The 227703-nt window shown below is 71.3% G+C and carries 205 protein-coding genes, 2 tRNA genes, 2 pseudogenes and 1 riboswitch; of the genes and pseudogenes, 119 read left to right on the top strand and 90 right to left on the bottom strand.

The window, feature by feature from the left end:
• Nucleotides 1–14: 14 nt before the first annotated feature.
• The 3 genes from ACWD35_RS16565 to ACWD35_RS16555 all read right to left on the bottom strand — a co-directional run bounded on the left by ACWD35_RS16565 (nucleotide 15) and on the right by ACWD35_RS16555 (nucleotide 3980).
• Nucleotides 15–995 carry an ABC transporter permease gene (locus ACWD35_RS16565; protein ID WP_451351933.1) on the bottom strand — a complete coding sequence of 327 codons (981 nt, stop codon included), beginning with the start codon at nucleotides 993–995 and terminating at the stop codon, nucleotides 15–17.
• Between the two features lie 119 nt (nucleotides 996–1114).
• Complete coding sequence (locus tag ACWD35_RS16560) at nucleotides 1115–2875, bottom strand: ABC transporter substrate-binding protein (RefSeq protein WP_451351932.1); 1761 nt, start codon at nucleotides 2873–2875, stop codon at nucleotides 1115–1117.
• A 79-nt stretch (nucleotides 2876–2954) separates the two neighbouring features.
• A complete protein-coding gene (locus ACWD35_RS16555) occupies nucleotides 2955–3980 on the bottom strand; it encodes an ABC transporter permease (RefSeq protein WP_451351931.1) in 1026 nt (341 codons plus the stop codon).
• A gap of 471 nt (nucleotides 3981–4451) precedes the next feature.
• Between ACWD35_RS16555 and ACWD35_RS16550 the strand changes: the two genes are divergently transcribed.
• The 5 genes from ACWD35_RS16550 (at nucleotide 4452) to ACWD35_RS16530 (ending at nucleotide 10207) form a co-directional block, all read left to right on the top strand.
• Nucleotides 4452–6086, top strand: a complete 1635-nt coding sequence (locus ACWD35_RS16550; RefSeq protein WP_451351930.1) for a peptide ABC transporter substrate-binding protein — start codon at nucleotides 4452–4454, stop codon at nucleotides 6084–6086.
• A 6-nt stretch (nucleotides 6087–6092) separates the two neighbouring features.
• Entirely contained in the window at nucleotides 6093–7016 is a 924-nt protein-coding gene (locus ACWD35_RS16545) for an ABC transporter permease (RefSeq protein ID WP_451351929.1), read from the top strand.
• Nucleotides 7009–7992, top strand: coding sequence for an ABC transporter permease (locus ACWD35_RS16540; RefSeq protein ID WP_451351928.1), 984 nt, complete (start codon nucleotides 7009–7011; stop codon nucleotides 7990–7992). The genes ACWD35_RS16545 and ACWD35_RS16540 overlap by 8 nt, the downstream gene beginning before the upstream one ends.
• Before the next feature lie 153 nt (nucleotides 7993–8145).
• Complete coding sequence (locus ACWD35_RS16535) at nucleotides 8146–9120, top strand: ABC transporter ATP-binding protein (RefSeq protein ID WP_451351927.1); 975 nt, start codon at nucleotides 8146–8148, stop codon at nucleotides 9118–9120.
• Entirely contained in the window at nucleotides 9113–10207 is a 1095-nt protein-coding gene (locus ACWD35_RS16530) for an ABC transporter ATP-binding protein (RefSeq protein WP_451351926.1), read from the top strand. The genes ACWD35_RS16535 and ACWD35_RS16530 overlap by 8 nt, the downstream gene beginning before the upstream one ends.
• Nucleotides 10208–10339: 132 nt before the next feature.
• Here ACWD35_RS16530 and ACWD35_RS16525 read toward each other — a convergent pair whose 3' ends face one another.
• Nucleotides 10340–12469, bottom strand: a complete 2130-nt coding sequence (locus ACWD35_RS16525) for a prolyl oligopeptidase family serine peptidase (protein ID WP_451351925.1) — start codon at nucleotides 12467–12469, stop codon at nucleotides 10340–10342.
• A 211-nt stretch (nucleotides 12470–12680) separates the two neighbouring features.
• On the opposite strand from ACWD35_RS16525, the gene ACWD35_RS16520 reads away from it, so the two are divergent.
• The 8 genes from ACWD35_RS16520 (at nucleotide 12681) to ACWD35_RS16485 (ending at nucleotide 20293) form a co-directional block, all read left to right on the top strand.
• Nucleotides 12681–12875, top strand: a complete 195-nt coding sequence (locus tag ACWD35_RS16520) for a hypothetical protein (RefSeq protein WP_451351924.1) — start codon at nucleotides 12681–12683, stop codon at nucleotides 12873–12875.
• A gap of 106 nt (nucleotides 12876–12981) precedes the next feature.
• Nucleotides 12982–13842, top strand: a complete 861-nt coding sequence (gene mshB / locus ACWD35_RS16515) for an N-acetyl-1-D-myo-inositol-2-amino-2-deoxy-alpha-D-glucopyranoside deacetylase (protein WP_451351923.1) — start codon at nucleotides 12982–12984, stop codon at nucleotides 13840–13842.
• Nucleotides 13839–14255 (top strand): DUF6113 family protein, encoded by a 417-nt coding sequence (locus ACWD35_RS16510; protein WP_451351922.1) that lies wholly within the window; start codon nucleotides 13839–13841, stop codon nucleotides 14253–14255. Before mshB ends, ACWD35_RS16510 begins: the two co-directional genes overlap by 4 nt.
• A gap of 155 nt (nucleotides 14256–14410) precedes the next feature.
• A complete protein-coding gene (locus tag ACWD35_RS16505) occupies nucleotides 14411–16684 on the top strand; it encodes a hypothetical protein (protein ID WP_451351921.1) in 2274 nt (757 codons plus the stop codon).
• 142 nt (nucleotides 16685–16826) lie between these two features.
• Nucleotides 16827–17756: an ABC transporter ATP-binding protein gene (locus ACWD35_RS16500; protein ID WP_451351920.1), complete on the top strand. Its 930-nt coding sequence runs from the start codon at nucleotides 16827–16829 to the stop codon at nucleotides 17754–17756.
• Nucleotides 17753–18493 carry an ABC transporter permease gene (locus tag ACWD35_RS16495; protein ID WP_451351919.1) on the top strand — a complete coding sequence of 247 codons (741 nt, stop codon included), beginning with the start codon at nucleotides 17753–17755 and terminating at the stop codon, nucleotides 18491–18493. The genes ACWD35_RS16500 and ACWD35_RS16495 overlap by 4 nt, the downstream gene beginning before the upstream one ends.
• Nucleotides 18494–18498: 5 nt before the next feature.
• Nucleotides 18499–19668, top strand: coding sequence for a sensor histidine kinase (locus tag ACWD35_RS16490; protein WP_451352009.1), 1170 nt, complete (start codon nucleotides 18499–18501; stop codon nucleotides 19666–19668).
• A 10-nt stretch (nucleotides 19669–19678) separates the two neighbouring features.
• Complete coding sequence (locus tag ACWD35_RS16485) at nucleotides 19679–20293, top strand: response regulator (RefSeq protein ID WP_451351918.1); 615 nt, start codon at nucleotides 19679–19681, stop codon at nucleotides 20291–20293.
• Between the two features lie 4 nt (nucleotides 20294–20297).
• On the opposite strand, the gene ACWD35_RS16480 is transcribed toward ACWD35_RS16485, so the two are convergent.
• Entirely contained in the window at nucleotides 20298–21164 is an 867-nt protein-coding gene (locus ACWD35_RS16480; protein ID WP_451351917.1) for a transglutaminase family protein, read from the bottom strand.
• Nucleotides 21165–21193: 29 nt separating this feature from the next.
• Nucleotides 21194–22210, bottom strand: coding sequence for a GNAT family N-acetyltransferase (locus ACWD35_RS16475; RefSeq protein ID WP_451351916.1), 1017 nt, complete (start codon nucleotides 22208–22210; stop codon nucleotides 21194–21196).
• Nucleotides 22211–22350: 140 nt separating this feature from the next.
• On the opposite strand from ACWD35_RS16475, the gene fdxA reads away from it, so the two are divergent.
• Both fdxA and ACWD35_RS16465 read left to right on the top strand, forming a co-directional pair.
• Nucleotides 22351–22677 carry a ferredoxin gene (gene fdxA, locus ACWD35_RS16470; RefSeq protein ID WP_451351915.1) on the top strand — a complete coding sequence of 109 codons (327 nt, stop codon included), beginning with the start codon at nucleotides 22351–22353 and terminating at the stop codon, nucleotides 22675–22677.
• A 118-nt stretch (nucleotides 22678–22795) separates the two neighbouring features.
• A complete protein-coding gene (locus ACWD35_RS16465) occupies nucleotides 22796–23893 on the top strand; it encodes a bifunctional succinyldiaminopimelate transaminase/glutamate-prephenate aminotransferase (RefSeq protein ID WP_451351914.1) in 1098 nt (365 codons plus the stop codon).
• Nucleotides 23894–23966: 73 nt separating this feature from the next.
• On the opposite strand, the gene ACWD35_RS16460 is transcribed toward ACWD35_RS16465, so the two are convergent.
• On the bottom strand, nucleotides 23967–24338 hold the full coding sequence (locus ACWD35_RS16460) for an ATP-binding protein (RefSeq protein ID WP_451351913.1): 372 nt from the start codon (nucleotides 24336–24338) through the stop codon (nucleotides 23967–23969).
• A gap of 276 nt (nucleotides 24339–24614) precedes the next feature.
• On the bottom strand, nucleotides 24615–25607 hold the full coding sequence (locus ACWD35_RS16455; RefSeq protein WP_451351912.1) for a heavy metal transporter: 993 nt from the start codon (nucleotides 25605–25607) through the stop codon (nucleotides 24615–24617).
• A gap of 128 nt (nucleotides 25608–25735) precedes the next feature.
• On the opposite strand from ACWD35_RS16455, the gene dapE reads away from it, so the two are divergent.
• Together dapE and ACWD35_RS16445 are read left to right on the top strand one after the other, a co-directional pair.
• On the top strand, nucleotides 25736–26815 hold the full coding sequence (gene dapE / locus ACWD35_RS16450; RefSeq protein WP_451351911.1) for a succinyl-diaminopimelate desuccinylase: 1080 nt from the start codon (nucleotides 25736–25738) through the stop codon (nucleotides 26813–26815).
• Nucleotides 26816–26941: 126 nt separating this feature from the next.
• Complete coding sequence (locus tag ACWD35_RS16445) at nucleotides 26942–27700, top strand: LOG family protein (protein WP_451351910.1); 759 nt, start codon at nucleotides 26942–26944, stop codon at nucleotides 27698–27700.
• Between the two features lie 48 nt (nucleotides 27701–27748).
• On the opposite strand, the gene folP is transcribed toward ACWD35_RS16445, so the two are convergent.
• Nucleotides 27749–28609 (bottom strand): dihydropteroate synthase, encoded by an 861-nt coding sequence (gene folP / locus ACWD35_RS16440; protein WP_451352008.1) that lies wholly within the window; start codon nucleotides 28607–28609, stop codon nucleotides 27749–27751.
• Nucleotides 28610–28768: 159 nt separating this feature from the next.
• Here folP and ACWD35_RS16435 point away from each other — a divergent pair, with 159 nt between their 5' ends.
• Together ACWD35_RS16435 and ACWD35_RS16430 are read left to right on the top strand one after the other, a co-directional pair.
• The gene (locus ACWD35_RS16435; RefSeq protein WP_451351909.1) at nucleotides 28769–29131 is read left to right on the top strand and encodes a DivIVA domain-containing protein; all 363 of its coding nucleotides are present in this window, start codon (nucleotides 28769–28771) and stop codon (nucleotides 29129–29131) included.
• Nucleotides 29128–29727 carry a DNA-3-methyladenine glycosylase I gene (locus ACWD35_RS16430; RefSeq protein ID WP_451351908.1) on the top strand — a complete coding sequence of 200 codons (600 nt, stop codon included), beginning with the start codon at nucleotides 29128–29130 and terminating at the stop codon, nucleotides 29725–29727. Before ACWD35_RS16435 ends, ACWD35_RS16430 begins: the two co-directional genes overlap by 4 nt.
• Before the next feature lie 35 nt (nucleotides 29728–29762).
• On the opposite strand, the gene chcB is transcribed toward ACWD35_RS16430, so the two are convergent.
• The gene (chcB, locus tag ACWD35_RS16425) at nucleotides 29763–30566 is read right to left on the bottom strand and encodes a 2-cyclohexenylcarbonyl CoA isomerase (RefSeq protein WP_451351907.1); all 804 of its coding nucleotides are present in this window, start codon (nucleotides 30564–30566) and stop codon (nucleotides 29763–29765) included.
• A gap of 375 nt (nucleotides 30567–30941) precedes the next feature.
• Between chcB and ACWD35_RS16420 the strand changes: the two genes are divergently transcribed.
• Complete coding sequence (locus ACWD35_RS16420) at nucleotides 30942–31109, top strand: DUF3117 domain-containing protein (protein WP_018544333.1); 168 nt, start codon at nucleotides 30942–30944, stop codon at nucleotides 31107–31109.
• 112 nt (nucleotides 31110–31221) lie between these two features.
• On the opposite strand, the gene ACWD35_RS16415 is transcribed toward ACWD35_RS16420, so the two are convergent.
• On the bottom strand, nucleotides 31222–31920 hold the full coding sequence (locus tag ACWD35_RS16415; RefSeq protein ID WP_451352007.1) for an O-methyltransferase: 699 nt from the start codon (nucleotides 31918–31920) through the stop codon (nucleotides 31222–31224).
• Between the two features lie 234 nt (nucleotides 31921–32154).
• On the opposite strand from ACWD35_RS16415, the gene sigE reads away from it, so the two are divergent.
• From sigE to ACWD35_RS16390, 5 genes are all read left to right on the top strand, one after another.
• Entirely contained in the window at nucleotides 32155–32865 is a 711-nt protein-coding gene (sigE, locus tag ACWD35_RS16410) for an RNA polymerase sigma factor SigE (RefSeq protein ID WP_451351906.1), read from the top strand.
• A complete protein-coding gene (locus tag ACWD35_RS16405) occupies nucleotides 32862–33860 on the top strand; it encodes a zf-HC2 domain-containing protein (protein WP_451351905.1) in 999 nt (332 codons plus the stop codon). The genes sigE and ACWD35_RS16405 overlap by 4 nt, the downstream gene beginning before the upstream one ends.
• Before the next feature lie 133 nt (nucleotides 33861–33993).
• Complete coding sequence (locus tag ACWD35_RS16400; protein ID WP_451351904.1) at nucleotides 33994–35865, top strand: trypsin-like peptidase domain-containing protein; 1872 nt, start codon at nucleotides 33994–33996, stop codon at nucleotides 35863–35865.
• Nucleotides 35866–35951: 86 nt separating this feature from the next.
• A complete protein-coding gene (locus ACWD35_RS16395) occupies nucleotides 35952–36419 on the top strand; it encodes a sec-independent translocase (RefSeq protein WP_451351903.1) in 468 nt (155 codons plus the stop codon).
• A gap of 271 nt (nucleotides 36420–36690) precedes the next feature.
• A complete protein-coding gene (locus tag ACWD35_RS16390) occupies nucleotides 36691–37356 on the top strand; it encodes a hypothetical protein (RefSeq protein ID WP_451351902.1) in 666 nt (221 codons plus the stop codon).
• Nucleotides 37357–37455: 99 nt separating this feature from the next.
• Here ACWD35_RS16390 and ACWD35_RS16385 read toward each other — a convergent pair whose 3' ends face one another.
• From ACWD35_RS16385 to ACWD35_RS16375, 3 genes are read right to left on the bottom strand one after another with little or no spacing between them, the layout of a single operon-like run.
• Nucleotides 37456–38589 carry an Mrp/NBP35 family ATP-binding protein gene (locus ACWD35_RS16385; protein ID WP_451351901.1) on the bottom strand — a complete coding sequence of 378 codons (1134 nt, stop codon included), beginning with the start codon at nucleotides 38587–38589 and terminating at the stop codon, nucleotides 37456–37458.
• A gap of 43 nt (nucleotides 38590–38632) precedes the next feature.
• Nucleotides 38633–39244 (bottom strand): DUF1003 domain-containing protein, encoded by a 612-nt coding sequence (locus ACWD35_RS16380; RefSeq protein ID WP_451351900.1) that lies wholly within the window; start codon nucleotides 39242–39244, stop codon nucleotides 38633–38635.
• Nucleotides 39234–40538, bottom strand: a complete 1305-nt coding sequence (locus ACWD35_RS16375; RefSeq protein ID WP_451351899.1) for a magnesium transporter MgtE N-terminal domain-containing protein — start codon at nucleotides 40536–40538, stop codon at nucleotides 39234–39236. Before ACWD35_RS16375 ends, ACWD35_RS16380 begins: the two co-directional genes overlap by 11 nt.
• Nucleotides 40539–40763: 225 nt before the next feature.
• On the opposite strand from ACWD35_RS16375, the gene ACWD35_RS16370 reads away from it, so the two are divergent.
• A complete protein-coding gene (locus tag ACWD35_RS16370; RefSeq protein ID WP_451351898.1) occupies nucleotides 40764–41513 on the top strand; it encodes a hypothetical protein in 750 nt (249 codons plus the stop codon).
• 32 nt (nucleotides 41514–41545) lie between these two features.
• Here the strand turns inward: ACWD35_RS16370 and ACWD35_RS16365 are convergent, their stop codons facing one another.
• Nucleotides 41546–42076, bottom strand: coding sequence for a hypothetical protein (locus ACWD35_RS16365; protein ID WP_451351897.1), 531 nt, complete (start codon nucleotides 42074–42076; stop codon nucleotides 41546–41548).
• 23 nt (nucleotides 42077–42099) lie between these two features.
• Nucleotides 42100–43224 carry a magnesium and cobalt transport protein CorA gene (locus tag ACWD35_RS16360; RefSeq protein ID WP_451351896.1) on the bottom strand — a complete coding sequence of 375 codons (1125 nt, stop codon included), beginning with the start codon at nucleotides 43222–43224 and terminating at the stop codon, nucleotides 42100–42102.
• Between the two features lie 460 nt (nucleotides 43225–43684).
• On the opposite strand from ACWD35_RS16360, the gene ACWD35_RS16355 reads away from it, so the two are divergent.
• From ACWD35_RS16355 to ACWD35_RS16340, 4 genes are all read left to right on the top strand, one after another.
• The gene (locus ACWD35_RS16355) at nucleotides 43685–44269 is read left to right on the top strand and encodes a suppressor of fused domain protein (protein WP_451351895.1); all 585 of its coding nucleotides are present in this window, start codon (nucleotides 43685–43687) and stop codon (nucleotides 44267–44269) included.
• A 160-nt stretch (nucleotides 44270–44429) separates the two neighbouring features.
• Entirely contained in the window at nucleotides 44430–45071 is a 642-nt protein-coding gene (locus tag ACWD35_RS16350) for a DUF6758 family protein (RefSeq protein ID WP_451351894.1), read from the top strand.
• Between the two features lie 117 nt (nucleotides 45072–45188).
• Entirely contained in the window at nucleotides 45189–46046 is an 858-nt protein-coding gene (locus tag ACWD35_RS16345) for a PHP domain-containing protein (protein ID WP_451351893.1), read from the top strand.
• 126 nt (nucleotides 46047–46172) lie between these two features.
• Nucleotides 46173–46778, top strand: coding sequence for a MarC family protein (locus ACWD35_RS16340; protein WP_451351892.1), 606 nt, complete (start codon nucleotides 46173–46175; stop codon nucleotides 46776–46778).
• 45 nt (nucleotides 46779–46823) lie between these two features.
• On the opposite strand, the gene ACWD35_RS16335 is transcribed toward ACWD35_RS16340, so the two are convergent.
• Complete coding sequence (locus ACWD35_RS16335) at nucleotides 46824–46976, bottom strand: hypothetical protein (protein ID WP_451351891.1); 153 nt, start codon at nucleotides 46974–46976, stop codon at nucleotides 46824–46826.
• Between the two features lie 212 nt (nucleotides 46977–47188).
• On the opposite strand from ACWD35_RS16335, the gene ACWD35_RS16330 reads away from it, so the two are divergent.
• Nucleotides 47189–48082 (top strand): NYN domain-containing protein, encoded by an 894-nt coding sequence (locus ACWD35_RS16330; RefSeq protein ID WP_451351890.1) that lies wholly within the window; start codon nucleotides 47189–47191, stop codon nucleotides 48080–48082.
• Nucleotides 48083–48089: 7 nt separating this feature from the next.
• On the opposite strand, the gene ACWD35_RS16325 is transcribed toward ACWD35_RS16330, so the two are convergent.
• Both ACWD35_RS16325 and ACWD35_RS16320 read right to left on the bottom strand, forming a co-directional pair.
• Nucleotides 48090–49016, bottom strand: a complete 927-nt coding sequence (locus tag ACWD35_RS16325) for an alpha/beta fold hydrolase (protein WP_451351889.1) — start codon at nucleotides 49014–49016, stop codon at nucleotides 48090–48092.
• 128 nt (nucleotides 49017–49144) lie between these two features.
• A complete protein-coding gene (locus tag ACWD35_RS16320) occupies nucleotides 49145–51733 on the bottom strand; it encodes a DEAD/DEAH box helicase (protein ID WP_451352006.1) in 2589 nt (862 codons plus the stop codon).
• A gap of 518 nt (nucleotides 51734–52251) precedes the next feature.
• On the opposite strand from ACWD35_RS16320, the gene ACWD35_RS16315 reads away from it, so the two are divergent.
• The gene (locus tag ACWD35_RS16315; RefSeq protein ID WP_451351888.1) at nucleotides 52252–53001 is read left to right on the top strand and encodes a ferritin-like fold-containing protein; all 750 of its coding nucleotides are present in this window, start codon (nucleotides 52252–52254) and stop codon (nucleotides 52999–53001) included.
• A gap of 122 nt (nucleotides 53002–53123) precedes the next feature.
• Here the strand turns inward: ACWD35_RS16315 and ACWD35_RS16310 are convergent, their stop codons facing one another.
• The 4 genes from ACWD35_RS16310 to ACWD35_RS16295 form a co-directional block, all read right to left on the bottom strand.
• The gene (locus tag ACWD35_RS16310) at nucleotides 53124–53390 is read right to left on the bottom strand and encodes a hypothetical protein (RefSeq protein WP_451351887.1); all 267 of its coding nucleotides are present in this window, start codon (nucleotides 53388–53390) and stop codon (nucleotides 53124–53126) included.
• 191 nt (nucleotides 53391–53581) lie between these two features.
• A complete protein-coding gene (locus ACWD35_RS16305; protein ID WP_451351886.1) occupies nucleotides 53582–53809 on the bottom strand; it encodes a DUF3107 domain-containing protein in 228 nt (75 codons plus the stop codon).
• Nucleotides 53810–53955: 146 nt separating this feature from the next.
• The gene (locus ACWD35_RS16300; protein ID WP_451351885.1) at nucleotides 53956–54597 is read right to left on the bottom strand and encodes a TetR/AcrR family transcriptional regulator; all 642 of its coding nucleotides are present in this window, start codon (nucleotides 54595–54597) and stop codon (nucleotides 53956–53958) included.
• A gap of 199 nt (nucleotides 54598–54796) precedes the next feature.
• Nucleotides 54797–55021, bottom strand: coding sequence for a hypothetical protein (locus ACWD35_RS16295; protein WP_451351884.1), 225 nt, complete (start codon nucleotides 55019–55021; stop codon nucleotides 54797–54799).
• Nucleotides 55022–55186: 165 nt separating this feature from the next.
• On the opposite strand from ACWD35_RS16295, the gene ACWD35_RS16290 reads away from it, so the two are divergent.
• The 7 genes from ACWD35_RS16290 (at nucleotide 55187) to moeZ (ending at nucleotide 64136) form a co-directional block, all read left to right on the top strand.
• A complete protein-coding gene (locus tag ACWD35_RS16290) occupies nucleotides 55187–56215 on the top strand; it encodes an alpha/beta fold hydrolase (RefSeq protein WP_451351883.1) in 1029 nt (342 codons plus the stop codon).
• An 8-nt stretch (nucleotides 56216–56223) separates the two neighbouring features.
• Nucleotides 56224–57636 carry a DUF3152 domain-containing protein gene (locus tag ACWD35_RS16285; RefSeq protein ID WP_451351882.1) on the top strand — a complete coding sequence of 471 codons (1413 nt, stop codon included), beginning with the start codon at nucleotides 56224–56226 and terminating at the stop codon, nucleotides 57634–57636.
• 234 nt (nucleotides 57637–57870) lie between these two features.
• Nucleotides 57871–59610, top strand: coding sequence for a DUF3492 domain-containing protein (locus tag ACWD35_RS16280; RefSeq protein ID WP_451351881.1), 1740 nt, complete (start codon nucleotides 57871–57873; stop codon nucleotides 59608–59610).
• Nucleotides 59610–61049: a hypothetical protein gene (locus ACWD35_RS16275; RefSeq protein ID WP_451351880.1), complete on the top strand. Its 1440-nt coding sequence runs from the start codon at nucleotides 59610–59612 to the stop codon at nucleotides 61047–61049. Before ACWD35_RS16280 ends, ACWD35_RS16275 begins: the two co-directional genes overlap by 1 nt.
• 142 nt (nucleotides 61050–61191) lie before the next feature.
• A complete protein-coding gene (locus ACWD35_RS16270; RefSeq protein WP_451351879.1) occupies nucleotides 61192–62151 on the top strand; it encodes an NAD-dependent epimerase/dehydratase family protein in 960 nt (319 codons plus the stop codon).
• On the top strand, nucleotides 62139–62894 hold the full coding sequence (locus ACWD35_RS16265) for a spherulation-specific family 4 protein (protein WP_451351878.1): 756 nt from the start codon (nucleotides 62139–62141) through the stop codon (nucleotides 62892–62894). The genes ACWD35_RS16270 and ACWD35_RS16265 overlap by 13 nt, the downstream gene beginning before the upstream one ends.
• Before the next feature lie 63 nt (nucleotides 62895–62957).
• Nucleotides 62958–64136: an adenylyltransferase/sulfurtransferase MoeZ gene (gene moeZ / locus ACWD35_RS16260; RefSeq protein WP_451351877.1), complete on the top strand. Its 1179-nt coding sequence runs from the start codon at nucleotides 62958–62960 to the stop codon at nucleotides 64134–64136.
• Between the two features lie 68 nt (nucleotides 64137–64204).
• Here the strand turns inward: moeZ and ACWD35_RS16255 are convergent, their stop codons facing one another.
• The 3 genes from ACWD35_RS16255 to ACWD35_RS16245 all read right to left on the bottom strand — a co-directional run bounded on the left by ACWD35_RS16255 (nucleotide 64205) and on the right by ACWD35_RS16245 (nucleotide 70377).
• Nucleotides 64205–65755, bottom strand: a complete 1551-nt coding sequence (locus tag ACWD35_RS16255; protein ID WP_451351876.1) for an alpha/beta hydrolase — start codon at nucleotides 65753–65755, stop codon at nucleotides 64205–64207.
• Between the two features lie 168 nt (nucleotides 65756–65923).
• Nucleotides 65924–67471, bottom strand: a complete 1548-nt coding sequence (locus tag ACWD35_RS16250) for an alpha/beta hydrolase (protein ID WP_451351875.1) — start codon at nucleotides 67469–67471, stop codon at nucleotides 65924–65926.
• Nucleotides 67472–67578: 107 nt separating this feature from the next.
• Entirely contained in the window at nucleotides 67579–70377 is a 2799-nt protein-coding gene (locus tag ACWD35_RS16245) for a lysylphosphatidylglycerol synthase domain-containing protein (RefSeq protein WP_451351874.1), read from the bottom strand.
• 186 nt (nucleotides 70378–70563) lie between these two features.
• On the opposite strand from ACWD35_RS16245, the gene ACWD35_RS16240 reads away from it, so the two are divergent.
• The 5 genes from ACWD35_RS16240 (at nucleotide 70564) to nudC (ending at nucleotide 80906) form a co-directional block, all read left to right on the top strand.
• Complete coding sequence (locus ACWD35_RS16240) at nucleotides 70564–70950, top strand: MGMT family protein (protein WP_451351873.1); 387 nt, start codon at nucleotides 70564–70566, stop codon at nucleotides 70948–70950.
• Nucleotides 70951–71207: 257 nt separating this feature from the next.
• Nucleotides 71208–74711: an ATP-dependent helicase gene (locus tag ACWD35_RS16235; protein ID WP_451351872.1), complete on the top strand. Its 3504-nt coding sequence runs from the start codon at nucleotides 71208–71210 to the stop codon at nucleotides 74709–74711.
• Between the two features lie 115 nt (nucleotides 74712–74826).
• Nucleotides 74827–78354 carry a UvrD-helicase domain-containing protein gene (locus ACWD35_RS16230; RefSeq protein ID WP_451351871.1) on the top strand — a complete coding sequence of 1176 codons (3528 nt, stop codon included), beginning with the start codon at nucleotides 74827–74829 and terminating at the stop codon, nucleotides 78352–78354.
• Nucleotides 78355–78401: 47 nt separating this feature from the next.
• On the top strand, nucleotides 78402–79805 hold the full coding sequence (locus tag ACWD35_RS16225) for a dipeptidase (RefSeq protein WP_451351870.1): 1404 nt from the start codon (nucleotides 78402–78404) through the stop codon (nucleotides 79803–79805).
• A gap of 156 nt (nucleotides 79806–79961) precedes the next feature.
• The gene (nudC, locus tag ACWD35_RS16220; RefSeq protein WP_451351869.1) at nucleotides 79962–80906 is read left to right on the top strand and encodes an NAD(+) diphosphatase; all 945 of its coding nucleotides are present in this window, start codon (nucleotides 79962–79964) and stop codon (nucleotides 80904–80906) included.
• Between the two features lie 111 nt (nucleotides 80907–81017).
• Here nudC and ACWD35_RS16215 read toward each other — a convergent pair whose 3' ends face one another.
• Complete coding sequence (locus ACWD35_RS16215) at nucleotides 81018–81260, bottom strand: mycoredoxin (RefSeq protein WP_451351868.1); 243 nt, start codon at nucleotides 81258–81260, stop codon at nucleotides 81018–81020.
• Between the two features lie 238 nt (nucleotides 81261–81498).
• On the opposite strand from ACWD35_RS16215, the gene ACWD35_RS16210 reads away from it, so the two are divergent.
• The 5 genes from ACWD35_RS16210 (at nucleotide 81499) to ACWD35_RS16190 (ending at nucleotide 85389) form a co-directional block, all read left to right on the top strand.
• Nucleotides 81499–83694, top strand: a complete 2196-nt coding sequence (locus tag ACWD35_RS16210; protein WP_451351867.1) for an ATP-dependent DNA helicase UvrD2 — start codon at nucleotides 81499–81501, stop codon at nucleotides 83692–83694.
• Nucleotides 83695–83857: 163 nt separating this feature from the next.
• Nucleotides 83858–84178 (top strand): hypothetical protein, encoded by a 321-nt coding sequence (locus tag ACWD35_RS16205; RefSeq protein WP_451351866.1) that lies wholly within the window; start codon nucleotides 83858–83860, stop codon nucleotides 84176–84178.
• Between the two features lie 172 nt (nucleotides 84179–84350).
• A complete protein-coding gene (locus ACWD35_RS16200) occupies nucleotides 84351–84719 on the top strand; it encodes a WhiB family transcriptional regulator (RefSeq protein ID WP_451351865.1) in 369 nt (122 codons plus the stop codon).
• Nucleotides 84716–85039 (top strand): hypothetical protein, encoded by a 324-nt coding sequence (locus ACWD35_RS16195; protein WP_451351864.1) that lies wholly within the window; start codon nucleotides 84716–84718, stop codon nucleotides 85037–85039. Before ACWD35_RS16200 ends, ACWD35_RS16195 begins: the two co-directional genes overlap by 4 nt.
• 137 nt (nucleotides 85040–85176) lie before the next feature.
• Nucleotides 85177–85389 carry a hypothetical protein gene (locus ACWD35_RS16190; RefSeq protein ID WP_451351863.1) on the top strand — a complete coding sequence of 71 codons (213 nt, stop codon included), beginning with the start codon at nucleotides 85177–85179 and terminating at the stop codon, nucleotides 85387–85389.
• Between the two features lie 117 nt (nucleotides 85390–85506).
• Here the strand turns inward: ACWD35_RS16190 and ACWD35_RS16185 are convergent, their stop codons facing one another.
• Both ACWD35_RS16185 and ACWD35_RS16180 read right to left on the bottom strand, forming a co-directional pair.
• Nucleotides 85507–86928: an ABC1 kinase family protein gene (locus ACWD35_RS16185; protein WP_451351862.1), complete on the bottom strand. Its 1422-nt coding sequence runs from the start codon at nucleotides 86926–86928 to the stop codon at nucleotides 85507–85509.
• Nucleotides 86921–88129, bottom strand: a complete 1209-nt coding sequence (locus tag ACWD35_RS16180; protein ID WP_451351861.1) for a TOMM precursor leader peptide-binding protein — start codon at nucleotides 88127–88129, stop codon at nucleotides 86921–86923. Before ACWD35_RS16180 ends, ACWD35_RS16185 begins: the two co-directional genes overlap by 8 nt.
• Nucleotides 88130–88397: 268 nt before the next feature.
• Here ACWD35_RS16180 and ACWD35_RS16175 point away from each other — a divergent pair, with 268 nt between their 5' ends.
• The 4 genes from ACWD35_RS16175 to ACWD35_RS16160 all read left to right on the top strand — a co-directional run bounded on the left by ACWD35_RS16175 (nucleotide 88398) and on the right by ACWD35_RS16160 (nucleotide 92401).
• A complete protein-coding gene (locus ACWD35_RS16175; protein WP_451351860.1) occupies nucleotides 88398–88994 on the top strand; it encodes a M48 metallopeptidase family protein in 597 nt (198 codons plus the stop codon).
• A 201-nt stretch (nucleotides 88995–89195) separates the two neighbouring features.
• Nucleotides 89196–90935, top strand: a complete 1740-nt coding sequence (locus ACWD35_RS16170; protein WP_451351859.1) for a TerD family protein — start codon at nucleotides 89196–89198, stop codon at nucleotides 90933–90935.
• 11 nt (nucleotides 90936–90946) lie between these two features.
• Nucleotides 90947–91627 (top strand): AIM24 family protein, encoded by a 681-nt coding sequence (locus tag ACWD35_RS16165; RefSeq protein ID WP_451351858.1) that lies wholly within the window; start codon nucleotides 90947–90949, stop codon nucleotides 91625–91627.
• A gap of 18 nt (nucleotides 91628–91645) precedes the next feature.
• Nucleotides 91646–92401: an AIM24 family protein gene (locus tag ACWD35_RS16160; RefSeq protein ID WP_451351857.1), complete on the top strand. Its 756-nt coding sequence runs from the start codon at nucleotides 91646–91648 to the stop codon at nucleotides 92399–92401.
• 87 nt (nucleotides 92402–92488) lie between these two features.
• On the opposite strand, the gene ACWD35_RS16155 is transcribed toward ACWD35_RS16160, so the two are convergent.
• The gene (locus tag ACWD35_RS16155; protein WP_451351856.1) at nucleotides 92489–93010 is read right to left on the bottom strand and encodes an NUDIX hydrolase; all 522 of its coding nucleotides are present in this window, start codon (nucleotides 93008–93010) and stop codon (nucleotides 92489–92491) included.
• Complete coding sequence (locus ACWD35_RS16150; RefSeq protein ID WP_451351855.1) at nucleotides 93007–94455, bottom strand: zinc-dependent metalloprotease; 1449 nt, start codon at nucleotides 94453–94455, stop codon at nucleotides 93007–93009. Before ACWD35_RS16150 ends, ACWD35_RS16155 begins: the two co-directional genes overlap by 4 nt.
• Nucleotides 94456–94647: 192 nt before the next feature.
• Here ACWD35_RS16150 and ACWD35_RS16145 point away from each other — a divergent pair, with 192 nt between their 5' ends.
• The 4 genes from ACWD35_RS16145 to ACWD35_RS16130 all read left to right on the top strand — a co-directional run bounded on the left by ACWD35_RS16145 (nucleotide 94648) and on the right by ACWD35_RS16130 (nucleotide 97817).
• A complete protein-coding gene (locus tag ACWD35_RS16145; protein WP_451351854.1) occupies nucleotides 94648–95760 on the top strand; it encodes an SDR family oxidoreductase in 1113 nt (370 codons plus the stop codon).
• Between the two features lie 138 nt (nucleotides 95761–95898).
• A complete protein-coding gene (locus tag ACWD35_RS16140; protein WP_451351853.1) occupies nucleotides 95899–96360 on the top strand; it encodes a molybdenum cofactor biosynthesis protein MoaE in 462 nt (153 codons plus the stop codon).
• A gap of 137 nt (nucleotides 96361–96497) precedes the next feature.
• Nucleotides 96498–96683, top strand: coding sequence for a hypothetical protein (locus tag ACWD35_RS16135; protein ID WP_451351852.1), 186 nt, complete (start codon nucleotides 96498–96500; stop codon nucleotides 96681–96683).
• 36 nt (nucleotides 96684–96719) lie between these two features.
• The gene (locus ACWD35_RS16130) at nucleotides 96720–97817 is read left to right on the top strand and encodes a YlbL family protein (protein WP_451351851.1); all 1098 of its coding nucleotides are present in this window, start codon (nucleotides 96720–96722) and stop codon (nucleotides 97815–97817) included.
• Between the two features lie 93 nt (nucleotides 97818–97910).
• Here the strand turns inward: ACWD35_RS16130 and ACWD35_RS16125 are convergent, their stop codons facing one another.
• The gene (locus ACWD35_RS16125; protein ID WP_451351850.1) at nucleotides 97911–98453 is read right to left on the bottom strand and encodes a PPA1309 family protein; all 543 of its coding nucleotides are present in this window, start codon (nucleotides 98451–98453) and stop codon (nucleotides 97911–97913) included.
• A gap of 164 nt (nucleotides 98454–98617) precedes the next feature.
• Here ACWD35_RS16125 and ACWD35_RS16120 point away from each other — a divergent pair, with 164 nt between their 5' ends.
• From ACWD35_RS16120 to ACWD35_RS16105, 4 genes are all read left to right on the top strand, one after another.
• On the top strand, nucleotides 98618–101551 hold the full coding sequence (locus tag ACWD35_RS16120; protein WP_451352005.1) for a UPF0182 family membrane protein: 2934 nt from the start codon (nucleotides 98618–98620) through the stop codon (nucleotides 101549–101551).
• Between the two features lie 41 nt (nucleotides 101552–101592).
• Nucleotides 101593–101666, top strand: a tRNA-Met gene (locus ACWD35_RS16115).
• Nucleotides 101667–101870: 204 nt separating this feature from the next.
• Nucleotides 101871–103685: a sel1 repeat family protein gene (locus ACWD35_RS16110; protein ID WP_451351849.1), complete on the top strand. Its 1815-nt coding sequence runs from the start codon at nucleotides 101871–101873 to the stop codon at nucleotides 103683–103685.
• Nucleotides 103686–103753: 68 nt separating this feature from the next.
• A tRNA-Met gene (locus tag ACWD35_RS16105) sits at nucleotides 103754–103827 on the top strand.
• A gap of 143 nt (nucleotides 103828–103970) precedes the next feature.
• On the opposite strand, the gene ACWD35_RS16100 is transcribed toward ACWD35_RS16105, so the two are convergent.
• The 3 genes from ACWD35_RS16100 to hisN form a co-directional block, all read right to left on the bottom strand.
• Nucleotides 103971–104387 (bottom strand): Fur family transcriptional regulator, encoded by a 417-nt coding sequence (locus ACWD35_RS16100; protein ID WP_451351848.1) that lies wholly within the window; start codon nucleotides 104385–104387, stop codon nucleotides 103971–103973.
• Between the two features lie 65 nt (nucleotides 104388–104452).
• Complete coding sequence (locus ACWD35_RS16095; RefSeq protein WP_451351847.1) at nucleotides 104453–104854, bottom strand: CBS domain-containing protein; 402 nt, start codon at nucleotides 104852–104854, stop codon at nucleotides 104453–104455.
• A 174-nt stretch (nucleotides 104855–105028) separates the two neighbouring features.
• Nucleotides 105029–105829: a histidinol-phosphatase gene (gene hisN / locus ACWD35_RS16090; protein ID WP_451351846.1), complete on the bottom strand. Its 801-nt coding sequence runs from the start codon at nucleotides 105827–105829 to the stop codon at nucleotides 105029–105031.
• Between the two features lie 171 nt (nucleotides 105830–106000).
• Here hisN and ACWD35_RS16085 point away from each other — a divergent pair, with 171 nt between their 5' ends.
• Entirely contained in the window at nucleotides 106001–106609 is a 609-nt protein-coding gene (locus ACWD35_RS16085) for a TetR/AcrR family transcriptional regulator (RefSeq protein ID WP_451351845.1), read from the top strand.
• 106 nt (nucleotides 106610–106715) lie between these two features.
• Nucleotides 106716–108509: an outer membrane protein assembly factor BamB family protein gene (locus ACWD35_RS16080; protein WP_451351844.1), complete on the top strand. Its 1794-nt coding sequence runs from the start codon at nucleotides 106716–106718 to the stop codon at nucleotides 108507–108509.
• Nucleotides 108510–108516: 7 nt separating this feature from the next.
• Here the strand turns inward: ACWD35_RS16080 and ACWD35_RS16075 are convergent, their stop codons facing one another.
• The 4 genes from ACWD35_RS16075 to ACWD35_RS16060 form a co-directional block, all read right to left on the bottom strand.
• Nucleotides 108517–108840 carry a DMT family transporter gene (locus ACWD35_RS16075; RefSeq protein WP_451351843.1) on the bottom strand — a complete coding sequence of 108 codons (324 nt, stop codon included), beginning with the start codon at nucleotides 108838–108840 and terminating at the stop codon, nucleotides 108517–108519.
• Nucleotides 108841–108924: 84 nt separating this feature from the next.
• Nucleotides 108925–109935 carry a ribosome small subunit-dependent GTPase A gene (gene rsgA / locus ACWD35_RS16070; RefSeq protein ID WP_451351842.1) on the bottom strand — a complete coding sequence of 337 codons (1011 nt, stop codon included), beginning with the start codon at nucleotides 109933–109935 and terminating at the stop codon, nucleotides 108925–108927.
• Between the two features lie 16 nt (nucleotides 109936–109951).
• Nucleotides 109952–111292, bottom strand: coding sequence for a 3-phosphoshikimate 1-carboxyvinyltransferase (gene aroA, locus ACWD35_RS16065; RefSeq protein WP_451351841.1), 1341 nt, complete (start codon nucleotides 111290–111292; stop codon nucleotides 109952–109954).
• Nucleotides 111293–111320: 28 nt separating this feature from the next.
• Complete coding sequence (locus ACWD35_RS16060; RefSeq protein WP_451351840.1) at nucleotides 111321–112043, bottom strand: M50 family metallopeptidase; 723 nt, start codon at nucleotides 112041–112043, stop codon at nucleotides 111321–111323.
• Between the two features lie 104 nt (nucleotides 112044–112147).
• On the opposite strand from ACWD35_RS16060, the gene ACWD35_RS16055 reads away from it, so the two are divergent.
• From ACWD35_RS16055 to ACWD35_RS16010, 10 genes are all read left to right on the top strand, one after another.
• Nucleotides 112148–112963, top strand: a complete 816-nt coding sequence (locus ACWD35_RS16055; protein WP_451351839.1) for an SOS response-associated peptidase — start codon at nucleotides 112148–112150, stop codon at nucleotides 112961–112963.
• Between the two features lies 1 nt (nucleotide 112964).
• On the top strand, nucleotides 112965–113591 hold the full coding sequence (locus ACWD35_RS16050) for an alpha/beta hydrolase family protein (RefSeq protein ID WP_451351838.1): 627 nt from the start codon (nucleotides 112965–112967) through the stop codon (nucleotides 113589–113591).
• 265 nt (nucleotides 113592–113856) lie between these two features.
• Nucleotides 113857–114576: a sigma-70 family RNA polymerase sigma factor gene (locus ACWD35_RS16045; RefSeq protein ID WP_451351837.1), complete on the top strand. Its 720-nt coding sequence runs from the start codon at nucleotides 113857–113859 to the stop codon at nucleotides 114574–114576.
• Nucleotides 114573–114875, top strand: a complete 303-nt coding sequence (gene rsrA / locus ACWD35_RS16040; RefSeq protein ID WP_451351836.1) for a mycothiol system anti-sigma-R factor — start codon at nucleotides 114573–114575, stop codon at nucleotides 114873–114875. The genes ACWD35_RS16045 and rsrA overlap by 4 nt, the downstream gene beginning before the upstream one ends.
• A gap of 156 nt (nucleotides 114876–115031) precedes the next feature.
• The gene (locus ACWD35_RS16035) at nucleotides 115032–116354 is read left to right on the top strand and encodes an HD-GYP domain-containing protein (RefSeq protein ID WP_451351835.1); all 1323 of its coding nucleotides are present in this window, start codon (nucleotides 115032–115034) and stop codon (nucleotides 116352–116354) included.
• The gene (locus tag ACWD35_RS16030) at nucleotides 116351–117580 is read left to right on the top strand and encodes an HD-GYP domain-containing protein (protein ID WP_451351834.1); all 1230 of its coding nucleotides are present in this window, start codon (nucleotides 116351–116353) and stop codon (nucleotides 117578–117580) included. Before ACWD35_RS16035 ends, ACWD35_RS16030 begins: the two co-directional genes overlap by 4 nt.
• 111 nt (nucleotides 117581–117691) lie before the next feature.
• Nucleotides 117692–118672 carry a tetratricopeptide repeat protein gene (locus ACWD35_RS16025; protein WP_451352004.1) on the top strand — a complete coding sequence of 327 codons (981 nt, stop codon included), beginning with the start codon at nucleotides 117692–117694 and terminating at the stop codon, nucleotides 118670–118672.
• A 61-nt stretch (nucleotides 118673–118733) separates the two neighbouring features.
• Nucleotides 118734–119384, top strand: a complete 651-nt coding sequence (gene def, locus ACWD35_RS16020) for a peptide deformylase (protein ID WP_451351833.1) — start codon at nucleotides 118734–118736, stop codon at nucleotides 119382–119384.
• Between the two features lie 290 nt (nucleotides 119385–119674).
• Nucleotides 119675–120760: an epi-isozizaene synthase gene (cyc1, locus tag ACWD35_RS16015; RefSeq protein ID WP_451352003.1), complete on the top strand. Its 1086-nt coding sequence runs from the start codon at nucleotides 119675–119677 to the stop codon at nucleotides 120758–120760.
• The gene (locus ACWD35_RS16010) at nucleotides 120757–122127 is read left to right on the top strand and encodes a bifunctional albaflavenone monooxygenase/terpene synthase (protein WP_451351832.1); all 1371 of its coding nucleotides are present in this window, start codon (nucleotides 120757–120759) and stop codon (nucleotides 122125–122127) included. The genes cyc1 and ACWD35_RS16010 overlap by 4 nt, the downstream gene beginning before the upstream one ends.
• Before the next feature lie 120 nt (nucleotides 122128–122247).
• On the opposite strand, the gene ACWD35_RS16005 is transcribed toward ACWD35_RS16010, so the two are convergent.
• The 5 genes and pseudogenes from ACWD35_RS16005 to ACWD35_RS15985 all read right to left on the bottom strand — a co-directional run bounded on the left by ACWD35_RS16005 (nucleotide 122248) and on the right by ACWD35_RS15985 (nucleotide 128250).
• The gene (locus tag ACWD35_RS16005) at nucleotides 122248–123261 is read right to left on the bottom strand and encodes a ribonucleotide-diphosphate reductase subunit beta (protein ID WP_451351831.1); all 1014 of its coding nucleotides are present in this window, start codon (nucleotides 123259–123261) and stop codon (nucleotides 122248–122250) included.
• Nucleotides 123261–125651 carry a ribonucleoside-diphosphate reductase subunit alpha gene (locus tag ACWD35_RS16000; RefSeq protein WP_451351830.1) on the bottom strand — a complete coding sequence of 797 codons (2391 nt, stop codon included), beginning with the start codon at nucleotides 125649–125651 and terminating at the stop codon, nucleotides 123261–123263. The genes ACWD35_RS16005 and ACWD35_RS16000 overlap by 1 nt, the downstream gene beginning before the upstream one ends.
• Before the next feature lie 125 nt (nucleotides 125652–125776).
• Nucleotides 125777–125913: riboswitch (cobalamin riboswitch) on the bottom strand.
• 63 nt (nucleotides 125914–125976) lie between these two features.
• Nucleotides 125977–126297, bottom strand: a pseudogene (locus ACWD35_RS15995) (GNAT family N-acetyltransferase); the annotation flags it as partial.
• A gap of 73 nt (nucleotides 126298–126370) precedes the next feature.
• A complete protein-coding gene (gene mctP / locus ACWD35_RS15990; RefSeq protein ID WP_451351829.1) occupies nucleotides 126371–127990 on the bottom strand; it encodes a monocarboxylate uptake permease MctP in 1620 nt (539 codons plus the stop codon).
• Nucleotides 127987–128250 (bottom strand): DUF3311 domain-containing protein, encoded by a 264-nt coding sequence (locus tag ACWD35_RS15985; RefSeq protein ID WP_451351828.1) that lies wholly within the window; start codon nucleotides 128248–128250, stop codon nucleotides 127987–127989. Before ACWD35_RS15985 ends, mctP begins: the two co-directional genes overlap by 4 nt.
• Before the next feature lie 337 nt (nucleotides 128251–128587).
• On the opposite strand from ACWD35_RS15985, the gene ACWD35_RS15980 reads away from it, so the two are divergent.
• Nucleotides 128588–129826 carry an RNA-guided endonuclease InsQ/TnpB family protein gene (locus ACWD35_RS15980; protein WP_451351827.1) on the top strand — a complete coding sequence of 413 codons (1239 nt, stop codon included), beginning with the start codon at nucleotides 128588–128590 and terminating at the stop codon, nucleotides 129824–129826.
• Here ACWD35_RS15980 and ACWD35_RS15975 read toward each other — a convergent pair.
• The 3 genes from ACWD35_RS15975 to nagB all read right to left on the bottom strand — a co-directional run bounded on the left by ACWD35_RS15975 (nucleotide 129823) and on the right by nagB (nucleotide 132683).
• A complete protein-coding gene (locus tag ACWD35_RS15975; RefSeq protein ID WP_451351826.1) occupies nucleotides 129823–130815 on the bottom strand; it encodes a polyprenyl synthetase family protein in 993 nt (330 codons plus the stop codon). The two genes, ACWD35_RS15980 and ACWD35_RS15975, sit on opposite strands and share 4 nt — an antisense overlap.
• 115 nt (nucleotides 130816–130930) lie before the next feature.
• Nucleotides 130931–131689, bottom strand: coding sequence for a GntR family transcriptional regulator (locus ACWD35_RS15970; RefSeq protein ID WP_451351825.1), 759 nt, complete (start codon nucleotides 131687–131689; stop codon nucleotides 130931–130933).
• A gap of 208 nt (nucleotides 131690–131897) precedes the next feature.
• Nucleotides 131898–132683 carry a glucosamine-6-phosphate deaminase gene (gene nagB, locus ACWD35_RS15965; protein ID WP_451351824.1) on the bottom strand — a complete coding sequence of 262 codons (786 nt, stop codon included), beginning with the start codon at nucleotides 132681–132683 and terminating at the stop codon, nucleotides 131898–131900.
• A 483-nt stretch (nucleotides 132684–133166) separates the two neighbouring features.
• On the opposite strand from nagB, the gene ACWD35_RS15960 reads away from it, so the two are divergent.
• Nucleotides 133167–134633 (top strand): sensor histidine kinase, encoded by a 1467-nt coding sequence (locus ACWD35_RS15960; protein WP_451351823.1) that lies wholly within the window; start codon nucleotides 133167–133169, stop codon nucleotides 134631–134633.
• Between the two features lie 201 nt (nucleotides 134634–134834).
• On the opposite strand, the gene ACWD35_RS15955 is transcribed toward ACWD35_RS15960, so the two are convergent.
• Nucleotides 134835–135092, bottom strand: coding sequence for a WhiB family transcriptional regulator (locus tag ACWD35_RS15955; protein WP_003992873.1), 258 nt, complete (start codon nucleotides 135090–135092; stop codon nucleotides 134835–134837).
• Between the two features lie 320 nt (nucleotides 135093–135412).
• The gene (locus ACWD35_RS15950; RefSeq protein ID WP_451351822.1) at nucleotides 135413–136381 is read right to left on the bottom strand and encodes a diacylglycerol/lipid kinase family protein; all 969 of its coding nucleotides are present in this window, start codon (nucleotides 136379–136381) and stop codon (nucleotides 135413–135415) included.
• Between the two features lie 158 nt (nucleotides 136382–136539).
• Here ACWD35_RS15950 and ACWD35_RS15945 point away from each other — a divergent pair, with 158 nt between their 5' ends.
• Entirely contained in the window at nucleotides 136540–136986 is a 447-nt protein-coding gene (locus ACWD35_RS15945) for a hypothetical protein (RefSeq protein WP_451351821.1), read from the top strand.
• A 3-nt stretch (nucleotides 136987–136989) separates the two neighbouring features.
• On the opposite strand, the gene ACWD35_RS15940 is transcribed toward ACWD35_RS15945, so the two are convergent.
• From ACWD35_RS15940 to ACWD35_RS15930, 3 genes are all read right to left on the bottom strand, one after another.
• Nucleotides 136990–138057 carry an RNA polymerase sigma factor SigF gene (locus ACWD35_RS15940; protein WP_451351820.1) on the bottom strand — a complete coding sequence of 356 codons (1068 nt, stop codon included), beginning with the start codon at nucleotides 138055–138057 and terminating at the stop codon, nucleotides 136990–136992.
• Nucleotides 138058–138074: 17 nt separating this feature from the next.
• Nucleotides 138075–138491 (bottom strand): ATP-binding protein, encoded by a 417-nt coding sequence (locus tag ACWD35_RS15935; protein WP_009190566.1) that lies wholly within the window; start codon nucleotides 138489–138491, stop codon nucleotides 138075–138077.
• Nucleotides 138492–138754: 263 nt separating this feature from the next.
• Entirely contained in the window at nucleotides 138755–139015 is a 261-nt protein-coding gene (locus ACWD35_RS15930) for a UBP-type zinc finger domain-containing protein (RefSeq protein ID WP_451351819.1), read from the bottom strand.
• Nucleotides 139016–139077: 62 nt separating this feature from the next.
• On the opposite strand from ACWD35_RS15930, the gene ACWD35_RS15925 reads away from it, so the two are divergent.
• Entirely contained in the window at nucleotides 139078–140673 is a 1596-nt protein-coding gene (locus ACWD35_RS15925; RefSeq protein WP_451351818.1) for a Na+/H+ antiporter, read from the top strand.
• 13 nt (nucleotides 140674–140686) lie between these two features.
• Here the strand turns inward: ACWD35_RS15925 and ACWD35_RS15920 are convergent, their stop codons facing one another.
• Together ACWD35_RS15920 and ACWD35_RS15915 are read right to left on the bottom strand one after the other, a co-directional pair.
• Nucleotides 140687–141580, bottom strand: a complete 894-nt coding sequence (locus ACWD35_RS15920; protein WP_451352002.1) for a 1-aminocyclopropane-1-carboxylate deaminase/D-cysteine desulfhydrase — start codon at nucleotides 141578–141580, stop codon at nucleotides 140687–140689.
• A gap of 51 nt (nucleotides 141581–141631) precedes the next feature.
• On the bottom strand, nucleotides 141632–142225 hold the full coding sequence (locus ACWD35_RS15915) for an N-acetylmuramoyl-L-alanine amidase (protein ID WP_451351817.1): 594 nt from the start codon (nucleotides 142223–142225) through the stop codon (nucleotides 141632–141634).
• 298 nt (nucleotides 142226–142523) lie between these two features.
• Between ACWD35_RS15915 and ACWD35_RS15910 the strand changes: the two genes are divergently transcribed.
• On the top strand, nucleotides 142524–143930 hold the full coding sequence (locus ACWD35_RS15910) for a family 2B encapsulin nanocompartment shell protein (protein ID WP_451351816.1): 1407 nt from the start codon (nucleotides 142524–142526) through the stop codon (nucleotides 143928–143930).
• 14 nt (nucleotides 143931–143944) lie between these two features.
• Nucleotides 143945–145063, top strand: coding sequence for a family 2 encapsulin nanocompartment cargo protein polyprenyl transferase (locus ACWD35_RS15905; RefSeq protein ID WP_451351815.1), 1119 nt, complete (start codon nucleotides 143945–143947; stop codon nucleotides 145061–145063).
• Nucleotides 145064–145257: 194 nt separating this feature from the next.
• On the opposite strand, the gene ACWD35_RS15900 is transcribed toward ACWD35_RS15905, so the two are convergent.
• Nucleotides 145258–145860, bottom strand: coding sequence for a TetR/AcrR family transcriptional regulator (locus tag ACWD35_RS15900; RefSeq protein ID WP_451351814.1), 603 nt, complete (start codon nucleotides 145858–145860; stop codon nucleotides 145258–145260).
• A gap of 123 nt (nucleotides 145861–145983) precedes the next feature.
• Between ACWD35_RS15900 and ACWD35_RS15895 the strand changes: the two genes are divergently transcribed.
• From ACWD35_RS15895 to ACWD35_RS15875, 5 genes are all read left to right on the top strand, one after another.
• Nucleotides 145984–146568 (top strand): dihydrofolate reductase family protein, encoded by a 585-nt coding sequence (locus tag ACWD35_RS15895; RefSeq protein ID WP_451351813.1) that lies wholly within the window; start codon nucleotides 145984–145986, stop codon nucleotides 146566–146568.
• Between the two features lie 42 nt (nucleotides 146569–146610).
• Nucleotides 146611–146829 carry a hypothetical protein gene (locus ACWD35_RS15890; RefSeq protein ID WP_451351812.1) on the top strand — a complete coding sequence of 73 codons (219 nt, stop codon included), beginning with the start codon at nucleotides 146611–146613 and terminating at the stop codon, nucleotides 146827–146829.
• A gap of 83 nt (nucleotides 146830–146912) precedes the next feature.
• Nucleotides 146913–147335: a YciI family protein gene (locus ACWD35_RS15885; protein ID WP_451351811.1), complete on the top strand. Its 423-nt coding sequence runs from the start codon at nucleotides 146913–146915 to the stop codon at nucleotides 147333–147335.
• A gap of 49 nt (nucleotides 147336–147384) precedes the next feature.
• On the top strand, nucleotides 147385–147717 hold the full coding sequence (locus tag ACWD35_RS15880) for a DUF952 domain-containing protein (protein ID WP_451351810.1): 333 nt from the start codon (nucleotides 147385–147387) through the stop codon (nucleotides 147715–147717).
• Nucleotides 147714–148001 carry a hypothetical protein gene (locus ACWD35_RS15875; protein ID WP_451351809.1) on the top strand — a complete coding sequence of 96 codons (288 nt, stop codon included), beginning with the start codon at nucleotides 147714–147716 and terminating at the stop codon, nucleotides 147999–148001. Before ACWD35_RS15880 ends, ACWD35_RS15875 begins: the two co-directional genes overlap by 4 nt.
• On the opposite strand, the gene ACWD35_RS15870 is transcribed toward ACWD35_RS15875, so the two are convergent.
• Genes ACWD35_RS15870 through ACWD35_RS15850 form a run of 5 tightly spaced genes read right to left on the bottom strand, consistent with a single transcriptional unit; the run spans nucleotide 147980 to nucleotide 151342 of the window.
• The gene (locus ACWD35_RS15870; protein WP_451351808.1) at nucleotides 147980–148747 is read right to left on the bottom strand and encodes a VOC family protein; all 768 of its coding nucleotides are present in this window, start codon (nucleotides 148745–148747) and stop codon (nucleotides 147980–147982) included. The two genes, ACWD35_RS15875 and ACWD35_RS15870, sit on opposite strands and share 22 nt — an antisense overlap.
• Nucleotides 148748–148790: 43 nt before the next feature.
• Nucleotides 148791–149234, bottom strand: a complete 444-nt coding sequence (locus ACWD35_RS15865; protein ID WP_451351807.1) for a VOC family protein — start codon at nucleotides 149232–149234, stop codon at nucleotides 148791–148793.
• Between the two features lie 43 nt (nucleotides 149235–149277).
• A complete protein-coding gene (locus tag ACWD35_RS15860; protein ID WP_451351806.1) occupies nucleotides 149278–149676 on the bottom strand; it encodes a helix-turn-helix domain-containing protein in 399 nt (132 codons plus the stop codon).
• Between the two features lie 17 nt (nucleotides 149677–149693).
• Entirely contained in the window at nucleotides 149694–150455 is a 762-nt protein-coding gene (locus ACWD35_RS15855; protein WP_451351805.1) for a response regulator, read from the bottom strand.
• The gene (locus tag ACWD35_RS15850) at nucleotides 150452–151342 is read right to left on the bottom strand and encodes a sensor histidine kinase (protein ID WP_451351804.1); all 891 of its coding nucleotides are present in this window, start codon (nucleotides 151340–151342) and stop codon (nucleotides 150452–150454) included. Before ACWD35_RS15850 ends, ACWD35_RS15855 begins: the two co-directional genes overlap by 4 nt.
• A 128-nt stretch (nucleotides 151343–151470) precedes the next feature.
• On the opposite strand from ACWD35_RS15850, the gene ACWD35_RS15845 reads away from it, so the two are divergent.
• Both ACWD35_RS15845 and ACWD35_RS15840 read left to right on the top strand, forming a co-directional pair.
• On the top strand, nucleotides 151471–152214 hold the full coding sequence (locus ACWD35_RS15845) for an ABC transporter ATP-binding protein (RefSeq protein WP_451351803.1): 744 nt from the start codon (nucleotides 151471–151473) through the stop codon (nucleotides 152212–152214).
• Nucleotides 152211–154556, top strand: coding sequence for an ABC transporter permease (locus ACWD35_RS15840; protein ID WP_451351802.1), 2346 nt, complete (start codon nucleotides 152211–152213; stop codon nucleotides 154554–154556). Before ACWD35_RS15845 ends, ACWD35_RS15840 begins: the two co-directional genes overlap by 4 nt.
• Before the next feature lie 57 nt (nucleotides 154557–154613).
• Here ACWD35_RS15840 and ACWD35_RS15835 read toward each other — a convergent pair whose 3' ends face one another.
• Together ACWD35_RS15835 and sodN are read right to left on the bottom strand one after the other, a co-directional pair.
• Complete coding sequence (locus ACWD35_RS15835; RefSeq protein ID WP_451351801.1) at nucleotides 154614–154970, bottom strand: ASCH domain-containing protein; 357 nt, start codon at nucleotides 154968–154970, stop codon at nucleotides 154614–154616.
• A gap of 237 nt (nucleotides 154971–155207) precedes the next feature.
• Entirely contained in the window at nucleotides 155208–155603 is a 396-nt protein-coding gene (gene sodN, locus ACWD35_RS15830; RefSeq protein WP_100828187.1) for a superoxide dismutase, Ni, read from the bottom strand.
• A 145-nt stretch (nucleotides 155604–155748) separates the two neighbouring features.
• Here sodN and sodX point away from each other — a divergent pair, with 145 nt between their 5' ends.
• Nucleotides 155749–156183, top strand: coding sequence for a nickel-type superoxide dismutase maturation protease (gene sodX / locus ACWD35_RS15825; RefSeq protein WP_451352001.1), 435 nt, complete (start codon nucleotides 155749–155751; stop codon nucleotides 156181–156183).
• Here the strand turns inward: sodX and ACWD35_RS15820 are convergent.
• Nucleotides 156087–156716, bottom strand: coding sequence for a CGNR zinc finger domain-containing protein (locus ACWD35_RS15820; protein ID WP_451351800.1), 630 nt, complete (start codon nucleotides 156714–156716; stop codon nucleotides 156087–156089). The two genes, sodX and ACWD35_RS15820, sit on opposite strands and share 97 nt — an antisense overlap.
• Nucleotides 156717–156937: 221 nt before the next feature.
• On the opposite strand from ACWD35_RS15820, the gene ACWD35_RS15815 reads away from it, so the two are divergent.
• Nucleotides 156938–157426 carry a SigE family RNA polymerase sigma factor gene (locus ACWD35_RS15815; protein WP_451351799.1) on the top strand — a complete coding sequence of 163 codons (489 nt, stop codon included), beginning with the start codon at nucleotides 156938–156940 and terminating at the stop codon, nucleotides 157424–157426.
• Nucleotides 157423–158154 (top strand): hypothetical protein, encoded by a 732-nt coding sequence (locus tag ACWD35_RS15810; RefSeq protein ID WP_451351798.1) that lies wholly within the window; start codon nucleotides 157423–157425, stop codon nucleotides 158152–158154. The genes ACWD35_RS15815 and ACWD35_RS15810 overlap by 4 nt, the downstream gene beginning before the upstream one ends.
• 89 nt (nucleotides 158155–158243) lie before the next feature.
• On the opposite strand, the gene ACWD35_RS15805 is transcribed toward ACWD35_RS15810, so the two are convergent.
• From ACWD35_RS15805 to ACWD35_RS15795, 3 genes are all read right to left on the bottom strand, one after another.
• The gene (locus ACWD35_RS15805) at nucleotides 158244–158996 is read right to left on the bottom strand and encodes an amino acid ABC transporter ATP-binding protein (protein WP_451352000.1); all 753 of its coding nucleotides are present in this window, start codon (nucleotides 158994–158996) and stop codon (nucleotides 158244–158246) included.
• Between the two features lie 74 nt (nucleotides 158997–159070).
• A complete protein-coding gene (locus ACWD35_RS15800) occupies nucleotides 159071–160009 on the bottom strand; it encodes an amino acid ABC transporter permease (protein ID WP_451351797.1) in 939 nt (312 codons plus the stop codon).
• A 37-nt stretch (nucleotides 160010–160046) separates the two neighbouring features.
• On the bottom strand, nucleotides 160047–161003 hold the full coding sequence (locus tag ACWD35_RS15795; RefSeq protein ID WP_451351796.1) for an ABC transporter substrate-binding protein: 957 nt from the start codon (nucleotides 161001–161003) through the stop codon (nucleotides 160047–160049).
• 622 nt (nucleotides 161004–161625) lie between these two features.
• Here ACWD35_RS15795 and ACWD35_RS15790 point away from each other — a divergent pair.
• Nucleotides 161626–162846 (top strand): NAD(P)-dependent malic enzyme, encoded by a 1221-nt coding sequence (locus tag ACWD35_RS15790; RefSeq protein WP_451351795.1) that lies wholly within the window; start codon nucleotides 161626–161628, stop codon nucleotides 162844–162846.
• 168 nt (nucleotides 162847–163014) lie between these two features.
• Entirely contained in the window at nucleotides 163015–163980 is a 966-nt protein-coding gene (locus ACWD35_RS15785; RefSeq protein WP_451351794.1) for a zinc-binding dehydrogenase, read from the top strand.
• Nucleotides 163981–164026: 46 nt separating this feature from the next.
• On the opposite strand, the gene ACWD35_RS15780 is transcribed toward ACWD35_RS15785, so the two are convergent.
• Entirely contained in the window at nucleotides 164027–165169 is a 1143-nt protein-coding gene (locus ACWD35_RS15780; RefSeq protein WP_451351793.1) for a PadR family transcriptional regulator, read from the bottom strand.
• A gap of 1 nt (nucleotide 165170) precedes the next feature.
• Nucleotides 165171–166130 carry a DUF4097 family beta strand repeat-containing protein gene (locus ACWD35_RS15775; protein WP_451351792.1) on the bottom strand — a complete coding sequence of 320 codons (960 nt, stop codon included), beginning with the start codon at nucleotides 166128–166130 and terminating at the stop codon, nucleotides 165171–165173.
• A 242-nt stretch (nucleotides 166131–166372) separates the two neighbouring features.
• On the opposite strand from ACWD35_RS15775, the gene ACWD35_RS15770 reads away from it, so the two are divergent.
• The 8 genes from ACWD35_RS15770 (at nucleotide 166373) to fxsT (ending at nucleotide 178519) form a co-directional block, all read left to right on the top strand.
• Entirely contained in the window at nucleotides 166373–166552 is a 180-nt protein-coding gene (locus tag ACWD35_RS15770; RefSeq protein WP_003992906.1) for a DUF6104 family protein, read from the top strand.
• A 130-nt stretch (nucleotides 166553–166682) separates the two neighbouring features.
• Complete coding sequence (locus ACWD35_RS15765) at nucleotides 166683–167093, top strand: CU044_2847 family protein (RefSeq protein ID WP_451351791.1); 411 nt, start codon at nucleotides 166683–166685, stop codon at nucleotides 167091–167093.
• Entirely contained in the window at nucleotides 167090–169351 is a 2262-nt protein-coding gene (locus ACWD35_RS15760) for a VMAP-C domain-containing protein (protein ID WP_451351790.1), read from the top strand. Before ACWD35_RS15765 ends, ACWD35_RS15760 begins: the two co-directional genes overlap by 4 nt.
• A gap of 175 nt (nucleotides 169352–169526) precedes the next feature.
• The gene (locus ACWD35_RS15755; protein WP_451351789.1) at nucleotides 169527–170567 is read left to right on the top strand and encodes an AAA family ATPase; all 1041 of its coding nucleotides are present in this window, start codon (nucleotides 169527–169529) and stop codon (nucleotides 170565–170567) included.
• Nucleotides 170568–170574: 7 nt separating this feature from the next.
• Nucleotides 170575–173799: an SAV_2336 N-terminal domain-related protein gene (locus ACWD35_RS15750; RefSeq protein WP_451351788.1), complete on the top strand. Its 3225-nt coding sequence runs from the start codon at nucleotides 170575–170577 to the stop codon at nucleotides 173797–173799.
• Between the two features lie 90 nt (nucleotides 173800–173889).
• On the top strand, nucleotides 173890–174084 hold the full coding sequence (locus ACWD35_RS15745; RefSeq protein ID WP_451351787.1) for a hypothetical protein: 195 nt from the start codon (nucleotides 173890–173892) through the stop codon (nucleotides 174082–174084).
• 57 nt (nucleotides 174085–174141) lie between these two features.
• Nucleotides 174142–175437, top strand: coding sequence for an aKG-HExxH-type peptide beta-hydroxylase (locus tag ACWD35_RS15740; protein WP_451351786.1), 1296 nt, complete (start codon nucleotides 174142–174144; stop codon nucleotides 175435–175437).
• Between the two features lie 79 nt (nucleotides 175438–175516).
• Complete coding sequence (gene fxsT / locus ACWD35_RS15735; protein ID WP_451351785.1) at nucleotides 175517–178519, top strand: FxSxx-COOH system tetratricopeptide repeat protein; 3003 nt, start codon at nucleotides 175517–175519, stop codon at nucleotides 178517–178519.
• 85 nt (nucleotides 178520–178604) lie between these two features.
• Here fxsT and ACWD35_RS15730 read toward each other — a convergent pair whose 3' ends face one another.
• The 4 genes from ACWD35_RS15730 to ACWD35_RS15715 form a co-directional block, all read right to left on the bottom strand.
• On the bottom strand, nucleotides 178605–182396 hold the full coding sequence (locus ACWD35_RS15730) for a multifunctional oxoglutarate decarboxylase/oxoglutarate dehydrogenase thiamine pyrophosphate-binding subunit/dihydrolipoyllysine-residue succinyltransferase subunit (protein ID WP_451351784.1): 3792 nt from the start codon (nucleotides 182394–182396) through the stop codon (nucleotides 178605–178607).
• A gap of 302 nt (nucleotides 182397–182698) precedes the next feature.
• The gene (locus ACWD35_RS15725; RefSeq protein ID WP_451351783.1) at nucleotides 182699–183820 is read right to left on the bottom strand and encodes a HAMP domain-containing sensor histidine kinase; all 1122 of its coding nucleotides are present in this window, start codon (nucleotides 183818–183820) and stop codon (nucleotides 182699–182701) included.
• On the bottom strand, nucleotides 183817–184557 hold the full coding sequence (locus ACWD35_RS15720; protein ID WP_451351782.1) for a response regulator transcription factor: 741 nt from the start codon (nucleotides 184555–184557) through the stop codon (nucleotides 183817–183819). Before ACWD35_RS15720 ends, ACWD35_RS15725 begins: the two co-directional genes overlap by 4 nt.
• Nucleotides 184558–184675: 118 nt before the next feature.
• The gene (locus ACWD35_RS15715; RefSeq protein ID WP_451351781.1) at nucleotides 184676–185353 is read right to left on the bottom strand and encodes a spermine/spermidine synthase domain-containing protein; all 678 of its coding nucleotides are present in this window, start codon (nucleotides 185351–185353) and stop codon (nucleotides 184676–184678) included.
• Nucleotides 185354–185562: 209 nt separating this feature from the next.
• Here ACWD35_RS15715 and ACWD35_RS15710 point away from each other — a divergent pair, with 209 nt between their 5' ends.
• The 6 genes from ACWD35_RS15710 (at nucleotide 185563) to ACWD35_RS15685 (ending at nucleotide 193023) form a co-directional block, all read left to right on the top strand.
• A complete protein-coding gene (locus ACWD35_RS15710) occupies nucleotides 185563–186402 on the top strand; it encodes a rhomboid-like protein (protein ID WP_451351780.1) in 840 nt (279 codons plus the stop codon).
• Between the two features lie 88 nt (nucleotides 186403–186490).
• On the top strand, nucleotides 186491–188911 hold the full coding sequence (gene lon, locus ACWD35_RS15705) for an endopeptidase La (protein WP_451351779.1): 2421 nt from the start codon (nucleotides 186491–186493) through the stop codon (nucleotides 188909–188911).
• Between the two features lie 118 nt (nucleotides 188912–189029).
• Nucleotides 189030–190001: a serine/threonine-protein kinase gene (locus tag ACWD35_RS15700; protein WP_451351778.1), complete on the top strand. Its 972-nt coding sequence runs from the start codon at nucleotides 189030–189032 to the stop codon at nucleotides 189999–190001.
• 196 nt (nucleotides 190002–190197) lie between these two features.
• A complete protein-coding gene (locus tag ACWD35_RS15695) occupies nucleotides 190198–190851 on the top strand; it encodes a hypothetical protein (RefSeq protein WP_451351777.1) in 654 nt (217 codons plus the stop codon).
• A gap of 140 nt (nucleotides 190852–190991) precedes the next feature.
• Entirely contained in the window at nucleotides 190992–191567 is a 576-nt protein-coding gene (locus tag ACWD35_RS15690; RefSeq protein WP_451351776.1) for a hypothetical protein, read from the top strand.
• A 427-nt stretch (nucleotides 191568–191994) separates the two neighbouring features.
• On the top strand, nucleotides 191995–193023 hold the full coding sequence (locus ACWD35_RS15685; RefSeq protein WP_451351775.1) for a hypothetical protein: 1029 nt from the start codon (nucleotides 191995–191997) through the stop codon (nucleotides 193021–193023).
• A 163-nt stretch (nucleotides 193024–193186) separates the two neighbouring features.
• On the opposite strand, the gene ACWD35_RS15680 is transcribed toward ACWD35_RS15685, so the two are convergent.
• Both ACWD35_RS15680 and ACWD35_RS15675 read right to left on the bottom strand, forming a co-directional pair.
• Nucleotides 193187–195538 (bottom strand): SpoIIE family protein phosphatase, encoded by a 2352-nt coding sequence (locus ACWD35_RS15680; protein ID WP_451351774.1) that lies wholly within the window; start codon nucleotides 195536–195538, stop codon nucleotides 193187–193189.
• A 170-nt stretch (nucleotides 195539–195708) separates the two neighbouring features.
• Nucleotides 195709–196533 (bottom strand): lysozyme, encoded by an 825-nt coding sequence (locus ACWD35_RS15675; RefSeq protein ID WP_451351773.1) that lies wholly within the window; start codon nucleotides 196531–196533, stop codon nucleotides 195709–195711.
• Between the two features lie 230 nt (nucleotides 196534–196763).
• Between ACWD35_RS15675 and ACWD35_RS15670 the strand changes: the two genes are divergently transcribed.
• Nucleotides 196764–197255 (top strand): MarR family winged helix-turn-helix transcriptional regulator, encoded by a 492-nt coding sequence (locus ACWD35_RS15670; protein ID WP_451351772.1) that lies wholly within the window; start codon nucleotides 196764–196766, stop codon nucleotides 197253–197255.
• 49 nt (nucleotides 197256–197304) lie between these two features.
• Here ACWD35_RS15670 and ACWD35_RS15665 read toward each other — a convergent pair whose 3' ends face one another.
• Nucleotides 197305–198093, bottom strand: coding sequence for a hypothetical protein (locus ACWD35_RS15665; RefSeq protein WP_451351771.1), 789 nt, complete (start codon nucleotides 198091–198093; stop codon nucleotides 197305–197307).
• 384 nt (nucleotides 198094–198477) lie between these two features.
• On the opposite strand from ACWD35_RS15665, the gene ACWD35_RS15660 reads away from it, so the two are divergent.
• Genes ACWD35_RS15660 through ACWD35_RS15640 form a run of 5 tightly spaced genes read left to right on the top strand, consistent with a single transcriptional unit; the run spans nucleotide 198478 to nucleotide 204151 of the window.
• The gene (locus ACWD35_RS15660) at nucleotides 198478–201300 is read left to right on the top strand and encodes a nitrate- and nitrite sensing domain-containing protein (protein ID WP_451351770.1); all 2823 of its coding nucleotides are present in this window, start codon (nucleotides 198478–198480) and stop codon (nucleotides 201298–201300) included.
• Entirely contained in the window at nucleotides 201297–201803 is a 507-nt protein-coding gene (locus ACWD35_RS15655) for a roadblock/LC7 domain-containing protein (protein WP_451351769.1), read from the top strand. The genes ACWD35_RS15660 and ACWD35_RS15655 overlap by 4 nt, the downstream gene beginning before the upstream one ends.
• The gene (locus tag ACWD35_RS15650; RefSeq protein ID WP_451351768.1) at nucleotides 201800–202258 is read left to right on the top strand and encodes a DUF742 domain-containing protein; all 459 of its coding nucleotides are present in this window, start codon (nucleotides 201800–201802) and stop codon (nucleotides 202256–202258) included. Before ACWD35_RS15655 ends, ACWD35_RS15650 begins: the two co-directional genes overlap by 4 nt.
• Nucleotides 202239–202874 (top strand): GTP-binding protein, encoded by a 636-nt coding sequence (locus tag ACWD35_RS15645; protein WP_451351767.1) that lies wholly within the window; start codon nucleotides 202239–202241, stop codon nucleotides 202872–202874. The genes ACWD35_RS15650 and ACWD35_RS15645 overlap by 20 nt, the downstream gene beginning before the upstream one ends.
• Nucleotides 202875–202894: 20 nt before the next feature.
• Nucleotides 202895–204151, top strand: coding sequence for a styrene monooxygenase/indole monooxygenase family protein (locus tag ACWD35_RS15640; RefSeq protein ID WP_451351766.1), 1257 nt, complete (start codon nucleotides 202895–202897; stop codon nucleotides 204149–204151).
• Here the strand turns inward: ACWD35_RS15640 and ACWD35_RS15635 are convergent.
• From ACWD35_RS15635 to ACWD35_RS15620, 4 genes are all read right to left on the bottom strand, one after another.
• Entirely contained in the window at nucleotides 204124–205188 is a 1065-nt protein-coding gene (locus tag ACWD35_RS15635; protein WP_451351765.1) for an NlpC/P60 family protein, read from the bottom strand. The two genes, ACWD35_RS15640 and ACWD35_RS15635, sit on opposite strands and share 28 nt — an antisense overlap.
• 112 nt (nucleotides 205189–205300) lie before the next feature.
• Entirely contained in the window at nucleotides 205301–205621 is a 321-nt protein-coding gene (locus ACWD35_RS15630) for a hypothetical protein (RefSeq protein WP_451351764.1), read from the bottom strand.
• A complete protein-coding gene (locus tag ACWD35_RS15625; RefSeq protein WP_451351763.1) occupies nucleotides 205608–206267 on the bottom strand; it encodes a TetR/AcrR family transcriptional regulator in 660 nt (219 codons plus the stop codon). Before ACWD35_RS15625 ends, ACWD35_RS15630 begins: the two co-directional genes overlap by 14 nt.
• 48 nt (nucleotides 206268–206315) lie before the next feature.
• Entirely contained in the window at nucleotides 206316–207254 is a 939-nt protein-coding gene (locus ACWD35_RS15620) for an AurF N-oxygenase family protein (protein WP_451351762.1), read from the bottom strand.
• A gap of 122 nt (nucleotides 207255–207376) precedes the next feature.
• On the opposite strand from ACWD35_RS15620, the gene ACWD35_RS15615 reads away from it, so the two are divergent.
• Both ACWD35_RS15615 and ACWD35_RS15610 read left to right on the top strand, forming a co-directional pair.
• Entirely contained in the window at nucleotides 207377–208486 is a 1110-nt protein-coding gene (locus ACWD35_RS15615; protein WP_451351761.1) for a ferritin-like domain-containing protein, read from the top strand.
• Nucleotides 208487–208538: 52 nt separating this feature from the next.
• Nucleotides 208539–209357 carry a hypothetical protein gene (locus ACWD35_RS15610; RefSeq protein WP_451351999.1) on the top strand — a complete coding sequence of 273 codons (819 nt, stop codon included), beginning with the start codon at nucleotides 208539–208541 and terminating at the stop codon, nucleotides 209355–209357.
• On the opposite strand, the gene ACWD35_RS15605 is transcribed toward ACWD35_RS15610, so the two are convergent.
• The 6 genes from ACWD35_RS15605 to ACWD35_RS15580 form a co-directional block, all read right to left on the bottom strand.
• Entirely contained in the window at nucleotides 209341–209832 is a 492-nt protein-coding gene (locus tag ACWD35_RS15605; RefSeq protein ID WP_451351760.1) for a DUF3291 domain-containing protein, read from the bottom strand. The genes ACWD35_RS15610 and ACWD35_RS15605 overlap by 17 nt on opposite strands.
• 69 nt (nucleotides 209833–209901) lie before the next feature.
• Nucleotides 209902–211359: a peptidoglycan D,D-transpeptidase FtsI family protein gene (locus ACWD35_RS15600; protein ID WP_451351998.1), complete on the bottom strand. Its 1458-nt coding sequence runs from the start codon at nucleotides 211357–211359 to the stop codon at nucleotides 209902–209904.
• 23 nt (nucleotides 211360–211382) lie between these two features.
• Nucleotides 211383–212744, bottom strand: a complete 1362-nt coding sequence (locus tag ACWD35_RS15595; RefSeq protein ID WP_451351759.1) for an FtsW/RodA/SpoVE family cell cycle protein — start codon at nucleotides 212742–212744, stop codon at nucleotides 211383–211385.
• 84 nt (nucleotides 212745–212828) lie between these two features.
• Nucleotides 212829–214085 carry an ATP-binding protein gene (locus ACWD35_RS15590; RefSeq protein WP_451351758.1) on the bottom strand — a complete coding sequence of 419 codons (1257 nt, stop codon included), beginning with the start codon at nucleotides 214083–214085 and terminating at the stop codon, nucleotides 212829–212831.
• Nucleotides 214082–214822, bottom strand: coding sequence for a hypothetical protein (locus ACWD35_RS15585; RefSeq protein WP_451351757.1), 741 nt, complete (start codon nucleotides 214820–214822; stop codon nucleotides 214082–214084). The genes ACWD35_RS15590 and ACWD35_RS15585 overlap by 4 nt, the downstream gene beginning before the upstream one ends.
• 149 nt (nucleotides 214823–214971) lie before the next feature.
• Entirely contained in the window at nucleotides 214972–215478 is a 507-nt protein-coding gene (locus ACWD35_RS15580; RefSeq protein ID WP_451351756.1) for a protein-tyrosine phosphatase family protein, read from the bottom strand.
• 102 nt (nucleotides 215479–215580) lie between these two features.
• Here ACWD35_RS15580 and ACWD35_RS15575 point away from each other — a divergent pair, with 102 nt between their 5' ends.
• Entirely contained in the window at nucleotides 215581–216384 is an 804-nt protein-coding gene (locus tag ACWD35_RS15575; protein WP_451351755.1) for a nuclease-related domain-containing protein, read from the top strand.
• 34 nt (nucleotides 216385–216418) lie between these two features.
• Here ACWD35_RS15575 and ligD read toward each other — a convergent pair whose 3' ends face one another.
• Nucleotides 216419–217300, bottom strand: coding sequence for a non-homologous end-joining DNA ligase (gene ligD / locus ACWD35_RS15570; RefSeq protein ID WP_451351754.1), 882 nt, complete (start codon nucleotides 217298–217300; stop codon nucleotides 216419–216421).
• A gap of 83 nt (nucleotides 217301–217383) precedes the next feature.
• Between ligD and ku the strand changes: the two genes are divergently transcribed.
• The 3 genes from ku (at nucleotide 217384) to ACWD35_RS15555 (ending at nucleotide 220139) form a co-directional block, all read left to right on the top strand.
• Entirely contained in the window at nucleotides 217384–218367 is a 984-nt protein-coding gene (gene ku / locus ACWD35_RS15565; protein ID WP_451351753.1) for a non-homologous end joining protein Ku, read from the top strand.
• Between the two features lie 102 nt (nucleotides 218368–218469).
• The gene (locus ACWD35_RS15560) at nucleotides 218470–218928 is read left to right on the top strand and encodes a DNA-binding protein (protein WP_451351752.1); all 459 of its coding nucleotides are present in this window, start codon (nucleotides 218470–218472) and stop codon (nucleotides 218926–218928) included.
• 14 nt (nucleotides 218929–218942) lie between these two features.
• Nucleotides 218943–220139: a M23 family metallopeptidase gene (locus tag ACWD35_RS15555; protein WP_451351751.1), complete on the top strand. Its 1197-nt coding sequence runs from the start codon at nucleotides 218943–218945 to the stop codon at nucleotides 220137–220139.
• A gap of 105 nt (nucleotides 220140–220244) precedes the next feature.
• On the opposite strand, the gene ACWD35_RS15550 is transcribed toward ACWD35_RS15555, so the two are convergent.
• Complete coding sequence (locus ACWD35_RS15550; protein ID WP_451351750.1) at nucleotides 220245–221702, bottom strand: alkaline phosphatase family protein; 1458 nt, start codon at nucleotides 221700–221702, stop codon at nucleotides 220245–220247.
• A gap of 262 nt (nucleotides 221703–221964) precedes the next feature.
• Here ACWD35_RS15550 and ACWD35_RS15545 point away from each other — a divergent pair, with 262 nt between their 5' ends.
• On the top strand, nucleotides 221965–222801 hold the full coding sequence (locus tag ACWD35_RS15545) for an AfsR/SARP family transcriptional regulator (RefSeq protein ID WP_451351749.1): 837 nt from the start codon (nucleotides 221965–221967) through the stop codon (nucleotides 222799–222801).
• 205 nt (nucleotides 222802–223006) lie between these two features.
• Nucleotides 223007–223852 (top strand): TRADD-N-associated membrane domain-containing protein, encoded by an 846-nt coding sequence (locus tag ACWD35_RS15540; RefSeq protein ID WP_451351748.1) that lies wholly within the window; start codon nucleotides 223007–223009, stop codon nucleotides 223850–223852.
• A gap of 123 nt (nucleotides 223853–223975) precedes the next feature.
• On the opposite strand, the gene ACWD35_RS15535 is transcribed toward ACWD35_RS15540, so the two are convergent.
• The 3 genes and pseudogenes from ACWD35_RS15535 to ACWD35_RS15525 all read right to left on the bottom strand — a co-directional run.
• Entirely contained in the window at nucleotides 223976–224683 is a 708-nt protein-coding gene (locus ACWD35_RS15535) for a hypothetical protein (protein ID WP_451351747.1), read from the bottom strand.
• Nucleotides 224684–224716: 33 nt separating this feature from the next.
• On the bottom strand, nucleotides 224717–226960 hold the full coding sequence (locus ACWD35_RS15530; protein WP_451351746.1) for a serine/threonine-protein kinase: 2244 nt from the start codon (nucleotides 226958–226960) through the stop codon (nucleotides 224717–224719).
• Nucleotides 226961–227317: 357 nt separating this feature from the next.
• A pseudogene (locus ACWD35_RS15525) lies at nucleotides 227318–227606 on the bottom strand (UTRA domain-containing protein); the annotation flags it as partial.
• Between the last annotated feature and the right edge of the window lie 97 nt (nucleotides 227607–227703).

Raw genomic sequence — 227703 nt, 5'->3', positions numbered from 1 at the left:
GGGGGCGAGCGGGGTCAGGCGAGCCGGATCCGCGGGTCGATCAGGGCGTAGACGGCGTCGACGATGATGTTGGCGATCACCACGAAGGCCGCGGTGATGATCATGACGCCGAGGAGCATCGGGAGGTCGTTGTTCAGCACCGACTTCACGGACAGCATGCCGAGGCCCTGGAGGCTGAAGGTCTTCTCGGTGATCATCGCGCCACCGAGCAGGACACCCAGGTCGATACCGAAGATGGTGACGATCGGGCCCATAGCGCCGCGCCAGGCGAAGCGGAAGAAGACGTTGCGGCTGGACAGGCCCTTGGCGCGGGCGGTGCGGACGTAGTCCTCGCTCAGCGTCTCGACCAGCTGGGAGCGGGTCATACGGGTGTAGTTGGCGGTCCAGATCAGCGCCAGGACCAGCCAGGGCACGAGCAGCCCGTTGAACCAGGCAGCCGGGTCGTCGCTGAAGGGTGTGTACGTGGGCTGGTCCAGCAGCTGCCACTGGTACACGAGGAAGTACAGGGCGACCGGGCCGACGAAGTAGATCTGCATCGACGAGGCGATCAGCGAGGAGGAGCTGGCGATCTTGTCGACGGCCTTGCCCTGCTTCACGGCGGCGAGCATGCCGGTGCCGATACCGAAGATGAGGAAGACGACCGCGGAGCCGATGGCGAGGGAGGCCGTGAGCGGGAAGCGGTCCAGGACCGTCGCGAGGACGGGCTCGCGGTTGATGAACGAGTAGCCCAGGCACGGGGCGTTGCAGTGGCCGAAGCCGGCGTAGTCGCGGCCCACGAAGATGGCCGACAGCCAGTGCCAGTACTGGACCGGCAGCGGGTCCGAGATTCCCATGTTGTGCCGGATGACCTCGAGCGTGTCCGGCGTGCAGACCTTGCCGCAGGCGATCCGGGCCGGATCGCGCGGCACCGCGTAGAAGAGCATGAACGTGATCGCGCTGATGATCAGCAGCGTGATCGCGGCGCCGAGGAGTCGGCGGGCGAGGAAGCGAAGCATGGGGGTTGGCTTTCCTGGGAGGGCCGTCGTGCGGAACGGGCCGGGCCGGGGTGACCGGAGGCCCGGTGGACGAGCCGAGGGTGGGGCGGCAGGTCGCCGCCCCACCTCTCAGGGATGGATCAGGCCTTGACGTACATCTTGTAGAGCATGCAACCGTCGAAGTTCGGGTCCATCTTCACGTTGCCGAGCTTCGAGCCGTGGATGTACAGGCGCTTCATGTACACGTCCGGGATGAAGGAGCCCAGCTCGGTGACCTGCTTGTCCAGAGCGGCCCACATCTCGTTGGCCTTGTTCTGGTCCGTCTCCGCCGTGGCGGCCTTGATGGCAGCGTCGACGTCGGCGTTCTTCAGGTGGCAGTAGTTGGTGCCCTCGTCGCGGACCTGGTCGCCCTCGAACAGCGGCTGGAAGACCGAGTAACCGGTCGGCCAGTCGGCGGACCAGCCGCCCCAGTAGACGTCGTACTGGTTGTCGATCTTGCCGACCTGGTCGTACCAGGTGGTGGAGTCGATGCCCTTGGTGACGACCTCGAAGCCCGCCGCCTTCAGGGCGTTCTCGACGATGACCTTGATCTTGGCCTGGGTCGGGTCGTTCTGGTACGCGTAGACGACCTTGGTGCCGAGCTTGCCGGCCTTCTTCAGGATCGCCTTCGCCGCCGCCGGGTCGCCGGCGGGCTTCGCCAGCTTGCCCCAGACGTCCTGCGCCTTGTAGCCGGCGACCAGCGGGCTCATGATGCCGGTCGCGTAGTCACCGCGGTGCGAGCCACCCTGCAGCTGGCGGATGCCGGCGGTCGGCCAGGCACGGATGATGGCCTCGCGGACCTTGATGTCCGTGATGCGGGTCTGGTTGATCCAGTAGACGCTGGTGCCGCTGCTCAGGTCCTCGAAGAGGCGGTCCTTGGCCTTGGCGGTGGCCTGCATGACCTTCTCCTGCGGAACCGTGCGCCAGGAGACCGCGTACTGGTCGGGGCCGACGTCGGCGATCAGACGGTCGGCGGCGGTGGCCGCCTCGATGCCGAAGGTGAAGTCGAACTCGTCCGGGTAGGCGTTGCGGATCGGGTCCGTGTTCGCGTCCCAGTGCTCGTTGCGGACCAGGACCATCGACTTGTCGGTGGTGTGCGACTTGACCTTGTAAGGACCGTTGGAGAACGGCTTCTTGTCGTAGTCCTGCTTGGTGTCGTGCTTCACCGGGTTCGGCGCGTAAGAGTGCATCGCGAGGACGTAGTTGAAGTCCGGACGCGCCTCGGAGAGGTGGAAGGTGATGGTCTTCCCACTCATCACGATCGACTTCAGGTGCTTGCCCTTGAACGGACCCGCGTAGGACTTGCGGGGCTCGGTCGAGCCCGTCAGCCATCCCTGGACGTAGCTGGCGCCCTCGGTGGTGAAGTTGGCGAAGCCGCGCTCGATGCCGTGGCGGACGTCGTCGACGGTGACGTCGGAGCCGTCCTCCCACTTGACGCCGTCCTTCAGGGTGAAGGACCAGGTCTTGCCGGCGTCCTTCATGGTGCCCGTGTCGGTGGCGAGGTCGCCGACCAGGGTCATGGAGCCGTCGTCGGCGACCTTGTAACCGGTCAGGGTGCGGGAGAGGACGATCGCGGCCAGCGAGTTCCAGGCGTAGTAGACGCGCTGCGGGTCGAGGTGCGAGAAGTCGTCGTCGTTCAGCAGGGAGACCTTGCCGCCCTTCTTAGCGCCGGTGACCTCCGGAGCCGGGCCCTTGGAGTCCTCCGCCGTGCCGATCTTGACGGAGGTCGTGTGAGCCTTGGCCGCTTCCTGCTTGCCGGTCTTGTTGCCGCTGGAGCTGCCGCTGCTGCACGCGGTCAGCACGGAGCTGGAGGCCGCGGCAACGCCGGTGGCTATCAGGAAGTTTCTGCGCGAGAAGGACATCGCATCCTGCCTTGAAGTGAGTTGATGAGAGAGATCCGGCACCCCGGCGTACTTGCCGTGGTCCTGAAGAGGGCCGGAGTCAGCGCTTGGTCTTCGGGTCGAGCGCGTCGCGCACCGAGTCACCGAGGAGGTTGAAGGCCAGTACGAAGGCCACCATCGTGATGCCGGGGAAGCACAGGAAGGTGATGTCGTTCTGGTAGAACTGGGCGGCGTACCCGATCATGACGCCCCAGTCGGGGGTCGGGTCCTGGACGCCGACACCGAGGTAGGCGAGACCCGCCTCCGTGGTGACCATCAGCGGCAGCAAGAGGGTGCCCTGGATGAGGATCGGCGTCCACAGGTTGGGCAGCAGTTCCTTGAAGATGATGCGTGCCGGAGACGCACCCGTGACCTTCGCCGCCTCGACGAACTCCCGCTCGCGCAGGGCCAGTACCTGGCCGCGCAGCAGTCGGGCGATGGAGGCCCAGCCGAAGCCGGTCAGCAGGATGATCAGGGAGGTCACGACGAGCCAGGTGGGCGTGTTCTCGTTGGACGGCACCAGCAGGTTGATCACCACCGGCGTGAAGGCCACGAAGAACAGCTGCTGCGGGAAGGCGAGCAGGATGTCGATGACCCGGCCGAGGAGCCAGTCCGTCTTGCCGCCCACGTAGCCGGCGGTGACACCGATGACCACACCGACGATCATGACGAGGATCGTGATCGCGGTGGAGATCAGCAGCGAGTTGCGGATTCCGTACAGCAGGAACGTGAAGACGTCACGGCCGAGCTGCGGGTCGAGGCCGAACCAGTAGTCGCCGGAGATACCGCCGTTGGCCCCTATCGGGAGGCCGTCGTCACCTATCAGGCCGTTGTTCATGCCGTAGGTGGTGTACGGGTCCTTGCCGTACAGCTTCGCGATGAGCGGCGCTGCCAGCGCGATCACGAAGAAGGCGATCACGATGATCGCCGAGATCACGCCCGTGCGGTCCCGCTTGAAGCGGCGCCAAGCCAGCTGTCCCGGGGACCTGCTCTCGTTGCCCTTCGAGTCGGGAGAAGAGGTCGTCTTCTCGGCGGTCTCGTCGGTCACCTCAAGCGGGGCAGCCGCAGATGGAGTTGGGGGGGTCATGGTGCTCCTGGCCCAAGGGAGGGTCTGATGACTCCGCAGGGCGCTCCCCTACGGGCTACGCCGGACTTTTTCAACGCAATTCATTCAAGGTCAATAAATTCTCGGTCGGCTTGGTTCGCTCTTTACCTTCTTTGCCTTTACTTGGCCATTCCGTATCTACGCAGGTAGCGCTCCGTAATAGATTCGTGCTTCACATCGGACTAAATGGGCGAATCGGTCAAGGAGTTCGATATGCGGACGCTGGTGTGTCGACATGCGTACATCGACATGACCGAATCCAACGTTTCGGCATCGTTACGCGGAGATCTATTGCGCATCAGACGCAAGATCACCAAGGCGCGCCCGGACGGCTGCCCGCATTCGGATGACGTGTCCCTCTAAAGGCCCCCCAATCGGGCTGCGAGCATGCGTGATGTCTCCTGTGCCCGGATATTGACCGGTAACGGATCAATAATCATGAGGAGGCACGCCATGCGGGGAATCACGCACGCCCGATGGGCCGCCGGCGCGGTGGCGGTGGCGCTCGCCGCCACGGGCTGCGGGGGCGGGGGTGGCGGCGGCGGTGGTGGGGGGAAAGGCGGCGCGGTGCTCAGTTCCTCCTGGGGCGACCCGCAGAACCCGCTGGAGCCGTCCAACACCAACGAGGTGCAGGGCGGCAAGGTCCTCGACATGATCTTCCGGGGGCTGAAGAGGTACGACCCGAAGACCGGCAAGGCCGAGGACATGCTCGCCGAGTCCATCGCCACCCAGGACTCGCAGAACTTCACCGTCAAGCTCAAGGCCGGCTGGACCTTCTCCAACGGCGAGAAGGTCACCGCCAAGTCCTTCGTGGACGCCTGGAACTACGGGGCGAGCCTGAAGAACAACCAGAAGAACGCCTACTTCTTCGGTTACATCGAGGGTTACGACAAGGTCCACCCCGACAGCGGCGCGCAGAGCGCCGACACCCTGTCCGGTCTGAAGGTCGTGGACGACCGCACCTTCACCGTCAAGCTCAACCAGAAGTTCTCCAGCTTCCCGGACACCCTCGGGTACGCCGCCTTCGCTCCGCTGCCCCGCGCCTTCTTCACCGACCACGCCGGCTGGCTGAAGAAGCCGGTGGGCGACGGGCCGTACACCATCGAGTCCTATACGAAGGGCTCGCAGATGTCCTTGAAGAAGTGGGCCGGCTACCCCGGCGACGACAAGGCGCGCAACGGCGGTGTGACCCTGAAGGTCTACACCGACAACAACACCGCCTACACGGACCTGCTGGCGGGCAACCTCGACCTCGTCGACGACGTGCCCGCGGCCCAGCTGAAGAACGTCAAGAACGACCTCGGCGACCGCTACATCAACACCCCGGCCGGCATCATCCAGACCCTCGCCTTCCCCTTCTACGACAACGCCTGGAACAAACCGGGCTCGGAGAAGGTCCGCACCGGCCTGTCCATGGCGATCAACCGGGACCAGATCACCGACACGATCTTCAACAAGACCCGCACCCCCGCCACCGACTGGACCTCCCCGGTCCTCGGCGCGGCGGGCGGCTTCAAGGACGGCCTGTGCGGCAAGGCCTGTGAGTACGACCCGGTCCGGGCCAAGAAGCTGATCCAGGAGGGCGGCGGCATCCCCGGCGGCCAGGTCAAGATCACGTACAACGCGGACACGGGCTCGCACAAGGAGTGGGTGGACGCCGTGTGCAACTCCATCAACAACGCGCTCGGCAACACCAAGGCCTGCGTCGGCAACCCCGTGGGCACCTTCGCCGACTTCCGCAACCAGATCGGGCAGCACAAGATGACGGGGCCGTTCCGGGCGGGCTGGCAGATGGACTACCCGCTCATCCAGAACTTCCTCCAGCCGCTCTACTACACCAACGCCTCCTCCAACGACGGCAAGTGGTCCAACAAGGACTTCGACAAGCTCGTCGACCAGGCCAACGCCGAGACCGACCCCGCCAAGGCCGTCGCCACCTTCCAGAAGGCCGAGGAGGTCATCCGGGACAACATGGCGTCCATCCCGCTCTGGTACCAGAACGGCAGCGCGGGCTACTCCCAGCGCCTGTCCGACGTGGCGCTCAACCCGTTCAGCGTCCCCGTCTACAACGAGATCAAGGTCAGCTGAGCCGTCATGGGGCGCTATGTCGTCCGGCGACTGCTCCAGATGATCCCGGTGTTCATCGGGTCCACCCTGCTGATCTTCCTCATGGTGAACGTGATGGGCGACCCCATCGCGGGCCTGTGCGGGGAGCGGGCGTGCGACCCGGCGACCGCCGCCCAGCTGAAGCGGGAGTTCGGCTTGGACAAGCCGGTCTGGCAGCAATACCTCACCTACATGGGGAACGTCTTCACCGGGGACTTCGGTACGGCGTTCAACGGCCAGAAGGTCACCGAGCTGATGTCCACGGCGTTCCCCGTCACCACCCGGCTGACCATCGTGGCGATCCTCTTCGAGATCGTCATCGGCATCACGCTCGGCGTCCTGACCGGCCTCAGGCGCGGGCGGCCCGTCGACTCCGGGGTGCTGCTCGCCACCCTGGTCGTGATCTCCGTACCCACCTTCGTCACCGGTCTGCTGCTCCAACTGCTGCTCGGCGTTCAGTGGGCCTGGATCAAACCGTCCGTCTCCCCGGACGCCACCTTCGACGAGCTGATCGTCCCCGGCCTGGTGCTCGCGTCCGTCTCGCTCGCCTACGTCACCCGCCTCTCCCGCACCTCCATCGCGGAGAACAAACGGTCCGACTACGTCCGTACGGCCATCGCCAAGGGCCTGCCCCGGCACCGGGTCATCACCCGGCACCTGCTGCGCAACTCGCTGATCCCCGTGGTCACCTTCATCGGCGCCGACATCGGGGCGCTGATGGGCGGCGCGATCGTCACCGAGCGGATCTTCAACATCCACGGCGTCGGCTTCCAGCTGTACCAGGGCATCCTGCGGCAGAACACCCAGACCGTCGTCGGCTTCGTGACGGTCCTCGTCCTGGTCTTCCTGGTCGCGAACCTCCTCGTCGACCTCCTGTACGCCGTACTCGACCCGAGGATCCGCTATGCCTGAACAGCAGCCGCACGACCTCGACGGCGCGATCGCCGGCACCGGCATGGGCGGCACGATGGACCTGGCGGCGAGCGAGGCGCAGACACTGGAGAAGACCCCTGGAGGCCCCGAAGGCACCGGCCCGGAGGGCAAGCCCCGCAGCCTCTGGTCCGACGCCTGGCGGGACCTGCGCCGCAACCCCGTCTTCCTGATCTCCGCCCTCGTCATCCTCTTCCTGGTCTTCATCTCCCTGTGGCCCTCGGCCATCGCCTCCGGCAGCCCCCTCAAGTGCGACCTCGCCAAGGCCCAGCAGGGCTCCCAGCCGGGCCATCCCTTCGGCTACGACGGCCAGGGCTGCGACGTGTACACGCGGACCGTGTACGGGGCCCGTACGTCCGTCACGGTGGGCGTGTGCGCCACGCTCGGCGTCTCCCTCTTCGGGTCCGCGCTGGGCGGCCTCGCGGGCTACTTCGGCGGCATCTGGGACTCCGTCCTGTCCCGGATCACCGACATCTTCTTCGCCATCCCGGTCGTCCTCGGCGGTCTCGTCCTCCTCTCCGTGGTGACCAGCAATACGGTCTGGCCGGTCATCGGGTTCATGGTGCTGCTCGGCTGGCCGCAGATCGCCCGCATCGCGCGCGGCTCGGTCATCACGGTCAAGCAGAACGACTACGTCCAGGCCGCCCGCGCCCTGGGTGCCGCCGACTCCCGCATCCTGCTGCGCCACATCGCCCCGAACGCCGTGGCCCCGGTGATCGTCGTGGCGACCATCGCGCTCGGCACCTACATCGCCCTGGAGGCGACCCTGTCCTACCTGGGCGTCGGCCTGAAGCCGCCCAGCGTCTCCTGGGGCATCGACATCTCCGCGGCCTCCCCCTACATCCGCAACGCCCCGCACGCCCTGCTCTGGCCCTCAGGAGCCCTGGGCATCACGGTCCTGGCCTTCATCATGCTGGGCGACGCGGTCCGCGACGCTCTCGACCCGAAGCTGAGGTGAGGGGTCGTGCTGCTCGAAGTGCGGTGTGGGAGGCGGGGGTCGGTCCGGGCGCTGCCGGGGCCCTCGGGCAGGCCGGCGGTCACGGTGCCGCCCTTCGTCATCCGCGGCGACGCGGTCCGCGACGCTCTCGACCCGAAGGTGAGGTGAGGGGTCGTGCTGCTCGAAGTGCGGGATCTGCATGTGGAGTTCCGGACTCGGGACGGGGTCGCCAAGGCCGTCAACGGGGTGTCGTACGCCGTGGACGCGGGGGAGACCCTTGCCGTGCTCGGGGAGTCGGGTTCCGGGAAGTCGGTGACCGCGCAGGCCGTGATGGGGATCCTCGACATGCCGCCCGGGAAGATCACCGGGGGCGAGATTCTGTTCCGGGGGCAGGACCTGCTCCGGCTGAAGGAAGAGGAGCGGCGGAAGATCCGGGGCGCCGGGATGGCGATGATCTTCCAGGACGCGCTGTCGGCCCTCAACCCCGTGCTGTCCGTCGGTGACCAGCTCGGCGAGATGTTCGTCGTGCACCGGGGGCTGTCGAAGAAGGACGCCCGGGGCAAGGCCGTCGAGCTGATGGAGCGGGTGCGCATCCCGGGCGCCGCCCAGCGGGTCCGGGACTATCCCCACCAGTTCTCCGGCGGCATGCGCCAGCGCATCATGATCGCCATGGCGCTGGCGCTGGAGCCGGCCCTCATCATCGCCGACGAGCCCACCACCGCCCTCGACGTCACCGTCCAGGCCCAGGTCATGGACCTGCTCGCCGAGTTGCAGCGCGAGTACCACATGGGCCTGATCCTGATCACGCACGACCTGGGTGTCGTGGCGGACGTCGCCGACCGGATCGCCGTGATGTACGCAGGGCGGATCGTCGAGTCGGCCCCCGTCCACGACATCTACAAGGCGCCGGCCCACCCCTACACCCGCGGCCTGCTGGACTCCATCCCGCGCCTGGACCAGAAGGGGCAGGAGCTGTACGCCATCAAGGGCCTGCCGCCGAACCTCATGAACATCCCGCCCGGCTGCGCCTTCCACCCGCGCTGCCCGATGGCCCAGGACGTGTGCCGCACCGACGAGCCCCCGCTGTACGCGGTCTCCGAAGAGCGGGGCAGCGCCTGCCACTTCTGGAGGGAGTGCCTGCATGGCTGAGCCCATCCTGGAGGTCACCGGCCTCGTCAAGCACTACCCGCTGATGCGGGGCATCCTGTTCAAGAAGCAGGTCGGCTCCGTGAAGGCCGTGGACGGCGTCGACTTCACCCTCGGCAAGGGCGAAACCCTGGGCATCGTGGGCGAGTCGGGCTGCGGCAAGTCCACGGTCGCCAAGTTGCTGTGCAACCTGGAGCGCCCGACCGCCGGTTCCATCAAGTTCAAGGGCGAGGACATCACCAGGCTGTCCGGCCGGGCCCTGAAAGCGGTGCGCCGCAACATCCAGATGGTCTTCCAGGACCCGTACACCTCCCTCAACCCCCGTATGACGGTGGGCGACATCATCGGGGAGCCGTACGACATCCACCCCGAGGTGGCACCGAAGGGCGACCGCCGCCGAAGGGTGCGCGAGCTGCTGGACGTGGTCGGGCTCAACCCCGAGTACATCAACCGCTACCCGCACCAGTTCTCCGGCGGCCAGCGCCAGCGCATCGGCATCGCCCGGGGGCTGGCGCTCCGCCCGGAGATCATCGTCGCGGACGAGCCGGTGTCCGCCCTGGACGTCTCGGTGCAGGCCCAGGTGATCAACCTCCTGGACCGGCTCCAGTCGGAGTTCGACCTGTCGTACATCTTCATCGCGCACGACCTGTCGATCGTCCGGCACATCTCGGACCGGGTCGGCGTGATGTACCTGGGCCGGATCGTGGAGATCGGCAAGGACGCCGAGATCTACGACCACCCCACGCACCCCTACACCCAGGCCCTGCTGTCCGCGGTGCCGGTCCCCGACCCCGAGGCGCGCGAGCGCCGCGAGCGGATCATCCTGACCGGGGACGTGCCGTCCCCCACCAACGTCCCCTCCGGCTGCCGCTTCCGCACCCGCTGCTGGAAGGCCCAGGAGCGGTGCGCGCTGGAGGACCCGGTGCTGGCGGTCCCCGAGGAGTTCCGCGGGGCTGCGGGCCCGGCGGTCCACGACTCGGCCTGCTTCTTCGCGGAGGAGCGGACGGTCGTACCGCCGGAGGAGCCGCCCGCGAACGGGAACAGGAACGGGAACGGGAACGGGAGAGACAACGGGAACGGGCCGGGGTGACAGGGCGTCCCCCGGCCCGTTGACGGCACCCGCACGGCCGTACGCTGATCAGTGTCGCGCGTCCGTATATCGGTGCCGCTTCCACGAAGTTGCCTGAGTGTTAACGCAGTTCACGACCGTTTGCCACTGCGGCTACGGCTTGTGCGGTTCTGCCAGCGCCCGCTTGAGGAAGTCCACCTGGAGCAGCAGCAGGTTCTCCGCGACCGTCTCCTGCGGGGTCATGTGGGTCACCCCGGACAGGGGCAGCACCTCGTGCGGGCGGCCGGCGGCCAGCAGGGCCGTGGAGAGCCGGAGCGAGTGGGCGACCACCACGTTGTCGTCCGCCAGTCCGTGGATGATCATCATCGGCCGGTGCGGCTCGGCGGGGTCGACCAGGCCCGCGTCGTCGATCAGCGAGTTGCGCCGGTACGTCTCCGGCTGCTCGTCGGGGTGGCCGAGGTAGCGCTCCTGATAGTGGGTGTCGTAGAGCCGCAGGTCGGTCACCGGGGCGCCCACGACGGCCGCGTGGAAGACGTCCGGGCGGCGCAGCGCGGCGAGGGCCGCGAGGTAGCCGCCGAACGACCAGCCGCGGACGGCGACCCGCGTCAGGTCGAGCGGGAAGTCGGCCGCGAGCGCCTGGAGCGCGTCCACCTGGTCCTGGAGGACGACCGCCGCGACGTCGTCCCGGATCGCCTTCTCCCAGGCCGGGGAGCGGCCCGGCGTGCCCCGTCCGTCGGCGACGATCACCGCGAAGCCCTGGTCCGCGAACCACTGCGAGGTGAGGTGCGCGTTGTGCGCGGCGACCACCCGCTGACCGTGCGGACCGCCGTACGGGTCGAGCAAAACCGGGAGGGGCGTGCCGGGTTGGTAGTCCTGTGGCATAAGCACGGCGCACGGAATTCGGCGTGCGCCCCCCTCGGTGAGCGTCACGCGCGGGGAGAAACCGGGATCTTCGGCGTACGACCGGACAGTGGCCGTCGCTTTTCCGTCGCGCAGCACCTGCACCCGCGCCCCCGGCCGGTCCAGCGCGGCCGACACCAGGACCGTCACGCCTCCGGCACGCACCGCGGAGTGCACACCAGGCTCCTGCGACACGCGTTCCACGCCGAGTTCGTTCACCCGGTACACATGGACCTCGCCGGTCTCCGGCGCCGCCGCCTCCTCGCCCGCCGAGGCCGTGACCAGCACGTCGTCGTCACTCACGTCCAGTACGGCGCGCACGTGCAACTGGGCTCCGGTCAGCGGCCGTTCGCCCACCGCCAGGACCCGCGCACCACCCTCGTCCGCGATCCGGACAAGCTGCCCGGAAGGGCTCCAGCAGGGCACACCGGCGAAAAGTTCCAGCCATGTTGGATCTTCATCGGCATGCACCATCCGGGTCGCCCCGGTGTCCGGATCCACCGCCAGGAACAGCTGGCTGCGCTGGTCCCGAGCCTGCACCAGCAGCAGCGGCGCCCCCGCCTCTGACCAGTGCGCACGCGCCAGATACGGGTAGCGCGCCCGGTCCCAGGCGACCTCCGTGCGGGTCCCGTCCAGGCCAAGTACGAACAGCCGTACGTCCGCGTTCTCCGTGCCGGCCGCGGGGTAGCGGACGTGGTGTGGCTCACGCTCCGGGTGGGCCGGGTCGGAGATCCACCACCGCCGTACCGGCGTGTCGTCCACGCGGGACACGAGCAGCCGGTCCGACTGCGGGGCCCACCAGAAACCGCGCGAACGCCCCATCTCCTCGGCCGCGATGAACTCCGCGAGGCCGTAGGCGACGTCCTCGCCCTCCGGTTCGGCGAGCGCCCGGTCGCCCTCCCCTTCGGCGCCCACCACCCGCAACGCGCCCCCGGCGACGTACGCGATGTGCCGTCCGTCGGGGGCGGGGCGGGGGTCGATCACCGGTCCGGGTACCCGGAGTTCATGTGCCGTACCGGCCCGCAGCTCGGCCGCGAAAAGCCGCCCTGACAAGGCGAAAGACGCCAACTCCACGGCCGTGTCGGTGGCATAGCCGACGATGCCGGCGCCCCCCTCACGGCTCCGCTCCCGGCGTGCCCGCTCCTCGGGCGAGAGCTGCTCGGCGGCGCCCTGGAGGAGTGCCTCCGGATCGGCGGCTACGCGCTCCGTGCCGTCCGGAAGGTCCAGGATCCAGAGGGAGTTGGCTCGGTCGGTGCCCGAGCTCGAACGCAGGAACGCGACACGCGACCCGTCCGGTGCCACCGTGAACGCGCGCGGCGCGCCGAGCGTGAACCGCTGCGTGCGGGCATACCGACGGGGGAAAGAGTCAGCCTCGGTCGTCATACCCCGACCATATTGGCCATGCGCCCCCTTGTGCGGCTGTGCGCCGAGCGATGCACGAGTACGGATAGTTATGATCACTACCGCTGTGTGGGTATGAACCTGCTGGCATCTGCATGGATTTGCTCTGCTGATCTAGGTCCAACCTAGAACAGAATGACAACCCAATAGTCCAAACCCCCCTTGTCCCTGGGATCTTTGGAGGTGAGCCGCCGTGGCACTCTCGATTTCGGCGGTGGTGCTGCTGGCGATCATCGTCTTCCTGCTGATCAAGAAGTCAGGACTGAAGGGGGGCCACGCGGTCGTCTGCATCCTGCTCGGCTTCTACCTCGCCTCTTCGACGATGGCCCCCACGATCAACAACCTCACGACGAACGTCGCCGACATGATCGGCAGCATCAAGTTCTGACCGGTGCGGCCGGGCTCGGAGGGTTGCCGTCGGGTCGTCCTGCCCGTACGGACGACCCCGGCAGCCTGGACAGCACCGGACAAACGCCGGACGTAGGGTGGGCCCCATGACGGAACTGCCAGCCCGGCGTCTGCTGCTGGTGCACGCGCACCCGGACGACGAGTCGATCAACAACGGCGCGACCATGGCCAGGTACGCGGCCGAGGGTGCCCATGTGACCCTGGTCACCTGCACCCTCGGCGAGCGAGGGGAGGTCATCCCGCCCGAGTTGCGGCATCTGACCGGGGCCGCGCTGGGCGCGCACCGGCGCGGTGAGCTGGCTGCCGCGCTGGGCGCGCTGGGTGTGGCGGACTTCCGGCTGCTCGGCGGTGCGGGGCGGTACGGCGACTCCGGGATGATGGGCACCTCGGACAACGACGACCCGGACTGCTTCTGGCAGGCCGATCCGGACGAGGCCGCGGGGCAGCTGGCCGAGGTGATCCTGGAGGTCCGGCCGCAGGTTCTGGTCACCTATGACGACCACGGCGGGTACGGCCACCCCGATCACATCCAGGCCCACCGCGTCGCCATGCGGGCCGTCGAGCTGGCCGGCGAGCAGGGGCATCAGGTCCAGAAGGTGTACTGGAACCGCGTTCCGCGGTCCGTCGTCGAGGCCGCCTTCGCCCGGCTGGAGGACGAGCTGTCCGTGCTGCCGTTCGACAAGAGCGCCAGTGTGGACGACGTCCCGGGCGTCGTGGACGACAGCAAGATCACCACTGCCGTCGACGGCACCGCCCACGCCCCCGCCAAGGCCGCCGCCATGCGGGCCCACGCCACCCAGATCGAGGTGGCCGAGCCGTACTTCGCGCTCTCCAACGAGCTGGCCCAGCCGCTGTTCACCACCGAGTACTACGAGTTGGTGCGCGGCGAGGCGCTGCCGGGGGAGGCCGATCTCTTCGCGGGGCTCACCATCCAGGAGGCGTCGTGAGCAACGACGGACGCGGGTCGATGCTGACCCAGCCGCTGCAACTGCCCTCGGCCGGGCGGTTCGCCGCCCACGTCGGGCTCTTCCTGCTCGGTGCCGTCGCCGGGCTCGCTGGGGCCCTGGTGCAGGCCGCCTGGTTCCCGGGCGGGCTGCTGCTCGCTCTCGCGGGCGCGGCCGGGGTGTTCTTCGGCGGGGCGTTCCTCACCGGCGGCCGGGGCGGTGCGGTCGCGCCCGTGGTCGGCTGGATCGTGACCGTCCTCCTGGTCGTGACCACGCGCCCCGAAGGGGACTTCCTGTTCGGCGCCGGAATCGGGTCCTACCTCTTCCTGCTCGGCGGTATGGCCCTTGCTGTGATCTGCGCCACGATTGCCCCCGCCTGGCAACCCGGTGGCGTATCCACCCGACTTGGCAAGTGACGTACCACTTCGCCACGTGGCGCAGGTGCGAGTCCGGTGTGGGTTTCCTCAACGGTCGTGGGATACGCGCCAGACGCGGCCAGTATGGTGGTGCGCGCCGCCGAGCTGCCCGCTGAGGTCGTAACGGGCGGCGGAGCCAACCGGGAGAACCTGCCTTGAGTCGTGAAACTGACACTCCGTCCTCCGGGCCCAACGGGCGCGGTGGTGCCGCATACCCCTCCGGCACCCCGCCGTACGGGACCCCCATGGCTTCGGACGACGGTACGGGCGCGGGCCGTTCGGCCTCGCAGCCGGAGGAACGCAAGACCGAGACCACGCTGACGACCCGGATCCGGATCAACATCCCCGGATCGCGGCCCATCCCGCCGGTCGTCATGCGCAAGCCCGTCGGGGACGCCGAGGGCGCCGGCGAGGACACGGGCGCCGACGCGCCCGCGGCGCCCGCCGCCCCGACCGCCACCGTCGAGCCGCCCGCGGAGCCCGCGGCGCAGACCGACGAGAAGGCCAGCGACTGGTTCGCGCCCCGCAAGTCCGGCGCCCCCAAGGGCGGTCAGGGCGGCGGCGGCACGAACGGGGCCGGAGCGTCCGACGGTTCCACCGCCGGTGCGAGCGCCCCGGGCGCTCAGGGCGCCCGTCCGGGTGGTCCGGGAGCGTCCGGCGCCGCTGGTACCACCGGCGCACGCCCCGGCGGCGGCCGTCCCGGCGGCGTGGTCGGCTCCATGAGGGGGCCCGGCGCCCCCCGCTCCGGCGGCAAGAGCGGCCTGCCCGGCGCCACCGGCGGCCCGGTCGCCCCCGGGCACGGCGGCGGCACCGGCTCCTTCGACGTGACCGAGGCGCTGGCCGCGGGCCCGCTGGGCGGCGGCTCCCGTCCCGGCGCGAGCGGCAACGGCAACGGCAGCGAACCGCGCCGTGACGAGCTGCCGTACTTCTCGGAGAACGGCGGCCAGTCCCAGCGCGGCGCCTCCGGCGCGGGCGGCCCCGGCGGCCCCAGCGGCTTCAACGGGCCGGGCGGTCAGGGCGGCCTGGGCGGTCCGCAGGGGCCCGCGGGTCCGACCAGCGGCCCGGTCACCGGCGACGGCCCCCTCGTCCCGCCTGCCGGCGGCCCCGGCGGCACGCCTCCGCGCAGTGCCCTCGCGGACCTCGACGCCCCCGCCGGCGGTCTGGGTACGGCGCCCGGCGGCGCCCCCGGCAACCCGCTTGCGGCGCCCGGCGGTCCCGGCGGCCTCGGCCCCGGTGGCGGCCTCAGCGACGACACCGCGATCCTCACCCCGCAGAAGCCGGCCCCCGAGTCGGCCGCGCCCGGCTACCGCGCCCCGGACAACGTCTCCGGGCACACCGTCACCAGCGGCATCCCGGTCGTCCCGTCGGCCGCGAACTCCCCGTTCGGCACCGGCATTCAGCCCAACGGCCCGGTGCCCCGCACCGCGCCCAAGGCCGAGCCGGCCGCGCCGCCCAAGGCCTCGGCCAAGCCGAAGAAGAAGGGCCGCAGCAAGCTGGTCCTGCTCGGCGGCGGTGTGGTCGCCGTCGCCGGTGTCGCCTACGGCGCCGGGCTGCTGATGAACCACTCCGACGTGCCCAAGGGCACCACCGTGCTCGGCCTGGACATCGGCGGCGGCACCCGCGACGACGCCGTCAAGAAGCTGGACGACACCTTCCGCAGCCGGGTGAACAAGCCGCTGAAGCTGTCGGTCGGCGGTAAAACGGTCACCCTCGCCCCGGACCAGGCCGGCCTGCAGTTCGACTACCAGGCCACCGTGAGCGAGGCCGCCAAGAACGACTACAACCCGGTGTCCGTCATCGGCTCCCTCTTCGGGCAGAAGCGGGAAATCGCGCCGGTCATGCCCGTGGACGAGGAGAAGCTCCAGGCTGCCCTCCAGCAGCTGGGCGGCGGCTCCGGCTCCGGCTCGGTCACCGAGGGCGGCATCCAGTTCGAGTCCGGCAAGGCCGTGGCCGTGTACGGCAAGGCGGGCAAGGCCATCGACGCGGCCCAGTCGACCCAGGCGGTCGAGCAGGCGTACCGCACGATGGTCGAGACCGACTCGGCGACCGCGGTGACCGTCCCGTCGACCACCAAGCAGCCGACGGTCTCGAACGCCGAGGTCGACCGCGAGATGAAGGAGTTCGCCGAGCCGGCGATGTCGGCCAAGGTGACGGTCCAGACGGACGCCGCGCACTCCGTCCTGTTGAGCCCGCAGAACTCGCTGTGGAAGTTCCTCAGGGTCGTGGCCACCCCGGACGGCAAGCTGACCGACAAGCCCGACCTGAACGCCCTGCAGCAGCTCTACGGCAAGGCCTTCGACGGCGTGCTCATCACCCGGGGCAACGGCAAGAAGACGCCCGTGACGCCCCAGGACGTCTACGTCGCCCTGCGCCAGGCGCTGATAAGTAAGACCAACCGGGTCGCGGTGATTCCGACGAACCCGAGCTAGTCCGGCGCACATGTCGCACAAGGGGGGTGTCCACGGGGCACCCCCCTTCGCCGTGTCACCCGATCCGCATGACATCTGTCATGCGGCACCCAGGACCGACGGCACTGCCGGGCACCGGGCCTCCGCCGCGACCATTGCTGTCATGACGATGACAGCGGCACCGGCCACCACCACCCCGGTGGTCGGGTTCGACCAGGTGACCAAGACGTACGGGAACGTGCGGGCCGTGGACGGCCTCTCGCTCCGGCTGTACCCGGGCGAGACCGTCGCCCTCCTCGGCCCCAACGGGGCCGGCAAGTCCACCACCCTCGACCTGCTCCTCGGCCTCAAGCAGGCCGACGGCGGCACGGTGAACGTGTTCGGCACCAGCCCGCGCGAGGCGATCGTCGCCGGGCGGGTCGGCGCCATGCTGCAGAGCGGCGGGCTGATGGACGAGGTCACCGTGGCCGAGCTGGTGAAGCTGGGCTGCTCGCTGCACCCGCGGCCGTACAAGGCCGCCGACGTGATGGCCCGCGCGGGCATCGCGCAGATCGCCGACCGCAAGGTCAACAAGCTCTCCGGCGGCCAGGCCCAGCGCGTCCGCTTCGCCCTCGCCACCGCCGGCGACAGCGACCTGATCGTCCTGGACGAGCCGACCACCGGCATGGACGTCACCTCCCGCCAGGCCTTCTGGGCCACCATGCGCGAGCAGGCCGACCAGGGCCGTGCGGTCCTCTTCGCCACCCACTACCTCGAAGAGGCCGACGCCATCGCCGACCGGGTGCTCGTGCTGCACCGGGGCCGGCTCCTCGCCGACGGCACCGCGGCCGAGATCAAGGCCAAGGCGGGGGCGCGAAGGGTCGCCTTCGATCTGGAGGGGCAGATCGACGAGGCCGCGCTGCGCACGCTGCCCTTCCTCACCTCCCTCGACGTGTCGGGCCAGACCGTCCGCATCCAGTCCTCCGACGCCGACGCGACCGTCCACGCCCTGTACGGCCTCGGTGTCTACCCCCGCAACCTCGAAGTCGCCGGGCTCGGCCTGGAGCAGGCCTTCGTCGCCATCACCGCCGCCGAGGAGGCGAAGCAGTCGTGAACAGCCTGATCAAGCTGGAACTCACCCGCGCCCTGCGCAACCGCAAGTTCCTGTTCTTCTCGGTGATCTACCCCTCGGCCCTGTTCCTGATGATCGCGGGCAACGCCGACAGCCACACCAAGATCGACGGCACGGGCCTGACCCTGCCGACGTACATGATGGTCTCCATGGCCTCCTTCGGCGCCCTGACGGCCGTGCTGATGGGCAACAGCGAGCGCATCGCCAAGGAGCGCGAGAGCGGCTGGGTGCGCCAGCTGCGGCTCACCTCGCTGCCCGGGCGCGGCTACGTCCTCGCCAAGACCGCCAGCGCCGCCGTGGTCAGCCTGCCGTCCATCGTCATCGTGTTCGTGGTCGCCGCGGCCGTGAAGGACGTACGCCTCGACGCCTCGCAGTGGCTCGGCCTGACCGGCGCGATCTGGGCCGGCAGCCTGGTCTTCGCCGCGCTCGGTGTCGCCATCGGCTACCTGGCGAACGGCGACGCGGTCCGGCCGATCACCATGATCACCTACTTCGGCCTGTCCATGCTCGGCGGCCTGTGGATGCCCACGACCACCTTCCCGCAGTGGCTTCAGGACATCGCCAAGTGGCTGCCCACGCACGCGTACGCTGGCCTGGGGCGAGCGATCGAGCAGAGCCAGACCCCCAGCGCCCAGGACATCGCCATCCTCGCCGTCTCCTTCGTCCTCTTCGCGGGCGGCGCTGCCTGGCTGTACCGGAAGGACACGCTGAAGGCGTGAGCACGATGACGGAAGACCGGAAAGCCGGGGCCACCGAGCACGTACCCGTGGGCTGGCCGCCCCGCAACCGGCGCGAACTGCTGGTCAAGGTGCTGTGGATCGGTGTCTGGCTGGTCTTCCTCGGCTCGCCGGTCGACGACCTGGCCAGTGGCCACCACACCACCGGCGCCACCGTGGCCGGCGCGCTCGGCCTCAGCGCCTTCGTCGGCGTCTATCTGACGCTGGTCTTCCGCAACATGGGCCGGCCGTTCTCCCCGCGCGTCGTGTTCACTCTGGGCGGGATCCTCGGCGTCCTCGCCCCCGTGCTGGCCTACACGTTCGGCAGCGCCTGGCTGGGCCTGTTCGTCTACGTGTCGGTCGCCTGGGGGGCCACCCTGCCGGTGCGGGCGGCCTACTGGGCCATTCCGGCGACGGGCGTCGTGTTGTACCTGGTCGGCCTGCACTCCGACGAGAAGGAGGCCCGCGGCCTGCTCATCCTCGTGGTGCTGATCGGGTTCGCGATGACCGGGGTCGGCCAACTGGTCCGTACGACCGTCGAGTTGCGCAAGGCCAGGGCCACCGTCGCCCAGCTCGCCGCCAACGAGGAGCGGCTGCGGCTCGCCCGCGACCTGCACGACCTCCTCGGCCACTCGCTCTCCCTGATCACGCTGAAGAGCGAGCTGGCCGGCCGGATGCTGCCCGACCACCCGGACAAGGCGGCCCAGCAGGTCTCCGACATCGAACAGGTCAGCCGCCAGGCCCTGGTCGACGTCCGCGAGGCCGTCACCGGCTACCGGCGCCCCCGCCTCGCCGCCGAACTTGCCGGCACCCAGGTCGCCCTGACCGCCGCCGGAGTCGTCGCCGAGATTCCCGCCGAGCCCGACCTCACCTCGGTCACCGAGGACGCCGAGTCCGCGCTCGCCTGGGCGCTGCGCGAGGCGGTCACCAACGTGGTCCGGCACAGCGGCGCCGACCGGTGCGCCGTACGGCTCCTGCGCCGGCAGACCCTGGACGGGCCCGTCCTCGAACTCGACGTCGAGGACAACGGATCCGGCGGCTCCGGCAAGGGGCCGGGCAACGGCCTGACCGGGCTGACCGAACGGCTGGAGAAGGTCGGCGGCAGCCTGGAGGCGGGCCGGATCAAGCACGGATTCCGGTTGGTCGCCCGTGTCCCCACGGCCCCTTGGGGGACGTAGGATCCGGGGCATGACGAGCACGATCAAGGTCCTGCTGGCCGAGGACCAGTCCATGGTCCGCGAGGCGCTGGCCGCGCTGCTCGGCCTGGAGGACGACATCGAGGTCGTCGCCCAGGTCGCGCGCGGGGACCAGGTGCTGGCCGCCGTCGGCGCGCACGGCGTGGACGTGGCGCTGCTCGACATCGAGATGCCGGGCTGCACCGGCATCGAGGCGGCGGCCCAGGTGCACCGCGAGCACCCCGCGGTGAAGCTCGTCGTCCTGACCACCTTCGGCCGCCCCGGCTATCTGCGCAGCGCCATGGAGGCCGGCGCCGACGCGTTCCTCGTCAAGGACGCCCCGGCCGCCCAACTCGCCGACGCGGTACGCAAGGTGCTGGCCGGAGAACGGGTCATCGACCCCAGCCTGGCCGCCGCCGCCCTCGCCGACGGCGCCAACCCCCTCACCGACCGCGAACGCGAGGTGCTGCGCGCCGCCGCCGACGGCTCCACCAACGCCGAACTCGCCAAGGCCCTCCACCTCTCCCAGGGCACCGTCCGCAACTACCTGTCCACGGCCATCCAGAAGCTGGCCGTACGGAACAGGGCGGAGGCGGTACGGATCGCCCGGGAGAAGGGCTGGCTGTAGAACCTCAGTTGAGCATCGCCCGGGCGGTGTGCGCCTGCTGCCGGGCCTGCCGGGCGGTCGACTCGTCGACGACCTCGACCAGGTCGGCGTAGGCGTCCAGCTCCTCGGCCCCCGCCACGAACTCCCCGCGCTGCACGAGCACTTGCGCCCGCTCGTAGCGCAGGCGGGCCGGGTGGGAGGGCAGCAGCAGCCCCAGCTCGACCGCCCACAGGGCGACGTCCGAGCGCTCCGGCCGGGCCGAGGCCCACGCCCGGATGTTGTTGAGGATCCGCTGGATCACCTCCAGCGGCGCCGCGGGCACCAGCATCGAGGGCTCCAGCGGCGCCCCGGTCGCCCCGACCACCAGCAGCTCGGCGTCCGCCCCCGTGAGCACCCGGCCCCCGTCGAACGGATCGGCCAGCACCTGCTCCTCCGGCGGGCCGAACCCGACCACGAAGTGCCCCGGCAGCGCGACCCCGTACACCGGAGCCCCCGCCCGGCGAGCGACCTCCAGCCACACCACCGAGAGCAGGATCGGCAGTCCGCGCCGCCGCCGCAGTACCTCGTGCAGCAGCGAGGACTCCAGGCGCTGGTAGTCCGCGGGAGCCCCGCGGAACTCGTGGCGTCCGCCGAGGAGCCGCTGCACGGCCTCCGCCCACGCCCGCGGCCCGCCCGGACGGTACGGCAGCTCGCCCGCGAGCCGGTCCAGCTCCAGCTGGGCGGCGTCCATGCCGTCCTCGTCCAGCGCGCCGTCCGCCTCCGCGCCGATCAGCAGACACAGCGCCGACAGGTCCGGCCGCTCGGACCGGGCCTCCTCGGCGAACCGCCGCCGCACCTCCGCGGAACGTTCCGGCGGGGGCGGGTACGGGGGCGGGAGGTGAGGGTGCCCCATGGCTGGCTCATGCCCTTCCACGGCGGTTCCTACGACCGTCCGGAGCCGGAATCGCCCGGCTCCCGGTAGTAGTGGTACGCGTGATGCCGCTCGAAGCCCAGCGCGGTGTAGAGCCCGTGCGCCGCCTCGTTGTCCGCCTCGACCTGGAGCCAGGCCGCCGAGGCACCCTCGTCCAGAGCGCGCCGGGCCAGCGCGGCCATGACCTCCGTGGCCAGCCCCTGCCGCCGCCGCCGGGGGTCCACCTCGACGGTGGTGAACCCGGCCCAGCGCCCGTCCACCACACACCGCCCGATGGCTGCCGGAGGCTCTCCCTCCGCGCCGGGCACGGCCGCGAACCACACCGACGGACCTGCACGGAGCACCCGCAGGGCCACCTCGCTCACCCCCTTGCGCTGATACCGGGCGAGCCACGCCTCGTCCACCTCGCGGGACAGCACCACCCCGGAGCCCTCGGCCCGGTCCGCGACCGGCGCGAGGCCGCCGATCCACACCCCGGCGCTCATCTCACGGACCCAGCCGCGCCGCTCCAGCTCCGCACACAGCAGTTCCTGGGTGTCCTCGGCTCCGGTGGCGGTCTGCACGAGAGCGGGCAGACCACGCTCGCCGTACCAGCGTCGTACGGCGGCCAGGGCCGCGTCGAGCGGAAGGCCGGGATCACCGAGCGGCAGCACACTGTTGGCGCGCCGAGTAAACCCGTCGGCCGCTCGTAGTTCCCACTCGCCGAGCCGTTCGCTCTCCACCGGCCGCCAGGCCCGGGAGGAGACGTGCGCGAGCTCCGCGTACGAGGCGGCGGGACCGCGGCGGCGCGCCGGTGCGGCCGGTACGACCTTGCCCGCCACCAGCACGGACTCCGCGATCCGGACGCTCTGCCCGTCCCGCCGTGTGATCATGAGCACGCCGTTGTCCCATGATGTGAGAACACCGACCGTGTCGGTGAACTTCACGCCCGGAACTCCAGGCTCCATCAAGCACCGCACGGAGACCCGTTTACCCACGTCAGCAGCGGTGATGCGGACCTTGAGACGTCCTGCTGCAGAGATTTCCACTGGTCAGTTCACCCCTCCTGTTCGGATCATGCCCCGGAACGGAGATACTAGGGGCGGGCATCGACGACGCCGCGCTCCCGCGCACCCGGCGGCGGAGCCTGTGGAGGCTCGCCAGCGCCCTATCGAGGAGGAACGACAGCGTGACCTACGTCATCGCGCAGCCTTGTGTGGACCTTAAGGACAAGGCGTGCATCGAGGAGTGCCCGGTCGACTGCATCTACGAGGGCCAGCGGTCCTTGTACATCCACCCGGACGAATGCGTCGACTGTGGTGCCTGTGAACCGGTCTGCCCGGTCGAGGCCATCTTCTACGAGGACGACGTGCCGGAGGAGTGGAAGGACTACTACAAGGCGAACGTCGAGTTCTTCGACGACCTGGGTTCTCCCGGCGGCGCCAGCAAGCTGGGACTGATCGAGCGCGACCACCCCTTCGTCGCCGCGCTGCCGCCGCAGGCCACCGAAGAGTAATTCCGTAAGCGGCACTTGCGTAGAGCGCCGCCTCGGTCCCGTACGGCCCGGATCGTCCTGATCACCGCCGTACGGGACCGAGGCGTTTGCCGAACCCGACGAAAGTGAGCCACTGATCGTGTCCGCAGTCTCCGACCGTTTGCCCGCGTTCCCCTGGGACAAGCTGGAGCCCTACAAGAAGACGGCGGCGGCGCACCCGGACGGCATCGTCGACCTCTCGGTCGGCACACCGGTCGACCCCGTGCCCGAGCTGATCCAGAAGGCGCTGATCGACGCGGCCGACTCGCCGGGCTATCCGACGGTCTGGGGCACCCCGGCGCTGCGCGACGCGATCACCGGCTGGCTGGAGCGGCGCCTGGGCGCCCGCGGGGTCACCCACCGCCACGTCCTGCCGGTCGTCGGCTCCAAGGAACTGGTGGCCTGGCTGCCGACCCAGCTGGGCCTCGGCCCCGGCGACAGGGTGGCCTACCCGCGCCTGGCCTACCCGACGTACGAGGTGGGCGCGCGCCTGGCCCGCGCCGGCTACGAGGTCTACGACGACCCCCGCGACCTGGACCCGGCCGGCCTGAAGCTCCTCTGGCTGAACTCCCCGTCGAACCCGACGGGCAAGGTCCTGCCGAAGGACGAGCTGACGGCCGTCGTCGCCTGGGCGCGCGAGCACGGCGTCCTGCTCGTCTCCGACGAGTGCTACCTCGAACTGGGCTGGGAGGCCGACCCGGTCTCGGTTCTGCACCCGGACGTCAACGGCGGCTCCTACGACGGCATCGTGGCCGTTCACTCCCTCTCCAAGCGCTCCAACCTGGCGGGCTACCGCGCGGCCTTCGTGGCCGGCGACCCGGCGGTCCTCGGTCCGCTGCTGGAGATCCGCAAGCACGGCGGCATGATGACCTCGGCGCCGACCCAGGCGGCGGTGGTGGCCGCCCTCGGCGACGACACCCACGTCCACGAACAGCGCGAGCGCTACGCGGCCCGCCGCGAGGCCCTGCGCACCGCTCTGCTGGGCCACGGTTTCCGCATCGAACACAGCGAGGCCAGCCTCTACCTGTGGGCAACACGGGACGAGTCCTGCTGGCAGACGGTGGCCCACCTCGCCGAACTCGGCATCCTGGTGGCACCGGGCGACTTCTACGGCGAGGCGGGCGAGAAGTTCGTACGCGTGGCCTTCACGGCGACGGACGAGCGGGTCCGCGCGGCCGTGGAACGCCTGACGGCGTAACCGGCCGGCAAAGCCGACGGGGTCCAGGGAACTCCCTGGACCCCGTCGCCGTAGAGGTCGACGACCGCCGGCCTCAGCGGAGCGGCAGCCCCTTGACCGGCAGGTCCGCCGTCGGCGCCCCACCCTTCGTCACGGTGGACGCGGTGTCCCCGAGGACACCCCCCGCGGTTCCGGCCGCGTCGCCCGCGACCTGCTGCGCCGCGGGCGCCGCCTTCTTCACGGCACCGCCGCCGGTCTTGCCCGCGACAGAAGTGACGTTCTGGGCCGCACTGTCGGCGGCGTTACCGACGTGTGCCCCGTCCAGTGCGGTCAGGCCGCCCAGGTTCGGGGTGGCCGCCGGCAGAGTGGCCGCACCGGCGGAGCCGGCCGCACCGACCCCGGCTGCCGCTCCCGCTGCGACAAGCAGTGCGGCACGGGCGATCCGGCGGGTCAGAGGGAGGGACATGATGCTCCATTCGACGGGAGGGAACGGTGATGTGTCCGGGCTCGGACACGCCGTGACTACCGCTCGAGGCCGACGAAGGTTGCGGAGGCAAAAGGTAAAGAATGGATAACGCATCGCATTATCGTTTGTGGATAAAAACGGGCAAAGAACGCCCGTCCGAAATCGTGCAGAATCCTTACGGCCCTTGATTTCCATGGGTTCCCGGAAACCCGTCGAACCTCACCGGAAAACCTGGGCCCTGCCCGGCCGCGCAACCCGGCGGGGGGATCCCCCGCACTACTGTCCGGTCACGATCCGGACCGCCCCCACGGACTGCTCGGCGCCGCCGGCCCCCTGTGACCCGGCCGTCCGCCACGCGTCGCCGCCGTTCCCGGCGTGCCATTCCCGCCCCGCGTACGCCACCCGCTGGATGTGCAGCGCGGAGGAGTTGGCTACCGCCCAGTGCGCCAGCTGCCAGCCCCGCTCCTGCTCGCTCCGCCCGGCCGTGTCCTGCTTCGTGCCCTGCGGCACCGGCACGGTCACCGTCCGGCCGTGCGCGGACGAGGTCACGCTCGGCGACGGCGACGGCGACGGCACGGCCGTACCGCCCACCGTGGCCCCCGTCTCTTGCAGCGCGTCCCGCCCGAAGTCCCGTACCAGCGCGGCCCGCACCGCGTCCGGACCCGTCCCCGTGGCCGTGCGCGCCGGCCGCCCGTCGCAGGTCAGCGTGGCCGCGGCCTGCCCGGTCAGCGCGGCGGAGAGCAGTGCGGCGTCCGGCTCGTGCTTGGCGTACGCCTCCGGATAGCCGCTGCGCTGCACCTCCTGGGCCGCCTCGGTCAGCGGCAGGTCGGTGTAGTTGTGCACCCGCGCCAGGTGGGCGTAGAAGATGCCCGCCGCGTACGCCGGGTCCATGATCTGCTGCTCGGTGCCCCAGCCCTGCGAGGGCCGCTGCTGGAACAGGCCCAGCGAATCCCGGTCGCCGTGCTGGATGTTGCGCAGCCCCGACTCCTGGAGCGCGGTTGCGATCGCGATCGTCACGGCCCGCTCCGGCATCCCGCGCCCGGTGCCGACGGCGGCGATCGTCGCCGCGTTCACCGCCTGCTCCGGCGTGAACTCGTACGAGGTCCCGTCGCCCGAGCGCGAGACCACTTTGCAGCCGCGCGCACCCGCGCCCCCAGTCACGTACTGGATCACGAGGTAACCGGCGACGCCGGACAGGACCAACAGGGCCGCACCGATACGGAAGAAACGGCCGCGACGCTTGGGACGGGTGGGGGACGGCTCTGGCACGCGTACAAGGTACTGGAGCCCTTTGACGCCCTCACCAGGGGTGGGCATGTACACGCACTGCCTCCACAATCCGCCCCGCCGAGCGGCACGCTGGCAGGATCCGGAGGGCACCGCCTAGGGTCGGGAACATGGCCGACACCTCGCTTGACCTCACGCTGGACGCCGCCGCGCTCACCGCGCAGCTCGTCGACTTCCCCTCCGAGAGCGGCACCGAGAAGCCCCTCGCCGACGCGATCGAGACCGTGCTGCGCGCCCTGCCGCACCTCACCGTCGACCGGTACGGCAACAACGTGGTCGCCCGCACGAACCTGGGCCGCGCGGAGCGGGTCATCCTGGCCGGCCACATCGACACCGTGCCGATCGCCGGCAACGTGCCCTCGCGTCTGGACGAGGACGGCGTGCTGTGGGGCTGCGGCACCTGCGACATGAAGTCCGGCGTGGCGGTGCAACTGCGCATCGCGGCGACGGTCCCCGCCCCCAACCGCGACCTGACCTTCGTCTTCTACGACAACGAGGAGGTCGCCGCCGACCTCAACGGCCTCAAGCACGTCGCCGAGGCCCACCCCGAGTGGCTGACGGGCGACTTCGCGGTCCTGCTGGAGCCCTCCGACGGCCAGGTCGAGGGCGGCTGCCAGGGCACCCTGCGCGTGCTGCTGAAGACCAGCGGCGAGCGGGCCCACTCCGCGCGCGGCTGGATGGGCTCCAACGCCATCCACGCGGCGGCCCCCATCCTGGCCCGGCTGGCCTCCTACGAGCCCCGCTGGCCGGTGATCGACGGCCTGGAGTACCGCGAGGGCCTGAACGCGGTGGGCATCAGCGGGGGAGTGGCGGGCAATGTCATCCCCGACGAGGCCGTGGTCACGGTCAACTTCCGCTACGCCCCCGACCGCACCGAAGAGGAGGCGATCGCGCACGTCCGCGAGGTGTTCACGGACTGCGGCGTGACGGAGTTCGTGGTCGACGACCACAGCCCCGGCGCGCTGCCCGGCCTCTCCCACCCGGCCGCCGCGGCCTTCATCGAGGCGGTGGGCGGCACCCCGCAGCCCAAGTACGGCTGGACCGACGTCTCCCGCTTCTCCGCGCTCGGCGTTCCGGCGGTCAACTACGGCCCCGGCAACCCGCACTTGGCGCACAAGCGGGACGAACGGGTCGAGGTGGCGAAGATCCTGGCGGCCGAGGAGCGCCTGCGGGACTGGCTCACCGCGTAAGGACTGAGTAAGAACGTTGCGCGGGCCGCATACGGCGCACGCATGCCGGACATACATATGTCCCCCCTCCGTAACCTGCATGGATCTACGCTGAGGTCGAAATACCCGCAAGCGGAGGGAGCGCACATGCCTACCGGCAACCCCGAGGGGAAGAAGGTGCCGCCGGACGAGCAGCGGCTCGGACCGGTCCTCCGACGGCGGGCACAGGTGACGGCCAGCACGACCGACCAGCGGCTGCTGGACGAGCGGGCCCCCACGGACTGGGTCCACACCGACCCGTGGCGGGTCCTGCGCATCCAGTCGGAGTTCATCGAGGGCTTCGGCACGCTGGCCGAACTCCCGCCCGCGATCAGCGTGTTCGGCTCGGCGCGTACGCCGGTGGACTCGTCGGAGTACGACGCCGGGGTGCGGCTCGGGCGCGGGCTGGTGGAGGCCGGCTGGGCGGTGATCACGGGCGGTGGCCCGGGCGCGATGGAGGCGGCGAACAAGGGCGCGTGCGAGGCGGGCGGCATCTCGGTGGGCCTGGGCATCGAGCTGCCCTTCGAGCAGGGTCTGAACCCCTACGTCGACATCGGCCTCAACTTCCGCTACTTCTTCGTACGGAAGATGATGTTCGTGAAGTACGCGCAGGGCTTCGTCGTCCTGCCCGGCGGCCTCGGCACCCTCGACGAACTCTTCGAGGCCCTCACCCTCGTCCAGACCCAGAAGGTCACCCGCTTCCCGATCGTCCTCTTCGGCAGCGAGTACTGGGGCGGCCTGGTGACCTGGCTGCAGAACACCCTGGTGGCCCAGGGCAAGGCCTCGGAGAAGGACCTCCTCCTCTTCCACGTGACGGACGACGTGGAAGAAGCGGTCGCCCTGGTCTCGAAGGAAGCGGCCCGCTAGCGCGGCGCTCAGGCACCCCACCCCAGGGGGCGAAGCCCGCTGGGGTGGTCAGGCCAGGCCCCGGCGCGCCACGGCAGGAGGGCGGTGGCCGGCGATCGAGGCCACCATGTCCAGGATCTGCCGGGTCTCGGCCACCTCGTGAACCCGGTACACCTGCGCCCCCAGCCACATGGACACCGCCGTCGTGGCCAACGTACCGAGCAGCCGCTCCTTCACCGGCCGGTCCAACGTCTCGCCCACGAAGTCCTTGTTGGACAGCGACACCAGCACAGGCCACCCCGTGGCGACCATCTCGTCCAGCCGCCGCGTCGCCTCCAGACTGTGCCGCGTGTTCTTCCCGAAGTCGTGACCGGGGTCGATCAGCACCGACTCCCGCGGCACCCCCAGCGACACCGCCCGCTCCGCCAGCCCCACGGTCACCTTCAGGATGTCGGCCATGACGTCGTCGTACGCCACCCGATGCGGCCGCGTACGGGGCTCCACACCGCCCGCATGCGTGCAGACCAGCCCCACGCCGTACCGCGCCGCGACCTCCGCCAGCCCGGGATCGACACCACCCCACGCGTCGTTCAGCAGATCCGCACCCGCCTCGCACACCGCCTCGCCGACCTCGGCCCGCCAGGTGTCCACGCTGATGATCACGTCCGGGAACCGCCGCCGTACCTCCGCGACGAAGCCGACGGTCCGCCGCGCCTCCTCCTCGGCCGTGACCTCCTCGCCCGGTCCGGCCTTCACCCCGCCGATGTCGATGATCGCGGCGCCCTCGGCCACCGCCTGCTCCACGCGGGCCAGCGCCGGCTCGTCGGTGAACGTGGCCCCCTGGTCGTAGAAGGAGTCCGGGGTCCGGTTGACGATCGCCATGATCACCGGTTCGTGCGGCCCGAATTCCCGCTTGCCCAGCCTGAGCATCCGCTGTGACCTCTTCTCGTACATCCCGCGTGCGTCCCGCGGTACGGCCGCCTGGGCCGCCTGTGACCCTAACTGTCAGACTCGCATGGCACGATCGGAGCCAGACACATTTGGCGCCCGGCACAGCGTCCGGGACATCGAGCGTGGGGACTTCTGGCGATGGTGATGTTCTTGTTCCTGGTCGTCGCGCTGGCCGTCGTGGTCGCCGCGGTGACCCTCGCCGTGATCGGCGGTGGGGAGAGCACCCCGCTGCCCGAGGCGGCACCGGAGCGGCTCCAGGACCCGCTGCCCCCGGACCGCCCGGTCGACAGGGCGGACGTGGAGAGCCTCCGCTTCCCGCTCGCCCCGCGCGGCTACCGCATGGCCGACGTGGACGACGCCCTCGGCCGCATCGCCGCCGAACTCGCCGAGCGGGACGCGCGGATCGCCGACCTGGAGTCCGCGCTGGCCGGCGCCAGAGCCGCCGCCGCGCACGTCCGCATGGACAAGGGTGAGGGCGACCGTCCGGAGGAAGTGCGATGAGCGACGGAACCGCCCTCGCGGGCCCCGACGGCGCCCTGCGCTGCCCCTGGGCCCTGTCCACCGAGGACTACGTGACGTACCACGACGAGGAGTGGGGCCGCCCGGTCCACGGCGACGACGCCCTCTTCGAGCGGATCAGCCTGGAGGCCTTCCAGTCGGGCCTGTCCTGGATCACCATCCTGCGCCGCCGCCCCGGTTTCCGCGCGGCCTTCGCCGGTTTCCGGATCGAGAAGGTCGCCGCCTTCACCGACGAGGACCGCGACCGGCTGCTGGCCGACCCGGGCATCATCCGCAACCGCGCCAAGATCGACGCGACCCTCGCCAACGCGCGCGTGCTCGCCGACTGGGCCGAGGGCGAGCTGGACGAGCTGATCTGGTCCCACGCCCCCGACCCCGCCGGCCGCCCGGCCCCGAAGACCCTCTCCGACGTCCCCGCCGTCACCACGGAGTCCACGGCCCTGTCGAAGACCCTGAAGAAGCGGGGCCTGAGATTCATCGGCCCGACGACGGCGTACGCCCTGATGCAGGCGTGCGGGCTGGTGAACGACCACCTGGCAAGGTGCGCCATGCGTGCTTCCGGCGCACCTGCCCGCTAGCCGCCCACCTGCCCGCCGGCCGCTCAGCTGCCTGCTCAGCGGCCCAGGTACTTCGGCTTCTCCTTGTTCACGAACGCCTGCACCGCGATCGCGTGGTCCTCGGACCGTCCCGCGCGGGTCTGGAGTTCGTCCTCCTTCTCCAGGGTCTCGGCGAGGGAGTGCGTGAGGCCGTAGGCCACCGCCTCCTTGAGCGCCGCGTACGCCACCGTCGGCCCCTCGGCCAGCGCCCGCGCCACCTTCTCGGCCTCGGCGCGCAGCTCCGCCGCGGGCACCAGCCGGTTGGCGATGCCCAGCTCCAGGGCGTCCTGGGCGCTGATGCTGCGCGGGAAGAGCAGCAGGTCGGCGGCGCGGCCGGGCCCGACCACGCGCGGCAGCGTCCAGGAGACGCCGGAGTCGGCGGTGAGCGCGACGCCCGCGAAGGACGTGTTGAAGGAGGCCGTCTCGGCCACGATCCGGTAGTCGGCGGTGAGCGCGAAGCCGAAGCCCGCCCCGGCCGCGACGCCGTTCACCGCCGCGACCACCGGCTTGGGCGCCCCGGCCAGCGCCCTCACGATCGGGTTGTAGTGCTCCTTGACCGTGCTCATCGTCTGCCCGGCCCCGGTCTCCCGGTCGGCGGCGAGCAGCCCGATGTGCTCCTTGAGGTCCTGGCCCACGCAGAACGCCCGGTCCCCGGCGGCGGTCAGCAGGATCGCCCGTACGGCGGTGTCGCCGGCCGCGGATTCCGCAGCCTCCCGGAGAGCGACCTTGGTCTCGATGTTCAGCGCGTTCATCGCCTCGGGGCGGTTCAGCGTGATCGTCGCGAGTCCGTCGCTCACCTCGTAGAGCACGGTGTCGGCCATGGGGTATCCCCTCCGGTGTCGCCGCTGGTGACGTACCGGGCGGTACGTCCCTGTCTGAAGGACAGCATGGCGGAGATCACCGTCCAGGGAACGAACCGGACGTGTGACCTGCGTCAAAGAAAACCGGAGCGGATGCGGGGGAGCCGCTTCCGTGCGGCGGCGCAGTATCGCAGTCACATCCCCGAATTGGGTGGTTTTGCTCGCGCGCGTTGCCCAAGCGATGCCTACCGATGTTGGTCATCGGGTCCTGAGATGCGGGATAATGGCTTGGAAGCAATGTGTTCGATGCCGGTGTCGCGTGTCCGAGTCGGATCGCGGCTGCCCTCCCGGGGGCCGTCGGCAGACGATGAGCTGGTTTCAGGAAGGGGAACGAGCATGGCGGCCATGAAGCCGCGGACGGGCGACGGCCCGCTCGAGGTGACCAAGGAGGGGCGGGGCATCGTCATGCGCGTTCCGCTCGAAGGCGGCGGTCGACTCGTTGTCGAGCTGACCCCTGACGAGGCCGAGGCGCTCGGCGACGCCCTGAAGAAGGTCGTCGTCTGACGCGCCAGCGACCCCAACCTTCCGGCTGCCCCGGCATCGCATGCGGTGCCGGGGCAGCCGTTTTCCCAGGCTCCGCCGACCCCGGACCCCCGGGGTCACCCCTTGGCGGGGCTCACCGCTTGACGGCGCACAGCAGCCCGTCGCCCACGGGTATCAGCGACGTCACCAGCTCCTGGCTCTCGCGCACCGTGCGCAGCAGCTCCCGCAGCTTCAGCACCTCGGTGGGCTGCGGACCGGAGTCGACGGTACGGCCGCCCGCGAAGACGCCCTCGAAGACCACCAGGCCGCCCGGACGCAGCAGACGCAACGATTCAGCGAGGTAATCCGGGTACTCCTGCCGGTCGCCGTTGCAGAAGACCAGGTCGTATCCGGCGTCCGCGAGCCGCGGCAGCACGTCCAGGGCCCGGCCCGGGATGAACCGGGCCCGGTTGCTGGCGAAGCCGCAGGCACGGAAGGCCTGGCGGGCGAACTGCTGGTGCTCGGGCTCCGGGTCGACGGTGGTGAGGACCCCGTCCGGGCGCATTCCGTGCAGCAGGTGGATTCCGGAGACCCCGCAGCCGGTCCCGATCTCCGCGACCGCCTTCGCGTCCACGGAGGCGGCGAGCACCCGCAGCGCGGAGCCCGTGCCGGGCGCCACCGAGCGCAGCCCTGCCTCGCGGGCCCGGTCGCGGGCCCAGCGCAGCGCTTCGTCCTCGGCGACAAAGGCGTCGGCGAACGCCCAGCTCGTCTGCCGGTTGCCGGTAATGACCCTCTCCCGTCCCCATGATTGCCTCGGCGTGACTGTATCCGTTGGCGCCGGGAACCCGCAGATGGGACCGGGCGTTTATAGGGATGAGACGGTGGCCGGGGACGCGACGGGGGGTAAGAGGTGGAACAGGACGCCGAGCAAGTGCTGACGCAGCCGCATGAGCTGTATCAGCACGTATCAAATTCTCGTAAAACCGCTTATCCAGAGCTAACGGGCGAGGTGGCTATGGTAGGGGCTCCACTGGACACCACCAGAGCCGACAGGGGAGGTGCGGCTGCGCCCGAAGACCGGGGAGGAGTGCTGCGGCGCTTCCTCGGGTCGGTGGGCAGGCCGAAATCCGTGACCGACACCGTTGCTGACCACCACGCCGGAGTCGCCGCAGGCGACGCCCAGACCGCGACCTTCTCCACCGACGCGGACGGGCAGGCATGGACTCCGCCCACCTGGGAGGAGATCGTCAGCACGCACAGCGGCCGGGTCTACCGGCTCGCCTACCGCCTCACGGGCAACCAGCACGACGCCGAGGACCTCACCCAGGAGGTCTTCGTCCGCGTCTTCCGCTCCCTGTCCACGTACTCGCCGGGCACCTTCGAGGGCTGGCTGCACCGCATCACCACGAACCTCTTCCTGGACATGGTCCGTCGCAAGCAGCGCATCCGCTTCGACGCCCTCGGCGAGGACGCGGCCGAGCGGCTGGCCAGCAAGGAACCCAACCCGCAGCAGCTCTTCAACGACGCCCACTTCGACGCCGACGTCCAGCAGGCCCTGGACACCCTCGCGCCCGAGTTCCGCGCCGCCGTCGTCCTGTGCGACATCGAGGGACTGTCGTACGAGGAGATCGCCGCGACCCTCGGCGTCAAGCTCGGCACGGTCCGCTCCCGTATCCACCGTGGCCGCTCCCAGCTCCGCAAGGCCCTGGCGCACCGCTCCCCGGAGGCCCGTGCGGCCGAGCGGCGCTCGTTCATGGCCCGTGTCCCCGCTCTGGGGGGAGGGGGCGCGACGGCGTGAGCGACACACGGCCAAAACCTGCCGAGGCACATCTCGCAGAGCAGCATCTGGGAGACCGGCTCTCCGCCCTGGTGGACGGGGAGCTGAGTCATGACTCGCGCGAGCGCGTCCTCGCCCACCTGGCCACCTGCGCCCGGTGCAAGGCGGAGGCGGACGCCCAGCGCCGGCTGAAGAACGTGTTCGCGGAGGCGGCCCCGCCGCCGCCTTCCGAGAGCTTCCTGGCCCGCCTCCAGGGGCTGCCCGGCGGAGGCGACCTGGACGGCGGCGGTACGCCCACGTCCGGGGGCGGCCTCTTCGGACGGGGCCCCGACGCCGGGGTCTTCGGCGTGCGGCGCGAAGAGCGCTTCGAGTTCGGTTACGTGCCCGTCGGCTCGCACTCCGTCGCAGCCGCCCCCGCGTCCGCCGAGCGCGGCTTCCGCATACACCCCGTCGGCCGCCCGGACACCGACCGCCCCGCCTCGCGCGGGCTGCGGTTCGCGTTCGTCGCCGCAGGCGCGGTGTCGCTGGCCGCCGTCGCCCTCGGCGGCGTGACCACCGGCATCCCCAGCGACACAACCGCGGACGCCCGCAGCGCCTCCGAGAACGGCAGCAATGCCGTCCCGGCGCGGTCCGCGGGCACCGGCAGCGGCGCGGCCACGCCCGACACCCAGCGCCGCCGGCCCGTGGGACCGCAGCTCGCCCAGGGCAGCTCCCTACTCGGCCAGACGCCGATGCCGCCGACCACGATGTCCGCGCCGCTGGTCCCCGGCGTGCCGGCCCCCGGGCAGGCGCCCGGCGTCGTACACGACCTCACCGCGCCGGTGCTGGCCGGTGCGGCGGCGGTGTCCCCGCTGATACGCCCGCTGACCGAGAACGCGCCGTTCCCGCCGGCCTCGTGGGCCAAGTCCCACGGGCTGATCGGCCTCGGCCTGCCGTCCGCCCCCGTCCCCGAACAGGCCTCCGCTCCCACCGCCTCCCCGTCCCTGCCGCCCGCCACCTCCCACCCGGCTCCCTGACCGGCCTCTGCGCCCCGGCCGGCGAACCTGGTTGAATCCTGTGAACGCCGTGCCCGTGGTGACGACCCGGGCGCGCAGTCACGTTCCGCGGCCACCGCCCCAGCGGGGGGCCGTGGCCAGCCGTGGGGAGAGCATGAACGAGGGCAACCCGTCGGAAGAGGCGCCGGCGCGGGTGACGTCGGAGGGCACCGTGGGGGCTGCGGCCCCGGGCGCAGGCCATGAGGAGCCGGGCGACTTCGAGTTGGCACGTCCGGAAACCGCTCCGGAAACCGCTCCGCAGCCCGCGACAGGGCCCGCGACGGGGGCCGAGGGCCCCGACGGCGACTTCGAGCTGCCGAGGCCCGTGTCGGCCGGTTCGAGCGGCGCGGAGGCGCTTCGCGCGCAGACGGCCGGGGCCGGGGTGGAGTCCGGTGCCGCCGCATCCGTGTCCACGGAGGCGGCAGAGGCCGCCGGGGCTGTCGCCGAGGGGGCCGTCGTTTCGACGCCCGCCGGTGCGGAGGCCGCCGTGGAGGACGCCAACCCCGCCGCGCCTGCCGGGCGCCCCAAGCCCTTGCACGACCCCGACCCCTACGGAACCCCGCCGTACGGTGAGCCGGGCCCCTGGGCCCCCGCGCCGCCCGTCCAGCACCCCGGGGCGACTCCGGCCCAGGGCACGCCCCTCCCGCCGCAGGCGATGGCACCCGTGGCTCCCGCCGCGCCCGTGCCGGCTGCGGCACCGGCACCGGTACCCGCCCCCGCCCCCGTCGCCCTGCCCGCACCCGCGCAGGGTGCCCCAGGCGACCCCTGGCAGCGTTACGACCCCTGGGCCGTACCGCCCGGCGCCGGGCAGGCGCCCCTCGGTCCCGCCGCGCCCCTCCAGCAGACCGGGGCCCGGGTGCTCACGGACGCGGAGCGCAAGCGCCGCACGACGCGGTTCCTGCTCGGCTGGGCCCTGGTCATCGCCCTCGTGTCCGGCGGCCTCGGCGGGCTGCTGGGCGCCTACGCCGAGCACGAGGGCCTGGGCGACGTACACCTGCCGCAGGCCGGGAAGGTGCCCGCCGGCCGGGCGCCCGACAGCGTGGCCGGGATAGCCGCCCGGGCGCTGCCCAGCGTCGTCACGCTGCACGTCAAGGGCAGCGACGAGGAGGGCACCGGCACCGGCTTCGTCCTCGACACGCGCGGGCACATCCTCACCAACAACCACGTCGTCCAGCCCGCCGGGTCAGGCGGCGAGATATCGGTGACGTTCAGCAGCGGCGACACCGCCAAGGCGAAGGTCGTCGGCCGGGACAGCGGCTACGACCTCGCCGTCGTCCAGGTCAGCGGTGTCCGGGGGCTCACCCCCATACCGCTCGGCAACTCCGACGGCGTCCAGGTCGGCGACCCCGTCGTCGCCATCGGCGCCCCCTTCGACCTGGCCAACACGGTCACCTCCGGCATCATCAGCGCCAAGGAGCGCCCCATCACGGCCGGCGGGGAGAAGGGCGACGGGAGCGATGTGTCGTACGTCGACGCGCTGCAGACCGACGCCCCCATCAACCCCGGCAACTCGGGCGGCCCGCTGCTCGACGCCCGGGCCCAGGTCATCGGCATCAACTCGGCCATCCGCTCCGCCGACAGCGGCTCCGACTCCGAGACCGGCCAGGCCGGTTCCATCGGCCTCGGCTTCGCCATACCGATCAACCAGGCCAAGCGCGTCGCCGAGGAACTGATCAACAAGGGCCACGCCACCCACCCCGTGATAGGCGTCACACTCGACATGGGCTACACCGGCGACGGCGCCCGTATCGACACCAAGAGCGCCAACGGCGGCCCCGCGGTGATCACCGGCGGCCCCGGCGAACGGGCCGGTCTCAAGGCCGGTGACGTCATCACGGAGGTCGACGGGCAGCGCGTCCACACCGGCGAGGAGCTGATCGTCAAGATCCGTGCCCACCGGCCCGGCGACCGGCTGCGGCTGACCGTCGAACGCGATGGCGCAGAACGGACAGTCTCCCTCGCGCTGGGTGCGTCGGAGCAGAACTGACAGAAGTCTCACCTCGGGACGCTACCGGTCGGACAGGAACGCCGGGTACCGTTGAGCGACCGTGGAGATCACACTGGGAGCGTCAGGTGTTCAATGACATAGGGCCACTCGAGCTGGTCACCATCATTGTGCTCGCTGTGCTCGTCTTCGGTCCGGACAAGCTCCCGAAGATGATCCAGGACGTCACGCGTACGATCCGCAAGATCCGCGAGTTCTCGGAGAGCGCCAAGAACGACATCCGCAGCGAACTGGGTCCCGAGTTCAAGGACTTCGAGTTCGAGGACCTCAACCCCAAGACGTTCATCCGCAAGCAGCTGGACAACGACGAGCTGGGGTTGAAGGAGATCCGCAACGGCTTCGACCTGAAGAAGGAGATGGCCGAGGTCACCGACGCCGTCAACGGCCGGGACAGTGACTCGTCGTCCGCTTCTTCGCCCGCGTCGTCTTCTCCGTCTGTGTCGTCTTCGTCGTCCGGCGGGCGCCTCGACATGACCAAGAAGCCCGAAGAGCCCGCCAAGGACGACCGCCCGTCCTTCGACGCGGACGCGACCTGATCCGCCGTACAGGTCCCAGCCGCACCCACTGACGACCAGCGCACGCCCCCCGGCCCCGACACGCGGGCCGGGGGGCGTGCGTGACGCGTTTCATAGCGTGCGCCCGCCGCACCCGGCCTGAACAAGCCGTCCGTGCGACCATGCGCCCGGCGGTTTCCCTGCTGCTCTCAGCAGTGTGGATATGCTGCCGAGTTGTTGTGCGGACCGGACGAGTACGCCCGAAGGGGGGCGGGCACCCCGGTCCGACGAGAGCGAGGAGGCGTCCGGGCAGATGGAGACGACAAGTCGGGTGGGTGCGCAGGCGCCGGCCGCGGAGGGCGGACAACAGCTCCCCTCCGCCTGGCGCACGGTCGACGGCTATCTGCAGGCGCCCTTTTCCTGGTACGGCCTCGACGAGGCCTTCACGGGGCCGCGTTGGCTGATGCAGGTCGGCACGGCGGCCGACGGCGCGGTGGAGCACGGGTCGATCGGGCACGGTGACGAGCCGACCGTGCGCAACGAGTCCGCGTCCGCGGAGGAGCCGCGGGAGAAGTTCGCCGTCGTGGTGACCGTGCCGGCGAACCCGTCCCGGCGCAGCGCCGACGGTACGGGGCTGCTGGAGGCGACGTCGGTGTCCTCGGCGGCGTGGCTGGCCGGCGTGGGGCTGCTGTCGTTCACCTGGCCCGGCCAGATGGACCACAGCCTGCGCGACGACTGGCTGGACCAGCAGACGGAGACGGCGTGGGCTCTGGCCGACGACCTCGAGGGGCCGGAGTGGTCCAGGCTCTCGCTGCCGGTGGACGGGGTGGCGACCTCGTTCCACTACCGGGAGTGGGAGTTCGGCTGGGTGCTCGCCGGTACCACCGGGGCGGGCGTGCACCTGGGGGCGTACGGGCGGGGGATGAGCGCCTACGGGGTCGGGTTCGCCGTGGTGAAGGACATCGCCTCGTACGCATGAGTGCCCGCGCATGAGAAAAGGGGCGCCGTGATGCCGGCGCCCCTCCGCTGTGTGCGGGCTCAGAACCTGTTCTGCGGGCTCAGAACCTGTTCTGCGGGCTCAGAACTTGTTCTTCGGCGTGATCCCCAGCGACAGGCCCGACAGGCCGCGCTGGCGACCGCCCAGCTTGCCCGCGATCGCGCGCAGCGCCGAACCCGCCGGGGACTCCGGGTCGGTCAGGACGACCGGCTTGCCCTCGTCGCCGCCCTCGCGCAGGCGGACGTCGATCGGGATGGAGCCGAGGACGGGGACGGACGTGCCCGTCGTACGGGTCAGGCCGTCCGCCACCAGCTGGCCGCCGCCCGTACCGAAGACGTCGACCATCTCGCCGCAGTGCGGGCAGGGCAGGCCGGACATGTTCTCGACCACGCCGACGATCTTCTGGTGGGTCTGCACGGCGATGGCGCCGGCGCGCTCGGCGACCTCGGCCGCGGCCTGCTGCGGGGTCGTCACGACCAGGATCTCGGCGTTCGGGACCAGCTGGGCGACGGAGATCGCGATGTCACCGGTGCCGGGCGGCAGGTCCAGCAGCAGGACGTCCAGGTCGCCCCAGTACACGTCCGCCAGGAACTGCTGCAGCGCGCGGTGCAGCATCGGGCCGCGCCAGACGACCGGCGCGTTGCCCGGGGTGAACATGCCGATCGAGATGACCTTCACGCCGTACGCCGACGGCGGCATGATCATGTTCTCGACCTGGGTGGGACGGCCGTCCGCGCCCAGCATCCGCGGCACGCTGTGGCCGTAGATGTCGGCGTCCACGACACCGACCTTCAGGCCGTCCGCGGCCATCGCCGCGGCGAGGTTCACGGTCACCGAGGACTTGCCGACGCCGCCCTTGCCGGACGCGACCGCATACACCCGGGTGAGGCTGCCCGGCTTGGCGAAGGGGACCTCGCGTTCGGCCTGGCCGCCACGCAGCGCCGTCGCCAGCTCCTTGCGCTGCTCGTCGCTCATCACGTCCAGCGTGACGTCGACGCGGGTGACGCCCTCGACCCGGGAGACCGCGTCGGTGACACGCTGGGTGATCGTGTCACGCATCGGGCAGCCGGAGACCGTGAGGTACACGGTGACCGCGACCGCTCCGTCCACGCCGATCTCCACCGATTTGACCATCCCCAGTTCGGTGATGGGTCGGTTGATCTCGGGGTCGTTCACCGTCGCCAGCGCCTCGCGCACCGCGTCTTCCGTAACCATAAAGACGATGGTACGGCGCTGTACTGGGCCTGTGGGTAGCCCCTCAGCGGTCGTCTGCGTCACGTCCCTGAGTCCGTTCCGCCCGCTCTGCCGGGAATACGACGTGGCCGGGATGCCCGTCGCCGCGCCTCCGTTCCTCCAGTTCCTTGAGCACGTCCTGGAGTTCCGAGCGGATCCAGTCGCGGGTGGCCACCTCGCCGAGGCCCGTGCGCAGCGTGGCGATCTCCCGGGTCAGGTACTCGGTGTCGGCGATGGACCGCTCGTTCTGCTTGCGGTCCTGTTCGAGGTTGACCCGGTCCCGGTCGTCCTGCCGGTTCTGCGCGAGCAGGATCAGCGGGGCCGCGTACGAGGCCTGGAGGGACAGCATCAGCGTCAGGAAGATGAACGGGTAGTTGTCGAAGCGCAGGGCGGCCGGCGCGAAGATGTTCCAGACCACCCACAGGATGATGACGACCGTCATCCAGACGATGAAGCGGCCCGTGCCCAGGAAGCGGGCGATCCGCTCCGACAGCCGCCCGAAGGCCTCCGGGTCCCACTCGGGCAGGAGCCGGCGCCGGGGCGGGCGCGGCTGGTCCAGGCGGGGCGTGCGCGGCCGGGTGGCCGCCGTGGCGCCCACCGGGGTGCGCTCGCGGGTGCTCTCGCGCTCAGGAGCCATGGGTGCTCGCCCCCTCGTCGGCCGCCCCGGCCTCCTCGTTCAGGTGGAACTCCGTCTCCCGCCAGTCCTCGGGCAGCATGTGGTCGAGGACGTCGTCCACGGTCACCGCGCCGAGCAGCGACCCGGACTCGTCCACCACGGGCGCGGCGACCATGTCGTACGTGGCGAAGAACCCGGCGATCACGGGCAGGGTGGCGTCGGGGGCCAGGGTCTGCAGATCGTCGTCGACGAGCCCGCTGACCAGGCTGTACGGCGGGTCGCGCAGCAGCCGCTGGAAGTGGACGGTGCCCAGGTACTTGCCGGTCGGGGTCTCGTCGGGCGGGCGGCAGACGTAGACCTGGGCGGCGAGCGCGGGGGACAGGTCGGGGTTGCGGACCCGGGCGAGCGCGTCGGCGACGGTGGCGTCCGGGCGCAGCACGATCGGCTCGGTGGTCATCAGACCGCCCGCGGTGTGCTCCTCGTACGACATCAGGCGCCGCATGTCGGCCGCGTCGTCGGGCTGCATCAGGCTCAGCAGCCGCTCCTTGTCGTCCTCCGGCAGCTCGGAGAGCAGGTCGGCGGCGTCGTCCGGGTCCATGGCCTCCAGGACGTCCGCCGCGCGCTCCTCCTTCAGCTTGCCGAGGATCTCGATCTGGTCGTCCTCGGGCAGCTCCTCCAGTACGTCGGCCAGGCGGTCGTCGTCCAGGGCGGCGGCGACCTCGGCGCGCCGCTTGGGGGAGAGGTGGTGCAGGACGTTGGCCAGGTCGGCGGGGCGCAGCTGCTCGAAGGTGGCGAGCAGGCTCTCGGCGCCCTGTCCGTGCTCCTCCAGCGAGAACCCGGTGACGGCGGACCACTCGGCGGTCAGCGTCTCGCCCTTGGCACGCCGGAACGCGCCGGCCTTCTTGCCCTTGCGGACGAAGACCCGGTCGACCTCCCAGTCCCGGCGGGCGGGCAGCTGCTGCACGGACACGTCGAGGACGGTGACCTCCTCGCCGGTCTCCACCAGCTTCACGCGCCGGTCCAGCAGCTCGCCGAAGACCAGCCGCTCGGTGGGCCGCTGCTCGAAGCGGCGCACGTTCATGACGCCGGTGGTGATGACCTGGCCGGACTCGATGCCGGTCACCCGGGTCATCGGCAGGAAGATACGGCGCCGGGTGGACAGCTCGACGACCAGCCCGAGCACGCGCGGGGGCCGCCGGCCGACCCGCAGCATGACGACCACATCGCGCACGCGGCCCACCTGGTCGCCGTTCGGATCGAAGACGGGGACCCCGGCGAGGTGCGAGACGAAGATCCGGGGGGCGCCGGCTGCCATGACTGTGCCTTCTTTGCATGGAGTTCGTGTGGATTGCTCAGATGTGACCGCTCGGGTGCGCTTCAGGCTAGCCCGTCCTGATCGGATACGCCCTGGTGAGCGGTCCGGACGGACTGGCTCCGCCGGGCGGACCGGGCCCCGGTACGCTGCCGTACGCCATTCGGGAAACCCCCTCGGGCACCCCTCAGGAAACCTCAGGTAACCCCTCAGAAAGGTCAGCCGCCTGTGACCTCGATTCCGCAGGGCCGTAACCGCCGGACCGCACTGGTGACCGCCGTGTGCGCGCTCGCCGTGACGGGAACGGCCGTGCTGACGGGGTGCGGCGGCAGCGACGATCCCGACGCGGGCACCAACGGGGTGGGCAAGCTCCCCGCGGACCGGATCCAGGCCAGGACGCGGTCCGCGGCGGTCGGGGCGCCCACGGTGCACCTGTCCGGGACCGTGGTGACCAGCGGTCGTACCTACACCCTCGACATGCGCCTTAAAAGCGACGGCGGGACCGGCTCGGTGACCTCGCAGGGCGGCACGTTCAAGCTGCTGCGGGTGGGCAGGCAGCTGTATGTGAAGGCCGACGCGGCCTTCTGGAACCACGCCGACGGCAAGGGCGACGCCGCGGCGGCGAGCAAGCTCGGCGGCAAGTACGTGAAGGTGCCGCAGGGGGACCCGGCGTACAAGAAGTTCAGCGGCTTCACGGACAAGACCGTCCTCCTCGAAGGTCTGCTGACGCTGCACGGCAAGCTGGCGACGGACGGCCACCACGAGCAGTCCGGGACCCCCACGATCCGCGTCACCGGTGACAAGGGCTCCGGCGGCATCCTCGACGTCTCCCTCCAGGGCACGCCGTATCCGCTCCGCCTGGTGCGGGCCGGAGGCGCGGGGACGCTCAGCTTCTCGGACTGGGGTAAGGACTTCGCCGTCACCGAGCCCGCGACGGGCGAGACGGTGGACTACGGCGAGCAGCTGCCGACGTCCTAGCCGTTCGCTGCTTCGCCCGTCCTGGCTCTTCGCTATTTCGCCTTCCGTCGCTTCGCCAGCAGCTTCGGCAGGCCCGCCGGGATCGGCTGACGCGTGGTCGCCGGGGACGGCAGCGGGCGTTCGGCCAGGCTGTCGTCGGGCAGCGGGGCCGGCGCCCCCGCCGGCACCAGGCGCAGCACCCGGCACTCGCGGGCCCAGCGGGCCGGCATCTCCTCGCCGTCGTGGGCGTTGAGGCGCTTCCCCTTCAGCTCGGTCACCGCCGCCTCCCACTCCGGCGAGCCGGAGCGCAGCTCGGTCACGGTCGCCGGCCAGGTCACCAGCCGGCCGCCCTTGTCCTTGCTGCGCACGGTCACCTCGGCCGGGCCGCCGTCGGTCAGCTCGGGCAGCGGCTGCTCGCCGGGCCCGTCGCCGACCAGGCACACCGCACCCTCGACCCACGCGTGCCACAGCGCACGCGCCGCGGGGGCCCCGGCGCCCCTGACCCAGATGAGGCCGGACTTCTTGGTGGCCTCCTCGATGAGGGCCTGGTCGAGAAGGGCCTGGTCGGGCAGCTCGGTTGTCATGGGTTCAGCCTATCCAGGCCCGCTCACAGCCAGCCGTTGCGCTTCAGCGTGCGGTGGATGCCCAGACACAGGGCCACCGTGATGCCCATGATCACCGGGTAGCCGTACTTCCAGTGCAGCTCGGGCATGTACTTGAAGTTCATGCCGTACACACCGCACACCATCGTCGGTACGGCGATGATCGCTGCCCAGGCGGTGATCTTGCGCATGTCCTCGTTCTGCGCGACGGACGCCTGCGCCAGGTTGGCCTGGAGGATGGAGTTCAGGAGTTCGTCGAAGCCGAGCACCTGCTCCTGCACCCGGGCGAGGTGGTCGGCGACGTCCCGGAAGTACTTCTGGATGTCCGGGTCGATCAGCCGCATCGGCCGCTCACTGAGCAGCTGCATCGGCCGCAGCAGCGGAGCCACCGCCCGCTTGAACTCCAGCACCTCACGCTTGAGCTGGTAGATCCGCGCCGAGTCCACACCACGCGAGACCCCGCCCTTGCGGCCCGGCGAGAAGACCTCGGTCTCCACGTCGTCGATGTCGTCCTGCACCGCGTCCGCGACCGCGATGTACCCGTCCACGACGTGGTCGGCGATCGCGTGCAGCACCGCCGAGGGGCCCTTGGCGAGCAGCTCCGGGTCGTCCTGGAGGCGGTGCCGCAGCGCCCGCAGGGAGCCCTGGCCGCCGTGCCGGACGGTGATGAAGAAGTCCCGCCCGGTGAAGCACATGACCTCGCCGGTCTCGACGACCTCGCTGTTGGCGGTGAGCCGGTCGTGCTCGACGTAGTGGATGGTCTTGAAGACGGTGAAGAGCGAGTCGTCGTACCGCTCCAGCTTCGGCCGCTGGTGCGCCTGCACGGCGTCCTCGACGGCGAGCGGGTGCAGCCCGAACTCGCTGGCGATACCGGCGAATTCGGCCTCGGTCGGCTCGTGCAGACCGATCCACACGAAGCCGCCGTCGCGCCGCACCTGCCGCATGGCCTCCTGCGGGGTCAGCGGCTTGGCGCTCGCCACACGGGCGCCGTCGCGGTAGACGGCACAGTCGACCACGGCCGAGGGCGTGGCGGGGTCGCGCGTGGTGTCGTACGACGCGCTCGTCTCCTTGCGCAGCGACGGGCGGGACGACGGGCGGACGGCGGCGCGCAGGTCACGGATCATCGACATGGGCAGGCTCCTTCGCGGGCGGGCAACGAAAGTGCGCCTGCGACGGGTGGAACTACCCGGAATGAGGACGTCCTGACTGCGGAGGTTTGGCACGTCCACAAAGCGGGGAGCACCGCAACGTCGCGGTGGCGACTTCGCTACTGATGCAGAACTGACGCAGATCAGACAGATCAGGTGAAGCGAAACGAAGTGCTCTTCCGAACGACGATGCGAACGGGGAAAGGTGGCAGCCAGCCGGGAACTACATCAACAGCCGGAAGAGCGAGTGGTACTACCAGGTCGACTTCGATCCATGACAGCCCCACCTCCTCCGGCCGGTCCCTCGTAAGGGAGTCTCATCGGCGTCGGGACTTGACGGCGACGCTTGGCGTGCTGTCCCGAACCACCGGCTCAGCGTAGCAGCAGCCCGAAGTGTCAAGGCGCTGCTTTGCCCGGTACTGACGAGTTCTATGCTCACCGCATGGTTGATGTTCTTCCTCTTGTAGAGGCCCGGTTGAGCACCGCTCTGGGAGAACCGGACGCGCGCGCCGCGGTCACCTTCCTGGGCACGGACCGCATCGAGGTGCTCCGTTTCCAGGAGGGAGACGTCGTCCGCTACGCCACGCTCGGCATGTCCGCGCACCCCATGACGGACCCCACGGCGATGGTGGCCGACCCCGTCAAGGGCCCCCGAGTCGAACTGGTGTTGTCCGTCCGCGCGGGCGTCGCCGACACCGACAAGGTGCTCCGCCCGCTCGCGGTGCTCGCCGCGACGCCGCAGGTGGAGGGCGTCGTGGTGGCCCCGGGCGCGTCCCTGGACGTGGGCGAGCCGCTGTGGCCCGGCGCCCCCTTCACCTCCGTTCTGGTGGCCGAGCCGGGCGGGCTCGTCGAGGATCTGGAACTGGACGACCCGATGGACCCCGTGCAGTTCCTGCCGCTGCTGCCGATGACCCCGAACGAGGCCGCCTGGAAGCGGGTGCACGGCGCCCAGGCCCTCCAGGAGCGCTGGCTGACGAACGGGACGGACCTGAGGGACCCCGCCCGCAAGTCCGTCCCGCTGGACTGATCCGGGATTGCCCCGAGTGAGCAAGCTCACCAACCGTGGCCTGAGCCGGGTCAGTTGACGAAGACCGCGCCGCACCCCGCCCGCCCCTCCGCGCAGTGGTCTGCGCCGGTCGGGTGATCGTCCTTGACGTAACGGTGCAGGGGTAGGACCGTGGAGCCCTATGAGGGGCGAACCCAGTTGCCCGAAGTGTGGTGGCCGGGTCAGGGCTCCCGGACTCTTCGCCGATTCCTGGCAGTGTGGTGTGCACGGGACGGTGTATCCGCTGCAGCCCGTGATCCCGCCCAGCGTCGAGGCGCTCACCGTCGTCGTGCATCACACGCAGGTCCCGGTGTGGATGCCGTGGCCGCTGCCGGTCGGGTGGCTGTTCACGGGGGTGGTCTACGCGGGTGACGACCGCACCGGCGGCCGTGCGTCCGCCGTGGCCTGCTCGGGACCCGGCCCGCTCGGCGGTGTGGCCGAGCTGATCCTGGTCGCCGAGGAGCTCGGCGTCGGCCTCGGCGCGCGGTATGCCGGCATCGACGGCCCGGACCCGGGGCCGTACCTGAACGTGGAGAAGCCGCCCCAGGCCAAGGTGCTGGCCGTCGGCCGTCCCACCCCGCTCTGGCATCTCGCCGGCACTCCCGACGACCGCGCCGTCTTCGCCGGCGAGGCCCTCGGCATGTGGCTGTGGGCGGTGATGTGGCCGGAGCAGTCCGGTCTGCTCATGTACGACGAACTGGTCCTCACGGATCTGCGGGACGCGGGGGCGGAGCTGGACCTGGTGCCGTGCGGGGCGCTGTCGCCGCGTTTGCTCAAGCCGTAGCGCCCGCTGGGGTGGGGGTGCTCGTAGGGGGCGCTTCCGGGTTGCGGGTGTGACGGACACTCTTTCGCTGCCGTTATGCTGGAGCGTCCCCTTCCGTCCGTCATGCCTGGAGTCACCGTGCGCATCGATCTGCACTGTCACTCCACGGCCTCCGACGGTACGGACACCCCGGCCGAGCTGGTGCGCAATGCCGCCGAGGCCGGACTGGACGTCGTCGCGCTGACCGACCACGACACCACTCGCGGGTACGCCGAGGCGATCGGCGCGCTGCCCGAGGGGCTGACCCTGGTCACCGGCGCCGAGCTGTCCTGCCGTGTCGACGGCATCTCCATGCACATGCTGGCCTACCTCTTCGACCCCGAGGAGCCCGCCCTGCTCGCCGAGCGCGAACTGGTCCGGGACGACCGGGTGCCGCGGGCCCAGGGCATGGTCGCCAAGCTGAACGCGCTGGGCGTGCCGGTCACCTGGGAGCAGGTCGAGCGGATCGCCGCCGGTGGTTCGGTCGGGCGTCCGCACGTGGCCACCGCGCTCGTCGAGCTGGGCGTCGTTCCGACGGTGAGCGACGCGTTCACCGAGGAGTGGCTGGCCGACGGCGGGCGGGCCTTCGTGGAGAAGCACGAGACCGACCCGTTCGAGGCCCTGAGGCTGATCAAGGGCGCGGGCGGCGTGGCCGTCTTCGCGCACCCGGCCGCCGTCAAGCGCGGTCGCACGGTGCCGGAGTCCCGCATCGCCGAGCTGGCCGAGGCCGGCCTGGACGGCATCGAGGTCGATCACATGGACCACGACGCCGACGACCGGACCCGTCTGCGCGGCCTGGCGAAGGAGCTGGGGCTGCTGGTCACGGGCTCCTCGGACTACCACGGCAGCCGCAAGGCCGTGGCGCTCGGCGAGTACACGACGGACCCCGAGGTGTACGGGGAGATCATCCGCCGTGCGACCGGCGCGTTTCCCGTCCCGGGTACGGGCGGGATCTGACCCTCAGGTCACCGGCTCACCCGTTCGCCGCTCACCCGGCACCGTCCGCCGTGCCCGCCGTCCTGCCCTGCGGGACGACTGCTCACGGCGGTGGCCCCATCCTGGCTCCATCCTGCAAGGCTCTCTATGTTCGACTTCGCCGTCTTCGGCTCTCTGTTCCTGACCCTTTTCGTCATCATGGATCCCCCCGGGATCACCCCGATCTTCCTCGCCCTGACCGCCGGCCGTCCGGCCAAGGTGCAGAAGCGGATGGCCTTCCAGGCCGTCTGTGTGGCGGGCGGGGTGATCGCCACCTTCGGCGTCCTCGGCCACCAGATCCTCGACTACCTGCATGTCTCCGTCCCCGCGCTGATGATCGCGGGCGGACTGCTGCTTCTGCTGATCGCGCTCGACCTGCTCACCGGCAAGACCGACGAGCCGAAGCAGACCAAGGACGTGAACGTCGCCCTCGTACCGCTGGGCATGCCGCTGCTGGCCGGGCCCGGTGCCATCGTGTCCGTGATCCTGGCCGTGCAGAAGGCCGGCAGTGTGGCCACGCAGGTCTCGGTGTGGTCCGCGATCCTCGCGATCCACGTCGTGCTGTGGCTGGTGATGCGTTACTCGCTGCTGATCATCCGGGTCATCAAGGACGGCGGCGTGGTCCTGGTGACGCGGCTCGCGGGCATGATGCTCTCCGCGATCGCGGTGCAGCAGATCATCAACGGTGTCACTCAAGTGATCCGGGGGAGCTGAGCGCAGCGGCTCGGCTCCCCCGGAAAGCCTGAGTGGCGATCCGCGTTACGAGGCCGGGGTGTCGGCCGGCCGGATCCACAGGCGCTGCCCGATCGCGGCGGCCTGCTGAACGATCCGGTTGACGGAGGCGGCGTCCACGACGGTGGTGTCCACGGTGGTGCCGTCGACCTCGTCGAGTCGCAGGATTTCGAAGCGCACAGGCTTCTCCCTTCGTCTGGTCATCCTCCTGAGGAGAACTACTGGTGTGCATGGTGACGTGCTGTCGTACAGAGTCAACACGTCGCATGTTACAAACATTCCCTACGCTAAAGAAATTTTTCGAACGACTAATTACCGACCGGTAAGAGGTGTTGGTGGAACCGACCGGGACCGGTTGTGTTCGCAGCGTGACCGCCGGGACAATGGAAGCGATGAACGACGACCTGGCGGCCCTCGCCGCCCGCATCGACCGCACGAACGAGCTGCTCCAGCGCATGCTCGCCGAAGTGGCGAAGACACCCTCGACCCACGCGATCTTCGTCGACGCGGGATACCTGTATGCGGCTGCTGGCCGGCTGATCGCCGGGACGGAGGACCGCCGGGCCTTCGACCTCGACGCCGAGGGCCTGATCGAGGCGCTCATCGACCGGGCCCGCTCGGTCTTCGCCGACAGCCGCCTGCTGCGCGTCTACTGGTACGACGGCGCCCGCCGCCGCATCCACACCGCCGAGCAGCAGTCCATCGCCGAACTGCCCGACGTCAAGGTCCGCCTCGGCAACCTCAACGCCAACAACCAGCAGAAGGGCGTCGACTCCCTGATCCGCAGCGATCTGGAGTCCCTGGCCCGCCACCGCGCCATCAGCGACGCGGCCCTGCTCGGCGGCGACGAGGACCTGGTCTCTGCGGTCGAGGCCGCCCAGGGCTACGGCGCCCGCGTCCACCTGTGGGGCATCGAGGCCCCCGAGGGCCGCAACCAGGCCGAACCGCTGCTCTGGGAGGTCGACAGCCAGCGCACCCTCGACCTGGAGTTCTTCAAGCCGTACGTCACCCGGCGCACGGCCGCCGCCTACGAGGCCGACGGCACCCGTCCCACCCGCGAGGACGTCCGCTTCGTCGGCGCCCAGATCGCGGCGAAGTGGCTGGCCGCCCGGGGCCGCGAGGCGCTGGTCGAACTCCTGCCCGGCCACCCCTACCTGCCCGGTTCCGTCGACCAGGACCTGCTGGTCGAGGCCGAGGGTCTGCTCCAGTACTCCCTGCGCGGCCAGGCGGACCTGCGCCGCGCCCTACGGGACGGGTTCTGGGGGCACCTGCAGACGCTGTACTAGGTCCTGACTAGGTCCTGCCGGCAGCGGCGGCCGGGTTGTGGCCGTTGCCGTCCCAGAAGTCGGCGATCGCGTGGGCCGTGGCGAGCGGGCGGTCGGTGTTGGGGGAGTGCTCGGCGCCCTCGATGACCGTCCGCCGCGCCGTCAGCCGTGCCGCCATCTCGTCGAGCAGCGCGAGCGGCCAGGTGTCGTCCAGTGCGCCGGACAGCACGTGGAACGGCAGCGGGAGGGCGGCCAGTTCGGTGACGCGGTCCGGCTCGGCGCACAACTGGCGCCCGGTGGCTACGAGTTGGGCGGGCTTGGTGCCCAGCCAGCGGCGCCGCAGATCGTCCCGGTCGTCCAGCCCGCCGTCGAGTGAGCCGTCGGGCCTGCCGTCACGCCTGCCCGGCTCGGTCTCCTCGGCCGCCTCCATCGCCTGGATCGCGTCCCACACCTCCGCCATCGACATCACGGCGAGCGCCTCCCGCAGCAGCTGCACGCGCTGCTGCTGCGGCTCCGAGATGTGGGCCGGTCCCGAGGACATCAGGGTGAGCGACAGGAAGGGTGTGTGGTCGGCCAGCACGGCCGCGCGCGAGATCTGCCCGCCCAGCGAGTGCCCCAGCAGATGCACGGGCTGCCCGACGGCCTCCGCCTGCGCGAGCACGTCCCGCGCCAACTCCCGCTGCGCGTAGGCGGATTCGTCGGTCTCGGGCCCGTCCGTCTCGTACTGCCCGCGCCCGTCGATCGCCAGGGTCCGGTACCCGCGCTCCGCGAGCGGCAGATGCAGCGGGTTGAAGTCCTCCTTGCTCCCGGTGAACCCCGGCAGCAGCAGCGCGACGCCCCTCGGCTCGACCCCGGCGGCCACGGGAGCGTCGACGACGGCGAACTCACCGCGCGCCGTGCGCAGGGAGTACGCACGGGCGCCGGGGGGTGGGACGAAGGTGGCAGGCCTGCTCATGGGGAGAGGTTATCGGGCGCCCCGAGGAGGAGCTATTGGGCGCCGGGAACGCCGATGGCCCGGCCCACCGGAGTGGACCGGGCCATCGGGTGATGGTGCTGCGGTGCTGAGCCGAGCTGAGCGCCGGATCAGGCCTCGGGAGCCTCCACGGCAGCCGCGGCCTTGCGTGTGCGGCGCACCTTGGGCTTCGCCTCGACGCCCTCGACCGCCTCGCCGGCCGCCGTCGCCTCGGCGGCGGACGCCGTGGCCTTGCGGGTGCGGCGGCGCGGCTTGGCCTCCGGCTCCTCGGTGGCCTGCGCCGGGATCTCCACGGCAGGAGCCTCGGCCACGGCCTTACGAGTCCGCCGGACCTTGGGCGCGGCCACCTCGGCACCGTCGACAGCGGTCGCGGCCGCCTTGCGGGTGCGACGGGGCTTGGCCTCGGCCTCAGGGGCCTCGGTGGCTTCGGGGGCGGTGGCGGCCGTCTTCCGCGTGCGGCGCGGCTTGGCTTCCGTGCCTTCGGCCGTGTCCACGGCTGACTCCGCGGCTGCGGCGGTCTTGCGGGTCCGGCGCGGCTTGGCCTCGGCCTCAGGGGCCTCGGTTGCCTCCGGAGCGGCGGCAGCCGTCTTGCGGGTACGGCGGGGCTTCGCCTCGGTGCCTTCGGCCGTCTCGACGGCGGCTTCGGCGGAGGCAGCGGCCTTGCGGGTGCGGCGCGGCTTGGCTTCCGTGCCTTCGGCCGTGTCCACGGCTGACTCCGCGGCTGCGGCGGTCTTGCGGGTCCGGCGCGGCTTGGCCTCGGCCTCAGGGGCCTCGGTTGCCTCCGGAGCGGCGGCAGCCGTCTTGCGCGTGCGGCGCGGCTTGGTCGCCGGGGCGGCTTCCACCGGGGCCTCGGCAGGCGTGGCCTCGGCGGTCGTCACCGCGGCCTCGGCGGCCGGCTCGGCCGTCTTGCGCGTACGGCGGCGCGGCTTGGCCTCCGCGGCCTCGGCCGTGTCCACCGCGGCCTCCGCCTCGGTGGCCTCCGGCGCAGCGACGGCCTTGCGGGTGCGGCGGCGGGGCTTCGTCTCCGGGGCCGGGGTGGCCTCGGGAGCCGGAGCGGCCTCGGGCGCGGGCTCGGTCACCGTGCTCTCGGCCGGCGTCACCTCAGTTGCCTGCGGCTCGGCCGACTTGCGGGTGCGGCGACGACGCGGCTTGTCCGGGGTGTCGAGCGCGACAGGACCCTCCGCCGTGTCCACCGTCTCAACAGCGGCCTCGGGAGCGGCCGTTGCCGTGGCCGTCACCGGCTCGGCCGACGCTCCGCCGCGGGTACGGCGACGACGGCGCGGGGTGCGCTTCGCGGCGGCCTCCTCCGTGACGGACTCGGCGGCCGGTGCCGTGGCGGACGTAGCGGTCGTAGCCGTCGTCGTGGCGGACTCGTCCAAGGAAGTGCCGCCGCGCGTACGACGGCGACGGCGCGGCGTACGGGCCGAACGCTCCCGCTCGCCGGTGCTCGTCTCGGCAGCGTCACCGCGACCGCCCCGGCCACCGCGACCGCGCGCACCGCGGCCACCGGTCTCGCCCAGGTCCTCCAGCTCCTCGGCCGCCAGCCCGGCGCGGGTCCGCTCCGAGCGCGGCAGGGTGCCCTTGGTGCCCTCGGGGATGCCGAGGTCCGTGAACAGGTGCGGGGAGCTGGAGTACGTCTCCGCCGGGTCGTTGAAGTCCAGCTCCAGCGCCTTGTTGATCAGCTGCCAGCGCGGGATGTCGTCCCAGTCGACGAACGTGATCGCCGTACCCTTGGCGCCCGCGCGGCCCGTACGGCCGATGCGGTGCAGGTACGTCTTCTCGTCCTCGGGGGACTGGTAGTTGATGACGTGGGTGACGCCCTCGACGTCGATACCGCGCGCGGCGACGTCGGTGCAGACGAGGACGTCGACCTTGCCGTTGCGGAAGGCGCGCAGCGCCTGCTCGCGGGCGCCCTGGCCGAGGTCGCCGTGGACCGCGCCGGAGGCGAAGCCGCGGCGCTGCAGCTGCTCGGCGATGTCGGCGGCCGTCCGCTTCGTACGGCAGAAGATCATCGCGAGCCCGCGGCCGTCGGCCTGCAGGATGCGGGCGACCATCTCCGGCTTGTCCATGTTGTGCGCGCGGTAGACGAACTGCTTGATGTTCGCGACCGTCGCGCCCTCGTCGTCCGGCGAAGTGGCACGGATGTGGGTCGGCTGGGACATGTAGCGGCGCGCGAGGCCGATGACCGCGCCCGGCATGGTCGCGGAGAACAGCATGGTCTGCCGCTTGGCCGGAAGCAGGTTGAGGATCTTCTCGACGTCGGGCAGGAAGCCCAGGTCGAGCATCTCGTCGGCCTCGTCGAGGACCAGGCTCTTGACGTGCTTCAGGTTCAGCTTCTTCTGGCCCGCGAGGTCGAGCAGGCGGCCCGGGGTGCCGACGACGACGTCGACGCCCCTCTTCAGCATCTCGACCTGAGGCTCGTAGGCCCGGCCGCCGTAGATCGCGGCGACGCGGACGTTGCGCACCTTGCCCGCGGTCAGCAGGTCGTTCGTGACCTGCGTGCACAGCTCGCGCGTCGGGACGACGACGAGCGCCTGCGGGGCGTCGGTGAGGGCCTCGGGAGCGGCGCGGCCGGCCTCGACGTCGGCGGGGACGGTGACGCGCTCAAGAAGGGGAAGGCCGAAGCCCAGCGTCTTGCCGGTGCCGGTCTTGGCCTGGCCGATGACGTCCGTGCCGGAAAGGGCGACGGGGAGCGTCATCTCCTGGATGGGGAAGGGGTTGATGATGCCGACGGCCTCCAGGGCCTCGGCGGTCTCGGGGAGGATCCCGAGCTCTCGGAACGTCGTAGTCAGGGTCATGCCTCTTCTGTGTGTGCGGCGCGAGGCGAGCGCGGGGGTCATGACTGACCGTGCCGGGGACGTCGGCTGCCGTACGGGCGAACCACTGGGGCAAGCCGTATGACACGGGACCTCTGCCGACGCTCTAGCGCTCGTACCGCTGAGGGGGTCCCTCCGGTCGTCGTACGTACAGAGCCGTACGGCCGGGGAGGGCTGTCGGGTCGGAGCCGATCGGGCCACCGACCGGGCATCCTCATGCGTGCGCCCTGTCGGAAGACGTCGAGCAGCGTCGACGCACTCTCAGCAGGCGCATTACCACCATACCCCGGATTGGCGCACATGCGACGGCCGATTTGGTCACGTTGTCGTGGTCACAGTGGTAGGCAATCGTCGGCACAGTGGCCGACCAGGGGCTTCCGCGGCCCGGCGAGCGGGCTATTGTGCGCCTCATGACTAGCTCTGACAAGCCTGAGAACGCCTCCGCCACCGGACACACCGGGGTCGCCGCCCAGGACTGGGCGCAGGCCTCCGCCGACCCGCAGTACCGCGCCGCGGTCGTGGACCTGCTCGGCGCGCTCGCGTACGGGGAGCTGGCGGCGTTCGAGCGGCTCGCGGAGGACGCCAAGCTGGCGCCGACCCTCGCGGACAAGGCGGAGCTGGCGAAGATGGCCTCGGCCGAGTTCCACCACTTCGAGCGGCTGCGGGACCGGCTCACCGAGATCGGCGAGGAGCCGACCGCGGCGATGGAGCCGTTCGTCGCCGCCCTGGACGGCTTCCACCGGCAGACGGCGCCCTCGGACTGGCTGGAGGGCCTGGTCAAGGCGTACGTCGGCGACTCGATCGCCAGCGACTTCTACCGGGAGGTCGCGGCCCGCCTCGACTCCGACACCCGCGAACTCGTCCTCGCCGTCCTCGACGACACCGGGCACGCCGGCTTCGCGGTGGAGAAGGTGCGCGCGGCCATCGACGCCGACCCGCGCGTGGGCGGACGGCTCGCGCTGTGGGCGCGGCGGCTGATGGGCGAGGCGCTGTCGCAGTCCCAGCGGGTCGTCGCCGACCGGGACGCGCTGTCGACGATGCTCGTGGGTGGCGTGGCCGACGGGTTCGATCTCGCGGAGGTCGGCAGGATGTTCTCGCGGATCACTGAGGCGCACACGAAGCGGATGGCTGCGCTGGGCCTCGCGGCCTAGGCGTCGTTGCGCTCTGGGGGGGGTTGCGGGGCGTTGCGCGGCTGCGGGTGTGTCGTGGTTGCTCGTGCCCACGCGGCGGAGCCGCATATCAAGCAGAGTCCCGCGCCCCTCCAGCCTGACGGCTACGCCGTCGCTGATCGTCGAAGGCGGCCCGTCGGGCGCAGCAGCAGTGACAACGACGCTGCCGAGACGATCGCCGCGCCCAGCAGGCTCAGCAGGAGGCTGCCGGGGCCCAGGGCGCTGTGGGTGATGAAGTCGCCGAAGAGGGCTCCGGCGACGCCCGTCGAGTACACCAGCGGGTGGGCCGGCAGCCGGTGCGAGAGGCGGTGTGCCGCCGCCCAGGCGAGCACCAGGCCGAGCACAGCGGATCCGAGCACTTCCAGGATCATCCGAGGTCCCTCCCACGGGCGGCCTGCCCTTGACGTACGTAGCCCGTCATACCCGTGACCTGCGGAGTGCAATCCTCCGCTGTGGGCGACTTGTGCTCCCTCTGTGCGCCGCAAGCGCACACGTCCGTGGCCGGGAACGCACGAAGAGGGCCCGGCGGCACATGCCACCGGGCCCTCTTTGCGACTCTGGCCTACAGCGTGCCGAAGCCCACCTTGCGGACCGTCGGCTCGCCGATCTCCACGTACGCCAGGCGGTCCGCAGGGATCAGGACCTTGCGGCCCTTCTCATCCACGAGGCTCAGCAGCTGCGACTTGCCGGCCAGCGCGTCGGCCACCACGCGCTCGACCTCCTCGACGCTCTGACCGCTCTCCAGAACGATCTCGCGGGGCGCGTGCTGCACGCCGATCTTGACCTCCACGGCTATGTCCCTCCGACGGTCAGTGATATGCGCGATCTTCCGCGCCGTACGCAGCACACATTAGCCCGGTGAGGGGACGTACACGCTGCGGGACGGCACGCCAGGAGCGAACACCGCGCGGGAACAAACGGATGCCGGCCGGACGCTCAGTGGGACTCGGTGCCGTGCAGCGGGAAACCGGCGATGCCCCGCCACGCCAGCGAGGTCAGCAGCTGCACCGCCTGGTCGCGCGGGACGCTGCGGTCGCTGTGCAGCCAGGAACGGGCCACCACCTGGGCGAGGCCGCCGAGGCCGGAGGCGAGCAGCATCGACTCCGCGCGGGAGAGGCCCGTGTCCTCGGCGATGACCTCGCAGATCGCCTCGGCGCAGTCGTTGGTGACCTTGTCGACGCGCTCGCGCACGGCGGGCTCGTTCGTCAGGTCGGACTCGAAGACCAGGCGGAAGGCGCCGCCGTCGTCCTCGACGTAGGCGAAATAGGCGTCCATGGTCGCCCGGACGCGCTGTTTGTTGTCCGTCGTCGACGCCAGCGCGCCGCGCACGGCCTGGATCAGCGACTCGCAGTGCTGGTCCAGCAGGGCGAGGTAGAGGTCGAGCTTGCCGGGGAAGTGCTGGTACAGCACCGGCTTGCTGACGCCGGCCCGCTCGGCGATGTCGTCCATCGCCGCAGCGTGGTAGCCCTGTGCGACGAATACCTCCTGGGCGGCGCCCAGCAGCTGGTTCCGTCGGGCTCGGCGCGGCAGGCGGGTGCCGCGCGGGCGTACCGCCTCAGTTTGCTCGATGGCTGTCACGCCGCCTCCCAAAGTCGTCCACATGCGGTGTCACCGCGCCGCCATCGTACTTTTCGGTAACCGTGGTGTGCGCGGTGCGAGCGCAGAATTTCATGTACCGGACGGCGACGAAAGCCACGAAGCAGGGCCGGTGCCGCCTGGAAGCGGGCCGATGTGGCCCGGAAGCCTGGCAGGTGCGGCCTGGACGCGGCGTTCGGCGTCAGCGGTAGTCGTCCTCGTCGATGGCGACCACGCGCGCCTGCTCGGCGAGGTCGGCCTCGTTCGCGCGGTCCGGAACGATCTCCGTCATCGGGTCGTCGTGCTCCGGCGTGATGTCGGTGTGCTGCTCGGCGGCGTCCACTTCGGGGGCCTCGAAGTCGACTTCGGGGCTCTCGTTGGCCTCCAGGTCCTCGATCGTTTCGGGCTCAATGGGGTCATAGGCCATGGTGGGCTCCCTTCCTACGAACGTCCCTGGGAGCAGCAGGGTGCACACGCGGGTGCCCTGTGTATGAGCCTAGGAGACACCTGATCCGGACGCCATGCCATCCGCGACCCACTCTGTGACGGCGAACACATGAACCAGGGCGTGATCGTCTCGTAACATTGCGGCATGTCTTCGATCGAGTCGCCGTCCGTGCCGGCCGCCAGTGTGTTTCCGAAGGCGGCAGCCGTCCGGGTCGGCGAGGGCGAGCGGATGAGGTCGGTGGGGCTTTCGGGGGTCACCCTGTCGATCCGGTCCCGCCGTCCCGCGCGTGAAGGCCTGTCGCCCGCGCTCTACGTCCACGGACTCGGCGGTTCCTCGCAGAACTGGTCGGAGCTGATGGCGCGGCTGGACGGCGTCGTCGACAGCGAGGCGCTCGACCTGCCGGGCTTCGGCGACTCACCGCCCCCGGACGACGGCGACTACTCGGTCACCGGGCACGCGCGCGCGGTGATCCGCTATCTCGACGCGGCCGGCCGCGGCCCGGTCCACCTCTTCGGCAACTCGCTCGGCGGCGCGGTCGTCACGCGCGTGTCCGCCGTACGCCCGGACCTCGTCCGCACGCTCACCCTCGTCTCACCCGCGCTGCCGGAGCTGCGCGTGCAGCGCACCGCCGTGCCGACGGCGCTCCTGGGCGTGCCCGGAGTGGCCTCGCTGTTCACCCGGCTCACCAAGGAGTGGACGGCCGAGCAGCGGGTGGGCGGCGTCATGGCGCTCTGCTACGGCGACCCCGGGCGCGTCTCGCCCGAGGCGTTCCGGGATGCCGTGGAGGAGCTGGAGCGGCGGCTTCAACTGCCGTACTTCTGGGACGCGATGGCACGCTCCGCGCGCGGGGTGGTCAACGCCTACACGCTGGGCGGCCAGCACGGGCTGTGGCGCCAGGCCGAGCGCGTGCTCGCGCCGACCCTGCTGATCTACGGCGGCCGGGACCAGCTGGTCGGCTACCGCATGGCCCAGAAGGCCGCCCGCTCCTTCCGTGACTCCCGCCTGCTGTCCCTGCCGGACGCCGGGCACGTGGCGATGATGGAGTACCCCGAGGTGGTGGCCGGGGCGTTCCGGGAACTTCTCGCGGATGCCGGGGAGTTGACCGATGGGGCGACGGCAGTCGCCGATGCCGGGGGCGACGTCACGGCCGCCAGTACGAGTGCGGGGAGCTGAGGGCCGAGGTGGGACGCCACAGTCGCAGGGGATCGGCCTCCAAGGACGACCCCGCGGACATAGCAGCAAAGCGAGGGGGTCGGGCCGCGGGCTCCGGGAAGCCCCAGGACGCGCCTACGGCCCTGCCGCCCGGCCTGCCCGGGCAGCGGCGGGCGCCGGTCCACGGCGCGCCGACTCTGCCTGACGGCACGCCCGCGCACGGTATGCCGCGCTTCCCCGACGGCACCCCCGCGCACGGCACCCCCGAAGTCCGTGGTGGTCACCCCGAGCAGCATGAACCCGGCGGTGGCTGGGGGCAGTTCGCGGTGCGGGCCGGTGCGGGGCCTGTTGCCGGTGGGCCCGGTGTCGGGCTGCCGCGGCAGCGGCAGGAAGGGGACGCCGGGCCCGGCCTCGGCGCCCGTCCGGGCCCCGGGCGTGGTCGGCGGCGTGGAGCCGGGCCCCGGCAGGAGTATCTCGACGCTTTCGACAAGGAGCTCGACGTCTTCGCGCCCCGCGCGGGCGAGCCGTCGGCCGGGGCGCGGGGGCCCTACGCCACCGAGGCGGAAGCCGGGACGGGCACCCAGGCGGACGGAGGCGCCGACGCGCCGTCGGCCGGCGTGCCCGCACAGCGGGGCGGTGGCAAGGGGCGGGCCTTCACCGGGATCGCCGCCGCCGCCGTCACCACCGCGCTGGCGATCGTCGTCGCCGGCCACGTGACCGCGCGGCGCGAGGACGGCGCCGTACAGTCGCACTCCGCCACCGACCAGGCGCGCGACACCCACGACCCCGCGTCGCGCGGTGACGACCGGACGAGTCCCTCCGCCTCGCCGGTCACGGCGACGCTGACATACGAGCAGAAGATGGGCCGGACGTACCCGCTGAGTGCCACGCTGAAGGGCTCGGGGAAGTTCGACACGGTGCCCGGCTTCGCCAAGGCGCCCGGCACGGGGCGGAAGTACACCTACCGCGTGGACGTCGAGCGGGGGCTGGGCCTGGACGGCGTGCTGTTCGCCGAGGCCGTGCAGAAGACCCTGAACGACGGCCGCAGTTGGTCCCACGGCGGCGCCCGCACCTTCGAGCGCGTCTCCTCCGGCAAGCCCGACTTCGTGATCACGCTGGCCAGCCCCGGCACCACCGCCAAGTGGTGCGCCAAGTCCGGCCTGGACACCACGGTGGACAACGTCTCCTGCGACTCGGCCTCCACCGAACGCGTGATGATCAACGCCTACCGGTGGGCCCAGGGCAGCAAGACCTACGGGAACAAGATCCACCCGTACCGGCAGATGCTCATCAACCACGAGGTCGGGCACCGGCTCGGCCACGGCCACGTCAGCTGCCAGCGCGACGGCGAGTTGGCGCCGGTCATGCAGCAGCAGACCAAGTTCCTCGACCACGACGGGATCCACTGCCTGCCCAACCCCTGGCCGTTTCCCAAGGGCTGAAGGGCTGAAGGGCTGAAGGGCGGCTGGGCGTAACGTTTTGCGCTCGCACGATCACTGTGTGAACTGCTAGCGCGGCGAAACGCGTCCCGCACGCGAAAGTTACGACCGTTCACCCCTTTTGGTGGCGCGACGGACAACCGTCCGTCGCGCCACCGCCTTGTCCGCATACGTTCTTCCCGCTGCGAGCCGCCGGGGTGACGGCGGCTCCCCAAACGGGAGATCGGGGGTGTGCACGTGCGCATCGGACTGCTTACGGAGGGTGGCTATCCGTATGTGAACGGTGACGCCAGGCTCTGGTGCGACCGGCTCGTGCGCGGGCTCGAGCAGCACGAGTTCGACGTCTACGCGCTCAGCCGCAGCCGGCAGCAGGAGGAGCAGGGCTGGGTCCCGCTCCCGCCGCAGGTCGGCCGGGTGCGTACGGCGCCCCTGTGGACGGCCGAGGGCGACGAGGTCACCTACGGACGGCACGCGCGCCGGTGCTTCGCCGAGTGCTACGGGGAACTGGCCGCGGCGGTCTGCGCCGGGGCCGGCGGCGGCTCCGGCCCCGGCGCCGACGCCGGCGAGGCGGGTTCTGAGGACGGTGCCGACTCCGCCGATCTGGCGGACCGTTTCGGCAGCGCGCTGTACGGACTCGCCGAACTCGCCCGCGACGCAGGCGGACTGACCGGAGCACTCCGCTCGGACACCGCCGTACGCACCCTGGAGCGTGCCTGCCGTGCCCCCGGCGCACTGCGCACGGCGCGCGAGGCGCGCGTACCCGACCTGCTCGCCGTCACCGCCCACCTCGAACGCGCCCTGCGCCCCCTCACCCTCGACTGGTACGGCGACGACGGTCTCGGCGCGGCCGACCTCTGCCACGCCACCGCCGGCGGCCCCGCCGCCCTGCCCGGACTGCTCGCCCGGCACTTCTCCGATGTGCCGCTGCTGGTCACCGAGTACGGCGTGCAGCTCCGCTCGCACTACCTGACCCTCGGCCCGGACGCCGCCGCCCCCGCCGTACGCGCCCTGCTCGCCGCCTTCCACGGCCGGCTCGCCACCGAGGTCTACCGGCGCGCCGAGATCCTCACCCCCGGCAACGCGCACGCGCGCCGCTGGCAGGAACGGTGCGGCGCCGACCGGGCCAGGATCCGCACGGTGTACCCGGGCATGGAGTCCGCCCGCTTCACGGAGGTCGGCGAGTCCCCCGACCGCGCCGACCCGGACACGCTGGTCTGGGTCGGCCGTGTGGAGCCCGCCAAGGACCTCGTCTCGCTGCTGCACGCCTTCGCCGAGGTCCGCAAGGAGGAGCCCGAGGCCCGCCTGCGCGTCATCGGCGCGCCCGTGGGCCCCGAGGGCGCGGCCTACCTCGGCCACTGCCGGGCCCTGGCCGCCCAGCTCTTCCCGGACGAGGCCGAGGGCGTGCACGCGGTCGGCGACAACCCCGTCTCCTTCGAGGAGATCGGCGGCCCGGAGGCGCCGACCCTCGCCGACGCCTATGCCTCCGGCGCCGTGATCGTCCTGTCCAGCGTCGTCGAGGGCTTCCCGATCAGCCTCGTCGAGGCCATGTTCTGCGGCCGGGCCACGGTGTCGACGGACGTCGGTGCCGTGGTGGAGGTGATCGGCGGCACGGGCCTGGTGGTCCCGCCGCGCAATCCGCGGGCGCTCGCCGAGGCGTGCGTGGCGCTGCTGCGCGACCCCGAGCGCCGTGAGCGCCTCGGCGCCGCCGCGCGCGCCCGGGCGCTCGAACTGTTCACCGTCGAGCAGAACATCCAGGCGTTTCACAGTATTTACCTGGACATCGTCTCGCACTGCCCGGTCCGCCGGGTCGTCCTGGACGAGGCCGGCGAGCCCCTGCCGTTCGCCGCCCCGGCCGAGTCCCATGTCCCCGGCCGCCTGACCGGCCCCACGGCCCACGCCCTCACCCGCGGCTTTCCCGCCTGGGCCACCGCCACGCCGGTGCGGGCGACGCCGGTCGCGGCTGCGGAGGGGGCGTGATGAGCGAACTGGACCGGCCCGGGATGCCGAGCGGCGCCGACGCGTGGGACGCGCGGTCGGGGGAGTGGCTGGCCGGCGGAGGGACGATCGGGGAGGTTGGTGAGCCGGCCGGTGAGCCCGATGATGAGGCCTCCCCGGTCGCCGAGGCTCCGGTGGGCTCCGGCTCGGCGGCTTCCGCCGCCGCGGACTCTGAGATCGCGTCAGCTGTTGGCTCTGCGGGCTCGGTGAGTTCCGCCGGCTCTCGCGGTGAGCGTCGGACGTCTTCGTCGTCGGCGCCGTCGGCCCCCGCGCGAGGCGGCACGAACACCGAGCCCGGCAAGGCCCGACGGACGGCCCCCCGGCGCGGTGCCGTCGACCCCGTGAAGGCCCTGCTGCACCGGCACCGCGAGCTGTGCGAGCGGGCCGTGGACCCCCTGGAGATCGCGGCCGGGCTGGAGGCGCACGGCGTCACCGACCGCACCGCGGCCCGTTTCCGCCACCGGGACGTCTTCTCGCTCGCCGAGGAGCTGTACGCGCGCGTGCCCCGCGACGGTGAGCCGCGCCCGGCGTCCGAGGCTCCGCGCGCGCCCCGCGTCCGCGCCGACTGGGTCCTGCTCACCCTGCTGCCCGGCGCCCTCGGCGCGGCCACCGTGGCCGGTCTGCGCCTCACCGACGGACAACCCCGCTTCCTGGCGGCGGTCGTCGGCGTCCTCGCCGTGGCCCTCGCGGTCCGCGCGGCACTGCGCCGCGGCCCCCTCGCCACCCCGCCCGGCACCCCCGCGTGGCGCCCGGCACTCGGCACGCGCGCGGGGACGCTCTGGCTGCTCGGCTACGCCCTCCTCGGCGACGGACTCCTCCAGGCCATCGTGTCCGGCGGTCCCGACGCCCTGCCCACCGGCGACCCGGACGGTCCTTGGCCCACAGCCACCGCGCCCGTCCTGGCCCTCGCCCTGGCCTGCGCCCCGGCGGCCTGGTGCGCCCACCTGCTTGCCGCGGGCGCCCGCCGCAGGCTCGCCGGCAGCCGGGGCCTGGAGGACTTCACGGCCGCCGCGAAGCCTCTGCTGCTGGGCACGTTCGCGCTGTTCCTGGGCGCCCTCACCGCGCTGCTCCTGCTGTGCGGCACCCTCCTGCACGAACCCGCCGCCTACCCGCAGGCGCTCACCCTGGGCGCCCTGCTCCTGCTCGCCCGGCTGCTCGGCGCGCACCACCACCGGCGCGCCCCCGGCATCGTCCTCGGCGCGGCGGCGGCCGTCGAGATGGCGGCCCCCGCGCTGCTGCTGGGCGGCCGACTGCCCGGCTGCGCCTTCCTGGCGAGCCCCGTCGAGGCCCTCGTGGACACCTGCGGACCGGCCGGCGTGCCGGCGCTCGCCTGCGGCGCTGGGGCGCTGGCCCTGCTGGTCCACGCCACCCGCACCCTCACTCAGGCCTCGGCCCACGCTCCCGCGGGAGCACCTGAGTGAACCTTCCGCCACCGGCCCGGACCGAGCCTGCTGCCACCCGTCGGAGGCAGCCGCACCACCCCCTTGAAGGAGAAGACCAGATGACCACCTCCCGACCCGGAGCGTCCGGAGCCGCCGGTGCGTACACCCCCGGAGGTGCCCGATGAGGGTTCTGCTGATCGGAGCCAACGGATACCTCGGCCGCTTCGTCGCCGACCGTCTGCTCGCCGACCCGGCCGTCCAGCTCACCGCGCTCGGCCGCGGGGACGACGCCGACGTCCGCTTCGACCTCGCCACCGGCAGCCCCGGCGCGCTCACCCGCTTCCTCGACGCCGTGCACCCCGGCGTCGTCGTCAACTGCGCGGGCGCCACCCGCGGCGGCGCCCGCGAACTCACCCGGCACAACACCGTCTCCGTCGCCACCGTCTGCGAGGCCCTGCGCCGCAGCGGCTGCGGCGCCCGCCTGGTGCAGATCGGGTGCAGTGCCGAGTACGGCCCCAGCCAGCCCGGCTCCTCCACGGCCGAGGACGCCGTCCCCCGCCCCGGCGGCCCGTACGGCGTCAGCAAGCTCGCCGCGACCGAACTGGTCCTCGGCTCCGGCCTCGACGCCGTCGTCCTGCGCGTCTTCTCGCCCGCCGGACCCGGCACCCCGGCCGGCTCCCCGCTCGGCCGCCTCGCCGAGGCCATGCGCCGCGCCATGCAGTCCGGCGACGGCGAACTCAAACTCGGCGGCCTCGGCGTCCAGCGCGACTTCGTGGACGTGCGCGACGTCGCCCGCGCGGTACACGCCGCCTCGCTCTCCGCCGCGCAGGGCGTCATCAACATCGGCTCCGGCCGTGCCGTCCGCCTCAGGGACGCTGCCACCGTCCTCGCACGCGTGGCCGGATACGGCGGCGCCCTCCACGAACTCGACGCCCCGCCCGGCCCCCTGCGCACCGCCATCGGCCACCCCCGGGCAGACTCCGACCACGCGCCCCCGGTCGCGTTCCCGTACCCGGACGGCTGCGGCAGCTGGCAGCAGGCCGACGTGCGCACCGCCCGCGACCGGCTCGGCTGGAGGCCGCGCATCAACCTCGAAGAATCCCTGGCCGACATCTGGATGGAGGCGGCATGCCGCATCTGACCAGCACCACAGCCCCAGCGGGCGCCACCGGCACCGGCGTTCGCACCGCCCTCGGCATCCCCGGCTTCGCCCACCCGTTGGTGGCCCCCGCCCAGTGGGCCGAACTCGCCCGCCCCGGCACCCCGCTGGACTGGGTGGTGCTCGACGTCGCCGCCGGGCCGGGCACCCGCCCCGACCCGTACTGCCTCCAGGCGGCCGGGCGGCTGCGGGCCGCCGGCGTCCGCGTCCTCGGCCACCTGGACGCGGTCCACGGCGACCGCGCCTTCGGCGACCTGCTCGCCGACGCACACCGCTACCTGGACTGGTACCGGGTCGACGGCTTCCTGCTGCACCGCCGCCCCACCGAACGCACCGCGCTCGCAGAGGTCCGCCGTACGACCACCGCCCTGCGGGCCATCAGTGACACCGCCCACATCGTCCTCGGCCACGGCAGCCACCCGCATCCCGGGTACACGGAGTACGCCGATCAGCTCGTGACCTTCAGCGGCCCCTGGTCCGACTACCGCTTCTCGCAGGTCGCCGAGTGGACCGCCGACTATCCGCCCGACCGCTTCTGCCACTTCGTGCACGGCGTGCCCCGCGGCCACCTGGAGGAGGCGCTGCGCATCGCCCGCTGGCAGGGCGCCGCGACGATCTACGTCACCGACCGCACGGATCACCGAGGCCAGGCCGACCCCTGGGAGACCATGCCCGGGTACTGGGACGAAATTGTCTCGCGTATCGGGACGGGTGTCTCGGAATGAAAATGGCCATGGCAGTGTTACGGAGAGAACAACCGTCATGATTGACCGACCAACGGAGTCCCCGTGTCGCTGCCACCCCTGGTCGAGCCGGCTGCCGAGCTCACCGTAGACGAGGTCCGCAGGTACTCCCGCCACCTGATCATCCCCGACGTGGGGATGGACGGGCAGAAGCGGCTGAAGAACGCCAAGGTGCTCTGCGTGGGCGCCGGCGGCCTGGGTTCGCCGGCGCTGATGTACCTCGCCGCCGCGGGCGTGGGCACCCTCGGCATCGTGGAGTTCGACGAGGTCGACGAGTCGAACCTGCAGCGCCAGATCATTCACAGCCAGTCCGACATCGGCCGTTCCAAGGCCGAGTCCGCGCGTGACAGTGTCCTGGGCATCAACCCGTACGTGAACGTGATCCTTCACGAGGAGCGGCTCGAAGCCGAGAACGTGATGGACATCTTCAGCCAGTACGACCTGATCGTCGACGGCACCGACAACTTCGCGACCCGCTACCTGGTCAACGACGCCTGCGTGCTGCTGAACAAGCCGTACGTGTGGGGCTCGATCTACCGCTTCGACGGCCAGGCCTCGGTCTTCTGGTCCGAGCACGGCCCCTGCTACCGCTGCCTCTACCCGGAGCCCCCGCCGCCCGGCATGGTCCCGTCCTGCGCCGAGGGCGGCGTGCTCGGCGTGCTGTGCGCGTCCATCGGCTCCATCCAGGTCACCGAGGCGATCAAGGTCCTCACCGGCACCGGCGAGCCGCTCGTCGGCCGCCTGATGATCTACGACGCCCTGGAGATGCAGTACCGCCAGGTCAAGGTCCGCAAGGACCCGGACTGCGCGGTCTGCGGCGAGAACCCGACCGTCACCGAACTCATCGACTACGAGGCCTTCTGCGGCGTCGTGTCCGAGGAGGCCCAGCAGGCCGCCGCCGGTTCGACGATCACTCCCAAGCAGCTCAAGGAGTGGATCGATGAGGGCGAGAACATCGAGATCATCGACGTCCGCGAGCCGAACGAGTACGAGATCGTCTCCATCCCGGGCGCCAAGCTGATCCCCAAGAACGAGTTCCTCCTGGGCGCCGCCCTGGAGTCCCTCCCGCAGGACAAGAAGATCGTCTTGCACTGCAAGACGGGTGTCCGCAGTGCGGAAGTCCTCGCGGTCCTGAAGTCCGCGGGCTTCGCCGACGCCGTCCACGTGGGCGGCGGCGTCATCGGCTGGGTCAACCAGATCGAACCGGAGAAGCCGGTCTACTGACCAGGAGATTCGCCTCCCCTTCCGTGACGGGTTCCGCGCACAGCAGGCGCGCGGAACCCGTCGCGCGTTCACGAACAGACCTTGCCGTCCCTCGGCACCGTCCCGTTCAGCAGGTACGCGTCCACCGTCGAGTCGACGCAGTCGCTGCCGTTGCCGTACGCCCCATGTCCCTCGCCCTTCCAGGTGAGTTCGACGCCGACACCCTTGCCCAGCTCGTCGGCCATCCTGCGGGCGCCCTCGTACGGGGTGGCAGGGTCCCCGGTGTTGCCGACCAGCAGGATCGGTGCCGCACCGGGCGCGCTGACCTCGGGGGTGTCGTACTGGCCCGGCATCGGCCAGTCGTGGCACCAGCCGGCCGTGTCCCAGCCCAGGAAGTCCCCGAACACCGGAGAGATCCGCTCGAACTCCGGCAGCAGCCTCTTCGTCTCGGCAAGGGTCGGCCGCTGCCTGTCGTCCAGGCACGATATGACCCGCTGGGCGTGGCTCGTCGTGCCGTAGTGTCCCGCGGAGTCCCGTTCGTTGTACCGGTCCGCGAGCGCCAGCAGCCCTGAACCGTCGCCCTGCTGCGCCGACTTCAGCGCGCCGGTCAGCGTCCCCCAGCTCGACTCGCTGTACAGCGGCAGCACGATCCCGGTGACCGCGAGCGTCTCGGTCAGCTTCCGCCCCGACGACGTGGGCAGCGGCCGGGCGTCGATCCGCCGCAGCAGGTCCGCGATCTTCCGCGAGCCCTGCTCGGGGTTCTGGCCGGTGGACTTCAGATAGTCGTCCAGGGCCCGCTGGAAGCCGCGGGCCTGGTTCTCGGCGTGGCCCACCGCGTCCGCCGTCGGGTCGACCACCGCGTCGAGGACGGCCCGCCCGACGTTCCTGGGGAACAGGTGGGCGTAGACGCCGCCGAGTTCGGTGCCGTAGGAGATGCCGAAGTAGTGCAGCTTGTCGTCGCCGAGGACCTGGCGCATCAGGTCCATGTCGCGAGCGGTGTCGGTGGTCGACGCGTGGGCCAGCAGGGGGCCGGCGGCCTTCTGGCAGCCCTTGCCGAAGTCGGTGGCGTCCTGGAAGTACGCCTTCTCCTCGGCCGGGGTGTCCGGCGTGGCGTCCACGTCCTCCTCGGCCGTGAGCTCCCGGTCGCTCCGGCAGCGGACGCCCTCGCTGGCGCCGACCCCGCGCGGGTCCCAGCTCACCAGGTCGTAATGCTCCTGGAGCTTGGAGACAGTGCCCGCGTAGTACGGCATCGTCGACACGCCCGAGCCGCCCGGGCCGCCGAAGTTGAACAGCAGCGAGCCGATCCGGTGGCCGCCGGTCGCCCGCGCGCGGATGAGAGAGAGCCCGATCGTCGTACCGTCCGGCTTCGACCAGTCCAGCGGCACCTTCAGCGTCGCGCACCGCCAGTCGTCGCCCGGCGCGCCCGAGTCCGCCGTGGCCTTGCAGCGGTTCCAGTCGAGGCGCTGCCCGGTGAGCGAGGCGGGAAGGGCCCCGGAAGCGGACGGCGCGGACGACGGGGGAGTGGACCGGCCGCCGGCCCCCTTGCCCTCGCTTCCGCCCCCACCTGACGAGCCGCCACCGCACCCGGCCAACAGCAGCGCCGCTGTCGCGGCGGCCAGCCACCGCGGGAATCGAGGCATGCGCACCCCCCTCACAGGCCCCCCGCGTCTCGTCCGCGGCGAGCGATGAGGCCATGTTAGGCCGCCGGACCACAGCTCGTGACAGCCTGTGGATAACGCTGTGACCTGCGATTTTGTGTGGCTCTCCGGCTGGGTCGGAGGGAATCGGCCGGGGAATCGAGGGGGAGATCAGGAGCAGACCGTACCGGCCTTCGGCACCGTCCCGTTCAGCAGATAACCGTTCACCGCAGCCTGCACGCACCTGTTCTTGCTGTCGTACGCACCGTGCCCCTGGCCCTTGTACGTCAGCTCGACGCCGACACCCTGGCCGAGCGCATCCACCATCTTCTTCGCGCCCTCGTACGGCGTGGCCGGGTCGCCGGTGTTGCCGACGACGAGGATGGGCGCCGACCCCGGCGCGCTGACGTCGGGATGGTCGGCGGCGCCCGGCACGGCCCAGTCGGTGCAGCTGACCATGCCCCAGGCCAGGAAGTCCCCGAACACCGGGGAGGCGGAACGGAACTCGGGCAGCCTCCCCTGGACGAAGTCGGCCGTGTACCGGGGCTTCTCGTCGGCGCAGTTGATGGCGATGTTCGCCGCGGTGATGTTGCTGTACTCGCCGTTCTCGCTGCGGCCGTTCAACGAGTCGGACAGCACCATCAGGATCTTGCCGTCGCCGTCGTAGGCCTGCTCAAGCCCCTCGGTGAGGTACTGCCAGAAGTCCTTGGAGTACAGGGACTGCGCGATGCCGTTGGTCGCGGCCGTCTGCGTCAGCTGCCGCGGGGAGATACCGGGGATCGGCTTCGTCTCCAGGTCCGCCAGCAGTTTGGCGATGCGGTTCTTGACGTCCTGGGCGGTGTCGCCGATCGGGCACTCGGTGATCTTCGAGGTGCAGTCCTGGGCGAAGTTGTCGAGTGCGAGCTGGAAGCCCTGGGCCTGACCCAGCGCGCTCTGCTCCGGGTTCTGCGTGGGGTCGACCACCGCGTCGAAGACGGCCCGCCCGACGTTCTTGGGGAACAGGTGGGCGTAGACGCCGCCGAGTTCGGTGCCGTAGGAGATGCCGAAGTAGTGCAGCTTGTCGTCGCCGAGGACCTGGCGCATCAGGTCCATGTCGCGGGCCGCGTCGGTGGTGCGCACATGGGGCAGGATCGTCTTGGAGTTCCTCTCGCAGGCCGCGTTGAACTGCTGGGTGCGCTTGATCAGCTGGGCGCGCTCGGCGCTGTCGTCGGGCGTCGCGTCCTGCTGGAAGTACGCGTCCAGCTGGCTGTCGCTCTCGCACTTCACCGGCGCGCTGCGGCCGACCCCGCGCGGGTCGAAGCTGACCAGGTCGTAGCGGGTGCGCAGGGTGGTGTAGTCCGCGCCGAACGCGGGCAGCGTGGTGACGCCGCTGCCGCCGGGGCCGCCGAAGTTGAACACGAGCGAGCCGATCCGCTTGCTCGCCGCGCCGCTGGCCCTGGCGCGGATGAGGGCGAGGTTGATGGTGTCGCCCTCGGGCTTGCTCCAGTCGAGGGGTGCCTTCATGGTGGCGCACTGCCACCTGGTGCCGTTCGGCAGCGGGGAGGGGGCAGTGCCGCCGCCCTCCGCCTCGGACGGGGCCGGGCAGTCCTTCCAGTCCAGCTTCTGCGCCGCCAGGTCACCGACCTCGCTGCCGTTGTCGCCGCATCCGGCGAGCAGCGTGGACAGCAGCACGGCGGTGGTGGTCAGCACTGCGGCCCGCAGCCGGGAGGGGTTCGCCATGGTCCCATCCTGCGGGCGCGTACGCCGGGGCGCGCGGGGCACGGGCCGTACGAGGTACGTCCCGGGAGGCCGTGGGTGCGTGATCCGGCCCCGCCCGCAGCCGGCTCCTACAGGGCTCCCTTGCGGCTGAGGTGGTTGAAGGCCAGCCAGCCGGGCAGCACGGGCAGCCACAGGGTCAGCAGCCGGAACAGCAGGACGGCCGGGGCGGCGACCTCCTTGGGGAGGCCGACGGCGATCAGACCGAGCGTCAGGCTCGCCTCCACGGCGCCCACGCCGCCCGGCGTCGGGGCTGCGGACCCGAGGGCGTTTCCGGCGAGGAAGACCACGGCCACACTGGCGATGCTCAGCGAGGCCGAGCCGTCGCCGAAGGCCCGGATGGAGGCGTCCAGGCACATCACGAAGCAGGCGGTCAGCAGAAGCATCCCGCCGATGCCGGTGACCAGCTTCTGCGGACGCTGAAGCACGTCGAGCATGCGCGGTACGACACCCGCGAACAGCGACCTCACGCGCGTGACGATGAATTTCCGCAGGAACGGCACCGAGGTGACCACGAGCACAAGCACCGCCACGGTCAGCAGACCCGCGATGACCGTCCGGGACGGTGACAGCGACGGTGTCTTCTCCGTGCCGGTCAGGTAGCCGAAGGACAGCAGCATCAGGATGTGGGCCCCGAGCCCGAACAGCTGTGACGCGCCGACGCTCGCCACCGCGAGACCGGGGCGTACGCCCGCGCGCTGCAGGAAGCGCGTGTTGAGGGCCACACCGCCGACGGCGGCCGGCGCCACGATCTTCACGAACGACCCGGCGACCTGCGCGGCCACCGTCCTCAGGAACGGCACCCGCTCGGGCACGAACCCCAGCAGCGCCATCGCCGCGGCGACGTAACTGAGCGCCGAGAACAGCACCGCCGCCGCCACCCAGCCCCACTGGGCCTGCGCGAACAGCGTGCCGAACTGGATGTGGGTGAGCTGGGTCAGCAGGAAGTACGCGCCGATCGCGCCGGCGATGAAGCTGATCAGCGTGCGCGGGCGCACCCGCTCCAGGCGGGCCGGCTCCACGGGGGCCTCGGGCCTGATCCGCAGCACCTGGTGCCGGATCTGCGTGAGCAGATCCTCCTCACGCGCCTCTTCGAGGGCTTCGTCGATGGCCCGCTTCTCCGCGCGCTGCTCCGCGCGGACCGCCTTCTTGTCCGGCTTTTCGAGCGCGGTCCGGGTCGTCTCGGGCGCCTCCTCCAGGCGGGCCAGCTTGGCCTGCCGGGATGCCTCCAGCACCGCCTCGCGCTCACGCTGGGCGCGCTCCCGGGCCAGCCGGCGCAGCGTCGCGCGCGTGGAGCGCGTCAGCGCGATGGGCTGGAGCATCGGCAGACAGTCCGCGACCGCGTCCGGGCCGAGCACACCGACCGCCGAGGCCACCGCCCGCTCGGCCCCCACCCGCAGGCCGAGCGTGGTGACCAGCTGCGCCACGTCCATGCGCAGCAGCAGTTCGCCGGCCGCGATCTCGCCGCCACGCAGCTCGGAGAGGATCACCCTGCCTGAACGATCCACCAGGATCGCGTCACCGGCCAGCCGGCGGTGCGCGATGCGCCGTGACTGGAGCGCCTTCACCTGGTGCCAGGTGTTGTGCAGCAGCTCGTCGGTGATCTCGTCGTCGGCCAGCGAGTCCAGCATGCGCCCGCCGGTGTGCTCGTAGACGAGCATCACCGCGTCGGGGCCGAGCTCGGAGGTCGCGATCAGCTTGGGCGCGTTGGCGCCCGCTGCGATCGCCGCATACGCCAGCAGCGCCTCCTGCTCCAGTGCCTGGCGCAGCGACTGGAGGCTGGAGCGGGTGGCGAAGCCGCGCAGGGTCAGGTTGCGCCACGCGCGGTAGAAGAAGCCCTGGGCCTGCTGCTCCCGGTCGACGACCGTGACGTCCAGCGGCTGGCCGTCCTCCAGGGTGACGAAGTAGCGACGGCCGCGGTCGCCGTTCTCCGCGTCCGTGGCCTCCTCGCGGGCGGCGCCGACGGGGTGGAAACCGACGTGCCTGAGGCCGGCCAGCAGGGTCTGCCCGGTGGGCCGCACGTTGGGGGAGCCGACCGCGTACAGGGTGCCGTAGGCGACGGTCCAGCCGATCAGCACCGTCAGGATGATCGAGAAGGGGGTCGTGTAGCCGGTGACCAGCATCGAGAACGCGTCGAGCAGCAGCACGATCCACAGCACCGCGCGCCACCGGGGTCTGCGGGACATGCCGACGGCGGTCATGTAGGCGATGACGGGCGCCAGATAGCCGTGCACGGGGTCGGTGAGCGCGTGGATGTCGCCGGGGGAGGGCTGGGTGAGCGCGTCCTGGATCGAGCCGGGGGCGGCGCGGGCGACCCACAGGTCGGTGGCGAGGGTCACTCCGTGGGCGAGTACCGCCGCGAGGACGCCGTCGGCGATGCGCAGCCCGTCCCGTTTGATCAGTCGTTCGATCGCGAAGGCGACCGGCACCAGGAGGATCGCGATGCTGGACGCCAGTCCCGCAATCTTGATCAGCAGGTCGGGGGCCTGCCCGGTGCCCTTGTTGATGTCCTGTTCGAGGCCCGAGGTGGTGCCGTGCGCGAACGCGGCGATCGCGAGCAGCACGACGATCGCGAGCACGCCCACCAGCAGCCGCATGAGGTCGGAGGGGCGGTGCACGCGCGCGGGGAGCAGCGGCTCGTCGCCCTCGACCTCGTCGGTGTGCGGGTCGTCCTCGGCGCCCGGACCGTGGTCGTCGTCACGCGCGCGCGTGCCGTCGTCTCCGTGCACACCGGTGTCGTCCTTGTGCGTACCGGGGTCGTCCCGTTGCGTACCGGTGTCGTCGCCCTGGCCCGCGCGGGCGGTGCCGGGGCGCGCGGCGGCGTCAGGGGTGCCCGCCGCGCCTTCGGGGTGCACGCCCTGCTGTTTCATGGTCTCTTCTTGGTCTCGTATCACCAGTCACCGCCCGCACGATGGTGGCATGCCGCACCGACACCCGCGGGCATCAGGGTGCAGATGCGGGGGCGGACAGTCTGCCGGAAGCGCCGCCGAGGAGCGAGGGGCCGCTTTCGGACCGCTCCCGCCGCGCTGTCGGCGGGGTGCGGCAGGATGGGACGAATGAGCGAGCAGAGCCCTGCCGAGGCCACCCGTGAGGAGTACGCGGACGCGCTGCCCGAGTACGCCGAGCGGGTCCTGGACGTAGCCGAGCGGATTCCGCCCGGCCGGGTCATGACGTACGGCGACGTCGCCGAGTGGCTGGAGGAGGGAGGGCCCCGCCAGGTCGGCCGGGTGATGGCCCTCTACGGGGGCGCCGTTCCGTGGTGGCGGGTGGTGCGCGCCGACGGGGTGCTGCTGCCCGGGCACGAGCTGCGTGCGCTCGCCCACTACCGCGCGGAGGGCACACCGCTGAAGGAGGCGGGCAGGAGCACCGAGGGCCATCTGCCGCGGCTCGACATGAGGCGGGCGCGATGGGACGGCGGCGCGGGCGCGGAGGGTCACACCTGACAGCTTCCGCCATCGGATGCCGTCGGGGGGAGCCTGTGGCCCGTACGAGGGACATGGGGGACGTCCGTGGCATGACGTACGTTCGTGGGATGTGGGACGCGCGTGGCGCGAGCGCCGCGAGGGATGAAGCGGAAGCCCTGCTTCCGTCCGGAGCGGCGGCGTAGCGTCGGCTGCACGTGTCCCCGTCACCCCGCGGCCACCGCCTCGCACGCGTGACCGCCTGCCCACCAGCACGACCACCAGGACCGGCGAACCACGTGAGCTCCTCTTCCTCCACCAGGCGCCTGCCGCACCCCCCGGTGCGGCAGGGGAGCCGTGGCGCTTACCGACTGGTCCGTACCCAGCCGGTCCGGGTGGATCCCCCTCGTCTGGACGCCGCTCAGCGTGCCGTGGTTGATCACCGGACCGGACCGCTGCTCGTCCTCGCGGGCCCCGGCACCGGCAAGACGACGACCCTGGTCGAGTCCGTGGCCGCACGCATCGCCCGCGGCTGCGACCCGGAACGCATCCTGGTGCTGACGTTCAGCCGCAAGGCCGCCGTCGACCTGCGCGACCGCATGGCCCTGCGTATCGGCGCCGCCCGCGCGCCCCGCGCCACCACCTTCCACTCCTACGCCTACGCCCTGGTCCGCGCCCACCAGGACAGCGGCCTGTTCGCCGAGCCGCTGCGCCTGCTCTCCGGCCCCGAACAGGACGTCACCGTCCGCGGCCTGCTCGCCGGACAGCCCGAGCTGGAGCGGCTCGGCCTCACCCACGTGCGCTGGCCGGACGAACTGCGCGCCTGCCTGACCACGCGCGGCTTCGCCGACGAGGTCCGCGCCGTCCTCGCGCGCAGCCGTGAGCTGGGCCTCGGCCCCGACACCCTGGACGCCTTCGCCCGCCGCATCGGCCGCCCCGACTGGCGTGCAGCCGCCGCCTTCCTCGCCGAATACCTCGACGTGCTCGACCTGCAGGGGGTGATCGACTACGCGGAACTGGTCCACCGCGCGGTCCTGCTCGCCCGCCGCCCCGACACGGCCGCGCGGCTCGCCGCCCAGTACGACGCCGTGTACGTCGACGAGTACCAGGACACCGACCCGGCCCAGGTACGGCTGCTGCACACGCTGGCCGGTGACGGGCGCAGCCTGGTCGCCTTCGGCGACCCCGACCAGTCGATCTACACCTTCCGGGGCGCCGACGTGAACGGCATACTCGACTTCCCGGTGGCCTTCCCGCGCGCGGACGGCCGGCCCGCCCCCGTCGAGGTGCTGCGCACCTCCCGCCGCTCCGGCGCCGCCCTGCTGGCCGCGACCCGCCTGATCACCCAGCGCATGCCGCTGACCCGGCTGCCCGCCGACAAGGTGCGCGCCCACCGCGAGCCCGCCCCGGTACGGGACGGCGGTCGCGTCGAGGTCTACACGTACCCGACGTCCGGCACGGAGCTGGACAACATCGCGGACATCCTGCGCCGGGCGCACCTGGAGGACGGCGTTCCGTGGAGCGACATGGCCGTCCTCGTGCGCGCGGGATCCCGCACGATCCCGACCCTCCGCCGCGCCCTCACCGCGGCCGGCGTCCCGCTCGACATCGACGGCGACGACCTTCCCCTCCGGCACGAGCCCGCGGTGGCCCCACTCCTGACGGCACTCCGCGCGGTGGCGACCGCTGAGGCACGCCGTTCCGAGGAGGTGGCGCGGACGGAGGAGGCTGCGTCGGTGCAGGAGGCCGCGCACGCATCGGGCGCCGGCGAGGCCGCACAGGCGCCAGGCACCGAGGACACGGTGCAGACACGGGACACCGACGAGGCGGCGCAGACACCGGGCACGGACGAGACAGCACAGGCGTCAGGGGCCGGCAAGGCGCCGCAGGCACACGGCTCCGCACAGGAAGCGCCTGCCGCCGACACCGCCTGGCTCGACGCCGAGACCGCTCTCACCCTGCTCACCTCCCCCCTTGCCGGCATGGACACGGCCGACCTGCGCCGCCTCGGGCGCGCGCTGCGCGAGGAGGAGCGAGCCGCCGGGAACCCGTTCCCGCCGCCCTCCGACGAGCTGCTCGCGCGGGCGCTCGCCGAGCCCGAACGCCTGGCTGTGCACGACCCGGCGTACGCGCGCGGGGCACAGCGCCTCGGCGCGCTGCTCCGCACCGCCCGTGAGCGCCTGGCGCGCGGCGGCACGGCCGAGGAGGCGCTGTGGGACCTGTGGGCCGGCACACCATGGCCCACGCGCCTGGAGCGGACCGCCCGGCGCGGCGGCGCGGCCGGCCGCAACGCCGACCGTGGCCTGGACGCCGTGTGCGCGCTTTTCGCCACGGCCGCGCGTGCGGAGGAACGCACCGGAGGCCGCGGCGCGCTGAACTTCCTGGAGGAGATCGAGGCCGAGGACATCGCCGCCGACACGCTGACCCGCCGCGCGGTACGGCCCGACGCCGTCCGCCTGATGACCGCGCACCGCTCCAAGGGCCTGGAGTGGCGGCTGGTCGTCGTCGCGGGCGTCCAGGAGGGTCTGTGGCCCGACCTGCGCCGCCGCGGCTCGCTGCTGGAGGCCGACCGCATCGGCCGCGACGGACTCGCCGAACCGCTCACCCCGGGTGCGCTGCTCGCCGAGGAACGCCGCCTGTTCTATGTGGCCGCCACGCGCGCGCGTGAACGCCTCGTCGTCACCGCCGTGAAGGCACCGGCCGACGACGGTGACCAGCCCTCCCGGTTCCTGAGCGAGCTGGGCGTCGAACCCCGGGACGTCACCGGCCGCCCCCGCCGCCCGCTGTCCGTGGCCGCGCTCGTCGCCGAGCTGCGCGCCACCACCGTCGACCCGCGCGCGTCCGCCGTCCTCCGGGAGGCCGCCGCCCGCCGCCTGGCCAGACTGGCCGCGCTCGCCGACGAGGACGGCCGCCCCCTGGTGCCGTCCGCGCACCCCTTCCGCTGGTGGGGCATGTTCGAGCCGACCGAGAGCAAGGTGCCGCTGCGCCACCACGACCAGCCCGTCGTGCTCTCCGGCAGCGCCCTCGACCAGCTCGCCAACACCTGCTCCCTGCAGTGGTTCCTGGGCCGCGAGGTGAAGGCCGACGCGCCCGCCACCGCCGCGCAGGGCTTCGGTAACGTCGTCCACGTCCTCGCCGACGAGGTCGCCTCCGGCCGTACCCCCGCCGACCTGGACGTCCTCATGGAGCGCCTGGAATCGGTGTGGAACGCGCTCGCCTTCGACGCGCCCTGGAAGTCGGAGCAGGAGAAGAACAACGCGCGCGCGGCGCTCGAACGCTTCCTCAACTGGCACGTTCTCGACCGCACCGGCCGCACGCCCGTGGCGAGCGAACAGGACTTCGACGTCACCCTCGAAGCGGGCGACTACCAGGTCCGCGTCCGCGGCCAGATGGACCGCGTCGAGGTGGACGGGGAGGGCCGCGCCTACGTCGTGGACTTCAAGACGGGCAAGCAGGCGCCCAGCGCCGCCGAAGTGGGCCGCCACCCACAGCTCGCCGTCTACCAGCTCGCGATCCGCGAGGGCGCCGTGGACACCGCCTTCGACGGCGTACGGCCCGAACCCGGCGGCGCCGAACTCGTGCACCTCAGACAGGGCGCGGCCAAGCGGGACGGCGGCGACAGCCTGCCCAAGGTGCAGGCGCAGGAGCCGCTGGCGGGGGGGTGGGTCGGCGAGCTGCTGGCCACCGCCGCCGGAAAGGTCCTCGACGAGCGGTTCACACCGACCACCGGCCAGCACTGCACCTACTGCGCGTTCCGCGCCTCGTGCAGCGCACGCCCCGAGGGGCGGCACGTGGTCGAGTGACCAGCACCAGCGGCGTGGGTGACGTACCGCACCAGGTGCGCTGACCTGCGCATCTTCCTACCCGGAAGGCCGTTCCGTCCTCGATTGTCAGTGCCCGCCGCTAGCCTCTGACCTCATGCCCGCCCGTATCACCGACCCCGAGCAGCTCAAAGAGCTTCTCGGTATCCCCTTCACCCCGGAGCAGACGGCCTGCATCACCGCGCCGCCCGCCCCGCAGGTGATCGTGGCCGGTGCCGGGTCGGGCAAGACGACGGTGATGGCGGCCCGCGTGGTCTGGCTGGTCGGCACCGGGCAGGTGGCCCCCGAGCAGGTCCTCGGCCTGACCTTCACCAACAAGGCGGCCGGTGAACTCGCCGAGCGCGTCCGCACGGCCCTGATCAAGGCCGGCGTCACCGACCCCGATGCCATCGACCCGGACAATCCACCCGGCGAGCCCGTCATCTCGACGTACCACGCCTTCGCCGGCCGGCTGCTGACCGACCACGGCCTGCGCATCGGCCTGGAGCCCACCTCCCGGCTGCTGGCTGACGCCACCCGCTATCAGCTCGCCGCGCGTGTGCTGCGCGAGGCCCCCGGCCCCTACCCGGCGCTGACCCGCTCCTTCGCCGACCTCGTCAGCGACCTGCTCGCCCTCGACTCCGAACTCGCCGAACACCTCGTGGACCCCGAGGAGCTGCGCGCCTGGGACGCGGACCTGCTGCGCACCCTGGAGGGCGCCAAGCTCACCAACGCGGACCTGCGCAAGGTCCCCGAGACCGCCGCCGCCCGCCGCGAACTCACCGCACTCGTCCAGCGCTACCGGGCAGCCAAGCGCGAGCGCGACCTGCTCGACTTCGGCGACCAGATCGCCCTGTCCGCCCGCCTCGCGCGCGTCCCCGAGGTCGGCCGCCTGCTGCGCGAGGAGTTCCGCGTGGTGCTCCTGGACGAGTACCAGGACACCTCCGTGGCCCAGCGCGTCCTGCTGGCGGGCCTGTTCGGCGACGGCACCGGCCACCCGGTCACCGCCGTCGGCGACCCCTGCCAGGCCATCTACGGCTGGCGCGGCGCCTCCGTGGCCAACCTGGACGACTTCCCCGAGCACTTCGCCCACGCCGACGGCCGCCCGGCCACCCGGCAGGCGCTCAGCGAGAACCGCCGCAGCGGTGGCCGCCTCCTCGACCTCGCCAACGGCCTCGCCGAGCCCCTGCGCGCCATGCATTCGGGCGTGGAGGCCCTGCGCCCGGCCCCCGGCGCCGAACGCGACGGCACGGTCCACTGCGCCCTGCTGCGCACCCACGCCGAGGAGCTCGACTGGATCGCCGACTCCATCGCCCACCTCGTGCGCACCGGAACGGCCCCGGGCGAGATCGCCGTCCTGTGCCGCACGGCCACCGACTTCGCCGAGATCCAGGGCGCCCTCGTGGCCCGGGACATCCCCGTAGAGGTCGTCGGCCTGTCCGGGCTGCTGCACCTGCCCGAGGTCGCCGACCTGGTCGCCGTCTGCGAGGTCCTCCAGGACCCCGGCGCCAACGCCTCCCTGGTCCGCCTGCTCACCGGCCCGCGCTGGCGCATCGGCCCGCGCGACCTCGCCCTCCTGGGCCGCCGCGCCCGCCTGCTGGTCGCCCACGCGCGCGTGGACGGCACCGACGACGCCGACCGAAGGCTCGCCGAGGCCGTCGAGGGAGTCGACCCGGCCGAGGTGATATCGCTCGCGGACGCCCTGGACACCTTCCTGGAGTCCCCCCTGAACGACGCCGACGGGGACGACGACGGGCTGCCGTTCTCACCGGACGCGCGCGTGCGCTTCGCCCGCCTGGCCGCCGAACTGCGCGACCTGCGCCGCTCCCTGTCCGACCCGCTGATGGACGTCCTGCACCGCGTCCTCGCCGTCACCGGTCTTGAGGTGGAGCTGTCCGCGTCCCCGCACGCGCTGGCCGCCCGCCGCCGCGAGACCCTGTCGAACTTCCTCGACGTCGCCGCCTCCTTCGCCGCGAGCGACACGGAGGCCACCCTGCTGGCCTTCCTCGGCTTCCTGCGCACCGCCGCCCAGTACGAGAAGGGCCTCGACAACGCCCTGCCCGGCGGAGAGAACACCGTCAAGGTGCTCACCGCGCACAAGTCCAAGGGCCTGGAGTGGGACGTCGTGGCCGTCCCCGGACTCGTGAACGGCACCTTCCCCAGCGCCCAGGGCCGCGAGAAGTGGACCGCACAGGCCAAGGTGCTCCCGCACGCCCTGCGCGGCGACACCGACACCCTGCCCGACATCGAGACCTGGGACTCGCGCGGCATGAAGGCCTTCCACGAGGCCATGAAGGAACACCAGCACACCGAGGAGCTCCGCCTCGGCTATGTCACCTTCACCCGCCCCCGCTCCCTCCTGCTCGGCTCCGGCCACTGGTGGGGACCCAGCCAGAAGAAGTCGCGCGGCCCCTCCGACTTCCTCCAGGCCCTCTACGAGCACTGCGCCGCCGGACACGGCGAGATCGAGGCATGGGCCGACGAGCCCGCCGAGGACGAGGAGAACCCGGCCCTGCACACGGCCACCGCCGACCAGGCCTGGCCGCTGCCCCTCGACGGCGCGGCCCTGACCCGCCGCCGCGCCGCCGCCGAGACGGTCCTCGCCCACCTGGACGCCATCGCCGCCCAGGGCAGCATGGCGCCCGACCACGGCCCCGGTACCTATGAGGACCCCGACTGGCCTCCGCCGCCGGACGACGAGGAACCGTACGGCGACGCGTTCCCGTACGACGAGGACGCCCCGTACGGCGAAGAGCCGCCCTACGACAGCGACAGCGCCGAACCGCCGTACGACGAGGCCGCGCCCCAGCCCGAGGAGCCCGGCGACTGGGACTCCTGGAGCACCGGCCGGCCCAAGGTTCCCCACCAGGCGACCGCCCCCGCCGAGCCCGAGCGCACCCCTGTCGCCACCGGGCCCGAGCGCACCCCCGTCAGCCCCGAGGAGGCCCGCACCATCGCCTCCTGGGACCGCGACCTCGACGCGCTCACCGGAGAGCTGCTGCGCGCCCGGCAGAGCGTCACGGACGTCCCCCTGCCGGTCACGCTGACCGCCTCGCAACTGCTGCGCCTCGCCGAGGACCCCGACGGGCTCGCACAGGAACTCGCGCGCCCCATGCCGCGCCCCCCGCAACCCGCCGCGCGCCGAGGCACCCGGTTCCATGCCTGGGTCGAAGCCCGCTTCGAGGAACTGACGCTGCCCCTGCTGGAACCCGACGAGCTGCCCGGCGGCGACGCCGAGATCACCGACGAACGCGACCTGGAAGCCCTCAAGGAGGCCTTCGAACGCACCGAGTACGCCCAGCGCACGCCCTACCGGGTCGAGGCGCCCTTCCAGCTCGCCCTCGCCGGCCGCGTCGTCCGAGGCCGCATCGACGCCGTCTACAAGAACGGCGACGGCGACACGGCGACGTACGAGATCGTGGACTGGAAGACCGGCCGCGACCACACCGCCGACCCCCTCCAGCTCGCCGTCTACCGGCTGGCCTGGGCCGAGCAGCAGGGCATCCCGCCCGAATCGGTCACCGCCGCCTTCCTGTACGTACGCAGCGGCGAGGTCGTACACCCCCAGGGCCTGCCGGACCGGGCCGCCCTGGAACGGCTCCTCACGGAAGACGCCGAAGTGGCGCACCGGGGACCCCGAGTGTGACGAACCGCCCGCCGAGGATGTCGGCGCGGGCCGATAGGCTCGGGAACATGAGCCAGACCCCGGACAGCGCCGTCCGCACGTACATCGAGCAGCACCGCGCCGCCTTCCTCGACGACCTCGCCGCATGGCTGCGCATCCCCTCCGTGTCGGCCCAGCCCGACCACGCGCCCGACGTACGACGCAGCGCCGGCTGGCTCGCCGCCAAGCTCCAGGAGACCGGCTTCCCGACCACCGAGGTCTGGGAGACCCCCGGCGCCCCGGCCGTCTTCGCCGAATGGCCCTCCGGCGACCCCGCGGCGCCCACCGTCCTCGTCTACGGCCACCACGACGTGCAGCCCGCCGCCCGCGAGGACGGCTGGGACAGCGAGCCCTTCGAACCGGTCGTCCGCGAAAACCGCCTCTACGCGCGCGGGGCCGCCGACGACAAGGGCCAGGTGTTCTTCCACACACTCGGCGTCCGCGCCCACCTCGCCGCCACCGGCCGCACCGCCCCCGCCGTCAACCTGAAGCTGCTGATCGAGGGCGAGGAGGAGTCCGGCTCCCCCCACTTCCGGGCCCTCGTGGAGGAGCGCGCCGAACGGCTCACGGCCGACGCCGTGATCGTCTCCGACACCGGCATGTGGTCCGAGGACACCCCGACCGTCTGCACCGGCATGCGCGGCCTCGCCGAGTGCGAGATCCGGCTGTACGGCCCCGACCAGGACATCCACTCCGGCTCCTTCGGCGGCGCCGTCCCCAACCCGGCCACCGCCGCGGCCCGCCTGGTCGCCGCCCTGCACGACGAGCACGCGCGCGTGGCGGTCCCCGGCTTCTACGACGGCATCACCGAGCTGACCGACCGCGAGCGCGCCCTCTTCGCCGAACTGCCCTTCGACGAGGAGGGGTGGCTGCGCACCGCCAAGTCGTACGCCACCCACGGCGAGGCCGGGCACACCACCCTGGAGCGCATCTGGGCCCGCCCGACCGCCGAGGTCAACGGCATCGGCGGCGGCTACCAGGGCCCCGGCAGCAAGACGATCATCCCGTCCTCGGCCATGGTGAAGCTGTCCTTCCGGCTGGTCGCCGGCCAGGACCCCGACCACATCGAGAAGGCCGTCCGCGCCTGGGCCGCCGCGCAGATACCCGCCGGGATCCGGCACGAGATCACCTTCGGCTCCGCCACGCGCCCGTGCCTGACCCCGCTCGACCACCCCGCGCTGCAGTCCGTGGCCCGCGCCATGGGCCGCGCCTTCCAGAGCCCCGTCCGCTTCACCCGCGAGGGTGGCTCCGGACCCGCCGCCGACCTCCAGGAGGTCCTCGGCGCCCCCGTCCTCTTCCTGGGCATCTCCGTGCCCTCCGACGGCTGGCACGCCCCGAACGAGAAGGTCGAGCTGGACCTCTTGGTCAAGGGCGTCGAGACCAGCGCCTACCTGTGGGGAGACCTGGCCGAGAACTGGCACCCCGCGCCCTGAGCGGCCGGCGCCGCACGGAGCGGCGGCGCGTGCGGGGCACACTGGAAGGACCGCCCTGCACGCTCCACCCGCACCCGTCCCGGTCTCCGCCCGCCCCACGTCCCGCCGAACCGCCCGCCGAAACGAACCTTTCCACTGGGGGAGTTGGAAGCACCCGTGACCACCTCGACCGAGCACACCGCCGACCGACCCATCTCGCTGACCGCCCCGAGCGGCATCGACCGCGCCGCCCACCACCGGCTGGACGAGGCCTGGCTCGCGGCGGCATGGAGCCACCCCACGACCCGCTGCTTCGTGGTCTCCGGCGGCCAGGTGCTGATCGACGAGACGCCCGACGGCCGCACCGAACTCGTCATGACCCCCTCCTTCGAGGCCCCCCTCACCGAGGCCCACCGCTACTTCCTCGGCATCGACGAGGACGGCGTCAGCTACTTCGCCCTCCAGAAGGACTCGCTGCCCGGCCGCATCGACCAGTCCGCGCGCCCGGCCGGCCTGCGCGAGGCGGGCCTGCTGCTCTCCCCGCGCGACGCGGGCCTCATGGTGCACGCCGTCGGCCTGGAGAACTGGCAGCGCACCCACCGCTTCTGCTCGCGCTGCGGCGAGCGCACCGTCATCGCCGCCGCCGGCCACATCCGCCGCTGCCCCGCCTGCGGCGCCGAGCACTACCCGCGCACCGACCCGGCCGTGATCATGGCCGTCACCGACGAGAAGGACCGCATCCTGCTCGGCCGGCAGGTCCACTGGCCCGAGGGCCGCTTCTCCACGCTCGCCGGCTTCGTCGAGCCCGGCGAGTCCATCGAACAGTCGGTGCGCCGCGAGGTCTACGAGGAGGCCGGCGTCACCGTCGGCGACGTCGAGTACGTGGCCAGCCAGCCCTGGCCCTTCCCGTCCAGCCTGATGCTGGGCTTCATGGCCCGCGCCACCTCCACGGAGATCAACGTCGACGGCGACGAGATCCACGAGGCCCGCTGGTTCTCCCGCGAGGAACTCCACGACGCCTTCGAGTCCGGCGAGGTCCTGCCGCCCTACGGCATCTCCATCGCCGCCCGGCTGATCGAGCGGTGGTACGGCAAGCCGCTGCCCACGAGGAGCCTCGTCTGAGGCACCCCACCGTGGTGTGGGACAGGACGGTGTAAGACACAACACAGCAGGGTGGCCCCCGAATGTCGGGGGCCACCCTGCTGTCACATCACCGCGGAAACCCGCGGAGCGTCACGCGGCGAGCTTCTGCTTCACCTGCGCCAGCGACGGGTTCGTCAGCGTGCTGCCGTCCGCGAAGAGCACGGTCGGGACCGTCTGATTTCCGCCATTCGCCTTCTCCACGAAAGCGGCGGACTCCGGGTCCTGCTCGATGTTGATCTCGGTGAAAGCGATGCCCTCCCGGCTCAGCTGGCTCTTCAGCCGCTGGCAGTAGCCGCACCAAGTCGTGCTGTACATCGTCACAGTGCCCTGCATGTCTCTCGCGCTCCTCAGGCAGCTCAGGTAGGTCGTCCTGGGGAGAAACGTAAGCGATCGGCACGCCATTCCCGCCCGGGGTATCCGGGGTGTCCGGGACACCCGGCAACGCGTGTGCGGCACCGCCGTGACGCCCGTACCCGGCACCGCTGTGACGCCTGCCGCATTAGTACGACTGCGAGGCCCTGCCTGTGGACAACCGGCACAGCAGCCCCGGGCGACCTGGCAGCATGGCCGTGTGACACCAGCAACGCACTCCCCCCTCTTCCCGCAGGCACCGGAATCGGCCGACGCGGTGCTCGAAGGGCTCGACCCCGAGCAGCGCGAAGTCGCCACCGCCCTGCACGGCCCGGTGTGCGTCCTGGCCGGAGCGGGCACGGGCAAGACCCGCGCGATCACCCACCGCATCGCCTACGGAGTGCGTGCCGGCATCCTCCAGCCGTCCAGTGTCCTCGCCGTCACCTTCACCAACCGCGCCGCAGGAGAGATGCGCGGACGGCTCCGCCAGCTCGGCGCCCAGGGCGTCCAGGCCCGCACCTTCCACTCCGCGGCGCTGCGCCAGCTCCAGTACTTCTGGCCGAAAGCGATCGGCGGCAGCATGCCCCGGATCGTGGACCGCAAGATCCAGCTCGTCGCCGACGCCGCCGCAGCCTGCGGCATCCGCCTCGACCGGGGCGAGCTGCGCGACACCACCGCCGAGATCGAGTGGTCCAAGGTCACCCAGACCGTCCCCGCCGACTACCCGTACGCGGCTGCGAAGGCCGGCCGCGAGACCCCACGCGACCCCGCCGAGATCGCCCACCTCTACGCCGCCTACGAAGACCTCAAGCGCGACCGCTCCGTCATCGACTTCGAGGACGTCCTGCTGCTGACCGTCGCCGTCCTCCAGGACCGGCACGACATCGCCGAACAGGTCCGCTCCCAGTACCAGCACTTCGTCGTCGACGAGTACCAGGACGTCAGCCCCCTCCAGCAGCGGCTGCTGGAACTGTGGCTCGGCAACCGGGACAGCCTGTGCGTCGTCGGCGACGCCAGCCAGACCATCTACTCGTTCACCGGAGCAACCCCCGACCACCTCCTCGACTTCCGCGCCCGCCACCCCGGCGCCACCGTCGTCAAACTCGTCCGCGACTACCGCTCCACCCCACAGGTGGTCCACCTCGCCAACGGACTGCTCGCCCAGGCCAGTGGCCGCGCCGCAGACCACCGGCTGGAACTCGTCTCCCAGCGCCCCGCCGGCCCCGAACCCGTCTACACCGAATACACCGACGAACCGGCCGAGGCCGAGGGCGCCGCCCGCCGCATCCGCGAGCTGGTCGACTCCGGCGTCCCCGCCGCCGAGATCGCCATCCTGTTCCGCACCAACTCCCAGTCCGAAACCTACGAACAGGCCCTCGCCGACGCCGGAGTCCCCTACCAGCTGCGCGGCGCCGAGCGCTTCTTCGACCGGCCCGAAGTACGCAAGGCAGGCATCGCCCTGCGCGGTGCCGCCCGCTTCGGCGGCAACGACTCCCTGCTCGACGACGTCGTGGACCTGCCCTCACAAGTACGCGCCGTCCTGTCCGGAGAAGGCTGGACCAGCGAGCCCCCGGCCGGCTCCGGCGCCGTCAGAGAACGCTGGGAATCGCTCGCCGCCCTGGTCAACCTCGCCCACGACTTCGCCGCCGCCCGGCCCACAGCCACCCTCGCCGACTTCGTGGCCGAACTGGACGAACGGGCCAACGCCCAACACGCCCCGACCGTCCAGGGCGTCACCCTCGCCTCCCTGCACGCCGCCAAGGGCCTCGAATGGGACGTCGTCTTCCTGGTCGGCATCGCCGAGGGCATGATGCCGATCACCTACGCCAAGACCGACGAGCAGATCGAAGAGGAACGACGCCTGCTCTACGTCGGCGTCACCCGCGCCAGAGAACGGCTCAACGTCTCCTGGGCGCTGTCCCGCGCACCCGGCGGCCGTCCCCACCGCAGACCCAGCCACTTCCTCGACGGCCTGCGCCCCGGCACGACCGCCACCGTCGGCCGCCCCGGCGCCGGTTCCACCGGAGGCATCGAACGCGGCACCGCCGGCGAAACCGCCGCCAGACCCCGCCGCACCCAGCGCACCCCCGCCCGCTGCCGGGTCTGCGGCCGTACCCTCACCGACGCCGGCGAGATGAAGCTGATGCGCTGCGCCGACTGCCCCTCCGACATGGACGAAGGCCTCTACGAGCGGCTGCGCGAGTGGCGGGCGGTCCAGGCCGCGCGGAGCGGCCAGCCGGACTTCTGCGTGTTCACCGACCGCACCCTCATCGCCATCGCCGAGACCCGGCCCGAGAACAGTGCCGAACTGTCCCGCATCCCCGGCGTCCTCAGCCGCAAGCTGCGCAGCTACGGAACCGACGTACTGGCCATCTGCGCAGGCCAGGAGGTCGGGGAAGACGCCGATGACGACTGATACGAACTCGTCGAAAAAATAGTTTGCGCATGCCCCAGCAATCCCCATAGGTTCTAGGCACGGACGCAGCGGCCTTCTCCAAGGCCCTGATTCCGTGTTCTACTTGCATATCCAGCGGGCTGGTTCACCCCAGTCCCCGAGACGCCGAGAGGAGGCGAGTCCAGTGATCAGCATCAACATCAGCACCATCAGCACGGCCAAACTGACCGATCGTTCGACCGTCTCCACGTGCATGCTCGGCGCCTCGAACCAGGGCACCGGTCTGTCCGGCATCCGTGCCGTGCGTCCGGCGTCCTCCCTGTCCCTCGCGGGCCTTCCCGTCCGCGAAGGCAATGAGCGACCGACCAAGGCACTGGAAGCGGTAAAGGAACAGGCTCACGCCTATGCCTTTGCGGCGGCCGGTGCCGGATTCCGGAAGCAGACGACGCAGCACCACCAGATGTGGGCCTTCCGTGGGCCAGAACCCTGGAGTGATCCAGCCTGATCCGATCAGGCCGGCGCCTTCAGGGCCGCGGAACCCCATCCGGGATCCGCGGCCCTTCTGTTTTCCCCGAACGGGGACGACGGAGCGAGGGGGCCTCGGGACAAGAAAAGAACCCGGTACCAAGCCGACACCCGGTCAACCGGCCGGAACGACCAGACGAGGAAGACCAACCGTGCAACTCGAAGCGCACGCCCCGTCCGTACCGCCTTCGCAAACGTTCCCCCCGCCCGGCCTCACGGAGGACACCACCTTGACCCCCCTCACCGCGCTCACCGCGCTCGACGACGCCATCGAGAACCTCGGCGTACCCGTCCCCTGCCGCTCCTACGACCCGGAAGTCTTCTTCGCCGAGTCGCCGGCGGACGTCGAGTACGCCAAGTCCCTGTGCCGCACCTGCCCGCTGATGGAGGCCTGCCTCGCCGGCGCCAAGGAGCGGCGTGAGCCCTGGGGCGTCTGGGGTGGCGAGCTGTTCGTCCAGGGTGTCGTCGTCGCCCGGAAGCGGCCCCGTGGCCGCCCGCGCAAGAACCCGGTCACGGCATGAACACCGCAGGAACGATCGACCGCCCCCTCACGCACGACCCCAAGAAGCAGGCCCCGATGAAGCCGTCCACCAGCGAGCCCACAGGCTCCGCGACCCCAGACTTCAGCACCAATGGCGCGACTGGCTCGCGTCAGAACAGGACCCGAGAAATGCAACTCATCCCAGAAGCCCTAGCGCGTGCGCATATGCGCGAGCGCCTGCATGACGCCGAGCGGGAACGCCGGGCCGTGAGCCTGGTGACCGCCCGGCGGATGCAGCGCCGGGCGGAGCGCGCCTCGATGCGCGCCCGCCGCGCACTTGCCATGGCGGTCATGCAGTAAGCGAACACACCCGAAGCGGTGGCCTCCCGGTCCAGGGAGGCGAAACGTTCCCCGCGGGGGCCGGTCCGATCGAACGGACCGGCCCCCGCGGTGCGTTGCACCCGCAGATCCGCCGGTCACGGAGTTATCGTCACCGGGTGACGAGTCTTCCCGGAAGCAGTGATCAGGGCGGCTCCACCAGGGAGCCCTGGCCCCTCATGTGTGCCCGCTGCGGCACCCCCGCCGACGGCCCCCCGCCGGCCACCTGGACCTGCTCCGTGGAGAACGGCACCCGCCGGTACTTCTGCGACCGCTGCTCCCGGGAGAACCTGCGGGCGATCGAGGGGCGGCTGGACTCGGCTTGGTGGTGAGGAACGCTTGGGGGGCTTCCCCCTCCCTCCCCACCCCGCCCACCCCACCCCCCGCGCCCCCGTGCTACGGCAGCCCAGATCAAGGTCGCGGTCCGGCGCGCTCCCCGTGCCGGGCCGTCAGGCCTCCGCCGCCGGCTCCTCCTCGGCCAGCTCGGCCAGCTCGTCCAGCTCGGCCAAGTCGTCGTCCAGGACGTCCTCCAGGTCCTCCTCGAAGACGAAGCCCGGCAGCCACTCCTCCAGCTCGTCCCGCAGCCGTACGGTGGCTCCCAGCTGGCACAGCACGCCGATCGTGCTCAGTGTCACCCGGTGTATCAGCAGATAGGCCGGCGGCAGGTTGAGCTGCTTGCCCAGCTGGTAGGCGGGGGAGCGTGGGTCGCCGATGCGGGCGGCCTGGCTGCGCATCCAGGAGCGGGTGAAGGTGAACTCCTCGCTACCGGCCGGTTCGATGATCGGCAGCAGGTAGTCGAGGACCGCGTCGGGGTCCAGCTCTATGGACTTCTTGACGAACCCTTCCCTGCACAGGAGTTCGTAGACCGGCTCGGCCTCGCCGTCCAGGGTCATCCGCAGCGAGATGCCGATCGGTGTCGGCAGACCGCCGGGCAGCCGGTCGACCGTGCCGAAGTCCAGGACGCCCAGCCGCCAGTCGTCCTCGCCGTCCGGGCCGCCGGGCAGCAGACGGAAGTTGCCCGGATGCGGGTCGGCGTGCAGGAGGCCGGTGCGGGCCGGGCCCGAGAAGAGGAAGCGTGCCAGGAGCTGACCTGCCCGGTCGCGCTGGTCCTGAGTGCCGTCCGCGATGATCTCCGACAGCGGGACCCCGTCGATCCACTCGGTCACCAGGACCTGGTCGCACTGGTGGACCACCGCCGGGACCACCACGTCCGGGTCGTCCGCGAACTCCTCCGCGTGCGCCGCCTGGGCCTGTGCTTCCAGCGCGTAGTCCAGTTCCTCGGAGACGCGGTCCCGCAGCTCCGCGATCAGCGGCTTGATGTCCATGCCGGGAATGAGAGGCCCCAAGAGGCGGGCGAAGCGGCTCAGTTGGCTCAGGTCGGACAGCAGGGCCTCGCCCGCGCCCGGGTACTGCACCTTGACCGCCACCTCACGGCCGTCATGCCACACCGCCCGGTGCACCTGCCCGATCGAGGCCGCGGCGGCCGGCTTGTCCTCGAACTCCAGGAACAGCTCCCGCCAGTCCGCGCCCAGCCGCTCCGTCAGCGCCGCGTGCACCGTGCGGGTCGGCATTGGCGGTGCCGCCTCCTGGAGCTTGGTCAGCGCCGCGCGGTAGGGGCCGGCGATCTCCTCCGGGAGGGCGGACTCGAAGACGGACAGGGCCTGCCCGAACTTCATCGCGCCGCCCTTGAGTTCCCCGAGCACCTTGAACAGCTGTTCCGCCGTGCGCTGTTGCAGCTCACGGCCGACGATCTCCGCGGACTCGCCCACGATCCGCTTGCCCAGCCCCCAGGTCGCCCGGCCTGCGAAGCCGAGCGGGAGCGCGGCGAGTTTGGCGGTCCGGGTGACCGCCTTCCGGGGAAGATCAGACATGCGCCCTCCAAGTCCCAGTCGGCCGCGTCGCGCCTGCCTTGCGTCGTCGCTCGGTCGACGGCCGTTGCATCGCCATTGTCTCGCGTGGCTCCCCGTCGGCCGAGGTGTGTTCCCCATCACCTCTCTCCGCTGCGCCGCACGCGCATGCCGGGTGCGGCCGCACCGGTCGGGGGTGCCAGTTCAGGGCGGGGAGGGACACCTCCCAGCGGACTCCGGCGCCGGCCGGTGACTCCCCGTCGAGGAAGGCCAGGGCGTGGGCCGCGGCCAGCCCGGCGACCGTCGTGGCCAGTGCCAGATCGCAGGCTCCGACCTGGCGGGCCTTTCCGGAGCGCCACTGGGCGATGAGGCGGGGCCAGGCCGGGTCCCGGTCGGTGCGGTCCTGGTGCAGACAGCCCGCGCAGCTCGTCTGTCCGGGCAGGACGAGGGGGCCGACGACGCCGGTTCCCTCCACGACCCCCGCGTAGAGATGGGGTGTGCCCGAGGCCATGAGGGGTTCGGCGGTGAACGGGTCGGGGGCGTGGACGGCCACGTCGTCCCTGGGGGTGAGGATCACCAGGGAGAGGCCGGGATCCTGGGCGCCGGATCCGGGGGCGCGGCGGGGCGGTCGGTCCGGGGCCGCGTGGCGGGCGGCGGCCCGTGCCGCTTTGTCCCGGCGTTCGCCGAGGGACTCGGCGGAGTGTCCGCCCGGCGCGAGGTCCCAGGGCTCCACGCGTCCCACGTCGCGCACGTCGACCTCGCCGACCCCCGCGCCCGACAGCACCGACGCGAGCACGGCACCGACCCGGCCCGCGCCCCGCACCTGGACGTGCAAGGAGCGGCGGGCGGCGAGTCTGCCGAGCGCGCCGCCCGGCTCGGGGGTGATCAGGGACAGCGAGGCGAGGTCGGGACGCAGCCGTTGCAGGACGTCCTCTTTCGCCCGCAGTGCGTCCGCGGCCGGTCCGCCGCCGCGGGCGTCGTCGACGAGGCCCGCGTGGGCGAGCCGCCGCACCAGTGTGTCGACATGGCCGTCCGGCAGGTCCATGCGGCGGGCCTCCTCGCGCAGCAGCGGCAGCCCACGGGTGCCGTTGAGCAGGTCGAGGAAGCTGCCCGTCGCCGTGTCCATCGGCCCAAGTGTCAGTGCGTGCGCCGGAGTCATCCCGAACTGCACGGTGTTGAGATCGCGCCAGCCGCGCCGCAGCGCGGGCTTCACCATCGGATGCATGGCAGGCCCCCGTAGCCGTCGAAAGTGCGGAAAGGTCGGAGTTGTTCAGGTGGGGTCCAGCTGTCGGCGGTGTCGGTCGGGCTCCGCCGGCGTGTTGCCAGCATGCCCGGGGTGGCGGACGCGTGCCGGGAGTTGTCCACAGGTGACGGGCATTAGTCGCACAAATCGGGCGGAGATGAGTCGTACAAATCAAACGCATGGTGGGGGATCGGCGGGTAACCGCTCCGGAGCCGGGACTTCGGCCCTGCCCAGCGGGTAACGTCGTGGCGTGCCCGCCGACCCACTGCACCGCGCCGGAAAGCCACAGCGCAGCACGACGAGCCAGCCGCCGAGCGGCTCGGGGGCGAGCGCGATCGAGGTCCGCAGGAGTACCCGGCGCCGCCGTACGGTCTCCGCGTACCGCGACGGCGATCGCACCGTCGTGCTGATCCCCGCCCGGATGTCCGAGGCGGAGGAGAAACGCTGGGTGACCGTCATGCTCGACAAGCTGGCCGCCCAGGAGAGCAAGCGGGTGCTCGGCGACGCCGAGTTGGCCGAGCGCGCCGAACGGCTCTCCGCGCAGTACTTCGACGGAAGGGCTCGCCCCGCATCCGTGCGCTGGGTCACCAACCAGAACACCCGCTGGGGCTCGTGCACCCCCGCCGAGGGCAGCATCCGGCTCTCCCACCGGCTTCAGGGGATGCCGGAGTACGTCGTCGACTACGTCCTCTGCCACGAGCTGGCCCATCTGCTGGTGCCCGGTCACGGGCCGGACTTCTGGCGGCTGTTGGAGGCCTATCCGCGCACCGAGCGGGCCCGCGGATACCTCGAGGGCGTGGTCGCCGCCGAGCGGCTCCCGCACGTGCCCGGCGCGCGCGGGGAGTGAGCGGTCCGCGCGAGAGGCCCGGGAGAGCAACTCGGGTGAGCGGCCGTGTGAGCAACTCGCTTGAGCGGTCCGTGTGAGGGACCTGTGTGAGTGGCCGGGTGCGGTTGTGTACCGGGTCTGTACCGGCTGCGGTCGTTGTCGGGGTTTGCCGTTAGCCTGGCGCGACGCACTCACACTCGGGATGGGGGACGGTCGTAACGCATGGCCAGGGAATTCCAACGCGGCCACAAGGCCAGGATCAGTGACCTCACGGCGGGCACGGATCTGTACGTAGGTGTGCAGATCTCGGCGCCCGGACTGACCTTCGACATCAGCTGCTTCGGTCTGGACGCCGAGGAGCGCCTCTCGGACGACCGGTACTTCGTCTTCTTCAACCAACCGAAGTCCCCGGAGGAGTCCATCCAGCTGCTGGGCGCGCAGGCGGGCGACACGGAGTCGTTCCGGGTCACGCTGGACCGGATCCCCTCCCAGATCCGCAAGCTGTCCTTCACGGCGACCATCGACGGCGCCGGTCAGATGTCGCAGGTCGATCCCGGATACCTGCGCATCGTGGCCGGTGGCGAGGAGGTCGCCCGGTACTCCTTCAACGGCTCGGAGTTCTCCACCGAGCGGGCCGTGATGCTCGGTGACTTCTACTTCAAGGACGTGTGGCGGTTCGCCGCGGTCGGGCAGGGCTTCGACGGCGGCCTGGAGGCGCTGCTGAAGAACTTCGGCGGTGAGGTGCTGGAGGAGGAGGCCCCCGCCGCCCCGCAGCCGCAGCAGCTGCAGACCGGGGCGGCGCCCGGTTTCGCCGCGCCCGCCCAGGCCGCCGCGCCCGCCCAGGCCGCCGCGCCGGCCGCGCCCCCTGCCTTCGGCGCCCCGGCCGCACCTGCGCCTGCGCCCACGCCCATGGCCGCACCTGCGCCCGCCCCGGCCCCCGTGCCGCAGCCCGCCCCGCAGGGCTTCGCGCCGCAGCCTGGACACACCCCGCCCCCGGCCCCGAACGTGCACGCGGCGCCCACCGTCATCGCTCCGTTGACCCCGCCCGCCGGTCCCACGGCACCGCCCCCGCCCCCACCCCCGGCGCCCTACGGCCAGCCGCAGCAGCCGTCGTACGGCGGCCAGCCCCCCGCGTCCAGCGCCCCCATGCCGCCGGGCTACGGCCAGCAGCCGCCCGCGTACGGCGGCCAGCAGCCTGGCGTGCCCATGCCCCCGGGCTACGGCCAGCCGCCGGCGTACGGACAGGTCCCCGGCCAGCAGGCCGGCGGCTACGGAGTGCCGCAGGGCGCCCCCCAGGGCGGTGCCGGAGTGAGCGCCGCGCTGCAGGCGTTCAAGGAGACGCCCACCGGGCAGCGTTGGACCCAGCAGAACAAGAAGCTCATCCGGGTCGACCTCGGCATCGGCGGGCAGCCCGTGCTGGCCCGGCAGGGCAGCATGGTGCTCTACCAGGGCAAGGTCGACTTCGGCTACAAGGGCGCCGGGTTCGCCGGGCGCATCGTCGGCAACGCCACCGGCCAGGAGATGCAGCTGATGCGCTGCACCGGCAACGGCCAGGTGTTCCTCGCCGAGAACTCCACGATGCTGCACCCCATCGAGCTGCAGGGCGACGCGATCTGCGTCTCCGCCGAGAACGTCCTCGCCTTCGACGAGAGCCTGCAGTACGAGGTCCGCCGCATCGAGGGCCACGGCATCCCCGGCGGGGCGCTGTTCACCATGCAGTTCCAGGGCACCGGCACGATCGTCGTCAAGACGCACGGCACGCCCGTGGTCCTGCCGGTCACGCCGACCACGTTCGCCGACTGCAACGCCGTCGTCGCCTGGTCGGCCGCCGCCCAGGTGGTCGTCTCCAGCCAGGTCCGGATGCGCCGCAACGCCTACCCGGGCGACACCGGAGAGAGCGTCAACCTCCAGTTCCGGGGCGCTCCCGGCAACTTCATCGTCGTCCAGCCGTACGAGGTCTGAGGGAGCCCGTCATGAACCAGCCGCTCGCGGGCTACGCCCCCGCACCCGTCACCGCCCGCATGGAGAACCACGGCAACCACATGCTGAAGGTCGCCATGCAGACCGGGAACGACCTCCTCGCGCGCGTGGGGTCGATGGTCGCCTACGAAGGCTTCGTCACCTACGAGCCCAACCCGCCCGCTGTGCGCCAGATCGCCCGCGACTGGATCACCGGCGAGGGCGCCCCGCTCATGAAGTGCTCCGGCGACGGCCTGCTCTACCTCGCCGACTACGGCGCCAACGTCGTCGTGATCAACCTCAACGGCGACGGCATCTCCGTCAACGCCACCAACCTGCTCGCCTTCGACGCCCACCTCAGCTGGGGCGTCGAGCGGGTCAAGGGGCTCGCCAAGTTCGCCGGGCAGGGCCTGTGGAACACGAAGATCTCCGGCCAGGGCTGGGTCGCGCTGACCTCCCGGGGCAAGCCGATCGTCGTGGACTGCGGCGGCGGTGAGGACGAGACGTACGTCGACCCCGACGCGCTGGTCGCCTGGTCGCCGAACCTGAAGGTGAAGGGCAAGCGCAGCTTCAAGGCGCAGTCGCTGATCGGCCGGGGCAGCGGCGAGGCCTACCAGATGGCCTTCTCCGGCCAGGGCATCGTCGTCGTCCAGCCCAGCGAGGACAGCACCGACCGCCTCCGGATCCGGGGCTGAGGGGGAACCAGAGTCACCATGCAGAGCCCGCTTTTCGCCTACAACGACCAGCAGACCCAGGAGCGCTGGAGCCTGCAGAACAAGCAGATGCTCCGCGTCACCCTGGAGGGCCACGACGACATCCTCGCCCGCAAGGGCACCATGGTCGCCTACCAGGGACTCGTCGAGTTCGACGCCGAGTACCGCAGCAACAACCAGGCACGCGCGCACGCGTACACCGGCGAGGGCCTGGACCTGATGCGCTGCCACGGGCAGGGCACGGTCTTCCTCGCCAACCTCGCCCAGCACGTGCACGTCATGGAGGTCGAGCAGGACGGGCTGACCGTCGACAGCAGCTACGTCCTCGCCATGGACTCCTCGCTGCACCACGAGGCCATCGCCGTCGACAGCCTGTACGGCATCTCCGGCTCCGGGAAGTACCAGCTCAACATCACCGGGCGGGGCAAGGTCGCCCTGATGACCTCGGGCGCGCCGCTGCTGATGCAGGTCACGCCCGACAAGTACGTCAACTGCGACGCCGACGCGATCGTCGCCTGGTCCACCGGGCTGCGGGTGCAGATGCAGGCCCAGACGCACTCCTCCGGGGTGTGGCGGCGGCGCGGCAACACCGGTGAGGGCTGGGAGCTGAGCTTCATGGGCTCCGGGTTCGCGCTCGTGCAGCCCAGCGAGCTGCTGCCGCCGCAGAACGCGGTGATCGGCCAGGGCCTCGCCGCCCAGTTCGGCATGGGGCAGCACGGGGCGCGCGGGCAGAACCAGGGCAACGTCTGGAGCTGAGCGTCCGGAAAGCCAACGTAAGGGGCGCCCGTCCGTGCGGGCGCCCCTTACACATGCCTCGTGTCCAGAGGCGCGCGTGCCCCGTGTTCAGAGGCGCGCGAGGGTCGCTTCCAGCAGGCGTACGACCGACTCGTCCGCTACGGCGGCCACCTCGTCGTAGGCGAACCAGCGCAGGTCGAGCGACTCGTCGCTGATCGCCTGCACCGCGCCCGGCGGGGCCAGGACGGCGTACTGGACGTCGTAGTGCCAGTGGCACGGCGCCGGGATCGGGTGCCGGTCCAGGCGGACCGGGCCGCCGGGCAGCAGCGTCAGCCCGGTGACGCCCGACTCCTCGGTCGCCTCGCGCAGCGCCGCCGCCTCCAGGGTGGCGTCGCCCGGCTCGCAGTGGCCGCCCATCTGCAGCCACATCCGCAGCTTCTTGTGGAGGGTCAGCAGGACCCGGCCGTGCTCGGGGTCGATCACCAGGCCGCTCGCCGTGATGTGGCCCGCCTCGCACGCCTTCCAGGTGCCGTCCGGATGGGCCTCCAGGTGCTCCAGGTAGGACTGGCGCAGCTCTTCCTGGTCCTCGTAGCCCTTCAGCACGAGGACCGCGTCGTCATGGAGGCTCACTCGGTGTCGTCGCCCTTGTCGTCGCTCTTGCCGTCGTCCTTCTTGTGCAGGTCCGGCTTGCCCGCGGTGCCGTCCGCCGCCTCGCCGAGCATCTTGTCCAGCTCGGAGAAGTCAAGTTGCTCGCGGTGGACGAAGCCGTCCGGGTCGTCCAGGTCGGTGGCCGTCGGCAGCATGTCCGGGTGGGCCCACAGGCCGTCCCGGCCGTCCACGCCGCGCGCGTCCGTGAGCGAGGCCCACAGCCGGGAGGCGTCCCGCAGCCGGCGCGGGCGCAGCTCCAGGCCGATCAGCGTGGCGAACGTCTGCTCCGCCGGGCCGCCCGTCGCACGGCGGCGGCGCAGGGTCTCGCGCAGCGCGTCAGCGGACGACAGACGCGGCTTCGCCGCCGCGTGGACCACCGCGTCCACCCAGCCCTCCACGAGCGCCAGAGCGGTCTCCAGGCGGGCCAGGGCCGCCTTCTGCTGCGGGGTGTCCTCCGGCTGGAACATGCCCTGCTGGAGCGCGTCCTGCAACTGCTCCGGATTCTGCGGGTCGAACTGGCCGACCACGTCCTCCAGCTTGGCCGTGTCGACCTTGATCCCGCGCGCGTAGCCGTCGACCGCGCCGAACAGGTGCGAGCGCAGCCACGGCACGTGCGCGAACAGGCGCTGGTGGGCGGACTCACGCAGGGCCAGGTAGAGCCGCACCTCCTCCAGCGGCACGCCGAGATCCTTGCCGAACGCCGCCACGTTGGCCGGCAGCAGCGCGGCCTTGCCGACCGGGCCCAGCGGCAGGCCGATGTCGGTCGAGCCGACGACCTCGCCCGCCAGCACGCCCACGGCCTGCCCGATCTGCGTGCCGAACATGGCGCCGCCCATCGAGCGCATCATGCCGATCAGCGGGCCGGCCATGGCCTGCATCTCCTCCGGCAGGACGTCGCCCATGGCCGCGCCGACGCGCTCGGCGACCGGGTCGACCAGCTCCTGCCAGGCCGGCAGCGTCGCCTCGACCCACTCCGCGCGGGACCACGCCACCGCCGAGGCGGAGCCCGACGGCAGGGACGTCGCGTCGTCCAGCCACAGGTCGGCCAGACGGACGGCGTCCTCGACCGCCTTGCGCTCGGCGGGGCCGACACTGGCGTCCTTCGTGCCGTCCGGGGTGCCCTGCGCGACCGTCTGGCGGGCGATCTGCTTGGCCATGTCCCAGTTCACCGGGCCGCCCTCGTAGGAGAGCATCTGGCCGAGCTGCTGGAACGCGGCGCCCAGGTCGGCCGGGTTCAGGGAACCGAACATCGCTGCGAGCGGGTTGTCGGCGCCGGGGCCGCCAAAGCCTCCGGCTCCGGACAGGCCGAAGCCGAACGGGTTGGCCGGTCCCTGCCCACCACCGCTCTGCTGGTCCTTCTCCTTGCCCTCGTCGCCGTCTTCCGGCTCCTCCGGCGGAAGGCCGAATCCGAATGGGGTGTCACTCACGGGGTTCCTCGGCTGGTAAGGCCACCGGCTTCTCTCCGGCGGCGCGGCTGCCCGACAACACCACCCAGCGTAGACACCCGGAGCCGATCGGGCCTCGGTGCTTCGCCCACGGAGGGCCTGCGGCAGGATGGATGCTCCTGGTACGTACGCGTCGCTCGCGCCCGTACTGAAGACAACCGCTGGAGACGCCTGGTGAGTTCCCCAGATCCGCAGGTTCGCGCAGCGCGAAACCATGAAAGCACTCCCGCCGTGCGCGGGCCCGTCGTCGCGGTCACCGGAGCCGCCACCGGGGTCGGTGCGCTGCTCACCGAGCGGCTGGCCGAGTCCCCGCAGATCAAGCAGGTCATCGCCATCGACGAGCGGCGCGGGGAGTGCGCGGACGCGCAGTGGCACATCCTTGACGTACGGGACCCGGCGATCGCGGAGAAGCTGCGCGGCGCGGACGTGGTGGTACATCTGGCGCTCGACCTGGACCTGGGCAGCGAGGCCGCCGCCCGGACGGCGTACAACGTGCGGGGGACGCAGACCGTGCTGACCGCTGCCGCGGCGGCCGGGGTGCACCGGGTGGTGCTGTGCACCTCCGCGATGGTCTACGGAGCGCTGCCGGACAACGAGCTGCCCCTGTCGGAGGACGCCGAACTGCGCGCGACGGCCGAGGCCACGGGCGTGGGGGACCTGCTGGAGATCGAGCGGCTCGCCCGGCGGGCTCCCCGGGCGCATCCGGGACTGAACGTCACCGTCGTACGGCCCGCCGTGCTGGTCGGGGGTACGGACACCGCGCTGACCCGGTACTTCGAGTCCCCTCGGCTGCTGGTCGTGGCCGGGTCGCGGCCCGCGTGGCAGTTCTGTCACGTGGAGGACCTGTGCAGCGCTCTGGAGTACGCCGTACTGGAGAAGGTCGACGGGGAGCTGGCCGTCGGCTGCGACGGGTGGCTGGAGCAGGAGGAGGTCGAGGAGCTGAGCGGGATCCGGCGGATGGAACTTCCGTCGGCGGTCGCGCTCGGCGCGGCGGCCCGGCTGCACCGGATCGGGCTCACGCCGTCCCCGGCGGGGGACCTCGCGTACACGATGTACCCCTGGGTGGTCAGCGGGAGCCGGCTGCATGACGCCGGGTGGCGAGCGCGGTGGACCAACGAGGAGGTGCTCGCGGAACTGCTGGAGGAGGTTTCCGGGCGGCACACGGTTGCCGGGCGGCGGCTGGGACGGAAGGACGCGACGGCTGCCGGTGCCGCGGGGGCGACGGTGGCTCTGCTAGGCGCTGCCGCTGTCGTGCGGCGGGCCCGGAAGGCCCGGCGGCGGCTGTAGCCCACCCACCATCCGTCCCGGCACGTCAGAAGGTGACTCACGTCAGAAGGTGACTGTAGAAGGCTCCAAACGCCGCCCCGCGTGTGCCTGGTGAAAGTCGTATTCCGGGAGGTCCGCGGCGTGCGGCACCATGGACCTATGGCAGCAACGAACGATCACCCCGGTGAGCAGGCGGCGCACGATCCCATCAAGCTGATCGGTATTCGGGAGACCCCGCTCTCCGTGGACGAGGTGTTCGGTGCCGTCGGGGAGGACTCCGCCGGGGGCATCGCCCTGTTCGTGGGCACCGTGCGGAATCACGACGGGGGTGCCGACGTGGACGCGCTCGGGTACTCCTGCCATCCCAGTGCCGAGGCCGAGATGCGCCGGATCGCCGAGAAGGTCGTCGCCGACTTCCCGGTGCGGGCGCTGGCCGCCGTCCACCGGGTGGGGGACCTGAGCGTCGGGGATCTCGCCGTGGTCGTCGCCGTGGCCTGCCCGCACCGCGCGGAGGCCTTCGACGCCTGCCGGAAGCTCATCGACGACCTCAAGCACGAAGTGCCCATCTGGAAGCACCAGAAGTTCTCCGACGGGACCGAGGAGTGGGTCGGGGCCTGCTGAGAGGTCTCAACCCCGCTCACCCCTGGCTCACCACCCGTCCGGTTGCGTAACCGGCCCCCTGGCGTGAGCGTTGTCAGTGCGGATGGTTAATCTGCTGATCAGTCAGTCGCGGACGCTCAAGGGGTTGGGAGGTCGGCATGGCGGCGCTCGCCTGGTTGCTGATTCCGCTAGTGGCTGCGATCGCAGCAGGCCTGTGGGGCAGTTGGGCCAACCGGACCCGCAGGGTACGCGGCGACGGGCCCGAGCTGGACGGGTATGCACGCTTCCGCGCGGCCATGGAGAAGCCCCCGAGGGCGCCCGCGGAGCCTGACCGGGTGCCCTGACGGTGCGCTGACAGAGGCGTCCCGTACTGTCGTGGCATGCCACGCCGCACCGCGACGATGCTCGCCTCGACCCTGATGCTGATCGCGCTCCTGTGCGCGGGAGTGCTCATCCCCGTGCCGTACTCGGAGATGTCCCCGGGCCCGACCGTGAACACGCTCGGGGAGCACGACGGCGAGCCGGTGCTGCAGATCACCGGGCACAAGACCTACGCGACGGACGGTCACCTGAACATGACCACCGTCCGTGTCACCAGCGCCGACTTCCGGATGAACCTGGTGGAGGCCGTCTACGGCTGGCTGGCGCACGACAGCAAGATCGTGCCGCACGACACGCTCTACCCGGACGGCAAGACCGAGCAGCAGTCCACCCAGGAGAACGCCGAGGAGTTCAGCCAGTCCCAGGAGAGCGCCAAGGTCGCCGCCCTGAAGGAGCTGGGCGTCCCGGTGAAGTCCTGGGTGATCGTCTCCACCGTCGTCAAGGGATCACCGGCCGAGGGCAGGCTGCACGCCGGTGACGTGATCAAGGCCGTTGACGGCTCGGCCGTGAAGCAGCCCGCCGATGTCGCCAAGCTGGTGACCAGGCACAAGGCGGGGCAGAAGGTGGTGTTCACCGTCGTGCCCGCCAAGGAGCAGGCCGCCGCCGAGAAGGAGCACCGGACGGCGACGAAGACGCAGGACGTGACCATCACGACCGCGGCCTCCGACGACAGCGGGCCCAAGCGCGCCATCGTCGGCATCTCCGCCGGGACCGACCACACCTTCCCGTTCACCATCGACATCAAGCTCGCCGACGTCGGCGGGCCGAGCGCCGGCCTGATGTTCGCGCTCGGCATCTACGACAAGCTCACCCCGGGCAGTCTCACCGGCGGCAAGTTCGTCGCCGGCACCGGAACGATCGACGACAACGGCACGGTCGGGCCGATCGGCGGCATCGAGATGAAGACCGTCGGCGCGCGCGGCAAGGGCGCCCAGTACTTCCTGACGCCCGCGGACAACTGCGCGTCCGCCGCCAAGGACACCCCGGACGGGCTCACCCTCGTCAAGGTGAAGACCATCGGTGACGCCCTCGGCGCGCTGAAGGACATCCGCAGCGGCGACACCGCCGCCCTGCCCAAGTGCACCGCCAAGGGCTGACAGCAAGGGCTGACATCAAGGCCTGAGCGGCCCGGAACACGGCTGGGGGCGCCCGTCTCACTCGGGGCGCCCCCATTGCCGTACCGGAGAAGGTCAGTCCGCGAACGTCGCCGCCAGGGCCTCCGCGAGGCCCGGCACCAGGTCGGGGCCGGTCAGGACCTCCGTCGGGGAGTCCTTCTCGCGCAACCGCAGCGCCGACTCGCGGCTGCCGTCGCGCAGCACCGCGACCGTCATACGGACCTCCTGGCGCTCGGGGTGTGCCGCGACCCACTTGGCCAGCTTGGCCTCGCTCAGGTTCGAGGGGACCTGCGCCTCGGCGGACGGGGGCAGCATCAGGCGCTCCACCGTGAGCGCGCACCCGGCCACCGCGTCGGGCCAGGCGATGGTGCCGAGGAACTCGTCGAGCTGCTTGCCCGCGGGGATCTCGTCCTGCTCGATCGGGGTGAGACCGGAGGTCTCGGACTCGTCCTCCAGGCCGAGCTGGGCCGCGAGGGAGGGTTCTTGGACTCGCAGCCGTGCGGTGTCTACGAGGGCGAAGAGGCGGGCGGGCTGGTCCCAGCCGAGGGTGGAGGCGTACTCGTCGATCTCGAGTACGGCCCGGGTGAGCGGGCTCGCCGCCATGGGAGTGTTGGACATGGTCACAATCCTGCCTCGTTCCCGGCCGGAACCGGGAACCGCGTAGGCCGCGAGTAAGTTGCATAGGTGTGGACCCGCGATCACGGGGGGGCCACGGCGGGCCCGCGAACACGAGGGCCTGACGGATCGACAGCGACTTCGAGGTGCGCACCTTGGCTTTCCAGATGCCGGACCGCGGCGGAGGCCCGACGGGGCCGCGGATGAGAGCGGGCAGCCCGTCCCGGCGTGTCCGCACGCTTCTGACGACTCTGGGCGTGCTTGCCGTCCTCGGCATGGCCTTCACCATGTTCGCGGGCTTCTGGACGGACTGGCTGTGGTACCGGTCGGTGCACTACTCGTCCGTGTTCACCACCGTGCTGTGGACCAAGATCGGGCTCTTCTCCGTCTTCGGCCTGCTGATGGCCGTCGCGGTCGGGCTGAACATCTGGCTCGCGCACCGGCTGCGGCCCCCGCTGAGCGCCATGTCCATGGAGCAGCAGAGCCTGGACCGCTACCGGATGGGCATCGCGCCGTACAAGAAGTGGCTGCTGCTCTCCGTCTCCGCCCTCGTCGGCCTGATCGCCGGCGCCTCCGCCTCCAGCCAGTGGCGGACGTGGCTGATGTGGGTCAACGGCGTGCCCTTCCACCAGAAGGACCCCCAGTTCCACCTGGACGTCTCCTTCTACGCCTTCGACCTGCCCTGGTACCGCTTCCTGCTGGGCTTCGGCTTCGCCGCCGCGATCCTGTGCCTGATCGCCGCCGCGCTCACCCATTACCTGTACGGCGGGCTGCGTGTGACCAGCCCGGGCGCGCGCGCCACCGCCGCCGCGACCGGGCACCTGTCGGTGCTCCTCGGCATCTTCGTCGCGCTGAAGGCGGTCGCCTACTGGCTCGACCGGTACGGCCTCGCGGTCAAGTCCAGCGACTTCAAGGCGACCGGCGACTGGACCGGCCTGCGCTACGTCGACGCCAACGCCTATCTGCCGGCCAAGACGATCCTGTTCTGCATCGCCGTCATCTGCGCGCTGCTGTTCTTCGCCACCCTGTGGCGGCGCACCTGGCAGCTGCCCGTCATCGGCTTCGGTCTGATGGTCCTCTCGGCGATCCTGATCGGCGGCCTGTACCCGGCCATCGTGCAGAAGTTCCAGGTCCAGCCCAACGAGCAGGCCAAGGAAGCCCCGTACGTCCAGAAGAACCTCAAGGCGACGCGCGAGGCGTACGGCATCGACGACGCCCAGGTCACCGAGTACTCCGGTCAGTCCATGACGAAGGACAAGACCGAGCTGCGCGACGACGTGAGCGACGCGGCCAGCATCCGGATCATGGACCCGAACATCGTCTCGCCGACGTTCCAGCAGCTTCAGCAGATGAAGAACTACTACGGGTTCCCGACCAACCTCGACGTCGACCGGTACTCCAAGGACGGCAAGAACGCCGGGGATCAGGACACCGTCATCGGTCTGCGCGAACTGAACCTGGACGGCGTTCCGAAGAACAACTGGATCAACGACCACTTCCGCTACACGCACGGCTACGGCATGGTCGCCGCCAAGGGCACCGAGGCCGACTCCGGCGGCCAGCCCGTCTTCACCGAGTACGACCTGCCGTCCAAGGGCGCCCTGGGGACGTACCAGCAGCGGATCTACTACGGCGAGAAGACCAACACGTACTCCATCGTCGGCGGCCCGCAGAAGGAGATCGACTACTCCGACGACAGCGGCGAGAAGACCACCAGCTACCAGGGCAAGAGCGGGGTGAACCTCGACAACCCGCTCAACCGGGCCGCGTACGCGGTGGCCTTCAACGAGCCGCAGATCCTGTACTCGGGGGCGATCGGCAAGGGCTCGCGGATCCTGTACAACCGTACGCCCAAGGAGCGCGTCGAGGCGGTCGCGCCCTGGCTGACCATCGACGGCGACGCCTATCCGGCGGTGGTGAACCACCGCATCCAGTGGATCGTCGACGCCTACACGACCTCGAACGGCTACCCGTACTCCTCCCGTACGACCCTCGGTGACACGACGGCCGACTCGCTGACCGCGAACAACAACAACCGCGCGGTGGTGGCCCAGCAGAACCAGGTCAACTACATCCGCAACTCGGTGAAGGCGACCGTCGACGCGTACACCGGTGACGTCAAGCTCTACCAGTGGGACACCAAGGACCCGGTGCTGAAGACCTGGATGAAGGCCTTCCCCGGCACGGTGAAGCCGCGCAGCGCCATCTCCGCGGACCTGCTGGCCCATCTGCGCTACCCGCAGGACCTGTTCAAGGTGCAGCGCGAGCTGCTCACCCGCTACCACGTGTCGGACGCGCAGACGTTCCTCACCGGCAGCGAGGTGTGGCAGGTGCCGGACGATCCGACCAACAAGTCGGGCAACGCGGTGCCGCCGTACTACCTGAGCATGAAGATGCCGGACCAGGCCAAGCAGGCGTTCTCGCTGTCGACGACGTTCACGCCCAACGGGCGGTACAACCTGAGCGCGTTCATGACGGTCGACTCGCAGGCCGGCAGCAGCGACTACGGCAAGATCAGAATCCTGAAACTGCCGACGAGCACGACGGTCGACGGGCCCAAGCAGGTCCAGAGCCAGTTCAACTCCGAACAGGACATCGCCGCCGCCATCAAACTGCTCAAGGGCGGCGACTCTGAGGTGGAGTACGGCAACCTGCTGACCGTGCCGCTGGACGGCGGACTGCTCTACGTGGAGCCGGTCTATGTACGCGGCGGCGGACTGAAGTACCCGTTGCTCCGGAAGGTGCTGGTCACCTACGGCGGGAAGACCGCGTTCGAGAACACGCTCGACGAAGCCCTCGACAAGGTCTTCGGAGCGAAGGGTTCCACCACCACGCCACCGGACACCGGCACCACCAGACCGCCCGCGTCCGGCAACCCGACCGTCCAACAGGCCCTGGACGACGCCCAGAAGGCCTTCGATGCCGGGCAGGAGGCGCTGCAGAAGCCAGGGGGGCCGGACTGGAGCGCGTACGCCAAGGCGCAGAAGGACCTGAAGGACGCGCTGCAGCGGGCCGAGGACGCCCAGTCCAAGGCCGCCGGGGCCAACGGCAAGAACGGCGGCAGGAGCGGCAGCGCGAGCGGCGGCAAGAAGGGCGGTTGATCAGGCGCACTCCGCGCCGTGGTACTGTTCTAGTGCAACGGCGCGGGGTGGAGCAGCTCGGTAGCTCGCTGGGCTCATAACCCAGAGGTCGCAGGTTCAAATCCTGTCCCCGCTACTGAAGTCGAAGGCCCGGATCCTCAGGGATCCGGGCCTTCGTGGTGTGCGAACTCATGTCCGGAGTGGGCGGATGGCCGCGCCGTCGTGGGGAGTTGGTGCATGTGTGTTTGACTTGTCTCCCTGTGGGCATGTCGACAAAACGCTGAAGTGACCTCACGGGCTGCGGTATACCGGGTGTACCCAGGTTGCAGGTGGTGCGACGATGGACGTTATGGGGGACAAGGCAACTCTGTTCAGTACAGGGCGATTTGTACAGACTTCTGGTGAGGAAGCGTCCCGCGACGAACGGGACGACGTGGGGGAGGTCGCCGAGGAAGTACGTCTTCGGCTCGCCGCCGAGACCGGCGACGCCGAAGCCATGAGCGTCCTCGGAGCCATGCTGCTGCGCCGCGGCGACGTCGAGGGAGCCGAACCCCAGCTGCGCGCCGCCACCGCGGCCGGTGACCGGGCCGCCGCCAACAACCTGGGCGTCCTTCTCCACCAGCGCGGATACGCGGACGAGGCGGCCGGCTGGTGGCGGATCGCCGCCGTCGCCGGTTCCGCTGCCGCAGCGCACGCGCTCGGCCGCCACCACCGCGAGCGCGGGGACGAGCCCGCCGCCGAGTACTGGCTGCGCCAGTCTGCCGAGCAGGGCCACGCCCTCGGCGCCTACGCACTCGCCGACCTGCTGGAACACCGCGGCGACGCCCGCGCCGAGCAGTGGATGCGGGCCGCCGCCGACCGCGGGCACCGCGAGGCCGCCTACCGGCTGGCGCGCGCGCTCGACCAGCGGGCCGCCGTGCGCGAGGACGATGCCGGGGCCGACAACGCTGTCGCGGAGGCCGAGCAGTGGTACCGGCAGGCCGCCGCGCGCGGTCACCGGCGGGCCGCGCTGCACCTCGGCGCGATCCTGGAGAAGCGCGGCGAACTCAAGGAGGCCGGGCGCTGGTACCTGACCTCCGCCAAGGATGGCGACGCGCGAGCCGCCTGTGCCCTCGGCTTCCTGCTGCGCGACGCGGGGGACACCGAGAGCGCCGCCGTGTGGTGGCTGCGCGCCGCCCAGGACGGCGACGGCAACGCCGCCAACGCGCTCGGCGCGCTGCACGCCGAACGCGGGGAGACGCAGACCGCCGAGCGCTGGTACCGGGCGGCGATGGACGCCGGGGACGACAACGGGGCGTACAACCTCGGGCTGCTCTGCGCCGAGCAGGGCCGCACCGCACAGGCCGAGCAGTGGTACCGGCGGGCCGCCTACGCCGGGCACCGGGAGGCCGCGAACGCGCTGGCCATCCTGCTGCTCCACGGCAGCGACACCACCGGGGCGGAGCCGTGGTTCTCCAAGGCGGCCGAGGCCGGCAGCGTCGACGCCGCGTTCAACCTCGGCATCCTGTACGCCGGGCGCGGCGAGGACGGGATGGCACTGCGCTGGTACGAGCGGGCCGCCGCCGCGGGGCACACCGAGGCCGCCCTCCAGGTCGGCATCGCCCGGCTGCGCGAGGGGGACGAACTGGCCGCCGAGCGGCATCTGCGGTGCGCGGCGGGCGGCGGCAGCGCGGAGGCCGCGTACCGGCTGGCGACCGTGCTCGACGCGCGCCGGCCGCCTGAGCCCGCGCACGAGCTGGGCGAGATCGTGCACGAGAAGACCGAGTGCGAGGAGTGGTACGAGCGCGCGGCCTCCCAGGGCCACCGGCGCGCCCAGGTACGGGTGGGCATGCTCGCGGCGGCCCGGGGCGACGTGGTCGAGGCGGCGCGGTGGTACCGGACGGCGGCGGAGGCCGGCTCCCGCAACGGCGCCTTCAACCTGGGGCTGCTCCTGGCCCGCGAGGGCAGCGAGCCGGAGGCCGCGGTGTGGTGGGCCCGGGCCGCCGACGCGGGGCACGGGCGGGCGGCGCTGCGGCTCGCCCTCGTCTGCGCACGCCGGGGCGAGCTGGCGGAGGGGCAGAAGTGGGCCGGCCGGGCGGTGGAGCTGGGACCGGCGGAGGTCGCGGAGCGCGCGGGACGGCTGCGGGACGCGCTGCGCGAAGAGCTGTCGGCGTGACCCCGGCCACTCCGCGTCCAATGAATTTGCTTCGGCGGGCTTCCCTCGCGTAACGTCATGTTCAACGACGCGGGGTGGAGCAGCTCGGTAGCTCGCTGGGCTCATAACCCAGAGGTCGCAGGTTCAAATCCTGTCCCCGCTACTGAAGGCCTAGGGCCGGAATCCAGAGATGGGTTCCGGCCCTAGGTGTGTTCAGGAGCAAAACGTTCCGGAGCGGGAAGTTCCGGAGCGGGAAAAAGCAGCAAGAAAAAAGGGGGCTTGCGCCCCCTCTCGCTCACGAGTCCGTCACGCCCCCGCGCAGTCCGGGCACAGCCCCCGGTACGTCACCTCGACGTCCGACACCGTGAAGCCGAAGCGCTCCGTGTCGGGGAGGTCGGCGAGCGGGTTGCCCGTCGGGTGGACGTCCCGGATCGAGCCGCAGCTCGCGCAGACCAGGTGATGGTGCGGCCGGTGCGCGTTCGGGTCGTACCGCTTGGCGCGCTTGTCCGTGCTGACCTCGAGCACCTCACCGAGGGAGACCAGCTCGCCCAGCGTGTTGTAGACGGTCGCCCGGGAGATCTCGGGGAGCTTCGCGACAGCCCGCGCATGGACCTCGTCGGCCGTCAGGTGAACGTGCTCGCCGTCGAGAACCTCGGCCACGACGCGCCGCTGCGCGGTCATCCGCCATCCGCGTCCGCGCAGCCGTTCCAGAAGGTCACTCATGGCTACCAGCCTAACAGCAAGGCGACCAGGTCACGAATGGGTGTGACTTTGGACCTTCATTTGACTTAGACAATGTCCATTATGGCTGATCGACGTGCGGGAACCCAGCAGCGGATGATGTCGCGGACCGAGACGATGCCCGCCGCCTCGCCCGCGTCGAGGACGACCAGATGCCGGAAGCCCCCGTGGGTCATGGCGCGGGCGGCCTCCTCCAGGGTCCAGGTGGGGGCGGCGAAGACGACGTCGGTGGTGGTGTGGGCGTGGGTGCGTTCCGTGTCCGGGTCCTGGCCCAGGCCCACGGAGTTGAGGATGTCGCGTTCGGTCAGGATGCCGATGCCGCCGGCGTCCGGGTCGAGGACCACGGCGGCGCCGACGCGGCGGGCGGACATCAGGGCCGCTGCCTGGCGGAGGGTGTGGGCGGGGCCGATGGTGAGGATCATCGTGCTCATGGCGTCACGGACGAGCATGGGATGGGCCACCTCCTATGAATCCCGAACAAGTTCAAGCCCGGCGCCGGAGGCGCCTGTTCGGCATTGCACAAGTTCACAAGTGGGCGGTGGCTTCAGGGTGCCAGGTAAAGGACGGGTCAACAAGGGGGCGCGCGACGCCAGTTGAGGGCGTGCGCGGGACTCCCTCGCTGGTCACTGGCGCTGGTTGAGATACCCCAGCAGCTCGTCGTGCAGCAGGCCGTTGGACGCCGCCGCGTTGCCGCTGTGCGGGCCGGGGCGGCCGTCGAGACCGGTGAAGGTGCCGCCCGCCTCGGTGACGATGATCGCGTTGGCGGCCATGTCCCACAGGGACAGCTCCGGCTCGGCGCACATGTCCACCGAGCCCTCGGCGACCATCATGTAGGGCCAGAAGTCGCCGTACGCGCGCGTGCGCCACACCGCGCGGGTCAGGTCGAGGAAGCCGTCCAGGCGGCCCTGCTCCTCCCAGCCGGACAGGGAGGAGTACGCGAAGGAGGCGTCCGCGAGCCTGCCGACGCCGGAGACGTGGATGCGGCTCGCGGAGGACAGGCTGCGCCCGGTGAACGCGCCGTGGCCCTTCGCGGCCCACCAGCGGCGGCTGAGCGCCGGGGCGGAGACGACGCCCACGACGGGGTGGTACCCGCCCTCGCCCGCCTCCATCAGGGAGATGAGCGTGGCCCAGACGGGGACGCCGCGGACGTAGTTCTTGGTGCCGTCGATCGGGTCGATCACCCAGCGGCGCGGGCCGGTGCCCTCGATGCCGTACTCCTCGCCGAGGATCGCGTCCCGGGGGCGGGCGCGCTGGAGCTGGGCGCGGATCAGTTCTTCCGCCGCCTTGTCCGCTTCGCTCACCGGCGTCATGTCCGGCTTGGTCTCCACCTTCAGGTCGAGCGCCTTGAAGCGGTCCATGGTGGCGGCGTCGGCGGCGTCCGCGAGGACGTGGGCCAGGCGCAGATCGTCGAGGTAGTCCGGCATGTAACGAACGGTATCTGCCGGGCCCGGTACCGGCCACAGGGCCCCCGGAGGCCCGAGGGGCCAAGGGGAGGGCGGGAGGGCGTCGTACGCCCCCGCATACCACCGCGAACCCTTGACAGTGCATGTACGCGCGTCAAATCTGGGCGCAGTGCCGCTCGCCCCAGGGAGGCGATGATGCCTGCTGCCCGGGAATCTCTGCTGGACGCCGCGTACACAGCGCTCGCGCGCCGGCCGTGGTCCGCTGTGCGGATGGTCGACGTGGCCGCCTCTGCCGGGGTGTCCCGGCAGACCCTGTACAACGAGTTCGGCGGCAAGGACGGGCTGGCCCGCGCCCTGGTGCGACGCGAGGCCGACGGCTATCTCGCCGGGGTCGAACGGGCGCTCTCCGGTTCCGCCGAGCCCCTGGAGCGGCTCACCGCCACCGTCGAGTGGACGGCCGCCGTCGCCCGGGACAACGCGCTGGTCCGGGCCATGCTCACCGGCTGCTGGAGCGAGCGCCTGCCCAGGCCGGGGCTCTCCGCCGTACCGTCCTCCGCCTCGGTGCCGGCGCAGCGCCGGGCGGACGGGCCGCTGCCGTCGCCCACGGACTTCGTGCGGATCGTGCGGGACCGCGCGGTGACGGTGCTCGCGGGCCCCGGCGCCACGAAGGCCGACGGCGCCGAACTGGCGCGCTCCTGCGAGCTGGTCGTACGCCTCGCGCTGTCCTGCGTGGCCGCGCCACCGGGGGACGGCGGGGCCACGGAGCTGGTGCGCGGCGTCCTGTCGCGGCAGTCTGCCTGACGAACCGATTTCCCCCGCTACGGCTACTTCCGCTCATCCAGGGGGAGTTGGCGCCGTACCCCCGCCTCGGGCTGGGTAGGCTCGGTGGGCCGATGGGGAGGTGCGCATGGGGAAGCAGGTCGATCTGCGGCGCCGGGAGAAGACGCGACGCCGGCTCGCCGAGGAGCAGGGGTGGTCGTTCTCGGACGATCGGCCCGATCTGCTGCGGCACTGCGCGGCGGCGCTCGGCGTAGACCCCGAGCTGGCCCAGGAGCTCAACGTGGTGAGCGGTTCCCTCGACGGCCGCGACGTCACCGTCTTCGACGTGTTCGTGACCGAGCCGCCGTACGCCGTGCGCACCGTCCATCTCGTGTACCTGCCGTGGATGGTGCCGCTGGTCGCGGTGAGCCGGCACGGGGTGGCCGCGGACTCGATGGTCCCGATGCTGAAGCGGCTCGTGGCCGAGCGCCCGGACCGCCACCTGTACGAGACCGGGGACCCCGTCTACGACGCCGTCCACGTCGTGGAGACGCTGGCGCCGCAGACCGCCGCGCTGCTGCTCACTCCGGCCGTGCGGGAGTACGCCGACGACCGCCGCTGGCACGAGTGGCAGGTGGACGGCTCGTATCTCTTCTACGCCGAGCCCGAGGGTGCGGCCCGGCCTGATGACGACAGCCGGGAGGTGCTGGCCCAACTGCGGTCGCTGGCAGGCCTGGTGGACCTGATGGATCCGCGGCTGTGGGGCGAACACGCGGACATGGCCCCCGCCGCCCGGACCGCAGTCGTCGACACGGAGGACCCCGAATCCGCGGCCGAGCGGCCCGGTGCCGGCCCCTCCGCGATGTTCCGCGGCGGCCCCGCGCACACCGGTGCCTACCCGCAGGGCATACGGCCGGCCGGCTTCGAGGCGTGGGGCGTCCGGCTGCCGGACGCGGTCGTCGCCGAGCCCGTCGTCTGCGCGGGCACCGTGTACGTCAACTGCGCCGACGGCCGCTGCTACGCGCTGGACGCGGCGAGCGGCCGGCCGCGCTGGTCCTTCGACACGCACGCCCCGCTGCGGCGCAGCCCGGCGGTAGCCGACGGGACCGTGTACGTGGTGGGCGAGTCGGGCCTGCTGCACGCACTGAGCGCGGACACCGGAGAGGAGCGCTGGCTGCGCCGGGTCGGCCACTCCGGCGATCCCGTGGTCGCCGACGGGGTGGTGTTCACCGTCCACCACCCGGCCTTCCTGCTGCGCGACGCCAGCCGGGTCACCGCGCTGGACGCGGCCACGGGCGACGAGCGCTGGCGGGCCCGGCTGCCCGAAGGGTCGGCGGCGGGCGCCGCCGTGGCCGACGGCCGGGTGTTCGTGCAGGGCGCCCGCGCCGAGCTGACCGCGCTGGATGCGGCGAGCGGCGAGGAGCTGTGGCACCAGGGCTCCGCCGAGGACCAGCTGAGCTGCTGCACCCCGAGCGTCGCCGACGGCGTGGTCGTCACGGGCAGCGGCTTCGGCCGGCTGTACGCCTGGGACGCGGCCACCGGCGAGCGTCTTTGGCGTGCCCAGGCGTCGGGTGTGCTCGACAACACCGCGGCGCGCGGCGACGGCGTGGTCTACGCCGGCGACAGCCACGGCGGGCTGTACGCGGTCGACAGCGCGGACGGCTCGCCCCTTTGGCACCTGCCGAACCGTTACGGCGCCTCGTCCCCGGCGCTCTGCGGCTCCTTCGGCTGGCTGGTGAGCACCAAGGCCCAGCGAAGCCTGTTCCGCATCGGCCTCGCCACCGGCAAGGTCCTGTGGCGGCACAAACTGGACGGCCCCGGCACCAGCCCCGTGTACGCGGACGGCGTCGTCCACGTCGGCACCCGGGCCGGCACGGTCCTCGCCCTGGACGCCGAGACCGGCCACAAGCCCGCCCGCGCCCGCCGCGCCATGCCGGTCTGAAGACCGACTAGTGGGCGGAGCCCGACAGCTGGAGCCCGATCACGCCGACGATGACGAGGCTGATCGAGACGAGCTTCAGGGTCGACACCAGGTCGCCGAGGAAGACCATGCCGTAGATCGCGGTGCCCGCCGCGCCGATCCCGGTCCACACCGCGTAGGCCGGGCCGACGTCGAGCCGCTTCAGCGCGAGGGTGAGCAGGCCGAAGCTGCCGAGGGCGAAGGAGGCGAACGCGATCGTCGGCCACAGCCGGGTGAACCCGTGGGAGAGCTTCAGGCACACGGCGAAACCGGTCTCCAGCATCCCGGCCACGATGACCAGCAGCCACGCCATGCGCTGTCCTCCTGTTGATCCGGATCTCCGGCTCGGTGCGATTATGCACTTACCGTCCCCGGACCCCGGCAAACAACGCGGGGCTCAGTCGCCCTCCCGGCGCTCCCGCGTGGCCAGCAGCCGGCGCAGCGAGTACAGCCGGGCCGGGTCCGCATGGCCCTCCTCGACCCACGCGTCCAGCGCGCAGTCCGGCTCGTCGTGACTGCACGCGCGCGGGCAGCCCTCCGTGCCCGGCTCCAGCTCCGGGAAGGCGTGGATGACCCGGGACGGGTCGATGTGCGCGAGGCCGAAGGAGCGCACGCCCGGGGTGTCGACGACCCAGCCCTCCCCGTCGGCGAGCGGCAGGGCGAGCGCCGAGGTGGTGGTGTGCCGGCCACGGCCGGTCACCACGTTGACCTGACCCGTCAGACGCCGCCGCTCCTCCGGCACGAGCGCGTTGACCAGGGTCGTCTTGCCCACGCCCGAGTGGCCCACGAAGGCGGTGATCCGGCCGTCCAGGTACTCGCGCACCCGGTCCGCCGCGCCGCCGTTCTCCAGCTCGTCCCGGCTGGTGACGACGTAGGGGATGTCGAGCGCGCCGTACAACTCCAGCAGCTTGTCCGGCGGGGCCAGGTCCGACTTGGTCAGCACCAGCAGCGGCTCCAGACCGCCGTCGTAGGCCGCGACCAGACAGCGGTCGATCAGCCGGGGACGTGGTTCCGGGTCGGCGAGGGCGGTGACGATCGCGAGCTGGTCGGCGTTGGCGACGACCACCCGCTCGAACGGATCGTCGTCGTCGGCCGTGCGGCGCAGCACCGAGCCGCGCTCCTCGATGCGGACGATCCGCGCGAGGCTGTCCTTCTTGCCGGACAGGTCACCGACCAGGGCCACCCGGTCGCCCACCACGGCCGCCTTGCGGCCCAGTTCACGGGCCTTCATCGCCATGATCGGCCGGTCGTCGACCAGGCAGGTCAGGCGGCCCCGGTCGACGGTGAGGACCATGCCCTCGGCCGCGTCCTCGTGCTTGGGCCGGATGTTCGTCCGCGGCCGGTTGCCCTTGCGGTTGGGACGGGTCCGGATGTCGTCCTCGTCGGTGTGCTTGCTGTAGCGGCGCATGGTTCCAGTCCGCCCGTCAGTTCCCCAGCATCCCGGCCCACAGGTCGGGGAAGTCCGGCAGTGTCTTTGCGGTCGTCGCCACGTTCTCGATCTGCACGCCCTCGACCACCAGGCCGATGATCGCGCCGGCGGTCGCCATGCGGTGGTCCTCGTAGGTGTGGAAGATCCCGCCGTGCAGCTTGCGCGGGCGGATGTGCAGGCCGTCGGCCGTCTCGGTCACGTCACCGCCGAGTTCGTTGATCTCCTTGGTGAGCGCGGCCAGCCGGTCCGTCTCGTGCAGCCGCAGATGCGCCACGCCCCGCAGGGTGGACGGGGAGTCCGCGAGCGCGGCGACCGCCGCGATGCCCGGGGTCAGCTCGCCGACGTCGCCCAGCTCGACGTCGATGCCGTGGATGGCGCCCGAGCCGGTGAACTCCAGCCCGTACTCGGTGAGTTCGCAGGAACCGCCCATCTCGGTGAAGATCTCCCGGAGCCGGTCACCCGGCTGGGTGGTGCGGGCCGGCCAGTCCGGGATCAGCACCTTGCCGCCGGTGACCAGGGCCGCCGCCAGGAACGGCTGGGCGTTGGACAGGTCCGGCTCGATCGTCAGGTCCCGGCCGAGCAGCGCGCCCGGCGTCACCCGCCACACGTTCGGCTCGCCTCCCGACTCCGGGGTGTCCACCTGGGAGCCGACCGCGCGCAGCATGTCGACGGTCATCCGGATGTGCGGCATGGACGGCAGGGTCGCGCCGGTGTGCCGGACCTCGACGCCCTGGTTGAAGCGGGGGCCGGAGAGCAGCAGCGCGCTCACGAACTGGGAGGACGAGGAGGCGTCGACCGACACCGGGCCGCCTTCGAGGGCCCCGCCGCCGTGGACGGTCAGCGGCAGCGCGCCCCGGCCGTCGTCGTCGATCCGGGCGCCGAGGACGCGCAGCGCGTCGATCACACCGTGCAGCGGACGCTCGTACGAGCGCGGGTCCCCGTCGAAGCGGATGGGGCCGTCGGCCAGCGCGGCCACCGGCGGCAGGAAGCGCATCACGGTGCCGGCGTTGCCGACGTCGACCGTGGCCGGGCCGCGCAGGCCCGTGGGCAGCACCCGCCAGGCCTCCCCGGAGCCGTCCGGGCCGCCCGCGACGGAGGAGCTGGACGACACTGTTTCTTCGATCTCCACGCCCATGGCGCGCAGGGCACCGGCCATCAGCAGCGTGTCGCGGGAGCGCAGCGGGCGGCGCAGCCAGCCGGGCTCGGAGGCGAGGGCGGCGAGCACGAGGGCGCGGTTGGTGACCGACTTGGACCCCGGCACGTGGACCGTCGCGTCGACGGCTCCGCTCGCGTGGGGGGCGGGCCAGAGGGCGGGGTGGGCGGTGTTCGGGGCCATGAGGCCACTTTATAAGGAGGGCAAGGCATCAACCTTCCAGCAGCCAGCGGCCCCCACCTATGAGCGAGCACAGGGACACCGCGTGGAACAGGAACAGCCACAGCCCCGCCGGTACGTGCGTCAGCCGCGACAGCTGGTCCGCGTCGGAGTCGCCCGCGCCTCCCCGCACCCGCTTGGCCTGGAGTTCGAAGGCCGGCCGCACTCCGCCGAGCAGCAGGAACCACACCACCGCGTACGCGAAGGCCGCCTGCACCTGCGGCCCCGCCAGCCACGACACCAGCAGGAACGCGCCGCCGGCCAGCACCACCGTCAGCACCCCGTACGCGTTCCGGATCATCACCAGCATCACCACCAGCAGGGCGGTCGCCACCCACAGCAGCAGGGTGATGCGGCCGGCGGCCAGCAGCGCGGCCCCGCCGAGGCCCAGCAGCGGGGGAGCGGTGTAGCCCGCGGCGGCCGTCAGGATCATGCCGAGGCCGTACGGCTTGCCCCGGCTCACGGTCAGGCCGCTCGTGTCGGAGTGCAGGCGGATGCCGGTCAGGGTGCGGCCGGTCAACAGGGCCACCAGGCCGTGGCCGCCCTCGTGCGCGATGGTGATGGCGTTGCGTGACAGGCGCCACGGACCGTGCGGGACGGTCACGATGAGCGCCGCGCCCAGAGTGGCGAGCACCACCCACAGATCGGGGTCGGGCTGGGTGCCGGTGAGCCGGTCCCAGAGGCCGGAGAGCGTGGTGTCGGCGAGGCTGTGCATATGTCTGAGGCGCTCCCGGTCGGCGTGATCAATAGGGGTCGGCTGTAGCGCCGTCGTTGAGGGGCGGTGGTCGGGTGACGGGTGGGCCTGGCAGTGTGGCACGTATGTGCGGACGGTATGCATCCAGTCGTAGGCCCGAGGATCTCGCGGGGATCTTCGAGATCGAGAAGTGGGAGCCGGAGGAGACCCTGGAGCCCGACTACAACGTGGCGCCGACCAAGGAGGTCTACGCCGTCCTCGACCGTCCCTTGAAAGACGCGGAAGACCCGCGTCCGGTTCGCCAGCTGCGCAAGCTGAAGTGGGGGCTCGTCCCGTCCTGGGCCAAGACGCCCGAGGGCGGCGCCCGGATGATCAACGCGCGCGCCGAGACCGTGCACGAGAAGCCCTCCTACCGCCGCGCCTTCGCCGCCCGCCGCTGCATCCTGCCCGCCGACGGCTACTACGAGTGGGTCACCGGCAAGGATGAGCGGGACCTGGAGGTCGAGGGGAAGAAGAAGCGCCCCCGCAAGCAGCCGTACTTCGTGCTGCCCGCCGACGGCTCGGTGTTCGCGATGGCCGGCCTGTACGAGTTCTGGCGCGACCGGACGCTGCCCGACGACCACCCGCAGGCCTGGTGGGTGACCTGCTCGGTGATCACCACCGAGGCGGAGACGACCCCGCTGGCCGTCGCCCCCGCCGAGGGCCCGTACACCCTCGCCGAGATCCACCCCCGGATGCCGCTCATGCTCACCCCGGACCGCTGGGACGCCTGGCTGGACCCCGCCCGCACCGACCCGGACGACCTGCGCACCCTGCTGACCCCGCCGCCGCCCGGCCTGATGCGCGCCTACCCGGTCCCCACGGCCGTCAGCAACGTCCGCAACAACGGCCCGGAGCTGCTCGAGGAGCTGGCGGCACCGGAAGCGGGCACACTCTTCTAGCGTGATCGAGATTGTCGAGACGGACGCCGGGACCGCACGCGTCACCTGGCACCGGGCGAAGCGCGCACGGCTGGTCCTGGCCATGAGCCATGGGGCCGGCGGCGGCGTCGAGGCGCGGGACCTCCAGGCCCTGGCCCGGGTGCTCCCGGACCACGGTGTGACCGTGGCCCTCGTCGAGCAGCCCTGGCGGGTCGCGGGCAAGAAGGTCGCGCCCGCGCCGAAGACCCTGGACACAGCCTGGCGCGGCATCTGGCCCGCGCTGGCCGGGATGGAGCTGCCGGTGATCTCCGGCGGCCGGAGCGCCGGCGCCCGCGTCGCCTGCCGCACGGCCACCGAGCTGGGCGCCCGTGCCGTGCTCGCGCTCAGCTTCCCGCTGCACCCGCCGGGCAAGCCGGAGAGGTCCCGCGCCGACGAACTGCTCGGGGCCGGGGTGCCCACGCTGGTCGTGCAGGGCGGCAACGACCCCTTCGGGAAGCCGGCCGAGTTTCCGGAGGGCGCGTTCGAGCTGGTCGAGGTGCCCTACGGCGATCACGCCTTCGCCGTGCCCAAGCGCGCGGAGCTCACCCAGGAGCGGGCGCTGGAGCTGGTCACCGAGGGCGTCACGAGGTGGATCGCGTCACTCGGGTGACCCCCGGGAATGCCACGCGGCGGAGCGCTGTTGTGCGGGGCGGAAGTGCTGAGGCCTCAGCACCGGTGCCGTAGGTGTCGTAGGAGAGGAAGTCCGCCGCATGGGTTCGACCATTTGCCCGAGCCGCAGCAGCCGCACTGACCTGGACTGGACGGTGCTGCACGCGGCCAAGACCGCTCCTATTCGAGCGGCGGGAGGCACGGGTCGTGTTCTATCCTCCGAAACGAGTGGGACCGGCTTCGGTCCTGCCCGGGATCTTGAGGAGGTGGGTCCGGTCACTGGGACCGACGCAGGGACCGACAACGGCCAGGCGGAGCTGCCCGAGGGCCAGGGCATGAGCGCAGGGACGGACGCGGCGACGAACGCCGCGCCGGGCTCCGAGTCGGCCGTGGAGCGCAGTGCGCGCTTCGAACGGGACGCGCTCGAATACCTCGACCAGATGTACTCGGCCGCCCTGCGCATGACGCGCAACCCGGCCGACGCCGAGGACCTGGTGCAGGAGACCTACGCCAAGGCGTACGCGTCCTTCCACCAGTTCCGTGAGGGCACCAATCTCAAGGCGTGGCTGTACCGGATCCTCACGAACACCTTCATCAACTCGTACCGCAAGAAGCAGCGCGAACCCCAGCGCAGCGCGGCCGAGGAGATCGAGGACTGGCAGCTGGCCCGCGCCGAGTCGCACATGTCGACCGGTCTGCGCTCCGCCGAGTCGCAGGCGCTCGACCATCTGCCCGACTCGGACGTGAAGGCAGCGCTGCAGGCGATTCCCGAGGAGTTCCGCATCGCCGTGTATCTCGCGGACGTAGAGGGCTTTGCGTACAAGGAGATCGCGGACATCATGGGGACACCCATCGGTACGGTGATGTCCCGGCTGCACCGGGGCCGCCGTCAACTGCGCGGCATGCTGGAGGACTACGCGCGTGAGCGCGGGCTGGTCCCGGCGGGCGCCGGAGAGTCGAACGAAGCGAAAGGCTCGGGCTCATGAGCTGCGGAGAGCCGCACGAGACTGACTGCAGTGAGGTCCTCGACCATCTCTACGAGTTCCTGGACCACGAGATGCCGGACTCCGACTGCACCAAGTTCGAGCACCACTTCGAGGAATGCTCGCCGTGCCTGGAGAAGTACGGCCTGGAGCAGGCCGTGAAGAAGCTGGTCAAGCGGTGCTGCGGGCATGACGATGTGCCCTCGGACCTGCGCGCCAAGGTCATGGGGCGGATCGACCTGATCCGCTCCGGGCAGGCCGTCCCCGAGCACGACATCACCGCCACACCGCAGGAGGGCTGAGCCCAAGGGCTCGTCCACGGCCCGTCACGGCTCGCGGGCCATCACCCGAACGTGCTAATCCTCGGCTCATAGGCCCCCGCACCCCCCGATCCCCGCCCTAGGCTCCGAGCCTGGACGGGCACGGTCGCCTGGACAGGCACGGTCGGGGGAGGGGCGATGGAGGCGTTACCGGCGAGAGCGCGCGGCTACGTGGCCTGCGTAGCCCTGCTCGCCGTGCTCTGCGCACTGCCCCTGCCGGACGCCCGCACCCCCTGGTGGGCACTTGCCCTGCTCGCGGCGGTCTACGCGGCCTGCGAGCACGTCGTACGGCGCCGCTGCTGCGGCACCTTCTACCCCGTCCTGCTGACGGGGGCGTTCCTGCTGCCCCCGCCCGCCGCGGCGCTCGTCCCGCTGCCCGCCGCCCTGCTGTCCCCCGTGGACCCCGCGGAGCACCGGGCGGCGCCGCTGCGCCGCGTGTGGCGGGCCGCGCAGCCCTCGCTCGCCGTGTGGGGCGCCGCCCGGGTGCACGAGACGCTCGGCGGCCGGGACGCCGTCGTGGGCTGCGACTTCCCGTACGCCCTCGTGCCCGCCGGGGCGGCCGTCCTCGCCTTCTGCCTGGTGCTCACCGTGCTGGACGGCGGCATGCTCGCGGCGGCCGGGCGGGTGCCGCTGCGGCGGGCCTGGCGCGGGCTGCTCTCCCGCTCCCTCGCACCGGTCGCGGTGCACGGGCTGGCCGGGCTGATGATGGCCGTGCTGTGGCGCAGCCCGTACGGACCCGTCGCCGCCCTGCTCGTGCTGCTGCCGATGGGCGTCTCCTGCTGGATCTTCGCCCAGTACCACCGCGAACGCGCCGCCCACCAGGCCACCATCCGCGCCCTGGTGCAGGCCGTCGACATCAAGGACGGCTACACGCGCGGCCACAGCGAGCGCGTCGGCCAGGCCTCCGTACTGATCGCCCGCGAACTCGGCATGGACGACGAACGCGTCGAGGTGCTGCGCTTCGCAGGCATCCTGCACGACGTCGGCAAGCTCGGCGTGCCCACCCGGCTGCTGCGCAAGGACGGCCCGCTCACCCCCGAGGAACGGCGGATCATCGAGCTGCACCCCGAGTACGGGCACGAGATGGTCCGCGGGATCTCCTTCCTCGGCGAGGCCCGCGCGGCGATCCTGCACCACCACGAAAGGCTCGACGGCAGCGGCTACCCGTACGGCCTGGCCGGCGACCAGATCCCCGAGTGCGCCCGCGTGGTCGCGGTCGCCGACGCCTTCGACGCCATGACCTCCACCCGCTCCTACCGCCGCGCCCGCTCCGTCGAGACGGCGGTCACGGAGCTGAAGCGGTGCGCGGGCGCCCAGTTCGATCCGCGCATGGTCGGGGCGCTCGTCCGGGCCCTGGAGCACGGGGGCGGCTGGCATCCCACGGTCACCGCCGAGGAGCCGGTCCCGGGCGCGACCCCGCCCGCCGAGCCCGCGCGCAGCGACACCGGGGCATCCCGGTGACCGCCCTGCGGCTCATCCACGGCTCCGCCGCCCTCACCGCCGCCGTCTCCCTCGCCGTCACCCTGTGGACCGGCGTAGAGCAGCGGGGCGTCGCGCTCGCCTTCGGGCTGCTCATAGCCGTCGGCGAGCTGTCCCGGTGGAGCGGCCCGCACCTGAAGCAGGCCGCGCCGCTCGGCGCCGCCGGATCGCTGTCGTACGCCCTGCTGGGAGCCGACGCGGGAGCGCCCACCCGGCACGGCGCGGCGCAGGTCGTCACCGTCGTCCTCGCCGCCGCCCTGCTCGGCGCCGTCCCGCACATCTGGCAGGGCCGCACGCCCACCCTGGATCACCTCGCCCGCCGCATCCTCACCGTCGGCTTCACCGCCGTCTGCTTCCAACCCCTGTACAACGAGGGCGCGTTCGCGGCCTGGACCGGCCCCTCCTACGCCCTGCTGCTGCTCGCCCTGCTCTGCCTGACCGCGCTGTGCGACGCCGTCCTCGCCGCCGCCCTCGCCCACTCCCGCACCGGCTGGCCCTTCGGACCGCTGCTCCGCGACGAACTGAGCGGACTGCTCGGCATCGGCTCGGCGGTCTGCGCGACCGGCGCGGTGATGGCGCTCGCGGTCGCTGTCGTCGGACTGTGGGCGCTGCCCGTCTTCTGCCTGCCGCTGCTGCTCACCCAGCTCTCGCTGCGCCGGTACACCGCCGTCCGCGCGACCTACCGGCAGACCATCGCCTCCCTGGCCCGCGCCACCGAGATAGCCGGATACACCCCGTCCGGGCACGCCCGCCGGGTCGCCGTGCTCAGTCTCGCCGTCGGCCGGGACCTCGGGCTGTCCGGGCCCGCGCTGACCGTCCTGGAGTACGCGGCCCTCATGCACGACATCGGCCAGCTCAGCCTCGTCGACCCTGTCCCGGCGGGGGCCACCGCCGCACTGCCGCCCGAGGAGCAGCGGCGCATCGCCCTGCTCGGCGGGGCCGTCGTCCGGCAGACCGGCGTGGCCACGGCCGTCGCCGTCGTCGTGGAGCGGCAGGCCGACCCCTACCGGGAGCAGCCGGTCGCCGCGCGGATCGTGCGTGCCGTGAACGCCTACGAGGAGAAGGCCCGCGACGCCGGTCCCGACGGGCCGCTGCACGCCCTGGAGGAACTGCGGCTCGGCACCGCCGGCCAGTACGCGCCCGAGGTCGTGGAGGCCCTGGCCAGGGTCCTGTCCCGGGACTGTCTGACCCTGCCCAAGGCTGGGTAACCCATGGGTAATGAGCGGCTCTCCCACCGTACGTGGTTGGATGCGAGGGAGAGGGTGTCCGGGGGCACAAGCCAGCCCACTGTGCGGAACTGGAACTGGCAGGCGGGAATCGTGAGGATCTTCGGCAAGGGACGGCACCGGCCCTCCGCCTCCTGGCGGCAGGCCACCGACCGCGCGTTCACGCTCATCGGCGACGGCCGGTACGAGGACGCGGGCGAGCTGCTGACGCGCGCCGCCGACCTGGAACCCTGGCTGGCGGAGTCCTGGTTCAACCTGGCCCTGCTGCACAAGTTCCGGCACGACTGGGAACAGGCCCGCGCCGCCGGACTGCGTGCCGTGGCCCTCCTGGACCGGGAGTCCGGGGCGCCGGACTGGTGGAACGTCGGCATCGCGGCCACCGCCCTGCAGGACTGGCCGCTGGCCCGTCGCGCCTGGCAGGCCTACGGGCTGAAGGTGCCCGGCGGGGCCACCCAGGCCGGGGAACCGCTCGGCATGGAGCTGGGCAGCGCGGCCGTACGGCTGTCCCCGGAGGGCGAGGCCGAGGTCGTGTGGGGCCGCAGGCTCGATCCGGCGCGGATCGAGGTTCTCTCGATTCCGCTGCCCTCCTCCGGGCGGCGCTGGGGCGAGGTCGTGCTGCACGACGGCGTCCCGCACGGCGAGCGCACCACGTCCGCCGGGCACGCGTATCCCGTCTTCGACGAGATCGAGCTGTGGGCGCCCTCGCCCGTGCCGACCTGGGTGGTCCTGCTGGAGGCGGACACCGAGGCCGACCGGGACGCCCTGGAGCAGCTGGCGGCCGACGCCGGGTTCGCCGCGGAGGACTGGTCCTCCTCGGTGCGGCTGCTGTGCCGGATGTGCTCGGAGTCACGGATGCCGTCCGACGAGGGCGACGGGGTGCACCTCGACCCCCACGACCACAGCGAGCCGGGCCACCCCGGCCCCCTGGGCCACCGCACCGACGGACAGCTGTGGGTGCCGGAGCGCGAGTGTGGCGTCGCCGCACCGGCCGCGCTGGTCAGGGGGCTGCTGGACGGGTGGGTCGCGGACAGCCCGGATTCCAGGGATTGGCGTGACTTGGAAGAGGTCTGCTGAGGGATCGCCGTACCCTGTATCAGCATCACACCCCTTTTTTGCAGGAAGGCGTACGTCGGTCATGGCGCAGCAGGACACCGATCAGCAGCACGCGGGCGTGCTCCCCGTCGATGACGAGGGTTACGTCGTCGACACGGAGGACTGCGAGGAGCGCGAGCAGGCCTGGCGCGAGCGCGGCACCTCGCGGCCGATCACGGTCGTCGGCAACCCGGTCCTGCACAGGGAGTGCAAGGACGTCACCGAGTTCGGCCCCGAGCTGGACCAGCTGGTCGCCGACATGTTCGCCAGCCAGCGCACCGCCGAGGGCGTGGGCCTGGCCGCCAACCAGATCGGCGTCGACCTGAAGGTCTTCGTCTACGACTGCCAGGACGACGAGGGCAAGCGGCACGTCGGCGTGGTCTGCAACCCGAAGCTGGTCGACCTGCCCGCCGACAAGCGCCTTCTGGACGAGAGCAACGAGGGCTGCCTCTCCGTGCCCACGGCGTACGCGCCGCTCGCGCGTCCCGACTACGCCGAGGTGACCGGCCAGGACGAGAAGGGCAACCCGATCAGGGTCCGCGGCACCGGCTACTTCGCGCGGTGTTTGCAGCACGAGACCGACCACCTGTACGGCTACCTGTACATCGACCGGCTCTCCAAGCGGGACCGCAAGGACGCGCTGCGGCAGATGGCCGAGAACGAGCCACGCTACCCCGTGGTCGCCAACGACTAGGCAGCTCAGGGCTGTTGGGCGCCCGGCCGGGATCTCTCCCGGCCGGGCGCCTTCATGTTGCTGTCGTTCGCGCGTCCGTACTTCGTACATGCGGTCGCTTCTGCGTCTCTAGTGATCCTTAATCAGTCACACAAGGGGGATTCTCGGCACCTTGGGGTAGTGAGTGGAGCAAATCCGTTCCCATGGCGGTCAGTTGTGGTGCTGAATGGGAAGTGCGGGGATACGCAACGGCGCACGCCCGGCACAACGGGAGGGGCGTGAGCCTCCTGGCGGCTGAGAGGGGTTTGTTCGTGCAAGCTTTCCCACACAGCACCACAGTGACGCCCACGGCGGTCGTAGTCCCACCCTCACTGGCACTCCCGGTGATCGAGTCTGCCTTTCCCCGGCAACTGCACCCGTATTGGCCCCAGCTACAGGACAAGACCCGGCTGTGGCTGCTGGAAAAACGGTTGATGCCGGCGGACAAGGTGCAGGAATATGCCGATGGCCTGTGCTACACCGACCTCATGGCGGGCTACTACACCGGGGCCTCCGACGAGGTTCTGCAGGCCATAGCCGACTACAGCGCATGGTTCTTCGTCTGGGACGACCGCCACGACCGTGACGTCGTCCACGGCCGGGCCGGTGACTGGCGCAGGCTCAGGCACCGCCTGCACGCCGCCACCGATGCGCCCCGGCACCACCTGCACCATCCGGACCCGCTGGTGGCGGGCTTCGCGGACAGCGTGCTGCGGCTGTTCTCGTTCCTGCCGCGCACCTGGAACCAGCGCTTCGCGCGGCACTTCCATGCGGTGATCGAGGCCTACGACCGCGAGTTCCACAACCGCACCAGTGGATACATTCCCGGGGTCGAGGAATACCTCGCGCTGCGCCGCCTCACCTTCGCCCACTGGATATGGACGGACCTGCTGGAACCGAGCGCCGGGATCGAACTGCCCGACGCCGTAAGGAAAAACCCCGCCTATCGCCGGGCGGCACTGCTGAGTCAGGAATTCGCCGCCTGGTACAACGACCTCTGCTCACTGCCGAAGGAAATAGCGGGCGACGAGGTCCACAATCTCGGAATCTCCCTCATCACCCATGAGGGAATGAGCCTCGAAGAAGCCGTCGACGACTTGCGGCGGCGCGTCGAGAAATGCATCGCAGAATTCCTTGAAGTCGAACAGGGCGCCCTGCAATTCGCCGACGCACTTGCCGACGGCACAATGAGCGGCAAGGAGTTGAGCACCGCCGTACGCACCTGTGTCGGCTTCATGCGGAACTGGTTCAGCTCCGTCTACTGGTTCCATCACGAATCCGGCCGCTACATGGTCGACAGCTGGGACGACCGGTCCACGCCCCCGTACGTCAACAACGAAACGGCAGGTGAGTCATGACCGTCGAGTCTGTGAAGCCCGTGACCCAGGAGGCGCGGGAACTGCGGGAGCCGCCGCTCGCCGGGGGCGCCGTGCCGGTCCTCGGGCACGGCCTGAAACTGGTCCGCGACCCGCTCGCCTTCATGTCCCGACTACGCGACGACGGCGAGGTCGTACGCCTGAAACTGGGCCCCAAGACGGTGTACGCGGTCACCACGCCGGCGCTCACCGGAGCCCTCGCCCTCAGCCCCGACTACAAGATCGACGGCCCGCTGTGGGAGTCCCTCGAAGGACTGCTCGGCAAGGAGGGCGTCGCCACCGCCAACGGCCCCCGGCACCGCCGCCAGCGACGCACCATCCAGCCCGCGTTCCGCCTGGACGCGATACCGAACTACGGCTCGGTCATGGAGGAGGAGGCGCACGCGCTGACCGAGCGCTGGCAGCCCGGCGAGACCATCGACTGCACCTCCGAGTCCTTCCGGGTCGCCGTCCGCATCGCCGCCCGCTGCCTGCTGCGTGGCGAGTACATGGACGAGCGCGCGGAACGGCTGAGCATCGACCTCGCCACCGTTTTCCGTGGTATGTACCGCCGGATGGTGATCCCGCTCGGACCGCTGTACCGGCTGCCGTTTCCGGCCAACCGCGAATTCAACCGGGCACTGGCCGATTTGCATCTCCTGGTCGACGAGATCGTCGCCGAGCGCAGGGCATCTGGTCAAAGGCCGGACGATTTGCTGACGGCCTTGCTGGAAGCGAAGGACAACAATGGCGACCCCATCGGGGAACAGGAGATCCACGACCAGGTGGTCGCGATACTCACCCCCGGCAGTGAAACAGTCGCCTCCACGATCATGTGGCTGCTCCAGGTCCTCGCGGAACATCCGGAACACGCCGAGAAGGTGCGCGCGGAGGTCGAATCCGTGACGGGAGGCCGGCCGGTCGGATTCGAGCACGTCCGCCGGCTCACGTACACCAACAATGTCGTCACGGAGTCCATGCGGCTGCGGCCCGCCGTATGGATATTGACGCGCCGCGCGGTGACCGATACCGCACTCGGCGGCTATCGCATTCCGGCTGGGGCGGACATCGTCTACAGCCCCTACGCCGTCCAGCGCGACGGCCGCTCCTACGCCGACAACCTCGGCTTCGACCCCGACCGGTGGCAGCCGGAACGGTCCAAGGAGGTGCCCAGGTACGCCATGAGCCCCTTCAGCGTGGGCAACCGCAAGTGCCCCAGCGACCACTTCTCCACCACCCAGCTGACCCTGATCACCGCGGCGATCTCGGCGAAGTACCGCTTCGAGCAGGTCAGCGGGTCGAACGACACGACCCGGGTGGGCATCACCCTGCGCCCGCACAAGCTGCTGCTGACGCCCGTGTCCTGGTAGGACACGGACACGGACGCGGCACACAGCACGACCCACACCTGGTACCGGCGTGCGCTCAGGCGGCCTCAGGGCCCCGGAACGCGCGCCGGTAGGTGTGAGGGAAGGGCGGACTCAGAGGACTCAGAAGTCCTCGTCCAGGTCCACGGTGCCCTCGACCGCCACCTGGTACGCCGACGGACGGCGCTCGAAGAAGTTGGTCAGCTCCTGGACGCCCTGCAGCTCCATGAAGGAGAACGGGTTCTCCGAGCCGTACACCGGGGCGAAGCCGAGGCGCGTGAGGCGCTGGTCGGCGACGCACTCCAGGTACTGCCGCATCGAGTCGGTGTTCATGCCCGGCAGGCCGTCACCGCACAGGTCGCGCGCGAACTGCAGCTCGGCGTCGACGGCCTCCTTCAGCATGTCGGTGACCTGCTGCTGGAGCTCGTCGTCGAAGAGGTCCGGCTCCTCCTTGCGGACCGTGTCGACCACGTCGAAGGCGAAGGACATGTGCATCGTCTCGTCCCGGAACACCCAGTTGGTGCCGGTGGCCAGGCCGTGCAGCAGACCCCGGCTCCGGAACCAGTAGACGTATGCGAAGGCGCCGTAGAAGAACAGGCCCTCGATGCACGCGGCGAAGCAGATGAGGTTGAGCAGGAAGCGGCGGCGGTCGGCCCGGGTCTCCAGGCGGTCGAGCTTCTCGACCTCGTTGATCCACTTGAAGCAGAACCCGGCCTTCTCGCGGATGGACGGGATGTTCTCCACGGCCGCGAAGGCGGCGGCGCGGTCGTCCGGGTCCGGGAGGTAGGTGTCGAGCAGCGTCAGATAGAACTGGACGTGCACGGCCTCCTCGAACAGCTGGCGCGACAGGTACAGGCGCGCCTCCGGGGAGTTGATGTGCTTGTACAGCGTCAGCACCAGGTTGTTCGCGACGATCGAGTCGCCCGTCGCGAAGAAGGCGACCAGCCGGCCGATGAGGTGCTGCTCGGCGGGCGTCAGCTTCGCGAGGTCGGCGATGTCCGAGTGGAGGTCGACCTCCTCGACGGTCCAGGTGTTCTTGATGGCGTCCCGGTAGCGCTCGTAGAAGTCCGGGTAGCGCATCGGACGCAGAGTCAGCTCGAAGCCCGGGTCGAGAAGTTTGGTGTTACGGGTGGACATTACTGGCAGGCCTCGCAGGACTCGGGGTTCTCAAGGGAGCAGGCGACGGCGTCGGGGTCGGCGACCTGCTGCACGGGGATGGGGGTCTTGGCCTGCGCCTGGGCCGCGCGGGCGATCCGGGTCGCCGGGCGGGAGCGCAGGTAGTACGTCGTCTTCAGGCCCGACTTCCAGGCGTACGCGTACATCGAGGAGAGCTTGCCGATCGTCGGCGTCTCCATGAACAGGTTCAGGGACTGCGCCTGGTCGAGGAAGGGGGTGCGGGCCGCGGCCATGTCGATGAGCCCGCGCTGCGGGATCTCCCACGCCGTGCGGTACAGCCGGCGCACGTCCTCCGGGATCCACGCGAAGTCCTGCACCGAGCCGTTGGAGTCGCGCAGCGCCTCACGGGTGCGCGCGTCCCACACGCCCAGGTCCTTCAGGTCCTGCACCAGGTACGAGTTGACCTGGAGGAACTCACCCGACAGCGTCTCGCGCTTGAACAGGTTGGAGACCTGCGGCTCGATGCACTCGTACACGCCCGCGATGGAGGCGATGGTGGCGGTCGGGGCGATCGCGAGGAGCAGCGAGTTGCGCATGCCGACGGAGGCGATCCGCTCGCGAAGCGCCGCCCAGCGCTCCGGCCAGGTCAGCTCCACGTCGTAGTGGTCGGGGTGCAGCACGCCCTGGGCGGTACGGGTCTTCTCCCAGGCCGGCAGCGCGCCGTTGCGCTCGGCCAGGTCGGCGGAGGCCTCGTACGCGGCGAGCATGATCCGCTCGGCGATCCGCGTGGAGAGCGCCTTGGCCTCCGGCGAGTCGAAGGGCACACGCAGCTTGAAGAAGACGTCCTGAAGGCCCATCGCGCCGAGGCCGACGGGACGCCACTTGGCGTTCGACCGCCCGGCCTGCTCGGTCGGGTAGAAGTTGATGTCCACGACCCGGTCGAGGAAGGTGACGGCGGTGCGGACGGTCTCGTCGAGGCGCTGCCAGTCGATGTCCCCGTCGGCCACGAAGGCACCGAGGTTGACCGACCCCAGGTTGCAGACCGCCGTCTCGCCGTCGTCCGTGACCTCCAGGATCTCCGTGCAGAGGTTGGAGGAGTGGACGACATGACCCGGCAGGGCCGTCTGGTTCGCGGTGCGGTTGGCGGCGTCCTTGAAGGTCATCCAGCCGTTGCCGGTCTGCGCGAGGGTGCGCATCATGCGGCCGTACAGGTCGCGGGCCGGGATGGTCTTCCTCGCGAGGCCCGCCTGCTCCGCCTTGCGGTAGGCGGCGTCGAACTCCGCGCCCCACAGGTCGACCAGCTCGGGCACGTCGGCCGGGGAGAACAGCGACCACTGCTCGTCGGCGTTCACGCGGCGCATGAACTCGTCCGGGATCCAGTGCGCGAGGTTCAGGTTGTGCGTCCGGCGGGCGTCCTCACCGGTGTTGTCCCGCAGTTCCAGGAACTCCTCGATGTCGGAGTGCCAGGTCTCCAGGTAGACGGCCGCGGCACCCTTGCGCCGGCCGCCCTGGTTCACGGCGGCCACCGAGGCGTCCAGGGTCTTCAGGAACGGGACGATGCCGTTGGAGTGCCCGTTGGTGCCACGGATGAGCGAACCGCGGCTGCGGATCCGGGAGTACGACAGCCCGATGCCGCCGGCGTGCTTCGAGAGCCGGGCCACCTGGTGGTAGCGGTCGTAGATGGAGTCCAGCTCGTCCAGCGGGGAGTCGAGGAGGTAGCAGGACGACATCTGCGGGTGCCGCGTGCCGGAGTTGAAGAGCGTGGGGGAGGAGGGCAGGTAGTCGAGCCGGCTCATGAGCCCGTAGAGCGCGGCGACTTCGTCGACGGAACGGAGGGTGTCGTCCTCGGCGAGCCCGGCGGCGACCCGGAGCATGAAGTGCTGGGGCGTCTCGATGACCTTGCGGGTGATCGGGTGCCGGAGCAGGTAGCGGCTGTGCAGGGTGCGCAGGCCGAAGTAGCCGAAGCGGTCGTCGGCGTGCACGTCGACCAGCGCGTCGAGCCGCTCGGCGTGCAGCCGTACGAACTCGGCGGTGCGGTCGGCGACGAGGCCCTCGCGGTGGCCCACGGCGACGGACTCGGTGAAGGTCGTCACGCCCTGCGAGGCGGCCTCGGCGCGGATGGAGATCGTCAGCAGCCGGGCGGCCAGCCGGGAGTAGGCGGGGTCCTCGGAGATGAGACCGGCGGCGGCCTCCGTGGCCAGCTCGCGCAACTCCGCGATGACATCCGGCACGGCCCCGTTCGCGGACCGGCCGCGCAGCGCGGCGGCGGCGACCCGGCCGGGGTCGGCGTCAGGGAGGTCGGCGGTCAGCTCGGTCAGGGTCCGCAGCAGCGCGGTACCGGGACCGTCGTTCTCCACCGGGGCCGCGATCGCCTGGGTGGCTGAAGCCGGTTCGGCTGGCGCGATGGTCACGTGGGGCTCTCCCTCGCTCGGCACGGGGCCTGGCGGAGGGCAGGGGACGGCACGAGCGCGCACGGCGTCGCGTCCACCAGCCCACTCCGCGAGGCCCGGACGTCTGAAGACACCCGGACCGGACGGCCGGGCGCACGCTGCCGACAGGTCCTCGGACTGACGCGAGTGCGTTCCGCTTCAGGCGGCCACGCACAAGTACACCGTTGCGGGACAGTTCCGGATTCGCACCGGATTCCCCTGCGGCGACAGCGAGGACGAGCATACATCTAGTGCCGGGCTGTCGTGGCACCCCCACATGTTGTGTCTCATGCGTGGCGCGACGGCTTCACAGCGTCAACTCGTAGGTGAGGAGAGTGACGTCGTCGAGTTCCGGGACGGGGTTCCAGTCCCGTTCCGGCACGCGGACGAAGCGCAGGCGTTCGTAGAGGCGGTGGGCGGTGTGCATGGTGCGCTGGGTCGACAGGACGACCGCCGTGCAGCCCTCGGTGGCCCGTGCGCGCTGCACGCAGGCGCGTACGAGGGCCTCGCCGGCGCCCCGGCCGCGGGCCGCGTGGGCGACGGCCGGCATCCGGATCTCGGCCTCGCCGCGACGGGCGATGTCGGCCACCGGACCGCCGGACGGCACGAAGGCGACGCCGCCGAGGAGGGTCCGTGAGTGGGTACGACAGCGGGCCGCCGTGGTGCGTGGTTTTCGGCGGCCCGCTGTGCGTGTGGAAGTCCTAGGGGGTTGCAGTGGGAGCCAGTTCCGCCTGTGCCCCCGCATCGCCCGCGTCCGCCGTGTAGTCCTCCGGCCGCGTCTCGTCCAGGCCCTCGGGGGCCTTGACGGCCTTCAGGACGAGGGTGAGGGCGACCGTGACCGCCACGTTGAGCACGAACGCCGTCAGGCCGATGTAGCCGATCTCACCGATGCCCGGGATCTCCTTGGCGTTGCCGCCGAAGTGCTTCTGTGTCGGGGAGGCGATCCCGTACGCGGCGACCGTGCCGTACACCATGCCGGCCGCCCAGCCGGCGAGCAGCGCCCAGCGGTGGAACCAGCGCGTGAACAGGCCGCCGACCAGCGCCGGGAAGGTCTGCAGGATCCAGATGCCGCCCAGCAGCTGGAAGTTGATGGCCACTGTCTTGTCCATGGTGAGGACGAAGACCAGCGCGCCCACCTTCACCAGCAGCGACACGAGCTTGGAGACCCGGGTCTCCTGCCGGGGCGTCGCGTCGGGGTTGATGAAGTCCTTGTAGATGTTGCGGGTGAAGAGGTTCGCCGCCGCGATCGACATGATCGCCGCCGGCACCAGTGCGCCGATGCCGATCGCCGCGAAGGCCACGCCCGCGAACCAGTCCGGGAACATGTCCTCGAAGAGCTGCGGGATCGCCAACTGTGCGTTGGTGACCTTCACTCCGGCCGCGATCGCCATGAAGCCCAGCAGGGCCAGCAGGCCGAGCATGAGAGAGTACAGCGGCAGGATCGTGGTGTTGCGGCGGATCACCTCACGGCTCTTGGACGACAGGGTCGCGGTGATCGAGTGCGGGTACATGAACAGGGCCAGCGCGGAGCCGAGCGCCAGCGTGGCGTACGTCCACTGGCCCGCCTCCGGCGGGGTGAGCGCGCCGTGTGGCTTGCCGGTCGCCGGGTTGACCTGGCTGAGCGCGTGACTCGCCTTGGCGAAGACGTCGTCGAACCCGCCCAGTTTGATCGGGATGTAGATGATCGCCACCGCGATGACGATGTAGATCAGGGCGTCCTTCACGAACGCGATCAGCGCCGGGGCGCGCAGGCCCGAGGAGTACGTGTAGGCCGCGAGGACACCGAAGGCGATCATCAGCGGGAGATCCTTCACGAACCAGTTCGCACTCTCTCCGCCACCCACGCCCATCACGTCCAGCACCGCCTGGATGCCGACGAGTTGGAGCGCGATGTACGGCATCGTCGCGAGGATGCCGGTGACCGCCACGGCCAGCGACAGGCCCTTGGAGCCGAACCGGCCGCGCACGAAGTCCGAGGTCGTCACGTAGCCGTGCTTGTGGGACACCGACCACAGGCGGGGCAGGAAGGTGAAGATCAGCGGGTAGACCAGGATCGTGTACGGCACCGCGAAGAAGCCGGCCGCGCCCGCCGCGTAGACCGCTGCCGGTACGGCGACGAAGGTGTACGCCGTGTACAGGTCGCCGCCGAGCAGGAACCAGGTGATCCAGGTGCCGAACGACCGTCCGCCCAGGCCCCATTCGTCCAGCGAGTGCTCGTCGTCCGCCTTGCGCCAGCGTGCGGCGAGGAAGCCCATGACCGTGACGGCCAGGAAGAAGAAGATGCAGACGCCGAGCGCGACGCCGTTGACGCCGTTCTTCACCGGGCAGCACCGCCCTTCTGAGCGGCGCGGGAGCGCTGGTCGTGCTGCCACAGTCGGTACGCGGTCACCGTGAGCGCGGTGGAGATCAGCACCCAGAGCATCTGGTACCAGTAGAAGAACGGGATCCCGATGAACGCCGGGTCCGTCTTGGCGTAGGAGCCGACCCACAGCATCGCCACGAAGGGCGCGGCGAGGCACAGGCCGATGATCATCCGGATCGGTGTGACGAGCGGGGGTCTCACTTCAGGTGTTTCGGACATGCCGCGCCTCCGTACCCTCGTTGATCACCCGGGTGTTGATCACCCGTGTAATGCGCAGGCAATGTAGGCGACGGGATCACGGAAGCGGAAGACCTCGTCCGAATCTCGGTACCTGGAGTTGGTGTGCGTTCTGGTGTGCCGAATGGTCTGCGTTCAGCGGGTTCTTGGGAGGCGGGGAACACCGTGGTGTCGCTGGTGTGTGCCAGGCCGCGCAGCGGCCGGATGCTGTGGCCCGCGAGGCCAGTGTCGCCTGTCATGTGATGCCTGGCTCACCGATTTGGGTGATGGGTGGTGAACATGCGGTAGGCGGTCGTACGCATGTATACGTTGGGTGATCGTGAAGCTGGTGGTGCAGGTGAAGCTGCTGCCGACGCCCGTGCAGGCGGCGGCGCTTGAGGCGACGCTGCGCGCCTGCAACGAGGCGGCCACCTGGGCAAGCGGTGTGGCGTTCGAGAAGGGCGTGAAGCGGAACTTCGCGCTGCGCGAGCACACCTACGGCGAGATCAAGGCCCGGTGGGGGCTGGGTGCGCAGGCCGCCCAGCACGTGATCAAGAAGACGTGTGACGCGTACGCGGTGATGAAGGCCAACCTGAAGGCAGGAAACCTTGGGAATCCGGGATCGAAGCGTCACCGCAAGGCGACTGGGAAGCCGGTCGTCTTCCGGCCGCAGAGCGCGCAGCCGTACGACGACCGGATGCTGTCCTGGCAGATCGGCGAGCGGCGGGTGTCGATCTGGACCGTGCACGGGCGGGTGAAGGACGTGGGGTTCACCGCTGGCCCTGAGCAGTTGGCCACCCTGGCCCTGTACCGCAAGGGCGAGTCCGATCTCGTGTGCCGGGACGACATGTGGTTTCTCAACGCCACCTGCGAGATCCCGGAGCGGGAATCGAACACCGATCGCGTGGACTTCCTCGGCATTGACCTGGGCATCGTGAACATCGCTACCACCAGTGACGGCGAGATCATGGCCGGACGTGAATTGAACCGCGTCCGGGTGCGGGAGCGGAAGTTGCGCACCAAGCTGCAGAAGAAGAACACCCCGTCCGCGAAACGTCGGCTGAAGAAGCGCAGGCGTAAGGAGGCGCGGCGGGCGCGGGACATCAACCACAAGATCGCGAAACATGTGGTGGCCGAGGCTGAACGCACCGGTCGCGGGATCGCCCTGGAAGACCTGATGGGCATCCGCGAGCGGGTACGGCTTCGCAAGCCCCAACGGGCCGCCCACTCCAGCTGGTCCTTCGCCCAGCTGGGGGCGTTCATCGCGTACAAGGCCCGCCGGGTGGGGGTGCCGGTGGTGTATGTCGATCCGGCGTACACCTCCCGCACCTGCGCCGACTGCGGGCACATCGACAAGGCGAACCGGGTCAGTCAGGCCCGGTTCGCCTGCCGGAACTGCGGCGTCGTTGCGCACGCGGACCGGAACGGCTCCCGCAACATCCGCGCCCGCGCGCGGGAGTTGTGGCGACGCGGGGCCCAGTCAACGGCCCCCGCCCCACCACCGCAGCAGCGGGGCGGGGCTGGACGCAAACGCAGCGCCACAGCCAGTGACGCCCGTTGTGCAAGCCCGTCGCTCTAGCGACGGGTAGTTGACTGGGTCTTGTTCACCACGTAGTCGCAGAGCGACTCGAAGACGTCCCGTGCCGGGCAGCCGGGCAGCGCGCGGATCTCCCGCCGTGCGAGGTTCGCCCACTTCTGCACTTCCGCGCGGGCCATGTCGATCGCCGGGTGTTCCTGGAGCAGTGCCAGGGCCTCGGAGTGCAGGTCAGGGTCGGTCAGCCGGCCGGAGGTGAGCAGCTCCACGAGGCGCTGGTCGGCGGGCAGGGCGGACCGCAGCGCGAAGATCATGGGCAGGGTGGGGACGCCCTCGCGCAGGTCGGCGCCCGCGGGCTTGCCGCTCTCGTCGGTCTCGCTCGTCACGTCGAGCACGTCGTCCAGGAGCTGGTACGCGATGCCCCAGGCCTCGCAGGCCCGGCTGATGCCCGCGGTGACCTCACCGGGCGCCCCCGCGAGCGCGCTGCCGAGTTCCCCGGAGGCGGAGAAGAGGGAGGCGGTCTTGTCGCTGAGGACGCCGATGTGGTGGTGGAGCCGGTCGTCCTGCGACTGGGGGCCGGCCGTTTCGGCCGACTGCCCCACGCAGAGCCGGCTGAAGGTCCTGGCGTGCAGCTGGATCGCCGACTCGCCCAGCTCGGCCACGAGCCGTGACGCGCGGGCGAAGAGGAAGTCCCCCGTCAGTACGGCGACCTTGCCGCCCCACAGCGCGTGCGCGCTCGGCACGCCGCGCCGGATGGTGGCCTCGTCCATGATGTCGTCGTGGTACAGCGTGCCGATGTGGGTGAGTTCCATCGCGACGGCGGCCGACAGTATGCGCTCGTCCCGCTGTTCCCCGAACTGCGAGCCCAGGAGCACCAGAAAGGGCCGCAGCCGCTTTCCGCCGGCGTTGATCAGATGGCGAGCGGACTCGGTGAGCAGGCCGTGGTCCGACTCCACCGAGGCGAGGAGGTGCTGCTCGGCCAGTTCCATGTTCCGGGTGAGGTCTTCGGCCAACCCCGCATCGGCGACTGCCACGGGCAAAGCAGGGCTCACGCGGCTCCCCCAAATATCATCACGCTGTGCTGTATTGACGGAGCGTACTCAATCATCAGACGCGCGTGAGCGTCCAATATCCGCTACCTCGACTGCGCTACGGCCGCTTCAGCCGCGCCACGAACTTGTAGCGGTCCCCGCGGTACACCGAGCGCACCCACTCCACCGGCTTGCCCTCGCGGTCGAGGGAGTGGCGGGAGAGCATCAGCATCGGCAGGCCGACGTCGGTGCCCAGCAGGCCGGCCTCGCGGGGCGTGGCCAGGGAGGTCTCGATGGTCTCCTCGGCCTCGGCGAGGTGGACGTCGTAGACCTCGGCGAGCGCGGTGTAGAGGGACGTGTACTTCACGAGGGAGCGCCGCAGGGCGGGGAAGCGCTTGGCGGAGAGATGGGTGGTCTCGATGGCCATCGGCTCGCCGTTGGCCATGCGCAGCCGCTCGATGCGCAGCACGCGTCCGCCGGGCGTGATGTCGAGCAGCTCGGCGAGCCGGTCGTCGGCGGTGATGTAGCCGACGTCCAGCAGCTGCGAGGTCGGCTCCAGGCCCTGGGCGCGCATGTCCTCGGTGTAGGAGGTGAGCTGCAGCGCCTGGGAGACCTTCGGCTTGGCGACGAAGGTGCCCTTGCCCTGGATGCGCTCCAGCCGGCCCTCGACGACCAGCTCCTGCAGGGCCTGGCGGACGGTCGTGCGGGAGGTGTCGAACTCGGCCGCCAGCGTGCGCTCGGGCGGGACCGGCGTGCCGGGCGCCTGCGTCTCCGTCATGTCGAGCAGGTGCTTCTTCAGGCGGTAGTACTTGGGCACGCGCGCGGTACGGACGTTCGTCCCGGCCTCGTTCTCCGCACTGCTGACGTCGGTGCTCATGCTCTGCCTTCCCGGCTCCGGCTGCCGAAAGCGACCGACAGACATCGGCCACGGCTCACATCGTGGCACGGCTTCGCGCGTGAGGCTCCACCCGCACGCTCCGTGATCCCCTCTGTATACCGTTGCACTCAGTGTTGGTCTAGTCCATCGATGGCCGGCAGGGCCTGGACGCCCTGCCGCACCGGTTCTGGGTCTCCTTGGACCCCCTTCAGATCCCCTGCCACTCCGGCTTGTCGGCGTAGGTGTGGCGGAAGTAGTCGGCCAGCTTCAGCTTGGACGCGGCGGCCTCGTCGGCGACCACCGTGGCGTGCGGGTGCAGCTGGAGCGCGGAGGCCGGGCACACGGCCGCGACCGGCCCCTCGACCGTCGCCGCCACCGCGTCCGCCTTGCCCTCGCCGGTCGCGAGCAGCACCAGGTGCCGGGCCTCCAGGATGGTGCCGATGCCCTGGGTGATGACGTGGTGCGGGACCTGGTCGATGTCGCCGTCGAAGAAGCGGGCGTTGTCGATGCGGGTCTGCTCGGTCAGCGTCTTGATCCGGGTGCGTGAGGCGAGCGAGGAGCAGGGCTCGTTGAACCCGATGTGCCCGTCCGTGCCGATGCCGAGCAGCTGGAGGTCCACGCCGCCCGCCGCGGCGAGCGCCCGGTCGTACGCCTCGCACGCCGCCGGGATGTCCGCGGCCGTGCCGTCCGGGCCCATGAACTGGCCCATGCCTATCCCGAGCGGCTCCAGCACCTCCCGGCGCAGCACCGAACGGTAGGACTCGGGGTGCTCGGCCGGCAGCCCCACGTACTCGTCGAGCTGCGCGATCCGCGCCCGCGAGGCGTCCACGGCGCCGGAGCGCACCTTGGCGGTCAGCGCCTGGTAGACGGGCAGCGGGGTGGAGCCGGTGGCCACGCCGAGCAGGGCGTCGGGCTTGCGTCGCAGCAGCTGGGCCATGGCCTCGGCGATCAGCTCGCCACCCGCCGCCGCGTCCGGAACGATGACAACTTCCACGCTGGGCCTGCCGTTCTGAGGTCTATGTGGTTTAGACCAATCTAACAGAATCGGGGGCCGGTGGCGCGGGGGAGAAGGGGCGGAAGGGGAGGGTGCCTCGGGAGGTATTCGCGGAAATTGCCGTCGCCATCTGGCCCCGCAGTGGACCCCGGCGGGCTAGGCTTCATGGCATCGGGTGCCAGTAGTCGTTGGCGCACGCCCCCGCACCCATGGACAGGCCGAGTGGTCTAGTCCACAATGCACAGGGAAACAGCTGCACAGCCTCCGCTTTCCCCGCACAGGAAGGCGGACCGAGGAACCGGAGCTCTCTGCCCTGACTGCCCCGGCTCCTCGACCTTCGGCCGACTGGGACCGCACACCCCACGGCCGATGATGCTCCGGGCTGCGGTGCCGGGTGGGTTGAGGGTCCCTCCCAGGCGCCGCGGCCCGCGGGTGTTTTTCGGCCAGATCCGGCCACCCAGGTACGCTCGCAGGGTGCCCTCCATGAACGAACTCGTACGCCAGCACACGGCCCTCGACGACTCCGATCTCGAGTGGCTCCACCTGCTGGTCTCGGAGTGGCAGCTGCTCTCCGACCTCTCCTTCGCCGACCTGGTCCTGTGGGTCCCCACCCTCGACGGCACCCGGTACGTCTCGGTCGCCCAGATGCGCCCCAACACCGGCCCGACCTCCTACCAGGACGACATGATCGGCCATCTGGTCCCGCGCGGCCGGCGGCCCATGCTGGACGCGGCGCTGGACGAGGGCCGGATCGTGCGCGAGGGCGACCCGGAGTGGCGCGAAGAGGTCCCCGTACGGGTCGAGTCGATCCCCGTACGGCGCGAGGGCCGCGTCCTGGGCGTGATCGCCCGCAACACCAACCTGCTGACCGTCCGCACCCCGAGCCGTCTGGAGCTGACGTATCTCCAGAGCGCCTCCGATCTCGCGCAGATGATCGCGGCCGGTTCCTTCCCCTTCCCGGACCAGCAGGTCGACATGGACGCCTCGCCGCGCGTCGGCGACGGCCTGATCCGGCTGGACGCGGACGGCGTCGTCCAGTACGCCTCTCCGAACGCCCTGTCCGCCTACCACCGCCTCGGCCTCGCCGCCGACCTGGTCGGCCAGCACCTGGGGCAGACCACCGCCGAACTCGCCCCGACCCGGGGTCCGGTGGACGAGGCGCTGGCCAAGGTGGCGAGCGGCTGGGCGCCGCGCGAGTTCGAGATCGAGTCCAACGACGGGGTGATCCAGCTCCGGGCCATCCCGCTCAAGCCCAAGGGCACCCGCATCGGTTCCCTGGTGCTGTGCCGGGACGTCACGGAACTGCGCCGCCGCGAGCGCGAGTTGATCACGAAGGACGCGACCATCCGGGAGATCCACCACCGGGTGAAGAACAACCTCCAGACGGTCGCCGCGCTGCTGCGCCTCCAGGCCCGGCGCATCGATTCCGAGCGCGGCCGGGAGGCCCTGGAGGAGGCCGTGCGACGGGTCGGCTCGATCGCGATCGTGCACGAGACGCTCTCCCAGAACCTGGACGAGCGCGTGGAGTTCGACGACATCGCCGACCGCGTGCTGGCGATGGTCGCCGAGATCTCGCCGGGCAAGGTGACCGGCCGGCGCAGCGGGCGGTTCGGGATACTCGACGCCGAGGTGGCCACCCCGCTGTCGATGGTCCTCACCGAGATCCTGCAGAACGCCCTGGAACACGGCTTCCGCGAGGGCGACACCGGCACGGTCGAGGTCTCCGCGGTCCGCGGCGGAACCACCCGGGAGGCCCGGCTGCTGGTCACCGTCCAGGACGACGGCGTCGGCCTGCCCGAGGGCTTCGACCCGAAGACCGCGGGCAACCTGGGCCTGCAGATCGTACGGACGCTGGTGGAGGGCGAGCTGGGCGGCTCGTTCGACATGGTCCCGGCGCCGGAGCGGGGGACCCGGGTGATCCTCGACATTCCGGTGTGCGCACAGAAGTAGCCGATGCGGAAGCACGGGGCCCAGAACTCCTGGGCACAGCAAAAAGCCTCGGACCGTTCGTCGGTCCGAGGCTCGTGCTCGTTGCTGCTCTGCTAAATCGCTAGCGGCATCGGGGGATACTGCGCGCTGCGGCTCGGGGGCGGGAGATGCGTACGTGGTGTGCGCGCCGCCAAGCTCAGGCTGTCAGCAGGGGTGGGTGTGTCAGGCGGAGGCCTGACGGGCCCGGTTGCGGGCGGCGCGGCGCTTCATGGCGCGGCGCTCGTCCTCGCTGAGACCACCCCAGACGCCGGAGTCCTGACCGGACTCGAGCGCCCACTGCAGACACTGCTCGATCACCGGGCAGCGACGGCAGACGGCCTTGGCTTCCTCGATCTGCAGCAGCGCAGGACCGGTGTTGCCGATGGGGAAGAAGAGCTCGGGGTCTTCCTCGCGGCAAACGGCGTTGTGACGCCAGTCCATGGCTGCTACCTCTCCTTGGTATTACATGCAAGTTGCTTGTGAATGTGAACGCTTTCACGAATCCCTCAACAAGTGAAGGGCCGACCGCCGAGTCTTCCCCGGCGTGGTCCTGTGGTTGAAGAGGGGTTCTGGTGATCAGTGGAGGCCGGTGTTGCGGGCCGTCCCGATCGCCACGTAGAGACTCGCAAACCTCAGCGACGGATACAACCCCTTCCGGAAAGTTTTTTTTGATTCCTCGGTGTCGACTGGGTCACAGCCGTACTTCCATGGGGTGGATCCTGGCCTAAACGTTCGAGTGAAAGGACTTTCGCCCGTTCCGCTCACACAATCACACGCAGTGCGCGGCGTACACCTGTGAACGTCACGCTCGTACGCAGTCCCAGGTGGTCGCCGTCCATCTGGAGGGGTAGGGGGACCTTCGAATGCAAGGTGAACTGGTCCAGATCGTGCAGTGAGAGCACGTGCCTTCCATGGGGTCCGCGCTCGGGGGACGAAGTGAGCAACTGGGTGCCATACCGGGCAACCGCGGCCGTCGAGAGGCGGCTGAGACCGAGCACGTCGACGCCCGTGTCGAACGAGGCCTTAGGTGACGTGTACATCGGGCGATTGCCGAGATACGTCCAAGGGGACGTGTTCGAGACTATGGCGACAACAAGATCCTCGACCGGGTCCGCGCCCGGGCGCTCCAGAGTGATCGCGCCGTGCCGGCGGCTCGGCTCGCCGAGGAACTGCCGGACCACCTGGCGGACGTAGAGCGCGTGCGTCGACTTCTTGCCGCGCTCGCGCTGCTGCTCCACCCGGCCCACCACGCCCGCGTCGAAGCCGAGGCCCGCGTTGAAGGTGAACCAGCGCTCCGGTACCGCCTCGTCCTCCGTGCCGGGCGTGCCCGAGGCCAGACCGAGGCCGACGACGCGCTCGCGTTTCTCGCGCAGCGCGTCCAGCAGGGCACCGGTGGCCTCGACGGGGTCGTTGGGCAGGCCCAGAGCGCGGGCGAAGACGTTCGTTGAGCCGCCGGGGACCACGGCGAGGCCGGGCAGGCGATCCAGGTCGGGACCGGCGTGCAGGAGGCCGTTGACGACCTCGTTGACGGTGCCGTCGCCGCCGAGGGCGACCACCATGTCGATGTCGTCGCTCTCCGCCGCCTGCCGGCCGAGATCGCGCGCGTGGCCGCGGTACTCGGTGGTGACCGCTTCCAGCTTCATCTCGCTCGCGAGCGCGTGGATCAGGACGTCACGCCTGCGTGCACTTGTAGTGGTAGCCGCCGGATTCACCACGAGAAGTGCACGCATGATGTGCAGCGTACCTACTGGGTGGTACCCGGCCCAGACCGAGGTAGGGATCCGGTAAGAGGGGGCTGCGTGAGTCTGGACACTCCGGGGCCGCGGGCGCCCGGACGCCGGGGGCCCTTCCCGGCCGGGGCGTACGGGGCGCGGGCTACCCTTCTGGGGTGAGCAGCGAGCAGAAACCCGCCCCGGAGAGCGCCGAGACCGCCGGACCGCGCCCGCGCCGGCTGACGTACGCGGCCGTGCTGGCCGCACTGGAGGGCGTCGCTGTGCTGGCAGGCGGCCTGTGGGTGTTCGTACTCGGGCTCGTCGGCAAGCCGGACGACCGGCAGCAGGCCGTGACCCTGGGGATCACCCTGGTCGTGCTCGCGCTGCTGCCGCTGCTGGCCGCGCGCGGTCTGCTGCTGCGGCGCGGCTGGAGCCGCGGCCCGGCGCTGATCACGCAGCTCATGGCGCTGGGCGTGGCCTACTACCTGCTGAAGGGCGACGGCGCGGCCATCCCGGCCGGCATCGTCATCGGCGCGGTCGCCGCGACGGGGCTCGTCCTGCTGATGAGCCCGGCGACGGCCCAGGCCCTCGGGATCAAGGGACCGGGCCGGTCGGCCGAATAGGCCTCACTCCTCGACGAGGAGCTTCTCCCGCAGCTGGGCCAGGGTCCGGGCCAGCAGCCGGGAGACGTGCATCTGGGAGATGCCGACCTCCTGCGCGATCTGCGACTGGGTCATGTTCCCGAAGAAGCGCAGCAGCAGGATCCGCTTCTCCCGCGGCGGCAGGTCCTCCAGCAGCGGCTTGAGGGACTCCCGGTACTCCACACCCTCCAGCGCCTCGTCCTCCGCGCCGAGCGTGTCGGCGACCGCAGGGGACTCGTCGTCGGTGTCGGGGACGTCCAGCGACAGCGTCGAGTACGCGTTGGCGGACTCCAGGCCCTCCAGGACCTCCTCCTCCGAGATGGCCAGCTTCTCGGCCAGCTCGTGGACCGTGGGGGAGCGGCCGTGCTGCTGGGACAGCTCGGCCGTCGCCGTGGTCAGCGCGAGCCGCAGCTCCTGGAGCCGGCGCGGCACGCGGACCGCCCAGCCCTTGTCGCGGAAGTGCCGCTTGATCTCGCCGACGACGGTCGGGGTGGCGTAGGTGGAGAACTCCACCCCGCGGTCCGGGTCGAAGCGGTCGACGGACTTGATCAGGCCGATCGTGGCGACCTGGGTGAGGTCGTCCAGCGGCTCGCCGCGGTTGCGGAACCGGCGCGCCAGGTGCTCCACGAGCGGCAGGTGCATACGGACCAGCTGGTTGCGCAGCTCCGCGTACTCCGGGCTGCCCTCCTTCAGCTTGCGCAGCTCGACGAAGAGCGCCCGTGCCCCGCTGCGGTCCTGGGGGTCGTGCCGCACGGCAGGCACGCCCGGGCCCAGCGTGTCGTCCTCGGCGTATCGCTCGTGCTCGCTCATCGTCCCGCCCGTAGCCCTTCCCCGAGCCCTCGCCTCCGCGCGGACGGCGGAAGCGGTCCCGCCGTGTCCTTCCGGAGGCGCGCTCTGCACGGCACCGTCGCCGACGGCCTGTGCGGAGGCGTCCTCCGGATGCGGTCTGGCCTGCTCGGGGATGCCGTCGATGCCGTCAGCCATGCGTCGGGAGCCGTTCGCGGGGCCGTCCCCGGCCGGCAGCTCCCGTGTGCCGCGCTCTTCGTCCCGCACCGGCCCGTCCCCGTTCCTCACGCCGGCCCGGGACCCGCGCCGCGTTGTTTGTAGAGGCTGATCGACACGGTCTTGTCCTCGTCGACGGCGGACGAGACCTTGCCCGCGAGGGCCGAGAGCACGGTCCAGGCGAAGGTGTCCCGCGAGGGGGCATGGCCGTCCGTGGTCGGCGCCGACACCGTGACCTCCAGCGAGTCGTCGACGAGCCGGAAGACGCAGCTGAGCACGGAGCCCGGCACGGCCTGCTGGAGCAGGATCGCGCAGGCCTCGTCCACGGCGATGCGCAGGTCCTCGATCTCGTCCAGGGTGAAGTCCAAGCGGGCCGCGAGACCGGCCGTGGCCGTCCGCAGCACCGACAGGTAGGCACCCGCAGCCGGCAGCCGGACTTCCACGAAGTCCTGGTTCGCCGCGGGCTCGCCTGCGATCTGGGACACCCTCACCTCCATGGTGGTACAAGCTTTACGGGGCCGAGGGATCTCCCCCCGGGGTAACGCCTACGTGGTTCCGCGGTGACGCTATCGCGCTCCGAACGCTCTTGTCCCCGGGACCCCAACCCCCTGGCGTCACTCACAGTAAAGCTGCGGATACGCTCCGTGTCTAGAGGGTTTGCGGTCCCAAATGGGAAGAGGGCGCGCCGGGTTGACGTACCCAGACGTCAGACGCCCGAACCGTGATACGGCCACCACCGCATGCAGTGTCACACGAGAACGTGGTCGACGAAGCACCAGCGCCAGTCCTCGCCGGGTTCGAAGGTCCGCATCACCGGGTGACCGGACGTCTCGTAGTGCTCCGTCGCGTGTCTTCCCGGTGAGGAGTCGCAGCAGCCGACGTGGCCACAGGTCAGACAGAGCCGCAGCTGGACCGGGTGTGTCCCGCGCGCGAGACACTCCGGGCAGGTCTCGTTCAGCGGCTCGGGTTCCGGGTGCGGCAGCGCGTCGGCGTGCGTGCACTGTTTCATGATTGCCAGATTACGACGGGTGTGCGGGTGACCGCGCGGAAAATCGAGGGCGGGCGAGGATCATGGACGTGTTGCCGCTGCTGTTGCTGGTGGCGGGCAGTGCCGCGGTGTCGGGGGCCGCCCGGCGCAGCCCCGTGCCGGCGCCGCTGCTGCTGGTCGCGGTGGGCCTGGCGGTCTCGTACCTCCCCGGTGTCCCGGACTACACGCTCGACCCCGACGTCGTCCTGCCCCTGGTGCTGCCGCCGCTGCTCTACAAGGAGGGCACCGAGAGCTCGTACCTGGACCTGCGGGCGCAGCTGCGGCCCGTGGGGCTGCTGTCGGTCGGGTACGTGCTCTTCGCGACCTTCGTCGTCGGCTGGGCCGCCTATGCCGTCGTGCCCGGGCTGCCGCTGCCCGCGGCCCTGGTGCTGGGCGCGGTGGTGGCGCCGACGGACGCTGTCGCGGCCACCGCGATCGCGCGCCGGGTGGGGCTGCCCTCGCGGATCACCACGATCCTCCAGGGCGAGTCCCTGCTGAACGACGCCACCGCGATCACCGCCTACAAGGTGGCCCTCGCCGCCGCGGTCGGCGCCGGCGCGAGCTGGGGCAAGGGGATCGGCGAGTTCCTGATCGCGGCGGTCGGCGGTGTCGCCGTCGGAATGGTGCTCATGGTGCCGATCCACTGGCTGCGCACGCACCTCAAGGAGGCGCTGATGCAGAACACCCTCTCCCTGCTGATCCCGTTCGTCGCCTACGGAGTCGCCGAGCAGGTGCACGCCTCCGGTGTCCTCGCGGTCGTGGTCGTCGCCGTCTACCTCGGACACCACGCGTGGCAGGTCGACTTCGCCACCCGGCTCCAGGAGGAGGCGGTGTGGCGGATGGTCGCCTACGTCCTGGAGTCGGCGGTGTTCGCGCTGATCGGCCTGCAGCTGCCGCGCGTGCTCAAGGGGCTCGCCGCGTACCGGGGCGTCGACGCCGCCTGGTACGCGATCGTCGTCTTCCTGGTCGTCGTCGCGGCCCGGTTCGCCTGGGTGTACCCCGGGACCTTCCTCCCGCGCGCCCTCTCCGGCCGGATCCGGGAACGCGAGGAGAACCCCACCTGGCGGGCGCCGATCGTGACGTCCTGGGCGGGCATGCGCGGCGTGGTCTCGCTGGCCATCGCCTTCTCGATCCCGCTCACGGTGCGCAGCGGCGCCCCTTTCCCGCACCGCAACCTGATCCTCTTCCTGACCTTCACCACCGTCATCGGCACGCTGGTCGTGCAGGGCCTCACGCTCCCGCCGCTGATCCGCCTGCTGAAGTTCCCCGCCCGCGACCAGCAGGCCGAGACGCTCGCCGAGGCCAACGCCCAGGCGCAGGCCTCCCGGGCCGCCGAGAGCCACCTGGACGACCTCCTCGCCGACGAGCGCAACGCCCTGCCGCCGCCGCTCGCCGACCGCCTGCGCACGGTCCTGGAACGCCGCCGCAACGCCGTCTGGGAGCGCCTCGGCCAGGTCAACCCCGTGACCGGCGAGTCCGTGGACGACACCTACCGCCGGTTGTCCCGCGAGATGATCAGCGCCGAACGCGAGGTCTTCGTCAAGCTCCGCGACCACCGCTACATCGACGACGAGATGCTGCGCGCCCTGCTGCGCAGACTGGACCTGGAGGAGGCCGCCGCCTACCGGGAGGCCGCGTAAGGGCTACGGAGCCCTATGGGAACGGCTGTCCGGTGACGACCGCCGCGACGGTCGTTCCGCGCGCGAAGGCGCCCTCCCCGGCGAGGGTGACGAGTCCGTAGAGCAACTTGGCGACATAGAGACGTTCGACGGGCAGGCCGTGGCGGTCCTCGAAGTCCGTCGCGAACGCCTCCAGCTCCGGGGTCGTACGGGCGTAGCCGCCGAAGTGGAAGCGGTCGTCCAGGGTCCAGGAGCCGCTGCGGGCGCCGAAGGCACGTTCCTGCAGGGCCTGTATGTCGGCCTCCAGGAAGCCTCCCTTGAGGACCGGAACCCCGAGCGCACGCTGCCCCGCCGCCAGCCCGGCGGCGAGCCCCGCCAGCGTGCCGCCGGTGCCGCAGGCCACCGCGACGACCTCGGCCCGGCCGCGCAGCTCCGCGCCGAGGTCCCGGCAGCCGCGCACGGCCTCGGCGTTGCTGCCGCCCTCGGGGACGACGTACGCCCCCTCGGCGCCGGCCCCGCGCAGGATCGCGGCCAGCGTCTCCGGCTCGCTCTTGTGCCGGTACGTCGACCTGTCGACGAAGTGCAGCCGCATGCCGTCGGCCGCGCAGCGGGACAGGGACGGGTTGAGTGGGCGGCCGGCCAGTTCCTGACCGCGGACCACGCCGGCGGTCGGCAGCCCGAGCAGCCGGCCCGCAGCGGCCGTGGCCCGCAGGTGGTTGGAGTAGGCCCCGCCGAAGGTGACCAGGGCCCGGCCCCGCGCCGCCTCGATGTTCGGCACGAGCTTGCGCCACTTGTTGCCGATCAGCTCCGGGTGGATCAGGTCGTCCCGCTTGAGCAGGAGCCGGAGGCCGTGCCGGGCGAAGCGCTCGTCCCGCACCTCCTGGAGAGGTGAGGGCAGGCGGGGGGCGAGCGGGTCCGGGCCGGTCACGGGGCTGGTCACGGCACCATTCTCGCCCGTCGGCGGTTCTGCCCTGCGGTGCTATCCCTTCAGGCGCTCGGCGATCCGCTCCCGCAGCCAGTCCATCGTGAACCCGCGCGGGTCCACCTTGCCCGGCTGCCACTCCAGGTGGCCGATGACCGACCGCTCCGTCCAGCCGTGCCGGCGGCAGACGGCCGCCGCGGCCCGCACGATCGCCTCCAGCTGCGCCTCGGGCCAGGGATCCTCGCCGTCGCCGAGGTTCTCGCACTCGAAGCCGTAGAAGTGCCGGTTGCCGTCGGTGTTCGCCTGGTCGTCCGGCGGCAGCCCCTTCTCGGCGATCACCGCGCGCAGTACGTCGTCGTCGCCGAGGCCGGCGTGGTCGGCGCGGCCGTAGCCGACCAGGTGGACCGTGCCGTCCTTGGTGATCACGCCGTGGCACAGCGGGCCCGGGAGAGCCGGGTGGCCGTCCCGGCAGAGGGCCACCGTGCGGTCGTCCCTCTGGGTCGCCGTGTGGTGGATCATCACGCCGTGGACCGGCCCCCAGGGGCCCTTGTGGTTGCGGTTGTGGTTCTGCCAGTCGCCGACCTCGACGACGGTGACGCCCTCCGCGCGAAGCGCGGCCAGAAATCCGCTCGCGGACATGGGTGGGGCCATGCCGCCTCCTTAATGCTGTGCCCGGTGGCCGCCCGCTGCGGCCCTCTCGTACGGCCTTGCTTCTACCGAAACCGGACGTCCCGGGCTGCATCGTTCGCACACCGTGCGAGCCGATTTGGCCAAACCGTGCAGGTGGCGGGGGGTGGACAGGAGCCCTCCTTCTGCCCGGTCGGCGGGTGATCCATTCCCGCTCTTTCGGGTAATGGTGCCGCCCCGGTCGGCGGTGGAAGGCTCGGTCCCGAGACCGGTGCCCGGGGTGCCTCCGCGGGCCGGGCATGTACTGGGAGGACACTTTCTTATGTCGGTAGGCGAAGAGGTCCGCACAGGGCAGGACAAGCCGCAGCAGTCCCTCGGGACGGCGGCAGCGCGGAACCTGGCCACCACTACCAAGTCCGTACCGCAGATGCAGGAGATCAGCTCCCGCTGGCTGCTGCGCACGCTGCCCTGGGTCGAGGTACAGGGCGGCACGTACCGGGTGAACCGGCGGCTGACGTACGCGGTCGGAGACGGCCGCATCACCTTCGTGAAGACCGGGGACCAGGTCGAGGTCATCCCGGCCGAACTCGGCGAACTGCCGGCGCTGCGGTCGTACGAGGACGACGAGGTGCTGACGGAACTGGCGCGGCGCTGCCGCCAGCGGGACTTTGCCCCCGGTGAGGTCATCGCCGACTTCGGCAACCAGACCGACGAGGTGTATCTGCTGGCCCACGGCCGCGTCGAGAAGATCGGCACGGGTCCCTACGGCGACGACGCGGTCCTCGGAGTCCTCGCCGACGGCGCCTATTTCGGCGAGCAGTCGCTGCTCGACCCGGACGCCATCTGGGAGTACACCGCCCGTGCGGACACCGCGTGCACGGTGCTGATCCTCACCCGCCAGGACTTCGAGCAGGTCGCGGAGCGCGCCGACTCGCTGCGCGAGCACCTCCAGCAGCTGCGCGCGGTTCCCGAGCAGCGGACCAACAAGTACGGCGAGAAGGAGGTCGAGCTGGCGGCCGGCCACAGCGGCGAGCCCGACATCCCGCACACCTTCGTCGACTACGAGGCCCGGCCCCGCGAGTACGAGCTGAGCATCGCCCAGACCGTGCTGCGCATCCACTCGCGCGTGGCCGACCTGTACAACCAGCCGATGAACCAGACCGAGCAGCAGCTGCGGCTGACGGTCGAGGCGCTGAAGGAGCGCCAGGAGCACGAACTCGTCAACAACCGGGAGTTCGGCCTGCTCAACAACTGCGAGTACGACCAGCGGATCCAGCCGCACGACGGCGTTCCCGGCCCGGACGACATGGACGAGCTGCTCAGCCGCCGCCGCGGCACCAAGCTGTTCCTCGCCCACCCGCGCGCGATCGCCGCGTTCGGCCGCGAGCTGAACAAGCGCGGACTGGTCCCGGAGACCATCGAGATCGGCGGTAACCGCATCCCGACCTGGCGCGGTGTGCCGATCTACCCGTGCAACAAGATCCCGGTCACCGAGGCCCGTACGACCTCGATCATCGCGATGCGTACCGGCGAGGACGACCAGGGTGTCATCGGCCTGCGCCAGTCCGGCATCCCGGACGAGATCGAGCCGAGCCTGTCCGTCCGCTTCATGGGCATCAACGAACAGGCCATCATCAAGTACCTGGTGACGGCCTACTACTCGGCGGCCGTCCTGGTCCCCGACGCGCTCGGCGTGCTGGAGAACGTCGAGATCGGCCGCTGGAGGTGACGTTTCCGCACGTCATGGCACCCGCCGTACCGCGCCCCGGTGCGGCGGGGGACCCGCGGGGGAACGCGGCGGGCGCCAGGGGCAGCCTGCCCGAGGGGCAGGAGGCGGCGGCACTGCTGGAGCGGACCCGGGCCCTCGTGGACCCGGAGCTGCGCGCGGCCGTCGAGTCGCTGCCCGGCCGGATGCGCCGGATCGCGCTCTTCCACTTCGGGTGGGAGAACGCGGACGGCTCGCCGGCGGCGGGCGGCGCGGGCAAGGCGATGCGGCCCGCGCTCGTCCTGGCCGCGGCCGGCGCGCTGGGTGGCCCGGCGGCGCGGGCGGCGGCCGTCCGGGCGGCCGTGGCGGTCGAACTGGTCCACAATTTCACGCTGTTGCACGACGACGTGATGGACCGCGACACCTCCCGCCGGCACCGGCCGACCGCGTGGACGGTGTTCGGCGACGCCGACGCCGTCCTCGCCGGGAACGCCCTCCAGGCGCTGGCCTTCCGGCTGCTCGCGGAGGACCCGCACCCCGCCTCCGGCCCGGCCGCGGCCCGGCTCGCGGCCTGCGTCGTGGAGCTGTGCGCCGGGGAGAGCATCGACACGGCCCTGGAACGGCGCGCTCCGGACGAGGTCACCCTCGACGAGGCGCTCGCCATGGCCGAGGCCAAGACCGGCGCCCTGCTGGGCTGCGCCTGCGCGCTCGGCGCGCTGTACGCGGGCACGGGGGAGGACGGGGCGAGGGCGCTGGACGGGTTCGGCCGGCAGGTCGGGCTCGCCTTCCAGCTGATCGACGACGTCATCGGCATATGGGGGGATCCGAAGCGCACCGGCAAACCGGCCGGCGCGGATCTCGCGGCCCGTAAGAAGTCCCTCCCGGTGGTCGCGGCGCTCACCTCCGGCACCCCGGCGGCGACCGAACTCGCCACGCTGTACGGGAAGCCGTACGTCAAGGAGGAGGCCGAGGCCTCCGGGGAACTCGCGCGGGCCACCCTGGCCGTGGAACGCGCCGGCGGCCGTGACTGGGCCCAGGCCGAAGCAGCCGACCGTATGGCCCGCGCCATGCAGGACCTGGCACTCGGGGTCCCCGACCCCGAGACGGCGGACGGACTGCTGGCACTGGCGGAGTTCGCGACGAGGCGGAGCAGCTGAGGTTGCCGGGCGCCGAGTCGAGAGGCCGTGTCCGGCGGCCAGGTGGAACGCCGGAGTCGCGGGGACCGTGCGGATCCTGACCCCGCACGGTCACCGGGCTCCGGTCCGGCGGGCCCCGCACATCCCCACAGTGTGCGGGGCCCGCGGCATACGGGGTCCTGCACCCGCCCGCGTACTCCCCGAGCCGGCTCCCGCTACTCCCCGCCCGGCTCCTGCGGGACGATCGTCGTGACGATGCGCTCGACCAGGCCCTCCGGCACGGTCACCCCCGGCAGGGCGCCGTCCAGGACACCGGGCAGGGTGAGGTGTTCCAGGAGGAGGCCGAGCATCGCGAGGTAGAGCACGGTGACGGTCTCGTCCCCGCCCGGCAGTCCCGCCTCGCGGTGGAACTCCATGCCCTGTTCCAGCTCCGCGCGCACCGACTCGGTGAAGGAGGCGCGCAGTTCGGGGCGCCGGGTGGCCTCCAGGCGCATCTCCAGCAGGGCCAGATAGCCGTCGCGGTCCCCGGTGGCCCGGTTCATCAGGTCGTGCATGAAGGCCGTCACCAGTGACCGGTCCCGCCGCTGCCGCAGCAGCTTCTCCAGCACCTGCGGGTCCGGGGCGAGCCGGAGGTGCAGCCGGGCGTCGATCTGGCGGAGCAGCTCGTCGCGCCCGGTGAAGTAGTTGGAGGCGGTACCGGTGGGCACGCCCGCCTCGGCGTCCACCGCGCGGAACGTCAGCCCCCGCGCACCCTCGCGCGCGAGCACCGCGATCCCGGCGTCCACCAGCGCCGCCCGCCGCTCCGGATTACCGGCCATGCGGAATCCCCTCTCTCACTTGCCCTGTCTCCACTGTTTCTCGGGAAGCACCCTTGCAACCACTACAGTCGAAGTACTACAACTGTCGTTGTCAACGCGCGCAGCCTACGGAAAGAGACCAGCTTGCGAAAGCTCACATACTTCGTCGCCTGCTCCATCGACGGCTTCATCGGAGACCCCGGCGGCGATGCCTCGTCGATGTTCACGTTCCTCGACGAGGAGTTCCTCGGGTACCTGACCTCGACGTACCCGGAGACCATCGCGGCCCAGGGCCGCGAGCCGCTGGGCGTCAAGGACGCCGAGAACCGGCACTTCGACACCGTGATCCAGGGCCGCGGCAGCTACCAGCTGGCCCTCGACATCGGCGTCACCAGCCCCTACGGGCACCTGCGCGAGTACGTCGCCTCGCGCACCCTCGGCGCCTCGCCGGACCCCGCCGTGACCGTGATCGACAGCGATCTGGTCGCCAGGATCCGCGAGTTGAAGGCCGAGGACGGCGAACTCGGCATCTGGCTCTGCGGCGGCTCCCAGCTCGCGGGCGAGCTGCTTGACGAGATCGACGAACTCGTCATCAAGACCTACCCGCAGGTGTACGGCTCCGGCATGCCCATGTTCGGCACCGGCTTCGCCGTCACCGACTTCGCCCTGGAATCGGTGCGCACGTTCCAGAACGGGGTGATCGTGCGGACGTACAGCAGGAAGCGCTGACGGCGGGAAGCGCCGAGCCCCCGCCCGGCCTACCCTGAGGGCATGGCCAGCGAGGAACCGCTCTGTCCCGTCTGCGGACAGCCCGTCGGAACGGTCGTCGGCCGGCACAAGACGCTCGGCGCCTGGGTGCCGGTCTGGGGCTCCGGCCCGTGCCGCAACCCTGATTGCCGGGCCTACGCCGAACGCCCCGAGGCCGTGGCTTCGGCCCCGGAACGGCAGGCAGACAGGCAGGCCGGGGAATCCACCGCGAAACATTCCTGAGCCCGTGTCGAGAATCCCGGCCCGGCTCCGACGTCCCCTGTGAGAGCCGCCCGCGAGGGCGGCCCGAGCCGAAGGAGCGGACCATGAAGTACCTGGTGATGGTGCGGGGCACGCAGGCGGACTACGACGCGATGGCCGGCAAGCCCACCCCGCACGCCCCGGCCTGGACCGAGGTGCAGCTGAAGGCCATGTACGCGTACATGAGCGCGATCAACGACGACCTCGCCGAGAAAGGCGAGCTGCTCGACGCCGAGGGTCTGGCCGAGCCCGCCCGCACCCGGCTGGTCGCGCGCGGAAAGGACGGCCGCACGGTGATCACCGACGGCCCCTACGGCGAGACCGAGGAAGTGACGGTCGGCTACTGGTTGCTGGACTGCGCCGGGCTGGAGCGGGCCACCGAGATCGCCGAGCGCGTCACCCGCTGCCCCGGCCCCGAGGGCCTGGCGGACTACCCCGTGGTGATCCGGCCCATCATGGAAGGCCCCGGCGGCGACGACGCGGGATGAACAGCACGACGCGGGACGAACGGACCGGCTCAGGCCGTAGCGTGGGCGCATGCCGAAACTTCCGCGCATCTTCCACGTCACCGAACGCTCCCTGTGGGACGCGGCCCGCGCGCGTGGCGCCTTCGAGATGTCCACCCGGGGCCGCACCCTCCAGGAGGAGGGCTTCATCCACTTCTCCACCCGCGAACAGCTCCCGCGCATCGCCGAGTTGCTCTACGGCACGTACGACGGCCCCGACGACCTGGTGGTCCTGGTCGTGGACCCGGCCCTGCTCGGTGTGCCGGTGAAGTACGAGTCGGCGGAGCCGGGCGGCGAGGAGTTCCCGCACGTGTACGGTCCCGTGCCGGTCGACGCAGTGGTGGACGTGGAGCCCTGGGGGTGAGCCGCGGGAGCGGTGCCCGCCGCGGGTGGTGGCGCTGGGCACTGGCCGCCTGGGTGCTGACCGTGGCCGTAGGGGGAGGACTCACCCTGTGGCTCCAGGACTCGGCCCGCCCGCAGGGCCCGTACGTCTGGGAGAACGGGGGCGGAACGCCCCCGGCGGCACCGGGGGCGGGTGAGCCGTACGGACAGTACGCCCCGCCGGAGGGCGACGGGAGCCGAGCCTGCCCGCCCAGTCCCACACCCCCGACCGCAACCCGCTGCGCCTACGCGACGACGGCTCCCTGACCGCTGCCGCTGCCCCCGCCCGGCAGACCGCCCGTCTCCGGGTCCCGGCCGGTCAGGCAGTACGTGCCGCCGGCCGGATCGCGCATGACCGTCCAGTGCGGGCCCTGATGGACCGCCTCCGCTCCCAGCCGCTCGTGCCGGGCGCGGACGGAGGCCTGGTCGGCGCAGGCGAGGTCCAGGTGGGCGGAGGCGGGGCGTTCGGCGTCGAGCCGCTGCAACAGGATCCGCACGGGGAGACCGGCCGGCGGCTTCAGGACGTAGAACTCGGGACGCGAGCCGGCCGCCGGCTCCCAGCCGGTCAGGTCGGCCCAGAAGGCGCGCTCGGTGTCGTAGACGGACGGCGGGATGTCGAGACACACCTGGTCGAGTCGGCTGCCGACTACGACCGGAGGCCGTACTGCCTCCCCGTGCCAGGGCACGGCGCAGAAGGGCAGGCCGGCGGGGGAGCGCAGCACGGCCCAGTCGCCGTGGTCCGCGAGGAGGCCGGCGCCGAGTGCGCGGGCGGCCCGGACCAGTTCCCGTATGTCCTCGACGCAGAGGTCGAGGTGGGCCCCGCCGTCCCCCGCGTCGACGCCCTGGAGCTTCACGCAGGCGTCCGCGCCGTCGGGCAGCAGGGTGACGAACTCACCCTGTTCGCCGCGCGGTTCGGACAGCCGCGTGCCGGTGACCTCCGTCCAGAAGGCTTGGGCCGCGGCGAGGCGTGCCGCGGGGCGGTCGGCGAAGGCGTACGTCCAGCGGATGATCACGCGGCGAGTGTAGGCGGGGAACTCACTGGAAACCCAGGGGATTTCAGCGCGCAGGTCGTTCGAGGAAGCGGAGCTGGTTGCCGGCCGGGTCGCGGAAGGCGCAGTCGCGGACGCCGTACGGCTGGTCCGTCGGCTCCTGGAGCACATCGGCCCCGGACGCCCGGACCCGTTCGAACAGCGCGTCGCAGTCGGGGGTGGTGAAGATGACGCCCCGCAGCAGGCCCTTGGCGAGCAGCTCGGCCATCGCCTGCCGGTCGGCGGGGGAGGCGTCCGGGTCCGCGCCGGGCGGCTCCAGCACGATCTCCACGTCCGGCTGGAGCGGCGAGCCCAGCGTCACCCACCGCATCCCCTCGAAGCCCACGTCGTTGCGGACCTCCAGGCCGAGCACGTCACGGTAGAAGGCGAGGGCCTTGTCGTGATCGTCCACGGCGATGAAGCACTGAGCGAGTTTCACGCCACTCACGTCATTCACGTCATTCACGTTCATGAACCCACGCTAAGGCCGGCGGGCGTGCCGTGCCTCGGTACGGTCAGTAGGGCCGGCGGCGGGGGCGGGTGAACTTCCGGGCCACGCAGGACGGGATCACCGCGCCCGCCTCGTGCGAACGAGCCCGGTACGCGCTCGGCGTCTCCCCGACCAGCTCGGTGAACCGGGAACTGAAGGAGCCCAACGAGGTACACCCGACGGCCAGGCACACCTCGGTCACGCTGAGGTCCCCTCGCCGCAGCAGCGCTTTGGCCCGCTCGACCCGCCGGGTCATGAGATAGCTGTACGGCGTCTCCCCGAAGGCTTTGCGGAAGCTCCGCTGAAAATGCCCTGGGGACATCAGGGCGCCACGGGCCAGCTCGGTCATGTCGAGCGGTTCGGCATACTCACGGTCCATACGATCCCGCGCCCGCCGCAACCGCACCAGGTCCTCCAGGGTCACGGCTTCAGCTTCGCATGTCAGCCGGCGGCGGGGCCGCCGGGGGTGACCAGGCCCGTCTCGTAGGCGAGGACGACCGCCTGGGCGCGGTCGCGGAGGGTGAGCTTGGCGAAGATCCGGGCGACGTGGGTCTTCACGGTGGCCTCGCTGAGGGTGAGGGCTTCGGCGAGTTCGGTGTTCGACAGGCCCCGGCCCATCAGCGCCAGCACCTCGCGCTCACGGGCGGTCAGCGGAGCGAGGTCGCGGTGCAACGCGGGCGCGCGGTCCCCGGTCCCCGCGGCGGCGGGGCGGCGAGCCGTCCCGGCCCGGTCGGTCTTCTGGGCGGTCGCGTAGCGTTCGACCAGACGGCGGGTGATCGAGGGGGCCAGCAGCGCGTCGCCGGTGTCGACCAGTCGCACGGCCGCGGCGAGGTGGGCGGCCGTGACGTCCTTGAGCAGGAAGCCGCTCGCCCCGGCGGCGAGCGCCGCGTAGACGTAACGGTCGAGGTCGAACGTGGTGAGCATGAGGACCCGGCAGTCGGGGAGCAGCCGCAGGACGCGTCGGGCTGCTTGCAGGCCGTCCAGGTTCGGCATTCGGATGTCCATCAGAACGACGTCCGGGCGCAGCCGTTCGGCCTCGGCGACGGCCTGCACGCCGTCCGCGGCCTCGCCGACGACCTCGATGCCCCGCGAGGTGAGGATGAGGCGGAAGCCGGTTCGGATCAGCTCCTCGTCGTCGGCCACGAGGACGCGCGGGGCACCGGGCTCCCGGCCGGGGATCGCGCCAGGGTCCTGTGAGTTCACGGGCGCTCCAGAGGGATGCGGGCGCGGACACGGTATCCGCCGCCGATGCGGCGCCGGGCTTCGAAGTGGCCTCCGTAGACGGCTGTGCGCTCGCGCAGGCCGATCAGGCCGCGTCCCGCTCCGTCGTCCCGTGCCGTGCGGGGATCCGGTACGGTACCCGCGCTCGCGGGGTCGGCGGACAGCACGCTCGGTCCGCTGTTGAGCACCTCGACCCGCAGACTGTGGTCGGCATAGCGCACCGTCACGGTCGCCGTGCCACCGTCGCCGTACTTGAGCGTGTTGGTCAGCGCCTCCTGGATGATCCGGTACGCGGTGACGTCGATGCCGGGCGGCAGCGGACGCGGTTCCCCGGAGATGCGTACCTCGACCGGCAGGCCGGCGAAGGCGATCCGGTCGATCAGGGTGCCCAGTTGACGCAGGCTCGGCTGCGGCGCGAGCCCGGAGGGATCTCCTTCGGCGTACCGCTCGGCCCCGCCATCGTCACCGTCGTCGCCGTCGGGCGACGGCGCCAGCAGGCCCAGCAGATGGCGCAGTTCGGTCATCGCGTCCCGTCCGGCGCTCTCGACGGCCTCCAGCGCGGTCTCCGCCGCGTCCGGCAGGGTGGCCAGCACCTCCCGGGCGGCGGTCGCCTGCACGACCATGAGGCTGACCTTGTGGCTGACGATGTCGTGCAACTCGCGGGCGATGCGGGCACGCTCGGCCGACACCGCCGTGCGGGCAGCCGCCTCCCGTTCGCGCTCCAGCAGCCAGCGCCGGTCCTCCAGAGCCCTGCGGTAGCGGCGGCGGGCGCGCGCCAGCAGTACGACGCTGGCTCCGGCCACCGCCGGGCCGACCGTCGCAAGGGCGATGAGCAGCGAGTCCGTTCCCGATCCCCACACGGTGCCCATCGTGCCAGGCGGCCGACCGGCGGACGTCCTACTTCGGGGCCACCCCGTACATCCCCAGGATGACCGCCGTCCCGGGATACCTCCGGGGGCTGACGTCCGGGGCTGCCACCCCGCCTACCGTCCCTGTCATGACCACCGAAGACATCAGCGGCACGACTGCGGGGGCCGGCCCGGCCGCCGTGCGCGAGCAGGAAGTCGTCCGGGTGAACGGCCTGCGCAAGGAGTACGGCGACACCGTCGCCCTGAACGGGGTGTCGCTGGAGGTCGGCGCCGGGGAGGCGGTGGCGGTGATGGGGCCGTCCGGCTGCGGCAAGTCCACCCTGCTCAACATGATCGCCGGCCTCGACCGGCCGAGCGCCGGCCGGGTGCACGTGCACGGCGAGGACCTGGGCGCGATGAACGAGACCGGGCTGGCGCTCTTCCGGCGCCGCCGGATCGGCATGATCTTCCAGTTCTTCAACCTCATCGACGACCTGCCCACGATCGACAACGTCGCCCTGGCCGCCCAGCTCACCGGAACGCCCACCCGTCAGGCCCGGCGCCGGGCGCTGGAACTGCTGGACGAACTCGGCATCGCCGACCGCAGGAACGTCTACCCCGCCGCGCTCAGCGGCGGCGAACGCCAGCGGGTGGCGGTGGCCCGTGCGCTGATGAACCGCCCCGCGCTGCTGCTCGCGGACGAACCCACCGGCGCGCTGGACAGCCACGCGGGCGAGCAGGTCATGGACCTCCTCATCGACCTCAACGAACTGGGTCAGACCCTGCTGTTGGTGACGCACGATCAGACGCTGGCCATGCGCTGCGCGAGCCGTCTGGTGACGATGGCGGACGGCCGGATCACCAATGAGCGGACCCTGGAGCGGACGGCATGAGCGCGGTGTGGCGGGCCTCGCGCGCGGCCGTGCGCCGCCGACGACTGCAGACCTCGGTGATCGGGGTGGTGGTCCTGGTCTCCAGCATGGCCCTGGTGGTCGCTCTCGGGCTGCTGGACGTCGCGTCCGGGCCGTTCGACCGGATCTTCTCCCAGGCCCATGGCGCCCACGTCGTCGCCACGTTCGACGCGACGAAGGTCTCCGGCACCCGGCTGGCACGGACCGCGCACCGACCGGGCGTGCGGGCCTCGGCCGGGCCGTTCCCGGAAGCGGTGGTCGACCTGCCGCAGAGCGCGGTCGCCGAGCTGCCCGGGATGGGGCCCGGCCCGCTGACCGTGGTGGGCCGGGCGGACCCCGGCGGCCCGGTCGACCGGCTGGACCTGTTCGCCGGGCACTGGGCCACCGGCCCCGGTCAGCTCGTCCTGGAGCTTCCGGACGCGCCCGGGATGGGCGACGGGCCGCACTCTCCGATCGGGAAGCGGATCCGGCTGCCCGGACTGGCGCCGCTGACCGTCGTCGGCCTCGCCTCCAGCGTGAGCGGGACCGCGCAGGCATGGGTCTCCCCGCGGCAGATCGGGGCCCTGCACCCCACGACGTACCAGATGCTGTACCGGTTCGACCGGGCCGCGTCGGCCCGGCAGATCAGGGCGGACACCTCGGCGGTGAGCGCCGGCCTGCCGTCCGGATCGCTGGTCGCCCACCAGTCGTATCTGACGCTGAAGGAGCAGCTCGCGGCCGAGCCCAACACCTTCGTGCCGTTCCTCATGGCCTTCGGCATCCTCGGCCTGCTGGTGGCGGTCCTGATCGTGGCCAATGTGGTGAGCGGTGCCGTCGTGTCCGGCTTCCGGCACATCGGGGTGCTCAAGTCCGTGGGATTCACGCCGATCCAGGTGGTCGCGGTCTACCTGGTGATGGTCTGTGTCCCGGCGACGGTGGGCGCGGCGATCGGCACGGCCCTGGGCGGGGTGGTGGCACGGCCGCTGTTGCGCCAGGTCTTCTACGGCGCTGACTTCGGCTCGGTGAATGTCAGGCCGACAGTCGGCTCCTGGGTGTACGTGACCACGGCGCTGGGCATGCCCGCAGTCGTGCTGCTGGCCGCGCTGATCCCGGCGCTGCGCGCGCACCGGCTCTCCGCGGCACGGGCGATCAGCGCGGGCGGCGCGCCCGTTGGCGGTCGGCGGCCGGCGGTGCAGCGGTGGCTGAGCGGAGTGCGGCTGCCGCGCTCGGTGACGCTGGGCCTGGGCCTGCCCCTCGCCCGGCCCGGACGGGCGCTGCTCACCGTCTCCGCCGTACTGCTCGGGGTGGCGACGGTGACCTTCGCCACCGGTCTGTCGGCCACCATGGTCTCCTACAGCGACGCCATCGAGGGCGTCGGCAGGATGCAGGTGGTCGTCCGGGCCGGGCAGGCCAGGTTCGGGGAGACCGTTCCGCACCACGGCGACGCCGCGACACAGACGCTGCTGCGCTCTCTGCCCCATGCGGCGGACGTGTCCGCCGTGGGCTTCACCCAGGTGCGGATGCTCGGGCAGAGCCAGGACGTGACGATCGAGGGAGCGCGCGGGGGCCGGTCCGTGCTCCAGGACGACCTGGCCAGGGGCCGGTGGGCGGGCAGGCCCGGCGAGGTGGTGGCCTCCGGCAGGTTCCTGGCCAAGTACGGTCTGCACGTCGGTGACTCGTTCACGCTGGGCGCGGCGGGCGGCCGGACGGAGCGCGTGACCCTGGTCGGGGAGGTCATGTCCGGGCCGTCGGACTGGATGCGTGCGGACTGGGCGGCGGTGACCGCCCTGGCACCGGAGGCGCGGGCCAACCAGTACTGGGTGCGGCTCACCCCCGGAGCCGAGGTCAGCGCCTATACGAAGGCGGTTCGAGCCGCCGATCCCGGGCTCTACCCGGCCGAGCAGCCCTCGGTCAACGCCGGGGCGGTGACGGTGATCAGCTCTGCGTCCGTGCTGACCCTGATGCTGACGGCGGTCGCCGCGATGGGGGTGTTCAACACGGTCGTGCTGAGTGCCCGGGAGCGGCGGCGCGACCTCGGCATGCTGAAGTCGATCGGCATGACGCCACGGCAGGTCACGGTGATGCTGGTGGTGTCCATGGCCGGGCTCGGTCTGGTCGGCGGAGTCCTGGGGCTGCCGCTGGGAGTCGCGGCCTACCGTGTGGTGATCCCGCTGACCGAGCACAGCGCCCATCTCGCCTTCCCGGCACGGATGCTGGATGTGTGGCACCCCGGGACTATGGTGTTGCCGGCGCTGGCCGGGGTGGTGATCGCCGCACTGGGCGCGGTGGTACCGGCGCGCGCGGCGGCCCGGCAGGCCATCGCCCGGGTCCTGCACACCGAGTGACGGCCGCGCCGCGTGGGAGGCGGTCCTTGGCAAAGGCCCTAGCTCTCTCCGGTCGCATCATGCACCAGCGCGTTGGATCTCGATGGCGAGTGCGCCGAGGGCTTCCTTCGCAGGCGGGTAGATGGCGCGGATGTCGGCGAGTTGCTGTTCGCGGGTGGCTGTCGGGTTGACGCCGGCGGCGCCTTCGCCGTCGAGCAGGGCCTCGAAGTCGGGGTACTCGGTGACGCGCTTGACCTTGACCTCGCAGGCCTCGTCGGTGCCCTTGACCCGGAAGCGGATGGTGTCGCCGGCGGCGAGGTCGGCGAGGTGCGGGTATTTGACCCGCACTTCGATGGTCTTGGTGCCTGCGGCGACGAGGTCGAAGTACTGGCGGTAGAGGTTGAGTTCGCGGACTCGGTCTGTGGTGTCGCTCATGGGGCGGGAACGATAGCAAGGCATCGGTCACGCGCAGGGTGCCGTGGGGGCTGGACAGGGCGTCGGTCACGTTCCGTAGACAGTTCGCTCAACCTTGCGGGGCAGCCGAACGCAAGGCCGCAAGAAAGACCGCACCCGGACCGCCATGGACGCCGTGCTCGGCGGCCTGCGGACCGGGTGCGGGCAGGAAGACCAGGCGACCAAAGAAATCGCAGGTCAAGCAGCGTGATCGAAAGATCAGGCCTTCTTGGTCTCCCAGAAGATCTTGTCGATCTGGGCGATGTAGTCCAGTGCCTTCTGGCCCGTCGCCGGGTCGGTGGACGCCTTGGCGGCCGAGAGGGCCTTCAGGGTGTCGTTGACCAGCTGGTGCAGCTCCGGGTACTTCTCGAAGTGCGGGGCCTTGAAGTAGTCGCTCCAGAGCACGGAGACGTGGTGCTTCGCCAGCTCCGCGCGCTGCTCCTTGATGACGGTGGCGCGCGCCTGGAAGTGCGGGTCGTCGTTGGCGGCCATCTTCTCCTGCACGGCCTTCACCGACTCCGCCTCGATGCGGGCCTGGGCCGGGTCGTACACACCGCAGGGCAGGTCGCAGTGCGCGCTGACCTTGACCTTGGGGGCAAACAGGCGGGAAAGCATGGAGCATTCCTTCCTCGTGATCGTCTTCTCAGGTGGGACATTACTCCCTGAGCCACGGGTTTTCGCGAGTGCCCCCTACGGCTTAGGACAAAAGTCCAGGGTCAGACTGAGACTGGTGGAGGAACGGACCGGGGAGGTGCCGGTGATGCCGGAGCTGTCGCAGGAGACCGAGCGGGGGAGGGCCGGGGCGCCCTTCGGAGTGGCCGAGGTGACCGGCCCGTCCATGGTGCCCACGCTCCATCACGGGGACCGGCTGCTGCTGCAGTACGGGGCCGTGGTCAGGCCGGGGGACATCGTGGTCCTGCGTCATCCGTTCCAGCAGGACCTGCTGGTCGTCAAGCGGGCCGTGGAGCGGCGCGAGGGCGGCTGGTGGGTGCTCGGGGACAATCCGTACGCGGGCGGGGACAGCACCGACTACGGGGTGGTGCCGGAGGAGCTGATCCTCGGCACGGCCCGGTTCCGGTACCGTCCGCGCGGGGCCGATCAGCGTTCGCTGCTGGCGCTGCTGCGCTGGGCACTGTCGGCCGCGAGGCCGCTGTTCTCCCCCCTGTCCGCCTCCAGGCGCTTGCGGGCCCGGTAGGCGGCCACGTTGGCCCGGGTCGCGCAGCGGTCCGAGCAGTAGCGCCTGGAGCGGTTCGTGGAGGTGTCCAGGTAGGCGTTGCGGCACGGCGCCGCCTGGCACAGGCCGAGGCGGTCCACGCCGTACTCGGTCAGGTGGAAGGCCAGGCCCATCGCCGCGATGGCCGCGTAGCCCGCGGTGGCGTTGGACGGGTGGTCGGCCAGGTGCATGTGCCACAGGGGACGGCCGTCCTCGTCGCGGTGGTCGTGCCCGGAGATCTGCGGGCTGACCGGGAACTCCAGGAGGAGTGAGTTCAGCAGGTCCACGGCGAGCGTCTCGTCGCCCTTGTCGGCCGCCTCGAACACCGCGCGCAGCCGGGCCCGGACCGAGCGGAAGCGTGTGACGTCGGCGTCCGTGGCGCGGCGGGCCGCCGTCGCGTTGATGCCGAACAGATCGCGGACGGCCTCGACCGAGGTCAGCGAGTCCTTGCCCCGGGCCGGCTCCTCGCTGTTGACGAGACGCACGGCGTAATCCGAGTAATAGGCCAGTTCCACTTGTATTCCTTACGGGGCGCTCTGTGGTCGGGAGTGCGGTCGGGTAACAGCCGGTGGTAACAGACGGTCGTGCCTTCAGGGTATTACGCGTCCGGGGGAACGGCTTCGCCGAGCCGCGGTACGGAAATTCGTACCGCCTCCGCTGCGTCCCCGGCAGTCCCCCACCGCACTGGTACGGGTGAGACGGTCCGTTTCCGGTGGACCGGCGGAAAGGGGGAGGGATGACGCGGGGCGCGGAAGCGGCTCTGCACGCCTTCGTCGAGGGCAGGCGCACGGCGCTGTTCCGCAGCGCCTACCTGTTGTGCGGCAACCGCGACGAGGCGGAGGACCTCGTCCAGACGACGCTCGTGAAGGTCGTCCTCGGCGCGCGCAGGCACGGGCGGCTGGAGAACCTCGAAGCCTATGCGCGCAAGACGCTGGTCAACACCTTCATCTCGGCCCGCCGCCGCTTCTGGCGGCGCGAGCAGGCCTACGGCGAACTGCCCGACCGGCCCGGCCGGTCGGTGGACAGCGACACGGGTCTGATGGTCCGGGCCGCTCTCGCGGGACTCGCGCCCAGACAGCGGGCGGTGCTCGTGCTGCGCTACTGGGAGGACCTCAGCGTGGCCGCCACCGCCGAGCTGCTCGGGATGCGGGAGAGCACGGTCAAGAGCCACACGGCAAGAGGACTGGCGGCCCTGCGGGCCGCGGTGCTGGAGGAGCACGTATGAGTGACAACGACATGCCGGTACGCGAACTGCTCGGCCGGGCGGTCGACACCGTCCCGGTGCCGGCGGGGCGCGGGAGCGAGAGCGTCTTCGCGCGGGCCTCGCGGGTGCGCCGGGGCCGGCGCGCGGCGGCCACCGGCGCGGTGGCGGCGGCGGTGGCGGCGGGAGTCGTCTTCGGCTCGGGCGTGCTGCCCGGCCGGGAGGGCCAGAACGTGGCCGCCTCGCCGACCGCCGCCGAGACGGGCTTCGGGAAGCTGCTGCCCCCTGGCGTCGGCACGGTTCGCGAGGTGTCGCTGGGACAGATCATCAAGGGCACGACGAAGCCGCTCGGCGTCGCGAAGGTGGGGCCCTACGACGGGGAGTACGCGGTCACCCGCGGCGGGGGCACCGGATTCATCACGGTCCGCGTGGTGAAGAAGGCCCAGAACGTCGACAAGGCCCCGTGCGCCATGCCCCACGAGAGCCCCCGGAAGGAGAACTGCACCCAGGAGAAGGTCTCCGGCGGAGGCCTGCTGACCCTGTGGCAGTGGCCCGCGCAGAAGGCGGTCCAGCCCGCCTACAGCGGTCCCGAGTTGAACGCCACCCTGCTCCTGAAGGACGGCACGCTGGTGAGCATCCGCGACTGGACCGGCTTCGCCGGCAAGGGAGCCCTCGGCCCGGTGCTGAAGTCGTTCCCGCTCACCCGCACCCAGCTGCGCGAACTGGCCCTGAAGCCGCAGCTGTTGCCGTAGGGGCAGATGAAGCGTAGACGGACATGACGAAGGGGCGGTACGAGGATCCCGTACCGCCCCTTCACACGCTCACACGCTCACACGCCGAACTACAGCACCTTGGACAGGAACGACTGCGTCCGCTCGTGCTGCGGGTTCGTCAGGACGTCGCGCGGGTGGCCGGACTCGACCACCACACCGCCGTCCATGAACACCAGGCTGTCGCCCACCTCGCGGGCGAAGCCCATCTCGTGGGTGACGACGACCATCGTCATGCCCGACTCGGCGAGGTCGCGCATGACGTCGAGGACGTCACCGACCAGCTCCGGGTCGAGGGCCGAGGTCGGCTCGTCGAACAGCATCAGCTTGGGCTCCATCGCCAGGGCGCGGGCGATCGCCACCCGCTGCTGCTGGCCGCCGGAGAGCTGGGAGGGGTAGTTCCCGGACTTGTCCGCCAGGCCGACCCGCGCCAGCAGCTGCTGCGCCCGCTCCCGGGCCTCGCTCTTGCTCTGACCCTTGACCTGGACCGGCGCCTCCATGACGTTCTCCAGAGCCGTCATGTGCGGGAACAGGTTGAAGCGCTGGAAGACCATGCCGATGTTGCGGCGCTTCATGGCGACCTCGCGGTCGCGCAGCTCGTACAGCTTGTCGCCCTGCTGGCGGTAGCCGACCAGCTCGCCGTCCACGTACAGCCGCCCGGCGTTGATCTTCTCCAGGTGGTTGATGCAGCGCAGGAAGGTCGACTTGCCCGAGCCGGAGGGGCCGATGAGGCAGAACACCTCGCCGGGCTTCACCTCCAGGTCGATGCCCTTGAGGACCTCGACGGAACCGAAGGACTTGTGCACGCCCTCGGACTTGACCATCGGGACGTTGTTGTCCCTCGGCGCGGCCGACGGGGTGTCCGTGCTGTCCGTCTTGCTGAGCTTGTTGTTGTCGCTCATGCGCTCACGGCTCCCCTCGGGCGGCCCAGGGAGAACATGTTGGCCTTCACCTTCTGCCACGGCGTCGGCGGCAGCTGGCGGCTGGAGCCGCGGGCGTAGTACCGCTCGATGTAGTACTGGCCGACGCTCAGCACCGAGGTCATGATCAGGTACCAGGCCGCGGCGAGGAAGTACATCTCCACCGGGGCACCGGAGTTCTGGCCGATGTCCTGGGCGTATCGGAACAGTTCCGGATACTGGACGGCCGCCACGAGCGAGGTCGTCTTCAGCATGTTGATCACTTCGTTGCCCGTCGGCGGCACGATCACGCGCATCGCCTGCGGGATGATGATCCGCCGCAGCGTCTTGCTGTGGCTCATGCCCAGCGCGTGGGCGGCCTCGGTCTGGCCCTCGTCCACCGCGAGCAGACCGGCGCGGCAGATCTCCGCCATGTACGCCGCCTCGTTGAGGCCCAGGCCGAGCAGCGCCGTCAGCAGCGGCGTCATGAAGTTCGACCAGTAGTCCTTGTAGAACGGCATCAGGTTGATGTACTCGAAGACCAGGCCCAGGTTGAACCAGAGGAACAGCTGGACCAGCACCGGGGTGCCGCGGAAGAACCAGATGTAGAACCAGGCGATGGACGAGGTCACCGGGTTCTTCGACAGGCGCATGACCGCGAGGACGATGCCGCCGACGATGCCGATCAGCATCGACAGGACCGTCAGCAGGAGGGTCTTGCTGACACCGGTCGTGATCCGGTGGTCGAAGAAGTAGTCGGGTACCGCGTGCCAGTTGATCTTGCCCTGGCCGAACGCGTAGATGATCGCGACGAGGAGCGCGATGGCTATGACGGCGGAGACGTATCGTCCGTAGTGCCGGACCGGGATGGCCCTGATGGCCTCCGGGCCGGCCGGGGGCGTGGTGTCCGCCCCGGCCGTCTTGTCGATGTCAGTCACGGGTGTTGCCTCTCAGTGGCCGCTCGGGATGCGCGGGTCACTTGCCGCCGTTGATCACGGACTCCTTGACGGCGCCGTCCTGGGCGCCCCACTTCTCGAGGATCTTCTGGTACTCGCCGTTCTTGATGATCGCGTTCATCGCCGCCTGGAGCGCGTCCCGCAGCTGGGTGTCCTTCTTGGCCACGGCGATGCCGTACGGGGCCGCCTCGACCTGCTGGCCGACGATCTGGAAGTCCTTGCCGCCGCCGGAGGTCTTCACCGCGTACGCGGCGACCGGGAAGTCGGAGGAGGCCGCGTCCACGCCGCCCGAGCGCAGACGGGTCTGCGACTGCTGGTCGTCGTCGAAGGGCTCGATGCTGAGCTTCTTGCCCTTCGGGCACTTCTTGGCCTCGGCCTTGGCCAGGTCGTTGGAGACGGTGCCGCGCTCGACGGCGATCTTCTTGCCGCACAGGTCGGACCAGGACTGGATGCCCTTGGTGTCGCCGTTGCGGGTGTAGATCGAGACACCGGCGGTCAGGTAGTCGACGAAGTCGACGCCCTCGCCGACCTTCTTGCCCGTGTCCGGGTCGACGCCCTCCTGGCGGTTCTTGTTGTCCGTCATGGCGGACATGGCGATGTCGTAGCGGCCCGAACGCAGACCGGTGAGCAGTCCGTCGAAGGTGCCGTTGTCGAACTCGACCTTCACGCCGAGCTGCTTGCCCAGGGCGGCACCGAGGTCGGGGTCCAGGCCGACGGCCTTGCCGGAGGAGTCCTTGAACTCCACCGGGGCGTACGCGATGTCCGAACCGACCTTGATGACGCCCTTGTCGCGGATGTCCTGCGGGAGCTTGCTCGCCAGCGGGGCGCTGGCGGCGGAAGAGCTGTTGTCGTTGCTCTTCTTCTTCGTCTGGTCACCGCAGCCGGTGAGTACCAGGGCGCCCGCGACCGCGATCGCACCGACCGCTGCTAGCCGGGAGTGCGCGGCGGTCGTACGACGGGTGGAGCTTGCGGTCATCGTGGGTTCCTCCGGCTGGTGGGAAGAGTTGCCGATGGGTCGACGAGAACACGCACCTTCGGGTGTCGCGACCTCGTGTGTTTACGGCATCTTGCCATTCGGACTAGGCCATTCAGGGGCGCTCCTATGTCAAAATCGGATAACGGGTGACCCCCGAACCGGCGCAGGTCGGTACAACCTCGGTCCATCGCCACCGAACATCTGCGGAAATCAAGCTTTCCTGCCGGAAAACCTTCGGCGTGTCTCACGATGTGGGCGTGCCGGGTCGGGCCTTTTGCGTCATTCGAACCCCCCTGCGTGACCGGCCTGTGATGGGCAAGGAGCCCCGCACGCGGTCGTCTTGACGATCACTCGAGACTCGGTACACCCGTCAGCGGCACGTCATCTTCCGGTGGCTTTCGGATCCCAGGATGTGACCTTGTACCCAATGGACTCGTCGTGGGCACCGTCCGTCCGGTAAGAAGGTTCTTTACACCCCTCATCCGGGGCTCAGGGCGCGTGTGCGGCGCGCCCGTCGCGTAGGGCCTGTACGTATCAGCAATCGGGCCGTACGCGGTGCCCGCCCACCCCTCACCAGGAGTGGTCGACCCTCAAATCATGCATACCTAAGGGGTAAAACGAAGTGGCAGCGGAGACCGTCAATCCTCGCAGCGACAATACGGATCAGGACGGGGCCACCGAGCCTCTCGATTCCATCGATCCGGCGTTCGCGCTGCACCGTGGCGGCAAGATGGCCGTGCAGGCCACCGTGCCGGTCCGCGACAAGGACGACCTTTCCCTCGCGTACACGCCCGGCGTCGCGCGCGTGTGCACCGCGATCGCGGAGCAGCCGGAGCTGGTCAACGACTACACGTGGAAGTCCAACGTGGTCGCCGTCGTGACCGACGGAACGGCCGTGCTCGGACTCGGGGACATCGGTCCCCGGGCCTCGCTCCCCGTCATGGAGGGCAAGGCGATCCTGTTCAAGCAGTTCGGCGGCGTGGACGCCGTGCCGATCGCGCTCGACTGCACGGACGCCGACGACATCGTCGAGACCGTGGTCCGGCTCGCCCCGTCCTTCGGCGGTGTGAACCTGGAGGACATCTCGGCGCCCCGGTGCTTCGAGATCGAGCGCCGGCTCCAGGAGCGCCTGGACATCCCGGTCTTCCACGACGACCAGCACGGTACGGCCGTCGTGACGCTCGCGGCGCTGCGGAACGCGGCGCGGCTGAGCGGGCGCGAGATCGGGCAGCTGCGCGCCGTCATCTCGGGCGCCGGCGCGGCCGGTGTCGCCATCGCGAAGATGCTGGTCGAGGCCGGCATCGGGGACGTGGCGGTGGCGGACCGCAAGGGCATCGTGTCCGCCGACCGCGAGGACCTGACCTCGGTCAAGCGGGAGCTGGCCGCCTTCACGAACAAGGCGGGCATCACCGGGTCGCTGGAGACCGCGCTGGCGGGCGCCGACGTCTTCATCGGCGTCTCCGGCGGTACGGTCCCGGAGGAGGCCGTTGCCTCCATGGCCGAGGGTGCCTTCGTCTTCGCGATGGCCAACCCGAACCCCGAGGTGCACCCGGACGTCGCGCACAAGTACGCGGCGGTCGTCGCGACCGGGCGGTCGGACTTCCCGAACCAGATCAACAACGTGCTGGCCTTCCCCGGCATCTTCGCGGGCGCCCTTCAGGTGCGGGCCACGCGGATCACGGAGGGCATGAAGATCGCGGCGGCCGAGGCGCTGGCCTCGGTGGTCGGGGACGACCTCGCCGCGGACTACGTGATTCCGTCGCCGTTCGACGAGCGCGTCGCTCCGGCCGTCACCGCGGCGGTCGCGGCTGCGGCCCGGGCCGAGGGCGTTGCCCGGCTCTGACGTTGTGGTGAATGGCCCCGCCCGGTCGGGCGGGGCCGTTTTCTTTGCCCGCCTGCCCGCCCGCCGGTTCGGGTCACTGGGGAGGCGGGCTGTTGATTTGCGCAAGAGGGCGTGTGTCACAGGCACCTGTGGTTCCGTCCGTTGCGTTGCGCACCTATCGTCGGCTGCATGTTCGCTGTCTACGCCGCCCGAATCGACCGCGACCAGCCGCTCTCCGGCCTTGAGCTGGGGGAGCGCCCGGCGCCCGAGGCCCGCCCCGGCTGGAGCACGGTCAATGTCAGGGCCGCCTCCCTGAACCACCACGACCTCTGGTCCCTGAGAGGCGTGGGCCTCCCGGAGGACCGGCTGCCGATGATCCTCGGCTGCGACGCCGCCGGAGTGGACGAGGACGGCAACGAAGTCGTCCTGCACTCCGTCATCGGCCAGACCGGCCACGGCGTCGGCCCGAACGAGCCGCGCTCCATCCTCACCGAGCGCTACCAGGGCACCTTCGCCGAGCAGGTCGCCGTGCCGACCTGGAACATCCTGCCCAAGCCCAAGGAGCTGTCCTTCGCGGAGGCCGCCTGTCTGCCGACGGCCTGGCTGACGGCGTACCGGATGCTGTTCACCAACGCCGGGGTACGGCCCGGTGACTCGGTCCTCGTGCAGGGCGCGGGCGGCGGTGTCGCCACGGCCGCGATCGTGCTCGGCAAGGCGGCCGGTCTGCGGGTCTTCGCCACCAGCCGGGACGAGGCCAAGCGGAAGCGGGCGCTGGAGCTGGGCGCCGTCGAGGCGGTCGAGCCGGGAGCGCGGCTGCCGCAGCGGGTGGACGCCGTCATCGAGACGGTCGGCGCCGCCACCTGGTCCCACTCGGTGAAGTCGCTGCGGCCCGGCGGCACGCTGGTCATCTCCGGCGCCACCAGCGGCGACCGGCCCTCGCACGCCGAGCTGACCCGGATCTTCTTCCTAGAACTGAAGGTCGTCGGCTCCACCATGGGCTCCAAGGAGGAGCTGGCCGAACTGCTCTCCTTCTGCGCCACGGCCGGGGTGCGGCCCGTCATCGACGAACTGCTTCCGCTGGACCGGGCCCGGGAGGGCTTCGAACGGCTCGCGTCCGGCGAGCAGTTCGGCAAGATCGTGCTCACCAACTTCTGACGTCCCCGGGCGGGTCCGGAATGCCGGGCCCGCCCCACAGGGTGACTCAGGGCTTCGGGGCGCGCAGTGCCGCCCCGATGTGGGCCGCCGCCGTCGACAGGTGGCGGCGGGCGTCGCGGAGCTGGTCGGCGGTGACGCCGTGGTCGCGGGCCGCGTCGCGGATGTCGTCGCGGAAGCGGTCCAGCAGGCGGTCCAGGTCGCGGGCCGGGTCGCCGGTGGAGTCCTCGTGCGCCCAGGCCGGTTCGTAGGCGGCCGGGAAGTCCTCCGGGGTGGCGGAGTAGTCGGGGAGGGGCGCGCCGGGGGTGGTGGCCGTGGCCGGCTCGCCGGCAGGGCGGCCGGAGTCCCGGTCCCTGCCGGACTCCTCGGCGGATCCCTTCCCGGACTCCTTGGTGGATTCCTTCTCGAAGTCCGTCTTGGCCCCCCTCCCGAAGCCGTTTCCGAAGTCCTTTCCGAACTCGCCGAATTCCTTGGCCAGTTCGGTCAGGCCCTCCCGTACGCCGGTCGGCCAGTCGCCGCGCGTGAAGTGGTCCTGGACGTGGTCCTGGACCCGGCGGGCGATGCGCTGCATCTCCTCCTGTGCCTGGGCGCGCGCCTCGGCCTGGGCCTCCTGGGCCTGGCGGCGGGCCCGCTGGGCCTCGTCACGGGCCCGGCGGCTCTCGTCCTTGGCGCGGCGGGCCTGCTCCTTCCACTCCTGCTTGACCCGGCGAAACTCCTCCTTGGCGGCCCGCCAGGCCTCCTTGTCGGTCAGCTCGCCGTACTCCGCGAAGGGGCCCGCCTCGGCGCCGCCCGCCTTCGCGCCCCGGCGGGCCTCGGAGGCGGCGGCGCGCATCTCGCGGCGCAGATCACCGGCCGCGCCGCGCACGTCGGCCCTTATCTCGGCGGCGAGTTCCGCGACCGACTCGCGGATCTCCAGCTCCAGGTCGGCCAGTTCACCACTGCGGTCGGCCAGTTCGGCGCGGCCGGCGTCCGTGATGGCGTACACCTTGCGACCGCCCTCGGTGGTGTGCGTGACCAGGCCCTCGGCCTCCAGCTTGGCCAGCCGGGGGTAGACCGTGCCCGCCGAGGGCGCGTACAGCCCCTGGAAGCGTTCTTCGAGGAGCCTGATCACCTCGTAGCCGTGGCGCGGGGCCTCGTCGAGCAGCTTGAGCAGGTAGAGGCGGAGGCGGCCGTGGGCGAAGACGGGGGGCATGTCAGAGCACCTTCTTGTGGGTCGTGCCGTCGGCCGGGACGCCGGCGGCGTCGGCATCCTGACCGGAGACGGAATTGTCCCCCGGGGTGGCCGCGGTGCCGGTCGCGGGGTCGGCCCCCGGGCCGGACGCGGCCCGGGCGGCGTCCTCCTCGTCCTCCCGTGGCGGGCGGCGCAGCAGGGCGATCGAGCCGGAGACCGTGGTGGCCCGCAGTCTGCCGTTGCCCGCGCCGAGGCGGCCGGTGATCTTGTGGGCGCCCCACTGGCCGTGCACCCGCAGGCCGTCGAAGGCGTTGGAGATCGTGCCGCTCGCCGTGTTCGCCTCCACCTCCGCGTCCGCCGGGTGCGGCAGGCGGATGGCGATCTCGCCGGAGACGCTGGTCAGGCTGACGTCCGTGGGGCCGTCCGGGTCCAGGTCGATGATCATGGAGCCGCTGACGGAGTCGGCCCGCACGGAGGGGCCGGAGCCCTCCAGTACGGTCAGGTCGCCCGAGACCGAGTTGAAGCGCAGTTCGCCGGTGACGGACTGGGTCTCCAGGTTCCCGGACACGGTGTCCGCGCGGACGGGGCCGGAGAGGCCGACCAGGGTCGTGTCGCCGGTGACGCCCTTGACCGTCGCGGGGCCGCTGATGCCCGAGACGACCGCCGCGGCGCCCACCACGCCCACCTCCACGCGTGTGCCCGCCGGGACCGTGAGGGAGACGACGGCGCTGCGCCGCCAGCCCTTGCGGTCGAGCCACTTGAGGAAGCCCTTCCAGGGCAGGTCCTCGTACGCCACCGTGAGGATGCCGCCCTTCTGGGTGACCGTCAGCGGTGGGCCCTCGATGTCCGAGACCTCCAGGCGTGCGGAACCTTCGTCCGTGCCCACGACGTTCACCGTTCCGTTGACGATGCGTACGTTCAGGTCGCTCACGGGGGTGTCGAAGGTGAGCTTCTGGGGCTCGGTGACGGACCACTCGGGCATGGGGACCTCCTCGGCCGGACAGGAGTCGCGACACGCCATATCGCGTCTTCCGGGATTCACGATATATCGCGGACGGGGAAAGTCAAGACACCCTTTCGCGTGAGCGCCGGGCGCGTGGGGCGCCGGGGCCGGCGTGCGAGGGGACGCGCGGGCGCGGGCGGCTCGTGCGCCTACGCTTGTCCCTGGACCCACCGATGGCGGAACCGCCGCCGGTCTGGATGTATACGCAGGAGACGCACCCCATGTACTTCACCGACCGCGGTATCGAGGAGTTGGAGAAGCGGCGCGGCGAGGAGGAGGTCACCTTCGAGTGGCTTGCCGAACAGCTGCGCACGTTCGTCGATCTCAACCCTGACTTCGAGGTGCCCGTCGAGCGGCTCGCCACCTGGCTCGCCCGCCTGGACGACGAGGATGACGAGTAAGCCGTAAGACGCGTAACCAGACGTGTGACCAGGCGCATCACGCACGTAATCAGCCGTATCGTCCGCAGCCCCTCCCTCTCTCCTTCCTCGGGAGTTAGCCTTCTCCTCCCATTCGGTGAACGGGGGCGTCATGGGTGGAGGAGTCGAACGCATCCGGCTGGACGACGGGACCGTCGTCTGGGCCAGGGTCGGCGCGGCCGACGGGAGCGCGCTGGACGGGGGCGGCTACTGGGACACCGGGTTCGGGGACCGGGTCATCGACATGGCGGACGGACTCGCCGGCACGGTGGGCGGAATCGTGCGCTCCCTGCGCGCCGGTCTGGACACCCCGGCCCCGGTCGAGGTGTCCATCAGCTTCGGAATCGAACTGACGGCGCAGTCCGGCAAGATCGTGAGCGCCATCGGGCAGGGAGGCGGCAAGTCCTCCCTGACGGTGTCCCTGACCTGGACCGAACCCGCCGCGACGGCCCCCGGCGCCGACCCCGCGACGGCCGGCGGTGGCGCCGTACCGCCCGGATCTCCGGACCTCGATGGCGCATGAGCGCCTTCAGCGAGATGGTGCGCCCCTCCCTCGCGCGCATCGGAGCACCGCGTAACGGGTATGCAACGGACCGTGACCCGTACTGGGGATCAGGGTTCTTCGTAGCCCCCGGCTGGATGCTGACCTGCGCCCATGTCGTGGGGCACGGGGGAGCCGCGGTGTGCCGAGGGGAGAGCGCGATGAGCGTGACCTGGCTGGAGCGCACCGCCGTCGGAGCCTGGGAGGAGCGCACCGGCGAGGGGACGGCCGTCCTCGTCACGCCCCTGCCCGACGCCGGGCAGGCGCTGCGCGAGCCGTGGCCGTTCCCCGACCTCGCGCTGGTCCGGGTGAGCGGTGCCGACGACGTGCCCTGCCTGTGGCTCGCCGACCGGGAACCGGGCGCCTGCACCCCGGTCGGGCTCTACGGCTGGTCGGTGCAGACCGGTGAGCCGGGCATCCGGCACGGCACCGGGGAACTCGCCGGTGCCGACGGCCCGTTCCTGATGCTGTCCGGGAGCCTGCCGATCGGCGGGCTGTCCGGTGGGCCGGTGCTCGACCTCGGGCACGGCTCCGTCGTCGGCGTGATCAAAGGGCGCGGCCGGGAGGAGGGGCTCGTCGTCCCCGTCACCGCGCTGTACGAGCTGCTGAACACGCGCGACGGAGGCCGCGTGGTGCGCGAGGTGCTGCGCGCGCACGACCGGCACCACCTCGGCCGGCTCGACGCCCCGTCGCCGTACCCGGACTGGACGGTCCTCCAGGCCGCCCTGCCCGCGTATCTGCCGCCCGCCTCCGGGATCGGCGCCGAGCTGCGGACCCGGCTCCACGGCCACCTGGCAGAGCTGCCGCCACCGTCCGGAGCGGGCGAGATCGTGCACCTCGTGGACGAGGTCAAGGAGCAGGTGCGCGGCGAACGGCTGCGGTCGCCGGTGCTCCAGAACGTACGCACCTGGCGCCAGGGTGCCGGGCTGCTGTACGGGCTGCGCACGCTTGAGCAGGGCGGCGGTGGCACGCTGGTCGACCTCGACGCCGTTCTGCTGTACGCGGCCAAGGTGGCCCGCAGGACCGCCCGGCAGCGGGCCGGCGAGGTGGCGCCGGAACGGCTGCGGGCCTTCGCCGACTGGATCGCCGGCCAGGCCGACGGCCACCGCCACTGGGCGGTAGGCGAGGCCATCCGGGCCCTGCTGGACGGCATGGACGGCATGGACGGCATAGGTGGCATGGTCGGCATCGACGACGATCAGGACCGCCGCGCCGACGGTCCCTTGGACACCCTGCCTGCGATCGAGACCGGGCAGCTCGATCCCACCGCGCCCCAGCCGCCCGCCGAAGGCCGTACCGATGTGCTCGTCAAGGTCGGTGCGCCGATGTACGACGGGCGTTACCCGTGGAGCGTGCAGCTGCTCTACGACGGCCAGGACGTCACCCCGGTCGACGGCGACGACCGGGGCGTACGTGCCGAGGAGCTGGCCGAGGTGCTCCGGGGGCCGCTGGCCCTCGCGCTGAGCCAGGGCGACCACGGGGAGCACCTGGCCGCGATCGAGGTGTTCCTGCCGAGCAAGCTGTTCGATCTGCCGGTGGACGAGTGGCAGTTGCTGCCGGACGGGGCCGGCCCTCCCGCCCGCTCCGAGGGCGACTCGGACGACGACGGTGACGACAACGACTTCGGTGACGACGCCGACTTCGTGGACGACGCCGACTTCGTGGACGAGCGGTCGATACCGCTCGGGATGCGCCGGACCGTCGTCATCCGGGACGTCCGGCGCCATCACCGGCCGCCCTCCCCGGAGTGGCGCCGCCGCTGGCGGGGCGCGACCCGCGGGCCGCTGGCGCACGAGTCGCTGCACGGGCGGCCCCCCGCCGACGGCCACCCCGCCGGGGCGCGGATCGGCGGCAAGCTCCCGTACTACGGCGCCCTGTCGGCGATGGGGGACGCGTGCGTGCCGGTGTACTGCGGTCCCGTGGGCAGCGGCGAGGGGCAGGCGGCGATGAAGGACGCGCTGATGGCCGGGCACTCGGTGGTGCTGTGGCGCCGCGACCGGCACGATCACGACGAGTGCGGGGACTTCCACCGCCAGGCCGCCCAGGTGCTGGGACTCGCCAAGCAGGCCGACGGGCTGCACGGCCCGGTGCGTGACCTGCGGATACGGCTGGCCGACCCGGACACCGCCCGGGCTCAAGGCCTGCGTGGCAAGCTCGCCGTACTGCTGGACCCGCCGGACCGGCCCCCGTACGGCACGGAGGCCATGCGACCGCCGCCGCTGGCGGCACCCGGCGGCTGAACCGCCCAGGGCCGACCGGACGCACCGTCAAAATGCTTGAAAATCAGGGGTGTTGCCCCGGCCGGAACCGGATGCGGGGCGCACCGAACCTCGGCAGGCACGGCCGGCGGGCGGTAGCCTCATGGTCGGCCGGCCGGGCCCGCTGCATGATCACCAGAGCCGGGAGGAGCCCAAGGTGAACGACTGGCGGATCTACCGTGGAGTGGGTCAGCCGCACGACGGCATCCAGCGGTTGCCCGAACCACCGCCCTGGCGCGACTTCGCGGCGTCCCGGTACGGCGCGGATCCCGGCCCGGAGGACGGTTCGGAGTCCGGCCTGGAGGATCCCAGCAGCGCCCGCCGCCTCGGTGTCCGCCGCCGCGTGGTCGAGAACTACGCGCCCCGCCCCGCCGAGGTCGACGCCGTGAACGCCGCGCTGTATCTGCGCCGGCCCCTGCTGGTCACCGGCAACCCGGGCACCGGCAAGTCGACGCTGGCGTACGCGATCGCCCATGAACTCGGCCTGGGCAGGGTGCTGCGCTGGCCGATCGTCAGCCGCACCACCCTCCTGGACGGGCTCTACCGCTACGACGCGATCGGCCGCCTGCAGGACGTCCAGCTGGAGCGCGCGGGAGGCGGGGACGGGGCCGCCGCCACCGCCTCCGGCATCGGCTCGTACATCCGGCTCGGTCCGCTCGGCACCGCGCTGCTGCCCTGCGAACTGCCCCGCGTCCTGCTCATCGACGAGCTGGACAAGAGCGACCTCGACCTGCCCAACGACCTGCTCAACACCCTGGAGGAGGGCGAGTTCTCCATCCCGGAGCTGGAGCGGCTCGCCGACCGCGAACCCATGGTGGACGTGCTCACCCACGACGGTGACCGGATCGCCGTGCACGGCGGGCGGATCGCCTGCACCTCCTTCCCGGTGATCGTCCTGACCTCCAACGGCGAACGCGACTTCCCCGCCCCGCTGTTGCGCCGCTGCATCCAGCTGGAGCTGGACCCGCCCGGCGAGGAGCAGCTGACCGCCATGGTCGAGGCCCACCTCGGCATCGACGGCGTCGAGGGCGGCGCCGATCTGATCCGCAGATTCCTGGCGCGCGAACCCGGTGAGGTGCTCGCCGCCGACCAGCTTCTCAACGCCCTCTTCCTCACCCGGCACGACCCGCGGGCGCAGAGCCTCACCCGGGAGCGGATCGCGGAGATGCTCATGCAGCCGCTCGACCGTACGAGGTGAGGGACGGATGCCGGGGATGCGGCTGGACGAGCTGATCGGGAAACTGCGCCGAGGCGGGCTCGACATCACCGCCGAGGACGTGGCGGACGCGCTCTGGCTCGCCCGTTCGCTCGGCGCGGCACCGGACGGCGCAGACCCCGGGCCGTCCGCACCTCCCTCCGGCAGCCGATTCGCCGACGTACCCGACGCAGACGTACCTCCGGCCGCCGAGCCGTCCGGCGGCCCCCCGGAGCCGTACGACGGCCCCGAGCCGCGGCGCACGCCCGCGGGCGTCCCCGCCGTCCCGCTGCACACCCCGGGCTTCGGGCCGCGCACGCGGACCGAGGACGCCACCCTGGACGGCGGGGCCCCCTCGGCCCCTTACGCCTCCTTCCCCGTACGGGCCCCCGCCGCCGGTGCCCTGCCCGGACTGCTCGGCCTGCAACGGGCGTTGCGCGCGCTCGGCCGCTACCGGACCGCCTCCCTGCGCGACCGGGACGAGCGGATCGACGAGGAGGCCACGGCCGACTGGGCCGCCGCCAGCGGCATCCTGCTCCCCGTCACCCGGCCCGTGCGCCGCCCGCGCTGCGAGGTCCAGCTGCTCATGGACACCGGGCCCGCGATGGCCGTGTGGGGGCGGCTGGTGGAGGAGCTGCGCCAGGCCTGCCAGCAGTCCGGCGCGTTCGTCTCCGTCCGCGTCCACCATCTGTACGCCGACGAATCCGGAGCCCCGGTCATCGGTACGACCGCCGGTCCCGGCCGGCGCACCCGGCTGCGCCCGGCCGACCAGCTGCACGACCCCACCGGCCGCCGGATCACCTTCGTCATCAGCGACTGCGTGGGCCCCCTGTGGCAGAACGGCAGCGCCCAGCGCCTGCTGCACGCCTGGCCGCGCACGGCCCCACTGGCCGTCGTCCAGCCGCTGCCGCCGCGGCTGTGGGGCCGTACCGCGCTGCCCGCCGAGCCCGGCCGGCTGGTCCGGGCCGCCGACGCGGGCGGGCGCCTGGACTTCCTGCCGGACGACGAGCCCTGGGACGAACCGGACCCGGGCGCCCGGCCCGTGCCGGTGCTGCAGCCCACCCCGGAGGCGTTCGAGGCCTTCGCGCGGCTGCTCGGCGGCACCGGGCCCACGAGCGAACACGCCTGGGCCGCCTACGCGGGACCCGGTACGACGGCGCCGGTCGCACCCCTCGCCCCCGTGCAGCGCAGCGAGGACGACCTGCTGCGCGCCTTCCGCGCCGGAGCCTCGCCCGGCGCCCTCCGGCTGGCCGTCTACTTCGCCGCGGCCCCGCTCACGCTGCCCGTGATGCAGCTGGTCCAGCGGGCGATGCTGCCCGACACCGGCCCGATGGAACTGGCCGAGGTGCTGCTCGGCGGGCTGCTGCGGCAGCTTCCCGGGACCGAGGACCAGCCCTGCTTCGTGTACCCCCAACGGGTCCAGCACCTGCTGCTGGCCTCCCTCGACCAGCACACCGCCTCCCTCGTCCTCAAGCACTGCTCGGCCTATGTGGAACGGCACTTCGGGAAGGGCACCCGCAACTTCGCCGCCCTCGCCTCGGCCCGGCTCGCCGACCAGGACCCGGCCGCGGGCGCCGGTGCGGGCACCGGGGGGCCGGCCGAGGACACCGGGCCGCGGGACGGCGGGGGCGGGGTCGAGGCCGAACTCTTCGCGCGCGTGCCCGCCCGCGTCCTGCGCTTCTACCTGCCGGGCCTGATCCCCTCCGACCCGCTGGCCGAGGCCGAGCACCTGCTCGACCAGTTCCACCAGCTGGCCGACCCGGAGGTACTGCGCCGCGCCCGGGAACAGGCCCTCGCCGCGGCGACCGGCACCGAGCCCGGCGTCCGGGCCCGCCTGGTACTCGGCCGCGTGCTGCGCGCCGAGGCCGGCACGGCCGCCGCGCGAGCGGCGGGCCGGCGCACCGAGCTGCTGCGCGAGGCCGCCGCCGAACTCGCCGCGGCCCACGCGGACACTCCCGCCGACAGCCGCGTACGAGCCGACACCGCCCTCGAACTCGCCTCCTGCCACCGCGAACTGTGGCAACAGACGGCAGAGCCGGCCGCCCTCACCGCCGTGCTGGCCCCCCTGGCCGCCGACAGCCCGCCGTGGCCGGGGGTGGCCGAGCGGGCCAGGGGGTGGTACCGCCACCGAGACGTCACGGACGAGGAGCCCTGGGAGGTGGCCGCGCACCGGGCTCGGGCTCTGCTGCGCGGCCGGGTTCTGCTCGATCTCGGGCGCCCTGGGGTGGCCGTCGCCGAACTCCGCGAGGGCTGTGCCCTGTTGGCGGCCGAAGGGGCTGGTGACGGGGTGCGGGCGCCTGCGTTGCTGGATCTGGCGCGGGCTCTGCGGGGAGCCGGGGCCGATGACGCCGAGGCGCGCGAGACGTTGCTGATGGCCCAGCGGGTCGCCGGGCGCGATCCCGCCCTGCTGCTGCCCTGTCTGGTCGCGCTGGCCGCCTTCCACGAGGGGACGGGCGAGTACCGGGAGGCCGACGAGACGTACGAGCGGGCCGCGTTGCTCGCGCCTGCTGACGGCGCCCGGCGCGGGCGGCTTCTCACCGCCTGGGGCGAGTCGCTGCTCAAGCGGGCGTCCGGACCGGACGGCGCGGACGTCGTGGACCGGGCCGAGTACGTGCTGCGCGAGGCGCTGAACTCGCTGCCCGCGAGGTCCGCGGACCGCGGCCGGCTGCAGGGCCTGGTCGGCAGCGCGCTCGCCCAGCGGTTCCGCCATGTCGGCTTCCTGCCCGACCTGTTCGAGAGCCGGCACCTGCTCGGCCAGGCGGTGCGCGCGGCGGCCGACCCGGGCGTACGGGCTGAGGCCTGGCTGCAGTTGGGGCGGGTACGGCTGGAGGGCTGGTACCACGCCGGGGCTCCGGTGCTGATGGAGGCGCTGCAGGCGTACGAGAACGCCGAGCGTGAGGCACGGGCTGCGTACGGCGGCGACCCCGGGTCGGTCACGGGTGCGCGGGCCCTCCACGGGCACGCGACGGTGCTTGCTCTCATGGGGCGGCCGGGGGCGGCCCGGAAGGCGTTCCGGGCGGCGCGGGAGCAGTGGCAACGGCTGGTGGGGGCGCTGCGGGAAGTGGAATGGGCGGACGTGGAGCTGACGCGGCACCTGGCGGAGCGGGCCGCGGCGGGACCGGCGCGGCCGGACGCGCTTCGGGGCGTGCCGGAGGAGGAGTGGCGAGCGGTGGCGCCGCCGTGGTGGCCCTGGACGGAGTTACGGACCAACTTGGTTGAACCTGACCGAAGTTGATCCGCCCCGGGTTTCTGATCCTTGCCTGTCGGGAAGAACTGGGCAGCGTTGCGGCCATGCGGGGCGGGCGCGGGCAGGGAGGAGTCGAGGGTGGCGGAGCGGAGGACACGGGGGGTCGGCCCCGGCGACGAAGCCGCACGGACACTGCTTCTGACCGACCTCGCAGACGTCGACCTGCGGGCATTGCGTGCCATGGACAACCCGGGGCTCATGGCGGCCGTCGGGCGGATCTTCGCGGACTCGCAGGGATACACGGAGGTCTGGTACTCCGACGAGGGCCAGTGACGTGGGTACGTTTTCGGCCGGACTCACGGGGGCGGTCCGGGGCGAGGACGGCCGGAAATGACCCTCGCGTCGGCCATACCGCCCGAGGTCTTCGCGGAACTCGGCAGAACCAGGCCCCGGCCGGCGGCCCACGCGGTGCTGCGTGCCGCACTCCACGCGCGTCGCATGCTGCTCGTGAAGTCGCTGCTCGTCAAGGTCGATCGGCGGCGCGTCCCGTTGTCCCCCGAGGGGCGCCGTCACTTCGAGCGGGACTGGGCCCTGCTGGAGCGGGCGGAGCGGGCCGACGCCGCCGCGGTGCGTGACGTCCTCGACTACCCGACGATCGGAGCCTGGCTCGCCGGCGCGCTCGCCGCACCCGACGGCCCGGCCTTCGAACGGCATCTGGCGCACCTGGGCGGCGTGGCCGTCGCCGCCGCCGTCCGCGCCGGATGCCCGGTCCGGGGCACGCTCACCGCGCCTACGGGGTCCTTGACCCTGCCGGGCATCGGCGTGCTGCGGTGCCCGTCGGGCCAGGTGCGCCTGGACGGCTACGCGGGGCTGGTGCGGATGACGGACAGCGAGGGCGAGAGCGAGGTGACACTCCTCGCGCCGAAAGCGGGCGGGGGACCCGGCGTGCGCCAGCCGGCCGGCGGCGGGAACGGCTGGGCCGCGGTGCGGATGCTGCCGGGCGGTACCTCCGTACTCGACGACCTGGATCCCTACCGGGTGCCACCCCGGGGCATCGGCCCTTCGGCGCTGCCCGCGGCAGAACATCCGCAGGTCGCCCACCGGCTCTGGGCCGACGCATGGCGCGCGGTGCACGACCTGTTGTCGGCGACCGACCCCGCGCGCGCCGTCGAGACCAGGGCCGTGCTGCGCGTCGTAGTGCCGCTGGCCCAGCCGCGGGAGCGTGAAGGGGTCCCGGTGAGCGCCACGCTCAGGGCCGCTCCCGGCGCCGCGCTCACCCAGCTGCCCGCTGCCGCGGGAGAGCTGATGGAAGCCCTGGTGCACGAGATCCACCACACCAAGCTGGCCGTGCTCGACGGTCTCGTACCGCTGTGCCGCCCCGACGGGGGCACCCTGCACCGCGTGGGCTGGCGCCCCGACCCACGCCCGGTTCCCGCGGTGATCCAGGGGGCCTACGCCCATCTCGCCCTGACCGACCTCGCCTGGCGGTCGCTCAACGGCCCCGCCGCCTCCGGGGTGTGGCGACGCCGGGCGGCCCGCCAGTTCGAGACCTACCGGGATCAGGTCGCCGACGCCTTGTTGATCCTCCGTGAATCCGATGAACTGACCATTGCCGGACGGGAGTTCGTCGGGCACATGGGCAGGCACCATGCCGGGCTCGGCCTGACGGCCCGAAGCCTGGCGTAACACTCCATGACGCATTGACTACGTTACGTTGTGCACGGTCTGCCCGGCAGCGCGGCAGACGCGGGAACAGGGAGCGGCGATGGCGGAACAGCGGCGGTCGGGCGAGGACGGGCCGGGGGCGCCCGGGCACTTTCTGGTGGTCTTCCCGGGCTACCACCGCTCCTGGGCGGCGTGGATCGCACAGTGCCTGGAACGCCACGGCCACCGGGCCACACTGCAGCGCTGGGACCCGCCGCGCGAGGTCCCGCTGGAGGCCTCGCTGGGCGACCTGCTGCTCTCCAGCGGCCGGGTGATCCTCGTCCTCAACGACTGGTTCTTCGAACTCGGCCCGCGGCCCGCGGGAGAGTGGAACGACGTGCTGCGCGGCTTCGTGGCGGCGCACGCGGACCGCTTCGCCGCCGTCAACCTGACCAACCGTCCGCTGCTGCCGGCGACCGCGGTCCTGGAACCGGCGAGCCTGTGGGGACTGGGCGAGGACGGCGCGGAGGAACGGCTGCTGAGCCGGCTCGGTCTGGAGCGGCGGCGCAGCCCGAGAACTCCCCTCACGCGCATCCGCTACCCGGACACGCGCTGCGAGATCTGGGGCGAGGTGCCGCGCCGCAACCCGCGGTTCACCGGTCGCGACGATCTGCTCACCGACCTCCACCAGCGCCTCGCCGACGCCGAACGAGGCGCCGCCGCCTGCACGCTGATGGGCATGTCCGGCATCGGCAAGACCCAGCTGGCCGCGGAGTACGCACACCGCTTCAGCACCGACTACGACCTGGTGTGGTGGGTCAACTCCGATGACCGCAGCATCCAGCGCGACCGCCTCGGCGAACTCGCCGTCGAACTCGGTCTGCGCATCGGCAGCGAACCCGGCGAGCGCATCCGTGCCGTACGGGACGCACTGCGCCGCGGCGAACCGCACGCCAACTGGCTGCTGATCTTCGATGGCTGGGACGACACCGACGGCGTGAACACGTTGCTTCCCCAGGGCTCCGGGCACGTCCTGATCACCTCACGCAACCGCGGCTGGAGCGAGCACACCGACGTCCTGGAGATCCCCGCCTTCCTGCGCGGGGAGTCCACCGCCTATCTGATGCGCCGCGCCCCCCACATCACCGCGGACCAGGCCGACGAGGTCGCCGCGGAGTTCGGGGACGTGCCGCTGCCGCTCGTGCAGGCCGCCTCCTGGCTCGGCGAGTCGGGCATGGAAGTGCCCGAGTACCTGCGGATGGTGCGGGAGCGCCGGCTGTCCACGGTCGACGAGCCCGCGACCGGTGACGGCTTCCCGCAGTCGTCCATGACCTCCTGGTCGATACTGCTCAACCGGCTGCGCCGCGCCCAGCCGCAGGCCATCGACGTGCTCGGGCTGTGCACGTCGTTCGCTCCCGGACGCATTCCGCTCGGGCTCATCCGCGCCTACCCGCGTGCCGACTTCCCCGAGGAGCTGCGGTGGATGGCGGCCGACCTGCCCGCCTGGACGCGGGCCCTGGACACGCTGGTCAACTACTCGGTGCTCACCCGCGAGACGCGCGGCCCGGCCGGCATCGAGATGGGCCCGCACCAGGAATCCGTGCACATGCACCGGCTCGTCCACGACATCGTGTCCAAGCTGACCAGCGAGGAGAGCCGCGCGGTGCACCGCAAGGCGGTCCGCAACCTCCTCGCGGAGGCCGACCCCGGCAACCCCCTGGACAGCAGAAACTGGCCGCGCTACGCGGAACTGCTGCCGCACCTGGAGCCGTCGGGAGCGCTGAGCAGCGGGCACCCCCGGATCCAGGAGACCGTCCTGAACTGTCTGCGGTACTGCTTCAGGAGCGGGGAGTACAAGGGCGGCCTGGACCTGGCCCAGCGGATCCGCAGCCACTGGTCCCGGACGATGGAGCCCCTGGCCCAGCCCGTGCTCGACCTGACCGCCCAGGAGAGCAACATGCTGCGGGCCAGCGGCAGGTTCCGCGAGGCCTACGAACTGGACCGCGGCATCCTGGAGAAGCTGCAGGCCGCCGCGGAGCACCACCCCATCGGGGAACTGAACACCAAGGGCGCCATGGCCAGCAGCCTGCGCCACCTGGGACGCTACGAGGAGGCGTACGAACTCCAGATGGAGGTCCTCGAAGGCAACGGCCGGCTGCTGGGCGAGGACGAGGTCCCCACCCTGCTCGCCCGGCACAATCTCGGGGTCAGCCTCCGGCTCCTCGGCAGGTACGCGGACGCGTACGAGACCGACCTGGACACCCTCACCCGGCGCGAGAACGTCCTGCGGGTCCGGCACATCAGCACGCTCAACTCGGCAAGCGCCGTCGCCGAGGACCTGCGGCTCCTCGGCCGTTACCGCGAAGCGCTCGCCCGGCAGGAGCCGGTGGTCCGGCTGCACGTCCAGGTGCTCGGCCCGCAGCATCCGCAGACCATGGAGGCGCGCGCCAGGCTGGCCATGTGCTACCGCCGCGAGGGCAGTCACACCCAGGACGTGGGCCCCCTGCTGGCCAGCCTCATGGACCAGCTGGCCCAGGTCCACGGCCGGGGGCACTACCGCGCGCTGTCCTTCATCACGAACTACGGCAACTACATGCGCGAGCACGGTGACCTGAGCCAGGCCCGCGACCTGATCGACGAGGCGGAGGCCGGATACCGCGCCCTCCTCGGCCCGGCGCACCCGGTGGCCACCGGCATGGTCTGCAACACGGCTCTCGTGATGCAGGCCGCCGGCGAACGGGCGGAGGCCATGTCGATGTTCGAGGCGGCGCTCGCCGGTCTCACGGTCACCCTCGGCCCGGACCACCCCTGGGTCCTCGGCTGCGCCCTCAACGCCGCCGGCGCACGGAACTTCAACGGCCGTATCGCCGACGCCGTCGGCCTGAGCCGCGACACCCTGCGCCGGGCCCGGAGCGTACTGGGCGACGAGCACCCGCTCACGCTCTCCGGCCAGGTGGCACTCGCGGCGGACCTGCGGGCGGCCCGCGAGCACGAGGAGGCCGCCAAGCTGGAGGAGGACGGCCTCCTCGCCCTCACCCGCATCCTGGGCGCCCAACACCCCCACACCATCTCGGCCCGCCAACGCACCCGGCCGTACTGGGACTTCGAGCCGTACCTGGGCTGAAGCGCCCCGACGGGTAGGCGAAAGGGCCCGGTACCGAGCAAGAACTCGGTACCGGGCCCTGAGTGTCGGCTGAACCGCCGGAGGCTTACGCCTCGAACACCTCACGCACCAGCTGCTCCTGCTCCGCCTGGTGGCGCTTGGCGGAGCCCACCGCCGGGGACGAGCCGTGCGGGCGGGAGATGCGCCGCAGCCGCTCGCCGGCCGGGATGTCCGCGCCGACCGCCAGGTCCAGGTGGTCGATCAGGTTGAGCGCGATGAACGGCCAGGCACCCTGGTTCGCCGGCTCCTCCTGGGCCCACAGGTACTTCTCGGCGTTCGGGTACTTGTTGACCTCCGCCTGGAGCTCGGCACCCGGCAGCGGGTACAGGCGCTCGATGCGGATGATCGCCGTGTCCGTGGCACCGCGCTTCTGACGCTCGGCCTCCAGGTCGTAGTAGACCTTGCCGGCGCAGAAGACGACCTTGCGGACCGCGGCCGGGTCGACCGTGCTGTCGCCGATGACCGGGCGGAACTCCCCGCTCGTGAACTCCTCCGCCTTCGAGGCCGCCGCCTTCAGGCGCAGCATCGACTTCGGGGTGAAGACGACCAGCGGCTTGTGGTGCGGGTTGTGCACCTGCCACCGCAGGAGGTGGAAGTAGTTCGACGGGAGCGTGGGCATCGCGACCGTCATGTTGTTCTGCGCGCAGAGCTGCAGGAAGCGCTCGACACGGGCCGAGGAGTGGTCCGGGCCCTGGCCCTCGTAGCCGTGGGGGAGGAGCAGCGTGACGCCGCTCATCTGGCCCCACTTCTGCTCCGCGGCCGAGATGTACTCGTCGACCACTGTCTGCGCGCCGTTGACGAAGTCACCGAACTGCGCCTCCCACATCACGAGCGCGTCGGGGCGGGTCAGCGAGTAGCCGTACTCGAAGCCCATGACCGCGTACTCGGACAGGAGGGAGTTGTAGACGTTGTAGCGCGCCTGGTCCTCGGCGAGGTACTGGAGCGGGGTGTACTCCTCGCCCGTCTCGCGGTCGATGAGAACCGCGTGGCGCTGGCCGAAGGTGCCGCGCTGGGAGTCCTGGCCGGACAGCCGGACCGGCGTGCCCTCCAGCAGCAGGGAGCCGACGGCGAGGGTCTCGCCCATGCCCCAGTCGATCGTGCCGTCCTCGACCATCGTCGTGCGGCGCTGCAGCTGCGGCAGCAGACGCGGGTGCACGGTGAAGTGGTCGGGGATGTTGACCTGGGACTCGGCGATGCGCTTCACGACCTCCGAGGAGATCGCGGTCGGCACCGAGACCGGGAAGCCGTCCTGCGGAGCGTGGACGGCACCGTCGGCCGGCTGCGAGGTGGCCTCGCGGACCTCGGTGAAGACCTTCTCCAGCTGGCCCTGGTAGTCCTGCAGCGCCTGCTCGGCCTCTTCCAGGGTGATGTCGCCGCGACCGATCAGGGACTCGGTGTAGAGCTTGCGCACCGAGCGCTTCTTGTCGATCAGGTCGTACATCAGCGGCTGGGTGAAGGCCGGGTTGTCCGACTCGTTGTGACCGCGGCGGCGGTAGCAGATGAGGTCGATCACCACGTCCTTGTTGAACGCCTGGCGGAACTCGAAGGCGAGCCGCGCCACGCGGACGACGGCCTCGGGGTCGTCGCCGTTCACGTGGAAGATCGGGGCCTCGATCATGCGGGCCACGTCCGTCGCGTACATGGAGGAACGCGAGGACTCGGGGGCCGCGGTGAAGCCGACCTGGTTGTTGATGACGATGTGGACCGTGCCGCCGGTGCGGTAGCCGCGCAGCTGCGACATGTTCAGGGTCTCGGCCACCACGCCCTGGCCGGCGAAGGCCGCGTCGCCGTGCAGCGCGACCGGCAGGACCGTGAAGTCCGTGCCGCCCTTGTTGATGATGTCCTGCTTGGCGCGGGCGATGCCCTCGATGACCGGGTCGACCGTCTCCAGGTGGGACGGGTTGGCGGCCAGCGAGACCGTGATCTGCTCGCCGTCCAGGCCCGTGAAGGTGCCCTCGGCGCCCAGGTGGTACTTCACGTCGCCGGAGCCGTGCATCGACTTCGGGTCGAGGTTGCCCTCGAACTCGCGGAAGATCTGCGCGTACGACTTGCCGACGATGTTGGCGAGGACGTTCAGGCGGCCACGGTGGGCCATGCCGATGACGACCTCGTCCAGGCGCGACTCGGCGGCGCTGTCGATGACCGCGTCCAGCAGCGGGATGACGGACTCGCCGCCCTCCAGCGAGAAGCGCTTCTGGCCGACGTACTTCGTCTGCAGGAAGGTCTCGAAGGCCTCAGCCGCGTTCAGGCGGCGCAGGATGCGCAGCTGCTCCTCGCGCTCCGGCTTGGTGTGCGGGCGCTCGACGCGGTCCTGGATCCACTTGCGCTGCTTCGGGTCCTGGATGTGCATGAACTCGATGCCGATGGTGCGGCAGTACGAGTCGCGCAGGACACCGAGGATGTCGCGCAGCTTCATCAGGGACTTGCCGGAGAAGCCGCCGACGGCGAACTCGCGCTCCAGGTCCCACAGGGTGAGGCCGTGCTCGGTGATGTCCAGGTCGGGGTGCTTGCGCTGGCGGTACTCCAGCGGGTCGGTGTCGGCCATCACGTGACCGCGGACCCGGTAGGAGTGGATCAGCTCGAAGACGCGGGCGGCCTTGGTGACGTCGTCGTCGTGCGAGGCGTCGATGTCCCGGAGCCAGCGGACCGGCTCGTAGGGGATGCGCAGCGCCTTGAAGATGTCGTCGTAGAAGCCGTTCTCGCCGAGCAGCAGGTTCGCGACCTGGCGCAGGAACTCGCCGGAGGCGGCGCCCTGGATCACCCGGTGGTCGTAGGTCGACGTGAGCGTCATGACCTTCGAGATGCCGAGCTTGTTCAGGGTGTCCTGGGAGGTGCCCTGGAACTCCGCCGGGTAGTCCATGGAGCCGACGCCCATGATCACGGACTGGCCGGGCATCAGACGCGGCACGGAGTGGACGGTGCCGAGACCGCCGGGGTTGGTCAGGGAGACCGTGACACCGGTGAAGTCGTCCATGGTCAGCTTGTTGTCGCGGGCGCGACGGACGATGTCCTCGTAGGCCTGCCAGAACTCGAAGAAGTTCAGCGTCTCGGCCTTCTTGATCGCCGCGACGACCAGCTGGCGGTCGCCGTTGGGCTTGACCAGGTCGATGGCGAGACCGAGGTTGACGTGCGGCGGCTTGACGAGGGTCGGCTTGCCGTCCTTCTCGCCGAAGGACCAGTTCATCGACGGCATGGCCTTGATGGCCTGCACCATCGCGTACCCGATGACGTGCGTGAAGGAGATCTTCCCGCCGCGGGCGCGCTTGAGGTGGTTGTTGATGACGATCCGGTTGTCGAACAGCAGCTTCACCGGGACCGCGCGGACCGAGGTGGCCGTCGGCAGCTCCAGCGAGGCGTTCATGTTCTTCGCGACCGCGGCGGCCGGGCCGCGCAGGGTGACCAGCTCGGGGCCCTCGGGGGCCTGCGCCGGAGCCTTCGCGGCGGGAGCGGCCTTCGCCACCGGCTGAGCGGGCGCCTGTGCGGGCGTCGCCGGCTTGGCCGGGGCGGGGGCCGGAGCCGCGGCGGGCTTCGGGGCCACCGGGGCGGGAGCGGCGGCGGCCGGGGCCGCGGGCGCGCTCGGGGCCGCGGGAGCAGCCGTGGTGGTGGTCTCTGCGGCCCCCGTGGCCGCAGTACCCGCCGGAGCCGGGGCGGCAGGCGCGCCCGGCTTGTAGTCGGCGAAGAAGTCCCACCAGGCACGGTCTACCGAATTCGGGTCCTGGAGGTACTGCTGATAGATCTCGTCGACGAGCCACTCGTTCGGACCGAACGCAGCAGCGGGGTTCTTCCCGGCTTGGTCGTCGGTGGAGATGCTCGAGTTACTGGGGGACTGTGGCGACACGGCGGCAACCGCCCTCTTCCGCTTCACAAGGTGATGGACAGCGGAAATAAAGGCTACGCCTCCAAGACCGCGAAGGTCAGGTCGAGCCCGTTCATCGTCGCGTAAGTCACACCGGAAATCTTGTTTCAGGGCTTGATATGGCGGGAAACAAGCGTGGTTCCGCATGTCAGCGGGTGTGTGCGGGTTCGCCGAGCGGGGCCCGGCGCGGATCAGTGCGGGCGCGCGCCCGGGCCCGTCCCAGATCACACGTGTCCGGCTGCGCGGACGCACATGGATCTTGTGGCTCCGGTTCGGACTTTACGTCAACTTGGGGCGGAAGTCTCTCCCGGAAGAGTGACGATGATCCTGCAACCGCGATCGGATTCGGCCACACCGATCCGGCCGCCGTGCAGATCCACCGCCCAGCGGGCGATCGCGAGGCCGAGACCGGTGCCCCCGTCGCTGCCCGGACCGTGCGGCCGGGTCACCGAGCCGCGGTTGAACCGCTCGAACACCCGGTGCCACTCCGAGCGCGGGATGCCGGGCCCCTCGTCCAGGACCTCCAGCTCCAGCGAGTCCGGCTGCGGCCCGCGCCGCGCCCGTACGGTCACACGGCCGTGCGGCGGGCTGTGCTTGACCGCGTTGTCGATCAGGTTCGCGACGACCTGGTGGATGCGCTCGGGGTCCGCGTGCGCGGTCAGCTCCGGCGGGGAGACGTCGAGGTGCAGATGGACGTCCGTACGCGTGTGCTTGCCCGAGCCGGAGGCGATGTCCGCGCGCGCGGAGGCGACCATGTTGGCCTCCTTCAGCACGCCCGACAGGTACGGCCACACCTCGAAGCGGCGCTTCTTCAGCGGTACGACGCCGTTGTCGAGCCGGGACAGGTCCAGCAGCGTCTCCACGAGCCGGCTGAGCCGCTCGGTCTGCTTCAGGGCCGTCCGCATGGTCTCCGGGTCGGCCTCGGTGACCCCGTCGACGATGTTCTCCAGCACCGCGCGCAGGCCGGCGATCGGCGTGCGCAGCTCGTGCGAGACGTTCGCGACCAGCTCTTTTCGCTGCTGGTCCTGCGCCTCCAGCTCGTCGGCCATGACGTTGATCGTCTCGGCCAGGTCGCCCAGCTCGTCCCGGCGGTTCTCGCGCACCCGGCGCGTGTAGTCGCCCTGCGAGATGGAGCGGGCCACCGCGTTCATCTCGTCCAGGGGCGAGGTGAGCGAGTGCGCCACGAACTGCGTGATCAGCAGCGTGGCGATCATCGAGAAGACCGTGATGAAACGCAGCTCGGTCTTGGTGTGCACCGCGACGATCGACAGACCGGTGGTGATCAGCACCGAGATGACGACCAGAGCGCCCAGCTTGGTCTTGACCGAGAACGGGCGTACGCCGCCCCAGGGCTCCCCCGCGGGGTACCCGGGGCCCCTCCGTGCGGCTTCGCGCCCGCCGCTCATGGCGTCGGCGTCTCCAGCGCGTAGCCCACGCCGTGCACGGTACGGATCCGCTCGGCGCCGATCTTCCGGCGCAGCGCCTTGATGTGGCTGTCCACGGTCCGGGTGCCGGAGGCGTCCGCCCAGTCCCACACCTCGGCCAGCAGCTGCTCACGGGAGAGCACCGCGCGCGGGGTGTTCGCCAGGCACACCAGCAGGTCGAACTCGGTGGGCGTCAGGTGGACGTCCTCCGACTTCACCCGTACCCGGCGCTGCGCGTGGTCGATCTCCAGCTCGCCGAGGCGCAGGATGCCGGAGCGGGGCGTCGCGGCGGCCAGGGCCGCCCGCTCCACGCGCCGCAGCAGCACGTGCACGCGCGCCGCCAGTTCCCGCATCGAGAACGGCTTGGTCATGTAGTCGTCGGCGCCGACCCCGAGCCCGACCAGCATGTCCGTCTCGTCGTCCCGCGCGGTGAGCATCAGCACCGGCACCGGCCGCTGCGCCTGAACCCGGCGGCAGACCTCCAGGCCGTCGAAGCCCGGCAGCATGATGTCGAGGATCAGCAGGTCGGGCTGCCAGGCCTCGGCCGTGTCGACGGCGGCCGGTCCGTCGACCGCGGTCTGCACGAGGAATCCCTCGGCACGGAGCCGGGCCGCGATGGCGTCGACGATCGTGGGATCGTCCTCGACCACCAGCACGCGACGCTGAGCCCCCGGGGTGCTCGTCGCCGCGCCGCTCTGGGAGGTGTGTGTCTGCTCCATCGCCCGCCCCTGTTGCTTATGTTGCTTTCCGGAATCCGTGGGGAGATCCCATGACTGCGATTGACGCTTGAATGATCCGCGTCAGAGAAGCACCCTACGGGGACTCCCCGTGCCGTCGCTATCCAGGTCGGACGGCGAGGTGCACGGCGTCCGGAACGCCCCGGGCAACGGGCACCTCTTCGGTACGCACCTGTCGGAACCCGGCATTCCGCAAACTTCCTTCAAATTCCGGAGAGGGCTCGGCAGACCATACGGCAAGTACCCCGCCCGGCTTCAACACCCTTGCGCAGGAAGCGAGTCCGGCGGGTGAGTACAGTCCGCCGTTGTCCTCGGTCACGGTCCAGCCGGGGCCGTTGTCGATGTCCAGGCACAGGGCGTCGAACGTGTCTGAAGTCTCATGGACGTACCTCACCAGGTCGCCTTCCACGATCTCGGTACGGGGGTCGGCGAGGGCCGCCGCGGACACCTGTGCGAGCGGTCCGCGCCGGTGCCAGCCGACGACGGCGGGCTCCCGCTCCACCACCGTGATCCGCCCCCAGCGGGGGTCGGCGGCAGCGTGTGCGAGCGAGAACCCGACCCCCAGCCCGCCGATCAGCACGTCCGGCGCCGGCCGCCCGTCCAGGGCCCCGTACGCGGCGTCGACCAGCAGCCGCTCCGAGCGGCCGTCGGAGGTGTCCATCAGGAAGCAGCCGTTGGCGATGATCTGCAACAGCTCCCCGTGTCTGCGCAGCACCACTTCTCCGAAGGGGCCATCGCGCCGGTCCAGGACCACGGGAGCGTCGTACGCGGCAGTCATGAGCCCATCCTGCTCGAACGGGGCTTTGCGGGCACGGGAATTACGGATGACGGGAGGGTGGTTTCCCTGCCGCGGCCTTGAGCAGGGGCGGAGGCCGGACGCGCCCGGAGCTTGAGAGGTTGCTGTGAATCGGCTCTCGCGTGGCGTCGGTCATAGACAGGGGCCCGCGCAACGCCAAGGGTGGGGCGCGACGGAAGGAGCGCCACACCGTGGATCGGACCGCCAAGGGCCCTGTGACGGCCGCGTCCCCGCCCCCGCCGGGCCTGCCCCTTCCCGCCGACGGCCCAGCAGTCCCCTCGGCCCCCGGCATCGCCCGCTTTCTGGACGGCATGCCACGCCAGCGAGGCGCCACGGCACCCGCCCCTGCCTCCGCGCCCGCGGAAGAGCGCGCCCCGCGTCTCCGCCCCTGGCACCTGCTGCCGTCCCCGGGGCGCACCCCCTTCACCTTCGCCTACACGGCCGTCCTGGCCGTCACCTCGCTGATCGCGGCGTTGGCCGACCCCGGGCTCGTGCACGCGCTCTACCAGGACTCCAGCACGGACGTCGCCCACCTGGTGCGCACGCCCGTCCTGGTGCTGCTGGCCAGCGCGCTGTGGATCGCGGGCGGGGTCCTGTCGCCGTACGCACTCACCTTCGTGCTCGTGCTGACCGGGCTGGAGCGGCGCATAGGCGGGGCGCGGGCCGTCTGCGTGTTCCTGGCCGGGCACGTCCTCGCCACCCTCGCCACGGAGGTCCCGGTGGGCCTGGCGGTCCTCTTCGGCCACCTCCCCGAGACCTCGCTGCACCGCCTGGACTACGGCATCAGCTTCGGCGTCGCGGCCAGCACCAGCGCCCTCGCCGGCCTGCTCACCCCCTGGCTCCGCTGGCCCCTGCTCGCCCTGTTCACCGGCACCCTCCTCAACGACCTGATCGCCTTCCAGGACCCGATGACGAACTGGGGCCATCTGATCGCCCTGTCGATCGGCATAGCGGCCTGGCCTCTGGTGCGCCGCTGGCAGCAGCCGGCCCAGCCTTCTCTCACCTGCAGAAACCCATGCGTCACCCCCTGATCGCTCACAGCGAACGGCAGTCCGGAACATCCATGCACCGGCATTAGTTGAGTCGGCATAACTCAAGTTGACTGCCTAAGGGGAGATCATGGCTGCTGAGTCCACGGCGTTCACGCTCGCCCTGCCCGTGCTGCCGCTCGACGACGAGGTCGTGCTGCCCGGCATGGTTGTTCCGCTGGACCTGAGCGACGCAGAGGTACGGGCCGCGGTGGAGGCCGCACAGGCCGCCGCGCGTTCCACGCCCGGGAAGCCCAAGGTTCTGCTGGTGCCACGCATCGACGGCACGTACGCCAAGACGGGTGTGCTCGGCACGGTCGAGCAGGTCGGCCGGCTGGCCGACGGCGACCCGGGTGCCCTGATCCGCGGCCGGAGCCGGGTGCGGATCGGCGCGGGTACCACTGGGCCGGGCGCGGCGCTGTGGGTCGAGGGCGCGCGCATCGAGGAGAGCGTGCCCGAGCCGCTGCCGGGCCAGGTCGCGGATCTGGTCAAGGAGTACAAGGCGCTGGCCAGCAGCTGGCTGAAGAAGCGCGGCGCCTGGCAGGTCGTCGACCGTGTCCAGGCCATCGAGGACGTCTCGGCGCTGGCCGACAACTCCGGTTACTCGCCCTTCCTGACCACCGAGCAGAAGGTGGAGCTGCTGGAGACCGCCGACCCGGTGGCCCGGCTGAAGCTCGCCACGCAGCAGCTCCGCGACCACCTCGCCGAGCAGGACGTGGCCGAGACCATCGCCAAGGACGTCCAGGAGGGGGTCGACAAGCAGCAGCGCGAGTTCCTGCTGCGCCGTCAGCTGGAGGCCGTCCGCAAGGAGCTGCGCGAGCTGAACGGCGAGCAGGAGGGCGAGGAGTCCGACGACTACCGCGCCCGCGTCGAGGCCGCCGACCTGCCGGAGAACGTCCGGGAGGCCGCCCTCAAGGAGGTCGACAAGCTGGAGCGCGCCTCCGACCAGTCGCCGGAGGGCTCGTGGATCCGCACCTGGCTGGACACCGTCCTGGAGCTGCCGTGGAACACGCGCACCGAGGACGCGTACGACATCCAGGGCGCCAAGGCGGTCCTGGACGCCGAGCACGCCGGCCTGGAGGACGTGAAGGAGCGCATCACCGAGTACCTGGCGGTGCGCAAGCGGCGCAGTGAGCGCGGCCTGGGTGTCATCGGCGGCCGGCGCGGCGGTGCCGTGCTCGCGCTCGTCGGCCCGCCCGGCGTGGGCAAGACGTCGCTCGGCGAGTCCGTCGCGCACGCGATGGGGCGCAAGTTCGTCCGCGTCGCCCTCGGCGGCGTCCGTGACGAGGCCGAGATCCGCGGCCACCGGCGTACGTACGTCGGCGCGCTGCCCGGCCGGATCGTGCGCGCCGTCAAGGAGGCCGGGTCCCTGAACCCGGTCGTGCTGCTCGACGAGATCGACAAGGTGGGCTCGGACTTCCGGGGCGACCCGGCAGCCGCCCTGCTGGAGGTCCTGGACCCGGCGCAGAACCACACGTTCCGCGACCACTACCTGGAGGTCGAACTCGACCTGTCGGACGTCGTCTTCCTGGCCACCGCCAACGTCCTGGAGGCCATCCCGGAGGCGCTGGCCGACCGGATGGAGATCGTCCGCCTGGACGGCTACACGGAGGACGAGAAGATCGTCATCGCCCGTGACCACCTGCTCCCGCGCCAGCTGGAGCGGGCCGGTCTGAACAAGGACGAGGTCACGATCGAGGAGAGCGCGCTGCGCAAGCTCGCCGGCGAGTACACGCGCGAGGCGGGCGTACGCACCCTGGAGCGGTCCGTCGCGCGGCTGCTGCGCAAGATCGCCGCACAGCACGAACTGGGCGGGCGGGAGCTGCCGTTCACCGTACGGGACGAGGACCTGCGCGGACTGATCGGGCGCCCGCACCACGTGCCCGAGTCCGCCCAGGACCCGGCCGAGCGCCGTACGTCCGTGCCCGGCGTCGCGACCGGCCTCGCGGTCACCGGAGCCGGTGGTGACGTGCTCTTCGTGGAGGCGTCCCTCGCCGACCCGGAGACCGGCGCGGCGGGCCTGACCCTGACCGGGCAGCTGGGTGAAGTGATGAAGGAGTCGGCGCAGATCGCGCTGAGCTTCCTGCGCAGCCACGGCGCCGAACTGGAGCTTCCGGTCGGCGACTTGAAGGACCGGGGCGTACACATCCACTTCCCGGCGGGCGCGGTGCCGAAGGACGGCCCGAGCGCGGGCGTGACGATGACCACGGCCCTCGCCTCGCTGCTCTCCGGCCGCCTGGTCCGCACGGACGTGGCCATGACCGGCGAGGTCTCGCTGACCGGCCGGGTGCTGCCCATCGGCGGCGTGAAGCAGAAGCTGCTCGCCGCGCACCGCGCCGGGGTGACCACCGTGATCATCCCCAAGCGCAACGAGCCCGACCTGGACGACGTCCCGGCCGAGGTGCTGGACAAGCTGGACGTCCACGCCGTGTCCGACGTCCGACAGGTCCTGGAGCTGGCGCTCGCGCCCGCCACGAACGGCGCGACGCCGGAGGTTCCGGTCGCGGCGTGACAGGCGCTGCCGGAAAGGCGAGGCCCGGGTTCCGTGAGGGAGACCCGGGCCTCTGCCATGCCGTCATCGAGAGATCCCGTCATGGGCGCATATATGGATCACTCGGTAGAATTCAGGCGTGAGTTGGCCCCCCAGCCGCCCCTCCGGGCTGATCGGGGCGGAGATCGCCGGCTACCGGGTCGAGCGAGAGCTAGGCCACGGCGGCATGGCCGTGGTGTACTGCGCCACCGACCTGCGCCTGGGCCGCACGGTAGCCCTCAAGCTGCTCGCTCCCGAGTACACCCGCAACGACGCCTTCCGCCGCCGTTTCGCGTACGAGTCCCGGGTGGCCGCCGCCATCGACCACCCCAACATCGTGCCCGTCTTCGAGGCCGGCGAGGCCGACGGGATCCTGTACATCGCGATGTGTTACGTCCATGGTCTCGACCTGCGGGCCGTGCTCGACCGGGACGGCCCCCTCGACGTACCGGCCGCGCTGCGCATCGCCGCCCAGCTGGCCTCCGCCCTGGACGCGGCCCACGCCCACGAACTGGTCCACCGGGACGTCAAACCCGGCAACGTCCTGGTCGCCAAGGGCGTCGACAGCGACCACCCCGAGCACGTGTACCTCACGGACTTCGGGCTGGCGAAGAAGTCCCTGTCGCTCACCGGGTTCACCACCGCGGGCGAGTTCGTCGGCACGCTCGACTACGTGGCGCCGGAGCGGATCGCGGGCCGCCCGGTGGACGGCAGGTCCGATCTCTACAGCCTGGCCTGCGTCGTGCACGAGACCCTGGCGGGCGCGCCACCCTTCGAGCGCGACGACCACCTCGAACTGCTGTGGGCGCACCAGTACGACCCGCCGCCCGCGGTGAGCGAGCGCCGGCCGGAGCTCCCGCGGGCGGTGGACGACGTCCTGCGCAAGGCCCTGGCGAAGGCCCCGGAGGACCGGTACGGCACCTGCCTGGAGTTCGTTGCGGCGCTGCGTTCCGCCGTGGCCGCCGAGGCGGCTCCGCACGACGCCACGCCCATGCCCACGTCCGCCCCGGCGCCCCTGCCGGTACCGGAGCCGCCCGCCTGGGCCGGCCCGGTTCTCCAGCGGCCGACGTAATACCGGGCGTTTTTCCCCTCGTCAAGTCCCGAGTCCTCGGAACGTGACCCGTGCCGCCCTCTTTGGGCTTACTGGATGTGCGGCCCCACCGGATAGGAAATGAGGCCGCGGGGTACGGCGGAAATGATTGCGCTGCCAGTGTCCCGAATTCTCGGAGCGCATCCAATGGGCTCCAATCCAGGAAGCAGGAGAAATCATGAACCGTAATTCCAAGACGTCCGAGTCCCGTCCCAAGCGTCGAGGTCTTCTCCTCGCGACGGCGATCGCGTCCGCGGCGATGGCCGGGGGAGTCATTATTCCGGCCTCCTCCGCGATGGCGGCCCCCGCCATGTCGGTCGCTCATGTGGTGGCCCATAAGAGCCACCATTGCCACCACCACTGCCACGCCGGCAACACGCAGGGTGGTACTCAGGGTGGCGGCAACGGCAACACGCAGGGTGGTACCCAGGGTGGCGGTAACGGCAACACGCAGGGTGGTACCCAGGGTGGTGGCAACGGCAATACCCAGGGTGGTACCCAGGGTGGCGGTAACGGCAACACGCAGGGTGGTACCCAGGGTGGTGGCAACGGCAACACCCAGGGTGGTACCCAGGGTGGCGGTAACGGGAACACGCAGGGTGGCACTCAGGGTGGTGGCAACGGCAACACGCAGGGTGGCACTCAGGGTGGCGGTAACGGCAACACGCAGGGTGGCACTCAGGGTGGTGGCAACGGCAACACCCAGGGTGGCACTCAGGGTGGTGGCAACGGGAACACGCAGGGTGGCACTCAGGGTGGTGGCAACGGGAACACGCAGGGTGGCACTCAGGGAGGTGGCAACGGGAACACCCAGGGAGGCACCCAGGGTTGATCAATAAATGAGTTCATCACCTCGCGGAGGCAACCTCTGCGAGGTGATGAACTTTTTTTGGCCTCGCGTTTTCACGACGTGGGCTGTACGACTCTTGACCAAAGGGTGAGGAGTGCGGCTGGCCTGGGGCGAGCTGGCAGATGGGAGGCACGCTGGTGTGCAAGGTGGATCACGAGGCCGCAGCGGTGACCGCGACAGCAGCTCTGACGGCGGCCTACCCGCACCTGAGGCAAGAGGCTTCTCCACATCCGGCACTGGAAGGGTGCGAGGACGTGGAGTGGTCGTCCGTTCCTGGCTGCCCGGTTAATGTCCCGGCCGTCCTGCGTGGGCTGCTCGATCCCGACGCGGCTGAGATGGCAGAGCGAGCACTGGACTGGCTTGTGATGTCAGGACCGATGTCCATTAGTGCGACGATGTCGGCTGTCGTCCCGTACCTGCTCCGACTGACTGCCGATCCATCGATCCCACGCCGGAACGAGTTGTTCGGGCTCGTGCTCGTAGCCGCCGCCCTGTCCGCACCGACCGACCCCGACAACGCGTGGGATCTGGCGGTCAGCGGCCCTGAGAAGGACCATCCTGAACGGGCCCTGTGCCGAGCGGCATTCGTTGCCGACGCGGCATGGGTGCGACGTCTGCTGGCCGATGACGAACTGCTGGCCGGCCTTCAACTGGACGAGGGCGAGCGGGCGTCACTGGTCCAGGCGGCCGGACTGTAACGCGCAAAGCACCCCCGGGCAGGCCGACTGCCACTGCTGCCAGACTCCGATCCCCGACGGTCAGCCTGCTTCGGCTGTCGGCTCCGAAGCCTCGGGCACGCCCGCGTGCAGGGACACTCCGGCCGCATCCTGCACGGAAGTTGCGCCAGAGCCCGTTCTCGTGAACAAAGCCAGGCCGCAGGAGAATCCCACGGTTCGACAGGTCGGTCCGGCTTCTCGCTGGGAGGAAGGTCGAAGGGGGGTATCACCGGCGTCCCGTGTGTCAAGCCCCGAATCTCCGTCGCTTTCTCCCCGCGCCCGAAACCGGCAATCTGGTGGCAGGTAAAGAACTCGGCCGTCAAGCAGAACTGAGACACCGGGCAAGTCGAAACCCCGGCTTGCGGTGAATTTCAGAATCTGGGCCGATTGTTATTCGAGGGAGATTCCCATGGCAAGGAAGCAGCGCATTGCGCACATCGCCGGTCTGTCCTGCGTCACTGCAATACTCGCCGGAACGGCAGGGGTGGCGGTTGCCCAGACAGCCCAGACTGTTCCGATGGCAGCCCCTGCAGCGGAATGCAGCGTTCGAGACGGGGTGATGCGTGGTAACGGCTTCGCTCCTCATCAGGCATATGACGTCACGCGTGACGGAAAAACCATCTCTCGTGTCTCCGCTGGACCGAAGGGCGACGTCAAGGTTGCCATTACCGGCGGTGGTTCGGTTTCCGTAGGCACGGTTCGGTGCGCGTCGTCTGGATCAGCCTCAGGCTCCACGGCGTCCGGCGCCGCAACAGCGACGGCGAAGGGGGCGGAAGCGGCACAGCAGGCAGTGAGCAAGGGTGCTTCCACGGCGCAGGCAGCCGAAATAGGGCGACGGGAAGCAAAAGCGGAAGCGCAAAAGCTCGGGTTGTCACCCTCTGTAGTGAACCAAGTGACGAACAATGTGACAAACATTGTCAACAACACCATAAATGGTGGTCAGGGCAACACCATTGGTGGCACTCAGATCGGCAACGGGAACACGCAGGGTGGCACTCAGGGCAGCGGTAACGGGAACACGCAGGGTGGCACTCAGGGCAGCGGTAACGGCAACACGCAGGGCGGTACCCAGGGCAGCGGTAACGGCAACACCCAGGGCGGCACTCAGGGTGGTGGCGCCGGGAACACGCAGGGTGGCACTCAGGGCAGCGGTAACGGGAACACGCAGGGTGGCACTCAGGGCAGCGGTAACGGGAACACGCAGGGCGGTACCCAGGGCAGCGGTAACGGCAACACCCAGGGCGGCACTCAGGGTGGTGGCGCCGGGAACACGCAGGGTGGTACCCAGGGTGGCGGTAACGGCAACACCCAGGGCGGCACTCAGGGTGGTGGCGCCGGGAACACGCAGGGTGGTACCCAGGGTGGCGGTAACGGCAACACCCAGGGTGGCACTCAGGGTGGTGGCGCCGGGAACACCCAGGGTGGCACCCAGGGCTGACGCCGACGGCCGCACCGGCGGCGCCTGACAACCGGTGGCGGGGGTGAGGGTCTGCATGGCCTTCACCCCCGCCGCTTCGTGGCACAACCAGCCGCTGCCCCGCCCCTCCCGGCGGGGCAGAGCCGTGTCCGCGTGCGCCGCTCAGGCCTCGTTCAGGCGTCGCTCAGACCGGGGCCACCGTCTGCTCCGCCCACACCGTCTTGCCGACGCGGTCGTGCCGGGTGCCCCAGCTCTCGGCGAGCTGGGCGACGAGCAGCAGGCCCCGGCCGCCCTCGTCGAAGATGCGGGCGCGCCGCATGTGCGGGGTGGTGCCGCTGGAGTCGTAGACCTCGCAGATCAGCTTGTCGCCCTGGTGGATCAGGCGGAGCTGGATGGGCGGGCGGCCGTAACGGATCGCGTTGGTGACCAGCTCGCTGACCATCAGCTCGGTGGTGAAGGAGACCTCGGCCAGCCCCCACTCGGTCAGCTGGTCGTCGACGAGGTGGCGGGCGGCGGCGACGACGGTCGGCTCGTTGTCCAGGTCCCACGCGGCGACCCGGTCGGCGTGCAGGGCGCGGGTGCGGGCGACGAGCAGGGCGATGTCGTCGTCGGGGCGGTGGCTGAGCAGCGCGGTGAGCACGTGGTCGCAGACGGCGTCCAGGGTCGGGGCGGGGCGGGCGAGCGCGGCGAACATCTTGTCCAGCGCCTCGTCGATGTCGTGGTCGCGGGCCTCCAGCAGCCCGTCGGTGTAGAGGGCGAGCAGGCTGCCTTCGGGCAGTTCCGTCTCGACGGCCTCGAACGGCAGCCCGCCGAGCCCCAGCGGCGGCCCCGCGGGCACGTCGACGAAGCGGACCGCGCCGTCCGGGGTGACCACTGCGGGCGGCGGATGACCGGCCCGGGCGAGGGTGCACTGGCGCGAGACCGGGTCGTAGACCGCGTACAGGCAGGTGGTGCCGATGCCGCCGGCGGTCTCGGCGGCCGGGTCCGCGCTGCCCTCGTCGGCGGCCAGGCGCAGCACCAGGTCGTCGAGATGGGTGAGGAGTTCGTCGGCCGGGAGGTCGACGTCCGCCAGGGTGCGTACGGCGGTGCGCAGCCGGCCCATGGTGGCGGAGGCGCGGATGCCGTGGCCGACGACGTCGCCGACGACCAGGGCCACGCGGGCCCCGGACAGCGGGATCACGTCGAACCAGTCGCCGCCCACGCCCGCCTTGGTGGCTGCGGGCAGATAGCGGGTGGCGATCTCCAGGGCCGCCTGCTCGGGCAGCGTGTGCGGGAGCAGGCTGCGCTGGAGGGCCATGGTGGTGGTGCGGGCCCGGGAGTAGCGGCGGGCGTTGTGGATGCCGGTGGCGGCCTTGGCCGTGAACTCCTCGGCGAGCCGCAGATCCTCGGGCCCGAAGGGCTCCCGCCCCGCGCGGCGGCCGAACAGCGCGACCCCGAGCGTGGTGCCCTGGGCGAGCAGCGGCACCAGCAGCAGCGAACGGGTCTGCGAGGCGCGCAGCCAGGCGGCGCCCGAGTCCAGCGTGGCCCACTCGGCGACGGCCGGGTCGGTCGTGTCGTACAGCATCGTGCGGCGCGCGGCCAGGCACTCGGCCGCGGGGGAGCCCGCCGGGCAGGCGACCGCCTCGCCCACGCCGCTCCCGGCCTCGGAAGCGGGGTCGTGCGGGGTGGCCGTACGCAGCGCGGCGCGGCGCAGGAGGACCGGGCCGGGGGTGGTCTCGTCCTCGGTCTGCGGGGAGTCGAGCAGGTCCACGGCCATGACGTCGGCGAGCCGGGGGACCGTGACCTCGCCGAGTTCCTGCGCTCCGCGGGCGAGATCCGCGGCGGAGCCGACTTGGGAGGCGGCCTCGCCGGAGGGGCGCTGCCCCGCGGCGGCATCCTGCGGGCGGCGCTGCGTGGCCAGGCAGACGGCCCGGACCCGGCCGCCGGGGTCCTTCAGCGGGGTGAGGACGGTGGGTTGGCCGAGGTCCGGGCCGAGGCGGGTGTCGGCCTCCTGCGGCCGGCCGGTCTCCAGCGCCAGCCGCATCGTCCGGTCGGTCTCCTCGCTCGCCGGACCGGGCACGATGTGCGTCAGGCTCAGCCCGCGCATCGCGGCCTCGGGCAGGGCGAGCGCGCGCTCCATGCGGCGGTTGGCGCGCATCAGCCGCAGCTCGGTGTCGAAGATCGCCAGCGGGAACGGGGACTGCAGGAAGGTCCACTCCTCCAGCGGCTCGCCCCGGGGCCGCGGCCGGGCCGTTACGGCGGTCACCACGAGCCAGTCGGTGGCCCCGGTGGCGGTGGTGCGGCGGTGGGCGAGCAGCCCCAGCTCCAGGGACCGGCCGTCGCGGTGGCGCACGGGCACGGTGCCGTTCCAGCGGTCCCGACCGGCCAGGGCCCGCCGGGCCGCGGCGCCCTCGGCGGCGAGCAGCCGGCGGGCCGGCTGTCCGAGCACCGCCGCGGGTTCGTAGCCGAGCAGCCGCTGGGCGCCCTCGCTCCAGCCGGTCAGGATGCCCCGCTCATCGATGACGGCCGTGGCCGTGTACGTCGACTGTCGCTCCATCGCCGCTCATCTCGCCCTAGTCGCCCTTGCTCGGCAGGCAGCCCTTGCTTGCTCGGCAGGCTCTCCCAGACCAGCATGATCCCGGGCGGCGCCGAGCACCAACGCGGCGACGGCGACCGCCACCGAAGGACGGCCGCCGGATGAGCCGGTGAAGCAGGTCTCTCCTGGACCTAGCCGAGGGCCAGGGCCTGCACTCGGTCCAGTGCTCCGTTGAACTTGTCGTGGTCACCGACCGTCGGGCCGGAGGACGTGTACTGCCACATCGTGTAGTAGGACCAGCCGGCCGGCAGCGTCCCCGGGTCGGTGGCGTAGCGGGCGATCCACAGCGGGTTGTTCACGGCGAAACCGCCGTAGTTGCCGGTGCACTGGGTCCACCAGCTGGTGGCCGTGTAGATCACGGCCCAGCGGCCGGTGCGGGCGTGGTACTGGTTGATGAAGTCGGCGATCCAGCTGACCATCCCGCTCTGCGTCTTGCCGTAGCAGGTCGCGCCGTACGGGTTCCACTCGATGTCGAGGGTGCCGGGCAGCGTCTTGCCGTCACGGGACCAGCCGCCGCCGTGGTCCACGAAGTAGTTGGCCTGGGTGGCGCCGCTCGTGGTGTCCGGGGTCGCGAAGTGGTAGGCGGCGCGGATCATGCCGACGTTGTACGAGCCGTTGTACTGCTGGGCGAAGTACGGGTTGGTGTAGTACGTGCCTTCCGTGGCCTTCGTGTACGCCCAGCGCACCCCGCTGTTCCACAGGGTCGACCAGGCGACGTTGCCCTGGAAGCTGGAGACGTCGACGCCCTCGGTCTGGGTGGCGGCAGCGATGCTGGGGGTGCCGTGCCGGCCTTCGTGGGCGAGGACGCCCATGCCCATGTGGGCGGAGCCGCGGGCGGGCCTGGTCGCGGCGTGGGCGGAGGTGAGGGGAAGGGAGAGGGCGAGCACCGCGAGCAGGGCCGTGAGCAGGACGGCGAGAGGGCGCGGGCGGAAGATGTCGGGTCTGTGCACGGGCATGACGGGCCTCCGAGGAGAGAGGTGGGGGGAGCCGTGAAGGGACCGCTGACGTACTGGCGTGGGCATGCCATGTAATTGCCCGATAAAGAAGCTACGCACGTAGATAGTGGCGTGGGAAGGGGGTCCGGACACCGCCGATGGTCTACGCCTGCGAAATACTTACGGAGCTGCGGCGATGGCGGCGTGTGACAGAAACTTTCAGACCGCGAAAACCAGTCAGGGGTGCTGACGTGCACGAGGACGGAAACGGGGATACACATCCCGCCACCACGGAGGTGACGCCCAGTGGTGCCGACCAGGAATTCCTGGCCCTGGAGCGCGAGTTGACCGTACTGCTGCGGCGCGCCCGCGCCAACCAGGGCGAGATGGCCCGCGAGGTCCACCCCGACCTGGAGTCCTCCGCGTACGGTCTGCTCATCCGGCTGGGCGAGCAGGGCGGCCGGCGGGCCACGGAACTCGCCGCCTACATCGGCGTCGGCAAGGCCACCATGTCCCGCCAGCTGCGTGCCCTGGAGGAGCTGGGCCTGATCACCCGCGAGCCCGACCCGGCCGACGGCCGCGCCTGGCTCGTCACGCTCACCGACGAGGGCCGCCGCCGCGTCGGCACGGTCCGCGAGGCCCGGCGCGCCCGCTACGTCCGCCAGCTCGCCCACTGGGACCGGCGCGAGGTGGCGGAACTGGCCCGGCTGCTGCACGAGTTGAACCAGGTCATGGAGAAGTAGCCCGCGAAGGACGGAGAGACGGCCCGCGAGGGGCAGGGGGCGCGGGCCGTCACAGCTCGACGTAGACCACCGTCGCGTCGTCGTGCGTCTTGCTCCGCCGCAGATGGACCCGTTCCTCCCGGTCCGCCGCCTCCAGCTCCCGTACCCGCTCGACCAGTGCCCCCGCGCCCTCCTTGGCGACGACGTCGAACAGGGCCGTCCAGTCGCCCTCGCCGAACTTCTCCGTCCAGCGGGTCGCGCCGTCCGTCAGCGCGGCGAGGGCGCTCACCTCGCGCCGGGGCGCGGAGCCGGTGACCGCGCGGGCGGCGACCGAGGGGTCGGCGGCGGCCGTGAAGAAACCGCCCTCCTTGTTGCGCAGATGGGCGTCCACCAGGGACGCGGTGGCGAGGGCCGAGGCGGGCAGCCGGGCGAGGCGGTCGTCCAGGACCGGCGTGACCGTGCCCTCGGGGGACCGCAGCAGCAGCGCCGAGTCGGACAGGACCAGGTACTCCAGGGTCTCGGCGGACCAGCGGGCCAGGACGACGGTTGCCTGAGGGGTCAGCGGGTGAGAAAGGTCACAGGTGTCCGCATGTGCGTCCGCGGTGCGCCTGATGGCCCCCGAGAGAATCTCCGAGAGCGTCATATCTCGGGAGGAAAGGGTCAGTTCGACCAGCGCGCCCCCCAGCCGCGCGGTGAACCAGGGAACGGAATGCAGACAGCCGGTTCCGTCGCTGGGCGGAGTCACCCCGTCCAGGACGATCACGCAACCTCCCTGTCCGGACGCGGGTAGTCCGACTCCGGCGAAGTCCTCGTTGGGGCGGGCCGGGTTGCCGGGTTCCGAGACGAGATCAGTTCGCATTCAGCCAGTCTGCACGAGGCCTTCACGGCCTCCGCCAAAGGCTGGCAAACGTCGCCGAATTGCTACGGCCCCGCAGGTCAGGCGCCTGGTTTGGGGGGGAATGGCGCACTCCGGGAAGGCGTGGCGGCGAATACTGCCAAAGCCTGCCGCGCGCGTCCAACCGGCCCGCCGCGCAAGACGGCGGAGCGCGCCAGAGGAACTTGCCCGCCAACTCCCCTCCGATGTTCACTCCTTCGGGTGGCGGGTCAGATGATGCGCGACCAGTGCCCACCGGCGCTGGAAGGGTCGGGAACCGTACGAACCGGGTGAACACACCCCTTGGCACCGATATGACGGGGCGCCACCCGGGCCCCTGGGTAGACGAGTTCAGGAATGCGAGCACCGGTGCAGAAAAAGCGGCCTCGGCGCACAGGCAGGCAGACGGCCCCCGAGGGGGTCGCCGAGCAGACCCCCGTGGGCACCGGCCGCCCCACACATGTGCGCACCCGGCTCATCGTCGCCGTCACCGCGGTGGCCGCCGCCATCGCCGGAGCCGGAGCGCCCGCGCTGCTCACCGCCTCCGGGAACGTCAGCGACTCCCAGGACCTGGTGACCCTGGCCACCCGGACCGAGGACGCGCTCTCCCTCGCCCACTCCCTGGCCGACGAACGCGACGAGGTCACCTCCTACGTCGCGGCCGGCCGCCCCAAGGCCAAGGCGCCCTCCGAGGAGCGCAGCGCCCGCGTCGACCGCCAGGTCGAGGACCTGCGCGCCGACAGCGACACCCCGGCCGCCCTGCGCACCGACCTCGACGGCATCGCCGCCGTCCGGCACGAGGCGCTCACGGGCAAGACCACCGCGCTCCAGACCCACCAGGCCTACTCGGCCGTGATCGGCGAGCTGCACCGGCTCGCCGAGGACCTCGCCGACAAGATGCCCACGCGGGTCGGCTCCGGCGCCCACGCCCTCGCCGAACTGGACGCGGCCGTCGAGCAGTCCGCCGCCGCCCGCGGCCTGCTGCTGGCCGCGCTGAACATCCCGGCCGGCACCCGGACGGTGATCGACCCGGTCACCGGTCTGGCCACCACGGTCTCCACCGCGTCCGAGGCCGACGGCAAGCAGCGCGACGCGCTCACCGCCGCCGCCCAGCTGGCCCGCCTGCGCGCCGACGCCGCCCTCGCCGACTTCCACGAGAACGCGCCCCAGAAGGCCGTCGACTCGTACGACTCGACGGTTACCGGGCCCGAGGTCAACTCCGCCGAGAAGTACCTGGCCACGCTCACCGACCAGCCCACCCTGGACGACAGCGAGCTGACCACCGACGCCAAGAAGCTGGACGCGGCGCTGTCCGCCCGCGTGGACCTGATGCGGGGCGCCGAGTCCGCGCTCTACGACCACCGCACCAAGGACCTCGCCACACTCCGGGACGACGACGTCACCGCCCTGGAGATCCGCATCGCTGTCATCGCCGCCCTGATGCTGGTCGCCCTGGGCATCGCCACGGCCATGGCCCGCACCCTCACCCGCCCCCTGTCGGTCCTGCGCCGGGGCTCCGCGCGCCTGGCCGAGTCCGAGGACCCGGCGGCCCAGGAGCCGATCGCCTTCACCGGCCGCAACGACGAGTTCGCCCAGGTCGTCCGCTCCGTCAACGCCCTGCACGCGCACGCCGTCACGCTGCGCGAGCAGGCCGGCGCCCTGCACGATCGGGTCGGCACCCTGGAGACCGACCGCAAGCACCTGGTCGCCCAGCGCCAGCGGATGGCCGACGCCCGCGAGGAGCTGCGCGCCGAACTCAGCGATTCGGCGGCCCAGATGGAGCGGCTGCGCGCCACCATCGGCAGCACGTTCGTCAACCTCGCCCTGCGCACCCTCGGCCTGGTCGAACGCCAGCTCGCCGTCATCGAGGGCCTGGAGGAGCGCGAGCAGGACCCCGACCGCCTCGCCACCCTCTTCAAGCTCGACCACTTCGCCACGGTCATGCGCCGGCACAGCGAGAACCTCCTGGTCCTCGCCGGCACCGAGCACGTCCAGCAGCACCACGGTCCGGTCCCGCTGGTCGACGTCGTCCGCGCGGCGGTCAGCGAGATCGAACGCTACGAACGCGTCCGCATCGCCGCCCTGCCCCCGCACGCGCACGTGGCGGGCTTCGCGGCGGACGACCTCTCCCACCTCCTGGCCGAACTCATGGAGAACGCCACCTCGTTCTCCCCGCCGGACCTGCCCGTCGAGGTCTCCGGCTGGCTGCTGGAGAGCGGCGAGGTGATGCTCTCGGTCCAGGACAGCGGCATCGGCATGGCCACCGAGCGCCTGGAGCTGCTCAACGCCCGCCTGGCGGCCTTCGACCCCGCCGCGTCCTACGACCAGGAGGGCGAGACCGGCCTCGGCCTCGGCCTGTACGTCGTGGCCCGCCTCGCCCACCGGCACGGCGCCCGCGTCCAGCTGCGCGAGCAGAAGCAGGGCGGTGTCGCCGCGGTCGTCGTCCTGCCCGCCCCGCTGCTCACCGAGGCCCCGCTGGTGGCGGCCCCCACCACGGTCCCCGGCGGCACCCAGACCTTCACCCTCCCCGGCGCCGACGCCGAGGCCAACTCCAACATCCTGTACGCCCGGACCAAGGACACCGACCCGCTGGTGGCACTGGCGGAACGGGCCGCACGCGAGGCGGAACAGCCGGAGCCCGACCCCGAGCCGGAGCCCGCGGACACCCACACGCGCGCGGAGGCGTTGGAGCACCCCGCCGAGGAGGAAACCCCGGCCCGCCCGAAGGAGCCGGCGGAAACCTTCGCCGAGACGACGATGGAGCTGCTGCTCCCGGACCTGGAACCGGAAGCCGAGCCGTACGCCGAACCGCTGCCCATCCGCGAACCGGCAGCCGCCGACGGTGAGGAAGCCCCACAGGGGCCACCCGCACCCGACGACGAAAGCGGTACGGGTGGTGCGGATGGGAACGAATCCGCCGAAGCCGAAGCCGAAGCCGAAGCCGAAGCCGAAGCCGAAGACGAGGCGATCACGTCCAAGGGCCTCCCCAAGCGCACCCCGAAGATCACCACACCCACCGCACCACCCCGCCAGCGCAGCGCGAGCGTAGACGCCGAGGCCCTGCGCCGCAGGCTCGGCGGTTTCCGCAGCGGCGCCCAGGCCGGCTACCGCGACGTGGCAACCGAGATCGCACAGATCGCAGTACGTACCGAAGAAAACACGGGGGGCACAGCCGAGGAGGCAAGCAGTTGACCGCGCCCAGCACCTCCAATACCTACGGACTGAGCAGTGAAGCCCGCAATCTGCACTGGCTGCTGACCAACCTGGTCGAGGAGGTGCCCGGCATCCTGTCCGTAGCCGTGGTCTCCTCGGACGGCCTGATGCTGCTCTCGTCCGACCCCGGCCTCGCGGCCGGGGTCCGCGAGAGCCGCGCGGTGAAAGGGCCGCGCGGCTCCTCCGCCGACCTCGCCACCGTCGTCTCCGGCATCGGCAGCCTCACCGTCGGCGCCGCCAAGCTGCTGGCGTTCGGCGAGGTCAAGCACACGATGGTCGCGATGGAGGAGGGCAGCCTGTTCGTGATGTCGATCAGCGACGGCTCGCTGCTGGGCGTGCACGGTTCCGCGGAGTGCGACATGAGCGTGGTGGCGTACCACATGGCGCTCTTCGTCGGCCGCGCCGGCCACGTACTGACCCCCGAACTCCGCACCGAGCTGCGCAGGTCCCTGGAAGCCGAGTCGACGGGGAGCACCCGATGAGCGGCACTCCGAAGAAACTCCCCGTGCGCGGCGGCGACCGCAAACCCGCCCGCGTGCGTCCCTACTCGCTCACCGGCGGCCGTACCCGCTTCGGCCACGTCCTTCTCGTGGAGACATTCGTGGGAAGCGCGGCCGGCACCGCGGCCATCGAAGCCCCGGAGGAGCGCAAGGAACTGACTGGGGGCACCGCCCGCGCTATCGGCAGCGGGGGAGGTTCCCTCAACACCCGGGTCATGCCGGAGATGCGGGCCATCGTCGAACTGTGCCGCCGTATGCGCACGGTGGCCGAGATCGCCGCGCTGCTGAAGATGCCGCTCGGCGTGGTCCGCGTACTCCTGAGCGATCTCGCGGACCAGGGAAAGATCCGTGTGTACGGCACCGGAACCGGTCACGGCACCGGCCGCCCGGACCGCGCTCTGCTGGAAAGGGTGCTGAGTGGACTTCGCCGTCTCTGACGCCATGGGCGTCTCCCCGCTCCTCGGTGAAGAGGGGCCCGAACAGCCCTGGCAGACGGACCGCACACGTGCCCCGATCGCGACGAAGATCGTGGTGGCGGGCGGTTTCGGCGTCGGCAAGACGACTCTGGTCACCGCCGTCTCGGAGATCACGCCCCTGCAGACCGAGGCGCTGATGACCGAGGCGAGCGAGGAGACCGACGATCTCACCGCCACGCCCGGCAAGCTGACCACCACCGTGGCCATGGACTTCGGCCGTCTCACGCTCGACGACGACCTGGTGCTCTACGTGTTCGGCACGCCGGGCCAGCAGCGGTTCTGGTTCATGTGGGACGACCTGGTGCGCGGCGCCATCGGCGCCGTCGTCATGGCCGACACCCGCCGCCTGAAGGACTGCTTCCCGGCGCTGGACTACTTCGAGAGCTGCGGGCTGCCGTACGTCGTCGCGGTCAACCACTTCGACGGCAGCGAGCGGTTCGAGCCCGAGGACGTACGGGAGGCGTTGACGATACCCGCGCACATCCCTGTCATGATCATGGACGCGCGGCGCCGGATCTCGGTCATCGAGACCCTTCTGGCCCTGGTGGGCCACGCGCTGGACGAAACCCCCGAGTAGTCCTGAGGAGCACCACCCGCATGCGGAAGATACTCGTCGTAGGAGCCGGCCAGTCCGGACTCCAGCTCGCCCTCGGCCTGCAGTCGCACGGCTACGAGGTCACCCTCATGTCGAACCGGACCGCGGACGAGATCCGTTCCGGCCGGGTCATGTCGACGCAGTGCATGTTCGACACGGCGCTGGGGCACGAGCGCGAGCTCCAGCTGAACTTCTGGGAGTCCCAGGCCCCGAAGATCGAAGGGCTCGGTGTCTCGGTCGCCGCCCCCGGCTCGCACGACCCGGGCCCCACCCAGCGGGCGATCGACTGGGTCGGCAGGCTCGACGGGTACGCGCAGTCGGTCGACCAGCGGGTCAAGATGGCCGGCTGGATGGAGACCTTCGCCCAGCGCGGCGGCCAGCTGGTCATCCACGGCGCGGCCGTCGGCGACCTCGACTACTTCTCCCGCGCCTACGACCTCGTCCTGGTCGCGGCCGGCAAGGGTGAACTCGTCCAGATGTTCGGCCGGGACGCCTCGCGCTCCCCGTACAGCGAGCCGCAGCGCGCCCTCGCGGTGGCGTACGTGCACGGGCTCGGCCCGCGCCCGGAGCACCCGGAGTTCGACGCGGTCCGCTGCAACATCGTCCCCGGCGTCGGCGAGCTGTTCATCATGCCGACGCTCACCACGTCCGGCCGCGCCGACATCCTGTTCTGGGAGGGCATCCCCGGCGGCCCGCTCGACGTCTTCAACGGCGTCAAGGACCCGGCCGAGCATCTTTCCCTGACCCTGGAACTCATGGAGAAGTTCACGCCCTGGGAGTACGCGCGCGCCACGAAGGTCGAACTGACCGACGCCGGCGGCACGTTGGCCGGCCGCTACGCGCCGACCGTGCGCAACCCCATCGGCCGGCTGCCCGGCGGCGGCCTGGTCCTCGGCGTGGCCGACGTGGTCGTCGCCAACGACCCGATCACCGGGCAGGGCTCCAACACGGCGTCCAAGTGCGCCGCCGCCTACCTCGCCTCGATCGTGGAGCGGGGGGACAAGCCGTTCGACGAGGAGTGGATGCAGGCCACGTTCGAGCGGTTCTGGGACGACACGGCCCGGCACGTCACCAAGTGGACGAACGCCATGCTGATGCCGCCGCCGGAGCACGTCCTGAACCTCATCGGCGCGGCGGGCCAGCTCCAGCCGGCGGCGGATCGTTTCGCCAACGCCTTCAACGACCCGGCGGACTTCGAGAACTTCTTCTACGAGCCGGAGAAGACCGAGGCCTACCTGGGTTCCGTGGCCGGAGCCTGATCGGCGGAGCCGTCCGGCCGTACGGCACCGAGCACCGGATACGAAGCGAGCGGTGAGACCCTCACCGCCTCGCCGGTCCTCGGTGCCTGTACGACCTTGCCGTCCCCGGCGTACATCGCCACGTGCGTCGCGTCCGGGAAGTAGACGACCAGGTCACCGGGGCGGAGTTCGTTCAGCGGGATGTGCTTCAGGCGGGCCCACTGTTCCTGGCTGGTGCGCGGGATCGGGGTGCCCGCGTGGGCCCAGGCCTCGGCGGTGAGGCCCGAGCAGTCGTAGGACCGCGGGCCTTGGGCACCCCACTCGTACGGCTTGCCGAGCTGGTCCATGGCGTAGCGCAACGCGCGGCTGCCCTGGGCGGACGCGGGGCGGGCGGTGCTGCTCAGGGCGCCGGACGTGACGAGCTTGTGCTGGGCCGCTGCGACCCCCTGCTGCTCCAGCTGTCGGACGGCGCTGAGCTGGTCGGGGGTGAGGGAGGCCAGCAGGCGTTCCACGGCGGCCAGCCTGCCGTGGACGTCGTCGTGCTGCTTCTGTTCCTTGCCGGCGAGGCTGAGCTGGGTGTCCAGCGCCTTGCGGGCCGCCCGTGCCAGCGTGTCCCGCCTCTGCTCGGTGCCGGTCAGCCGCCGCACCGTGTCGGCGCGCTCGCGGGCGATCCGGCCGATGACATGGCCCTCGTCCAGCGCGTGCTGGGGGTCGCGGGCGAGGAGCAGACGGACGTAGGGGGAGAGGCCGGTGCTGCTCTGGTACTGCTCGCGGGCCAGCCGCCCGGCGTCGGTCCGGCTGTCCTGGAGGGCGAGGCGGGCGTGGGCCAGTTCCTCGTCGAGGCGGGCCACCTGGGCACGCTGCCGCCTGAGCTTCTCCGCGGTGGCGTCGTACGTCTCGGTGGCCGCTTCGGACAGCCGGTACAGCTGCTGAAGGTCCGTCAGCAGCTGGGCCACGGTCCGCGGCGGCTTGGGTGCGGCCACGGCCGGTACGGGCGCGAGGACGGCCTGGGCGGCCAGCGCCGCCGAGCAGGCCAGGCGCAAAAGCACTCCTGGCACGTCATCACCTCCGGTGCGGGGCAGACGGACCGTCCGCCTGTCTCCGCACCGCGAGCATCAGACGTGCCGCAGCGGGGCGCGCGCCGAGTGTGCGCGGTTCGGCGCAACCCTGTCACCCGTCGGCGTCGTCCGGCTTGCGCGGCGGCGTGGCGTCTGGCTTCGACCAGGGCCACTTCAACCGGTCGGTCGGCTTGCCCTCGGGGTCGTACTGGTACTTCCACCCCTGGATCAGTCCCAGCTTCTTGCTGTACCCGCGCGGCACGCGGCGGTAGACCAGCACGGTGGGCTCGCCGCCGGCCGGGTCCGGGACGGGGATGCGGTACGTCTTCGGGGGGTGGCCGGTGTGGCCGACGAGCACGGGCAGCACGCGCCCGTCCATGGGGCCGCCCTCGAAGGGGGTGTCCTGACTCTTCACGCCCTCAGTCTCGGCCATCCTCGGCGAGGGCGGCGATGACGGCGGCCGTCTGCGGGTCGCGGCCCGCGGTGACCGTGAGGACCGCCACGAACTGCTCGACCAGCCAGTCGCGCAGCTCCTCGACCGGGGGCTGCTTGTCCTCGTCCAGCCAGATCAGCGAGGCCGCCTCCACGGCTGTGATCCAGGTCCGGACGGTCATGCGCAGCCGCGGCCCCGGGTCCTTGACGCCGAGGTGCGTGTAGAGGTGCTCGGCGGCGGCGCGGCGCACCTCGTCGACGGTGGCCGTCGTCCGGGAGGTCTCCACCACGCTGCCGCCCTGGAGCAGCGCGCTGAAACCGGTGTCGTGCTCGTCCACGAACGCCAGATACCGGTCGAGGACGCGCGCCAGCCGGGGCAGCAGGGGGCCCTGGCGGGCTTCCTGGAAGCAGTGCCGGAGCTCCTCGGCGGCCGACCTGAGCGCGGCCTCGTACAGCTGCTGCTTGCCGCCGGGGAAGTACCGGTACACCAGCGGCCGGGAGACTCCGGCCGCCTCCGCGACGTCGTCCAGCGACACGTCCTCGGGGGCGCGGTGCGCGAAGAGTGACAGCGCGACCTCCAGGAGCTGACTTCGTCGCTCCTCGACGCTGAGCCGACGGTACGCGGGGGTGGCGGCGGACGGGGTCATGGCCGTCAGCCTAATCGTCCCCGCGCCCCTGGGGACGGCACGTTCGCCCTACGCCAGAAGGCCCGACGACCTCCACAGCCGCCTGCCGACCCCCCGCAGCACCCCGATGTCGTCCAGGAAGTCGGTGAGCCGCTTCGCTCCCGTCTGCATGACCTCCCGCCGGTGCCCGCTCGCCTTCACCTGGGCCATGGCCTCGCGCCTGTCGAGGCCGACGTTGGTGTACACCTCGGGGTTGACGAACGCGATCGAGAAGACGCGGGCGAACTCGCCGGAGGTGACCCGGGTGAACTCCTGGGACCACTTCGGCGCCGTGAGCATCTGGCGCCGCAGCTCCTCACGGGCGTACCGGACGTGCCGCGCCTCCTCCACCACGTGGATGCGCGTGACCCCGCGGATCAGGGGCTGCACCCGCTCGTCGGGGAAGGTCAGCCGCTGCATCCAGTCCAGCACCTCCTCGCCGAGCAGCGTGGCGGTGAAGGACCCCGGCGTGGTGGAGACCGTCTTGAACAGGCGGCCCAGGTTCTGGTGGACGCGGCTGACCGGGTACCACGGGGTGCCGCCGTGGGAGATGAGGCGCGCGAACATCTTGGAGTGCCGGCACTCGTCCTCGATCTCGGTGAGCGCGTAGCGCACGTGCGCGCTCGTCGCCGCCTTGTCGTAGATGTGCCGGACCAGCAGCTGCATGAGGATGAGCTCGAACCAGATGCCGAGCGAGGCGAGCGCCGCGGACTCGTGCTGGGAGAGCAGGATCCGCTGCTCCTCGCTCATCCGCTTCCACATCGGTGTGTCGTAGAGCGACACCAGCTCCGGCGGCCAGAACCACTTGCCCTCCTCGAAGGGCGCGTCCCAGTCCAGCTCCTTGTCCGGGTCGAAGGAGTGCTTGGCGGAGGAAACGAGCAGCCGTTCGGCCACCTGTTCCCGGTCCTTGAGCAGGCCGAGCGCGTCGCGCAGGCCGTCCAGCGCGTCGGCTTCCGTCAGGGTCGTCATGGCTCCCTCACCTCGTTACCCGGGGTACGTCGTACGCCTCTTATGAGACTGCCTGTCAGTAAGGGCGTCAATCCCTTGCGCATGACTTGTTGACTCGCGGTCTACGTGTGACCCTGCCCGGTATGCCGACCTACGACCTGTACGCCAAGGACCCCTCAGACCCGCACTGGCAGGTGCCCGCGAGCGGAGCCGCCCGGTTCAGCTGGGAGTACGACGAAGGACGTGACCGGCTCCTCGCCCTCTACCAGAAGGGCAAGGACAAGCAGTGGGACGGGCAGAAGCGCATCGACTGGGACCTGGAGGTCGACCCGTTCGCCCCCCTCGGCACCCCGGACGAGGCGATGAGCCTGTACGGCACCTCGCACTGGGCGAAGATGAACGACCGCGACAGGGGCGACCTGCGGCAGCACTACGCCTCCTGGCAGTTCAGCCAGTTTCTGCACGGCGAGCAGGGCGCGATGATCTGCGCCGCGCGGATCGTGGAGTCCGTCCCCGACCTGGACGCCAAGTTCTACTCGGCGACCCAGACCATGGACGAGGCCCGGCACGCCGAGATCTACGCCCGCTTCCTGCACGAGAAGATCGGGATGGTCTACCCGATCAACGACAACCTCCAGTCCCTCCTCGGCGACGCGCTCCGCGACAGCCGCTGGGACATGCCCTACCTGGGCATGCAGGTCCTCATCGAGGGGCTGGCGCTGGCCGCCTTCGGCATGATCCGGGACACCACCGACAAGCCCCTGCCCAAGCAGATCCTGGCCTACGTCATGCAGGACGAGGCCCGGCACGTGGCCTTCGGGCGCATGGCGCTGCGCGACTACTACAAGCAGCTCACCGACGCCGAACTCCGCGAGCGCGAGGAGTTCGTCATCGAGGGCTGCTACCTGATGCGCGACCGGCTGCGCGGGGTCGAGGTCCTGGAGAACTTCGGCATCCCCAAGGCGGAGGCCGAGGAGCTGAGCGAACGCTCCGAGTTCCTCCAGCTCTTCCGCAAGCTGCTGTTCAGCCGGATCGTCCCCTGCGTCAAGGACATCGGCCTGTGGGGCAAGCGGCTTCAGCAGGCCTACGTCGACATGGGCGTCCTGGAACTGGGCGACTCCAACCTGGACCTGCTGATGGCACAGGACGAGGAGATCGCCGAGCGGCTGGACGCGGAGCGGTTCGCCACGGAGGAGCGGGAGCGGGTGACCGAGGTCCAGGAGGCGATCGAGGCGGGGGCAGGCGAGAGCTAGCGGGGGCGGCCGACGGCCGAGGTCTCGCTGCGAGTACCTTTTCGGCGTGTCCATGCCTCCGCAGCCCCCGTCCCAGCCGTATCCGAACGGCCCCCAGCAGCCGCCGTACGGGTACGGCCAGCCCCAGCCCCAGCCCCCGTACGGCGCCCCCGGCCCGTACGGCGCGCCCTATCCGCAGCAACAGCCCTACGGTGCCCCGCAGCCGTACCCCGGCTGGGGCATGCCGCCCATGGGTCCGCCCCCGAAGCGGCGCCGGATCGGGCTGGTGTTCGGGATCGTGGGTGGTGTCGTCGGCCTCGTCGTCGTCGGGCTGGTGGTGCTCGGTCTGGTGCTGGAGTCCGGTTTTCCCGCGGCGAAGAACGAACTGACCCTGCCGAAGAAGCTGCTGGACGGGAAGTACGCGCTGGCCGAGGACCTCTCCAGCACCGAGGGACAGAAGGTCGAGGACGAGGCCGACGGCGCCTGGGACGCCAAGGACGTCCACGCCGTGGTCGGCCGCTACAGCCCGGGAGGCGACGTGACCAAGGGCATGCTGCTGGTCTCGGGCATGTACGGGCGGTTCAAGACCCAGGACGAGGTCCGGCGCGGGCTGCTCAAGGGCGCCGCCGACGCCGACGGCGTGACGGTCGACCAGCCCGCCAAGGACGTCACCCCGGCCGGCGCCGACGTCAGGATCAGCTGCGAGGTGCTCACGCAGAAGGCGGACCCCGTCACCCTCGTCTACCCGGCCTGCGCCTGGTCGGACGGCAACACCGCGGCCATCGTCGGCGAGGTGGACCTCGCGCAGAAGACCCCCGCCGACGTGGACCTCGACGCCGCCGCCCGGAACACCCTCAAGGTCCGCTCGGAGATGCTCAAGCCGATCGGCTGACCTCCGCCGCCTCGGCGGCCCCGGGCGGGAACGACGTCCGCAGCGTGAAGGCGTACGGCGTCGGGCCGTGCGCCCTCAGGTGCAGCAGCCGTTCCTCCGCCTCGGCGACCGTCGGGCGGTGGCCGGCCGGTACCCACCACAGCGCGGTCACCGCCTCCTCCAGGTGCTCGAAGAACTCCCGGCGCCGGGACAGCAACTCCCGGTGCAGGCCCTGGTACATGAAGGCGGTGAGCGCGTTCGCGTCCCGCCACACCGACATGTTGACGATGATCCACTCGTCGCCGAGGACCGGGATGTCGGTCGCGTTGCCGGAGTCGCTCTGCAGGCGCCACACGAACCCGTCCGAGGCGTCCGCCACCGCGTTCACCGGGTCGAGGCCGTCGACGAAGTCCTTCAACTGGGGGGAGTCCAAGGGGTACTTGAGGCGGGCGATGTTGACCTCGGCGAGTTCGTGCGCCGGTGCGTGATCCGTCATGGCCGCACCGTAAGCCGGGCTGCCCGCCCGCCGGTACCCCGTGTCTCACAACCCGAGAACCACCCGGACTCACCGTCGGAGAACCGCCCGCATGACCTCCCGCGCGATCGGCGCCGCGTCCCCGCCGCCGCTGATCTCGCCGCGGTCCGCCGAGGCGTCCTCCAGGACCACGGCGACCGCCACCCTCGGCTGCATGTCGTCCTCGGCCTGCGCCCAGGAGACGAACCAGGCGTACGGAATACCGGCGTTGCCGACCCCGTGCTGGGCGGTGCCGGTCTTCCCGCCGACGATGGCGCCGGGGATGGCCGCGTTGGTGCCGGTGCCCTCCTGGACCACGTCGGTCATCAGCTCCTTCAGCCGTGCGGCCGTCGAGGGGTGCATCACCTGCCGTACAGGGTGCGCGCCGCTCCCGGCGACGGTCTCGCCGTTGCGCCGGGTGGTCCGCTCGACCAGGTACGGCGGGCGCAGCAGGCCGTCGTTGGCGACGGCCGCCGCCACCATCGCCATCTGCAACGGCGTGGCCCGCGTGTTGTACTGGCCGATCGAGGACAGCGCCAGCTGCGCCTTGTCCACGTGCGAGTCGAAGGTGCTCCGGGTGACCGAGAAGGGGATGCGCAGCTTGCTGTCGTTGAAGCCGAACGCCTGGGCCGTGGCCCTCATACCCTCCACCCCGACGTCCACACCCAGCTTGGCGAACACCGTGTTGCAGGACCACTCGAAGGCGTCGCGCAGCGAGGTGTCCCCGCAGCCGTCGGCCTCGTTGGTCAGCAGGGTCGTCGTGCCGGGCAGCCGGTAGGGGTCGGGGGAGTCGGTGCCGGCGTCCAGGTCCGTGACCGTGCCCGCGTCCAGCGCCGCCGCCGCGGTGACCACCTTGAAGGTCGAACCCGGCGGATAGGTCTGCCGTACCGCCCGGTTGAGCATCGGCTTCTCCGGATCGTGGTTGAGCCGCTCCCACGCCGACGCCGCCGCCTCCCCGTTGCCGGACAGCAGGGCCGGGTCGTACGACGGGCTGGACACCAGCGCCAGCACCCGGCCGGAGGCCGGCTCGATCGCGGCCACCGCACCCTTGCGCCCGGCGAGTCCCCGGTACGCCGCCTGCTGCGCGGCCCGGTTCAGGGTCGTGACGACGTTCCCGCCCGCGCTCTGCCCGCGCGTCACGTCGTTCCACAGCGGGAACGCCGACAGCATCGGGTCGGTGCCGGACAGCACCCCGTCCGTCGCGTGCTCCAGGAGCGCGGTGCCGTACAGCTGGGAGGCGAAGCCGGTGACCGGGGCGTACAACGGGCCGTCCCGGTAGCTGCGTTCGTAGCGCAGCTGCTCGCCGGTGTCCGTGGAGCCGGTGACCGGCTTGCCCCCGACCAGGATGTCGCCGCGCGGCTGCTGGTAACGGGCGATCGTGGCCCGGCGGTTGGCCGGGCTGTCGTCGTAGACACCGGACATGACGACCTGCACGCGGGCGGCGTTGACCAGCAGCGCCGCCAGCAGCAGGGCGCAGAACGCCCACGCGTGCCGGATGTAGCGGGCCATGGGCCGCCCGCCGCCGTACTCGGTCACGGGGCCGCCTCTCCGTCGTACTGACTGCGGGCCGAGTCGCTCACCCGGATCAGCAGGGCCACGATCGCCCAGTTGGTGACGACCGAGGAGCCGCCCTGGGCGAGGAACGGCATCGCCATGCCGGTCAGCGGGATCAGGCCGGTCACCCCGCCCGCGATCACGAACACCTGGAGCGCCAGGATCGAGGCGAGTCCGACCGCGAGGAGCCGGCCGAAGGGTTCGCGCAGGGCGAGGCCCGCCCGGTAGCCGCGCTCGACGAGGAGGCCGTAGAGCAGGAAGATCGCCGAGAGGCCGGCCAGACCGAGTTCCTCCCCGGCGGTGGCCAGGATGAAGTCGGACTTGGCGGCGAAGCCGATGAGGATGGAGTGGCCGAGGCCCAGACCGGTGCCGAGGATGCCGCCCGCGGCGAAGGCGAACAGCGACTGGGAGAGCTGGTTGGGGCCCTGACCGGCCTCGATGGTGGCGAAGGGGTGCAGCCAGTCCTCGATCCGGCCGTTCACATGCGGTTCGATGCGGCCGACGGCGAAGGCCCCGAGCACGGCGAGCAGCAGGCCCACCGCGATCCAGCCGGTGCGGCCGGTGGCGACGTACAACAGCACCACGAACAGTCCGAAGAAGAGCAACGAGGTGCCGAGATCCCGCTCCAGGATCAGCACGCCGACGCTCAGCAGCCAGATCGTCACGATCGGGCCGAGCACCCGCCCGGTCGGGAACTGCAGCCGCCACACCCGGCGGCCCGTGTACGCGAGCGCGTTGCGGTTGGCGGCCAGGTAGGCGGCGAAGAACACCGCGAGCAGCACCTTCGCGAACTCGCCCGGCTGGATGGAGAATCCGGCGATCCGGATCCAGATGCGGGCGCCGTTGACCGCGGGGAAGAGGATCGGCAGCAGAAGCAGCACGAGAGCGGCCACGACGCACACGTAGGCGTAGCGCTGAAGGATCCGGTGGTCGTGCAGCAGCAGGACGACGACGATGAACAGGCCCACCCCCAGCGTGGACCACACGAGTTGGGCGGGGGCCGCCCGGTCGCCCGGTGTCTCCAGGTCGAGCCGGTAGATCAGGACCAGTCCGAGTCCGTTGAGCAGCACGCCGATCGGCAGGGGCAGCGGGTCGGCGTACGGCGCCCGCAGCCGGACCGCGAGATGCGCGAGCAGGGCGAGCACGCTGAGCCCTGCGCCGTAACCGGCGGCGCCGGGCGGCACGGTGCCGGTGCGGGCCAGGCCGACGGCGCAGTAGCCGCACACGGACAGCAGCACGGCCAGCACGATCAGGGCGAGTTCGATGCCACGGCGCCGGGGGAGGCGTACGGCGGGTGCGGGAGCCTGTGCCGCCGCCACGGTGGTTCCGGCCTTCGTCATGCCCGGAACCTACCTAAATAGTGCGTGTTGTTTGCGTTGTCCGGTGTCAACACCAGCGTGGCGCGGGGCCGCAGCCCCGAGTTCTCACCGGTCCTCAGCCGAGGCCGGGGGCAACGCAAGCGTGGCCACCGCGCCCCCGTCCACCGCGTTGGCGAACGAAAGCCGCGCCCCCAGCACCTCCGCCTGCCCCGACGCAATGGTCAGTCCGAGCCCGTGCCCCTTGGCCCCGCCCTCCGTACGGAACCGCTGCGGGCCGTGGGCGACGAGGTACCCGGGATAGCCGTCCCCGTGATCCCGTACGGTCACCACGGGCCCGTCCACGGTGAGCACGACCGGCGCCCGCCCGTGCTTGTGCGCGTTGGCCACCAGATTGCCCAGCACCCGCTCCAGCCGCCGCCGGTCGGTCTCCACCCGGGCGTCCCGCACGATCCGCACCTCGGTCTGCGTGCCGGAGGCCCGCACCACCCGCCCGGCCAGCGTCCCCAGCTCCTCGCTGCCCAGCTCCAGCCGTTCCCGGCCGGTGTCCAGCCGCGAGATCTCCAGCAGGTCCTCGGTGAGCGTGCGCAGCGCCGCCACCCGGTCCCGCACCAGCTCCGTCGGCCGGCCCGGCGGCAGCAGCTCGGCCGCCGCGTGCAGCCCGGTCAGCGGGGTGCGCAGCTCGTGCGCCACGTCCGCGGTGAACCGCTGCTCGCTCTGCAGCTTGCTCTGCAGCGAGGAGGCCATGGTGTCCAGCGCCGCCGCCACCGCGGCCACCTCGTCCTGCGGGCGCGTCGGATCCTTGGTGCGCGGATCGTTCACCCGGGCGTCCAGATCGCCGGCGCTGATCCGCCGGGCCACCAGCGCGGTGCCGTGCAGCCGCCGGGTCACCCGGGTCACCGCGAACGCGCCGACCAGCACCGTCGCCCCGATCGCCAGCGCCGACGACCACAGGATCGACCGGTCCAGGCCGACGATGGTGTGCGACTGCTGCGAGTAGTCGACCTCCACGGCCAGCGCCCGGCGCCCGCTCACCGGGCCCGCCGCCCACATGGTGGGCCGCCCCGCGTGCAGGGCGACCATCGTGCCGCGCTTCCCGGCCGTCGCCAGCGCCCGCAGCGACGCCGGCAGCCCCTCGGGGTCCACCCCGGCCCCCGGCAGCAGGGCGTCCCCGGCCTCGTAGGCGTGGGTGGCGTCCGCCAGCCGGGACAGCGCCAGGTCGCGGGCCTGCCCGACGGTCTGGTCGGTCACCGACACATGCACCAGCACACCGAGCAGCGCGGCCAGCGCACAGCACATGACCGTGATGAACACCGCCGCCTTCACGGCGAGGGCCCCGGCCCACCGGGGCAGCGCGACCCTCATCGCCCGCTCGCCGAGGGGGCGGCGGACGGCGACGGCGACCGGACGGGGTGGTGGCTGGGCCGCCCCCGCCCCGTGCGCAGGAACTCGTCCCGGGAGAACACCATCGCGCGCTGCTCCGGATCCCAGGCCCAGGTGGTGCGGTACTCGTAGCCGGTGATCCCGGCCGGCGAGCGCTCGATCACCGACCGCCCGGCCAGCTCGACACCGATGATCGCGTCGTTGTCGGCGAGCACCTGCACCAGCCGGTGGTTCTCGACGGTGTACACGCGGACCGCCGTCTGGTTGGTCGGGTACAGCCGGAAGCCGAGCGTCATGTCGTCCCGGCCGTCCCCGGTCAGGTCCCGGTAGTACGCCCTGAGCAGCGGGCACCGGGCCCGGTCCCCGCCCGGCGCGCACTCCTTCAGCCGGTCCGCGGTCGCGTGGTACGCCCCCTTCGGCCCGTAGTCGTCCGGGTGCGCCTTGATCTCCGCCGCGACGACGTCCGCGGGATCGACCTTCCGGATGTCGTCACCGGGGACCGTCACCCCTTTGACGGTCTCCCGGCTCGCCTCGTTGTACTGGTAGGCCGGGCTCGACGCCGGCCTGAGGTCGGGCCAGAGCTTGGCGGGGCTGACCGCGGCCGAGGTCGGCCCGGCGCTCCGCAGACCGCCCGAGTCCCCGCAGGCCGCCGCCGTCACCGCCAGGAGGGCGACGGCGACCACGGTGCGGGCGATGCGCGTGGGGCGACGGGCTGGCAAGGTGCTCCTGGTGGCGGTCGGGGTCGGGGTCGGGGCCGGGATCAGGGTCGGGCGGGACCCCGTACACCTTATTCGCAGATTCGTAGGGAAGTCCTTTTTGCGCATATGGGGCGGGCGGCCTGCGCGACTACTCGGTAGCTACCGGCCGGCTACTCGGCCAGCTCCTCCAGCAGCCGGGCGGTGGCCAGCCCGGCGTGCAGGTAGTCCACGAACAGCTCGTTGTGCAGCGCCCACGGCGAGCGCCGCCCCCGGATCAGCTCGATCGCCTCCTCGGCCGACCGCCCCCGCTGCACCAGGGCATGGGCGACGACCAGCCCGGAGCGGTTGTAACCGTGATAGCAGCGCACCAGCACCGAGCGGCCGGTGTCCAGCGCCTCGTTGGCCGCCTGCGCCAGCCGCATCACGCCCGCCAGCTGGGTGCCGTCCAGCGGCCCGTCCGGAATCGGCCACACATGGTGCTCGACCCCCGGATCGGGCCCGTACCCCGGCAGCCGCAGCAGGGACTGCACGACATCGAAGTCATTCCGTACGACGGCGAACTCCGGCCGTCCCGAACGGCCCCGGAACTCGTACCCGCCCATCCACAGGCCGGGCATGATCTCGTTCCACGGGCTGTCCGGAGCCGGTACGCCGGGCTGCTCTCCGCGCGTCTGCAACGGCGCCTCCCCAACTCCCCCTCGCGGGGCCGATCTCCAAGGTAACCGTGTTCTTGCCCCGGGAGCACCCCGCCTGTTCCCATGGTCGAGGGGTGATGCCGCATGAGCGGACTGCGCGTGGTGCCGACCAACCGCCACGGCCGCGAGAGGCTGTATGTCTGCCGCAGCGACGGCAGCAACGTCGCCTGGTACGACCGGGAGGCCGGCAGGGTCAACCTGCTCGGCGAGGACAGCAGGGACGCCGTACTCGAAGCCCTGAAGCCCTTCCTGACCGGCCCGGTCACCGTGGGCCCGCCACCTGTCCCGACCCCGGCGGAGCTGGCCCGGCTGACCCTCCACCCGGACGACGACCTGGCCCCCAACCGCCCCGGCGAGGCCCTGCTCGTCGCCCTCGACCGGGATCCCGGCCCCGCGCACCGCCTCCGCCCGGACCCGCGCCGGCGCGCCCTGAGCGCCGAGCAGGCCGTCGGCGAGGCCCTGGAACGCCTGGAGGGCGCCGGCTGGCACACCCTGCACTCGGTCCCGCTCCCCGGCGGCGACCGCGTCCACCACCTGTTGATCGGCCCCGGCGGCCTCTTCGCCGTCCACGCCCTGTACGCCCACAGGAGCCGGGTCCTGGTGGCCGACCCGATGGTCACGGTGGGCCGCCACGAGGCCCAGCCGCTGCTCCGCCGGGTACGCGCCGAAGCCGACCGCGCCTCCTACGCCCTCACCGCCGAGGTCCGCCCCGTCCTGGCCCTGACAGCCCCGGCGGACATCACGATCACAGCCCCGCCGAGGGGCGTGCGGATCATGCAGGACCATGAGTTCGAGACGTTCGCCCGCCTGGGGGGTGTCCTGAAGCCGGCGGACGCGGAGGCGCTGCATGCGATGGCTCGGGACCGGAACACGTGGGGGAGGGTGTAGAGGGGGGACTCTCAGCCCGTCCGGGCGTGCCGGCTCACGGCAGCGGAGCGACCCGCTCCGGATCCAGCAGCCCAGCCAGCAGATCCCCGTGGTCCTGAACCCGGGGCGCGATGTCCTCGGCCACAAACTCCAGCTGCCCGGCGTCCCGGCACTCCGCCACCTCCTCCCAGGTCACCGGCGCCGACACCAGCGGAACCCGACGCGCCCGCAGCGTGTAAGGCGCGGCAGTCGTCTTGCGGCCGGCGTTCTGACTCCAGTCGACGAACACCTTCCCCGGCCGCAGGCTCCGCGTCATCCGATGCACCACCAGCCGCGGCAACGCCCGCTCGGCCTCCACCGCGAGCCCCTTCGCGTACTCACTGGCCCGCTCGGACGACCCCCCGCGCACCGCCGCCAGCAGATGCAGCCCCTTCGACCCGGCGGTCTTCACGTACGCCTCGATCCCGTCCGCCGCGAGCCGCTCGCGCAGCCACAGGGCGGCCTCGCAGCACTGGACGATCGTCGCCGGCGCCCCCGGATCGAGGTCGAACACCAGCCGGTCGGCCTCGTCGGGCGTCTGCACCAGCCACTGGTGCGTATGGAACTCGGTGACCAGATTCGCCGCCCAGACCAGACTCGGCAGATCCTGTACGACCACCATCCGGGCCGGCCCCTCCGACCGCGGCACCTCGGCGGTCGTGACCCACTCGGGCGTACCCGGCGGCACGTTCTTCGTGAAGAACACCTGTCCCTCGGGCCCGTCCGGATAGCGCAGGAAGGACACCGCCCGGTCACGCAGATGCGGCAGCAGTACGCCGGCGGTGGTCGCGTAGTAGTGCAGCAGCTCCCCCTTGGTGAAGCCGGTCTCCGGGTACAGCACCTTGTCCAGGTTGCTGAGCGCGACCCGTCGCCCCTCCACCTCAGTGATAGGCGTCATAACATGACAATCCCAGACATCAGGCACTCGTACATGGACCTGGGGACCGCATATTTCGCTTTCGCCACGGAAGGGCACGGCACGTGCGATCCATATGGAACGGCGCCATCTCCTTCGGCCTCGTCAGCATCCCGATCAAGCTGGTGAACGCCACCGAGAGCCACGCCATCGCCTTCCGCCAGATCCACACCGAGGACGGCGGTCGTATCCGCTACCGCAAGGTGTGCGAACTGGAGGACCGCGAGGTCAGCCAGGCGGAGATCGGCAAGGGGTACGAGGACGCGGACGGCGCGATCATCCCGATCACCGACGAGGACCTCTCCCACCTCCCGATCCCGACCGCCCGCACGATCGAGATCGTCGCCTTCGTACCGGCCGACCGGATCGACCCGCTCCAGATGGACGCGGCGTACTACCTGGCGGCCGGCGGCGCCCCGGCGGCCAAGCCGTACGTCCTGCTCCGCGAGGCCCTGAAGCGCAGCAACAAGGTCGCCATCGCCAAGTACGCCCTGCGCGGCCGGGAACGCCTGGGCATGCTGCGCGTGGTCGGCGACGCGATCGCCATGCACGGCCTGCTGTGGCCGGACGAGGTCCGCGCGCCCGAGGGCATGGCCCCCGACGTGGAGGTCACCGTCCGCGACAAGGAACTCGACCTCGCGGACGCCCTCATGGACACCCTCGGCGAGGTCGACCTGGCGGATCTGCACGACGAGTACCGGGACGCGCTGGAGGAGGTCATCGCGGCCAAGGCGGCGGGCGAGGCCCCACCGGAGGTGCCGGCTCCGGCGGCCGGGGGCAAGGTGCTGGACCTGATGGCGGCGCTGGAGAGCAGCGTGCGCGCGGCCCGGGAGTCCCGGGGCGAGGCCGAGGTGCGACCCCTGCCGCGAAGCCGGACCACGCCGAAGGAGACGGGCGGCAAGAAGTCCACCGCGAAGAAGGCGGGGGCGGCTGCGGGGAAGAGGACGGCGGCACAGCCCGCGAAGAAGGCGACGGCGAAGTCCGCCTCGACGGCGAAGAAGACGACGGCGTCCGCAAAGAAGACGACGCCGCGCAAGAGGACGGCGTGAGGGCGTGACACGGACGCCGCAGGCGATGAGCACGGCTCGTATGAACACCCTGTTTTAAATAACTAGTTGACGCCACATCATGCACTTCCGCACCCTCGTCCCATGTCCCCGACACCTGAGCAGCACACCGACCCCTTCACACCTCCACAGCCGGAGCAGGCGCGAGCGCACCGCGTCTACGCGTCCCTGTTCCGCATCGCCGAACGGCACGCGGCCACCGACAAGCAACGCCACCGCCAGAGCCACCCCTCGGTCCTGGGCCCGCACGAGGCCGTAAGGCTGGTGTCATTCCTGCTCAGCGGCTCAGCGCAGCCGGAAGACGGCGAACCGGAGGTGGACCAGGCCGACATCACCGCCGCACTGACCCTGGTCCCCCTGGTCCGCGCGGAACTGGACGAACTGGAAACCAGCCTCCTCCAGATGGCCAAGGGCCGAGGCATGACCTGGCAGCAAATAGCCTTCGGCCTGGGCCTGGGCACCCCCCAAGCCGCAAGACAGCGCTACGAACGCCTGGCGAGCCGCGCCGCAACGGACACAGAAGACACGGAAGACACGGAATAGAAGGCGGAGCGCAAGTGCACGAAGATCCGAAACCCGAGCCGCAGCTCCCGCCCCAACTGCCGGAAGCCCGAGCCCTGTCGAGATTCCTCACCGCGGACCCGGCCGACTGGCCCAGCCTCGCCCCACGCGTGACGAAGGAGGTAGGCACGGAAACTCTGGAGCGGATAGTCCGAGCCACCACGGCTCGCACAGGCCGGCTGGTCACCGTGACGGACAGCCCCGACGGCCTGCTCGTGTCCGGCAGCAGGGGCCAAGTACGCGCCTGGGCCCAGGCGACCCCCGACGGCGAACTGACGGCACTGCGCATCGAGGGCACCCACTACACACCCCCGAGGCGACGCCGACGCCTGCCCGCACCCCTCACCTGGGCGACGTGTCTGACCCTGGTCGCCGTCTGGAACGTCCTGACCGTATGGACGGCTGACAACCGCACCGCCTGGCTGGGCGACATGGCCGCCCTCGCCGCCTTCTACGTGGTCGTCGAGGGGTGGGGCGCACCGGCACAACAGCCCCGCCGGCTGCGCCGTACGGTGGAAGCCGGCGCCGTCGCAGCCGTAGCCTCCGCCTGCCGACTACCTGTTCTGCCAACGGGCCACGTCACCCTCGGCCTCGCCGCCGGAGTCGCACTCCTGACCGGAGCCGTGTGGCTGGTCGCCGCCGCACGGCGGCACCGCTGGAAGGCACCGTTGTCCCAGCCGCTCCTGTTCCCGCTGGAGGGCACCTGGTACGTCGGACAAGGCGGTGGTCGCGTCCTCAACCACCACGCTCGGATACCGGAACAGCGCGGCGCCCTGGACCTGGTCGCACTGGGCTCACACGGCACCCGCGCCCGCCCCGGCCACGACCTGACCGCATACGCCGCCTACGGACGCCCCGTCCGCTCTCCCTGCGACGGCAAGGTGATCTCCGCCGCCAACACCGTCCAAGACCAGAAGCCGGGCGAAATCCGTTACCAACCGCTCTACGGCAACCACGTGTTCATCGACACCGGCCGGGAGATCATCAAACTGGCCCACCTACGCCCCGGTTCGGTGACAGTGACCAGGGGCGACATCGTCCGCACAGGCCAACTCCTGGGCGAGATAGGCAACACCGGCAACACGACCGAGCCCCACCTGCACATCCACGCCGAACGCGAGGGCATCGGCCTGGACCTGGCCTTCACCGGCATAGCGGGCCGCCTGCACCGCGGACGAACCATCCGCGCCTGAGACGCGCTCCGTGGTGCTCCGGACAGGGCATGGCGTCGACGGCGTACCGGTGGGCGGCCCGGCCGCTGCGGCACGCTCCCGGCCGCAGCGGCCGGGCCGGTGCCTTCACTCGGTGTGGGCGCGTATGAACGCGTCGTACGCCTCGGGTGTCGGCTCAGCGGGGAGCGGCCGGTACAGATCGTGCGGGCCAGGGACGAGCTGGCGGGCGACGAGGTCGGCGTGGATCTGCTGGAGGTGGGAGATCTCGCCGACGTTCGGGTTGACCGCCGCCACCGCGGGCGCGGTCACGTTCGCGAGGACGTCGTCGGTGCGGGGCGTGCTGAGGGTGAGCACGTCTCCGAGGCCCGTGGCGGCGGCGTCCCGCTGGGTGAGCGCGGGCAGCGACCAGCGCTCTTCGAGGGTCTTGAGGACGCTGGTGTGATCCAGCGGAGTCGCGTTGCCGGCAGCGCGGAACACGATGCCCTCGTCGATGAGCGGGGACACCAGCACGGTCGGCACCCGGACGCCGAATCGGCCGAAGTCGAAGCCGAGCTCGCCCGCGGTGCCGTCCCCGGGCGGCGTGGCCGTGGTCGGGGGCGGGACGTGGTCGTAGCACCCGCCGTGTTCGTCATAGGTGATGACCAGGAGCGTCTTGCCCCAGGCCGGGCTGTCGTGCAGGGTGCGGTAGACCTGCTGGACGAGCCGTTCGCCGGCGGCCATGTCGTCGACCGGGTGCTCGCTGTTGCCGGTGCCCTCCCAGCTGGGTTCGAGGAAGGTGAAGACGGGCAGGGCCCCATTCCCGGCAGCAGCCTGGAAGTCGGGGAACACGCCGAAGTGGTCGGCGGTAGCGCTGTGGATGTCGGGGAAGTTTCCCCTGGTCAGAGGGTCATTGACATAGCCGTACACCTTCCAGTCGAGACCTTGTCGGCTGAGCAGGCCGAAGATGCTCGGGCAGGTGAAGGTGTGGGTGTGGTCGTCCATGTGCCCCTGGCTGGTGGCGGCGCAGGCGAACGAGCGGTTCGGCATCGTCTCGGTCGGCGCCGGGCTGAACCAGTGGTCGCAGACGGCGTAGCCGCGGGCCAGGGCGGACAGGACGGGCAGACTCTCGCGGGTGTGACAGCGCATGATGTCCCCGTCGGTGGTGCCCGGGATGATCGTCGGCCGGTGGCCGGGCGGGTTGTGCTGCACCTGCTGGGCTCGCAGGACCAGTGTGTCGGCGAAGTTCGTGACGAAGCCGGTCATGGTCGCCGTCGGTGGTGACGGCGCGGTGAGCGAGCCGAAGAGCTGTGCGTTGGTCGGCCGGTAGCCCTCGCCCGGGTTCGCGCCCGGCGTGAAGTAGGCATGCGGATCCGTCGGTTGGATGCGGCTGACCTTGACGGGCTGTCCCTGCTTGTCGGGGTTGGACTCCGTGCCGGTCAGCCCTTCGTACGACTGACCGGAGGGCGAGACGTTGTTCTGGTCGGTGTAGAGGAAGCCGAGCAGATGGTCGAACGAGCGGTTCTCCAGCATGAGCACCACGAGGTGCTCCATGGCCGAGAGCTGGTTTCCGGCGGGCATCACGACCGCCCACGGCGCGGCAGCCACGTCACTTGGATTTTGACGTTCGGCATGTCTCCTCCAGCCCTGTGAGACGTGAACGGGCGAAGCCCACTCCGTCAACTATGGGCGGCGGGCGTGACGGTGGCGTGACGGCGACGCGAGGGCAGCTGGTCACACGCGAGGGCAGCTGGTCACATGGGCACAGCGGGATGAGCGCAGCTGCCCGCGGCATATTTCGACAGGCCGTGCTCGGCGCCGCATGATGGAGACGTACGGACATGTGCCGCCGAGGGGTTCGGTTGCGGCGATGGCGATACAGAAGAGGGCTGGTCGTAGCGCAGCCAGGGCGGCAGCCCCGGCGGAGGACACCCGGCGTTCTGCGGTGACATGGCCGGACGTCACGTGCGGTCTGGCCGGCGTGGAGGCCGAGGCTGCGCATCTCGTCGTGCTGGGCGGCTTCGCCCTGATGGTCGACAACCAGCCGGTGCCGCTCCCGTCGGGCTCGGAACGGCTGCTGGCGTTCGTCGCGCTGTGCTGCAGAGCGGCCGTCCCCAGGAGCCTCGTAGCCGGAACTCTGTGGCCGGACGCCCCCGAATGCCGCGCCCACGCCAGCCTCAGATCCGCCCTGTCCCGCCTTCATCGCGTAGGCAGGTGTGCACTCGACGTAGGCCTGGGCGAGGTCCGCCTGGCCCGTGACGTGAGCGTCGACCTCCACCAGGCCAGGCAACTGGCCCACCGGATACTCCAGGGCCCGGCGGAGGAGGCCTGGCACGTGCCGGCCGACGCGATCGAGGAGCTCTCGCTGGACCTGCTGCCCGGCTGGTACGACGACTGGGCCGTCTTGCGGGCGGAGGACTGGCGCCAGCTGCGCATACACGCCCTGGAGGGGCTCGCGGAAGCCTTCACGGCGGCCGGCAGATATGCCGACGCGGTCGCCGCGGCCCACGCCGCGATCCGCGCCGACGCCCTGCGAGAGAGCAGCCAGTCGTGCCTGATCCGAGCGCATCTGGCCGAGGGAAACCCCTCAGAGGCGCTGCGCGACTTCGAACGCTACGCACGACGACTCCGCGCCGAGCTGGGCCTGTACCCGACCATGCAGCTACGCAGCCTGGTGCCCGGCCCGAGCGCTGTCACATTGCGGTGACGGCCTGTCCGGAAACTGGCCTCATAGAGCCCGTGGAGACGAAGGAAGCCAGGATGCCATGTTGCAAAAAGGGAGAATGCAAACGAGGCCGCACACGCGAATGACCTGGTCCGCGGCGACTCGGCAAGCCTTGCAGATGCAGCAGCCCCCTCCCGTTGGGCGGAGGCCCCTTCTGTGGCGAGACAGCAGAGAATTCAAGGACTGGATGGAGATCAAGCGAGGCTTCTCCAAGGTGCTTGTTTATTCTGCGGCACCGATGATCTGGATCGCTGTGCTGATGACTCCGTTCACGCTTCAAGTCAGGGAAGCGACTTGGCTTCGCGCGACCCTCCTGTCTATTCAAGTCGCGATATTTCTTGGGGCGCTGATCATTCTCTTGATCGGAACGTTCGGATACATGGCGGCCAGGCGGGCGTTTGATGAGCGAGTCAGACAGACCAGCTCTGTTGCGACGGAAGAGGCTGTCGAGCGGTTGCGGACGAGCCACAAAATAAGGCTTGCCGACCTGTTCGTGATCAACAGACGCCAGTTGGACGAATATCAGACGGTGAGTATTGCCGAGCAGCATTCGGCTTTCCGGAACGCTCAGATCGCGTCTGCCGTCGGGTTCGGCTTCTTGGTGATCGGTGTCGGGCTGTCTTTCGGTGCACATAAAGACGCCACTGCCTATACGAGTGCCGGACTGGCGGGGCTCGGCGCCCTGCTCAGCGGGTTCGTGTCGGGAGTATTCTTCAAACAGTATTCGGCGACAACCAGGCAACTTCAGCGCTACTACACCGAACCTTTCAGGATGGGCCAGATCCTGACTGCCGAACGAATCGCCTGCCTGGACGATCACGAGGGCATTGAGGAAGGAGTCGCATCCCAACTCCGCCGAAGCATAGTAGAAATACTGATAGAGCAATTGCCTGCACCGTTTGCTGTATCCGGAGGCAGGAGCAGACAGATCAGGAGGTCCAGAGCCCAGAAGGGAGTGGGCGGGAGGAGCGCGCCCCAGGGTCCCCCTGCTGCAGAGGCGACAAGCCCTCCCGGCGTCTCCCAGGAGAGGTGAGCGCCGCAGCCCGCGCGCGTGTCCGAGGTCTGTCGCGAACAGCGAGAGACAACGAGAGACAACGAGAGAGGGCGGGAGCCAGTGAGACTGACTCCCGTCCTCTTCTGTCGGCATCCGCCCTGGTCAGCGCCTCATCTCTGCTGATCCTCGGCGAGTGCCCCCGGCGGGGCGCTCGGGGCATGCGGGCGGGCGGAGCCGCTGGTCGGCGGAGGGCAGTTGGTGATCGAGACGGTTGTTCGGCTGCCCTGGTAGGTCGGCGGCGATTGACCGCAGGTTCGGGTCCCGGCAGGAGCCACAAGCCATGGCTGTTCGTGCGGACGGCGCTGACCTGCGAATGCGGGGCGATCGCGGGTGGTGTGAGGTCGCTCTGGAGCTCAGTTGCAGCGGGACGAGTTCCTTCTTCGTGGGTTCGACCGGCTCCTTGGGCGCGGTGGGACTGGCCTGGGCCGCTACTGCCAGCAGGTCGTCATCTACGCGCAGGAAGTCCGCGAGTGCGCGCTGCGAGGCGGTCAGTTCGCCGAGCCCGGCCGGGACGGGCGGCTCGGGGCAGGTCTGGTACTCCTCTTCATCGTCGTCTTCGACTTCCCAGGCTGTGAGCGCGGAGAGCCAGGCGAGGTAGAGAGGGCGCAGGTCGCCATGGGTGAGTTCGTCGCGTACGCCGATGAGGGCGGCCAGGGAGTCGTCGGCGCCCTCGACCCAGTCGCCGCCCTCGTCCTCGCTGGTGACGTCGAGCAGGAGGTGCGTGCGGGTGGTCCAGGTGTCGACACGGTGGTCGAGGCAGTACGGCTTCACCGTGGGCAAGGTCAGGGTTTCCTGGGGCAGGCGCAGCATCAGCCGGTGGGTGCCCCAGTTCGTGACGTACGGTCAGCCCGACTTCGGCGGCTTCTGCGTGTCGAAGGCGAAGAGAGTGTTCTTGGCCGCAGCCACGATCACCGCACGCCCCGCAACGGTCACGCGCGGGCTTGCGCCCTGCTCGCCCGTGAAACCATCGGCCTGCGGGTCTGTAGTCCACAGGGGCTTGCCATCGTACGGCGACAGCGCGACCACCCGGCCGGTGGCCGAGCTGAAATACAGCGCGTCGGCTCCCGCAACGGGACCCGACGCACCCTCCACGCTAGTCTGCCGCGACCACTTCTTCCGGCCGGTCGCGGGGTCGAGCGCTGTGACGAGACCGGTCTGCCCGCTCACGTAGACGGTGCCGTCCGCCACGCCGGGCGTCCCCGCGTATGTCTTGGCCAGTCGGGAGTACGTAACCTTCCGCGAGGCGGGGTCGACCCGCGCCACCCCGTCGTAGCCGGCCAGCGCCGTTCCCTCCATGTGTCCCTGAAGGAGTACGAGCCTGCCGTTGGTGACACCCACCGGCACGGCGGGGCCGTTGACCGCGATGGGCCTGCCCAGTGTCCCCGAGGCGCGGTCGACCGTGTACAGGGTGGGGTGGCGCACCGCTGAGGCATTCACCTCCCCATCCGTCGCGCACATCGCGATGAGCTGTGGGCCCACCGGGACGGGAGCGCACTGCGTACCAGCGGGGAACGACGTCGTCCAGGTGACCTCACCGCTGTGCGCGTCCCGGGACTCGAAGCGGGAGTTGGCAGCGTCGACCGTCACGACGGCGGAGCCGACCACAACAGCGTCCTGAGTCCGACCCGTGACGGCCGTCGACTGAGCGCCGGACGGCACGGACCACAACTCCCGTCCGTTGTTGGCGTCGATGGCCACCACCTCGCTGGGAGGGTCCTGCGGGGCGTCCTGGGCGGCGAAGCGGTAACCGAGCACCGTGTCGTCGGTGACGCCCACCAGGTGCATGCCCTGGACGGGGACGCCTGGGCTCTTCACCGTCCACACCCGCGAGCCGTCCAGGGCCCTGATACGCGTCGCGACAACACCGCCGCCCCCGCAGAACAGCGCGTCGCCGCGCGCGACGCAACGCAGCTCGTCGGGGATGTTCTCGCGACCGCCCTGCACGGTCTTGCGCCACGGCTTGAAACCGTCCGGAAGTGCGGCACCCGGCGCCGCAATGCTGTTGCCCTTGTCGCCGCTGCTGTTCCCCCCAAAGCCGCCCGCCTTCAGGGCGGCGACTCCCCCGCCGATCGCTGCCACCGCGACCGCGGCCGCGATCACAGGACGCCATCGGCGACGCAGACGGCGGCCGATGGGGTTGCCAGTGCTCCCTGTATCGGGACCGGCCGGGGCGGTGGTCGGGGCAGTCGGCGCCGGGGTGGCCCGCATCGCGAAGTGATGCTGGGTGATCACGTCACGGGTGCAGCTCGCACCGACCCCGTTCGTGCCGGTCCCACCGAGGTCGGCCGGCAGGTCCCGCAGCAGCACGAGGAGTTCGTCCGCAGAGGGGCGCCGCTCGGGCTCCTTGTCCAGGCACGACTCGACGACCGCGCGCAAAGCCACCGGCATGGCACCCAGCGACGGCTCCTTGTGCACCACCTGATAAGCCGTCATGTATGGGCTGTCCGCGTCGAAGGGCCCGCGGCCTGTCGCTGAGTACACCAGCAGCGTCCCCAGCGAGAAAACGTCGGACCGGGGCCCCACACCACGCGGCGCCTGCAACTGCTCCGGCGACATGAAGGGCGGCGTACCGATGACCCGCCCTGTCATGGTCAGCGTCTGTTGGTCCACGGCGCGCGAAATGCCGAAGTCGATGACGCGTGGGCCCTCGGGCGAGAGCACGACGTTCGAGGGCTTCAGGTCACGGTGGACGACCCCCACCCGGTGGATGTCGCGCAGCGCCTCCGCCAGTCCGATGGCGAGCCTCCTCAGCTCCGCTCCGTTCAGCGGGCCCTTCGTGGCGATGTGCTGGGCGAGCGTGTTCCCCTCGATATAGGTCGTCGCCATCCATGGCTGCTCGGCCTCAGGGTCAGCGTCGACCACGGCGGCGGTGAACGCGCCGCTCACCCGCCTCGCCGCCGCCACCTCCTGCCGGAAGCGGATGCGGAACTCGTCGTCCCCCGCGAACTGCTGGTGAATCAGTTTGATCGCGACAGGTCGCCCCGAACTCGTACGGGCCAGAAAGACCGTGCCCATGCCACCCGAGCCGAGCCGCGCCTCAAGTGGATAACCGCCGATCTCGGCTGGATCACCCCCGCGCAGCGACACTCTTCCCGACCTCCCGTCCCCCGTGCACCTCTGCCGCCACGGGCCTGCGTACCTGTCCTGCACACAAACTAGCCGCAGGTCAGTACGGCAGAGCAAAGCGGGTGACGAACAGGGAGCCCAGGGCTGCTCCCGTCTTGCCGTACGCCGTGTGCGAGTACGTCACCCGGACAATGCCCCGATCGAACGCGGCGCGGCGCTGAACGCCGTGAGTCGCGGTTGGCTCTCGGGGAGGTGGGGCTCCTCTACCGGAAGTGGCAGGGGAAGGCCACGGGCAGGCGGCACAGATGGGCGCTGCCGAGCGCGATGCGCGGATGGCGGTTGCTGTGGCGCGGGCACGGGGTCATTTCCAGCGACCGGTTACCCCTGCTTGACCGGTACTTCGTACACGATCTTGCACAGCGCCGCAGGTACGACGATGTCGGCGGTCTCTACCGCCCGCCCGTCATCACCGAAGAAGATCCGATGGATACGGGTACACGATGCCCCACGCTGGACGCCGAGGAGGTTCGCCTCCTCGGCGTTCGTCTGTCCCGGTTCAGTCTCTTCCGCGGCGTGGGTGACCGTGACGCACCACGTCGGCGCCCGCAAGGGGACCACCGTCAGGCAGGACGACAAGCGTCCCCGAGGTGATCGCGTATGGCTCCCAACCTCTCGGCGACGGCCCAAAATGGGCTCACTGACGGCGTATCAAATCTGACCCACTTGGTGATCTTCATCTGATCCTGGCCTTGGTGATCAAGGTC

It is taken from the genome of Streptomyces sp. NPDC002671 (assembly GCF_053592475.1).
The sequence above is the reverse complement of the archived record's forward strand: the minus strand, read 5'-3'. Positions and strand labels throughout refer to the sequence as shown.

Bases quoted from the DNA above. Each gene is read 5' to 3' on its own strand.
- ACWD35_RS16135 (WP_451351852.1), top strand. From the start codon at position 96,498: ATGGCGGCGCTCGCCTGGTTGCTGATTCCGCTAGTGGCTGCGATCGCA.
- ACWD35_RS16365 (WP_451351897.1), bottom strand. From the start codon at position 42,076: ATGACAACCGAGCTGCCCGACCAGGCCCTTCTCGACCAGGCCCTCATC.
- ACWD35_RS15835 (WP_451351801.1), bottom strand. From the start codon at position 154,970: ATGAGCGACACCACAGACCGAGTCCGCGAACTCAACCTCTACCGCCAG.
- ACWD35_RS16355 (WP_451351895.1), top strand. From the start codon at position 43,685: ATGGTTGATGTTCTTCCTCTTGTAGAGGCCCGGTTGAGCACCGCTCTG.
- ACWD35_RS16185 (WP_451351862.1), bottom strand. From the start codon at position 86,928: ATGTCTGATCTTCCCCGGAAGGCGGTCACCCGGACCGCCAAACTCGCC.
- ACWD35_RS16445 (WP_451351910.1), top strand. From the start codon at position 26,942: ATGCCTACCGGCAACCCCGAGGGGAAGAAGGTGCCGCCGGACGAGCAG.
- ACWD35_RS16100 (WP_451351848.1), bottom strand. From the start codon at position 104,387: ATGAGTGACCTTCTGGAACGGCTGCGCGGACGCGGATGGCGGATGACC.
- ACWD35_RS15760 (WP_451351790.1), top strand. From the start codon at position 167,090: ATGAGCGCCTTCAGCGAGATGGTGCGCCCCTCCCTCGCGCGCATCGGA.
- ACWD35_RS16545 (WP_451351929.1), top strand. From the start codon at position 6,093: ATGGGGCGCTATGTCGTCCGGCGACTGCTCCAGATGATCCCGGTGTTC.
- ACWD35_RS16270 (WP_451351879.1), top strand. From the start codon at position 61,192: ATGAGGGTTCTGCTGATCGGAGCCAACGGATACCTCGGCCGCTTCGTC.
- ACWD35_RS16085 (WP_451351845.1), top strand. From the start codon at position 106,001: ATGATGCCTGCTGCCCGGGAATCTCTGCTGGACGCCGCGTACACAGCG.
- ACWD35_RS15970 (WP_451351825.1), bottom strand. From the start codon at position 131,689: ATGAGCACCGACGTCAGCAGTGCGGAGAACGAGGCCGGGACGAACGTC.
- ACWD35_RS16225 (WP_451351870.1), top strand. From the start codon at position 78,402: ATGAGCCAGACCCCGGACAGCGCCGTCCGCACGTACATCGAGCAGCAC.
- ACWD35_RS15770 (WP_003992906.1), top strand. From the start codon at position 166,373: ATGTACTTCACCGACCGCGGTATCGAGGAGTTGGAGAAGCGGCGCGGC.
- ACWD35_RS16565 (WP_451351933.1), bottom strand. From the start codon at position 995: ATGCTTCGCTTCCTCGCCCGCCGACTCCTCGGCGCCGCGATCACGCTG.
- ACWD35_RS15750 (WP_451351788.1), top strand. From the start codon at position 170,575: ATGCCGGGGATGCGGCTGGACGAGCTGATCGGGAAACTGCGCCGAGGC.
- ACWD35_RS16400 (WP_451351904.1), top strand. From the start codon at position 33,994: ATGAACGAGGGCAACCCGTCGGAAGAGGCGCCGGCGCGGGTGACGTCG.
- ACWD35_RS15675 (WP_451351773.1), bottom strand. From the start codon at position 196,533: ATGCCCGTGCACAGACCCGACATCTTCCGCCCGCGCCCTCTCGCCGTC.
- ACWD35_RS16375 (WP_451351899.1), bottom strand. From the start codon at position 40,538: ATGGCAGCCGGCGCCCCCCGGATCTTCGTCTCGCACCTCGCCGGGGTC.
- ACWD35_RS15905 (WP_451351815.1), top strand. From the start codon at position 143,945: ATGGCACCCGCCGTACCGCGCCCCGGTGCGGCGGGGGACCCGCGGGGG.
- ACWD35_RS15575 (WP_451351755.1), top strand. From the start codon at position 215,581: ATGAGCGGACTGCGCGTGGTGCCGACCAACCGCCACGGCCGCGAGAGG.
- ACWD35_RS16550 (WP_451351930.1), top strand. From the start codon at position 4,452: ATGCGGGGAATCACGCACGCCCGATGGGCCGCCGGCGCGGTGGCGGTG.
- ACWD35_RS16110 (WP_451351849.1), top strand. From the start codon at position 101,871: ATGGACGTTATGGGGGACAAGGCAACTCTGTTCAGTACAGGGCGATTT.
- ACWD35_RS16095 (WP_451351847.1), bottom strand. From the start codon at position 104,854: ATGCTCGTCCGTGACGCCATGAGCACGATGATCCTCACCATCGGCCCC.
- ACWD35_RS15775 (WP_451351792.1), bottom strand. From the start codon at position 166,130: ATGCCCGAGTGGTCCGTCACCGAGCCCCAGAAGCTCACCTTCGACACC.
- ACWD35_RS15615 (WP_451351761.1), top strand. From the start codon at position 207,377: ATGCCGACCTACGACCTGTACGCCAAGGACCCCTCAGACCCGCACTGG.
- rsrA (WP_451351836.1), top strand. From the start codon at position 114,573: ATGAGCTGCGGAGAGCCGCACGAGACTGACTGCAGTGAGGTCCTCGAC.
- ACWD35_RS15610 (WP_451351999.1), top strand. From the start codon at position 208,539: ATGCCTCCGCAGCCCCCGTCCCAGCCGTATCCGAACGGCCCCCAGCAG.
- ACWD35_RS15885 (WP_451351811.1), top strand. From the start codon at position 146,913: ATGAAGTACCTGGTGATGGTGCGGGGCACGCAGGCGGACTACGACGCG.
- ACWD35_RS16055 (WP_451351839.1), top strand. From the start codon at position 112,148: ATGTGCGGACGGTATGCATCCAGTCGTAGGCCCGAGGATCTCGCGGGG.
- fxsT (WP_451351785.1), top strand. From the start codon at position 175,517: ATGGCGGAACAGCGGCGGTCGGGCGAGGACGGGCCGGGGGCGCCCGGG.
- ACWD35_RS15810 (WP_451351798.1), top strand. From the start codon at position 157,423: ATGAGTGACAACGACATGCCGGTACGCGAACTGCTCGGCCGGGCGGTC.
- sodX (WP_451352001.1), top strand. From the start codon at position 155,749: ATGCCGGAGCTGTCGCAGGAGACCGAGCGGGGGAGGGCCGGGGCGCCC.
- ACWD35_RS16290 (WP_451351883.1), top strand. From the start codon at position 55,187: ATGTCTTCGATCGAGTCGCCGTCCGTGCCGGCCGCCAGTGTGTTTCCG.
- ACWD35_RS15815 (WP_451351799.1), top strand. From the start codon at position 156,938: ATGACGCGGGGCGCGGAAGCGGCTCTGCACGCCTTCGTCGAGGGCAGG.
- ACWD35_RS15780 (WP_451351793.1), bottom strand. From the start codon at position 165,169: ATGCCCCCCGTCTTCGCCCACGGCCGCCTCCGCCTCTACCTGCTCAAG.
- ACWD35_RS16120 (WP_451352005.1), top strand. From the start codon at position 98,618: ATGCCGGACCGCGGCGGAGGCCCGACGGGGCCGCGGATGAGAGCGGGC.
- chcB (WP_451351907.1), bottom strand. From the start codon at position 30,566: ATGGCCGACACCGTGCTCTACGAGGTGAGCGACGGACTCGCGACGATC.
- ACWD35_RS15600 (WP_451351998.1), bottom strand. From the start codon at position 211,359: ATGGCCCGCTACATCCGGCACGCGTGGGCGTTCTGCGCCCTGCTGCTG.
- ACWD35_RS15595 (WP_451351759.1), bottom strand. From the start codon at position 212,744: ATGACGAAGGCCGGAACCACCGTGGCGGCGGCACAGGCTCCCGCACCC.
- ACWD35_RS16530 (WP_451351926.1), top strand. From the start codon at position 9,113: ATGGCTGAGCCCATCCTGGAGGTCACCGGCCTCGTCAAGCACTACCCG.
- ACWD35_RS16230 (WP_451351871.1), top strand. From the start codon at position 74,827: ATGCCCGCCCGTATCACCGACCCCGAGCAGCTCAAAGAGCTTCTCGGT.
- ACWD35_RS16485 (WP_451351918.1), top strand. From the start codon at position 19,679: ATGACGAGCACGATCAAGGTCCTGCTGGCCGAGGACCAGTCCATGGTC.
- ACWD35_RS16035 (WP_451351835.1), top strand. From the start codon at position 115,032: ATGGAGGCGTTACCGGCGAGAGCGCGCGGCTACGTGGCCTGCGTAGCC.
- ACWD35_RS16540 (WP_451351928.1), top strand. From the start codon at position 7,009: ATGCCTGAACAGCAGCCGCACGACCTCGACGGCGCGATCGCCGGCACC.
- ACWD35_RS16310 (WP_451351887.1), bottom strand. From the start codon at position 53,390: ATGATCCTGGAAGTGCTCGGATCCGCTGTGCTCGGCCTGGTGCTCGCC.
- ACWD35_RS15720 (WP_451351782.1), bottom strand. From the start codon at position 184,557: ATGGAGCAGACACACACCTCCCAGAGCGGCGCGGCGACGAGCACCCCG.
- ACWD35_RS16460 (WP_451351913.1), bottom strand. From the start codon at position 24,338: ATGTCCCTCCCTCTGACCCGCCGGATCGCCCGTGCCGCACTGCTTGTC.
- ACWD35_RS16250 (WP_451351875.1), bottom strand. From the start codon at position 67,471: ATGGCGAACCCCTCCCGGCTGCGGGCCGCAGTGCTGACCACCACCGCC.
- sodN (WP_100828187.1), bottom strand. From the start codon at position 155,603: ATGCTTTCCCGCCTGTTTGCCCCCAAGGTCAAGGTCAGCGCGCACTGC.
- ACWD35_RS15865 (WP_451351807.1), bottom strand. From the start codon at position 149,234: ATGAACGTGAATGACGTGAATGACGTGAGTGGCGTGAAACTCGCTCAG.
- ACWD35_RS16195 (WP_451351864.1), top strand. From the start codon at position 84,716: ATGAACACCGCAGGAACGATCGACCGCCCCCTCACGCACGACCCCAAG.
- ACWD35_RS15795 (WP_451351796.1), bottom strand. From the start codon at position 161,003: ATGACCGCAAGCTCCACCCGTCGTACGACCGCCGCGCACTCCCGGCTA.
- ACWD35_RS16330 (WP_451351890.1), top strand. From the start codon at position 47,189: ATGAACGACGACCTGGCGGCCCTCGCCGCCCGCATCGACCGCACGAAC.
- ACWD35_RS16560 (WP_451351932.1), bottom strand. From the start codon at position 2,875: ATGTCCTTCTCGCGCAGAAACTTCCTGATAGCCACCGGCGTTGCCGCG.
- ACWD35_RS16380 (WP_451351900.1), bottom strand. From the start codon at position 39,244: ATGGCTCCTGAGCGCGAGAGCACCCGCGAGCGCACCCCGGTGGGCGCC.
- ACWD35_RS16435 (WP_451351909.1), top strand. From the start codon at position 28,769: ATGGTGATGTTCTTGTTCCTGGTCGTCGCGCTGGCCGTCGTGGTCGCC.
- ACWD35_RS16420 (WP_018544333.1), top strand. From the start codon at position 30,942: ATGGCGGCCATGAAGCCGCGGACGGGCGACGGCCCGCTCGAGGTGACC.
- ACWD35_RS16500 (WP_451351920.1), top strand. From the start codon at position 16,827: ATGACGATGACAGCGGCACCGGCCACCACCACCCCGGTGGTCGGGTTC.
- ACWD35_RS15930 (WP_451351819.1), bottom strand. From the start codon at position 139,015: ATGAAACAGTGCACGCACGCCGACGCGCTGCCGCACCCGGAACCCGAG.
- ACWD35_RS15910 (WP_451351816.1), top strand. From the start codon at position 142,524: ATGTCGGTAGGCGAAGAGGTCCGCACAGGGCAGGACAAGCCGCAGCAG.
- ACWD35_RS16490 (WP_451352009.1), top strand. From the start codon at position 18,499: ATGACGGAAGACCGGAAAGCCGGGGCCACCGAGCACGTACCCGTGGGC.
- ACWD35_RS15985 (WP_451351828.1), bottom strand. From the start codon at position 128,250: ATGTCCGAAACACCTGAAGTGAGACCCCCGCTCGTCACACCGATCCGG.
- ACWD35_RS16390 (WP_451351902.1), top strand. From the start codon at position 36,691: ATGGAGACGACAAGTCGGGTGGGTGCGCAGGCGCCGGCCGCGGAGGGC.
- def (WP_451351833.1), top strand. From the start codon at position 118,734: ATGGCGCAGCAGGACACCGATCAGCAGCACGCGGGCGTGCTCCCCGTC.
- ACWD35_RS15845 (WP_451351803.1), top strand. From the start codon at position 151,471: ATGACCACCGAAGACATCAGCGGCACGACTGCGGGGGCCGGCCCGGCC.
- ACWD35_RS15785 (WP_451351794.1), top strand. From the start codon at position 163,015: ATGTTCGCTGTCTACGCCGCCCGAATCGACCGCGACCAGCCGCTCTCC.
- ACWD35_RS15625 (WP_451351763.1), bottom strand. From the start codon at position 206,267: ATGACCCCGTCCGCCGCCACCCCCGCGTACCGTCGGCTCAGCGTCGAG.
- ACWD35_RS16265 (WP_451351878.1), top strand. From the start codon at position 62,139: ATGCCGCATCTGACCAGCACCACAGCCCCAGCGGGCGCCACCGGCACC.
- ACWD35_RS15605 (WP_451351760.1), bottom strand. From the start codon at position 209,832: ATGACGGATCACGCACCGGCGCACGAACTCGCCGAGGTCAACATCGCC.
- ACWD35_RS16245 (WP_451351874.1), bottom strand. From the start codon at position 70,377: ATGAAACAGCAGGGCGTGCACCCCGAAGGCGCGGCGGGCACCCCTGAC.
- ACWD35_RS15560 (WP_451351752.1), top strand. From the start codon at position 218,470: ATGTCCCCGACACCTGAGCAGCACACCGACCCCTTCACACCTCCACAG.
- ACWD35_RS16255 (WP_451351876.1), bottom strand. From the start codon at position 65,755: ATGCCTCGATTCCCGCGGTGGCTGGCCGCCGCGACAGCGGCGCTGCTG.
- ACWD35_RS15900 (WP_451351814.1), bottom strand. From the start codon at position 145,860: ATGGCCGGTAATCCGGAGCGGCGGGCGGCGCTGGTGGACGCCGGGATC.
- ACWD35_RS16430 (WP_451351908.1), top strand. From the start codon at position 29,128: ATGAGCGACGGAACCGCCCTCGCGGGCCCCGACGGCGCCCTGCGCTGC.
- ACWD35_RS16180 (WP_451351861.1), bottom strand. From the start codon at position 88,129: ATGCATCCGATGGTGAAGCCCGCGCTGCGGCGCGGCTGGCGCGATCTC.
- ACWD35_RS16140 (WP_451351853.1), top strand. From the start codon at position 95,899: ATGGCAGCAACGAACGATCACCCCGGTGAGCAGGCGGCGCACGATCCC.
- ACWD35_RS15765 (WP_451351791.1), top strand. From the start codon at position 166,683: ATGGGTGGAGGAGTCGAACGCATCCGGCTGGACGACGGGACCGTCGTC.
- ACWD35_RS15850 (WP_451351804.1), bottom strand. From the start codon at position 151,342: ATGGGCACCGTGTGGGGATCGGGAACGGACTCGCTGCTCATCGCCCTT.
- ACWD35_RS16010 (WP_451351832.1), top strand. From the start codon at position 120,757: ATGACCGTCGAGTCTGTGAAGCCCGTGACCCAGGAGGCGCGGGAACTG.
- ACWD35_RS16240 (WP_451351873.1), top strand. From the start codon at position 70,564: ATGAGCGAGCAGAGCCCTGCCGAGGCCACCCGTGAGGAGTACGCGGAC.
- ACWD35_RS16060 (WP_451351840.1), bottom strand. From the start codon at position 112,043: ATGCACAGCCTCGCCGACACCACGCTCTCCGGCCTCTGGGACCGGCTC.
- ACWD35_RS15740 (WP_451351786.1), top strand. From the start codon at position 174,142: ATGACCCTCGCGTCGGCCATACCGCCCGAGGTCTTCGCGGAACTCGGC.
- ACWD35_RS16275 (WP_451351880.1), top strand. From the start codon at position 59,610: ATGAGCGAACTGGACCGGCCCGGGATGCCGAGCGGCGCCGACGCGTGG.
- ACWD35_RS15915 (WP_451351817.1), bottom strand. From the start codon at position 142,225: ATGGCCCCACCCATGTCCGCGAGCGGATTTCTGGCCGCGCTTCGCGCG.
- ACWD35_RS15640 (WP_451351766.1), top strand. From the start codon at position 202,895: ATGCGGAAGATACTCGTCGTAGGAGCCGGCCAGTCCGGACTCCAGCTC.
- ligD (WP_451351754.1), bottom strand. From the start codon at position 217,300: ATGACGCCTATCACTGAGGTGGAGGGGCGACGGGTCGCGCTCAGCAAC.
- ACWD35_RS15535 (WP_451351747.1), bottom strand. From the start codon at position 224,683: ATGCTGCGCCTGCCCCAGGAAACCCTGACCTTGCCCACGGTGAAGCCG.
- lon (WP_451351779.1), top strand. From the start codon at position 186,491: ATGGCTGCTGAGTCCACGGCGTTCACGCTCGCCCTGCCCGTGCTGCCG.
- dapE (WP_451351911.1), top strand. From the start codon at position 25,736: ATGGCCGACACCTCGCTTGACCTCACGCTGGACGCCGCCGCGCTCACC.
- ACWD35_RS15955 (WP_003992873.1), bottom strand. From the start codon at position 135,092: ATGGACTGGCGTCACAACGCCGTTTGCCGCGAGGAAGACCCCGAGCTC.
- ACWD35_RS16325 (WP_451351889.1), bottom strand. From the start codon at position 49,016: ATGAGCAGGCCTGCCACCTTCGTCCCACCCCCCGGCGCCCGTGCGTAC.
- ACWD35_RS16080 (WP_451351844.1), top strand. From the start codon at position 106,716: ATGGGGAAGCAGGTCGATCTGCGGCGCCGGGAGAAGACGCGACGCCGG.
- ACWD35_RS15685 (WP_451351775.1), top strand. From the start codon at position 191,995: ATGGCAAGGAAGCAGCGCATTGCGCACATCGCCGGTCTGTCCTGCGTC.
- ACWD35_RS15690 (WP_451351776.1), top strand. From the start codon at position 190,992: ATGGGAGGCACGCTGGTGTGCAAGGTGGATCACGAGGCCGCAGCGGTG.
- ACWD35_RS15725 (WP_451351783.1), bottom strand. From the start codon at position 183,820: ATGAGCGGCGGGCGCGAAGCCGCACGGAGGGGCCCCGGGTACCCCGCG.
- ACWD35_RS15805 (WP_451352000.1), bottom strand. From the start codon at position 158,996: ATGGTCAAGTCCGAGGGCGTGCACAAGTCCTTCGGTTCCGTCGAGGTC.
- ACWD35_RS15890 (WP_451351812.1), top strand. From the start codon at position 146,611: ATGGCCAGCGAGGAACCGCTCTGTCCCGTCTGCGGACAGCCCGTCGGA.
- folP (WP_451352008.1), bottom strand. From the start codon at position 28,609: ATGCTCAGGCTGGGCAAGCGGGAATTCGGGCCGCACGAACCGGTGATC.
- ACWD35_RS16005 (WP_451351831.1), bottom strand. From the start codon at position 123,261: ATGTCCACCCGTAACACCAAACTTCTCGACCCGGGCTTCGAGCTGACT.
- ACWD35_RS16480 (WP_451351917.1), bottom strand. From the start codon at position 21,164: ATGGGGCACCCTCACCTCCCGCCCCCGTACCCGCCCCCGCCGGAACGT.
- ACWD35_RS16385 (WP_451351901.1), bottom strand. From the start codon at position 38,589: ATGGTTACGGAAGACGCGGTGCGCGAGGCGCTGGCGACGGTGAACGAC.
- hisN (WP_451351846.1), bottom strand. From the start codon at position 105,829: ATGCCGGACTACCTCGACGATCTGCGCCTGGCCCACGTCCTCGCGGAC.
- ACWD35_RS15925 (WP_451351818.1), top strand. From the start codon at position 139,078: ATGGACGTGTTGCCGCTGCTGTTGCTGGTGGCGGGCAGTGCCGCGGTG.
- ACWD35_RS15665 (WP_451351771.1), bottom strand. From the start codon at position 198,093: ATGCGAACTGATCTCGTCTCGGAACCCGGCAACCCGGCCCGCCCCAAC.
- ACWD35_RS15540 (WP_451351748.1), top strand. From the start codon at position 223,007: ATGGAGATCAAGCGAGGCTTCTCCAAGGTGCTTGTTTATTCTGCGGCA.
- ACWD35_RS15620 (WP_451351762.1), bottom strand. From the start codon at position 207,254: ATGACGACCCTGACGGAAGCCGACGCGCTGGACGGCCTGCGCGACGCG.
- ACWD35_RS15840 (WP_451351802.1), top strand. From the start codon at position 152,211: ATGAGCGCGGTGTGGCGGGCCTCGCGCGCGGCCGTGCGCCGCCGACGA.
- ACWD35_RS16295 (WP_451351884.1), bottom strand. From the start codon at position 55,021: ATGGCCTATGACCCCATTGAGCCCGAAACGATCGAGGACCTGGAGGCC.
- ACWD35_RS16340 (WP_451351892.1), top strand. From the start codon at position 46,173: ATGTTCGACTTCGCCGTCTTCGGCTCTCTGTTCCTGACCCTTTTCGTC.
- ACWD35_RS16215 (WP_451351868.1), bottom strand. From the start codon at position 81,260: ATGCAGGGCACTGTGACGATGTACAGCACGACTTGGTGCGGCTACTGC.
- ACWD35_RS16130 (WP_451351851.1), top strand. From the start codon at position 96,720: ATGCCACGCCGCACCGCGACGATGCTCGCCTCGACCCTGATGCTGATC.
- ACWD35_RS16525 (WP_451351925.1), bottom strand. From the start codon at position 12,469: ATGACGACCGAGGCTGACTCTTTCCCCCGTCGGTATGCCCGCACGCAG.
- ACWD35_RS16555 (WP_451351931.1), bottom strand. From the start codon at position 3,980: ATGACCCCCCCAACTCCATCTGCGGCTGCCCCGCTTGAGGTGACCGAC.
- ACWD35_RS15715 (WP_451351781.1), bottom strand. From the start codon at position 185,353: ATGACTGCCGCGTACGACGCTCCCGTGGTCCTGGACCGGCGCGATGGC.
- ACWD35_RS15545 (WP_451351749.1), top strand. From the start codon at position 221,965: ATGGCGATACAGAAGAGGGCTGGTCGTAGCGCAGCCAGGGCGGCAGCC.
- mshB (WP_451351923.1), top strand. From the start codon at position 12,982: ATGACGGAACTGCCAGCCCGGCGTCTGCTGCTGGTGCACGCGCACCCG.
- ACWD35_RS15650 (WP_451351768.1), top strand. From the start codon at position 201,800: ATGAGCGGCACTCCGAAGAAACTCCCCGTGCGCGGCGGCGACCGCAAA.
- ACWD35_RS16160 (WP_451351857.1), top strand. From the start codon at position 91,646: ATGCAGAGCCCGCTTTTCGCCTACAACGACCAGCAGACCCAGGAGCGC.
- ACWD35_RS15880 (WP_451351810.1), top strand. From the start codon at position 147,385: ATGCCGAAACTTCCGCGCATCTTCCACGTCACCGAACGCTCCCTGTGG.
- ACWD35_RS15960 (WP_451351823.1), top strand. From the start codon at position 133,167: ATGAACGAACTCGTACGCCAGCACACGGCCCTCGACGACTCCGATCTC.
- ACWD35_RS16165 (WP_451351858.1), top strand. From the start codon at position 90,947: ATGAACCAGCCGCTCGCGGGCTACGCCCCCGCACCCGTCACCGCCCGC.
- ACWD35_RS16320 (WP_451352006.1), bottom strand. From the start codon at position 51,733: ATGACGCTCCCCGTCGCCCTTTCCGGCACGGACGTCATCGGCCAGGCC.
- ACWD35_RS15680 (WP_451351774.1), bottom strand. From the start codon at position 195,538: ATGGAGCGACAGTCGACGTACACGGCCACGGCCGTCATCGATGAGCGG.
- ACWD35_RS15695 (WP_451351777.1), top strand. From the start codon at position 190,198: ATGAACCGTAATTCCAAGACGTCCGAGTCCCGTCCCAAGCGTCGAGGT.
- ACWD35_RS15630 (WP_451351764.1), bottom strand. From the start codon at position 205,621: ATGGCCGAGACTGAGGGCGTGAAGAGTCAGGACACCCCCTTCGAGGGC.
- ACWD35_RS16125 (WP_451351850.1), bottom strand. From the start codon at position 98,453: ATGTCCAACACTCCCATGGCGGCGAGCCCGCTCACCCGGGCCGTACTC.
- ACWD35_RS16075 (WP_451351843.1), bottom strand. From the start codon at position 108,840: ATGGCGTGGCTGCTGGTCATCGTGGCCGGGATGCTGGAGACCGGTTTC.
- ACWD35_RS16360 (WP_451351896.1), bottom strand. From the start codon at position 43,224: ATGTCGATGATCCGTGACCTGCGCGCCGCCGTCCGCCCGTCGTCCCGC.
- rsgA (WP_451351842.1), bottom strand. From the start codon at position 109,935: ATGCGCCGCTACAGCAAGCACACCGACGAGGACGACATCCGGACCCGT.
- ACWD35_RS15590 (WP_451351758.1), bottom strand. From the start codon at position 214,085: ATGAGGGTCGCGCTGCCCCGGTGGGCCGGGGCCCTCGCCGTGAAGGCG.
- ACWD35_RS16170 (WP_451351859.1), top strand. From the start codon at position 89,196: ATGGCCAGGGAATTCCAACGCGGCCACAAGGCCAGGATCAGTGACCTC.
- aroA (WP_451351841.1), bottom strand. From the start codon at position 111,292: ATGGCCCCGAACACCGCCCACCCCGCCCTCTGGCCCGCCCCCCACGCG.
- ACWD35_RS15950 (WP_451351822.1), bottom strand. From the start codon at position 136,381: ATGCGTGCACTTCTCGTGGTGAATCCGGCGGCTACCACTACAAGTGCA.
- ACWD35_RS16350 (WP_451351894.1), top strand. From the start codon at position 44,430: ATGAGGGGCGAACCCAGTTGCCCGAAGTGTGGTGGCCGGGTCAGGGCT.